The sequence below is a fragment of the Citrobacter enshiensis genome (assembly GCF_029338175.1).
In the GTDB taxonomy this organism is placed as follows: Bacteria; Pseudomonadota; Gammaproteobacteria; order Enterobacterales; family Enterobacteriaceae; genus Citrobacter_D; species Citrobacter_D enshiensis.
On the sequence record NZ_CP119862.1, the window covers coordinates 574056 to 804741 of the forward strand.

Annotated in this window: 218 protein-coding genes, 2 tRNA genes, 1 other RNA gene and 13 pseudogenes (1 of these 234 running past the window's edge); 121 read left to right on the forward strand and 113 right to left on the reverse strand. The window is 52.6% G+C overall.

Annotation, left to right across the window (positions count from 1 at the left end):
- Positions 1–150: 150 nt before the first annotated feature.
- Both P2W74_RS02790 and P2W74_RS02795 read left to right on the forward strand, forming a co-directional pair.
- The gene (locus tag P2W74_RS02790; protein ID WP_276293801.1) at positions 151–1482 is read left to right on the forward strand and encodes an SLC5/6 family protein; all 1332 of its coding nucleotides are present in this window, start codon (positions 151–153) and stop codon (positions 1480–1482) included.
- Positions 1483–1509: 27 nt separating this feature from the next.
- Entirely contained in the window at positions 1510–2820 is a 1311-nt protein-coding gene (locus P2W74_RS02795; protein ID WP_276293802.1) for an L-cysteine desulfidase family protein, read from the forward strand.
- Positions 2821–2904: 84 nt separating this feature from the next.
- On the opposite strand, the gene P2W74_RS02800 is transcribed toward P2W74_RS02795, so the two are convergent.
- Entirely contained in the window at positions 2905–3066 is a 162-nt protein-coding gene (locus tag P2W74_RS02800; RefSeq protein ID WP_276293803.1) for a hypothetical protein, read from the reverse strand.
- A gap of 25 nt (positions 3067–3091) precedes the next feature.
- A complete protein-coding gene (locus tag P2W74_RS02805) occupies positions 3092–3793 on the reverse strand; it encodes a pirin family protein (protein ID WP_276293804.1) in 702 nt (233 codons plus the stop codon).
- 104 nt (positions 3794–3897) lie between these two features.
- On the opposite strand from P2W74_RS02805, the gene yhaJ reads away from it, so the two are divergent.
- Entirely contained in the window at positions 3898–4794 is an 897-nt protein-coding gene (gene yhaJ / locus P2W74_RS02810; protein WP_192613565.1) for a DNA-binding transcriptional regulator YhaJ, read from the forward strand.
- Positions 4795–4833: 39 nt separating this feature from the next.
- Here the strand turns inward: yhaJ and P2W74_RS02815 are convergent, their stop codons facing one another.
- The 11 genes from P2W74_RS02815 to P2W74_RS02865 form a co-directional block, all read right to left on the reverse strand.
- Positions 4834–5199: a DUF805 domain-containing protein gene (locus P2W74_RS02815; RefSeq protein WP_276293805.1), complete on the reverse strand. Its 366-nt coding sequence runs from the start codon at positions 5197–5199 to the stop codon at positions 4834–4836.
- 124 nt (positions 5200–5323) lie between these two features.
- On the reverse strand, positions 5324–6310 hold the full coding sequence (locus P2W74_RS02820) for a glutathione S-transferase family protein (protein ID WP_276293806.1): 987 nt from the start codon (positions 6308–6310) through the stop codon (positions 5324–5326).
- 71 nt (positions 6311–6381) lie between these two features.
- Complete coding sequence (locus P2W74_RS02825) at positions 6382–6774, reverse strand: DoxX family protein (protein WP_193568566.1); 393 nt, start codon at positions 6772–6774, stop codon at positions 6382–6384.
- Positions 6775–6994: 220 nt separating this feature from the next.
- Positions 6995–7294, reverse strand: a complete 300-nt coding sequence (locus P2W74_RS02830; protein WP_276293807.1) for a YqjK-like family protein — start codon at positions 7292–7294, stop codon at positions 6995–6997.
- Positions 7291–7689: a phage holin family protein gene (locus tag P2W74_RS02835; RefSeq protein WP_276295117.1), complete on the reverse strand. Its 399-nt coding sequence runs from the start codon at positions 7687–7689 to the stop codon at positions 7291–7293. Before P2W74_RS02835 ends, P2W74_RS02830 begins: the two co-directional genes overlap by 4 nt.
- 2 nt (positions 7690–7691) lie before the next feature.
- The gene (locus P2W74_RS02840) at positions 7692–7997 is read right to left on the reverse strand and encodes an ElaB/YgaM/YqjD family protein (protein WP_162379426.1); all 306 of its coding nucleotides are present in this window, start codon (positions 7995–7997) and stop codon (positions 7692–7694) included.
- Between the two features lie 41 nt (positions 7998–8038).
- A complete protein-coding gene (locus P2W74_RS02845) occupies positions 8039–8407 on the reverse strand; it encodes a DUF1090 domain-containing protein (RefSeq protein ID WP_276295118.1) in 369 nt (122 codons plus the stop codon).
- A 147-nt stretch (positions 8408–8554) separates the two neighbouring features.
- Complete coding sequence (gene mzrA, locus P2W74_RS02850; protein WP_276293808.1) at positions 8555–8938, reverse strand: EnvZ/OmpR regulon moderator MzrA; 384 nt, start codon at positions 8936–8938, stop codon at positions 8555–8557.
- Positions 8939–8941: 3 nt separating this feature from the next.
- Positions 8942–9604, reverse strand: a complete 663-nt coding sequence (yqjA, locus tag P2W74_RS02855) for a DedA family general envelope maintenance protein YqjA (protein WP_192613558.1) — start codon at positions 9602–9604, stop codon at positions 8942–8944.
- 346 nt (positions 9605–9950) lie between these two features.
- Positions 9951–10727 carry a transcriptional regulator ExuR gene (gene exuR, locus P2W74_RS02860; RefSeq protein WP_276293809.1) on the reverse strand — a complete coding sequence of 259 codons (777 nt, stop codon included), beginning with the start codon at positions 10725–10727 and terminating at the stop codon, positions 9951–9953.
- A gap of 132 nt (positions 10728–10859) precedes the next feature.
- On the reverse strand, positions 10860–12161 hold the full coding sequence (locus P2W74_RS02865; protein WP_276293810.1) for an MFS transporter: 1302 nt from the start codon (positions 12159–12161) through the stop codon (positions 10860–10862).
- Positions 12162–12636: 475 nt separating this feature from the next.
- On the opposite strand from P2W74_RS02865, the gene uxaC reads away from it, so the two are divergent.
- From uxaC to P2W74_RS02880, 3 genes are all read left to right on the forward strand, one after another.
- On the forward strand, positions 12637–14049 hold the full coding sequence (gene uxaC / locus P2W74_RS02870; RefSeq protein ID WP_276293811.1) for a glucuronate isomerase: 1413 nt from the start codon (positions 12637–12639) through the stop codon (positions 14047–14049).
- Positions 14050–14063: 14 nt separating this feature from the next.
- On the forward strand, positions 14064–15551 hold the full coding sequence (locus tag P2W74_RS02875; protein ID WP_276293812.1) for a UxaA family hydrolase: 1488 nt from the start codon (positions 14064–14066) through the stop codon (positions 15549–15551).
- 77 nt (positions 15552–15628) lie between these two features.
- On the forward strand, positions 15629–16183 hold the full coding sequence (locus tag P2W74_RS02880) for a YgjV family protein (protein ID WP_203359904.1): 555 nt from the start codon (positions 15629–15631) through the stop codon (positions 16181–16183).
- A gap of 15 nt (positions 16184–16198) precedes the next feature.
- On the opposite strand, the gene sstT is transcribed toward P2W74_RS02880, so the two are convergent.
- The 4 genes from sstT to P2W74_RS02900 all read right to left on the reverse strand — a co-directional run bounded on the left by sstT (position 16199) and on the right by P2W74_RS02900 (position 20505).
- Complete coding sequence (gene sstT / locus P2W74_RS02885; protein ID WP_276293813.1) at positions 16199–17440, reverse strand: serine/threonine transporter SstT; 1242 nt, start codon at positions 17438–17440, stop codon at positions 16199–16201.
- Between the two features lie 252 nt (positions 17441–17692).
- Positions 17693–18661, reverse strand: a complete 969-nt coding sequence (locus P2W74_RS02890) for a TerC family protein (protein ID WP_276293814.1) — start codon at positions 18659–18661, stop codon at positions 17693–17695.
- 272 nt (positions 18662–18933) lie between these two features.
- Positions 18934–19932 (reverse strand): Gfo/Idh/MocA family protein, encoded by a 999-nt coding sequence (locus tag P2W74_RS02895; protein WP_276293815.1) that lies wholly within the window; start codon positions 19930–19932, stop codon positions 18934–18936.
- Between the two features lie 72 nt (positions 19933–20004).
- Positions 20005–20505, reverse strand: a complete 501-nt coding sequence (locus P2W74_RS02900; protein ID WP_276293816.1) for a M48 metallopeptidase family protein — start codon at positions 20503–20505, stop codon at positions 20005–20007.
- Between the two features lie 198 nt (positions 20506–20703).
- Between P2W74_RS02900 and rlmG the strand changes: the two genes are divergently transcribed.
- Positions 20704–21840 carry a 23S rRNA (guanine(1835)-N(2))-methyltransferase RlmG gene (gene rlmG / locus P2W74_RS02905; RefSeq protein WP_276293817.1) on the forward strand — a complete coding sequence of 379 codons (1137 nt, stop codon included), beginning with the start codon at positions 20704–20706 and terminating at the stop codon, positions 21838–21840.
- A 40-nt stretch (positions 21841–21880) separates the two neighbouring features.
- On the opposite strand, the gene P2W74_RS02910 is transcribed toward rlmG, so the two are convergent.
- The 5 genes from P2W74_RS02910 to ebgR form a co-directional block, all read right to left on the reverse strand.
- A complete protein-coding gene (locus P2W74_RS02910) occupies positions 21881–23899 on the reverse strand; it encodes an NADPH-dependent 2,4-dienoyl-CoA reductase (RefSeq protein ID WP_276293818.1) in 2019 nt (672 codons plus the stop codon).
- Between the two features lie 171 nt (positions 23900–24070).
- Entirely contained in the window at positions 24071–25504 is a 1434-nt protein-coding gene (locus tag P2W74_RS02915; protein ID WP_276293819.1) for an amino acid permease, read from the reverse strand.
- 59 nt (positions 25505–25563) lie between these two features.
- Positions 25564–26013 carry a beta-galactosidase subunit beta gene (locus P2W74_RS02920; RefSeq protein ID WP_276293820.1) on the reverse strand — a complete coding sequence of 150 codons (450 nt, stop codon included), beginning with the start codon at positions 26011–26013 and terminating at the stop codon, positions 25564–25566.
- Positions 26010–29102, reverse strand: a complete 3093-nt coding sequence (ebgA, locus tag P2W74_RS02925) for a beta-galactosidase subunit alpha (protein WP_276293821.1) — start codon at positions 29100–29102, stop codon at positions 26010–26012. The genes P2W74_RS02920 and ebgA overlap by 4 nt, the downstream gene beginning before the upstream one ends.
- 207 nt (positions 29103–29309) lie before the next feature.
- Positions 29310–30293: a transcriptional regulator EbgR gene (gene ebgR / locus P2W74_RS02930; RefSeq protein ID WP_276293822.1), complete on the reverse strand. Its 984-nt coding sequence runs from the start codon at positions 30291–30293 to the stop codon at positions 29310–29312.
- Between the two features lie 217 nt (positions 30294–30510).
- Between ebgR and P2W74_RS02935 the strand changes: the two genes are divergently transcribed.
- Positions 30511–30843 carry a tRNA-binding protein gene (locus P2W74_RS02935; protein WP_203359915.1) on the forward strand — a complete coding sequence of 111 codons (333 nt, stop codon included), beginning with the start codon at positions 30511–30513 and terminating at the stop codon, positions 30841–30843.
- 102 nt (positions 30844–30945) lie between these two features.
- On the opposite strand, the gene ygjG is transcribed toward P2W74_RS02935, so the two are convergent.
- A complete protein-coding gene (gene ygjG / locus P2W74_RS02940) occupies positions 30946–32325 on the reverse strand; it encodes a putrescine aminotransferase (protein ID WP_192613541.1) in 1380 nt (459 codons plus the stop codon).
- Positions 32326–32755: 430 nt separating this feature from the next.
- Between ygjG and P2W74_RS02945 the strand changes: the two genes are divergently transcribed.
- Positions 32756–34276, forward strand: coding sequence for a methyl-accepting chemotaxis protein (locus P2W74_RS02945; protein WP_276293823.1), 1521 nt, complete (start codon positions 32756–32758; stop codon positions 34274–34276).
- Between the two features lie 84 nt (positions 34277–34360).
- Here P2W74_RS02945 and P2W74_RS02950 read toward each other — a convergent pair whose 3' ends face one another.
- Positions 34361–35041 carry a PadR family transcriptional regulator gene (locus tag P2W74_RS02950; protein WP_412767230.1) on the reverse strand — a complete coding sequence of 227 codons (681 nt, stop codon included), beginning with the start codon at positions 35039–35041 and terminating at the stop codon, positions 34361–34363.
- A 237-nt stretch (positions 35042–35278) separates the two neighbouring features.
- Between P2W74_RS02950 and P2W74_RS02955 the strand changes: the two genes are divergently transcribed.
- The 3 genes from P2W74_RS02955 to P2W74_RS02965 all read left to right on the forward strand — a co-directional run bounded on the left by P2W74_RS02955 (position 35279) and on the right by P2W74_RS02965 (position 37437).
- On the forward strand, positions 35279–36061 hold the full coding sequence (locus P2W74_RS02955) for a siderophore-interacting protein (RefSeq protein ID WP_276293825.1): 783 nt from the start codon (positions 35279–35281) through the stop codon (positions 36059–36061).
- Between the two features lie 277 nt (positions 36062–36338).
- The gene (locus tag P2W74_RS02960) at positions 36339–36662 is read left to right on the forward strand and encodes a DUF1889 family protein (RefSeq protein WP_276293826.1); all 324 of its coding nucleotides are present in this window, start codon (positions 36339–36341) and stop codon (positions 36660–36662) included.
- 250 nt (positions 36663–36912) lie between these two features.
- The gene (locus P2W74_RS02965; RefSeq protein ID WP_276293827.1) at positions 36913–37437 is read left to right on the forward strand and encodes an SMI1/KNR4 family protein; all 525 of its coding nucleotides are present in this window, start codon (positions 36913–36915) and stop codon (positions 37435–37437) included.
- A gap of 35 nt (positions 37438–37472) precedes the next feature.
- Here P2W74_RS02965 and P2W74_RS02970 read toward each other — a convergent pair.
- From P2W74_RS02970 to P2W74_RS03010, 9 genes and pseudogenes are all read right to left on the reverse strand, one after another.
- Positions 37473–37625 (reverse strand): annotated as a pseudogene (locus tag P2W74_RS02970) (IS3 family transposase); the annotation flags it as partial.
- Positions 37626–38395: 770 nt separating this feature from the next.
- Positions 38396–41044 carry a beta strand repeat-containing protein gene (locus tag P2W74_RS02975; RefSeq protein ID WP_276295119.1) on the reverse strand — a complete coding sequence of 883 codons (2649 nt, stop codon included), beginning with the start codon at positions 41042–41044 and terminating at the stop codon, positions 38396–38398.
- A gap of 107 nt (positions 41045–41151) precedes the next feature.
- A complete protein-coding gene (locus tag P2W74_RS02980; protein WP_276293828.1) occupies positions 41152–42357 on the reverse strand; it encodes an inverse autotransporter beta domain-containing protein in 1206 nt (401 codons plus the stop codon).
- A 1960-nt stretch (positions 42358–44317) separates the two neighbouring features.
- Positions 44318–45307: a hypothetical protein gene (locus P2W74_RS02985; protein ID WP_276293829.1), complete on the reverse strand. Its 990-nt coding sequence runs from the start codon at positions 45305–45307 to the stop codon at positions 44318–44320.
- On the reverse strand, positions 45304–45618 hold the full coding sequence (locus tag P2W74_RS02990) for a hypothetical protein (RefSeq protein ID WP_276293830.1): 315 nt from the start codon (positions 45616–45618) through the stop codon (positions 45304–45306). The genes P2W74_RS02985 and P2W74_RS02990 overlap by 4 nt, the downstream gene beginning before the upstream one ends.
- A gap of 85 nt (positions 45619–45703) precedes the next feature.
- Entirely contained in the window at positions 45704–45838 is a 135-nt protein-coding gene (locus P2W74_RS02995; protein ID WP_276293831.1) for a hypothetical protein, read from the reverse strand.
- Positions 45839–45842: 4 nt separating this feature from the next.
- Positions 45843–46861, reverse strand: a pseudogene (locus tag P2W74_RS03000) (phage integrase).
- Between the two features lie 3 nt (positions 46862–46864).
- Positions 46865–47425 (reverse strand): PH domain-containing protein, encoded by a 561-nt coding sequence (locus tag P2W74_RS03005; protein WP_276293832.1) that lies wholly within the window; start codon positions 47423–47425, stop codon positions 46865–46867.
- 14 nt (positions 47426–47439) lie between these two features.
- Positions 47440–48022, reverse strand: a pseudogene (locus P2W74_RS03010) (phage repressor protein CI).
- 137 nt (positions 48023–48159) lie between these two features.
- Between P2W74_RS03010 and P2W74_RS03015 the strand changes: the two are divergent.
- From P2W74_RS03015 to P2W74_RS03055, 9 genes and pseudogenes are all read left to right on the forward strand, one after another.
- A complete protein-coding gene (locus P2W74_RS03015) occupies positions 48160–48381 on the forward strand; it encodes a regulator (protein WP_276293833.1) in 222 nt (73 codons plus the stop codon).
- 30 nt (positions 48382–48411) lie between these two features.
- A complete protein-coding gene (locus P2W74_RS03020) occupies positions 48412–48915 on the forward strand; it encodes a phage regulatory CII family protein (protein WP_276293834.1) in 504 nt (167 codons plus the stop codon).
- 9 nt (positions 48916–48924) lie between these two features.
- Complete coding sequence (locus P2W74_RS03025) at positions 48925–49098, forward strand: phage filamentation protein Fil family protein (RefSeq protein WP_276293835.1); 174 nt, start codon at positions 48925–48927, stop codon at positions 49096–49098.
- 11 nt (positions 49099–49109) lie between these two features.
- A pseudogene (locus tag P2W74_RS03030) lies at positions 49110–49537 on the forward strand (hypothetical protein).
- A complete protein-coding gene (locus P2W74_RS03035; protein WP_276293836.1) occupies positions 49537–49938 on the forward strand; it encodes a hypothetical protein in 402 nt (133 codons plus the stop codon). The pseudogene P2W74_RS03030 and the gene P2W74_RS03035 overlap by 1 nt, the downstream one beginning before the upstream one ends.
- A gap of 67 nt (positions 49939–50005) precedes the next feature.
- Positions 50006–50239: a DUF2732 family protein gene (locus P2W74_RS03040; RefSeq protein WP_276293837.1), complete on the forward strand. Its 234-nt coding sequence runs from the start codon at positions 50006–50008 to the stop codon at positions 50237–50239.
- Positions 50230–51088 (forward strand): annotated as a pseudogene (locus P2W74_RS03045) (DNA adenine methylase). Before P2W74_RS03040 ends, P2W74_RS03045 begins: the two are co-directional and overlap by 10 nt.
- A pseudogene (locus P2W74_RS03050) lies at positions 51085–53112 on the forward strand (replication endonuclease). The pseudogenes P2W74_RS03045 and P2W74_RS03050 overlap by 4 nt, the downstream one beginning before the upstream one ends.
- Before the next feature lie 83 nt (positions 53113–53195).
- A complete protein-coding gene (locus P2W74_RS03055; RefSeq protein WP_412767214.1) occupies positions 53196–53438 on the forward strand; it encodes a hypothetical protein in 243 nt (80 codons plus the stop codon).
- Here P2W74_RS03055 and P2W74_RS03060 read toward each other — a convergent pair.
- From P2W74_RS03060 to P2W74_RS03070, 3 genes and pseudogenes are all read right to left on the reverse strand, one after another.
- Entirely contained in the window at positions 53412–53735 is a 324-nt protein-coding gene (locus P2W74_RS03060) for an Ogr/Delta-like zinc finger protein (RefSeq protein ID WP_276293838.1), read from the reverse strand. The genes P2W74_RS03055 and P2W74_RS03060 overlap by 27 nt on opposite strands.
- Positions 53732–54794, reverse strand: a pseudogene (locus P2W74_RS03065) (phage portal protein). Before P2W74_RS03065 ends, P2W74_RS03060 begins: the two are co-directional and overlap by 4 nt.
- Positions 54791–56564 (reverse strand): annotated as a pseudogene (locus tag P2W74_RS03070) (terminase large subunit domain-containing protein). Before P2W74_RS03070 ends, P2W74_RS03065 begins: the two co-directional pseudogenes overlap by 4 nt.
- Before the next feature lie 161 nt (positions 56565–56725).
- Here P2W74_RS03070 and P2W74_RS03075 point away from each other — a divergent pair.
- From P2W74_RS03075 to P2W74_RS03185, 24 genes and pseudogenes are all read left to right on the forward strand, one after another.
- Positions 56726–57551: pseudogene (locus P2W74_RS03075) on the forward strand (GPO family capsid scaffolding protein).
- A gap of 41 nt (positions 57552–57592) precedes the next feature.
- Positions 57593–58616, forward strand: a pseudogene (locus P2W74_RS03080) (phage major capsid protein, P2 family).
- 3 nt (positions 58617–58619) lie between these two features.
- Positions 58620–59325, forward strand: a pseudogene (gpM, locus tag P2W74_RS03085) (phage terminase small subunit).
- A 6-nt stretch (positions 59326–59331) separates the two neighbouring features.
- On the forward strand, positions 59332–59577 hold the full coding sequence (locus P2W74_RS03090) for a phage tail protein (protein WP_276293840.1): 246 nt from the start codon (positions 59332–59334) through the stop codon (positions 59575–59577).
- Positions 59578–59675: 98 nt separating this feature from the next.
- Positions 59676–60128, forward strand: a complete 453-nt coding sequence (locus P2W74_RS03095; protein WP_276293841.1) for a head completion/stabilization protein — start codon at positions 59676–59678, stop codon at positions 60126–60128.
- Complete coding sequence (locus P2W74_RS03100; protein WP_276293842.1) at positions 60125–60631, forward strand: phage tail protein; 507 nt, start codon at positions 60125–60127, stop codon at positions 60629–60631. Before P2W74_RS03095 ends, P2W74_RS03100 begins: the two co-directional genes overlap by 4 nt.
- Positions 60628–61335: a hypothetical protein gene (locus tag P2W74_RS03105; protein ID WP_276293843.1), complete on the forward strand. Its 708-nt coding sequence runs from the start codon at positions 60628–60630 to the stop codon at positions 61333–61335. The genes P2W74_RS03100 and P2W74_RS03105 overlap by 4 nt, the downstream gene beginning before the upstream one ends.
- A complete protein-coding gene (locus tag P2W74_RS03110) occupies positions 61332–62459 on the forward strand; it encodes a DUF2586 domain-containing protein (protein ID WP_276293844.1) in 1128 nt (375 codons plus the stop codon). Before P2W74_RS03105 ends, P2W74_RS03110 begins: the two co-directional genes overlap by 4 nt.
- Positions 62456–62911, forward strand: a complete 456-nt coding sequence (locus tag P2W74_RS03115) for a phage protein (protein ID WP_276293845.1) — start codon at positions 62456–62458, stop codon at positions 62909–62911. Before P2W74_RS03110 ends, P2W74_RS03115 begins: the two co-directional genes overlap by 4 nt.
- Positions 62912–62921: 10 nt before the next feature.
- The gene (locus tag P2W74_RS03120) at positions 62922–63224 is read left to right on the forward strand and encodes a phage holin family protein (RefSeq protein WP_001155238.1); all 303 of its coding nucleotides are present in this window, start codon (positions 62922–62924) and stop codon (positions 63222–63224) included.
- On the forward strand, positions 63211–63552 hold the full coding sequence (locus P2W74_RS03125; protein ID WP_000175559.1) for a M15 family metallopeptidase: 342 nt from the start codon (positions 63211–63213) through the stop codon (positions 63550–63552). Before P2W74_RS03120 ends, P2W74_RS03125 begins: the two co-directional genes overlap by 14 nt.
- Positions 63552–63884 carry a hypothetical protein gene (locus P2W74_RS03130; RefSeq protein ID WP_276293846.1) on the forward strand — a complete coding sequence of 111 codons (333 nt, stop codon included), beginning with the start codon at positions 63552–63554 and terminating at the stop codon, positions 63882–63884. Before P2W74_RS03125 ends, P2W74_RS03130 begins: the two co-directional genes overlap by 1 nt.
- On the forward strand, positions 63856–64044 hold the full coding sequence (locus P2W74_RS03135; protein ID WP_276293847.1) for a hypothetical protein: 189 nt from the start codon (positions 63856–63858) through the stop codon (positions 64042–64044). The genes P2W74_RS03130 and P2W74_RS03135 overlap by 29 nt, the downstream gene beginning before the upstream one ends.
- Entirely contained in the window at positions 64031–64288 is a 258-nt protein-coding gene (locus P2W74_RS03140; RefSeq protein ID WP_276293848.1) for a putative phage tail assembly chaperone, read from the forward strand. Before P2W74_RS03135 ends, P2W74_RS03140 begins: the two co-directional genes overlap by 14 nt.
- A 107-nt stretch (positions 64289–64395) precedes the next feature.
- Positions 64396–64479, forward strand: coding sequence for a DUF6890 family protein (locus P2W74_RS23440; protein WP_371357790.1), 84 nt, complete (start codon positions 64396–64398; stop codon positions 64477–64479).
- The gene (locus P2W74_RS03145; protein WP_276293849.1) at positions 64476–66443 is read left to right on the forward strand and encodes a phage tail tape measure protein; all 1968 of its coding nucleotides are present in this window, start codon (positions 64476–64478) and stop codon (positions 66441–66443) included. The genes P2W74_RS23440 and P2W74_RS03145 overlap by 4 nt, the downstream gene beginning before the upstream one ends.
- A complete protein-coding gene (locus tag P2W74_RS03150) occupies positions 66440–66769 on the forward strand; it encodes a DUF2590 family protein (RefSeq protein WP_001289823.1) in 330 nt (109 codons plus the stop codon). Before P2W74_RS03145 ends, P2W74_RS03150 begins: the two co-directional genes overlap by 4 nt.
- Positions 66766–67950: a baseplate J/gp47 family protein gene (locus P2W74_RS03155; protein WP_276293850.1), complete on the forward strand. Its 1185-nt coding sequence runs from the start codon at positions 66766–66768 to the stop codon at positions 67948–67950. Before P2W74_RS03150 ends, P2W74_RS03155 begins: the two co-directional genes overlap by 4 nt.
- Complete coding sequence (locus tag P2W74_RS03160) at positions 67943–68530, forward strand: phage tail protein (protein WP_276293851.1); 588 nt, start codon at positions 67943–67945, stop codon at positions 68528–68530. Before P2W74_RS03155 ends, P2W74_RS03160 begins: the two co-directional genes overlap by 8 nt.
- 10 nt (positions 68531–68540) lie before the next feature.
- Positions 68541–70115 carry a phage tail-collar fiber domain-containing protein gene (locus P2W74_RS03165; RefSeq protein ID WP_276293852.1) on the forward strand — a complete coding sequence of 525 codons (1575 nt, stop codon included), beginning with the start codon at positions 68541–68543 and terminating at the stop codon, positions 70113–70115.
- Positions 70115–70702 carry a tail fiber assembly protein gene (locus P2W74_RS03170; protein WP_276293853.1) on the forward strand — a complete coding sequence of 196 codons (588 nt, stop codon included), beginning with the start codon at positions 70115–70117 and terminating at the stop codon, positions 70700–70702. Before P2W74_RS03165 ends, P2W74_RS03170 begins: the two co-directional genes overlap by 1 nt.
- Positions 70692–71417: a hypothetical protein gene (locus tag P2W74_RS03175; RefSeq protein ID WP_276293854.1), complete on the forward strand. Its 726-nt coding sequence runs from the start codon at positions 70692–70694 to the stop codon at positions 71415–71417. Before P2W74_RS03170 ends, P2W74_RS03175 begins: the two co-directional genes overlap by 11 nt.
- On the forward strand, positions 71389–71934 hold the full coding sequence (locus P2W74_RS03180) for a baseplate complex protein (protein WP_276293855.1): 546 nt from the start codon (positions 71389–71391) through the stop codon (positions 71932–71934). The genes P2W74_RS03175 and P2W74_RS03180 overlap by 29 nt, the downstream gene beginning before the upstream one ends.
- The gene (locus P2W74_RS03185) at positions 71934–73637 is read left to right on the forward strand and encodes a hypothetical protein (RefSeq protein WP_276293856.1); all 1704 of its coding nucleotides are present in this window, start codon (positions 71934–71936) and stop codon (positions 73635–73637) included. The genes P2W74_RS03180 and P2W74_RS03185 overlap by 1 nt, the downstream gene beginning before the upstream one ends.
- A 510-nt stretch (positions 73638–74147) precedes the next feature.
- On the opposite strand, the gene P2W74_RS03190 is transcribed toward P2W74_RS03185, so the two are convergent.
- Positions 74148–74978, reverse strand: coding sequence for an abortive infection family protein (locus tag P2W74_RS03190; RefSeq protein ID WP_276293857.1), 831 nt, complete (start codon positions 74976–74978; stop codon positions 74148–74150).
- Positions 74979–75121: 143 nt separating this feature from the next.
- Positions 75122–75197, reverse strand: a tRNA-Ile gene (locus tag P2W74_RS03195).
- Positions 75198–75322: 125 nt separating this feature from the next.
- Here P2W74_RS03195 and mug point away from each other — a divergent pair.
- Entirely contained in the window at positions 75323–75829 is a 507-nt protein-coding gene (gene mug / locus P2W74_RS03200) for a G/U mismatch-specific DNA glycosylase (protein WP_276293858.1), read from the forward strand.
- Between the two features lie 45 nt (positions 75830–75874).
- Here mug and P2W74_RS03205 read toward each other — a convergent pair whose 3' ends face one another.
- The 4 genes from P2W74_RS03205 to rpsU all read right to left on the reverse strand — a co-directional run bounded on the left by P2W74_RS03205 (position 75875) and on the right by rpsU (position 80620).
- Complete coding sequence (locus tag P2W74_RS03205; RefSeq protein WP_276293859.1) at positions 75875–76438, reverse strand: NADAR family protein; 564 nt, start codon at positions 76436–76438, stop codon at positions 75875–75877.
- Between the two features lie 58 nt (positions 76439–76496).
- Complete coding sequence (gene rpoD, locus P2W74_RS03210) at positions 76497–78341, reverse strand: RNA polymerase sigma factor RpoD (protein ID WP_276293860.1); 1845 nt, start codon at positions 78339–78341, stop codon at positions 76497–76499.
- 165 nt (positions 78342–78506) lie between these two features.
- On the reverse strand, positions 78507–80252 hold the full coding sequence (gene dnaG / locus P2W74_RS03215; protein ID WP_276293861.1) for a DNA primase: 1746 nt from the start codon (positions 80250–80252) through the stop codon (positions 78507–78509).
- Positions 80253–80404: 152 nt separating this feature from the next.
- The gene (gene rpsU / locus P2W74_RS03220; protein WP_001144069.1) at positions 80405–80620 is read right to left on the reverse strand and encodes a 30S ribosomal protein S21; all 216 of its coding nucleotides are present in this window, start codon (positions 80618–80620) and stop codon (positions 80405–80407) included.
- A gap of 237 nt (positions 80621–80857) precedes the next feature.
- Here rpsU and tsaD point away from each other — a divergent pair, with 237 nt between their 5' ends.
- A complete protein-coding gene (gene tsaD, locus P2W74_RS03225) occupies positions 80858–81871 on the forward strand; it encodes a tRNA (adenosine(37)-N6)-threonylcarbamoyltransferase complex transferase subunit TsaD (RefSeq protein ID WP_276293862.1) in 1014 nt (337 codons plus the stop codon).
- Positions 81872–81967: 96 nt separating this feature from the next.
- Here tsaD and P2W74_RS03230 read toward each other — a convergent pair whose 3' ends face one another.
- Genes P2W74_RS03230 through ttdA form a run of 3 tightly spaced genes read right to left on the reverse strand, consistent with a single transcriptional unit; the run spans position 81968 to position 84993 of the window.
- Positions 81968–83431 (reverse strand): anion permease, encoded by a 1464-nt coding sequence (locus P2W74_RS03230; protein WP_276293863.1) that lies wholly within the window; start codon positions 83429–83431, stop codon positions 81968–81970.
- 48 nt (positions 83432–83479) lie between these two features.
- Positions 83480–84085: a L(+)-tartrate dehydratase subunit beta gene (gene ttdB, locus P2W74_RS03235; protein ID WP_276293864.1), complete on the reverse strand. Its 606-nt coding sequence runs from the start codon at positions 84083–84085 to the stop codon at positions 83480–83482.
- Entirely contained in the window at positions 84082–84993 is a 912-nt protein-coding gene (gene ttdA / locus P2W74_RS03240) for a L(+)-tartrate dehydratase subunit alpha (RefSeq protein WP_276293865.1), read from the reverse strand. The genes ttdB and ttdA overlap by 4 nt, the downstream gene beginning before the upstream one ends.
- Before the next feature lie 209 nt (positions 84994–85202).
- Between ttdA and ttdR the strand changes: the two genes are divergently transcribed.
- A complete protein-coding gene (gene ttdR / locus P2W74_RS03245; RefSeq protein ID WP_276293866.1) occupies positions 85203–86153 on the forward strand; it encodes an L-tartrate utilization transcriptional activator TtdR in 951 nt (316 codons plus the stop codon).
- A 2-nt stretch (positions 86154–86155) separates the two neighbouring features.
- Here the strand turns inward: ttdR and plsY are convergent, their stop codons facing one another.
- Positions 86156–86773: a glycerol-3-phosphate 1-O-acyltransferase PlsY gene (gene plsY, locus P2W74_RS03250; RefSeq protein ID WP_192613524.1), complete on the reverse strand. Its 618-nt coding sequence runs from the start codon at positions 86771–86773 to the stop codon at positions 86156–86158.
- A gap of 106 nt (positions 86774–86879) precedes the next feature.
- Here plsY and folB point away from each other — a divergent pair, with 106 nt between their 5' ends.
- Both folB and bacA read left to right on the forward strand, forming a co-directional pair.
- Positions 86880–87248 (forward strand): bifunctional dihydroneopterin aldolase/7,8-dihydroneopterin epimerase, encoded by a 369-nt coding sequence (folB, locus tag P2W74_RS03255; protein ID WP_271444099.1) that lies wholly within the window; start codon positions 86880–86882, stop codon positions 87246–87248.
- Between the two features lie 91 nt (positions 87249–87339).
- Complete coding sequence (gene bacA, locus P2W74_RS03260; protein ID WP_276293867.1) at positions 87340–88158, forward strand: undecaprenyl-diphosphate phosphatase; 819 nt, start codon at positions 87340–87342, stop codon at positions 88156–88158.
- Between the two features lie 54 nt (positions 88159–88212).
- Here the strand turns inward: bacA and P2W74_RS03265 are convergent, their stop codons facing one another.
- Both P2W74_RS03265 and P2W74_RS03270 read right to left on the reverse strand, forming a co-directional pair.
- Positions 88213–89451, reverse strand: a complete 1239-nt coding sequence (locus tag P2W74_RS03265; RefSeq protein WP_276293868.1) for a multifunctional CCA addition/repair protein — start codon at positions 89449–89451, stop codon at positions 88213–88215.
- A gap of 63 nt (positions 89452–89514) precedes the next feature.
- On the reverse strand, positions 89515–90135 hold the full coding sequence (locus P2W74_RS03270) for a TIGR04211 family SH3 domain-containing protein (RefSeq protein WP_203359950.1): 621 nt from the start codon (positions 90133–90135) through the stop codon (positions 89515–89517).
- A 240-nt stretch (positions 90136–90375) separates the two neighbouring features.
- On the opposite strand from P2W74_RS03270, the gene P2W74_RS03275 reads away from it, so the two are divergent.
- The 4 genes from P2W74_RS03275 to glgS all read left to right on the forward strand — a co-directional run bounded on the left by P2W74_RS03275 (position 90376) and on the right by glgS (position 96470).
- Positions 90376–91677, forward strand: a complete 1302-nt coding sequence (locus P2W74_RS03275) for a CYTH domain-containing protein (protein WP_276293869.1) — start codon at positions 90376–90378, stop codon at positions 91675–91677.
- A 21-nt stretch (positions 91678–91698) separates the two neighbouring features.
- A complete protein-coding gene (gene glnE, locus P2W74_RS03280) occupies positions 91699–94539 on the forward strand; it encodes a bifunctional [glutamate--ammonia ligase]-adenylyl-L-tyrosine phosphorylase/[glutamate--ammonia-ligase] adenylyltransferase (protein WP_276293870.1) in 2841 nt (946 codons plus the stop codon).
- Positions 94540–94586: 47 nt separating this feature from the next.
- Positions 94587–96020, forward strand: coding sequence for a bifunctional D-glycero-beta-D-manno-heptose-7-phosphate kinase/D-glycero-beta-D-manno-heptose 1-phosphate adenylyltransferase HldE (gene hldE, locus P2W74_RS03285; protein WP_276293871.1), 1434 nt, complete (start codon positions 94587–94589; stop codon positions 96018–96020).
- A 240-nt stretch (positions 96021–96260) separates the two neighbouring features.
- The gene (glgS, locus tag P2W74_RS03290; RefSeq protein WP_276293872.1) at positions 96261–96470 is read left to right on the forward strand and encodes a cell surface composition regulator GlgS; all 210 of its coding nucleotides are present in this window, start codon (positions 96261–96263) and stop codon (positions 96468–96470) included.
- Between the two features lie 34 nt (positions 96471–96504).
- Here the strand turns inward: glgS and ubiK are convergent, their stop codons facing one another.
- Positions 96505–96801, reverse strand: a complete 297-nt coding sequence (gene ubiK / locus P2W74_RS03295; RefSeq protein WP_192613515.1) for a ubiquinone biosynthesis accessory factor UbiK — start codon at positions 96799–96801, stop codon at positions 96505–96507.
- Between the two features lie 509 nt (positions 96802–97310).
- On the opposite strand from ubiK, the gene ribB reads away from it, so the two are divergent.
- Both ribB and P2W74_RS03305 read left to right on the forward strand, forming a co-directional pair.
- Positions 97311–97964: a 3,4-dihydroxy-2-butanone-4-phosphate synthase gene (gene ribB, locus P2W74_RS03300; RefSeq protein WP_203359955.1), complete on the forward strand. Its 654-nt coding sequence runs from the start codon at positions 97311–97313 to the stop codon at positions 97962–97964.
- A 282-nt stretch (positions 97965–98246) separates the two neighbouring features.
- Positions 98247–98423 (forward strand): hypothetical protein, encoded by a 177-nt coding sequence (locus P2W74_RS03305; protein WP_276293873.1) that lies wholly within the window; start codon positions 98247–98249, stop codon positions 98421–98423.
- Positions 98424–98496: 73 nt separating this feature from the next.
- On the opposite strand, the gene zupT is transcribed toward P2W74_RS03305, so the two are convergent.
- Positions 98497–99270: a zinc transporter ZupT gene (gene zupT / locus P2W74_RS03310; RefSeq protein WP_192613513.1), complete on the reverse strand. Its 774-nt coding sequence runs from the start codon at positions 99268–99270 to the stop codon at positions 98497–98499.
- Positions 99271–99412: 142 nt separating this feature from the next.
- On the opposite strand from zupT, the gene ygiD reads away from it, so the two are divergent.
- Entirely contained in the window at positions 99413–100201 is a 789-nt protein-coding gene (ygiD, locus tag P2W74_RS03315; RefSeq protein WP_276293874.1) for a 4,5-DOPA-extradiol-dioxygenase, read from the forward strand.
- A gap of 39 nt (positions 100202–100240) precedes the next feature.
- Here the strand turns inward: ygiD and P2W74_RS03320 are convergent, their stop codons facing one another.
- From P2W74_RS03320 to tolC, 3 genes are all read right to left on the reverse strand, one after another.
- Positions 100241–101401, reverse strand: coding sequence for a glutathionylspermidine synthase family protein (locus tag P2W74_RS03320; protein ID WP_276293875.1), 1161 nt, complete (start codon positions 101399–101401; stop codon positions 100241–100243).
- A gap of 5 nt (positions 101402–101406) precedes the next feature.
- Positions 101407–102078, reverse strand: a complete 672-nt coding sequence (locus P2W74_RS03325; RefSeq protein ID WP_276293876.1) for a DUF1190 family protein — start codon at positions 102076–102078, stop codon at positions 101407–101409.
- Positions 102079–102294: 216 nt separating this feature from the next.
- A complete protein-coding gene (gene tolC / locus P2W74_RS03330; protein ID WP_276293877.1) occupies positions 102295–103770 on the reverse strand; it encodes an outer membrane channel protein TolC in 1476 nt (491 codons plus the stop codon).
- A gap of 205 nt (positions 103771–103975) precedes the next feature.
- On the opposite strand from tolC, the gene nudF reads away from it, so the two are divergent.
- The 5 genes from nudF to parE are packed head-to-tail and all read left to right on the forward strand — an operon-like array spanning position 103976 to position 108381.
- On the forward strand, positions 103976–104608 hold the full coding sequence (gene nudF, locus P2W74_RS03335; protein WP_276293878.1) for an ADP-ribose diphosphatase: 633 nt from the start codon (positions 103976–103978) through the stop codon (positions 104606–104608).
- Positions 104605–105027, forward strand: a complete 423-nt coding sequence (locus tag P2W74_RS03340) for a DUF1249 family protein (RefSeq protein ID WP_012135164.1) — start codon at positions 104605–104607, stop codon at positions 105025–105027. The genes nudF and P2W74_RS03340 overlap by 4 nt, the downstream gene beginning before the upstream one ends.
- Positions 105028–105051: 24 nt before the next feature.
- The gene (gene cpdA / locus P2W74_RS03345; RefSeq protein WP_276293879.1) at positions 105052–105879 is read left to right on the forward strand and encodes a 3',5'-cyclic-AMP phosphodiesterase; all 828 of its coding nucleotides are present in this window, start codon (positions 105052–105054) and stop codon (positions 105877–105879) included.
- Positions 105879–106460 carry an esterase YqiA gene (gene yqiA / locus P2W74_RS03350; protein ID WP_276293880.1) on the forward strand — a complete coding sequence of 194 codons (582 nt, stop codon included), beginning with the start codon at positions 105879–105881 and terminating at the stop codon, positions 106458–106460. The genes cpdA and yqiA overlap by 1 nt, the downstream gene beginning before the upstream one ends.
- A 28-nt stretch (positions 106461–106488) precedes the next feature.
- Positions 106489–108381 (forward strand): DNA topoisomerase IV subunit B, encoded by a 1893-nt coding sequence (gene parE, locus P2W74_RS03355; RefSeq protein ID WP_276293881.1) that lies wholly within the window; start codon positions 106489–106491, stop codon positions 108379–108381.
- Between the two features lie 57 nt (positions 108382–108438).
- Here parE and P2W74_RS03360 read toward each other — a convergent pair whose 3' ends face one another.
- The 5 genes from P2W74_RS03360 to P2W74_RS03380 form a co-directional block, all read right to left on the reverse strand.
- Positions 108439–109668 carry a NupC/NupG family nucleoside CNT transporter gene (locus P2W74_RS03360; protein WP_276295121.1) on the reverse strand — a complete coding sequence of 410 codons (1230 nt, stop codon included), beginning with the start codon at positions 109666–109668 and terminating at the stop codon, positions 108439–108441.
- Positions 109669–109670: 2 nt separating this feature from the next.
- Positions 109671–110633 carry a nucleoside hydrolase gene (locus P2W74_RS03365; protein ID WP_276293882.1) on the reverse strand — a complete coding sequence of 321 codons (963 nt, stop codon included), beginning with the start codon at positions 110631–110633 and terminating at the stop codon, positions 109671–109673.
- An 18-nt stretch (positions 110634–110651) separates the two neighbouring features.
- Positions 110652–111386 carry an outer membrane protein OmpK gene (locus P2W74_RS03370; protein ID WP_276293883.1) on the reverse strand — a complete coding sequence of 245 codons (735 nt, stop codon included), beginning with the start codon at positions 111384–111386 and terminating at the stop codon, positions 110652–110654.
- 26 nt (positions 111387–111412) lie between these two features.
- Positions 111413–112633 (reverse strand): PfkB family carbohydrate kinase, encoded by a 1221-nt coding sequence (locus P2W74_RS03375; protein ID WP_276293884.1) that lies wholly within the window; start codon positions 112631–112633, stop codon positions 111413–111415.
- A gap of 447 nt (positions 112634–113080) precedes the next feature.
- Positions 113081–113917, reverse strand: coding sequence for a helix-turn-helix transcriptional regulator (locus P2W74_RS03380; RefSeq protein WP_276293885.1), 837 nt, complete (start codon positions 113915–113917; stop codon positions 113081–113083).
- A gap of 166 nt (positions 113918–114083) precedes the next feature.
- On the opposite strand from P2W74_RS03380, the gene P2W74_RS03385 reads away from it, so the two are divergent.
- The 3 genes from P2W74_RS03385 to P2W74_RS03395 are packed head-to-tail and all read left to right on the forward strand — an operon-like array spanning position 114084 to position 118414.
- Positions 114084–115901 (forward strand): DUF2264 domain-containing protein, encoded by a 1818-nt coding sequence (locus P2W74_RS03385; protein ID WP_276293886.1) that lies wholly within the window; start codon positions 114084–114086, stop codon positions 115899–115901.
- 28 nt (positions 115902–115929) lie between these two features.
- A complete protein-coding gene (locus P2W74_RS03390) occupies positions 115930–117198 on the forward strand; it encodes an oligosaccharide MFS transporter (protein ID WP_276293887.1) in 1269 nt (422 codons plus the stop codon).
- Between the two features lie 28 nt (positions 117199–117226).
- Positions 117227–118414, forward strand: coding sequence for a glycoside hydrolase family 88 protein (locus P2W74_RS03395; protein ID WP_276293888.1), 1188 nt, complete (start codon positions 117227–117229; stop codon positions 118412–118414).
- Between the two features lie 79 nt (positions 118415–118493).
- On the opposite strand, the gene P2W74_RS03400 is transcribed toward P2W74_RS03395, so the two are convergent.
- The 6 genes from P2W74_RS03400 to qseB all read right to left on the reverse strand — a co-directional run bounded on the left by P2W74_RS03400 (position 118494) and on the right by qseB (position 122946).
- Complete coding sequence (locus tag P2W74_RS03400) at positions 118494–118853, reverse strand: hypothetical protein (protein WP_276293889.1); 360 nt, start codon at positions 118851–118853, stop codon at positions 118494–118496.
- A 30-nt stretch (positions 118854–118883) separates the two neighbouring features.
- Positions 118884–119051, reverse strand: coding sequence for a hypothetical protein (locus tag P2W74_RS03405; RefSeq protein ID WP_276293890.1), 168 nt, complete (start codon positions 119049–119051; stop codon positions 118884–118886).
- Between the two features lie 796 nt (positions 119052–119847).
- Entirely contained in the window at positions 119848–120162 is a 315-nt protein-coding gene (locus P2W74_RS03410; protein WP_276293891.1) for a putative quinol monooxygenase, read from the reverse strand.
- Positions 120163–120250: 88 nt separating this feature from the next.
- On the reverse strand, positions 120251–120832 hold the full coding sequence (locus P2W74_RS03415) for an NAD(P)H-dependent oxidoreductase (protein WP_276293892.1): 582 nt from the start codon (positions 120830–120832) through the stop codon (positions 120251–120253).
- A gap of 108 nt (positions 120833–120940) precedes the next feature.
- The gene (qseC, locus tag P2W74_RS03420) at positions 120941–122290 is read right to left on the reverse strand and encodes a quorum sensing histidine kinase QseC (protein ID WP_276293893.1); all 1350 of its coding nucleotides are present in this window, start codon (positions 122288–122290) and stop codon (positions 120941–120943) included.
- Positions 122287–122946 carry a quorum sensing response regulator transcription factor QseB gene (gene qseB / locus P2W74_RS03425; protein WP_276293894.1) on the reverse strand — a complete coding sequence of 220 codons (660 nt, stop codon included), beginning with the start codon at positions 122944–122946 and terminating at the stop codon, positions 122287–122289. Before qseB ends, qseC begins: the two co-directional genes overlap by 4 nt.
- 151 nt (positions 122947–123097) lie before the next feature.
- Here qseB and P2W74_RS03430 point away from each other — a divergent pair, with 151 nt between their 5' ends.
- From P2W74_RS03430 to P2W74_RS03455, 6 genes are all read left to right on the forward strand, one after another.
- Entirely contained in the window at positions 123098–123490 is a 393-nt protein-coding gene (locus P2W74_RS03430; protein WP_276293895.1) for a YgiW/YdeI family stress tolerance OB fold protein, read from the forward strand.
- Positions 123491–123608: 118 nt separating this feature from the next.
- On the forward strand, positions 123609–125216 hold the full coding sequence (locus P2W74_RS03435; protein WP_276293896.1) for an ABC transporter substrate-binding protein: 1608 nt from the start codon (positions 123609–123611) through the stop codon (positions 125214–125216).
- Between the two features lie 145 nt (positions 125217–125361).
- Complete coding sequence (gene parC, locus P2W74_RS03440) at positions 125362–127620, forward strand: DNA topoisomerase IV subunit A (RefSeq protein ID WP_276293897.1); 2259 nt, start codon at positions 125362–125364, stop codon at positions 127618–127620.
- Between the two features lie 184 nt (positions 127621–127804).
- The gene (gene plsC, locus P2W74_RS03445) at positions 127805–128542 is read left to right on the forward strand and encodes a 1-acylglycerol-3-phosphate O-acyltransferase (RefSeq protein WP_276293898.1); all 738 of its coding nucleotides are present in this window, start codon (positions 127805–127807) and stop codon (positions 128540–128542) included.
- A gap of 71 nt (positions 128543–128613) precedes the next feature.
- Positions 128614–130026, forward strand: coding sequence for a cell division protein FtsP (gene ftsP / locus P2W74_RS03450; RefSeq protein WP_276293899.1), 1413 nt, complete (start codon positions 128614–128616; stop codon positions 130024–130026).
- Positions 130027–130134: 108 nt separating this feature from the next.
- Positions 130135–132354 carry a YgiQ family radical SAM protein gene (locus P2W74_RS03455; protein ID WP_276293900.1) on the forward strand — a complete coding sequence of 740 codons (2220 nt, stop codon included), beginning with the start codon at positions 130135–130137 and terminating at the stop codon, positions 132352–132354.
- A gap of 102 nt (positions 132355–132456) precedes the next feature.
- Here P2W74_RS03455 and P2W74_RS03460 read toward each other — a convergent pair whose 3' ends face one another.
- The 3 genes from P2W74_RS03460 to yqhD all read right to left on the reverse strand — a co-directional run bounded on the left by P2W74_RS03460 (position 132457) and on the right by yqhD (position 136201).
- A complete protein-coding gene (locus tag P2W74_RS03460; protein ID WP_276293901.1) occupies positions 132457–133932 on the reverse strand; it encodes a DASS family sodium-coupled anion symporter in 1476 nt (491 codons plus the stop codon).
- Positions 133933–134105: 173 nt separating this feature from the next.
- The gene (gene dkgA / locus P2W74_RS03465) at positions 134106–134933 is read right to left on the reverse strand and encodes a 2,5-didehydrogluconate reductase DkgA (protein ID WP_203359976.1); all 828 of its coding nucleotides are present in this window, start codon (positions 134931–134933) and stop codon (positions 134106–134108) included.
- A 104-nt stretch (positions 134934–135037) separates the two neighbouring features.
- Entirely contained in the window at positions 135038–136201 is a 1164-nt protein-coding gene (gene yqhD / locus P2W74_RS03470; RefSeq protein ID WP_276293902.1) for an alcohol dehydrogenase, read from the reverse strand.
- Between the two features lie 193 nt (positions 136202–136394).
- Here yqhD and P2W74_RS03475 point away from each other — a divergent pair, with 193 nt between their 5' ends.
- The gene (locus tag P2W74_RS03475) at positions 136395–137294 is read left to right on the forward strand and encodes an AraC family transcriptional regulator (protein ID WP_276295122.1); all 900 of its coding nucleotides are present in this window, start codon (positions 136395–136397) and stop codon (positions 137292–137294) included.
- A gap of 38 nt (positions 137295–137332) precedes the next feature.
- Here P2W74_RS03475 and yghB read toward each other — a convergent pair whose 3' ends face one another.
- Both yghB and metC read right to left on the reverse strand, forming a co-directional pair.
- Positions 137333–137992, reverse strand: coding sequence for a DedA family general envelope maintenance protein YghB (gene yghB / locus P2W74_RS03480; protein ID WP_276293903.1), 660 nt, complete (start codon positions 137990–137992; stop codon positions 137333–137335).
- A gap of 131 nt (positions 137993–138123) precedes the next feature.
- The gene (metC, locus tag P2W74_RS03485) at positions 138124–139311 is read right to left on the reverse strand and encodes a cystathionine beta-lyase (protein WP_276293904.1); all 1188 of its coding nucleotides are present in this window, start codon (positions 139309–139311) and stop codon (positions 138124–138126) included.
- A 253-nt stretch (positions 139312–139564) separates the two neighbouring features.
- Here metC and exbB point away from each other — a divergent pair, with 253 nt between their 5' ends.
- Entirely contained in the window at positions 139565–140299 is a 735-nt protein-coding gene (exbB, locus tag P2W74_RS03490) for a tol-pal system-associated acyl-CoA thioesterase (RefSeq protein WP_276293905.1), read from the forward strand.
- A 6-nt stretch (positions 140300–140305) separates the two neighbouring features.
- On the forward strand, positions 140306–140731 hold the full coding sequence (gene exbD, locus P2W74_RS03495; RefSeq protein ID WP_162379505.1) for a TonB system transport protein ExbD: 426 nt from the start codon (positions 140306–140308) through the stop codon (positions 140729–140731).
- Between the two features lie 136 nt (positions 140732–140867).
- On the opposite strand, the gene P2W74_RS03500 is transcribed toward exbD, so the two are convergent.
- Both P2W74_RS03500 and P2W74_RS03505 read right to left on the reverse strand, forming a co-directional pair.
- Positions 140868–141278 carry a cytoplasmic protein gene (locus P2W74_RS03500; protein ID WP_276293906.1) on the reverse strand — a complete coding sequence of 137 codons (411 nt, stop codon included), beginning with the start codon at positions 141276–141278 and terminating at the stop codon, positions 140868–140870.
- Between the two features lies 1 nt (position 141279).
- Positions 141280–141684 carry a hypothetical protein gene (locus P2W74_RS03505; RefSeq protein ID WP_276293907.1) on the reverse strand — a complete coding sequence of 135 codons (405 nt, stop codon included), beginning with the start codon at positions 141682–141684 and terminating at the stop codon, positions 141280–141282.
- A gap of 107 nt (positions 141685–141791) precedes the next feature.
- Between P2W74_RS03505 and P2W74_RS03510 the strand changes: the two genes are divergently transcribed.
- On the forward strand, positions 141792–142295 hold the full coding sequence (locus P2W74_RS03510) for an ESA_00282 family adhesion-associated protein (protein WP_276293908.1): 504 nt from the start codon (positions 141792–141794) through the stop codon (positions 142293–142295).
- A gap of 91 nt (positions 142296–142386) precedes the next feature.
- Here P2W74_RS03510 and P2W74_RS03515 read toward each other — a convergent pair whose 3' ends face one another.
- The gene (locus tag P2W74_RS03515; protein WP_276293909.1) at positions 142387–143427 is read right to left on the reverse strand and encodes an aldo/keto reductase; all 1041 of its coding nucleotides are present in this window, start codon (positions 143425–143427) and stop codon (positions 142387–142389) included.
- Positions 143428–143583: 156 nt separating this feature from the next.
- Between P2W74_RS03515 and yghX the strand changes: the two genes are divergently transcribed.
- The 13 genes from yghX (at position 143584) to P2W74_RS03580 (ending at position 155260) form a co-directional block, all read left to right on the forward strand.
- Positions 143584–144471, forward strand: coding sequence for a YghX family hydrolase (yghX, locus tag P2W74_RS03520; RefSeq protein WP_276293910.1), 888 nt, complete (start codon positions 143584–143586; stop codon positions 144469–144471).
- A gap of 205 nt (positions 144472–144676) precedes the next feature.
- Positions 144677–146317: a methyl-accepting chemotaxis protein gene (locus P2W74_RS03525; protein ID WP_276293911.1), complete on the forward strand. Its 1641-nt coding sequence runs from the start codon at positions 144677–144679 to the stop codon at positions 146315–146317.
- Positions 146318–146401: 84 nt separating this feature from the next.
- Positions 146402–146689 carry a DUF2623 family protein gene (locus P2W74_RS03530; protein ID WP_276293912.1) on the forward strand — a complete coding sequence of 96 codons (288 nt, stop codon included), beginning with the start codon at positions 146402–146404 and terminating at the stop codon, positions 146687–146689.
- 188 nt (positions 146690–146877) lie between these two features.
- Entirely contained in the window at positions 146878–147996 is a 1119-nt protein-coding gene (gene hybO, locus P2W74_RS03535; protein WP_276293913.1) for a hydrogenase 2 small subunit, read from the forward strand.
- 2 nt (positions 147997–147998) lie between these two features.
- Positions 147999–148985: a hydrogenase 2 operon protein HybA gene (hybA, locus tag P2W74_RS03540; RefSeq protein ID WP_276293914.1), complete on the forward strand. Its 987-nt coding sequence runs from the start codon at positions 147999–148001 to the stop codon at positions 148983–148985.
- The gene (gene hybB, locus P2W74_RS03545) at positions 148975–150153 is read left to right on the forward strand and encodes a Ni/Fe-hydrogenase cytochrome b subunit (protein WP_203359990.1); all 1179 of its coding nucleotides are present in this window, start codon (positions 148975–148977) and stop codon (positions 150151–150153) included. Before hybA ends, hybB begins: the two co-directional genes overlap by 11 nt.
- Positions 150150–151853, forward strand: a complete 1704-nt coding sequence (hybC, locus tag P2W74_RS03550; RefSeq protein ID WP_203359991.1) for a hydrogenase 2 large subunit — start codon at positions 150150–150152, stop codon at positions 151851–151853. Before hybB ends, hybC begins: the two co-directional genes overlap by 4 nt.
- The gene (locus tag P2W74_RS03555; RefSeq protein ID WP_203359992.1) at positions 151853–152347 is read left to right on the forward strand and encodes a HyaD/HybD family hydrogenase maturation endopeptidase; all 495 of its coding nucleotides are present in this window, start codon (positions 151853–151855) and stop codon (positions 152345–152347) included. The genes hybC and P2W74_RS03555 overlap by 1 nt, the downstream gene beginning before the upstream one ends.
- Positions 152340–152828 carry a hydrogenase-2 assembly chaperone gene (hybE, locus tag P2W74_RS03560; protein WP_276293915.1) on the forward strand — a complete coding sequence of 163 codons (489 nt, stop codon included), beginning with the start codon at positions 152340–152342 and terminating at the stop codon, positions 152826–152828. The genes P2W74_RS03555 and hybE overlap by 8 nt, the downstream gene beginning before the upstream one ends.
- Positions 152821–153162 (forward strand): hydrogenase maturation nickel metallochaperone HypA, encoded by a 342-nt coding sequence (gene hypA, locus P2W74_RS03565; protein ID WP_203359994.1) that lies wholly within the window; start codon positions 152821–152823, stop codon positions 153160–153162. Before hybE ends, hypA begins: the two co-directional genes overlap by 8 nt.
- A 27-nt stretch (positions 153163–153189) precedes the next feature.
- Positions 153190–153438, forward strand: coding sequence for a hydrogenase maturation factor HybG (hybG, locus tag P2W74_RS03570; RefSeq protein ID WP_192613473.1), 249 nt, complete (start codon positions 153190–153192; stop codon positions 153436–153438).
- A gap of 77 nt (positions 153439–153515) precedes the next feature.
- Positions 153516–154568 (forward strand): ABC transporter substrate-binding protein, encoded by a 1053-nt coding sequence (locus tag P2W74_RS03575; RefSeq protein ID WP_276293916.1) that lies wholly within the window; start codon positions 153516–153518, stop codon positions 154566–154568.
- The gene (locus tag P2W74_RS03580) at positions 154568–155260 is read left to right on the forward strand and encodes a molybdate ABC transporter substrate-binding protein (protein ID WP_276293917.1); all 693 of its coding nucleotides are present in this window, start codon (positions 154568–154570) and stop codon (positions 155258–155260) included. The genes P2W74_RS03575 and P2W74_RS03580 overlap by 1 nt, the downstream gene beginning before the upstream one ends.
- 89 nt (positions 155261–155349) lie before the next feature.
- Here P2W74_RS03580 and yghU read toward each other — a convergent pair whose 3' ends face one another.
- The gene (yghU, locus tag P2W74_RS03585; RefSeq protein WP_276293918.1) at positions 155350–156216 is read right to left on the reverse strand and encodes a glutathione-dependent disulfide-bond oxidoreductase; all 867 of its coding nucleotides are present in this window, start codon (positions 156214–156216) and stop codon (positions 155350–155352) included.
- Between the two features lie 237 nt (positions 156217–156453).
- Here yghU and gss point away from each other — a divergent pair, with 237 nt between their 5' ends.
- The 3 genes from gss (at position 156454) to P2W74_RS03600 (ending at position 160145) form a co-directional block, all read left to right on the forward strand.
- A complete protein-coding gene (gene gss, locus P2W74_RS03590; protein WP_276293919.1) occupies positions 156454–158313 on the forward strand; it encodes a bifunctional glutathionylspermidine amidase/synthase in 1860 nt (619 codons plus the stop codon).
- A gap of 621 nt (positions 158314–158934) precedes the next feature.
- A complete protein-coding gene (locus P2W74_RS03595; RefSeq protein WP_276293920.1) occupies positions 158935–159435 on the forward strand; it encodes a hypothetical protein in 501 nt (166 codons plus the stop codon).
- A gap of 299 nt (positions 159436–159734) precedes the next feature.
- Positions 159735–160145, forward strand: coding sequence for a hypothetical protein (locus P2W74_RS03600; RefSeq protein ID WP_276293921.1), 411 nt, complete (start codon positions 159735–159737; stop codon positions 160143–160145).
- 66 nt (positions 160146–160211) lie between these two features.
- Here the strand turns inward: P2W74_RS03600 and P2W74_RS03605 are convergent, their stop codons facing one another.
- A complete protein-coding gene (locus P2W74_RS03605) occupies positions 160212–160802 on the reverse strand; it encodes a lecithin retinol acyltransferase family protein (RefSeq protein ID WP_276293922.1) in 591 nt (196 codons plus the stop codon).
- 545 nt (positions 160803–161347) lie between these two features.
- On the reverse strand, positions 161348–161521 hold the full coding sequence (locus tag P2W74_RS23445; RefSeq protein ID WP_412767231.1) for a DnaB-like helicase C-terminal domain-containing protein: 174 nt from the start codon (positions 161519–161521) through the stop codon (positions 161348–161350).
- Between the two features lie 691 nt (positions 161522–162212).
- Here P2W74_RS23445 and P2W74_RS03610 point away from each other — a divergent pair.
- Positions 162213–166019: an Ig-like domain-containing protein gene (locus P2W74_RS03610; RefSeq protein ID WP_412767215.1), complete on the forward strand. Its 3807-nt coding sequence runs from the start codon at positions 162213–162215 to the stop codon at positions 166017–166019.
- Positions 166020–166038: 19 nt separating this feature from the next.
- Here the strand turns inward: P2W74_RS03610 and P2W74_RS03615 are convergent.
- The 4 genes and pseudogenes from P2W74_RS03615 to P2W74_RS03630 form a co-directional block, all read right to left on the reverse strand.
- Positions 166039–166260: pseudogene (locus P2W74_RS03615) on the reverse strand (integrase core domain-containing protein); the annotation flags it as partial.
- A pseudogene (locus P2W74_RS03620) lies at positions 166258–166428 on the reverse strand (helix-turn-helix domain-containing protein); the annotation flags it as partial. The pseudogenes P2W74_RS03615 and P2W74_RS03620, both read right to left, overlap by 3 nt.
- Before the next feature lie 98 nt (positions 166429–166526).
- Positions 166527–166602 (reverse strand) — tRNA-Phe (locus tag P2W74_RS03625).
- A gap of 105 nt (positions 166603–166707) precedes the next feature.
- Positions 166708–167415, reverse strand: a complete 708-nt coding sequence (locus tag P2W74_RS03630; protein ID WP_276293924.1) for a DUF554 domain-containing protein — start codon at positions 167413–167415, stop codon at positions 166708–166710.
- Between the two features lie 427 nt (positions 167416–167842).
- Here P2W74_RS03630 and P2W74_RS03635 point away from each other — a divergent pair, with 427 nt between their 5' ends.
- Complete coding sequence (locus tag P2W74_RS03635; RefSeq protein WP_276293925.1) at positions 167843–169978, forward strand: ornithine decarboxylase; 2136 nt, start codon at positions 167843–167845, stop codon at positions 169976–169978.
- A 52-nt stretch (positions 169979–170030) separates the two neighbouring features.
- Here P2W74_RS03635 and P2W74_RS03640 read toward each other — a convergent pair whose 3' ends face one another.
- The 4 genes from P2W74_RS03640 to mutY form a co-directional block, all read right to left on the reverse strand.
- Positions 170031–171287 (reverse strand): nucleoside permease, encoded by a 1257-nt coding sequence (locus P2W74_RS03640; protein ID WP_276293926.1) that lies wholly within the window; start codon positions 171285–171287, stop codon positions 170031–170033.
- A gap of 217 nt (positions 171288–171504) precedes the next feature.
- The gene (gene mltC / locus P2W74_RS03645) at positions 171505–172590 is read right to left on the reverse strand and encodes a membrane-bound lytic murein transglycosylase MltC (RefSeq protein ID WP_276293927.1); all 1086 of its coding nucleotides are present in this window, start codon (positions 172588–172590) and stop codon (positions 171505–171507) included.
- A 53-nt stretch (positions 172591–172643) separates the two neighbouring features.
- Complete coding sequence (locus tag P2W74_RS03650) at positions 172644–172919, reverse strand: oxidative damage protection protein (RefSeq protein WP_192613456.1); 276 nt, start codon at positions 172917–172919, stop codon at positions 172644–172646.
- A 27-nt stretch (positions 172920–172946) separates the two neighbouring features.
- Positions 172947–173999 (reverse strand): A/G-specific adenine glycosylase, encoded by a 1053-nt coding sequence (gene mutY, locus P2W74_RS03655; protein ID WP_276293928.1) that lies wholly within the window; start codon positions 173997–173999, stop codon positions 172947–172949.
- Positions 174000–174160: 161 nt separating this feature from the next.
- Between mutY and trmB the strand changes: the two genes are divergently transcribed.
- The 5 genes from trmB to P2W74_RS03680 all read left to right on the forward strand — a co-directional run bounded on the left by trmB (position 174161) and on the right by P2W74_RS03680 (position 178355).
- On the forward strand, positions 174161–174880 hold the full coding sequence (gene trmB / locus P2W74_RS03660) for a tRNA (guanosine(46)-N7)-methyltransferase TrmB (protein ID WP_276293929.1): 720 nt from the start codon (positions 174161–174163) through the stop codon (positions 174878–174880).
- Complete coding sequence (locus P2W74_RS03665; RefSeq protein ID WP_046497219.1) at positions 174880–175206, forward strand: YggL family protein; 327 nt, start codon at positions 174880–174882, stop codon at positions 175204–175206. The genes trmB and P2W74_RS03665 overlap by 1 nt, the downstream gene beginning before the upstream one ends.
- Before the next feature lie 52 nt (positions 175207–175258).
- Complete coding sequence (locus tag P2W74_RS03670) at positions 175259–175978, forward strand: YggN family protein (RefSeq protein ID WP_276293930.1); 720 nt, start codon at positions 175259–175261, stop codon at positions 175976–175978.
- 189 nt (positions 175979–176167) lie between these two features.
- Positions 176168–177214 (forward strand): L-asparaginase 2, encoded by a 1047-nt coding sequence (ansB, locus tag P2W74_RS03675; protein WP_276293931.1) that lies wholly within the window; start codon positions 176168–176170, stop codon positions 177212–177214.
- A gap of 133 nt (positions 177215–177347) precedes the next feature.
- The gene (locus tag P2W74_RS03680; RefSeq protein ID WP_276293932.1) at positions 177348–178355 is read left to right on the forward strand and encodes a DUF1202 family protein; all 1008 of its coding nucleotides are present in this window, start codon (positions 177348–177350) and stop codon (positions 178353–178355) included.
- Positions 178356–178387: 32 nt separating this feature from the next.
- Here the strand turns inward: P2W74_RS03680 and hemW are convergent, their stop codons facing one another.
- Genes hemW through P2W74_RS03705 form a run of 5 tightly spaced genes read right to left on the reverse strand, consistent with a single transcriptional unit; the run spans position 178388 to position 181695 of the window.
- Positions 178388–179524 (reverse strand): radical SAM family heme chaperone HemW, encoded by a 1137-nt coding sequence (gene hemW, locus P2W74_RS03685; RefSeq protein ID WP_276293933.1) that lies wholly within the window; start codon positions 179522–179524, stop codon positions 178388–178390.
- Positions 179517–180110 (reverse strand): XTP/dITP diphosphatase, encoded by a 594-nt coding sequence (locus P2W74_RS03690; protein WP_276293934.1) that lies wholly within the window; start codon positions 180108–180110, stop codon positions 179517–179519. Before P2W74_RS03690 ends, hemW begins: the two co-directional genes overlap by 8 nt.
- A gap of 8 nt (positions 180111–180118) precedes the next feature.
- Positions 180119–180409, reverse strand: coding sequence for a DUF167 family protein YggU (gene yggU, locus P2W74_RS03695; protein WP_276293935.1), 291 nt, complete (start codon positions 180407–180409; stop codon positions 180119–180121).
- Positions 180406–180972 (reverse strand): YggT family protein, encoded by a 567-nt coding sequence (locus P2W74_RS03700; RefSeq protein ID WP_276293936.1) that lies wholly within the window; start codon positions 180970–180972, stop codon positions 180406–180408. Before P2W74_RS03700 ends, yggU begins: the two co-directional genes overlap by 4 nt.
- An 18-nt stretch (positions 180973–180990) precedes the next feature.
- The gene (locus P2W74_RS03705; protein ID WP_276293937.1) at positions 180991–181695 is read right to left on the reverse strand and encodes a YggS family pyridoxal phosphate-dependent enzyme; all 705 of its coding nucleotides are present in this window, start codon (positions 181693–181695) and stop codon (positions 180991–180993) included.
- Positions 181696–181712: 17 nt separating this feature from the next.
- Here P2W74_RS03705 and P2W74_RS03710 point away from each other — a divergent pair, with 17 nt between their 5' ends.
- Positions 181713–182693 carry a type IV pilus twitching motility protein PilT gene (locus P2W74_RS03710; protein ID WP_276293938.1) on the forward strand — a complete coding sequence of 327 codons (981 nt, stop codon included), beginning with the start codon at positions 181713–181715 and terminating at the stop codon, positions 182691–182693.
- Between the two features lie 47 nt (positions 182694–182740).
- Here the strand turns inward: P2W74_RS03710 and ruvX are convergent, their stop codons facing one another.
- The 8 genes from ruvX to metK all read right to left on the reverse strand — a co-directional run bounded on the left by ruvX (position 182741) and on the right by metK (position 189997).
- On the reverse strand, positions 182741–183157 hold the full coding sequence (gene ruvX, locus P2W74_RS03715; RefSeq protein WP_276293939.1) for a Holliday junction resolvase RuvX: 417 nt from the start codon (positions 183155–183157) through the stop codon (positions 182741–182743).
- Positions 183157–183720: a YqgE/AlgH family protein gene (locus P2W74_RS03720; RefSeq protein ID WP_276293940.1), complete on the reverse strand. Its 564-nt coding sequence runs from the start codon at positions 183718–183720 to the stop codon at positions 183157–183159. The genes ruvX and P2W74_RS03720 overlap by 1 nt, the downstream gene beginning before the upstream one ends.
- Positions 183721–183898: 178 nt before the next feature.
- On the reverse strand, positions 183899–184846 hold the full coding sequence (gene gshB / locus P2W74_RS03725; RefSeq protein ID WP_203360018.1) for a glutathione synthase: 948 nt from the start codon (positions 184844–184846) through the stop codon (positions 183899–183901).
- Between the two features lie 12 nt (positions 184847–184858).
- Positions 184859–185590 carry a 16S rRNA (uracil(1498)-N(3))-methyltransferase gene (rsmE, locus tag P2W74_RS03730; RefSeq protein WP_276293941.1) on the reverse strand — a complete coding sequence of 244 codons (732 nt, stop codon included), beginning with the start codon at positions 185588–185590 and terminating at the stop codon, positions 184859–184861.
- A gap of 77 nt (positions 185591–185667) precedes the next feature.
- A complete protein-coding gene (endA, locus tag P2W74_RS03735; RefSeq protein WP_276293942.1) occupies positions 185668–186375 on the reverse strand; it encodes a deoxyribonuclease I in 708 nt (235 codons plus the stop codon).
- A 94-nt stretch (positions 186376–186469) separates the two neighbouring features.
- Positions 186470–186967 carry a SprT family zinc-dependent metalloprotease gene (locus P2W74_RS03740; protein WP_276293943.1) on the reverse strand — a complete coding sequence of 166 codons (498 nt, stop codon included), beginning with the start codon at positions 186965–186967 and terminating at the stop codon, positions 186470–186472.
- A gap of 79 nt (positions 186968–187046) precedes the next feature.
- Positions 187047–188441 (reverse strand): galactose/proton symporter, encoded by a 1395-nt coding sequence (gene galP / locus P2W74_RS03745; protein ID WP_276293944.1) that lies wholly within the window; start codon positions 188439–188441, stop codon positions 187047–187049.
- A gap of 401 nt (positions 188442–188842) precedes the next feature.
- Positions 188843–189997, reverse strand: coding sequence for a methionine adenosyltransferase (gene metK, locus P2W74_RS03750; protein ID WP_276293945.1), 1155 nt, complete (start codon positions 189995–189997; stop codon positions 188843–188845).
- Positions 189998–190475: 478 nt separating this feature from the next.
- Between metK and P2W74_RS03755 the strand changes: the two genes are divergently transcribed.
- The 4 genes from P2W74_RS03755 to speB all read left to right on the forward strand — a co-directional run bounded on the left by P2W74_RS03755 (position 190476) and on the right by speB (position 193894).
- Positions 190476–190619, forward strand: coding sequence for a hypothetical protein (locus P2W74_RS03755; protein WP_276293946.1), 144 nt, complete (start codon positions 190476–190478; stop codon positions 190617–190619).
- Between the two features lie 93 nt (positions 190620–190712).
- Positions 190713–190844, forward strand: a complete 132-nt coding sequence (gene yqgB, locus P2W74_RS03760; RefSeq protein WP_162380248.1) for an acid stress response protein YqgB — start codon at positions 190713–190715, stop codon at positions 190842–190844.
- Between the two features lie 8 nt (positions 190845–190852).
- Positions 190853–192829 carry a biosynthetic arginine decarboxylase gene (gene speA / locus P2W74_RS03765; protein WP_203360024.1) on the forward strand — a complete coding sequence of 659 codons (1977 nt, stop codon included), beginning with the start codon at positions 190853–190855 and terminating at the stop codon, positions 192827–192829.
- Positions 192830–192973: 144 nt separating this feature from the next.
- Positions 192974–193894: an agmatinase gene (speB, locus tag P2W74_RS03770; RefSeq protein ID WP_162380198.1), complete on the forward strand. Its 921-nt coding sequence runs from the start codon at positions 192974–192976 to the stop codon at positions 193892–193894.
- 85 nt (positions 193895–193979) lie between these two features.
- Here the strand turns inward: speB and loiP are convergent, their stop codons facing one another.
- Positions 193980–194738 carry a metalloprotease LoiP gene (loiP, locus tag P2W74_RS03775; RefSeq protein WP_276293947.1) on the reverse strand — a complete coding sequence of 253 codons (759 nt, stop codon included), beginning with the start codon at positions 194736–194738 and terminating at the stop codon, positions 193980–193982.
- Positions 194739–195018: 280 nt separating this feature from the next.
- Here loiP and tkt point away from each other — a divergent pair, with 280 nt between their 5' ends.
- Positions 195019–197010, forward strand: a complete 1992-nt coding sequence (tkt, locus tag P2W74_RS03780; protein ID WP_276293948.1) for a transketolase — start codon at positions 195019–195021, stop codon at positions 197008–197010.
- 55 nt (positions 197011–197065) lie between these two features.
- Here tkt and P2W74_RS03785 read toward each other — a convergent pair whose 3' ends face one another.
- From P2W74_RS03785 to P2W74_RS03805, 5 genes are read right to left on the reverse strand one after another with little or no spacing between them, the layout of a single operon-like run.
- On the reverse strand, positions 197066–197737 hold the full coding sequence (locus P2W74_RS03785; protein ID WP_276293949.1) for an ABC transporter ATP-binding protein: 672 nt from the start codon (positions 197735–197737) through the stop codon (positions 197066–197068).
- Positions 197731–198408 (reverse strand): ABC transporter ATP-binding protein, encoded by a 678-nt coding sequence (locus P2W74_RS03790; RefSeq protein ID WP_276293950.1) that lies wholly within the window; start codon positions 198406–198408, stop codon positions 197731–197733. The genes P2W74_RS03785 and P2W74_RS03790 overlap by 7 nt, the downstream gene beginning before the upstream one ends.
- Entirely contained in the window at positions 198396–199103 is a 708-nt protein-coding gene (locus tag P2W74_RS03795; RefSeq protein ID WP_276293951.1) for an energy-coupling factor transporter transmembrane component T, read from the reverse strand. Before P2W74_RS03795 ends, P2W74_RS03790 begins: the two co-directional genes overlap by 13 nt.
- A complete protein-coding gene (locus P2W74_RS03800) occupies positions 199103–199681 on the reverse strand; it encodes an ECF transporter S component (protein ID WP_276293952.1) in 579 nt (192 codons plus the stop codon). The genes P2W74_RS03795 and P2W74_RS03800 overlap by 1 nt, the downstream gene beginning before the upstream one ends.
- A 25-nt stretch (positions 199682–199706) precedes the next feature.
- Positions 199707–200132 carry a PPC domain-containing DNA-binding protein gene (locus tag P2W74_RS03805; protein WP_276293953.1) on the reverse strand — a complete coding sequence of 142 codons (426 nt, stop codon included), beginning with the start codon at positions 200130–200132 and terminating at the stop codon, positions 199707–199709.
- 375 nt (positions 200133–200507) lie between these two features.
- Between P2W74_RS03805 and epd the strand changes: the two genes are divergently transcribed.
- From epd to srsR, 7 genes are all read left to right on the forward strand, one after another.
- Positions 200508–201527, forward strand: coding sequence for an erythrose-4-phosphate dehydrogenase (gene epd, locus P2W74_RS03810; protein ID WP_276293954.1), 1020 nt, complete (start codon positions 200508–200510; stop codon positions 201525–201527).
- Between the two features lie 48 nt (positions 201528–201575).
- Complete coding sequence (gene pgk, locus P2W74_RS03815) at positions 201576–202739, forward strand: phosphoglycerate kinase (RefSeq protein ID WP_276293955.1); 1164 nt, start codon at positions 201576–201578, stop codon at positions 202737–202739.
- 92 nt (positions 202740–202831) lie between these two features.
- Positions 202832–203911: a class II fructose-bisphosphate aldolase gene (gene fbaA / locus P2W74_RS03820; RefSeq protein WP_276293956.1), complete on the forward strand. Its 1080-nt coding sequence runs from the start codon at positions 202832–202834 to the stop codon at positions 203909–203911.
- Between the two features lie 190 nt (positions 203912–204101).
- Positions 204102–204962: a small-conductance mechanosensitive channel MscS gene (locus P2W74_RS03825; protein ID WP_276293957.1), complete on the forward strand. Its 861-nt coding sequence runs from the start codon at positions 204102–204104 to the stop codon at positions 204960–204962.
- A 208-nt stretch (positions 204963–205170) separates the two neighbouring features.
- On the forward strand, positions 205171–205806 hold the full coding sequence (argO, locus tag P2W74_RS03830; protein ID WP_203360046.1) for an arginine exporter ArgO: 636 nt from the start codon (positions 205171–205173) through the stop codon (positions 205804–205806).
- Positions 205807–205899: 93 nt separating this feature from the next.
- Positions 205900–206646, forward strand: coding sequence for an oxidative stress defense protein (locus P2W74_RS03835; RefSeq protein WP_192613425.1), 747 nt, complete (start codon positions 205900–205902; stop codon positions 206644–206646).
- A 148-nt stretch (positions 206647–206794) separates the two neighbouring features.
- The gene (gene srsR, locus P2W74_RS03840) at positions 206795–207691 is read left to right on the forward strand and encodes a LysR family transcriptional regulator SrsR (RefSeq protein ID WP_271443923.1); all 897 of its coding nucleotides are present in this window, start codon (positions 206795–206797) and stop codon (positions 207689–207691) included.
- On the opposite strand, the gene P2W74_RS03845 is transcribed toward srsR, so the two are convergent.
- The 5 genes from P2W74_RS03845 to argP all read right to left on the reverse strand — a co-directional run bounded on the left by P2W74_RS03845 (position 207688) and on the right by argP (position 214195).
- The gene (locus tag P2W74_RS03845) at positions 207688–209154 is read right to left on the reverse strand and encodes an acetyl-CoA hydrolase/transferase family protein (protein ID WP_276293958.1); all 1467 of its coding nucleotides are present in this window, start codon (positions 209152–209154) and stop codon (positions 207688–207690) included. The two genes, srsR and P2W74_RS03845, sit on opposite strands and share 4 nt — an antisense overlap.
- 24 nt (positions 209155–209178) lie before the next feature.
- The gene (scpB, locus tag P2W74_RS03850; RefSeq protein ID WP_203360050.1) at positions 209179–209964 is read right to left on the reverse strand and encodes a methylmalonyl-CoA decarboxylase; all 786 of its coding nucleotides are present in this window, start codon (positions 209962–209964) and stop codon (positions 209179–209181) included.
- A gap of 10 nt (positions 209965–209974) precedes the next feature.
- Positions 209975–210970 carry a methylmalonyl Co-A mutase-associated GTPase MeaB gene (meaB, locus tag P2W74_RS03855; RefSeq protein ID WP_276293959.1) on the reverse strand — a complete coding sequence of 332 codons (996 nt, stop codon included), beginning with the start codon at positions 210968–210970 and terminating at the stop codon, positions 209975–209977.
- The gene (scpA, locus tag P2W74_RS03860; protein ID WP_276293960.1) at positions 210963–213107 is read right to left on the reverse strand and encodes a methylmalonyl-CoA mutase; all 2145 of its coding nucleotides are present in this window, start codon (positions 213105–213107) and stop codon (positions 210963–210965) included. The genes meaB and scpA overlap by 8 nt, the downstream gene beginning before the upstream one ends.
- Positions 213108–213301: 194 nt before the next feature.
- Entirely contained in the window at positions 213302–214195 is an 894-nt protein-coding gene (gene argP / locus P2W74_RS03865; protein ID WP_276293961.1) for a DNA-binding transcriptional regulator ArgP, read from the reverse strand.
- 158 nt (positions 214196–214353) lie between these two features.
- Between argP and rpiA the strand changes: the two genes are divergently transcribed.
- Positions 214354–215013, forward strand: a complete 660-nt coding sequence (gene rpiA / locus P2W74_RS03870) for a ribose-5-phosphate isomerase RpiA (RefSeq protein WP_162380178.1) — start codon at positions 214354–214356, stop codon at positions 215011–215013.
- A gap of 267 nt (positions 215014–215280) precedes the next feature.
- Positions 215281–216513, forward strand: a complete 1233-nt coding sequence (gene serA, locus P2W74_RS03875; RefSeq protein WP_276293962.1) for a phosphoglycerate dehydrogenase — start codon at positions 215281–215283, stop codon at positions 216511–216513.
- 433 nt (positions 216514–216946) lie between these two features.
- Here serA and P2W74_RS03880 read toward each other — a convergent pair whose 3' ends face one another.
- The 3 genes from P2W74_RS03880 to zapA form a co-directional block, all read right to left on the reverse strand.
- A complete protein-coding gene (locus P2W74_RS03880) occupies positions 216947–217561 on the reverse strand; it encodes a 5-formyltetrahydrofolate cyclo-ligase (protein WP_276293963.1) in 615 nt (204 codons plus the stop codon).
- Positions 217562–217580: 19 nt separating this feature from the next.
- Positions 217581–217764: non-coding RNA, 6S RNA (gene ssrS / locus P2W74_RS03885), on the reverse strand.
- Between the two features lie 41 nt (positions 217765–217805).
- Positions 217806–218135: a cell division protein ZapA gene (gene zapA, locus P2W74_RS03890; protein ID WP_276293964.1), complete on the reverse strand. Its 330-nt coding sequence runs from the start codon at positions 218133–218135 to the stop codon at positions 217806–217808.
- A gap of 166 nt (positions 218136–218301) precedes the next feature.
- Here zapA and P2W74_RS03895 point away from each other — a divergent pair, with 166 nt between their 5' ends.
- From P2W74_RS03895 to ubiI, 4 genes are all read left to right on the forward strand, one after another.
- A complete protein-coding gene (locus P2W74_RS03895; RefSeq protein WP_276293965.1) occupies positions 218302–218880 on the forward strand; it encodes a YecA/YgfB family protein in 579 nt (192 codons plus the stop codon).
- A gap of 25 nt (positions 218881–218905) precedes the next feature.
- Complete coding sequence (gene pepP, locus P2W74_RS03900; protein ID WP_276293966.1) at positions 218906–220231, forward strand: Xaa-Pro aminopeptidase; 1326 nt, start codon at positions 218906–218908, stop codon at positions 220229–220231.
- On the forward strand, positions 220228–221406 hold the full coding sequence (gene ubiH, locus P2W74_RS03905) for a 2-octaprenyl-6-methoxyphenyl hydroxylase (protein ID WP_276293967.1): 1179 nt from the start codon (positions 220228–220230) through the stop codon (positions 221404–221406). The genes pepP and ubiH overlap by 4 nt, the downstream gene beginning before the upstream one ends.
- Before the next feature lie 121 nt (positions 221407–221527).
- Positions 221528–222730: an FAD-dependent 2-octaprenylphenol hydroxylase gene (gene ubiI, locus P2W74_RS03910; RefSeq protein ID WP_276293968.1), complete on the forward strand. Its 1203-nt coding sequence runs from the start codon at positions 221528–221530 to the stop codon at positions 222728–222730.
- 74 nt (positions 222731–222804) lie between these two features.
- Here the strand turns inward: ubiI and P2W74_RS23780 are convergent, their stop codons facing one another.
- Positions 222805–222888: a hypothetical protein gene (locus P2W74_RS23780; protein ID WP_459560539.1), complete on the reverse strand. Its 84-nt coding sequence runs from the start codon at positions 222886–222888 to the stop codon at positions 222805–222807.
- A gap of 291 nt (positions 222889–223179) precedes the next feature.
- On the opposite strand from P2W74_RS23780, the gene gcvT reads away from it, so the two are divergent.
- The 4 genes from gcvT to P2W74_RS03930 all read left to right on the forward strand — a co-directional run bounded on the left by gcvT (position 223180) and on the right by P2W74_RS03930 (position 228545).
- Positions 223180–224274: a glycine cleavage system aminomethyltransferase GcvT gene (gene gcvT, locus P2W74_RS03915; RefSeq protein ID WP_276293969.1), complete on the forward strand. Its 1095-nt coding sequence runs from the start codon at positions 223180–223182 to the stop codon at positions 224272–224274.
- Positions 224275–224299: 25 nt separating this feature from the next.
- Complete coding sequence (gene gcvH, locus P2W74_RS03920; protein ID WP_276293970.1) at positions 224300–224689, forward strand: glycine cleavage system protein GcvH; 390 nt, start codon at positions 224300–224302, stop codon at positions 224687–224689.
- A 178-nt stretch (positions 224690–224867) separates the two neighbouring features.
- Positions 224868–227741 carry an aminomethyl-transferring glycine dehydrogenase gene (gene gcvP, locus P2W74_RS03925; RefSeq protein ID WP_276293971.1) on the forward strand — a complete coding sequence of 958 codons (2874 nt, stop codon included), beginning with the start codon at positions 224868–224870 and terminating at the stop codon, positions 227739–227741.
- Between the two features lie 60 nt (positions 227742–227801).
- Positions 227802–228545, forward strand: a complete 744-nt coding sequence (locus P2W74_RS03930; protein ID WP_276293972.1) for an SDR family oxidoreductase — start codon at positions 227802–227804, stop codon at positions 228543–228545.
- 44 nt (positions 228546–228589) lie between these two features.
- Here P2W74_RS03930 and bglA read toward each other — a convergent pair whose 3' ends face one another.
- Positions 228590–230023: a 6-phospho-beta-glucosidase BglA gene (gene bglA / locus P2W74_RS03935; RefSeq protein WP_276293973.1), complete on the reverse strand. Its 1434-nt coding sequence runs from the start codon at positions 230021–230023 to the stop codon at positions 228590–228592.
- Between the two features lie 120 nt (positions 230024–230143).
- On the reverse strand, positions 230144–230686 hold the 3' portion of the coding sequence (locus tag P2W74_RS03940; RefSeq protein ID WP_276295123.1) for a MurR/RpiR family transcriptional regulator. It continues 186 nt past the right edge of the window; the window shows 543 of its 729 coding nt (coding positions 187–729); its start codon lies off the right edge, out of view — the gene reads right to left on this strand; its stop codon occupies positions 230144–230146.

A 230686-nucleotide genomic window follows, 5' to 3' on the forward strand; every position in this document is an offset into this window, starting at 1 on the left:
TAAGGGCTTTATTGTGAAGTTTTTCTCTGACCCTGCGCGTATGATTTCTTCATTATAAAAGCTCGCCTGCAGAAAACGTACCGCGTATCGCCTTGATGCGGCACGAAAAAAATAATAAATACCTCTACCTGAACATTAAGCGAGAACCTTATGGAAACGGCAACGAATAACAGCGTCATACTCGACGCATCGGCCCCGGCGCGCCGGGCTGGAATGAGCGAAAGTGAATGGCGTGAAGCGATTAAATTCGACAGCATGGACACTGGCTGGGTCATTATGAGTATCGGCATGGCGATTGGCGCGGGGATCGTTTTTCTCCCTGTCCAGGTGGGATTAATGGGGCTGTGGGTCTTTTTGCTCTCCTCCATTATTGGCTACCCGGCGATGTATCTGTTTCAGCGTTTGTTTATTAACACCCTGGCGGAATCCCCTGAATGTAAAGACTACCCCAGCGTCATCAGCGGCTATCTGGGTAAAAACTGGGGGATCTTGTTAGGCGCGCTGTACTTTGTGATGTTGGTTATCTGGATGTTTGTGTACTCCACCGCCATTACCAATGACAGCGCGTCATACCTGCACACGTTCGGCGTCACCGAAGGTTTACTCTCTGACAGCCCGTTCTATGGCCTGGTGCTGATTTGTGCTCTGGTGGCCATCTCGTCGCGCGGTGAAAAGCTCTTGTTTAAAATCTCTACCGGCATGGTGCTGACCAAGCTGTTAGTGGTGGCGGCGTTAGGCTTTTCTATGGTCGGGATGTGGCGTCTGTATAACATTGGCGCGCTGCCGCCGATGGCGCTGCTGATAAAAAACGCCATCATCACGCTACCCTTTACGCTGACCTCAATCCTGTTTATCCAAACCTTAAGCCCGATGGTGATCTCTTACCGTTCACGTTCAAAATCCATCGAAGTGGCGCGTCATAAAGCGCTGCGCGCCATGAATATTGCGTTCGGGATCCTGTTTGTCACAGTCTTTTTCTATGCAGTTTCTTTCACACTGGCGATGGGTCACGATGAAGCGGTGAAAGCGTATGAGCAGAATATTTCCGCCCTCGCGATTGCCGCGCAGTTTATCAGTGGCGCAGGGGCCGGCTGGGTCAAAGTGGTCAGCGTTATTTTGAACATCTTTGCGGTGATGACGGCGTTCTTCGGGGTTTACCTGGGCTTTCGTGAAGCCACGCAAGGGATTGTGATGAACCTGCTGCGTCGCAAAATGCCTGCCGAGAAGATCAACGAAACACTCGTCCAGCGCGGCATTATGCTGTTCGCCATCTTACTGGCCTGGAGCGCGATTGTACTGAATGCGCCAGTCCTCAGCTTTACCTCTATTTGTAGCCCAATCTTCGGCATGGTGGGATGTTTGATCCCGGCGTGGCTGGTCTACAAAGTTCCTGCATTGCACAAATACAAAGGCGCGTCGTTATATCTGATTATCATCACCGGCCTGTTGCTGTGCGTTTCTCCGTTCCTGGCATTTTCTTGATATTGATGAAATTTTAAGGTCATTGTTATGTTTGAGACTACAGCAAATCCATTATGGCAGCGTTTTATCCTGGCGGTGCAGGAAGAAGTCAAACCGGCGCTGGGATGTACTGAACCGATTTCACTGGCCCTGGCGGCGGCCGTTGCGGTCTCTGAGCTTGAAGGCCCGGTCGAACGCATTGATGCGTGGGTCTCGCCAAACCTGATGAAAAACGGCATGGGAGTTACCGTACCGGGCACGGGGATGGTTGGGTTGCCCGTCGCGGCTGCGCTGGGTGCGCTGGGGGGAGATGCTCATGCCGGTCTTGAAGTGCTGAAAGACGCGTCTGCTGAGACGATTGCAGAGGCGAAAAATCTGCTGGCGGCTGGAAAGGTTTCGGTGATGTTGCAGGAGCCTTGCGAAGATATCCTGTTCTCACGCGCTAAAGTTTATAGCGCGTCAGGATGGGCATGCGTGACGATTGTCGGCGGCCATACCAACATTGTGCGTGTTGAAACAAACAAGGGTGTGGTGTTTGCACAGGATGAATGCCGTCAGCATGAAGAGCAGGCGTCGCCGCTGGACGTACTTGCTGAGACGTCGCTGGAGGAGATTTTAGCCTTTGTGAACGCGGTTCCGTTCGAATCGATCCGTTTTATTCTCGACGCCGCGAAGCTCAACGGCGCGCTGTCCCAGGAAGGTCTGCGTGGCGGCTGGGGGTTGCATATCGGGGCGACGATGGAGAAACAGTGTGCACGGGGTCTGCTGGCAAACGATCTGTCCACTGCCATTCTGATCCGCACCAGTGCGGCGTCGGATGCGCGAATGGGAGGCGCAACGTTACCTGCGATGAGCAACTCTGGCTCAGGTAATCAGGGGATTACTGCGACGGTGCCGGTCATGGTGGTTGCGGAGCATTTCGGTGCCGATGAAGAGCGTCTCGCGCGTGCGTTGATGCTGTCACATCTGAGTGCGATTTACATCCACTACCAGTTGCCGCGTTTGTCCGCTCTGTGTGCGGCGACCACGGCGGCGATGGGGGCGGCAGCAGGAATGGCGTGGCTGATTGACGGGCGTTACAACACTATTGCGATGGCGATCGGCAGTATGATCGGCGACGTCAGTGGGATGATTTGCGATGGGGCGTCGAACAGCTGCGCAATGAAAGTGTCCACCAGCGCATCGTCGGCATGGAAAGCGGTGTTAATGGCACTAGATGATACGGCGGTGACCGGTAATGAGGGGATTGTGGCGCATAACGTCGAACAGTCTATCTCGAACCTGTGCGCGCTGGCGTCTCGCTCCATGCAGCAAACGGACAAGCAGATCATTGAGATCATGGCCAGCAAGGCACATTAATCGGCAGGCCGGATAAGACGCGTTGGCGTCACTATCCGGCAATTTACCGTCTGACTTCCCGATGGCGTTTTGCTGATCGGGCTGTCAGGCGGCGTCTTCTTCCGCCTGCCGGATTTCGGCATCAGCGACGATCGCTTCCAGCTCGGTCAACATCTCTTCATAACCGAACGGGGCAGGTACGCTCACGGTTTCCTGCACGCTATTTTTTGATACGGGTTGACGCTGTTTAGCCGACTTTTTGCTCATAGTCATACTCCCTTGTTTTTCCAGACTATATAGGCAAATCTATCAGCAATGCGCGCAATGGCGTATCGGCCACTAACGTTATGTTAGCTTCATCACGAATAAATGCGCCGTCACCGCAGGTTAGCGCTTCTTTTTCTTCGTTATGGGTCACCGCATGGAACGTACCGTGAATCGATTGCAGGTAGGCGCGTGGGCCATGCAGTTGAAAACTCACGGATTCACCCTGATTGAGCATGATGTGATGCACCCACACCTGTTGGCGCAGTTGCAGGCTTTCCTGCGCGCCGTCCGGGGACGCGATCAGTTGCTGTTTACCCATTGTTAGCGCGGTTTTTTGTACCAGCGCATTTTCCCTTTCAGGGCAGGCGTCCAGCCACAGCTGCATTCTGGTCAGCGGCTTCTCTTTACTGAGATTGTGTTCGCTGTAGCTGATCCCTGGCTGCGTGGCGAGCAGTAATGCTTCTCCCGCTTTGGCCTGGACATGGTTGCCTTCGCTGTCGCGATACTCGGCTTCGCCTTCCAGAATCAGGTTTAAAATATCCACCTTCGGATAGGCGCGCGGCTGGAAAGAGGCGCCCGGTGCAAGGACTTCCTGGTTCAGGACGCGCAGCGAGGCGTATCCCAACAGTTTGGGGTCAAAGTAGTGTCCAAAAGAAAAGGTGTAACGGGCCTGCAACCATCCATAATCTGCCTGGCCGCATTGTTTGGCTGTTCGGGTAGTAATCATAATTCTTGACCTCTCTTTACTTCCTTTTATGTTAAGGGGCTGGACGCTGCATTGTTAGCCAGATATTCTGCCCGGTATGTTCAAATTTCCTGAATGAGAACGCTATGGCCAAAGAAAGGGCGTTAACGCTTGAAGCGTTACGTGTAATGGATGCGATTGACAGGCGTGGCAGCTTTGCCGCCGCGGCGGATGAGCTGGGGCGCGTGCCGTCTGCGCTCAGCTACACCATGCAAAAACTGGAAGAAGAGCTGGATGTGGTGCTGTTTGACCGCTCGGGCCACCGGACAAAGTTCACCAATGTCGGGCGTATGTTGCTGGAGCGCGGGCGGGTACTGCTGGAAGCGGCTGACAAGCTCACGACGGATGCGGAAGCGCTGGCGCGTGGCTGGGAAACGCATTTGACGTTGGTGACTGAAGCCCTGGTGCCGACGTCGGCTTTCTTCCCGCTTATCGACAGGCTGGCCGGTAAAGCGAATACCCAGCTTTCGGTGATCACCGAAGTGCTGGCAGGTGCATGGGAACGTCTGGAGCAGGGGCGTGCCGATATTGTCATCGCGCCGGATATGCATTTTCGTTCATCGTCAGAAATTAATTCCCGTAAGTTGTATACACTGATGAATGTGTATGTGGCGGCGCCTGACCACCCGATCCATCAGGAGCCTGAACCCTTATCGGAAGTCACTCGCGTCAAATATCGTGGGATTGCGGTGGCAGATACTGCCCGTGAACGTCCGGTGTTAACCGTTCAGCTTCTGGATAAACAGCCTCGTCTGACGGTGAGCACCATTGAGGATAAGCGTCAGGCGTTATTGGCTGGACTTGGCGTCGCAACGATGCCGTATCCGCTGGTGGAGCAGGATATTGCCGAAGGACGGCTACGCGTTGTCAGCCCGGAATCGACCAGTGAGATCGATATCATCATGGCGTGGCGACGTGACAGTATGGGAGAAGCGAAGTCCTGGTGTCTGCGGGAGATCCCCAAACTGTTTGCCGGGAAATAAAGGTGAAACGCACCTCTCGTCAGAGGTGCGGAGATGACATCAGGCGTTAAGCTTCGGATCCGCTCCGAAACGGTTTTCGCCCGACACGCCGCTCTGGCAGGTAAAGATAAAAATGACCAGCCAGCCGATGATGGGGATGAGTAATATCAATAGCCACCATGCTGTGCGGTCTGTGTCATGCAGACGGCGAAACAGCACCGCTAAGCCGGGTAAAAAAATCAGAACCCCATAAATGCTGGTCAGCATGCCTTCTCCCGCAGTGCCCTCCCAGCCAAACATCTTGTCCAGTACCGCCAGTACCACTGTAAAGATGCCGTTGACCAGAACAAACATCCAGTACTCTTTGCGGCGCGCACGACCGCCAAAACCGATGTAGCTCTTTAATACTTTTAAATACCAGTCCATTTTTTCCTCAATCGTGGTCAATCACTTGTTTTTAAAGTAATCAAACCAAGAATAGCTGCGAATGGGAAAGTGGTAAATATTTGAGGTGTGAATAAACAAAGCACCCTGAAGGGTGCCCTGTAAACTAGCGAAAACGGAGATCGCGTCCGTGAGGCTCGTTAAGATCCTGCCACGGGCCGACAGAAATAATGCCGGTTGGGTTGATGGTTTTGTGGCTGCGGAAATAGTGGTGGCGAATATGGTCGAAATTGACCGTTTCCGCGATGCCCGGAATTTGATAAATATCGCGCAAAAAGCCGTACAGATTCAGGTAGTCGCTGATACGGTGCTTATCGCACTTGAAGTGCGTCACGTATACCGGGTCGAAGCGCACTAATGTCGTCCACAGGCGGATGTCTGCTTCTGTTAACCGATCTCCGGTCAGATAGCGATGCTGCCCCAGAATCTGCTCCAGGCGCGCCAGCGAGTCAAAGACGTGGGTCACGGCGTCATCATAAGCCTGTTGGCTGGTGGCAAAACCGGCTTTATAGACACCGTTGTTCACATTGTCATAAATCCAGCTGTTCAGTTCGTCTATTTCAGAGCGCAGTTCCGGAGGGTAGTAATCGCCCGCTTTCGCGCCCAGCGCGTCAAACGCGGTGTTGAACATGCGGATGATTTCCGCCGATTCGTTACTGACGATGGTGTGATTCTTTTTATCCCACAGCACCGGCACGGTGACACGACCGCTGTAATGTGGGTCGGCGTGCAGGTAGAGTTGGTAGAGAAATTCATGCTGATAGAGCGTGTCGCCCGTCGCAGCGGGAAAATCATCGGCGAACGTCCAGCCGTTTTCCAGCATCAGTGGATTGACGACAGACACTGAGATGAACGGTTCCAGGCCTTTGAGCTTGCGTAAAATCAGCGTGCGGTGCGCCCAGGGGCAGGCAAGAGAGACGTACAGATGATAGCGGTCTTTTTCAGCGGCAAAACCCCCCTCGCCAGACGGACCTGGTGCGCCATCCGCAGTGAGCCAGTGGCGGAAAGCCGATACGGAACGTTGAAATTTCCCTCCGGTAGATTTGGTGTCATACCAGACATCATGCCAGACGCCATCAATCAGTTGTCCCATATTCTCTCTCCTGCGGATAGCAAAAACGAGGAGACTGACTCCTCGTTTTATGATTCTTAATTATAGTGCGCTTACCACTTTTTATTCAGCACACGGTCGATGCTGAATGCGCCCGGACCCGTGATAGCCAGCAGCAGGAAGCCGCCTGAGATGGTCAGGTTTTTCATGAACATCAGCGAGTTTACGCCTTCAGCAAAGTTGCTGTGGAACAGGAATGCCGTTAACAGTGTAAAGCCCGCAGTGAACAGTGCAGTCGTACGGGTCAGGAAACCAAACAGGATCGCCAGACCGCCGCCAAACTCAAGCAGAATCACCAGCGGCAACATAAAGCCAGGGACGCCCATCGCTTCCATATACTGTTGGGTACCCGCATATCCGCTGATTTTTCCCCAGCCTGCGGTAATAAACAGGATTGGCATCAGAATGCGCGCTACCAGTACACCAACATCTTCTAATTTTTTCATTTTACTCTCCAGGAAACCACTCAGGCTGCTGATTATGTTTTTTATGCTATTACGCGGTAAAGCGCGTCGTTGCTGTCGATGGAGGGAATCATAAACGTGGCTAATGACAATTGTTAGCAAGGAAAACTGTCAGTATTTTTCAAAAAATTTGAGTGATGCGCAGACGAAAGAGCATGTAGCCTGATAAGCGAAGCGTTATCAGGCTTGATGTGTGGCAAGATTAACCGCGTGAATGTTGCTGTTGCAGCGTCGACTTAAGCAAACGCCAGGCGCTCCAGAGACCGAATCCTCGTTTCGTCCAACGCACCAGTCTGTTGGGGTGACGAAGTGTCCAGATGGCCATCACGCTGCTACCCACCAGCGCCCAGGAGCGTAGATTGAGCAGCGTGTTCCAGCCGCGATCGTACGTACGGGTGGTTTCAAGCCAGTCCCGACGGCAGACAGACAGATCCAGCCTTTGCTGCTGGATCTGACTAAGCAGTATGGCCTTACGCTTTTGGCGTTCGACTTTGCTGCTCATCGGGCATCATCCTCAAGGATTTGTCTGTCGTTCGCCAGTTCGCGTCGTGTGTGGCGCAACAGGGTAGAGCGACGCGCCTTGCGTAACGTCCAGATTCCGCCGATCAACGCCATCACCAGCAACACCACTGTCGTGGCGATCATGACGTTGAGTCGATACTGAGGATCAACGGCCCAGATGATCAGAATCATCAGGCTCATCAGACCGAAAGCGGCGAAAAGCATGGTGAGACCCAGCATCAGCAAAAGCTGGATGAGGTTTGCTTTTTCTTCCTCCAGCTCAACAACCGCCAGTCGCAAACGGGTCTCCACCATCTCCACGAGAATAGTGACAATTCGCTGGCCAATCCCCAGAACGCTTTTACCCGGTCCTGGTGTTTGATGAGAATCCGCCATCATTAACGACGCGTCAGCAGTACGCCCAGCACGACACCTACCGCAGCGCCGATGCCGACGCCCGTCCACGGATTTTCACGCACATAATCATCGGCGCGGGCCGCGGCTTCGCGGGTCTGTTTCGCAATTGCGTCCCCGGTTTCCCCCAGACGGTGGCGGCTTTCTTTCAGCGCGCGCTCGGCTTTGCTACGAATCTTACTCAGCTCTTCTTTTGACTTATCGCCAGAGGAGCTGAGCACCTCTTCAAGCGTATCGGCCAGGGATTTCAACTCAGCGCGCAGATGTTCCGTAGTGTTATCATTCGACATAGTTTTCTCCAGGTGAGTGAGTAGTGACTGTTACAAATAAATTAGTAGTCGCGAGCTTCAAGCTTTTTCAGGTCTTCCTGAGCTTCGGCAAGCTTATGTTCGCGTTTTGCAATCTTATCCGTATCGCCTTTTTGCTTCGCCTCTGCTAAGTCACGTTGACGCTCAGATATCTCTTTTTTCTGTTCTGCGATTTTTTTCTTATGGTCAGCACGCAACTGACTGTCGCTACAGTTTGCTCTGACTTCACTGAGTGCTTTATTCAGACCGTTGATGCGGTTCTGGTTGTTGTGCTTCTCGGCATAGCTGATTTCCCGCTGAATATCCTGCTCTTTTTCCTGACAGAGGGTGTTGGCGTAGCTGCCTGCACTGAGCGTGAAAAGGGTAATAGCTAAAGCAATGCGGTATTTCATTCTTGAACCTTCCATTGTGACTCGTACCCATTCTTCGGGCGCGATGATCCAAATAATAAAGCGGCGGGTAATGTACCCGCTCACTTAATCATAGCCAGTAAACAGCGAAATCACCAAAGTGAGTGATATGATTCGGATTGTTTGAAATTATCCGAAGCGAAGCGGGGTTTCTCGTAAACGGGAAATCCACTGCACCGCTGGGTTTTGGCCATCTTGTTGGGCAATGATGTAGCCACGGGGCAACGTTTTGACTAACACTGCCCGGGCTGCTGCGCTTTGCGCGTGGGAGTCGAATGTGATCAGTAAGGTGTCGTTATGCGGGGTGATGCTTTTGAAACGAATGCCATTGGCGTCCAGATGATGCCAGATTGAAAAGCCATCCGGCATGCTGGCACCCTGATTAATTGCACGGATAGCCAGCGTCGACTCTTGTTGACGAATCGCCGACCACACCAGAATCAGTACGGTCAGCAGCACCAAAAATGAGGTTGTCCAGCCCAGTTGTCGAAGCGTCAGGCGTGGTTTCAGCATCACTTACCCTCGATTTCCGTATTTCTTTTTCCACAGCACAATCAGCGAACCTCCCAGCCCAAACACCAGCAGGACCACGGGAAGTAACATCAAGCACGACATCAGCTGATCTTCGTACTTCAGGAAAACGGGTGTTTTGCCGAGCATATAGCCCAGGGTGGTCAGAATAACCACCCACAGTAAGCCGCTCATCCAGTTAAAGAACTGAAAACGTGCATTATTGAGGCCAGACAAACCGGCGATGGTGGGCAGCAATGTGCGCACAAAGGCGATAAAGCGGCCGATCAATAATGCCGATAAACCATGCTTGTGGAAAAGGTGGTGCGCGCGTTGGTGATAGTGCGCGGGCAAATGAGAAAGCCAGTTCTGTACGATTCGGGTGTTGCCTAACCATCGACCCTGTATATAACTGACCCAGCAGCCTAAACTGGCGGCGGTGGTGAGCAACAGAATCGTTTGCGGGAATCCCATGGCGCCTTTCGCAATGAGTACGCCGACCAAAACCAGCAGGCTGTCGCCAGGTAAAAAGGCAGCAGGAAGCAACCCGTTTTCCAGGAACAAAATCATAAACAAGACTAAATAAAGCATGCCAATCATGGAAGGATTGGCCAGTGTTTCAAAGTCCTGAGCCCAGAGGGCATGCAGCAATTGGGTCAAAAGTTCCATTCAGTATTCCTGGAGAATCGGTTATCGTCATGCCGGTTTTCTGGAGTTTGCAACATTGCGACATTCTTCGTTTTTTCGTATGGGTCGCTGTAGGGTGCAAAGTCACGGCTTGCATAATTCCTTGTTACGTTATGAAGTAAGCAAGCACTAACACACATAATTTAAAAAACATCTAAGTGTAACAAAGGTCAACGTAGTCCGTTATAGAAATTGCCGTTGATACACGCTGATTTTGCTTATCGCAAAGGAGGGTGGCGAGAGGATTTACACAGGCTGACACTTTATACCTTACGCTTACTGAATACCGCAGACAGGCGCATTACCGCGCCTGCCGAAGTCAGAGTGTTTATTTTGCGCCGTTAGCCGCAGTATCGAGATGAACGACGGGATTGTCCGCAAAAAGATAACGGTCGGCGTTGAACTCAAAATCGTCGCTGGTTTCATTGAAAAGCATCTGTTTTGTATTCTCAAGATGCTGCCACATCGCCAGTTTGGCCGCGTGGGGATCTTTGCGAATCAGCGCTTTCAGGATCTGATCATGGTCGTCGCACCAGTTATCCACGGTGCGGAGATCGATGTGATCGTGCAGTTTCTTCCAGTAGGGGTTATGCACGCGCTGAGTCCACATTTTCTCAACGATGGCGGCCAGCGCGGTATTTTGTGTGGCCAGCGCGACCTGTACATGAAACTGGAGATCCCATTCGGAGTCGCGGAAACATTTTTCGTTACGCGCATTCTCCTGAATTTGCATCAACTTCATGATGTCTTGTTTAGTCACCTGGGTGGCAGCAAATTCGGCAATGTTACTTTCGATGAGTTGTCGAGCCTGGAGCAGCTCAAACGGACCATAGCTGGCGAACTCAAGGTTTTCGCCTGGCGCAACATGATGCTTTGGCTGGTTCGAAATGACGTGAATACCGGAACCTTTACGCACTTCTACATAGCCTTCAACTTCCAGCATGATGATGGCTTCGCGAACCACAGTGCGGCTGACATTCTTTTCATCGGCAATAAAACGCTCCGCAGGCAGTTTATCGCCCACGAGATATGCGCCTTTTTCGATACGCTCTTTAAGGTCAGCAGCTAATTGTTGATACAAACGTCGTGATTCGGTGATTTCCATATGCGCTCCAGGCATGATACGACAGACAACATTTGTTATACCACTTTTGCGAGCCTGGCTCCACTTGTACCGATGAAAAAGCCGCCAGTGAACAGGCGGCTTCGGCGGTAATTCGTGACTGACTGTGTCAGGTCAATTTTGCGGGGCAGGTTCGTTGAGCGATTCGCCTGAACCTGAACTATTCACCGGTTTGTTTTGCAGCACGGTCCAGATGACCAGAGCGCCCAGCAGGTCGAACACCGCCAGCACTGCAAACAGTGGGCTAAAGCCAATGGTGTCGGCCAGTGCGCCAACCACCAGCGCAAACAGCGTACTCGCCATCCAGGCCGACATCCCGGTCAGGCCATTTGCCGTCGCCACTTCGTTACGACCAAAGACGTCCGAAGAGAGCGTAATCAGTGCGCCGGAAAGCGCCTGGTGAGCAAAGCCGCCGACGCAAAGCAGAGCGATCGCGGCATAGGGGCTGGTAAACAGGCCGATCATGCCCGGGCCAATCATCAGGAATGCGCCCATGGTGACGACCATTTTACGGGAAACGATCAGATTCACGCCAAACCAGCGTTGGAACAGCGGCGGTAGGTAACCCCCAACGATACAACCCAGGTCGGCAAACAGCATTGGCATCCAGGCGAACATGGCGATCTCTTTCAGGTTAAAGCCGTAGACTTTAAACATGAACAGCGGGATCCATGCGTTGAAGGTACCCCAGGCCGGTTCAGCCAGGAAACGCGGCAGTGCAATCCCCCAGAACTGGCGGTTACGCAGGATCTGGCCAACGGACATTTTCTTCGCCGCCCCCACCTGGTGCTGTGCTTCCTGACCATTAATGATGTAGTCACGCTCTTCGTCAGACAGTTTTTTCTGATCGCGAGGATGTTTGTAGAAAACCAGCCATGACATCGCCCAAATAAAGCTCAGCGCGCCGGAGATGATGAACGCCATTTGCCAGCTGTGCATGACGATCGCCCAGACCACCAGAGGCGGAGCTATCATCGCGCCAATCGAGGAACCGACGTTGAAATATCCCACGGCAATGGAACGTTCTTTTGCCGGGAACCATTCAGAACTGGCTTTCAGACCTGCCGGGATCATAGCGGCTTCTGCGGCACCGACGGCGCCACGCGCCAGGGCCAGACCGCCCCAGCTTCCTGCCAGTGCTGTTGCACCGCAGAAAATGGCCCACAGTACGGCAAACATCGCATAGCCCACTTTCGTACCGAGTATATCCAGGACGTAGCCCGCGACAGGTTGCATAACGGTGTAAGCAGCAGAATAGGCTGCGATGATATAGGAGTACTGTTGGGTGGAGATGTGTAACTCTTCCATCAGCGTTGGCGCAGCGGCCGCTACTGTGTTACGTGTCAGGTAACCCAGCACGGTGCCTAAGGTCACCAGTGCGATCATGTACCAACGTAACCCTTTAATTTTACGCATGTAAAGCCTCATCGTTTTGTTATTTCCGCAAAAAATGCGGCTATCCTCCTGCTCGGGGCGGAGGATGTTCTTTAACGAAAGGGGGGTAGCCGTAAAATGAGATACTCCCCGAACCTTGCCATTTAAGTCATCGTGCTAATTCGGTTTCCGTACCGTTTAATTCGAGGGGGAACCCTCGATATTTTTATATTCAGTCGGTTTATATATCGCGACGAAAAAAAGATAACTTGTCATACAACTTCAAAAGGTGAGTGACATCACAAAAGTATGAATCTTCGCAGGGGTATTATTTTGATTCCAAGAAGCCAGTGCTAGTGCGGCCTGGAGCACTGTTTACTCCGTAAAGGGGAATTTAATTGTTTAGGTTTATTGATCTATCTCACGAAAAATTCTTCAGTGACTGGAAATTGGTGTGATAACTTTGCAGCATCTAAACATAAGCAATCTGACGCACTCGTTGAGAGGAAGACGATAAATGACTCCGTTTATGACTGAAGATTTTCTGCTGGATACCGAATTTGCCCGTCGTCTGTACCATGATTACGCCAAAGACCAGCCCATCTTCGACTACCATTGCCATCTGCCACCGCAGCAAATCGCTGAAAACTACCGTTTCAACAACCTGTATGACATCTGGCTGAAAGGCGATCACTACAAGTGGCGTGCCATGCGTACCAACGGCGTCGCTGAACGCCTGTGTACCGGCGACGCTTCCGATCGTGAGAAGTTTGATGCCTGGGCGGCGACCGTTCCGCACACTATCGGCAACCCGTTATACCACTGGACGCACCTTGAGCTGCGTCGTCCGTTTGGCATCACTGGCAAACTGCTTTCCCCGTCTACCGCCGACGAAATCTGGAGTCAGTGCAACGAATTGCTGGCGCAGGATCAATTCTCCGCGCGCGGCATCATGCAGCAGATGAACGTGAAAATGGTCGGCACCACCGATGACCCGATCGACACTCTGGAGCACCATGCAACGGTGGCCAAAGACAGCACCTTCTCCGTCAAAGTTCTGCCGAGCTGGCGTCCGGATAAAGCCTTCAACATTGAGCAGGCGACCTTTAACGATTACATGGCGAAGCTGGGTGAAGTCTCCGATACCGATATTCGTCGTTTCGCTGACCTGCAAATCGCACTGACCAAACGTCTGGATCACTTCGCCGCACACGGGTGTAAAGTTTCCGACCATGCGCTGGATGTCGTGATGTTCGCTGATGCGAATGAAGCGGAGCTGGACAGCATCCTGGCGCGTCGTCTGGCAGGTGAAACTCTGAGCGAGCACGAAGTGGCGCAGTTCAAAACGGCCGTACTGGTGTTCCTTGGCGCAGAATACGCGCGTCGCGAGTGGGTACAGCAGTACCACATTGGCGCGCTGCGTAATAACAACCTGCGTCAGTTCAAACTGCTGGGCGCAGACGTCGGCTTTGACTCCATCAACGACCGCCCGATGGCGGAAGAGCTCTCCAAGCTGCTGAGCAAACAGAACGAACAGAATCTGCTGCCGAAAACCATCCTCTACTGCCTGAACCCGCGTGATAACGAAGTGCTGGGCACGATGATCGGTAACTTCCAGGGCGAAGGGATGCCGGGCAAAATGCAGTTCGGTTCCGGCTGGTGGTTCAACGACCAGAAAGACGGTATGGAACGTCAGATGACCCAGCTGGCACAGCTTGGCCTGCTGAGCCGCTTTGTCGGCATGCTGACCGACAGCCGCAGCTTCCTGTCTTACACCCGTCACGAATATTTCCGTCGCATCCTCTGCCAGATGATTGGGCGCTGGGTGGCGGCTGGCGAAGCGCCAGCGGATATTCAGTTGCTGGGCGAGATGGTACGTAATATTTGCTTTAACAATGCGCGTGATTACTTCGCTATTGAACTGAACTAAGGTCTGGGATTGATATGCAATACATCAGGATCCATTCGCTGGATAACGTTGCAGTTGCCCTGGCCGATTTGGCGCAAGGCGCAGAAGTCAGCATTGATAACCAAATTGTGACGCTTTGCCAGGACATTGCACGCGGACATAAATTTGCGTTAAGCCGGATCGCAAAAGGCGAAAACGTCATTAAATATGGTTTGCCGATCGGTCATGCGCTGGCGGATATTGCGGTGGGGGAGCATATCCACGCCCACAATACTCGCACGAATCTGAGCGATCTGGATACGTATCGCTATCAACCCGATTTTCAGGCCGAAGAAGCACAGCCTGCCGATCGCAATGTGCAGATCTATCGCCGCGCCAACGGCGAGGTGGGTGTGCGCAACGAATTGTGGATTTTGCCGACGGTCGGCTGCGTGAACGGTATTGCACGCCAGATCCAGACTCGCTTCCTGAAGGAGACCAACGACGCCGAAGGTACTGACGGCGTGCATCTCTTCAGCCACACTTACGGCTGTTCTCAGTTGGGTGACGATCACATCAATACCCGCACCATGCTGCAAAATATGGTGCGCCATCCGAATGCCGGAGCGGTGCTGGTGATTGGCCTTGGCTGTGAAAACAACCAGGTGGATGCCTTCCGCGAAACGCTGGGCGAGTTTGATGCCGATCGCGTTCACTTTATGATCTGTCAGCACCAGGACGATGAAGTGGAAGCGGGCATCGAGCATCTTCATCAGCTGTATAACGTGATGCGTCACGACAAGCGCGAACCGGGCAAACTGAGCGAACTGAAGTTCGGTCTGGAGTGCGGTGGTTCAGATGGCCTGTCTGGCATCACTGCCAACCCGATGCTGGGACGCTTCTCCGATTACGTGATTGCCAATGGCGGAACAACCGTGTTGACTGAAGTGCCGGAAATGTTTGGCGCAGAGCAATTGCTGATGACGCATTGCCGTGATGAAGAGACGTTTGAAAAACTGGTCACCATGGTCAATGACTTCAAGCAGTACTTCATTGCCCATAACCAGCCGATCTACGAGAACCCTTCACCGGGCAACAAAGCGGGTGGTATCACGACGCTTGAGGATAAATCGCTGGGCTGCACCCAGAAAGCGGGGGCCAGTCAGGTAGTGGATGTGCTGCGCTACGGCGAGCGTCTGAAAACGCCGGGCCTGAATCTGCTGAGCGCACCGGGTAATGATGCTGTCGCCACTAGTGCGCTGGCGGGGGCAGGTTGCCACATGGTGCTGTTCAGTACCGGTCGCGGCACACCCTACGGTGGCTTTGTACCGACGGTGAAAATCGCCACGAACAGTGAGCTGGCGGCAAAGAAAAAGCACTGGATCGATTTTGATGCCGGGCAACTGATCCACGGTAAAGCGATGCCGCAGCTACTCAATGAGTTCGTCGATACGATCGTTGATTTTGCCAATGGTAAGCAGACCTGCAACGAGCGTAATGACTTCCGGGAACTGGCGATCTTCAAAAGCGGCGTGACGTTATAAAACGATTGCTTTAAAATTGAAACGGCGTTTCATATAATGGGGCGCCGTTTCTTTTTGCCTGTCTACAGGGACTCTTCATGACCGCGTATTGGTTGGCTCAGGGCGTTGGCGTCATCGCCTTTCTGATTGGTATTACCACCTTTTTCAACCGCGACGAACGTCGTTTCAAACTGCAACTTGCCGTCTATAGCGCCACCATTGGCGTGCATTTCTTTTTGATGGGTGCCGCCCCTGCCGGGATGAGTGCCGAGCTTAACACCGTCCGTACGCTGATTTCGATGTATACCCGGCGGCTTTGGGTGATGACCGTTTTCATCGTGCTCACGCTGGTTCTCGGCCTGGCAAAACTGCAACATGCGATGGAACTGTTGCCCATTATGGGCACACTCGCCAGCACCTGGGCGCTGTTTCGCTGCAAAGGGTTAACCGTGCGTTGCGTGATGTGGTGTGCCACGGCCTGTTGGGTCATTCATAACTTCTGGTTGGGATCGATTGGCGGTACGCTTATTGAGGGCAGCTTTTTGGTGATAAATGGTCTCAATATCATCCGCTTCAGACGTATGCAAAAACGCGGTATTGATCCTTTCAGAATGGAGAATGCAGCGTCGCAGGAAAACCCCTCCGCACGTTGACGGAGGGGGAAGAGATTAACCGCGCAGTGCGTTGTTTGCCAGACGTTCGTCTTCTGCCTGGCAGGCCGCTGCGGTGAACAGCACGTCAGTCGACGAGTTCAGCGCCGTTTCGCAGGAATCCTGCAGCACGCCGATGATGAAGCCGACGGCTACCACCTGCATGGCAATATCGTTAGGGATACCGAACATATTGCACGCCAGCGGGATCAGCAGCAGGGAGCCCCCCGCCACACCCGACGCGCCACACGCGCACAGCGAGGCAACCACGCTCAGTAACAGCGCCGTCGGGAGATCCACCGGAACGCCTAACGTGTTAACTGCGGCCAGCGTCAGGACGGTAATGGTGATCGCCGCTCCGGCCATATTGATGGTCGCGCCCAGCGGGATAGAGACGGAGTAGGTATCCCGGTCCAGGTTCAGCTTTTCACACAACGCCATGTTTACCGGGATATTGGCGGCTGAACTGCGGGTAAAGAAGGCATAAACACCGCTTTCACGCAGACAGGCCATGACCAGCGGATACGGGTTACGGCGAATCTTCCAGAATACCAGCAGCGGGTTAATGACCAGCGCGACCAGCAGCATACAGCCAATCAGCACGACCAGCAGTTGCGCGTAGCCCCACAGCGTTGCAAAACCGGTCGTGGCGAGCGTGGATGATACCAGCCCAAAGATACCGATAGGGGCGAAACGGATAACCAGTTTCACCATGAAGGTCACGGCGTTTGCCATGTCATTAACGAGATTTTTTGTCGTCTCATTACCGTGGCGAAACGCAAAGCCCAAACCTACGGCCCAGACCAGAATACCAATGTAGTTCGCATTGAGCAGGGCATCAATCGGGTTGGTGACCATGCTCATCAGCAGGCCGCGTAACACTTCTACAATCCCAGAGGGCGGTACGATATCCCCAGCGCTGGTGGATAAATGCAGCGTTGACGGAAATGCAAAGCTGAACACCACCGCCGCCAGGGCAGCAGAAAATGTGCCCAGCAGATACAGGAACAGAATCGGACGGATATTGGTTTTCTGACCCTGCTGGTGATTGGCGATAGACGCCATAACCAGCGTTAGCACCAGGACAGGGGCAACGGCTTTCAGGGCGCCAACAAACAGCGTTCCCAGCAGGCCCGACGCTTCTGCCGCAGGTTTAGACACCAGCGCCAGCAAAACGCCGAGCACTAAGCCTATGAGGATTTGTTTTACGAGACTACCTTGCGACAGGCGCGCGAGCAGGCCTGAAGTTGATGACTTCATGGAGATTTCCTTAAGTGATATTGCGTCCATCCTGGAACGTACTCTTTGTTACGTTTATGCCCGGATGTAATAAATGTTTGCCTGAGTGAGTATAAGGAAAGATGCGTTGTGGGGAAGCGTAAAATGCTGAAATTTACGTGTCACATCATATTTTTTAACTATTTGTTTACGTATTGCCAGGGGGCGCTACGTTTGCCGGTCCGCAGAACGCGTTTTTGTTGGCCCGGCAGCTATACTGTCGGGCCATGGAGGTTACTGCGCTTGCTGTTTCTTATCGTTTTGATGGTTTACCCATGCGTTAACGAGCAGCGTGACGATCAGGATGCCAAACACCACACCTAACGAGATGGCGATAGGAATATGATAGAAGTCGACAATCAGCATCTTGATACCAATGAACACCAGGATTATCGACAAACCATATTTAAGCATTGAGAAGCGCTCTGCGACACCCGCCAGCAGGAAGTACATCGCACGCAGACCCAGAATCGCGAACAGGTTAGAGGTCAGTACAATGAACGGGTCGGTCGTCACGGCAAAGATAGCCGGAATGCTGTCGACGGCGAAAATGACGTCGCTCAGTTCAACCAGAATCAGTACCAGCATCAGCGGCGTTGCGAACAGCAGACCGTTCTTACGCACGAAGAAATGCTCGTTCTCGATGGTGTCGGTCATGCGCAGATGCCCACGCAGCCAGCGGACTACCGGTCTGTCGCCGATGCCGGACGCATCATCTTTCGCCAGCGCCATTTTTACACCGGTAAACAGCAGGAAGGCACCGAACACATACAGCAGCCACTCGAACTGCGCGATCAGCCAGCTTCCGGTAAAGATCATGATGGTACGCAGTACGATCGCACCCAGTACGCCATAGACCAGCACCCGACGTTGCAGCGCGGGCGGGACAGAGAAGTAGCTGAACAGCATCAGCCAGACAAAGACGTTATCCACCGCCAGTGATTTTTCGATCAAATAACCGGTCAGAAACGCCAGCGCTTGCGGATCGGCAACCGCACGTCCTTGCGTTTGAGCCAGATACCACCAGAATACGGCGTTAAACAATAATGAGAGCGTTACCCAGACCAGGGACCAGATTGCCGCCTGCTTCATTGACATCGTATGTGCTCCACGACGCCCTTGTAGCAGAAGATCAATAGCCAGCATAATCACCACAACGACAGCGAATCCGCCCCATAACAACGGTGTGCCGACAGTATTCATAAAATTTCCTTACACATAAAAAAACGGCTGACGTCAGAAGACGGCAGCCGTTGCTTTTTATATGCATAGACCTCGCCTTCCGGCAAGGTCTCACTTACAACAAAACAGGAATACGACGACGCATTCCTGTTTTGTTGCCCGGTGACCGGATGTGGTTTTTCACACATCGTAATGACGATCCACCGGCAATGAAGTTACTCCCCTTTGCGGGTAACAAAATATGACAGGCCATGCTTCCAGTCAATGGCCTGTTACATCTGTTTTACATTGATTTACGCAGTGGCTGCGGGGTTTTGATCATCCGCTGGGAATACCACCCCTGTCTGGCGACGAATTTCCGTTTGCAGTTTCGCAGTAATGCGGCTGACTTCCAGAGCGGGATGGTTCACCTCATGCGTTTCAACCAAATGTGCAAAGACCTCTGCCTCATAGAGCATAGTATTAATATGCTGAGGTGCAGTGAGATCCTGCGTCTTCCCGCCGCGTGGAATAAAGCAGACTTTCTGACACTCGGCGATTTTCTCAATCACCAGAGAACCCGCTTCTCCCTGAATTTCGCTGGCCAGCACAGAGTCGCTGACTTTGGAGTGCTGCAAGGTCACGCTGAAATCACCGTAATTCAGCACCACGACGCCGTGGGCATCAACGCCGCTTTCCAGCAGGCTGGCAGACGCCTGAACGCTGCAAGGTTCGCCCCAGAGCGCGATGGCGGACGCCAGGCAATAAAAGCCGATATCCATGATCGAGCCATTTGAAAACGCCGGATTAAAGGTGTTGGGGTTTTCACCGTCCAGATAGCGCTGGTAACGCGAGGAGTACTGGCAGTAATTGATCAATGCCTTACGTACTTTCCCCACCTTCGGCAAGGCTTGTTGTAGCAGCAGGAAATTGGGCAGGCTGGCCGTTTTAAAGGCTTCAAAGAGCACGACCTGATTTTCGCGGGCACAGGCGATAGCCGCTTCAACCTCAGCCAGATTCGATGCCAGCGGCTTCTCGCAGATCACATGTTTTTGGTGACTGAGAAAGAGCCGGGTCTGGGAAAAATGCAGTGAGTTCGGGCTGGCAATATAGACCGCATCAATCGCCTCGCTTTTCGCCATGGCGTCCAGCGAGGTAAACAGATGTTCGACGGGATAGTCGTTAGCGAACGTTTGCGCCTGCTCGAGGCTGCGGGAATAGACTGCGGTTAACTTATATTTGCCGGTTTCATGAGCGGCATCGACAAACTGGCGGGTGATCCAGTTTGTGCCAATAACAGCGAAACGTATCATAAACGCCTTCAGGCTCCATAAAGGGATTCTCGCGCCAATGTATCACGCCTTTATGGCAAAGCCAGTGCGCGACTACGCAGTTTCCTTTAACGACAACTGCGTCAGCCACAGGCGGGTATCAAACTCAAGCTGGTGATACTGCGGCTCCATATGACAGCACAACTGGTAGAACGCTTTGTTGTGTTCTTTCTCTTTAAGATGCGCCAGTTCATGGACGACGATCATCCGCAGGAACGGCTCCGGCGCATTGCGAAAAACGCTGGCGACGCGGATCTCCGCCTTCGCTTTCAGCTTTCCACCCTGGACGCGTGAAACGGCGGTATGCAAGCCGAGGGCGTTCTTGAGGACGTGGATCTTATTGTCATACATCACTTTATTGAGCGGTGGCGCATTACGCAGAAACTGGCTTTTCAGATCCTGGGTATACTGCCAGAGCGCCTTATCGGTCGCGAAATCATGCGTTCCCGGATAACGTTTTTCCAGTACGCTGCCCAGCCGCTCTTCGGCAATTAAGGTGCGTACCTGGGAAAGTAAGTTCTCCGGATAGCCCTGCAGATAACTAAGATTGCTCATCAACACTCCATACACTTCATCCTTCAAGCTGCCTGTGTGTTGGCTGCGTTCGTTCACCCCAGTCACTTACTTATGTAAGCTCCTGGGGATTCTCTCTCTTGCCGACTTCATGCAACTTGAATGATTTTGTGTATAAAAAAGGTATACTCACGCACCCTTTTCAGGGATAACGCCAAATTTTACCACTCAGGAGGGCCGATGAGCCACTTAGACAACGGTTTCCGTTCACTCAATCTTAAACGTTTCCCGGAAACGGACGACGTTAACCCGCTTCAGGCGTGGGAAGCGGCGGATGAATATCTGCTGCAACAGTTGGATGACACTGAAATTGTCGGTCCGGTTCTGATCCTGAATGATACCTTCGGAGCGCTGGGTTGCGCACTGGCTGAACACACGCCTTACAGCATCGGTGATTCCTATTTAAGCGAGCTCGCGACGCGCGAAAACCTGCGCCATAACGATATTGCGGAATCCAGCGTCAAGTTTCTCGACAGCACGGCACAATATCCGCAGGCGCCGGGCGTTGTGCTGATTAAAATTCCTAAAACGCTGGCCCTGCTGGAACAGCAACTGCGCGCACTGCGCAAGGTCGTGACCCCAGAAACGCGGATTATTGCGGGGGCTAAAGCGCGTGATATTCACAACTCCACGCTTGAGCTGTTCGAAAAAGTGCTGGGTCCAACGACCACCACGCTGGCCTGGAAAAAGGCGCGTCTGATCAACCCTACCTTCAGCAAACCAGAGCTTGCCGATGCGCCAGAAACGCTGAGCTGGAAGCTGGACGGGACCAACTGGACCATTCACAACCATGCAAACGTCTTCTCGCGCACGGGACTGGATATCGGTGCCCGTTTCTTCCTGGAACATCTGCCGGACAATCTGGAAGGCGAAATCGTCGATCTCGGCTGCGGCAACGGTATTGTCGGTCTGACGCTGCTGGAGAAAAACCCACAAGCCAGCGTCATCTTTACCGATGAGTCGCCAATGGCGGTGGCGTCCAGCCGTCTGAATGTGGAAACCAACATGCCGGAAGCTCTGGACCGCTGCGAGTTTATGATCAACAACGCGCTGTCCGGCGTGGAGCCTTTCCGCTTCAACGCGGTCATTTGTAATCCGCCGTTCCACCAGAAGCACGCCCTAACGGATAACGTCGCGTGGGAGATGTTCCATCACGCGCGCCGTTGTCTGAAGATCAACGGTGAGTTGTATATTGTGGCGAACCGTCACCTGGATTACTTCCACAAGCTGAAGAAGATCTTCGGTAACTGCGAGACCATCGCCACCAACAATAAATTTGTGGTGCTGAAAGCGGTGAAACTGGGGCGTCGTCGCTAAACGTGTGTGCCCGATAAGCGTAGTGCTATCGGGCAACAGGTTAGATCCCCAACGCTAAACGGGTGCCCTGGGCAATGGCTCTGCGGGCATCCAGTTCCATCGCCACATCGCATCCGCCAATCAAATGCACCACCTTACCTGCCGCGTGCAACGGATCGGCCAGCTCGCGTCTTGGCTCCTGCCCGGCGCAAATCACCACGTTGTCTACGGCCAGGAGTTGCGGCTCGCCGTTGATCAACACGTGTAACCCTTCATCATCGATCTTCTGATAGCTGACCGCCGGGATCATTTTTACCCCGCGAGAGAGCAAGGTCGCGCGGTGGATCCACCCCGTTGTTTTCCCCAGCCCCTGACCGGGTTTGCTGGCCTTGCGTTGCAGCATAACGATTTGTCGCGGACTGCGTGATAAATGCGGGCCTTCCGGGCGCAGGCCGCCCGCCTGTTGCAGGCTGGTGTCGATACCCCACTCCGCGCAAAACTCGGCAATGCTCTGACTGGTAGGATCGCCTGGCTGACTCAGGTACATGGCGGTATCAAAACCGATCCCGCCGCAACCAACAATGGCCACGCGCTTCCCGACCGGGGCTTTGTCGCGCAAGACATCAAGATAGGTCAGTACTTTCGGATGATCGATACCGGCGATCGGCGGCTGACGCGGCGCGATCCCACTGGCGAGGATCACTTCATCAAAGGACTGAAGGCAGTCGGCGCTCACGAACTGATTCAGTTTCAGCGTGACGCCAGTGACGTCGATCATTCGGCGGTAATAGCGCAGCGTTTCATAAAATTCTTCTTTGCCGGGGATCTGTTTAGCGATGTTAAATTGCCCGCCGATCTCGGCGTTGGCATCAAACAGGGTGACAGCATGACCACGCGCGGCGGCGTTGATCGCAAAAGCAAGACCTGCAGGCCCGGCTCCTACCACGGCCAGATTTTTCTTAACCACCGCTGGCAAGACAGGCATTTTTGTTTCGTGGCAGGCGCGGGGATTCACCAGGCATGAGGTGACTTTGCCAACGAAGATCTGATCCAGGCACGCCTGGTTACAACCGATGCAGGTGTTGATCTCATCGGCACGCCCGGACTCCGCCTTTGAAAGCAGTTCGGCGTCGGCGAGGAACGGACGCGCCATCGACACCATATCCGCGTCGCCACGGGCAAGAATATCGTCGGCCACCTGCGGATCGTTGATGCGGTTGGTGGTGACCAGCGGGATTGTCACGTGACCTTTCAGCTTGCGGGTTACCCAGCTAAATGCACCGCGCGGGACCGGCGTGGCGATGGTAGGAATGCGGGCTTCATGCCAGCCGATGCCCGTGTTAATGATAGTTGCGCCTGCGGCTTCAATGGCCTGCGCCAGCTGTACGGTTTCCTCAAAGGTGCCGCCGTTTTCCACCAAATCCAGCATCGACAGGCGATAGATAATGATGAAATCGTTGCCGACGCGCTGGCGTACTGCCCGCACGACTTCTACAGCAAAACGCATCCGGTTGGCATAGTCGCCGCCCCATTGGTCCTGGCGTTGGTTGGTACGCACGGTGAGAAACTCGTTAATCAGATACCCTTCAGAGCCCATCACCTCCACGCCGTCGTATCCTGCTTCGCGCGCCAGTTGTGCGCAGCGCGCGAAGTCGTCAATCAGTTGCAGGATCTCGTCATGGGTCAGCTCATGAGGCGTAAAGCGGTTTATCGGCGCCTGTAGCGCGGAGGGCGCCACCAGGTGCGGTTGGTAGCTGTAGCGCCCGGTGTGCAGGATCTGAAGGGCGATTTTGCCGCCTTCATCATGAACCGCATCGGTGATGGTGCGATGGAATGGTAATTGCCTTGCGTCATTCAGCGTTGCGCCACCTTCCATTCCCACGCCGGAGAGCGCAGGGGCGATACCACCGCTGACAATCAGCGCGACGCCATGCTTCGCGCGCTCGGCGTAGAAGGCCGCCAGACGTTCCGCGCCGTCGGGATACTCCTCAAGGCCGGTATGCATTGAACCCATTAGCACGCGGTTTTTAAGCTGGGTAAAGCCCAGGTCGAGTGGGGCGAACAGCGACGGATAGCTCATAAGGGTGTCCAGTATGTAAAATTATTGTTATGTGGTCGGATGAGTTCTAATTTAGCTGTCGGTGCGCAAAAGGGAAAAGAGGAATGTAATGATTGTGATGGGATTCAAAAAAGATGCTCCCCCCGAAGGGAGAGCGAACCGGAGATGGTGCTTTTTTTAGTGTGCTGGTCGTTACTGAATGTTTGAAGCGGGGGCGGCTTCGATTGCTTGCTCTTCTTTGGTTAAGCCTTTTATGTACCTGCTGTATTTCCACCAGGCAAAACCGAGGAAGATAACAATGCCACCCACGTTATAAAAAATAATGGTCATGATGTTACCGCCAGTAGGGAATGTAGAGGCGATAAATCCGACGGTAAAAAGCGCAATCAGCATGGAAACCACAATAATACCGGTGCGTTGTGACCCCATGCGGAAGTCGCGCGGTAAATGATCCAGTTTTACCCGCAGATTCAGATAAGCCAGCATAATAAACAGCGGCGGCAGCATGGAGGCGGCGGCAGTCATATTAATGATGGTGTTCATAAGATCCTGCACGGTATTGGAGCCGAGCATTGGGATTATCATCAGCGGAATAACGATCAGATACTGGAGCCAGGCCGCTCGCGCCGGTACGCCGTTTTCGTTAAGCTCGACGGTTTTCTTGCCGAAAATACCTTCCGGGATCTCAGAGAAGAAAATTTTCACCGGCGTTGCGGTCCACATCAGCAAGGACCCGAACATGGCGGTAAAGGAAACCAGACCGACAAAACGATTGACGATGAGTTCTGGCAGACCGAACCAGGCGGCCAGACCATGGAATACCTGCACAGAACCGCCGGTAAACTTCAGCTCTTTGCTGCTGACAAAGACGTTGATCAGCACCGATGAAATGGAATACAGCACGCCGATAAAGATCCCGGCAATGATGATCACTTTTACAAACGATTTCGAACCGCCTTTGACGTCGTTAACGTAAACGGCAACGGATTCTGCGCCACCTGCGGCCATGAAGATCCAGGTGGTAATGCCGAGGAATGCCCAGTTGAAATTCGGGATCATCGCATCAACGGTAATCGGATCGGCTGGCTGTACACCGCCAACCAGAGCGGTACCCGCCAGTAAAATATAGGACAAGGTGAGCAGCAGCATCAGCGTGGAAGTCACTGAAGTGATGGGACCCAGCATTTTCGCCCCGTTGGTGGAGACCCAGGTCGAGAAGGCGAACAGCACCATACTCAGGACGGTGGTCGCAATCGGCGTCAGAATATATTCGTAGCCGAGAAACGCGTAAGAGGCATAGGCAATAACGCGTGGTAGCAGCGAAGTGAAAAAGAACAGATTGACGAACCAGTAGGTGTAGGCGGTAATAAACGCCCAGCGACCGCCCAACGAACTTTTTACCCACGCATAAACCCCTGCCTCTGAGTTTTTATTCAGCGAGACAAATTCCGCGATGATTAAGCAGAAGGGAATAAAATAAAAAATCGTGGCCAGGAAAAACATCGGTGCGGATGCCAGCCCAAGCTCAATATTATTATTGATGACGTTATTGAAACTATAAACGGCGGCAAACGTGAGTGACAGTAAACCGAATTTACCGATTGTATTACGTTTGGTATCAGACATAACACATCTCCGAACATTTGTAGGGTAGGGCGATGCCATTCTGACATCGCCCGTTTTTTTTATTTGTTATGGAAGTAACCGTCTTCGATGGTCACTCTGAGTACGACTTTTTTAACTGCGTTATTGCAAATAAAACGGTAAGCCTCATGGTTTTCACAAATAACCATCTGGCCTTCATGCACTTCAACGGTTTGTCCGCACCCTTTCAGGTATTCGCGATCGGTTTCATCACGGTAATATTCAACAATTTGCAATTCATCCTTGGGCGCAAATTCAATTTTTTGCTGTCCCTGTAAGTAATAATGCACGTCAAAATAACGACGATGCCCGGTAAATAGCGCATCGGTAGCTGAATCGGTTTCCACGCGATAACTGAGCGAATCGCCGATGGAATGGGCGACACCAGGTCGAATGTTATCAATATTTTCGATCGCTTCGACGCAGCGCTGCCATTTCCGACCGGAGGCGTAGAGTTGTCGGAACTGTTCTAAGTTATCGAGGATTCTCATTTTTCATTCTCGCTGTGCAAATTCGTGGAAAAGAAACCCGCGCCAAAGGCGTGACAAGCGTAGGTCTGAGCGGTGGTTTCTCCGCCAGAAACCGGCAGCAATGTAAAGCCGTAGCGGAAAGGTCTGAGCCAGACGCGCCAGCTATCCAGCACTTCGCTTCCCCAGGAGTTAGAGCCAAGCCCGAGCAACTGGTGGTCCAGATTCAGCGTGATGTCATCGCGACGCTGCAGCTCATTACAATGCTGTGCGGAATGAATATCCTCTGGCGTGTAGTGCCAGGCGCTAAAGTTGATCGGCTGTTGCGGTACAACCAGCAGGCCATTGCCGTGACGGTTGGTCAGCGCAGCCCAGCGCACATGCTGGCGGTTGCCGTTGTTTTGCGGGAAGGGATAGTTCTCGAACATCTCATCCACGGTGGCACGCCAGATGTCGATGATATTGGCCTGCTGACTGTCGGCGTAGTTTTCACCCGGCCCACGGCCATACCAGGCGACCTGATCGAGCGCGCCGTTGATGCCCAACGTGAAACCGATGCACGGAATAATGTGCGGGTACTCGCCGTAACGCTCGCCCGAAAGCTCGACATTCACCTGACCGTCCGCCGCAATGCGCCAGCGATAGGTGCAGCGCATCCCGAAATCAAACACCGGCGGCGCGATGATGGTGCGGCTGGTGATAAGAATTGCGTCGTCAGCCTGCTCAATGGCGAAATCGCGCAAATGCTCCTGCATGATCTGCAAATGGTTCGGCTGCCAGAGACCTTCAAACTCCTGTTTGTGGTTATCAATCATCGGTTTGAAGAAGTTAATCTTCGGCTCGCGGGTGATCAGCTCCTCACCGTTAACCTGCCAGGAGGTGGGTTTTCCATTCAGCTTTGAGAAGGTCAGCGCGAAGTTAAAACCACCAACGGTACAGTGCTGTCGATCTTCCTCCAGAGTCAGAGGACGCGCATTTTTCTGGCTGAACGGCACTGGTGCGGTGGTTCTAGCCTTCAGCGGGAACTGGTAAGTGGCGATGTGATGTCCGGCGTCGCTGTAGAGCGTGCGGGAATCTTTCGTCACGGTGATATTGAGGAACGCTTCGCGGGCGTCCAGCGTCGGCAGCGCGCATGTCACGAGCGCGTCACTGTCTGGCGCGACACCATGCAGTTTGATGCTCTGTGTGGAGAGCGTTTCGCCTTCTGCGCGAACGTCAATGTGCAGGGTGTAATCGTCGAGCGTGGTAAACCACAGCTTGTTTTCCACCCGCAGTTCGCCACGCGCCAGATCCACCGCGTGAACCTTCACCGGCGCGATAACCTGTTTGTACTCTTTCAGGCCCGGCCCCGGTGTTTGATCGGAATAAATCAGACCGTCGAGACAGAAGTTGTAGTTGTTCGGGTAATCACCGTAATCGCCGCCGAATTTGTACCAGACGTTACCGTTGTCATCTTTTGCCTGAATGCCGTGGTCGCACCATTCCCAGACATAGTGGCCCTGGATGCAGTCATGCTGGTAAAAAACGTTTTGATATTCCGTCAGTCCGCCAGGGCCGTTGCCCATTGCGTGGGCGTATTCGCAGATAATGCGCGGCTTGGGATGAGGATACTCACCAAATTCGTTCATCAGCGGTACACGGGTGTACATGGTGGAGATGATATCCACGACTTCCGCGTCGCGATCTTCTTCGTAATGAATCAGTCGTGTGTCGTCCAGCGCTTTGGCGGCGTGGTACATGGCGCGGATATTACAGCCGTATCCGGACTCGTTACCGAGCGACCAGATGATGATCGAAGGATGGTTTTTCTGCGCGTGGACGTGACGCACAATGCGCTCAACATACACATGTTCCCAGGCGGGATCGTCGGTGATCTGGCTGATATTGCCGACGTTGGCAAATCCATGCGATTCAACATCGGTTTCCGCCATCACAAACAGGCCGTAGATATCGCACAGTTCATAAAAACGAGGATCGTTGGGGTAATGCGCGGTACGCACCGAGTTGATATTGTGCTGCTTCATCAGCAGCAGATCTTTTTCGACGCGATCCATTCCGACCGCGCGGCCTTTGAGATGATCATTATCGTGACGGTTGACGCCGTGCAGCATCACATAGCGGTTATTGATGTAAAACAGCCCGTCGCGAACTTTAATATCGCGGAACCCGACGCGCTGTGGCACCACTTCCAGAATATTACCGTTGGCGTCTTTCAGCACCATCACCAGATGGTAGAGATACGGCGACTCTGCGGACCACTGTTGCGGCGCGTTCACCTCAATCGCAAAATCAGCGTGGGTGAGCTCGTCTACCTTCAGCGTTTCGATAACGCCGGTGTGAACGACGCTCTCGCCGTCAAACAGCGTATATTCCAGCGAGGTGAGCGCAGGGACGGAAGCCAGGTTTTCCAGCGTTATCTGGCAGTGCAGGCTGGCGTCGCGGTAGTTGTCGTGAAAATCGGTGCGGACGGTAAAATCCTGAATGTGGGTTGCATGCTTGCCGACCAGATAAACGTCGCGGAAGATCCCTGCGGACCACCACATGTCCTGATCTTCAATATAGGTTGAGTCTGCCCACTGCATGACCCGCACGCACAGCAGGTTGTCGCCTGTCGTGGCGACTGCGCTAATATCGAACTCCGCTGTCAGGCGACTGCCTTTGCTGAACCCAACATAATGGCCGTTAACGTAGACCTCGAAATAGGTTTCGACACCGTCAAACTTGATAATCGTCTGCTTATCTTTCCAGCCTTCACTAAGGGTAAAAATACGCTGGTATGCGCCGGTGGGGTTATCGCTGGGAACATAAGGCACATCGATCGGGAACGGGAACCCTTCGTCGGTGTACTGGAGCTTCCCGTGGCCTTCCATCTGCCACATGCCGGGAACCGTAATAGGCCCCCAGTCATTCATATACTCAGTGGTAAACGCGTCCGGCACCTGCAGCGGATGATCAAAGAACTGGAAGTTCCACTGACCGCTCAGCGGCAGAAAGTAGCTGCTGGTTTCGCGAACAAATGAGCGAGCCTGGGCAACGGAATCATAAGAAAAAAAGTACGCACGTGGCGCCAGTCGATTTTCGTGGGTGAGCTGAATGTTTTCCCAGCGATTCATAGGGCCTCCCGGTGGAGAGAAATCGGAACCATTCATGTAGATGGTGAGTAAGTGTTATTGGAGGTGATTTTAGTAAAAGTTTTACTAAAATATAGCAATAAAGATGATTAACTTTAACTTGATCACAAAACCAGCGTGTAAGCCGACTGCGGATGAATGAAAATGCGCGCCCGGCGTGCTGAGTCGCCGGGCGGGAGAAAAGGGGGATTAGCGGGTGGTGCCGCGCAGCTTTAACTTGCTGGGAACGAAGACTAAAAGCGGGAGTGCGCGCCCGTCGCGGGCTTTTTCATACAGCAGGTTGACGCCCTGGCTGCCCATCATTTCGGAATGAATACGTACGGTGGAAAGCGGAGGAAAGGTAAACCGCGCGGTTGGGATGTCGTTTACGCTGATCAGTGAAATATCGCGGGGAATCTCCAGTCCACGTTCATGGATGGCGCGCAGAACGCCAATGGCGATAGAGTCGGATGCGACAAACAGCGCGCTGGGGAAATCGTCTTTGGCCAGCATCTGTTTTGCCAGCTTATATCCCGATGAGCTGGAGAAACCGCCGCGCCAGATATCCTCTTCACGGACAACCTTCTTCAGGCGGCCATATTCCACAAATGCCGCTTCGCGGATATCCGCTTTGCCGGGCTCATCTTCCCCGCCAATAAAGCCGATACGGTTCATGCCCTGCGCGATGAAAAAGTCGATAATTTCTTTGCTTATCCGCGCCAGATCGATATCGATGGCGTCATATTCGCTGCTGGATTCATGAAAGTCGATAAAGCAGATATTGTCAGTCAACGCGGTCGCCGCGTCGCGCAGTTCGGTGGACGGTTTACCGACGATCAAAATGCCCGTGATGTTCCTGATTTCCGGCAGCCCGCTGTGTTCATAGCAGTTGGTCAGCTCGATCCCGAGTTTTTCGCATTGCGTTTCAATCCCGTGACGGATCGCGAGATAGTAAGGATCGTTAATCTCCAGCTCCTGCTGGTAGCTGTAGATCGCCAGAATATGTTGCAGACTTACCGTGGCAGACTGGCTCTTACGGGCGCTGCTGGTTTTGTACTCCAGCTTCTCCGCAATTTCCAGAATGCGATGTTTGGTCTCTTCTTTGACATTCAGCGTGGGGTCATCGTTTAAAACCCGCGACACGGTCGCCAGGGATACGCCAGCTTCGAGTGCAATATCTTTAAGTGTTGCCATAATTACCTTTTTCGACTTTTCCCTGAGTAGCGTTTTCATTGTAAAGGAAGTGCTTATCTATTCATCTGTTTTCAGTAAATAAAGCGTGTTTATTTGACTCGCTCAGGGTAAATCCTCGCTTTCAGAGTGTGATCCGCGTGTCATTTTCCCTTTTTTAAGCGCAGCGCTAGGAAAATATTTTGCTATGATTTAGTAAATTTTTACTAATGGAGAGAAAATGGACACTGTTGCATTTGAGGAGTTCGCCCGACTGGAAATACGGGTTGGAAAAATTGTCCAGGTTAAGCGCCATGAAAACGCCGATAAGCTTTATATCGTGCAGGTCGATGTCGGCGAGCGGACGTTGCAAACCGTCACCAGCCTGGTGCCGTACTACAGTGAGGAGGAACTGGCAGGGAAAACGGTGGTGGTGCTGTGTAATCTTGCCAAAGCCAAAATGCGCGGCGAAACCTCGGAGTGCATGTTGCTATGCGCCGAAACCGACGATGGTAGCGAGAGCGTCCTGTTGACGCCGGAACGTGTGATGCCCGCCGGTGTGCGGATTGTGTGAGTGATGTGAGCAGGCCGGATGACGATGCAAATGCATCTTATCCGGCCTACGGGGTGGTGTCTGCGTAGGCCGGATAAGAACGTCGCCGCCATCCGGCATCTGTCACACTTGCTCCACGCTGACGCGCATGGCCGCCAACGCCTTGCGAGTCGCTTTGAGTACCAGTTCACACTGCTCAATGGTCAGGGTGAGCGGTGGTTCGATACGAATCGTTTTCGCGTTGTTGAGCGTTCCGGCAACCAACACGCGCTGGCGGAACATCTCGCTGGCAAAGTTGTAGCCGATCTCGTTATCGACAAACTCAATCGCCATCAGCATCCCTTTCCCGCGCGCTTCCTGGATCAGATCCGGATATTCCCGACCCAACTGGCGGAAACCGTCCAGCAGGATGTCGCCTTTCTGTTCCGCCTGAGCCGGTAAGTTCTGCTCCAGCAGCACGTTAATGGTGGCCAACGCCGCCGCACAGGCCAGCGGGTTACCGCCAAACGTCGTGGTATGCAGGAAGGGGTTGTCGAACAACACCGAGAACACTTCTTCGGTTGCGATAGTGGCGCCAATCGGCATCACGCCGCCCCCCAGCGCTTTTGCCAGGCACAGAATGTCGGGTTGCACATTCTCATGCTCACAGGCGAACATTTTGCCCGTGCGTCCCATTCCGGTCTGCACTTCATCCAGAATCATCAACGCGCCGAACTCATCGCAGAGTTTACGCACGGCGGTCAAATAACCTGGTGGCGGCAGGATCACTCCGCCTTCGCCCTGGATCGGTTCCAGAATGACGGCGGCCACATCATCACCGGTTTTTTTACACTCGCTAAGCGCGGTACGCATGGCCTCAACGTTACCGAAAGGTACATGGCGGAACCCCGGTAGCAGCGGCATAAACGGTTTACGGAAGGTGGATTTTGCCGTGGCGGAAAGCGCGCCCAGCGATTTTCCGTGAAACGCGCCGCTGGTGGCGATGAAGGTATATTTGCCACGCGGCGACTGATACGCCTTCGCCAGTTTCAGCGCGGCCTCCACAGACTCTGTTCCACTGTTACAGAAGAAGCTGTATTTCAGTTTACCGGGCGCCAGTGCGGCAAGTGTTTTCGCCAGCATGGCACGAAGCGGGTCAAGTAATTCCTGACTATGCAATGGTTGTTTCGCGAGCTGATTCTGTACGGCGGAAACCACAACTGGATTACGGTGCCCCACGTTGAAAATTCCAAAACCACCCAGGCAATCAACAAACTCCTGTCCCTGAGTGTCGACAAGCGTATTCAGACCTCCTGCTTGCCACTCTACGGCTCCGTAATCCCCGCCTGCAGTCACAGATTTTCGGTACTCTAAAAACCCCGGATTGACGTGCTCTTTGAAATACTCAATCACCTCTCGGTTCAGTGCTTTCATCTCCTCATGATCAAGCGTTCGCTTCTCGATGAGATTCAGTGCGTGCGCGCTGCAGGCTAACGCTGAGGCGCTGGAAGGTAACCTGTTCAAAATGTGCTCCCGGGGATCGCGTATCACATGATACCGATTTAAGTATTGCAGGGATTGCGCCATCCCGAAGGGGTTCACGAAAATCGGGATAAACACCAGGAATAATCGCATTTACGCAACATTTAATCTTATTTGTTAACAATCGAGGCGGCATAACCGACTTTACGTACGTTGAACAGTTCCTTTTTGCCCGCAAATTGCCCCGAAAAAGTGCAAAAAACGCCCAGTGACAGGGCAGCGGATTCAGTCTGTCTTGATAGTTGCACTGTGAAAGTATTTTAAATCAATGGATTAGATTGCGTACAAATATTGAGGTTTAATCGCAAATTGCGATCTAAATCAATTTTAACAACTAAAGATAAATCGATTAGCGCCGAAATAACATCTGACAGAAAAGTTAACACCAAAATAACCTGCATAGGACGCGATCATGTCTTCTCATCTCTACGTCAGCCAGAAAAGCATCCCGCTGGACGACGATACGACCCTCATGTCCACGACTGACTTACACAGCTATATCACGCATGCGAATGACACCTTCGTGCAGGTGAGCGGCTATTCGTTGAGCGAACTCCAGGCACAGCCGCATAACCTTGTGCGCCATCCTGATATGCCGAAAGCGGCATTTGCGGATATGTGGTACACCCTGCAACAAGGGGAACCGTGGAGCGGTATCGTGAAAAATCGCTGCAAGAATGGCGATCACTACTGGATCCGCGCCAACGCGGTGCCGATGGTTCGCGAGGGAAAAGTGACCGGGTATATGTCCATTCGTATCCGCGCGACGGAAGATGAAATTGCGGCGGTTGAGCCGTTGTATCACGCTCTGAAGGAAGGACGCTGCCGTAAACGCCTCCACAAAGGGCTGGTGGTGCGTAAGGGCTGGTTAGGCAAACTTCCGGCGCTCCCTATCCGCTGGCGGGTACGTGGTGTGATGGCGTTTATCTTCGCGGTACTGGCGGCGAGCCTGGTGCAGCAGAATGCCCCCGTGGCGTCGATGCTGATCAGCGCGCTGGTCATGCTGTTGGGGACGGCGATGTTTGAGTGGCAAATTGTGCGCCCGATTGAAAATGTGGCCCGGCAGGCATTAAAGGTGGCGACAGGGGATCGTAACAGTGTGACGCATCTGAATCGCAGCGACGAGTTGGGTTTGACGCTGCGGTCTGTGGGTCAGCTCGGGTTGATGTGTCGCTGGCTTATCAATGATGTCTCAAGTCAGGTCTCCAGCGTCAGAAATGGCAGTGAAACCCTGGCGAAAGGGAACGACGATCTGAACAAACATACCCGCCAGACGGTGGAGAATGTGCAGCAAACGGTAACGACCATGAACCAGATGGCGGAATCGGTGAAGAAAAATACCGCTACCGCATCGGCTGCCGACAAACTTTCCATCGCGGCCAGCGGTGCGGCAACTCAGGGTGGGGAAGCGATGGAGACCGTCATCAAAACGATGGATGACATTGCCGACAGCACGCAACAGATCGGCACGATCACCGCACTCATTAACGATATCGCGTTTCAGACCAATATTCTGGCGCTGAATGCCGCAGTTGAGGCCGCGCGAGCAGGTGAGCAGGGCAAAGGGTTTGCGGTGGTCGCGGGGGAAGTTCGCCACCTTGCCAGTCGAAGCGCCAGTGCGGCGAATGACATCCGTAAGCTAATTGATGCCAGTGCCTCCCGGGTGCAGTCCGGCTCAGAACAGGTTCATGCGGCAGGAAGGACGATGGATGACATTGTGGCGCAGGTGCAAAATGTGACCCAGCTCATCGCCCAAATCAGTCATTCGACGCTTGAGCAGTCGGATGGGCTTTCCAGCCTGACGCTGGCGGTGGATGAGTTGAACAACATCACGCATAAGAATGCCGAACTGGTGGAAGAAAGCGCTAAAGTTTCAGCAATGGTGAGACACCGCGCCAGCCGTCTGGAAGATGCCGTCACGGTTCTGCACTGAGTCCGCGTCCCTGAAGTGGTTTCTCTCGCCTCCTTATGGAGGCGGGGGCAGGGACACGGTAAGCGGAATGGGTATACGATCCGCTTAATCGAGCTGGGTGATGTCCAGCGCTGCGCGGTCAATCACGCCAATGATTTTTTTGATTTGTGCTTCACTGATATCGGCCTGATTCACCCGCAGATCCAGCACGGCTTTGAAATTATCCAGTGCCCGCTTCATCTGCGGGTTTTTACGTAATTCGAAGCCCACGCAGCGTGCTTTGACGCGTTCCTGAATGTGTGCGAGCTGTTCGTGGTTTTCAACCAGCCACTGTTGTCCGGCCTGGGTGATGGCTATCTTCTTCCGACCGCCTTCTTCTTCGCTGATGCTGATAAATTCCTGATCTTGCAGGAAATCCAGCGTCGGATAGATCACGCCCGGGCTTGGGGTGTAGTTACCCTGAGTCAGCGTTTCAATGGCTTTGATGAGCTCATAGCCGTGGCTCGCGTCGCGGGTCAGGATATCCAGAATCACCAGACGTAACTCGCCGTGACCGAAAAATCGCTGGCGGCGTCCGCCTCCGCCCCGACCGTGGCGATGCTCGCAGCCATGTTGATGGCTGTGATGGCGTTCCCTGCCGCAACCTTCTTGATGATGCTCCTGATGGCAGCCTTCGTGCTGATACCCTTCGCCTTTACAGCAACCTTCTTGATGATGCTCCTGATGGCAGCCTTCGTGCTGATGTCCTTCGCCTTTACAGCAACCCTCATGTGGGTGTCGCATGATCATCTCCTGATGTTGTTTAGATATATCTAATTTATATCTAAATTTTTTATTTATGCAAGTTTCTAGTGGGGTTGTTTTTTTAATTTTATGATTTTGTTAGTTTTTATTTTAATCTTGATGATGATGTGGAGAACGAGCGCTATATCAAAAAAGGCTTGCAATATCTCTAATTAACAATCATTATCATTTGAAATGAGCGATTTAGATATATCGTAATACATTCACGAAGGCGAAAAAATGACTAAAAAAACCTCACGCTACCCGCAGCGCGTTCGTAATGAACTGCGCTTTCGCGAACTGACCGTCCTGCGTGTTGAACGTATCAGCGCTGGTTTTCAGCGTATTGTGCTGGGTGGTGATGCTCTGGAAGGCTTTAGCTCACTGGGATTTGACGATCACACCAAGGTCTTTTTCCCGGCACCGGGCAGTCACTTTGTACCGCCGACGGTGACCGACGAAGGTATCGTCTGGGCTGATGGCATTCGCCCAACAACACGTGATTACACACCGTTATACGATGAGGCGCGCCATGAACTGGCGCTGGATTTTTATCTCCATGATGGCGGGGTGGCGAGCACCTGGGCGAAACAGGCCCGCGAGGGGGATACCCTCACGATTGGCGGACCGCGCGGTTCTTTGGTGGTGCCAGAAGATTACGCATATCAGGTTTATGTTTGTGATGAATCGGGAATGCCGGCATTACGCCGCCGTCTGGAGGCGATCGGTCGCCTGACCGTGCGCCCAAATGTCACAGCACTGGTCAGTGTGCAAAACGCGGCGTATCAGGATTACCTCTCCCATCTTGATGGATTTGCGATTGAGTGGTTCGTGGGGCAGGACGAGCAGGCGGTGGATGCGCGCTTGTCCCAGCTTTCGATTCCTGCAGAAGATTATTTCATCTGGATCACCGGTGAAGGGAAGGTTGTTAAAAATCTCAGTCAACGGTTTGATACTGAGGCTTTTGATCCTCATCGGGTACGAGCGGCGGCCTACTGGCACAACAAGCCATCGCTCGATTAATTGATCAGCAATAACAAAATTGTTACCCCTAAAAATGCGATGACGGCAATAAGGGGGAGTCGACGATGAGGCTTGTCCGAAGGCCACGGACAGATTGACAATCCGTACTCGTGTTGCGTCGGTGTTATCAGCATAGAAACGGCATCGCCAGAGCATGAGAGTCGTTCCATACCAGTGAAACAGAAACGAAGGAATGAACGGCGCAAACCGACATAAATTTAATGATTTCTTTGATATTAAGATCGGTTTAAGGTCATAGTGTAGGTGTGAATTTTACGTGGTTAATTTTAAGGATAAGAGCATGCCAACAGCAATTGAGAAAGCACTGGATTTCATTAACGGTATGAATACATCCGTCGCCGCCCCAGACTCAATGGATGAGAGTACCGCTAAGGGAATTTTAAAATATTTGAATGAGTTAGGTGTACCAGCCAGCGCGGCCGAGATTACTGCACGAGGCGAACTGGAGGGGTGGAACGCCGAATTCACCAAAAAAGTGGCCGGATGGGCTGAAAAAATTGCGTCAGGAGAGCGTGTACTGATCAAAAACCCTGAATATTTTTCTTCCTATATGCGTGAGCAGCTTCAGGCTCTGGTATAAGCTGAACACGCTTCAAAAGCTCAACCTGTTCCGATGCTCTCACCTCCGATGTGGGAGCATCCATTTCTGCCATCTCTGTTATAAAGGATGGAGAGAACAGCCCGCCTCGTTTTGATCTCCTCTCCGATTTAGCACTGCACTGATTTTGAGCCAGGGTCAACAAGTGTTGTTAATAGTGAGACAAGTGTTGTTAATAGTGGGACACTTCATGTAGGTGGTGATTCAATGTGGCGTAGTGAGGGTTTTTAGTATGAAAATACAGAAAGATGACTTGGTGAAATGGGAAGTAGATGAGCCAGATTTAATCGCTGACCCACTATTGATAAGAAAAAGAATTACTGATGTCGAAAAAGCGTTGTTGATTAGCTTGCCAAATGAATATAAGGACTATATTCATTTGGTAGCTGACCAAGCATGTAGTCCATTATCTAATTTAGATAACTTTATAGCGAGGTACAACGAAAAAACCAGGATGATAGTAATGGCTACCTTATCTTCTACAAATAGAATTGTGACTTCAACAAAATTGTTACAAGAATCAATATATGATCATAGGTCATTACTACCTGATGGCTTGATTGTCATTGGTTCAGATTATGATGACGATGGTGATGCGTATATTATTTATGATGTGAGGGCTGATTCTCCTACCTATAGAAATGTATTTCATTGGCGATATTATGTAGACAATTTAGTCGTGGGTGATGGGTTAGGGTTATTGGCTCTATCGTTAAGAGAGTTTTTACATAAACCCGCATTAGAAGATAAGGTGTAGTTCATTGAACTTACCCGCGCAATGTGGACACTGCCCTAAGCGAGGTTCTGGTATTCAAATTGTTCGGGGCTAAGATTGCCACAGGTAATGTGGCGTCGCCACCGATTGTAGTCATACTCGATATAATTAAACACCACCCTTCGCATCATCTCCCGGCTGGCAAAGTGCTCCCCGTGGATATACTCCACATTCTTTCGTTCAAATGCTAATCCCCTGGCAAAATGGTCTCCGGCAACATCACTTAGTTTGTCTCCGTCCAGGCGGTATAGTTCCGGATGATGCTCAACTGAAAGGGTAGTTAACAGCACAGAGGCGAGGTCTTCGTACAGAATATCTGGGTATTGAGCTCTGGCTGAACGAAGACGGTCATAAAGACTAATCTAGCCCTTAATTGTTAACTCAGGGGGACGGGCCATACGGCGCTTCTCTTTTTCTTCAACTTTTTCTATAAAGCCCATGCTAAATCTGCCTGATTACAGCACCTGCAGTTGAGTTACGTCACCCAGATTGATAAAAAACAAAATGGCTTAGCCAGTTTTCTGTCTAAGTACTTGTTTTATCTGGTGGCACCTGCTGGACTTGAACCAGCAACCAAGCGATTGTGAGTCCTCCGGCATGAAAATCTCCACCCAAGTTGCGGAAGACCCAATATTAGTCTGTCGGTGGAGATATAAGTGGATCACTTTTTACCCGTCGTTGACAGACAGAACAATTTTATCTGTTGACTGCCTGAAAAACGGGCATCGTTACTGATACTGATACTGATACTGACTTACTGCTATTATCGCGACACAACCAATCAAATTCACATGTGTTTTGATGTATATGAGTGCATATGGCTAAATATAAAATCCATAAGAAAGAAATTTTTCTTGGATTTTATTAAGGGTAATCATCCAATAAGGCTGCCCAACCATAAAAATGGTTAGGGTAGCCTTATTGGTAAGTATTTAAATTTTTAATTAATATAATAGTTAATATTTGTTAGTGTGTCAGAAACAGAAACTCCTCCTTCTGTAGCCTCTGTCACTGTGGCCGTTTCGCTTGTACCAAGTGCACTCCCTCCTTGCGCATGACAACTCAATTGGGCTTCTCCAACAGCGTTTGTCACGCCTCCGCCCAGAATACTACAAGTAGTAAACCCTCCAGGATGGCTCCAGCCTACAGCGACTCCTTGAAGCTTGTTATTAAGCTTATCAGTAACTGTTGCTGTAAATACGATAGGGTCAGCGGCAGATCCTCTTGCCCCGTTTTGTGTAAGAACCAACTTAAATGGTAGTGCCTGGAACACCATGGTCGCTGTTGAATTATTACCATTATCCAGCGTTCCGGTGAATGTGACTGTTTCACCAACATTATCAGCAAAGTTCACAGTGACCCATCCTGTCGAATCCGTTGTCCCTGAAGGGCTGTCTAGCGTTGCCGCTCCTGTTACGTTGAATGCCACATTAGCATTATTAACGGACAAGCCTTGTGAATCAACGACATGAACTTTTGCAACAATGCTGTCACCTATTGCCGCCACGGTTGAGTTACCACTTGGGGCCTGAAGACTAATTTGGTCAATAACGAACTGTGTTGAGTCAGGAATGAAGCTGCTGGTTTTTGACTGACCCGTATCCGAACCGCCCGCCTTCGCGGTCAGGGTAACCGTTTCTGCTTTGGTATCGGTAAAGGTCATTACGGCCTGACCGCTGCTGTTGGTGGTGCTGGTACCTGATGTCAGTCCTGCACTGCCGGTAACCGTCCAGTTCACCGTGGTGTTTGCCAGAATGTTGTTCTGGCTGTCCACCACGGTCGCCGTGGCGCTGTTCTGTGCCGTACCGTTGGCAACACTGCCGTCAGTGTCGATGGTCAGTGTGGAGACATGGGCGGTGGCGGTATCTGCCACGAAGCTGCTGGTTTTGGACTGACCCGCATCCGAACCACCTGCTTTCGCGGTCAGGGTGACCGTTTCAGCCTGCGTGTCCGTGAAGGTGATGGTGGCCTGGCCACTGCTGTTGGTGGTGCTGGTTCCGGAAGTTAATCCTGCACTGCCCGTCACCGTCCAGGTAACGGTGGTGTTTGCCAGAATGTTGTTCTGGCTGTCCACCACGGTTGCCGTGGCGCTGTTCTGTGCCGTACCGTTGGCAACACTGCCGTCAGTGTCGATGGTCAGCGTGGAGACACGGGCGGTGGCGGTGTCTGCCACGAAGCTGCTGGTTTTGGACTGACCCGCATCCGAACCACCAGCTTTCGCGGTCAGGGTGACCGTTTCTGCCTTGGTATCCGTAAAGGTCATCACAGCCTGACCGCTGCTGTTGGTGGTACTGGTACCTGATGTCAGTCCTGCACTGCCGGTAACCGTCCAGTTCACCGTGGTGTTTGCCAGAATGTTGTTCTGGCTGTCCACCACGGTAGCCGTGGCGCTGTTCTGTGCCGTACCGTTGGCAACACTGCCGTCAGTGTCGATGGTCAGTGTGGAGACATGGGCGGTGGCGGTGTTTGCCACGAAGCTGCTGGTTTTGGACTGACCCGCATCTGAACCGCCTGCTTTCGCGGTCAGGGTGACCGTTTCTGCTTTGGTATCGGTAAAGGTCATTACGGCCTGACCGCTGCTGTTGGTGGTACTGGTTCCGGAAGTTAATCCTGCACTGCCCGTCACCGTCCAGGTAACGGTGGTGTTTGCCAGAATGTTGTTCTGGCTGTCCACCACGGTAGCCGTGGCGCTGTTCTGTGCCGTACCGTTGGCAACACTGCCGTCAGTGTCGATGGTCAGCGTGGAGACATGGGCGGTGGCGGTGTCTGCCACGAAGCTGCTGGTTTTGGACTGACCCGCATCCGAACCACCTGCTTTCGCGGTCAGGGTGACCGTTTCAGCCTGCGTGTCCGTGAAGGTGATGGTGGCCTGGCCGCTGCTGTTGGTGGTGCTGGTTCCTGATGTCAGTCCTGCACTGCCGGTAACTGACCAGTTTACTGTGGTGTTTGCCAGAATGTTGTTCTGGCTGTCCACCACGGTCGCCGTGGCCCTGTTCTGCGCCGTACCGTTGGCAACACTGCCGTCAGTGTCGATGGTCAGTGTGGAGACATGGGCAGTGGCGGTGTTTGCCACGAAGCTTGATGATACTTGTTTACTGTTACCGTTATCCAGTGTGGCGGTCAATTGGGTTGCTTCTGCAACCGTGTCAGTAAAGGCAACGGTAAGCGAGCCTTGCGCATCCGTCTGGAATGTTTTCGCGGCTTTGGCCTTTGATTTCAGGGCAGAACCAAAGACAACTGTGCCTTTATCTGCACTCAGCGATACACTGGCATTGCTCACCGGTGCACCATTGCTGTCTTTGACCGTCACTGTGACAGCATTTGGCGTGGTGCCATTCGCAGGACTACCATCCTGGGTGACCACCATCGTATCAATAACATTATCGGCTGAGTCGGTGATAAAATGCCCCTGTTGCGACGCACTTTTGTCGCCTGCCGTGGCGGTCAGAATAACCGCTCCCGCGGTGGTTGACGTAAAGTCAGTCGTGACCTGTCCGCTGGCATCCGTGGTTGTCTGCGCGTTTTTTAATGCAGCAGGTGTATCAACGCCCCATGTCACCTGCGTGTTAGCGACAGGACGATTGTTAATGTCCGTGACGGTGGCGACGGCATGGTTTGGTGTTTTTCCATCCGCAGTGCTGCCCGTCTTTGGTGATTTTTAGCATGATATTGCTGACCGTCACGGTAGTAAATTGGCTATTTTGTGTAGCGCTGGCGGCCCCACTTTTTCGCCGTGATTTGCACCGCTTCAGGCACTGTGTTGGTGAAATTTACCGTCGAAAGGCCGCTGTCGTTAGTCACGGTGGTCGGCGTAGCAAACCTGGCAGAGCCAGTAGTTGACCACATAACAGGCGCATTACGTACCGGCTGGCCGTCTTTATCTGTCGCCAGCACCTGCGCAGAGTTAGGCGTCAGGCCGTCAGACGGGCTGTTGTCGACGGTGACCTGCAGGCTCAGGTTGCTGACGCTTTGCTGGTCTTTCTTTTTATACTGCAACACAATCTGGTTATTACGTTCCACCAAATCATAGCGGCTACCGGCCAGACTACGCTCGATACGCACGCTCTCAGGGTCAATCTGATATGCCCATGGCTGGCCGAGGTCGTAGCGGAAATTGACCTGGAACTGAGTATCGTCCAGCGAGTCTTGTCCACGTTTATAGTTGACGGCAAGCTGGACTAAAGGAACAGGGGTATAGCTCAATCCGGTAGTGACCGCTGATGGGTTGCTTTGCAAATGGTCGGTATCAAACAGGGCGACTTTATCGCCGTAGTACTGCTCGTACATCAGCTTAGCGCCTAACTGCGGACAGGCAGGAAGATAGCCTTCAGCGCGCACGTCATAACCATCAGCAGGTTTTTCATTATAATCGTTAAAATCACGCGACTGATGCCATTCGGTGGTGCCCACATAAGTGTTGGCTGACAACTTTAAATTATCAGTCCATGCTTCAGCGCCTATGCCAATACGGCGGTTCTTACCTGTAAAGTCGTCATCAAAGAATACGTTGCCGCCGAACATCCAGTTTTCCAGATAGAAAGTACGCACCCCCATCCCCATATTTCCTGTGACGCGACCATCGGGTGCGCGCAGGCCAAGTTGGGTAAACAACATGGATTTTTTATTGTCATAGAGTGGGGCGAGGAAATCGATGGAACTGTCATCCCAATTGCCGTTTTCATCAACGTTAAGCTGTACGCGCGCGGTGCCAAATTGGCTTAACCACTGTTGGACTGATGAAGAGGCATAGCCGGTAGCGACGGAGGTTGCAGCACTCGTTGCATTGCCGCTACTGAGCGCGGAGGCGGCAGAGGCCATGGACGAGGCATACGGGAGTTCTGTACCGGGCTGTGTTGTCGTCGTTGTCTGGCGATCGGCCGAAAACGGGGATTGGTTAGTCATTGAAGAACTTTGCGCCATCGCCGGGTGCGGCAATATAGACACTAAAGGGAATAAGACTTGTAAAACAATCTGTAACCAGGCAAAAACACGAAACAGTTCGCATTGCTTTATTGGTGAGCTTTGCTTCATCATCAAGTTCCAAATTATAATTTATTAGCAACTACATCAACATATAGCCACAATTTAATGAATTGCTTTACGCTAGAGGATATAAATGCTTAACCATTAGCATCCACATAACCGAGTAGTTGCGGCGTAAAATATACGCTGAACTTTTTCATATTGTAGTTGCATTGTAGCAGTTCATACCCGAAATCCTCTCGCTCTCAGATTCAACGAGAGCGTTCAGAATCCCGTGTCACGTTAAAAACTCCGCGGATAATCTAAAGCTGGCAGCGGCAATGTCAAACTCCAATTTAGGACCGTATTATCTATTTCTCCTGCGCATTCATCTATGATAGCGACAATAACTCAGTCCGGATGCCATCAATGCTGTCTTCGCTGTGAGCGACAAATACCCAGCTGTTGACCTTCATCAAAACCAGGCTGGCCGTACAGTGGCAAATTTTTCTGCGCCCGTTAAAATAGATAGTCTTTTACCTTTATCTTTACGACGGGATGTCATCCTGACCTCGCGCTGAGTATGTCCGTAATAGGATGGCTGTGTGAGTACAAAAGGGAAGGGAAAGCCCTCGCTTTTGCTGTGCCGGTTCCGACCAGTCACACAGGAGGGATACCTGATAATATCGACATAATGAAACTGGAAAAACGAATGACCCATAATAAAGACCATATATCGGTGATCCATTCTGTTCTTTAGCGATCTATATCAAGGTATGCGTTATGGATAAGTCACCTTGAACCAACAAAAATGTGGCTGAACTTACGTAAATTTAAGTGTGCTGGTTTAGTCAAACTTAGGTATGGCCCGGCTTACAAGTCAGTGAACCAACGAACCAACCGAACTTACACCATTCTGTATATATACGGGAAATTCTAAAGCTGGTTCGGTTATTTGATGCAGAGCGACCTTGCTGCAAATCTTGCAGGCTGGCGTGAGTTTTTTGGCCTGATGGTTTTCTTTGGTTGCATACCCGAGTGATGATTCACCTGAAAATATGCACCGCTGAGAGCTACATAGCGGTGGGATAACCGCTAGCACTGATAACTTTCAACAAAGTTGAAAATGCGCAGTTTTATATATTGTTATGTAATCTCTATTCCTTCGATCATTTCCCTGCACAGACTTAACGAGAACTGCTGTTTTGGCCTGTATTGTGGGTTGGGATACAGACAGAATCCTCCCACCAGCACCAGTCAGAAAGCAGACGCTGCGCATCACCATGTATTGGCATGTTGATTAGCGTACAGGGGGAAACTTGAATCCTAATTTTTAATCTTCACACCTGAACGGGATCTGAGCAGAAACTGATTAAAAACGGTCGGAATGATAACCATGAATTCCTATGATTACCGTTTCAAAATATCCTGGAGAAAAAACAAAGGGCCAGCGATTTCTCGCCAGCCCTTGCTGTGTTTGGTGGCCCCTGCTGGACTTGAACCAGCGACAAGCGATTATGAGAACCGTAAAGGCAAGTCGAAAAACAATAACATAGTTAAAAAACAGATGGTTATGAAATCAATATAACCCAATATAACCCAATATCGCTAACTTTGCGCGACACTTTTGCGACACTCTACAATCCCATAAGCAGTCGCTCAATCCGTGACTTATCTAAGCCAGATTTTTTGTTAGCACGGGTGCCTTAAATTCATCTTTACTTCGTTCAACCATTTTTGTTCTTTTTTAAGTTCGTTGACGAGCGAACCTCCGTCATAACGATTTTGGAGAGTCGTTCTAATGTTGTGCCAATATTTTCTATCACTCTCTAACCATAAATCAACAAATTCAAAAGGTTTAAAGTATGCGAGAACATCTACGTATCCATATTTATTAACGTCAGCAATTCCATTTCTTGAAATAAGAGAGCAGAGAACGTGGTGTGTCGTTTAAAATATTTTCTTTGAGTTCTATGATAAAATCATGATATTTTTTTCTTAATGCTATCCCCCCGTGTTTTTTACACAAATCAAATATTTCATTATGCTGTTTAAGATAAGAATCTTTAATCCAGTATCCGTATCCATATGCAGCGTCAGCGATAAAACCATAGGGGACATTTAAATTGTTTGCTGGGAATTTATTAAGGCGTTGAAGGCCATTTATGTACTTTACAATTAAGGCAAATACATCATCAATAGAGCTTTGTATGTGTTTTACTTCCGATAACATAAAAAATAAATTAGAGTAATGCAATATTTCCCCAATTTTTGTAATTTGATAATTATCAAGCTTGCTATATGCATTCTGAATTGCAGTATCAACAATCGATGTATCAAGGGAATCAAAATTCATTATTATATGCCAGGGCTCTTTCTTTTCCACAGAATCAGAATGCCGACTTTCTTCCATATGTTTTTGGATTTTTTGTTTGTCAAATACGCCATTGACAATGGTGTCTATAATTATTTCATTACTAATAATGTCACTTTCTATATTTAGATATATATCATTTTCTTTGTATTTCTCTTTAATACGTCTAAATACAGCGTTTCTTTCTTTGTTTTTTTCAGAAAAATATAATACATCATCTCTGCTTGAAATGTCTGATTCAGTAAGTTTTCCTAAGCGATATTCTATCACTATAGCTGTAAAGAGCATAAAGAGCTCTTCTGAAATGTTTTTATCGTTGCAATATCTGTCTGGTAAGCAAGTAAGTAACCTAGCTGAATCATTTATAACATGCTCTAAAATTCTTAGCGATTTACATTGGGATGCACAAAATGACTTGTAAATAATTTCTTTTATAGGTTCTATTGCTGTTGGTACTTTACTAATTTCAATAAAATGTTTGAAGGCGTCATCAATGGCAGGGGTTATCTTAATCACCTGCCCAAATATTTTCTCTTTTTTATCAAGTAATCTTTATTTAATTTGTCATCGTGAGCAATAACGATAACTTTACACTTATGATGCTCAACATACTTGTTTATTACACCAAATATATCTTCAGGCTTTATTGTGCATCTTTCCAGATCATCAAAAACAATAGGCTTTGAATTGTCAACTTTTTCTTTTATGATTGCGTTAACTATATTTCCAATCAAAGGGCCAAAGGTTAAAGTAAATTCATTTGCTTTTAGACTGGAGTTACCAAACCAATTTGAAATCTTTCTGAGCCAAGAGCGTGCTGGGTACATTTTAACAAAAATAGCAGCATGAATCTCTGCGGTAGATGTCAGGCCGAAAAGACTTACATAAAACCTATCACTTTCACCAAGAATTTTATTTATTTGATAAGTTTTTACCTACTCCCCATTCGCCCTTAACCATTACAGCGTAGCCTGGTTCTTTGAGGCTGTTGTAGTACTCGATAGATGATTTTAAATTTTTGTATGAGTCAGTGCTAATATTCTCCATGATTTCATTCCTTATATAATGGATTGAATCTAATAGCATCTTCTAAATGGTCTGGTGAAAAGTGAGCATATCGCATTGTCATTTTAATATCAGTATGACCAAGTATTCTTTGCAAAACCAATATATTCCCGCCATTCATCATAAAGTGGCTTGCGAAAGTGTGTCTTAATACGTGAGTTAGTTGGCCTGCGGGCAATTCAATCTCAGCTCGCTCAAGTGCATTTCGAAAAGCATAATAACAGGGGGTAAATAACAACCCTGGATGTTTGGGAAGCTGAGCTATAAGATCATCTCCAATCGGTATTGTCCGATTACGTTTACCTTTCGTTTTAATGAATGTTACTTTTCCTGCTGAAATCTGAGATCGCCTTAGCTTTTCAGCCTCACCCCAGCGGGCTCCTGTTGAAAGACAAATTTTGACAACCATCTCTAAATCTTTAGCTGAACTATTACGACACTCGACCAGTAAACGCTCGATCTGTTCACCAGAAAGATAAGCCATCTCAGTTTCATCAATCCTAAATTGGCGAATATTTTCTAAAGGGTTTGGTGCCTTCCATTCGCCAAGTCTTTTCAGCTCGTTAAATACGGCAAGGAAATATGCATGTTCCAAATTCATGGTGCGCGGAGAAACCTTAGATAGACGTTTTGTTCTGGCAAAATGACCATCTAAACGTTTTGCACGATATATTGTGAAAAGCTGGGCGTTGAACTCGGTAGCCAGAGGGGAACCCATGCATTCAGATGCCCATAACATTGATTTCCTACGCTTCTCTCCATCATTCAGCGTTACACCGTGCCGGTCAAACCACAACTGAACTAAGTCGGAAAGCTTGCGAACATCCTTGCCTTCTCGAGCCAGGGAGAATCCTCAATTTTTTGTAGAGTGTAATTCTCGAATGCCAGCGCTTCGCTTTTGGTGGAGAACTTCTTACGAACCCGTTTGCCGTCTTTCCCACTACTTCGGTCTACGGTGTAAAAGTCGGCAACCCAGCGCCCATCTGATAGTTTACGTACAGGCATAACTTAACCGTTTAGAACGCGTTGCTTTTGCTGTTGGAATTCGTCATCAGTCAGAACTCCGTCTGCTTTGAGTTTTGCCAAGCGTTCAATTTTCGCGATGACATCGTCTTGATTCGCAACTGGTGATTGGGTCGTGTCTTGAGAAGACTGTGCTGTATTGTTGCGAGTTTCATTTACTAAGTTTGTAAACGGAATTACAGAAGCCTTCATGACGTTCTTGATGGTGTAGTTTTGGCCACTTGTCGAGATAGTGATCTCACCAAGCAGTAAACCAGTTTTGCCACCGACGCTGACGATGTTTTGCAGATTTACATCAATCTGCTTCACGCCGAACAGCATTCCTTTATCAAGAAAAATTACACGCTTGTTAGTGAGAGTTATCAGCCAAGTATTGCCGTCCATTTGACCACTAGCAATCGCCAGCGGAGTTTCGCCAGCATTAAGAATCTCAGGTAGGTGAAAGAATTCTTTTTTTGTACCAAAAGGGGTGTCGGAAACTATTGACGCCAAACGTTTCATTTCTGATTTTAACTGGTCTTTCGATGCTGTTTTGTAGTCAATCATAATTGCTCCTTGCTTTATTTAATTGTTAAAACAATCCTTCCGATCACTGTTATGTCATCAATCGAACAATCAAATGCCATCCCTATGCCGCTAACACGTACTTTTTTTACCGGGATTCTGGTCAATGTTCTCACGCTGGTTTTCCCTTCAATTTCTACCAGCCATTCGTCGTCGTAAACTTCGGTGAAATTCTGTTCAACAACGTACTGGGTCATGCCATCCAGCACACAAATAGGGTTTTCAGGAATGGGTTTGCCTTGCTGAAACATTACTTTATCCAGCATGAGTAAGCCTGCATCGTAAAGATGCCCATCAACGATCTTCCGGCGTGGAACTTTTAGAATATCTAATTCTTCATCGTCAAACTTACGGCCTTGCCCCGTCGCTAGCCATTCCAAATTCACGCCAGTTTCAGCCATGCATTTAATCATTATGTCAGCAGGAAGTCCGCCGCGTTTATAGCGAGAGGATAAGGAACTTGCTGCGATGTCCAAAAGTTCTGCGAGCTGCATCTTTTGCGTGAAGCCATACGCCTCTATTGACTCTATCCAGTACTGGTGCGCTGTCGGTATCAGGGTCAATTCGGAATCGTGCCATTTTGCATTCAAGAAAATTAGATTATTTCTAAATGCCATTGACACTTAGATTGTATCTAATTAATCTAGCCTCGTAGTTAGATATTGCCTCATATTGACCGATATTGCCTTATCAGTCTGAACACAGGAGTTTGCACTATGCGACCTAACATTACAATTGTGATCCCAGAACCATACCTGCCACTAGATGAGTACTGCCGACGTACTGGCACAGCATATGGCACCGCTAAGAATCTGATTGAATACGGTAAGTTGCCAATCAAACCGAAAGGGAAACAAACAAAAGGTCTGATTGAAGTGAACATGGCTGCGCTCACTATCCAAGCGCTCAGCGAATGCGACATTTCGCTTAATGCGTAATCCATCCTACGGATTAGGGAGAGGCAAACAATGTTTGATTACCAGACCTCTAAACATGCTCATTTTGATGCGGCTTGCCGAGCATTTGCTATTGAACACAATTTGGAAGATGTGGCCGCAGCCGTTGGTATGAGGCCACAGATCCTGCGCAACAAATTGAACCCAGCGCAGCCGCACCGTTTAACCTGTGACGAGCTTTTAGCCATTACGGATTACACCGAAGATGCGCGTTTACTTGATGGGATGTTGGGGCAGATTAACTGCCTTCCATCTGTGCCGGTGAACAATGCCACTGAAGGCAACATGCAGCTGTGCGCCTTGAGTGCCACCGCCAGTGTGGGCGCAATTGCTGGGGAAGCCGTATCAACTGGTCACATGACCGCCGCCCGCCGTACACAAATTCTGGATCGCGCTCGCGATGCAATCCGTAGTCTTTCCGTGCTGGCTTATACCGTTGAAAGCCGTATCCAGTCTGCGCCAGTTCTGGCCGCTGCGGTGGATCTGGTGACAACTAACGCCACCGGTCTGATGTGAGGGAACACCATGAAAGCGTTTGTTACTTATCTGAAGAATGAATCTCCCGCTGTGCAGTTGCCCAGCGGTTCCACTGGCTGGATTGAATTGCCAAATGGTCAACGCTGGAATCCTGGCCACATGTACAAATTCAATGCTCAGCAGTCGCGCCGTCCGTGGTGGCGTCGCCTGATGGGGCTATAGGGGTCAGCACTATGAAAATTAGCCCTGAGCGTGCAGAGGTCGCCCTGAAGAATTGCAAAAAAATGCGCCTTCAGATCAACCCAGCCTACAGCGATGCGGGGGACTGGTGGGACAACTTAACACCAGAGTGGCGTGGCGTGGTGCTTCATGCTGCTGCGGTTACCTCCGGTGCTGGAGTCTTTAAAGCCCACTTAAGCAAATGCTGCTGGCGTGAGCTTTATGAACGACTGGCTATCGGGACATGATTCAACTGCGGAATGGCATTTCACGGGCGCGGTTAACATTTGGGGGTTTCGGCAGTTTACGTGATAGCGATTTTTCGAAACGCACTGCGAACCGTCCGATCAAAAAGGTACATCCAATTTATAGCAGTAACGGGGTGCAGATGGTGATTGCGCCTCATATCGTTCATAAGCTGCAACAACAGGAGAATCACTAATGGCCATTATTTCCGTAGAGGGTAAATCGTTGGGTGCAGAACTGGCCGTGTGGGGTGTTCCGCATAACTACGCTGTTGCGTTTGCGGAGAAAAGCACCTGTAAAAATGGTCGTATTGCCTTACACCCGTTTTTCTTCAATGACACCGAACACATGACAAACCCACGCCACTGGCTGGCGATCAATGCTGCTTTCTGGTGCTGCGTGTACCGCGAGGCAGAGAGTAAAGAAGCCCAGATTGAAGCGCTGGCCGGAATTCGCGCGCTTTTCTATACAGCCGGGGCGCTGGGTGCCGGTGAAATTAAAGCATTAATCCAGGAGTGGTGGCGGACGACATACGAGCTTCACCTTATCCCGGCACCTAACCATTCAGCCGTCACAGTACAACCTACTTTTCACTAACTAATTGCCTGAATTTTTTGGCCACGGATCAAGTGGCCGGGGATTCTTTTGCCCTAAGGAAGCCAAAATGCACATGACACGTCAGGATTTACCCGCAACAAAATCAGGCACAGACCTGCTGGCCATGCTCACCAAAGCCACGCAGGAAGGTAAAGCCGCAGCAGCTGACCTATGTTCCACCCGTCTGGAAAAGCTGGCCGCACATGCAGCCTGTGAAGGTTTAAGCGCAACGGAAATTGTTGAGTTAATCCGTGAAGAAGCGGCAGCAATTTGCAGTAAAGGGGGCGCATCATGGCAGTGAAAACGCTTTAAAATGGGTGGGTAGTAAAGCCCGCCTTATGCCGCAGCTGTTTCCCCATTTGCCAGAGGGTAAACGCCTGGTTGAGCCTTTCGCCGGTTCGTGTTCCATCATGATGAACACGGAATATGACGAGTATCTGATCGCAGACGTCAATCCTGATTTGGTCAATCTGTACAAGGTTATGGCCTACCATACAGACGCACTGCTCAATGAACTGGAGATTCTTTTTTCTGCTGGTTCATTAGGCGATGAAGAAAGCCGCGCTATTTACTTTTACGCGGTGCGTGAGCCTTCAATCAGTCCGGTAAGTCTTTTGGTTCTGAATCCATTGAAGCTGCGGCGCGTTTCCTGTACCTGAACCGTCACTGCTTCAATGGCCTGTGCCGATACAATCGCCGCGGCCAGTTCAATGTCCCGTTTGGTAAGTACAAAAAGCCTTACTTTCCTGCTGATGAAATCCGCGCCTTTGCTGAAAAAGCGAAACGTGCAACGTTCATTACCGCCCACTATTCAGAAACGCTTGATCTGGTTCGGGACGGGGATGACGTTGTTTATTGTGATCCACCTTATCTGACAGATACCGCTAATTTCACTGCATACCATGAACGCGGTTTTTCTCATCTGGATCAGGGACGGCTGGCACGTAAGCTGCGTCGCCTGGCTGAGCGTGGGGTTAAGGTTGTTGCGTCAAACAGCGATCTGGAAATGGTGCATTACCTTTACGCAGGTTTTGAAGCCGTTCAGGTTAATGCGCCGCGCAGTGTTGGTGCCGCAGCTGCAAGCCAGAAAATGGCGGCAGAGCTGATTCTTAAATGGCCTTTGCCGGTCGCTGTTGAGGCCAGCGCGTGACACAGGCTTTAGAAGCACAGCATCACGCCGTCGATGCCTGGCGGCGTGAAACCTTTGCGCCAGGGACACCGGTAGGGGCGACAATTACAGAGCGCCGCCTGTGGGCTGTTAACCCGCAGGATTACGAATGGCGTTCCCAGTACCTGCATGAGATACCCGACTGGTTAGCCGGGTATTTTGGCAATCGTTACGAACGACTGTTTTCTGGTCGTGACGGGCGTTGCCGTGCCAATACATTCCTGCGCCAGACTATCGGTGGGAGTGTATTGCCACGTCTGCGTAAGGTGGCCGCACGTTACACGCTGGCCGCTGATGTAGTCGATTCTTCCTTTGGTAAGTCGCTGGAGCGACTGCCGTCACTTGACCGTCCCGACCTTAAAAAACTGGCCGGCCAGATTTCTGGCTGGATCTCCCAGTCATTGTATGACTTCACCGATCAGTTTGTTGGCAGCACCGAAGATGCCGCAGAGTTGCGCCGCCGTACGCTGGAGTCTTACCGCCATCTGTGCGCCTGTTCTCTGATGCTAAATAACCAGCCGCCTTATTGGGCTGAACATGAAGCCAATGGCGGACAGTTGGAAACACGCAAGGCTGAATCCGGGATTCTTCGCATGATGGCGCCGGAATGGTGGGTGCTGCGTCTGAAGCGTGCGCGTGATGTGCAGCGTGAACATATGGCTATAGCCGTGGGGCAGGTTCAGAAAGCCGCCACTGCGTATGTATCCCGCAAAACCCTGGGTGAATGGGTTGACCAGAAAAAGCGGAATCTGGAGTTCTTTAAAAAGTTTGATCTGCTGAATGATGAGGGGCTGCGAATTTCACTGGACAGTATGGTGCATCGCAGCGTTGCAAATCCGGCGATCCGTCGCTGTGAGCTAATGGTAAGAATGAGAGGATTTGAAGATATGGCCAATGAAGAAGGGCTGGCCGGTGAGTTTTATACATCACCGCGCCATCACGTTTTCATGCGGTACACAGTAAAGGTGGTTTTGTTTCTCAATGGGATGGATGTACGCCGCAGGATACCCAGCGTTATTTATGTGGTGTATGGGCGAAAGCCCGCGCAGCGATCTCCCGTGCAGGTATTCATGTTTTTGGTTTTCGCGTGGTTGAGCCTCACCATGACGGGACACCGCACTGGCATATGTTGCTGTTTATGCGCCCGCAGGATGTGGATACCGTGCGCGATATCCTTTGCTATCACGCCAGAATTATACCGACTCTGAAGAACTGAAAACAGAAAAGGCGCTTAAGGCGCGTTTTCATGTTGAGGCTATCGATCCCGCCAAAGGTTCGGCAACGGGTACATCGCCAAATACATTTCCAAAAACATTGATGGATTTGCGCTGGATGGTGAACAGGACGACGAAACCGGGGAGAACATGCGCGATATGGCCAAATCCGTTTCTGCCTGGGCTTCACGTTGGCGTATCCGCCAGTTTCAACAGATTGGCGGTGCGCCGGTGACTGTCTGGCGTGAGTTGCGCCGGTTGCGTGATCAGGTGCTGACCGATCGCAAAATGGATTGCAGTGCTGGCCGCTGCTGATGTTGGAGACTGGGCAGGCGTATACCCAGGCGCAGGGTGGCGCACTGGTTGCCCGCCGTGATCTGGTTGTTCGTCTGGCCTATGAAATCACAGAACAAGGTAACGAGTACGCGGAGGGACGTGCAGCGCGTACAGGGTGTCTATTCTCCCTTAGTTCCAGATTCAGAGGTTTGTACACGCCTGGTGAAGTGGCAGAAGGTGGCGAAGTTGGCCGCGAAGCGCCAGCGGAGGCTGGTTTTTCTGGCGGCAGCGCCGCCCCTTGGAGTTCTGTCAATAACTGTACGGAGGGGGGAAACCCGTAGACGGTTAAAAACTGGAATTACGCAGTCGTGGTTTTGATGGTTCAGATGAAGAAATAGACATTCTCATTAGAGGGAGTGGGTTGATGTTCGGCCAGGGGCATTGATTTACCGAAATGGCAGGTTGCGGGAAACACAAAACGAGCCAACACATGAGCTGTGGCCGGGGTGGTCTTGACGTTGTAACCCTGTGAAACATCAATGTTTGTCAGTGGTTAGAGGGAAATTCCATTTCACAATTTGTGCTTAAAGGTGTACTGTATGTTTGTACAGTTATTTTATGGTTTTGGGGGCGAAATGGATCTTTTGGAGGCGTCGGCACAGCTGGAACGCATTGAGTTATTGGCCAAAATTGCCCATGTTTACGAAAGTGACCAGAGAGAGAAAACGATCGCTTTGGCCTGGATTGGTGAAATTGCAGGAGAGATGCGGGATATGGTCAGAAAGGAAGTAAAGAACCCCCATGCAGGGGGCTTATCAGGCGGCGGGGGTCGCTTTCAGTAGGTCTAATGCCATTTGACGCTGATCGGGTGAAAGTGCATTCAGTATTTTTTGCACCATTGCATCACCCGTTTTCGCGCTGGGGCTGAGAGTGTGGGAGAACGTCAGGTTCATGACAAAAGTATGGCCACACTCCACATCTGAACAGGCGCAGTAAATATCCGCAATCTGCCGGTGCTTCCGGTTTGTTTTACGAATAACAGCTTTAGAGCCGCATTCCGGGCATTCGATTTTCAGAACTCGCATATTCCATGCTCCAGCTGTTAAATAATGCCTGGATTTTAGCCTTTTTTGCCTCATGCCGCATCCTTATCCGTTGATTCTGTGTAACTTAAATCAAAGCTAAGGTGTAGCCTTTCCGGAATTTCGGGGTCGTTGTTAATGGCCAGCATGAACCGGCGCTGGATAGGGGCAATTTCGCTTTTCTTGTATATCCGTTCCGCCTTTTCAACATCCCCCAGTCCGGCAGTATTCTGTGGAACAATGCCAGCCAGACCTGCGGGAAAGCGGTGCGCGTTCAGAATGTCCTGCGCGCTGATGTTCTTGATGTTGGCAAACTCATCCTTTGCGGAAATATCCCCCATTTCAATAAATTTGATGGCGTCACCGTCTCCGCCTGGAATGTTCACCAGAATGGTGGAGAAGTTGCCGATCCCTTTGCTGTCACGCAGCTGCTGTTCAATTTCTTCCTCCATTTCATCCGTCATGCTGGGGTCACGTGTGTACAGGATGCCGCCAGTATGGGCGCCGTTATGGTAGTAGCGGCGGCGGAAAATGACCGCTTCACTGTTCAGTAAGGCCGAATGCACCCCTCCGATATAATCTGGCAGTCCGTAGATGTGCTGCTGGGGGTCGTACATTTTTGATAAAAATAATGTCTTCCTGCGGCCAGATTTGCGGCTCTCCTTCCTGTAGAACCACATAATCACCTGGCACGTTTTCTGCGTTATCCCTGAGTTTACGGCGGCGGATATACAGACCGGGTAAAGGCTCCAGCCCGATCACGTCTCCCCAGCCATTGCGGATTTTGCCAATCGCAATATCGCCGAAGGTCGTATAGTCAAACGCTGCGGCTTCAAGCTGGTCATACGTCAGGCCGCCCCCCAGGTAATCGGACACAATCATATTTTTTCGGGCGTGGATGATGCCACCATGCTGGCCGTTAAGATTAATAAGTTGCGCCAGCGCCAGCCGGTCAATCGGCTGGGTGTAGTGATCTGCGGCGTTGTCATACCAGATATCACGGTAATCCGTGCCGGTGGTCAGAACCGGTTCCGGTTTGTCGAACGTGATAATGCTCATCTTTTTTGATTTATCGCCGCGCGGGTTGCGCTTAATGAAGCGGTTCTTTTTGCTCATGCTGCTTTGTTCCTCACACCCCAGCGGGATTTCGGTTTGTTTTCGTAGTTAAGGGGCTCGTTATGCAGGGCGTGGGTGATTGCCCAGAATGCCTCTGCGTGACCAGTGTCCTGGCTGCGGTCTGCGACAAACGTCATGGCGTTGCCACTCTGTGTGGTGGTTCGGCGCACGGACATAAAGCTGGCCGGGATCTCTTTCAGGTTTTTGTCCCATTCAATACGCTGGCTTTCCACCACGTCTGCCGCCTTCAGTACCAGCTGGTTTTTGGTGTTCATGTCGTAACGAATGGCAACGGCCACACGCATGGCGAAATGCTGGATATTGTCAAAAACCCCCTGGCCAATGCCGGTAACGTCAACGCCCAGGTACGTGAAGTTGTATTTTTAAACAGCTGTTCGATCTGCTTTGCCTGGTATCTGAAGTTCATTCCCCTTCAGTAAATGACTTTCAGAACGCGGAATTTCTCCACGGCAAACATCGGCGGGGCGACAATGACGAAACACGACAAATCGCCGCTGCGTGCCGGGTCAAAACCGCCCCAGACGGGTCTGTCACCAAAGGGGCGCAGGGCGTCCGGGTTATGATCCTGCCAGGTGTCCACCTCCACGCCGCAGGCTTCCAGGTCAGCGAAGCTGAAAACAGAATCTTTGCTGTCCACGAACACGCACATATAGAGCATGTTAAAAGTGGCCGTGTTGTAGCGGTTGCGCAGTTTCTCGATGTTGGCCAGGTTAAAGCCGCCCGCAATGGCATCTTCCATCGTGATGACGTAGCGCCACTGTCCGTCCGGGCAAAGGCGTCCGCCATCGCGCATTTCGTCAAAGGACGGGAATTTAACTGCCGAACGCTTTTTACTGCCCTGTTTCCATTCCTCACCTGTCCAGAACGGGTACGCCTGGTGTGTTTTGGCTGACGGTGTTGAAAAGTAGGTGGTGCGCCATTTGTCGTGCGTGGCCATCGCACTGGCTACTTCGTTCAGTCGGGTGAAGTTCGGCACCCAGAAATATTCGTCGCAGTACAGGTGGCCGCTGTAGGACTGCGCGGTGTTTTTGTTGGTGGAGAGAAAACGCAGTTCTGCGCCGTTGCTTAAGCGGATCGGGTTGCCGGTCAGTGTGATGCCGAAATACTGCTCGGCAATGTTGACGATATACGAGCGGAATACTTCTGCCTGAGCTTTGGAAGCGGACAGGAAGATTTGCGGATCGCCAGTCATTACGGCGTTTTCAAACGCTTCATACGCAAAATACCAGGTGGCACCAATCTGTCGGCTTTTGAGGATGTTTCGTACCAGTTGGCCAATGTTCAGGCGCAGGTGTTTCTGGTATTCAAAAAGATGTTCTTCTGCCCAGGTGTCAAAATCTTCCTGGGTCAGCGATGAGATATCGTTTTTCTTGTACTTGCGTTTGCTGCGGGGTTCGTCGTCATTGCTGTCCCGCGCAGCTGCTTGCCCGCTTCCCTGTCCGCAGGCCATCTTCTCTTTATGCTTATTGCTTTGAGCACGCAGCTTTGTGGCGTGTGCAATGAGCATGTCCATTTCTTTCAGGTCGAGATCGGTTTTGTTATCGCGACTGGCCAGCAGCTGGTAACGGCGTTCGATCGCTTCCTCTGTGCTTTCAAAACTGAGTAAATCTGCCCAGCTGTATTTTTCCGCCCAGTAGTAAACGATCCGCGCATTCGGCAGATTTAATTCTGATGCAATTTCTTTGGCGTATAGCGGCGCAAATAAAGTGCGCGAACAACGCCTTTTAGTTCTTCGGAGTATTTAGCCATGCGGATAATTATGCCGTGGCCGTAATGAAAAAACGGTGGTGTTAATTCGCGTCTGTTCGGCAAAGCGTTATAACCGAACTGAAAAGAATAAAGCGTAATGCAGCGGCGGTTTTATTTGGCAATAATTGATTTGCAGCGTCAGGGAGTGAAGCAGGGGGGATATGTCACATTTAAAAACTGACTGGCTGTGTGTTGCTACTGAAGGGGATACCGTTGACGGCAGAGAGATTAAACGGCAGTGGATTATTGATATGGGGGAAACCTATGACTATAGCCACTTTGTCGCCTTAATCTGGCCGGAACATGAGGACGATTGCGGTAATTTCGGGGAGGTACTGGAGGCCACCTGGACGGATGGTGAAGACGGACTGGCGCGACTTTACGTCAGCCTCTGCCCGAATATGCGTTTGATTTTCGCAAACCATGAAGACCAGCTTCTGTTCTTCTCCATTGAACCGGAGGAGAACTGGCGCGGTAGCGGGCGTACTTATCTGAGGGGGCTAGCGGTAACGGATACGCCAGCCAGTATTGGCACCACACGGCTGCGCTTTAGTAGTCGGCGCAAAAAATTATCAAAACAGGGGTATTACAGCTGTGTAATTTCCCGTGATGGAAAAATTAAACAGGAAAACAGAATGAAGAACTGGCAGAAATTATTTGGCATTAAGCCGAAATTTGAGGACGAATCGCAGCCGGATGATTCCGCGCAGGGTGATGATAAGTTGCAGGCGCTGGCCAATGCAGTGAACGAACTGGAAGGCCGTGTGGCTAAAATTGAAAGCCAGATGAATGATGTTCAGGGCGATGTTGACACCATCGCTGAAGTGGTGGACACGGAAGAATTTGCGGCTATTCGTGATAATGCGAAAGATATCGTTAAACGCTTTAACGATTTGGGTAATAAATCCACCCGCACACCGGGGCGCAGGTATCAAAGATAAAGCCGGGAAATTTAATTTCCCTGTAATTCGCACTGCTGCTGATTAATTCAGAACATTTTTATTATCGCTTAATTGCGAGGGAGTTTTATGCACCTTAATAACCGTGCGCGGGATTTACTGGATAAATATTCGACCGGGATGGCGCAGCAGTTCGGCGCACGTGATACCAGTCGTTATTTTTCCCTGAATGACCCGCAGGAAAACGCGTTGCGTCTGGCGTTGCTGGAGTCTGTGGAGTTCCTGAACATGATCACCTGTCTGGATGTTGACCAGCTGAGTGGTCAGGTGATTTCTGTCGGTTCCTCCGTACTGCATACCGGCCGCAGCGAAAATGGCCGTTTTATTCGTCAGGTCGGCGTTGACGGTAACGATTATTCCCTGGTTGAGACAGACAGCTGCGCGGCGTTGCGCTGGGATCTGCTTTCGGTCTGGGCAAATGCTGGAAAGGACGAAAACGAGTTCTATAACCTTGTCCAGGCCTTCACCACGCAGGCTTTTGCGCTGGATATGCTGCGTATTGGTTTTTAATGGTAAGAGCCGCGCAAAAACCACGAACCCGACCGACAACCCGAACGGTGAAGACGTCAACGTTGGCTGGCATGAGCGCATGAAAACGCTGCTGGGTGGTAATCAGATTATGACCGATCCGGTGGTGCTGGATGCGGCCGGGGATTACACGTCACTGGATGCGATGGCATCCGATCTGATTAACGCCAAAATTCCGGCACAGTTCCGCAATGACCCGCGTCTGGTCGTGATGGTGGGTGCCGATCTGGTGGCGGCTGAACAGTACCGATTGTACCAGGCCGCAGACCGCCCGACTGAGAAAATCGCGGCGCAGATGCTGGGCAGTACCATTGCTGGCCGTCCGGCAGTGATCCCGCCATTTATGCCGGGTAAACGCATGGTGGTGACGCCTCTCTCCAACCTGCATATCTACACCCCGCGCAACACCCGTATGCGTAAAGCGGAATTTGTTGAAGACCGTAAGCAGTTCGAAAACAAATACCTACGCAACGAAGGTTATGCGGTGGAGGTACCGGAGCTGTACGCGGCTATTGATGAATCCGCAGTAACGATCGGCAAGGTTGCCGAACCCGCAGAGGGCTGATAAATGGCACTTTCTCCCGCGCAGCGCCATAGCCAGCGCATTGCGATGGAACAAAAGCTGAAGCACAGCCAGGCGCTGGGAACCACGGAAAGCATGCACCTGCTGGTCAGGGCGCTGGAAAAAGACGTGGAACACGCCCGCACTCTGCCGACCATCGCTGATCGCGTTGAGTTTAAACGGGATGTGTTACTGCCTCGCTGGGTGCCTACCGTGGAAGCGTATCTGGAAAGCAATCAGGTATATGCAAACCCTGTTTTTGCCTGGTGCGTTATCTGGCTGTTTGACGTGGGCGATCTGGATAAGGCGCTGGACTGGGCTGACATTGCAATCAGCCAGCAGCAGGCAACGCCGGATCGGTTGCGCAGCAATTTCCCCACGTTTGTGGCCGACACGATGCTGGCGTGGGCGCAGGAAACGGCGGGGCGTGGGGAAAGCATTGAGCCGTATTTCTCCCGTACGTTTGAGCGGGTGGCGGATACCTGGCGGGCTACACGAACAGGTCACGGCCAAATGGTTCAAGTTTGCCGGGCTGGAACTGTTGCGCAGTGAGGATGGCCAGAACACAGCGGCGGGCGTGGATAATATTGAAACGCTGGAGAAAGCCGATCAACTGCTGGCCATCGCAGAAAAACACTATTTAAAAATTGGCGTCAGAACGGCACGGCAGACTATTGCCGCCCGTATCCGAAAACTGAACACACAAGGATAACAACGGGTGAAACAAATCCATTCGCAGAGCGCACATACCCATAGTGCGGGTGCACATACCCATAGCGTAGGTGCGCATACCCATAGTGCGGGTGCACATACCCATAGCGTAGGTGCGCATACCCATAGCGTGGGTGCGCATACCCATAGCTTGGGCGCACATACCCATAGCGTGGGTGTACATACCCATAACGTGGGCACACATACCCACAGCCTGGGGGCACATACGCACGCATTGAATACCGAGCAGTAAAACGACTACCGCAAGCCAGGCGGACGCGGTGGAGGGCAGAACACCTTGTGTGTCACTGCGCCGTGGAAACCGGTCAGTCCGCCTTTTTCGGAGGAATCATGTTTAGCGGAAAACCGCTGGATTATCAGGATGAACCGCTGACGAATAACGGGTTCTGGCCGGATCTGAACCTGAAGGACTTTCAGGCTCAGCGGTCACTGCCAGCAGATATCGACGCGGACACCATTAGTCAGGCGCTGCTGGCCGCTGTCGCGGAGGTGAATGCCGAACTGGAAAACGTGGAGGCCATCTGGAAAGCAAAAGGCCACACGCTGGCAGCAGATGTTCCGGGCGTAAAGATGGGCGGACTTAACAGCCTGTGCGCCCAGTACATGAAAGCAGTATTTGCCAGGGCAAAAGCGGATTTGCTGGGGGAGTTCGCCACTATCGGGCGACGTGAAACTCATCCGGGGCAGGAGAGTATGGAAACCCGCGCCGGGTTACTGGCTGAGGCTTCAGTGGTGATCCGCCGCATGAAGGGGCTTAAACGGGCAACGGTGAAAAAAGTATGAGCCAGACGCAGCTTGAGAGCCTGACCGCATTTTTTCGGCAGAACGTGCCGCCGCGCGCCATGCAGTCATTTGACAGTGTGCTGGATGAAATGAAATTCATCCCTGCCGCGAAAGATTACGGACTGGGGCAGTACCGCCAGGCGGTAATTCGCTATGACGCGGTAATCAGCTGGCAGCGTTTCCCGTATCGCCTGTGTCCGCCGCAGTTGCTTATGTCGCTGCTGGCCGCGTGGCTGGATGAGGCTGACAGGGAATTACTGGATGAAATCGGGCTGACTGAAGCTGAACCGGACTGGGATGTGTCGGTGGAAGATGAGGAAATCGCCACCATTGTGCTGACGGTGCCGATGGCGGAGGAACTGGTGATCAGGGAGGACGAAAGCGGGGTGATCCCGTGGCGGGGTAAACGCTGGTCACTGGTTAACCCTGAAGTCTGGATAGCGATCACCGCCAATATTTACGGCGTAGATGAAACCGGGGCTCCGGTAGGCGGGAACGAATGATTGCCGGTGGCGAGCTGAATAAAAAGCAGCTGGCAGAACTGCGCAAGGCATTGGCGGGCATGGAACTGCCATCCAGAAAGCGGCAGCGGCTTATCTGGCGTCTGGCCAAATATGGCGTGATTGCCGCAGCAAAACGGCATGTTCGTAATCAGGAATCACCGGACGGCCAGAAATGGCCGGGACGTAAAACGAAGCGCAAAGGGAAGATGCTACGCAACCTGCCCAAATTGCTGCACATCCGCGAAATGCCGGAAATTCAGGCGGTGCGGATCTACTTACAGGGCGGCGGCTACCGGAACGGAGAAAAGCCGGTACCTGCCGGAACGGTCGGATATGCGCAACAAAACGGGATGCGTGTAAACGTCAGTCGCGGCAGTCAGCCACGGAAGTCTGAAGCAGGGAAGATGGCCACGCCAGCCCAGGCTAAAAAGCTACGGGCGCTGGGGTACCGGGTGCGCAGTGGCAAGCGCTGGAAAAAGCCCACGCTGGGCGAATTAACCCAGACGATGCCATACGCCCAGGCAGGGTTACTGATTCGAAAACTCAGCGGTAAAGCAGTGAAAACCAGCTGGACAGTGGATCTTCCTGCCCGTGTGTTCCTGGGCATGAGTGACGATGAATTTGATAAAGCGCTGGCGCGTCAGCTTCAGGCCATTGGCTTTGGCTGGGATGTTAAGGCGCAGGATATTAAGGGGAAAGCATGACCTGGCCAAATGTGACCGTGAACCAGGTAAACCAGCTGCTGGGTGAAACCAGTGAAGTGGAACGCACGCTGCTGTTTATCGGTACGGGTACCAAAAATGTGGGGAAGACGCTGGCGGTAAATGCCCAGAGTGATTTTGACGCGCTACTGGGGGAAGGTGACAGCCAGCTGAAAAGTGATGTTCTGGCGGCGCAGGCAAATGCTGGCCAGAACTGGTGGGGATTCATTCATGTGCTGGCCGCTGATGCTGAAGATGATGCCTGGGTAAAAGCGGTTCTGGCCGCGCAGGTGGTGTGTTCGGTGGAAGGCGTGGTGCTGTCCAGTGATGTGACGGCAAAAGCCCAGGTCAATCAGGCGGTGACGCTGCGATCTCAGTTGATTGCTAAATACGGCCGCTGGGTGTGGTTCATTCTGGCTGTTCAGGGGATGCAGGAGGAGGAAGCCCAGGCGGATTATCTGGTGCGCCTGTCCACACTTCAGGAAGGGATTGCGGAAAAAGCGGTGCAGCTGGTTCCGCGTCTGTGGGGAAATGAACCGGGTGTTCTGGCGGGGCGTCTGTGTACCCGATCCGTGACCATTGCAGACAGTCCGGCGCGGGTGAAAACCGGTGCACTGATAAGTCTGGGCAGCGATGAAATGCCGGTTGATGGTACCGGGGAAGTGCTGGAGCTTGCCACGCTTCAGGCTCTGGAGGCACAGCGTTTCAGCGTGCCAATGTGGTACCCGGACTATGACGGTTTTTACTGGGCTGACGGGCGCACGCTGGATGTTGAAGGCGGTGATTACCAGTCGATTGAAACATTGCGTGTCGCGGATAAAGCCGCACGTCGTGTGCGTCTGCTGGCCATCAGCAAAATCGCGGATCGCTCACTGAACAGCACACCGGGCAGTATTGCGGCACACCAGACCCTGTTTGCCCGTCCGCTGCGTGAAATGTCCACGGCGGCCAGCATTAACGGGGTGTCATTTCCGGGGGAAGTGAAAAAACCCCAGGATGGTGATGTGACCATTGTCTGGAAAAACAAAAAGACGGTGGATATTTACCTTGTGGTACGCACCTGGGAAGTGCCGCTGCAAATCACCATCAGTCTGTTACTGGATGCCAGCCTGGAGGCCGCAGCATGAGTAAACGTATTTCGGGGATGTCGTTTGATACCTACGTTGACGGCGATCTGATCCACATTGAGAAAATTACGCTCGATATCACGGACAACAGCGCCGCTGCCCAGACGCGCGGTGTACCGGATGGCCACGTTGATGGTGATGTGGCCGCAGAAGGGGAAATTGAGGTCAGTTCAAAGGTACTCAGTGTACTGACCGCAAAAGCCCGCGCGGCAGGTTCGTGGCGCGGTATTCCACCGGTGGATTTCCTTTTCTATGCCAAAGCAGGGAATGAGGAAGTGAAGGTGGAGACGTTCGGCAACAAATTGCAGGTCAGCAATTTGCTGGATATCGATCCAAAGGGCGGCAGTGTGGCCACGCACAAAATTAAATATTTCGTGACCAGTCCGAAGTTCGTCAACATCAACGGTGTGCCGTATCTGGAAGCGGAAGCCACAGAAAACCTGATCGGATAAGGAAGCCGGAATGCAGGAACATGAAAAGAGCCTCTATTCACTACTGATCATCGGTGCGCTGATTGCCATTGGTAATGTGCTGACCAGTAACGACCCCATCACACCGCGACTGTTCGCCGGTCGTGTGATCCTGGGGAGTTTCGTTTCAGTGGTGGCCGGGGCGGTACTGATTCAGATCCCGGATGCCAGCCCGCTGGCGATTCAGGGTCTGGGGGCGGCGCTGGGCATTGCCGGTTATCAGGCCGTGGAAATGTGGCTGCGCAGACGTGCAGCAGGTAAGAAAAATGGGAGCGTGACAAATGACCCTGAGTGAAAAACAACAGCTGTTTACCGTCATGGTGGCAAACCTGATCCACTGGGCAGATGAACACGGCTACCGGCTGACGTTTGGTGAAGCCTCCCGCACACCGGAACAGGCGGCGCTGAACGCAAAGAAAGGCAGCGGTATTGCCAACAGTCTGCATACCTCGCGTCTGGCTGTGGATTTTAATCTGTTCGTGAATGGCGAATATAAAACCCGCACGGAAGATTATCTGCCGCTGGGTGAATACTGGGAATCTCTGGGCGGCAGTTGGGGTGGGCGCTTCAAATCCCGACCGGATGGCAATCATTTCAGCCTGGAACATAACGGGGTGCGCTGATGGATCGCGTGGTCGTGGGGTGGTTGATTACGGTTGCTCTGGCATTTGTGACCGGCTGGAAGGTGGCCGGTTGGCAGCGTGACAGTATTGATCTGGTTATCAGCAAATCTGCTACCGCGACCGGGGAACAGCTGGCGGTTGTGTCCAGTGAGTCCGGGCGGAGACTGGAAGACAAACTGGAGGCTTTGAAAAATGCGCCACCGCGCGAGATCCGCACGGAAGTGCTTAAGCCGGTATTTACCAATGTGTGTCTGTCTGACGAGTTTGTCAGCATGTACAACAGCGCCGTCGCCGGTACCGAACGTGCGTTATCAGGAAAACCTGAAAACTAAATGCACCACGCAGCTGCCACGCCTGAAAGGTATGACGGGGAAAGATGCTGCGGAACTGCTGACGCTTTATCTTGAAATATATGGCCAGTGTGCCGCGCGTCATAATCAGTTAGTGGATGAAATTAACTTAAGAGAAAATATTATTTATGGAAAAAATTAAACTTTGCGTTTGTGGTGTGGATATTGTTTTTGAACCAAACCAGACGGCGTACAATAAATTTATTAATGAAATGGCAATGGATAATAAAGTTGCCCCTGCGCATAACTATCTGACACGTATTGTGGCGGCCGAAAGTAAAGACGCACTGGCGGAAGTATTAAAACGTCCGGGGGCTGCGCTTCAATTAGTGAGTAAGGTTAATGATATTTACGCGCCCGAACTGGAAATCGAAGTAAAAAACTGACAAAGCGAGTCCATGATATTGAACGAAATGGGCTCGAACAGTATTTAATTCTCCGCCGTCATTATTTACCTCATGGTCAGGACTCTGTTGACGATATCGCCGCTGCCATATGGCTGGATAACCGTCACTGGGAATATACGGGAATAGCCGTGGCCAATGGTGTGGCTAAAGCATTTAAAGGCACTGAATGAAACAGTTAGATTTTACATTAAGCCTGATTGATAAATTGTCGCGCCCGTTAAAACAGGCGCAGGGCAGCGTCACAGGCTTTGCGGAAAAATCAAAAGAAGCCTTTATGCAAATTGGCGGCGGTGTGCTGGCGCTGGCAGGTACGGGAATGGCCATCAAAGGGGCGTTATCACCGGCCATTGAAATGTATGACGCGCTGAATGATGCGGCAGCAAAAGGGATTGATGATTCTGCGCTTAAAGCAGTTCAGCGTGATGCTCTGCGTTTCAGTACAACCTACGGCGCCAGCGCGGTGGAGTTTGTCCAGTCCACGGAAAGTATTAACGCTGCCATCGCGGGACTGACCGGGAATGAGCTGCCGAAAGTAACAAAGGTCGCCAATACGCTCGCTTTTGCGCTTAAGTCCACGGCGGCAGACACGGCAGAGTTTATGGGACAAATGTTCGGTAACTTTTCCGCCGATTCCGCCCGGCTGGGCAAGGTGGAGTTTGCCGAACAGCTGGCCGGAAAAATGGTGTACATGCGTAAAACCTTCGGCACGGAAATGGCCGCTATCAAGGATTTGATGGAAGGCGCGCGCGGTGTGGGGACGAACTACGGTGTGGGGCTGGATGAACAGCTGGCCGTGCTGGGACAGTTGAACCGCACACTGGGATCGGAAGCCAGCAGCGCGTATGAAGGCTTTATGACCGGCGCAATTGAGGGGGCTAAAAAGCTGGGGATGTCCTTCACGGACTCTACCGGCAAAATGCTGTCCATGCCTGAAATGCTGATCAAATTGCAGGGTAAATACGGCAAAAGCCTGGAAGGGAATCTGAAAGCCCAGGCGGAGCTGGATGAGGCATTTGGTGACAGTTCGGCGGTGGTGAAACACCTGTATGGCAATGTGGCACTTCTTCAGCGGAACATCACGGAGCTGGGCGGGGCGGATGGCCTGAAGCGCACCCAGGAAATGGCACAAAAAATGGTGAAGCCGTGGGATCGGTTTGTCCAGATCCTGAAAGCCATTCAGACGGTGATTGGGCTGACGCTGATGCCGGTGTTGTACCCGATGTTGAATCGTCTGGCAGATATGGGGCAGACCTTTGCACGCTGGATGCAGTTGTTTCCCAACATTGCCCGCGTTATCGGTTATGCGTCTGTGGCCTTGCTGGGGTTTGCTGCTGTGGGTGCGGTGGCCAATATCGTGATGGGGGCGTCCCGGTTCATCATGATTGGGCTACGCGGGGTCTGGGCTGCGCTGACGGCTGTCACGAAGGTGTACACCGCCACGGTATGGCTGGCGCAGACTGCCGTCACAGCATGGAATGTGACACTCAAATTTCTGCGCGGGGCTTTGCTGGCGGTGCGTATGGCCGCAGTAATGGCCGGGATTGGCATCAATCTGATGAGCTGGCCGATCCTGCTTGTGATTGGTGCGGTGGCTTTACTTGCTGCGGGTTGCTGGCTGCTGGTGAAGCACTGGGACACGGTAAAAAATGCCGTGATGGAGACAGGGGCGTTTCAGATCTGCGCCAGAGTCGTGGAATGGCTGGCTGGGGTATTTGCCTCCGCCTGGGAATTTATCAGTGCGGGCTGGAATGCCTTTATTTCTCTGCTGACCGGGTTTTCTCCGTCTCAGGCATTAAGCGAAATGGCCACCGGCATTGTCTCCCTGTTTGATAATGTCTGGCAGTCCATAAAAAGCGGTTTTCTGACGTCATGGAACTGGATTGTCGGAAAACTCAATAAAATCCCCGGCGTGGATATCTCACTGGCAAATGAATCTGCGCCGCCGCTCACCGGTAATGCACTTTCAACAGGAGGGGAATTAAAAGGGATTGATAAGGGCGGCATTAATAAAACAATTAGCAGTAATTCTAAATCGGTGACAGATAACAGCCGTAAAATTGGTGAAGTGCATTTTCATACAAAAGAGGTGTTTTCACCGGGTCAGCTAATGGAATGGCAGGAGCTAAATGCGTGAGTGAGATTCTTTATATTGATTTGCTGATTATGGACGGGGATTTTGTTCTTAATACAGGTAATGAACCTGAATTATGTAATAACCGCAGAAGTATCGGGCAGGACATTATTCACGCCATTATTGAAAGTGGTCTGGCAACGGAATTAATTGCTGAACGCAGTCCGACAATGCGGGCGGATATTTTCACCCGCATGGAATTACTGATTGAAGAAGACGATCGTATTGTGCCGGGTACGGTGGATATCAGTGAAGAAAGCCAGAAACGGTTATGGATCACGGCCAGCACATACGACTTCGGCGGGATTTCAACGCAGGTGGATTTATGACGGAAAAACCCCAGGTCGATTTTGAAGAGGTGGTGAAAGCCAGCGGAATGCCGGTGACGGAATCCGAGGTGCGCGAACGTTTTAATGCGATTGCGGACGATGAGGGCATCATCACCAACACATCCCGCATGTCACCTTTCTGGCGGCTGATTACGGCCATTGTGACTGCGCCGGTCATGTGGCTGAAGGATGTTCTGGTGTCCACCGTGCTGGCCAATATGTTTGTGGCGACGGCCAGCGGGAGCATGTTGCGATTGCTGGCCTGGGCAGTGAACGTCACGGCGAAACCTGCCAGCGCCGCAGAAGGGGTGATCCGGTTTGTTAAGGAAGATGCCAGAGCGGTGGTGACGGTGAAAGCCGGAACGGTTATCCAGACCGAACGCATTAACGGGACGGTGTACGAACTGGCCACGACGGGCGATGTGGTGATCCCGTCAGGAACCGCCAGTGCATTGCTGCCGGTGAAAGCGACAGGAACAGGGGGCGCGTACAACCTTGCGCCAGGGTATTACCGCATTCTGCCCGTGGCCGTTGACGGCATCAGCCATGTGGCCAGTGAGGAAGACTGGCTGACCGTTCCGGGGGCTGATGAAGAAAGTGATGACGAACTGCGCGAACGATGCCGCAATCAGTTCAATCTGGTGGGGAATTACCACACCGACGCCGTGTACCGTTCGATGATTGCCAGTGTTGCGGGACTGAGTATTGATCGGATTTTCTTTGAGCACGAAGCGCCGAGGGGACCAGGTACCGCGAACGCGTATCTGTTACTGGACAGTGGGGTGACTTCCGCACCGTTTGTGGATGCTGTGAATGACTACATCAACTCACAGGGGCATCACGGCCACGGCGACGATATGCAGTGCTATGCCATGCCGGAAACCCTTCACGATTTAGTAGTCACCGCCTGGGTCAAAAATCTGGCAAACCTCAGTGATGATGAGAAGAAAGGGATGAAGGACGGGATAGAAAACCTGATCCGCTGTGCCTTTCGTGAAAATGCTGACTTTGACGTCAGAAAAACATGGCCGTACTCGCGTTTCTCGTTCTCCCAACTGGGGCGGGAAATACACAAAGCCTTTGCACTGACGGAATCGCTGACATTTTCACTGGGCGACATCACCAGTGAACTGAGCGTGCCGCGCCTGAAATCACTGGTGGTGAACATTGAAAATGAATGAGTTCATGAAAAAGCTGGCCGGGATGGTGCTTCCTTCCTGGATGAATAAAGGCGAGCCGGGGAAGTTGCTGAAAACAGCGCAACGATTCTGGGCAGAGGTTTACGGCTGGATAACCTGGCCACTGAATCAGTTTGATCCGCTGACGTGTACACCGGCGTTACTGAATTTGCTGGCCTATGACCGGGACATAACCCGCTTTGACGGGGAACCCCTCAGCCTGTTCCGCAAGCGCGTGGCGTTTGCCTTCATCAATGCGCGGGATGCCGGTTCGGTAGAAGGATTTATCAACATCTTTGAACGGCTGGGCATCGGGTATGTGGAGCTGCTGGAGCGCCAGCCGGGGATTGACTGGGATGTGATTCTGGTTCGCGTCACGGACAGCCAGATAGCGGACAACACGCAGCTGCTGATCCAGATAATCCGTCAGTACGGGCGAACATGCCGCCGTTATCAGTTTGAAGTCATCACCTCTGAAAAGCTGACCATCCGGGCAGGATGGGATCAGGGGGAATATGTGGTTTATCCGGCAACGTTAAGCGGGACGGAAACCCACAGCGCAACATTCAGCGCAGGTTTGTAAGGAGTTTTATATGTCACAGACAGCTATCACGCTGGCGTTTGAGCAATGGAAGGCGAAACAGGCCGCGACAGGTGAAGCGGTTTTACTGGACGAATTTGTGTTTGCCAGTGTGCCTGGACTGAACCCGGATACCCCCGTTGACCGGAATGAAAAACAGCCACCGGCTGCGCAGATTGTTCACCGGCAGCCCGTTACCCGCACCGGCGTGGTGAATGAAAACGGGGTGGTGTATTCCGCCGTACTGGGGGCAGACGTGGGGGATTTCAGTTTTAACTGGATCGGTCTGCTGAATAAAGCCAGCGGAACGCTGGCGATGATTGTTCATGCACCGGCGCAGCAAAAGCTGAAAACAAAAGAAGGCCAGCAGGGTAACGTCCTCACCCGTTCATTCCTGATGGAGTACAACGGCGCCCAGACCGAAACCGGGATTACTACACCGGCTGAGATGTGGCAGATCGATTTCACTGCACGTATGGCCGGAATGGATGAACGCCAGCGTCTGGAAAACGTGGACATTTACGGTGCGGCGGCGTTTTTCGGTGATGGCTGGCTGGTCAGTAAAACCGGTAATCAGTTTTTCGTGACCAAAGGCACCGGCTATGTGGCGGGGTTACGTGCGCCACTGGATGCAAACAAGAATATTACCGTGACCGCCAAACCGGTAAAGGTCTGGCTGGATGTGTGCTGGACAGGGGCACTAACCAGTGTCTGGAATGTTCAGAGCAAGATTACCGTAGCGGAAAACCTGTCTGATTATGTGCAGAACGGCGCACAGCATTACGTGTTTGCGGTGGCCAGCATTGATGTGAATGGAAATATCACCGATTTGCGGCCAAAAGGGACGCTGAATGAGCAACAGGCAAGCAACGATTATCTGCGCAAAGATGCCAGTCTTGCTGATGTTAAAGACAAACCGAAAGCGAGAAAAAACCTTGCACTGGGAGAGCTGGCGACACTCGACAGAAATGATGTGTTGCCGGTGGGGATACCGGTACCCTGGCCAACGGATACGCCGCCAGCCGGATGGACGTTGATGCAAGGACAGGCTTTTGATAAAGCGGCTTATCCATTGCTCGCGGGTGCGTATCCTTCCGGGGTCATACCTGATATGCGGGGCTGGGTAATTAAGGGTAAACCGGCCAGCGGCCGTGCAGTGCTTTCACAGGAACTGGATGGCATCAAGTCACATACTCACAGCGCAAGTGCATCAAATACGGACTTAGGCACTAAATCAAGCAGTGCCTTTGATTACGGTACTAAAACGGCCAGCACATTTGACTATGGCACTAAAACCACTAACAGCACCGGAGCGCATGCGCACGGTATTTCTGTTGGTAACACAGGCGCAGGTAATGGCGTTTCAGCGGGTTATAACTCAGGGCTGGGCAACGGAACGACGGGGAGTGCAGGGGCGCACGCCCATACGGTCGGTATTGGCGCTCATAACCACACAGTCGGAATTGGTGCTCACAGTCACACGGTGCCAATTGGTGCTCATGGGCACACCATTACTGTTAACGCTGCCGGTAACGCAGAAAACACCGTTAAAAACATCGCTTATAACTACATTGTGAGGCTTGCCTGATGACTTTCAAAATGACCGACCAGGATCGGATTATCACTGTTTACAACCTGCTGGAGAGCACCCGGGAATTTATTGGCAAAGGTGATGCGTTCATTCCTGCCTTCACCGGCTTACCAGCCAATTGCACCACGATAGAACCCCCGAAAGCAAAAGCCGGGTTTACTGCCGTTTTTGATTCTGAGAATCAGGGATGGATTCGCAGTGAAGACCATCGCGGTGAGGTGGTTTTTAGCACCGAAACGGGGCTTGAAGTTGCGATCACGGAACCTGGCGCTTATCCGGACGGAACGACCACTATTGCCCCGGAAAATCCCTGGCAGAAATGGGACGGTGGCGCATGGGTTGATGATGAAGATGCGGCGCGTGAAGCGCAGGTTAATGAAGCGGAAGCGCATAAGAAAACCCTGCTTAATCTGGCAAACGGGGCTATTGCGACATTACAGGATGCCGTTGATCTCGATATGGCGACGGACGACGAAAAACAGAGCCTGGTTGAGTTCAAAAAATTCCGTGTGCTGTTAAGTCGTATTAACCCGGAAGATGCACCAGATATTGTCTGGCCGGAGGTACCGGGTAATGTGGCGTGATGCTCGTCTGGCCTTCACGGATTCGCTGGCCGCGTTAAATTGTTCCATGGTTCCCGCGCATCCGTGGATCTACGGCCTGGGACAGCAAACGGAAAACGGGGCATATCTCAGTCCGGTGAATGCCGTCAGATATCTGGCGGAAAGGCTGGCTGGAACGGGTGGCCATGCTGACGTGGTGATCATGATGGTCACAGGCCAGACACAGGAGAATTTCATGTCCGGGCTTAACAGCCTGGTGGATGTGTTCCCCGCACCGGCATTCACCCAGGTAAAGCGGCTGGCGCAGTCCGCAGCGGAACTGGCCATTACAAAAATGCAGATCCCTGCAAAAGCCGGGATGGGTTTACCTGCGGCCATACCGTTGTCTGTTCCAACCAGCAGGGCGGCATTATCCGCAGCGGCCATCAGCCAGGCGCAGGCAGCGGCCAGTGCCGGGTTTGATTTAAACGGGATAAAACAGCAACTGGGTGAGTTCACGCAGCTGCGCGACAAACTGATTAATGATGTGGCCAGCGGGTTAAGTGACTTGCAGGGGAAAAGCGCCAGGGCATGGGTATTCACGGCCAGCGGTGATACCGGCACAACCCTGCTGGAGCTGGTCAAAGATATACCGCAGCAGTCTGCCGTTTATACGGCAGCCATGATGCTGGTTGGCGATAATCTGGATGGAATAAAAGGAATGATTCATGACTTCGATCCCAACGCTGGCGCTTAATGGTGAAGCCATCCTGCTGAAGAATATGCGAGTGACAGTCTCGCAGCAGTTTCAGGATAAAGACCAGTCCGGGCAGACCAGCGCCACGACCAAATCAGAGCAGGGCGCAAAGGGAAAAGAGCTGCGTATCAGTGGCGAAATACCGTTTAAAAAGCCGGAGATCCTGAAGCGTATTTTTGAGCTGGCCAGCGCCACCGATACCGGAGGCAATCGCCAGAAATACCGTGTTGCCCACGAGGTGGCCAGAGCCGTTAATTTTCGTGAGGCAACATTCAGCGGAACGCTGGATGCCCCACAGCAGGACGGGAAAATGGCATGGCTGGTGACATTCACGCTGGCGGAACATATCAGCGTGCAGGAAAAGCGGGAGGCCAGGGCAACCGGCAAAACGACCGCGAAAAAACAGACGGCGGGCAGCGCAGGACAATCCGGTGGGCAGTCTGCCGGAGAAGATGAAGAAAAACTGACGTGGTTTGAAAAGAAAGTGCTGAAACCCGTCAATGATGTGTTGGGTTAATGATGAAACCAGTAAAACGCCTTTACCTTTCAACGGATGAAGTTCACCTGGCCGATGCCAGCCTGGTGCTGGAGCTGAACAGCTGCGGCCGGGGATTTATCACGGCACAGACAACCGCGGATTACACCGGAAAACTGGTGCGGCTGGATGTGGGTTACAGCGATCTGCTTTTGCGCTGGTTTACCGGCTATGTGGAACGCTCACAACCCGCCGAAAATGGGTTTCAGCGTCTGTTTGTACGCGAGCTGGTCGGCGTATTTGAAAGAATGTGGCCATGTTCATTTCAGCACCCAACCTTGCGGAAGGTGGCCAGCTGGCTGGAGGAAAACAGCGGGATCACCATCACCGTACCCGATGCCCCATATAGCGACACGCCGATCCCACATTTCACCCATAACGGTACAGGGTACCAGTTGCTGAATAATCTGGGCAGGGCATTCAGTATCCCGGATTACATCTGGTATCAGATGCCGGATGGTTCGCTGTACGCTGGCGGCGCAGAAAAGGCGCTGTTTGCCGGTCGTCCGGTCGATATTCCGGCAGAGTTCAGCCAGGGCGCCGCTGGCGGTAATTCCATGACACTGCCGGTTATCCAGAGTCTGCGGCCGGGTGCGGAACTGAACGGGGAGCGTGTGACCAAAGTCCATCTGACCAATGACACGATGGCCATCACATGGACACCCAGGAACCGCGCCACGGGTAAGCCATTGCAGAAAACACCGGCGCAACGCCAGATTGAAAGCCATTACCCGGAACTGGCCTCCGGGCTTCATTTGCCGAAAATGGCCAGGGTGGTGTCACACAGTGAGGCGGTCACCAGCGGTAATTTTGCCGACCCGTTCCGCCCGCGTTATGCCGTTGACGTGCAGCTGCTTGATGCGGACGGGAACCCGGATAACCAGACCCCGGTTTATACCGCAGTACCGCTGCCGGTACCAATGGCCGGTCATGACTCCGGCATGTTCCAGTTTCCGCCAGAAGGGACACTGGTTGAAGTTGCGTTTACCGCAGGTCGACCGGATAAGCCGTTTATCAGGCAGACGTTGCCGGATGGTACCAGCCTCCCGGATGTTAAACCCGGTGAGCAGCTGCAACAGCAGCGGGCTGAAGTGTCACAGCGAGTTACCCAGGCTGGCGACTGGGTGCGGCAGACCGATCAGACCATCAGTGAAACATCGATGGCGCGGACGGTGAAAGCAGATACAGAACAGCGCGATCTGATCAGCCGCGAAACCACGGTTAAAGCCACGGATAAAGCTACTGTGGTGGGTACCGCCACCCTTATGGCCGGAGCCATTCAGCAGGTCAGTGCCGGGGATTTTAGCCAGGCCGTGAAAGGCAACAGGCTGGCCAGCATTGAAGGGAATGACGAAACCGATATAACCGGGAAACAGTCCACGAAAGTGGCCGGCGCTGTGACCGTTGACGTGGGGGAAAGCCTGACAGAAAAGATTGCCGCGCTGCGCAAATCCGTGGCCGCTGGCGGTCAGCAGGTTATGGGGGCAACGGTGCATATTGGCAGTGAGAGTACCAACGCCCTGACCATGATGCTGGACACCATTGATTTGCTGGCAGAACTGGCGCGGCAATGCGCGAGCCATTCACACCCCAGTGTCGGTACGCCGACCAATGCGGGAGCCTTCACCCAGACGGCGACAAAGGCCGGACAGACCCGGAGCAAGTACCAGAGCATCATTGCCTGACCATCCCAGACAGCCCGCAAAACGCGGGTTTTTTTGTACCCCTCGCCTGAAGCCCTGCGGCGCAATCTGAGCGCCAAAATCCACACACTGACACCGCGTAACACCTGAAAAGGATCTGTGCCGTCACGTTGCGCTGACGTAGCCACACGCAGACAAAATAAATCTTTCGCAGACAAAAACGGCACTACACCGCACCCGCCTGCGGTTTCTGGATCGATAAAATTTTTCAGTTTTCTTTTCCTACAAACCGGACTGCCAGACCGCGCCAACACTGGTGGCTTTGCGGAGAGTGTGAACTGAAAAGAATGAAAGGAATTTCAGGGTTTTTCAGTTTCATGGATCTGAGGAGGATCTAAAAAAATTAATAAATTGCAGAAAAATAAGGAGTTATAAATTTTAGGTGAATTTAATGGTTCTAATAACGAAAGTGTTGGTAGGAAAACAAAAACCCGCGAATCCATGACTGGAGCGGGTTGTAGCTTAGAGTCATTCAACAAAAAAACTGAAAAACTATTCCTTCAGTTTTCTTTCGTCCCATGACTCCAGAATATATAAAACCAGCGTATGTGCCGAGTTAATCGCAAGCCGGGCATGACGGGGCAGAACTTTATAGGATTTTCTTCCTGCGCCGTGTGCTGTGCTGGCGTGTGTACGGAAAGCACCGATACCATCTACGATAGAGAATAGTCCGGTGAGTATCCTGCGCAGGTCATTATCCTCAATCACTTGAGGATTCATGCCTAAGCTATCTTTCACCACTTTCCATACACTCTGAAGGTCTTGCTTGGCGGGCATCTGTAAACCTTCATCTGTAATATAAATTTTGCAAACTGATTCAAGAATATTGCATGCAGCGGAGACCGACTCTTTGGGCTCTTTTTGTATATGCTCCAAAGCTCGGTTGAACTCCATTTCAATTGCAGGCATGTTTCTGCCTTCAATCGCCTCTTGCAATGAAACTGATGGCTTCGAACCCCCAGAAGAGATGTAGCCGCCTGTCATATATGAGAAGCCGTATTTAGCCAACATTTTATTAATGTTTTCTTTGAAGGTTGGCTCATTTTTGTTTTCAGCAAATAAATTGAATGGAGACGGGGTGGGAAAGGATGTTTCACTCTCCATGTAACCTTCGAGCAACTTGCCAAGTACAGCGAGAGGGTCGTCACATTCTTTGTTTATTCTGCGGAGCCATTCCAGTGCTTTGACGTGCTTTGAACCATCAGGAGCGTCTCCTGGGGCATCAGCATAGAAAAAAAGGCTATTTAAACTTGCATGAGTTTCTATAGATGATATGTGATCGGCTACAACTGACACCAAAGGTTGCGGAATTTTTCTTTCCATTTTCCTCTAACTCGTCGTTTGAAAGGAAGGTGCGCCGGTTCGCATTGCGTTTGTCATGCGACACTTTTGCGACACATCAAAAGATAGCGGTTGTTTTGGTAGGGGTTATTTGTTGCTATCTATTTGATAATAAAGGAAGAATTTGGTGGCCCCTGCTGGACTTGAACCAGCGACCAAGCGATTATGAGTCGCCTGCTCTAACCACTGAGCTAAGGGGCCGTGGCGAGGGATTATAAAGTAACTCTGTGCTGCAATCCAGCCATAACCGTACGTATGCTGTTTTTATAAACAACGTATTTTCAATTCGTTATACTTCCCCTCTATTGTATTGTTTGGGAGGTTTCATGGTTAAGGACATACTGGCGCCGGGGCTTCGCGTCGTGTTTTGCGGCATCAACCCGGGGCTGTCTTCAGCGGGAATGGGGTTACCGTTTGCGCATCCCGCCAACCGCTTCTGGAAGGTGATTCATCAGGCCGGATTTACCGATCGCCAACTAAAACCGGAGGAGGCGCAACACCTGCTGGATTTTCGCTGTGGTGTGACCAAACTGGTCGACAGGCCGACGGTACAAGCGAATGAAGTCTCGCGAGAGGAGTTACGTAACGGCGGTCACAACCTGATTGACAAGATTGAGCGCTACCAGCCACAGGCGCTGGCCATTCTGGGTAAGCAGGCTTTTGAGCAGGGATTTAGCCAACGTGGCGTACAGTGGGGAAAACAGGCGATGAGTATTGGCGTGACCCAGGTATGGGTGCTACCGAATACCAGCGGGCTAAGCCGGATCGCTCTGGATAAGCTGGTCGAAGCCTATCGGGAGCTGGATGAGGCGCTGACGGTGCGCGGACGTTAAGTATGGCGTGTAAGCCCCGACGCAAGCCGGGGTTAAGGTAAATCGTTACTCTTTCGCCAGGCGATCCCTGACTGCCATGAGGGCAAATCCCAACAGATTTTCACCCTGCCATCGCGACGGTGTTGCAGCATCCGGATGATCTTTTGCCAGACCAATTCCCCAGATTTTATCTACCGGACTGGCTTCCACCAGAACACGAGGGGCGGTACTGAGCAGAAATGACTTGAGTGCCGGGTGCTGGCTAAACTTATGGTAATTGCCCTCGCTCACCAGCTCGAAACAGCTCTCCTGCCAGCGGTGTTCGTCAAATCCTGCGACTTTGCGGCCCAGTTTTTTGGCTTCTGCAGGCGTTTGCGCGGCGAGGATCTTCGTCAGCATGGCCTCATCGCCAAACAGACGCGCTTTTCCGGCCATCATCCAGTGTTCCGCCGTGGCATATACCACACCGTTATGATTGAAAGGCGAATTTTGCCACCACTGACTGAAACAAGAGGCGGTGATCGTTCCGTCAGCGGAGGGTTGATGTCCCCAGAACCACAGATATTCAACGTGCTGGTCGTTATCGAGCGCACGGAGCAGAGCGGGGAGTGAATAGCATCCTTGTTGCATGGTGGTTGCTCCTGTAAAAAAGCCCTCACGAAGAGGGCTTAAGAACAATTAAAAACGATTAATCGTCGAGGAAGCTACGCAGCACTTCAGAACGGCTCGGGTGACGCAGTTTACGCAGCGCCTTCGCTTCGATCTGACGGATACGTTCGCGGGTGACGTCGAACTGTTTACCCACTTCTTCCAGCGTGTGGTCGGTGTTCATGTCGATACCAAAACGCATACGCAGAACTTTCGCTTCACGGGCGGTCAGGCCAGCCAGAACGTCGTGCGTTGCGGCACGCAGGCTCTCGGTGGTCGCAGAGTCCAGCGGCAGCTCGAGGGTGGTATCCTCGATGAAATCACCCAGATGCGAATCTTCATCGTCGCCGATCGGCGTTTCCATGGAGATTGGCTCTTTGGCGATCTTCAGCACTTTACGGATCTTATCTTCTGGCATCAGCATACGTTCAGCCAGTTCTTCCGGCGTCGGTTCGCGGCCCATCTCTTGCAGCATCTGGCGAGAAATACGGTTGAGCTTGTTGATCGTCTCAATCATATGTACCGGAATACGGATGGTACGCGCCTGATCCGCGATAGAGCGGGTGATCGCCTGACGGATCCACCAGGTTGCATAGGTGGAGAACTTGTAACCGCGACGGTATTCAAATTTATCTACCGCTTTCATCAGACCGATGTTGCCTTCCTGAATCAGATCCAGGAACTGCAGACCACGGTTGGTGTATTTCTTGGCGATAGAGATAACCAGACGCAGGTTCGCTTCAACCATCTCTTTCTTCGCACGACGCGCTTTCGCTTCACCGATGGACATGCGACGGTTGATATCTTTGACCTGTTCAATGGTCAGGCCGGTTTCTTCTTCGATCTGCTGCAGTTTCTGCAGGCCGCGGTGAACGTCATCTGCCACATCGTGCAGTTTTTCAGACCACGGTTTGTTCATCGCGATAGCAGCGTTGAACCAGGTTTCGCTGGTTTCGTTGCCGGTGAACAGCGTGATGAAGTTTTTCTTCGGCATTTTGCACTGCTCAACGCAGAGCTTCATGATCAGACGTTCCTGGGTACGGACGCGGTCCATCATGACGCGCATGCTGTTTACCAGGTAGTCGAACTGTTTTGGCACCAGACGGAACTGTTTGAACACTTCAGAAAGCTTCTGAATCTCAGCCTGTGCTGCTGCATGGCTGCGGCCTTTCGCTTTGATGGTGTCGCGGGTGATTTCGTACTGAGTACGCAGCTCACCGAATTTCTCACGTGCTAATTCAGGATCGATGCTGTTGTCGTCATCGCTGCTGTCGTCGTCTTCTTCTTCGTCTTCATCTTCGTCGTCATCCAGCTCTTCCTGGGAGAGTTCAGAACCGACGTGAGTGGCGGTAGGTGCCAGGTCTTCTTCCGCGTTCGGGTCAACAAAACCGGTGATCAGATCGGACAGACGCGCTTCTTCAGCTTCAACGCGATCGTACTGTTCAAGCAGATAGGTAATGGCTTCCGGATACTCGGCAACGGAGCATTGAACCTGGTTAATCCCGTCTTCGATACGTTTAGCGATGTCAATTTCGCCTTCACGGGTTAACAGTTCAACCGTGCCCATTTCACGCATATACATGCGTACCGGGTCAGTTGTACGACCGATTTCAGATTCCACGCTGGAGAGAACCTGAGCCGCAGCTTCTTCCGCGTCTTCATCGGTGCTGTTGGTGTTTTCAGCAAGCAGCAGATCGTCGGCATCCGGTGCTTCTTCCATCACCTGAATACCCATGTCATTGATCATTTGGATGATGTCTTCGATTTGATCTGAATCGACGATATCTTCCGGCAGATGGTCATTGACCTCGGCATAGGTCAGATAGCCTTGCTCCTTACCACGTTGGACAAGAAGCTTCAGCTGTGACTGCGGGTTTTGCTCCATAAGACGGTATCCACACTTAATTCGTTTGATTGGTGTTGGGCGGTTAAACCGCCAACGGCAAAACGAGGGCGTACTTATATTTGTGCCGCTGCCTCTCAGTGCGGCTGTCGGGGGCTTCCCGAACGATATTCGGCACTTAAGCCGTTAAATACTTTTGTCTTTCGTTTATTTCTTCGCCAGTTCCTGGTTTAGCGTCCAGAGTTCCCGGCGTTCTTCGCTGCTTAAACCGTGTGTGCGCTCACGAGCTATCAACTCTTCCTGGCGCAGCTCAAGCATCGAATCAAACATATGGTTGAGTGAGTCGGTGAAGGTTTTTTCTGCGATATCCTTATCTGCTATATCGTCCCACATCGACAATTTTTCAAGGGTCGCCGCATCATTTGTGCCGCGATAATGTTCTAAAAGTTGCCCAGTGGTCAGACCTGGCTGAGACAGACAAGTGTTGACCAGTTCTACAAATAAGCCAAGTCCCGGCAATTTTTGTGGATCCAGTCCACCAAGCGGTGGAACCAACGGTGCTAAATCTGGGTTTTGCACCAGTAATCCTATCAGTATACGCATGGTCGTGCGTTTTAGCTGCGGAGCCTGGCGGGAAGCGCCATTTTCTGCCAGTTTTGGCATTAAACGTTCAAGCTGGCTGTCATCCAGAATGCCGAGCTTGTTGCCCAGTTCCTGTCGCAAATAAATACGCAGCGTTTCACCCGGCACCTGCGTGATTAACGGCAGCGCCAGCGTACTGAGCTGAGCACGTCCGTCCGGAGTACTCAGATCCACTTGCGGCAGCAGGCTGTTAAACAAAAACGCGGAGAGCGGCAATGCCTGCTCCATCCGAGCTTCGAATGCTTCTTTACCTTCTTTACGCACCAGCGTGTCAGGATCTTCACCGTCAGGTAAGAACATAAAGCGTAACTGGCGACCATCCGTCATATAAGGTAGCGCGGTTTCCAGCGCTCGCCAGGCGGCATCGCGTCCGGCGCGGTCACCGTCGTAACAGCAAATGACGTTGTTCGTCGCACGAAATAACAGCTGGATGTGATCGGCAGTGGTCGATGTCCCCAGAGACGCCACGGCGTAGTTAATGCCGTATTGCGCCAGCGCGACTACATCCATATAGCCTTCCACCACTAACAGGCGCTGCGGGTCAGCGTTATCCTGCTGGGCTTCATAAAGGCCATACAACTGGCGACCTTTATGGAAAATATCGGTTTCCGGGGAGTTCAGGTATTTCGGCATGGCGTCACCCAGCACGCGTCCACCAAAACCAATCACCCGTCCACGCTTATCGCGGATGGGGAACATCACCCGTTCGCGGAAGCGGTCGTAACTGCGTCCCTGATCGTTGGTAACCAACATACCCGCATCAACCAGCGATTTGCGATTCTCAGTATTGTTGCCAAACCGTTTCAGGACGTTGTCCCAGCCGGGGGGCGCAAAACCAATAGCAAAACGGGCGATCACGTCGCGACTTAATCCTCGCTTTTCCAGATACTGGCGCGCGGGGGTTGCGGCGGGTTGCATCAGAGACTGTTGATAAAATGTGTTCAGGCCGTCCATCAATTGATAAAGACTTTGCCGTTGATGGCGCTCTATCTGACTGGGGCCGTTGCCTGCTTCATAGGGCACTTCAAGATTGTGCATCGCAGCCAGCTCTTCGACCGTTTCCACGAACTCGAGCTTGTCGTAGTTCATGAGAAAATCGACGGCGTTACCGTGCGCGCCACATCCAAAGCAGTGATAAAACTGTTTCTCACCGTTTACGGTGAAAGAGGGGGTTTTTTCGTTATGGAATGGACAGCACGCATGGTAATTTTTGCCCTGTTTTTTTAGCTTCACCCGCGCGTCGATGAGATCGACGATGTCGGTGCGCGCCAGCAGGTCATTGATAAATACGCGTGGAATTCGTCCAGCCATATGCCCCTTTTATACACTCCATCTTTCACGCATCATGAATGATTTTGTGTATATGCCAATGCATAAACGAAAATAAGCCGCGCATTCCTTTCGGAAGCACGGCCTTACAACTACAACTCGGTCTGAATTGAGGGCCGCGACCCTCAGAAGACTTAGTACAGACGAGTGCGGCGTGCGTTTTCGCGAGCCAGTTTCTTCGCGTGACGTTTCACAGCGGAAGCTTTAGCGCGCTTACGTTCGGTAGTCGGTTTTTCATAGAACTCACGACGACGAACTTCCGCCAGAACACCTGCTTTTTCGCAGGAACGCTTGAAGCGACGCAGTGCTACGTCGAACGGCTCGTTTTCACGTACTTTAATTACCGGCATCTAACTCTCACCTTTAATAAATTCGGTTTGCCGCTGGCATCAACGCCAGCTTATTTCAAAATGGTGCGGAATTTTACTGCAATTGCTGCTGCTTTGTAAAGCACCGCGGCCGTTTTTGAAAGGGACTTTTATAAGGGTGAGGAGTATACACGAGGCTTCCTCCAGGGGCGAACAAAGTTTTACATCAACCCGCATTGGTCCTACACTGCGCGGTAATAGAGCGAGGTAGAATAAGTCATGCGTGTATTGGGTATTGAGACATCCTGCGATGAAACCGGCATCGCCATTTACGACGATGAAAAGGGTCTGTTGGCCAACCAATTGTATAGTCAGGTGAAATTGCATGCTGACTACGGTGGCGTGGTGCCTGAACTGGCCTCGCGCGATCATGTGCGCAAAACCGTACCGTTGATCCAGGCGGCGCTGAAAGAGGCGGGTTTAACGGCGAAAGACATTGATGCGGTGGCGTATACCGCAGGGCCGGGTCTGGTCGGCGCGCTGCTGGTCGGCGCAACCGTGGGGCGCTCACTGGCCTTTGCCTGGAATGTTCCTGCCATCCCTGTGCATCATATGGAAGGCCATCTGCTGGCACCGATGCTGGAAGATAACCCGCCGGAATTTCCGTTTGTCGCGCTGCTGGTTTCTGGCGGCCACACTCAGCTCATTAGCGTGACAGGGGTAGGCCAGTACGCACTGTTGGGCGAATCCATTGATGATGCGGCGGGTGAAGCCTTTGATAAAACCGCCAAACTGCTGGGGCTCGATTACCCAGGCGGTCCGATGCTGTCGAAAATGGCGGCTCAGGGTACTGCCAGGCGTTTTGTCTTCCCGCGCCCGATGACCGATCGTCCGGGGCTGGATTTCAGCTTCTCCGGCCTGAAGACCTTTGCGGCCAACACGATTCGCAGCAATGGCAATGACGATCAGACCCGTGCGGATATCGCCCGCGCGTTTGAAGATGCGGTGGTGGATACGTTGATGATCAAGTGCAAACGCGCGCTGGATCAGACCGGCTTTAAACGTCTGGTGATGGCGGGCGGCGTGAGCGCCAACCGCACGCTGCGTGCAAAGCTGGCCGAGATGATGCAAAAGCGTCGTGGCGAAGTGTTCTATGCGCGCCCGGAGTTTTGTACAGATAACGGCGCGATGATCGCCTATGCCGGGATGGTGCGTTTTAAAGCCGGAGCCACGGCCGATCTCGGCGTGACCGTGCGTCCACGCTGGCCGCTGGCAGAGTTACCCGCAGCGTAATGTTTGTTTGCCGGATGGCGGCTTCGCGTTATCCGGCAAAACGGCCATATAAGAAGCGTATGGAAAAAGGGCGACATTATGCCGCCCCAACGGGGTTTACAGCAAAACGAGAGGCATCCAGACCAGACCGGTTACCACCAGCAGAACGAGGAAGATCAGGCCGAAAATGGCACCTAACCGCCAGTAATCGACCGTTGGCAGATAACCACTGCCGTAGTAGATGGGGCTTGGCCCGGTCGCATACGGGGTAAGAATGCTGCCCAGACCAATGGCTGCGCCCACCATCAGGCAGAACACCGGTAACGGGATCTCCGGCATCGCCAGCGCGGCGGCGATCATCATCGGTGCCAGCGCTGAGGTATAGGCGGTGGCGCTGGCAAAGAAGTAGCGCAGCAGATAGAACACCACAATCAGCGCGACCATTACCATCACCGGCGAATAGCCGCTCAACCCGTTTGCCAGCAGCTTGCCAAACCAGGTGATAAAGCCGGTATTGTTGAGTCCTGTTGCGAGGGTAATCAGCGAAGCGAGCCAGAAGAAGACGTTCCACGCGGCTTTATTACTGACGATGTCATCCCAGGAGATGATGCGTAATACCAGCATTAATGCCACCACGCTGTAACCGACCATCGCGGCATCGATATAATCACCGCCTAAGATCCACAGCACCAGCGCGCCAACCATCAGCACCAGCATCTTTTTCTCACGTGAGCAGAGCGGACCCATCGCTTTCAGCTCCGTCTCCGCCCAGCGCGGTACCTGATCGCCTGATTTCAGTACTGGCGGATACAGCACGTAGGCCAGCCACGGCACCAGCAGGACCAACAGAATACTCAGCGGCAGCATGCCTAAGAACCAGTCTCCCCAGCTTAGCGCCGTATGGGCCGCGCCTTTCATCAGGCCAATCAGCAGCAGATTAGGCGCCATCGCGGTCAGGAAAATGGCGCTGGTCACGCAGTCGGCGACAATTCCCATCCACATAATGTAGGAGCCAATAGAACGGGAACTGGTGTCATTGGGCTGTGAGTTATAGAGCGGCGGCAGGTTACGGATAATCGGGTAGATTATCCCGGCGCCGCGCGCGGAGTTGGAGGGGGTAACGGGAGCGAGGATCAGCTCAGAGAACATCACCGCGTAGCCAAGAAATAGCGTGCGATGCCCCATCTTTTTCACCAGCATCAAGGCAATACGCCGACCGAGGCCGGTTTTTTCATAGCCGGTGCCGAACATAAAGGCGGCGAAAATCAGCCAGATAACCGAGTTAGAAAAGCCAGAGACCGCCCACGACAGTGATTTGGCGGTAAATTTGAAACCTTCCTGCGCGAGCTGTTCCGGGCTGAACAGCAGCCACGGCGACAGGACGGCAATGATCGAAATCCCAATCATCGCGACTACCGCGCCCGGCACAGGTTCCAGAATGAGTCCCACGATGACACCGGTAAAGACCGCAAAATAGAGCCAGGTGTGGCTCTCAAGACCGGTGGGGACGGGCAAAACAGTAATAATGGCGATGACCACCAGCGGAGCCAGGTATCGCCACCAACCAGCTAAAGGTGCCATTGTCGTATCCCTGCGAAGAGGGAGAGGCGCAAAGCCTCTCCGGAAGGGTTATTTGATGTAATGGACGTGCTCGCAGATCTCGTCGACGATAGGACCGCGACGTGCGGCGAACTGTTTTTTGTTTTCGGCGATCAGGTTGTTGCCGTGGGTGTCGATAGAGACAATCAGCGGACCGAACTCTTTCACCCGGCAAACCCAGAGGGATTCCGGCATGCCGAGTTCCGTCCAGTGCACTTCTTCAATCTCTTCAACCTGGGTCGCAGCAACGACTGCGCAGCCCGCCGGGAAGATCACGTGCAGCGCTTTAAATTTCTGGCAACCCTCTTCGGTGAGCGGACCCATGCCGCCTTTACCCACCACCAGCTTCACGCCGGTCTGCTCAATAAACTCTTTTTCAAAGGCTTCCATGCGCATGCTGGTAGTTGGGCCGACGGAGACCATCTCCCACTTCTCCCCGTTCTTACGCACGATGGGACCGGCGTGGAAAATCGCTTTGCCGTTGAGGTCGTAAGGGATCGGACGCTTAAGTTCGATCAGGCGACGGTGGCAGACGTCGCGGCAGGTCACCAGTGTGCCGGTCAGGTAGATCACATCGCCAATACGGATATCTTCCAGGTCTTCGGCCTTGATCGGGGTAGTCAGGATCTTTTTCATAACGCGCTCCGGGTGTGGGACAGGTTTTCGAAGGAGAGGTCAGAATGAACCAGCAGCGTGCCGCGACGGTGCGCCCAGCAGCCGGTGGAAACCGCCACGCCGATCGTCGACGGGTGGCGCGCGGCGGATTCGATATGCACGCCCATCACTGAGCTGTTGCCGGTGAGTCCTTGCGGGCCAATTCCCAGCCGGTTAAGTCCTTCTTCCAGGCGCAGTTCAAGCTCGGCGGCTTTTGGATTTGGATGTCGTGTGCCAATCGGGCGCAGCACCGCTTTACGTGAGAGTACGGCGGCGGTTTCAACAGAGGTTGCGATTCCCACGCCCACCAGTACCGGCGGACAGGCGTTTACGGCCAGCGTGGAGATATTTTCAAAGACGAATTTCACCACGCCTTCGTAGCCTTCGGAGGGCATTAGCACTTTGGAGCGTCCCGGCAACGTACAGCCGCCGCCTGCCATGTAGACTTCGATTTCTGCCTCATCGCCGTCGGGGATGATGTCCCAGGTCACCCACGGCACGCCGCTGCCGGTGTTTTTACCGGTGTTTACTTCGTCAAAAATCTCTACCGCATTGTGGCGCAGCGGCGCTTTCACGGTGGCATCTTCTACGGCCTGTTTAAGAATGCTTTGCAGCTCACCCAGCAGCGGGAAACGGGAACCGACCTTGACAAAAAACATGATCTCGCCGGTGTCCTGACAGGCCGGGCGGTTCAGGTCGATAGCCTTCTGCATGTTGTCGAACATGGTGTGGTAAATGATTTTACCCATTGGCGAGGTTTCGCCTTCTCGCAGCTGTTTTAATTTAGCCACCACGTCGTCGGGCATCCGGGTAGAAATCATGGCGGTAAAATTAGCGACAATTTCTGTCAACGTATTAACCGCGTTTTGATTATTTTGATTGCTCATCATGTTAACTCCAGTTCTTTATTTATCTGGAAATAAATTCTCCGAAGTAAACTACCACTAAAAATGTGGGTTTATATTTTTTGCTGCTGTGTATATGTAATTAACAGTTCGTGAATCATGCTGTAGAAAGGTGATGAAAATTGAGCAAAGGCAGGGATTGACGGCGTGAAGAGAATTACACTGCGGTTATCAAAATCACGGGTAATCCGAAAATGCTGAATAACTATCCCTTAGCCAAAGACCTGCAGGTGCTGATTGAAATTGTCCATACGGGAAGCTTTAGCGCGGCGGCGGCGGCGCTGGGGCAAACGCCCGCATTTGTGACTAAACGGATTCAGATCCTCGAGACAACCCTTGCCGTCACGCTGCTGAACCGCTCGGCAAGAGGCGTTGCGCTCACGGAAAGCGGGCAGCGGTGCTATGAACATGCGCTGGAAATTCTTACCCGGTATCAGCATCTGGTGGATGACGTGACGCAAATCAAAACCCGTCCGGAGGGAATGATTCGCATTGGCTGTAGTTTTGGTTTTGGGCGTAGCCATATTGCCCCCGCCATTACCGAACTGATGCGCAATTATCCTGAATTACAGGTCCATTTTGAACTCTTTGATCGGCAGATTGATTTAGTGCAAGACAATATCGATCTCGATATTCGGATTAATGATGAAATTCCAGATTATTATATTGCGCATTTGTTAACAAAGAATAAAAGGATATTGTGTGCGTCCCCCGCGTACTTGCAAAAATATGCTGAACCGAAATCATTACAGGAATTATGTCATCATGATTGCCTGGTGACAAAAGAACGTGATATGACCCACGGAGTATGGGAACTGGGAAATGGCGAAGAGAAAAAATCAGTGAAGGTAACGGGCCATCTTTCCTCCAACAGTGGTGAAATTGTTTTGCAATGGGCGCTGGAGGGAAAAGGAATTATGTTGCGTTCTGAGTGGGATGTGCAGCCGTTTCTGACCAGCGGCAAACTGGTTCGGGTGTTACCGGAGTATGCGCAAAGCGCCAATATCTGGGCTGTTTATCAGGAACCGCTTTATCGCAGCGTGAAGTTAAGGGTATGCGTGGAGTTTCTGGCGGCATGGTGCCAGCAGCGGCTAGGCAGGCCCAATGAAGGCTACCAGCCTGCGCTGACGATGGGCAGCGAATAAGATCACTCAGGATCTTTTTCGCTCTTCTTCTTCAGTTTTGTCCAGATCTTCGTCTCCTGGCGACGCCACAGTCGCTGGATGTTGTCATGGTGACGCAGCAAAATCAGGCACGACAGCAAGGAGACCGGGAGGGTGAACTGCGGTTTAAACCACCAGACATAGAATGGTGCTATCAGGGCGCTGACAATAGCGCCGAGCGATGAATAGCCGCTCAGTAACACGGTCAGCAACCAGGTGCCCGCCATGACGCCCGTTAAGTCCCAACCAATCGGCGCTATCGCGCCAAATGCGGTAGCAACGCCTTTGCCACCTTTAAAACCAAAGAAGACCGGCCAGATATGCCCCAGACAGGCAGCGATCGCAATCAACCCCAGCCAGAGAGGGCTGACGCCTAACGCGTATGCGCCCCAGACGGGCAACATCCCTTTCAGGACGTCGAAAGCCAGTACTGCTACGGCCGCTCCCTTGCCACCGATTCGTAACACATTGGTCGCGCCCGGATTACCGGAACCGCTCTGACGCGGGTCGGGCAGTCCAGCGATGCGGCAGACCAGAATGGCGCTGGAAATTGAGCCGCAGAGGTACGCGAAGAGGATCATTCCAGGCGCGATTGCACTCATAAGCTGTTCCGTTTTGAAAATGTCGTGTTAAACGTTACTTCTGTGGATAATACGCATAATTCGCCGGAAGTGGTATCCGGGTTAGCCAAAAAGCGAGCAGGTCGTGATGGATATTGTATTTATAGAGCAACTTTCGGTCATCACCACTATCGGTGTTTACGACTGGGAACAGACAATTGAACAGAAACTGGTGTTCGATATCGAAATGGCGTGGGACAACCGCAAATCAGCCAAAAGCGATGATGTGGCGGATTGTCTAAGCTATGCTGACATTGCCGAAACGGTTGTCAATCACGTGGAAGGCAGTCGTTTTGCGCTGGTTGAAAGGGTGGCAGAAGAGGTTGCCGATCTGCTGTTGGCACGGTTTAATTCTCCGTGGGTGCGTATCAAGCTCAGTAAACCCGGCGCCGTGGCGCGTGCGGCGAATGTCGGCGTAATCATTGAGCGTGGCAATAATCTGAAAGAAAATAATTAACTTTATAATTTTTAAACCAAATGGGTATAAATGGGTCTTAACACAAGATCCATTTTTTGCTGCATGATTTTTTACATTTAGGGGTTTATTGATGAGCGATATGCACTCGCTGCTGGTGGCGGCAATATTGGGTGTGGTCGAAGGATTGACGGAGTTTTTACCCGTCTCCAGTACAGGGCACATGATTATCGTTGGCCATCTGCTGGGGTTTGAAGGCGATACCGCGAAGACGTTTGAAGTGGTGATCCAACTGGGATCTATCCTGGCCGTCGTGGTGATGTTCTGGCGACGTTTATTCGGACTGATCGGCATTCACTTTGGTAAGCCGCCGCATGAAGGCACCGGAAAAGGGCGTTTGACGCTGGGCCATATTCTGTTGGGGATGATCCCTGCGGTGGTGCTGGGACTGGTGTTCCACGACGCCATTAAATCGCTGTTTAACCCGGTTAACGTGATGTATGCGCTGGTGGTCGGTGGTTTGTTGCTAATTGCAGCGGAATGCCTGAAGCCGAAAGAGCCGCGCGCACCGGGTCTGGACGACATGACCTACCGTCAGGCATTTATGATCGGCTGTTTCCAGTGTCTGGCGCTGTGGCCGGGGTTCTCCCGCTCGGGCGCCACGATTTCCGGTGGTATGCTGATGGGCGTGAGCCGTTATGCGGCCTCTGAATTCTCCTTCTTGCTGGCCGTGCCGATGATGATGGGCGCCACGGCGCTGGACCTCTACAAAAGCTGGTCCTTCCTGACGGTTGCCGACATCCCGATGTTTGCCGTTGGCTTTGCCACTGCGTTCGTCGTCGCGCTGGTGGCGATCAAAACCTTCCTACAACTGATCAAACGCATCTCGTTCATTCCGTTTGCGATTTACCGATTTATCGTTGCAGCGGCTGTTTACGTGGTGTTCTTCTGATTTAAGCTTGCCGGAGAAGACGTTTACGCGACTATCCGGCATTTATTCCTGCAATTATTCCGGCTTAGGGCAGCGCAATGCTTTCCATTCCGTCACGGCGTCAATACGGCGCCGGGTCAGCTCTTCACGGATCTCCTGGCCTTTAAATCCTGCATCAACCACCTCTTTGGTCGGTACGGCCTGCGCCACCTGCCAGGCTTCTCGTAACCAGCGGCCTTGTGGATAGTCCGCCGCTTCAAAGCCCGTACGCCCGCGAACATCCGCTTCGCTGGTCAGCGCGATTTGTTCCACCCGTTGCGGTTTTCGCCAGGCATCAATCGAATCGAACAGTTTAACGATCGTTTTTGGCTGCAAGATGGGGAAGGTATGAATGAGATCGTGGAACTCCGCCACCAGTTTGGCTAAATCGCGAATATCATTGGGAACACGTAAACGCTGGCATAACTGTTCCACCAGTTTAACGCCCGCCGGGCCATGACCGTGATGACGCGGCCAGAACTCCTTTGGCGTTAACCCTTTCCCCAAATCGTGACACAGCGTGGCAAAGCGCACATCCACTTCCGGGCTGAGCATGGCGGCCATCGACAGCGTCATCAGCGTGTGGATCCCGGTGTCGATTTCCGGGTGCCACTTTGCCGGGGCGGGGACGCCAAACAGGGCGTCTATTTCGGGGAACAGCACGCGCAACGCGCCGCAGTCGCGGAGAACCTGGAAGAAGACCTGTGGGTTACGTGTGGTCAGGGCATTTTCGGTTTCTTTCCACACCCTTTCCGGCGTGAGGTGTTCCAGCTCACCGGCGGCCGTCATCTCACGCATGAGCGTCATGGTTTCATCAGCAATACGGAAGCTGAGGTGGGCATAGCGGGCGGCAAAACGCGCCACGCGCAGGACGCGCAGCGGATCTTCGCTGAAAGCGGGAGAGACATGGCGTAGCAGGCGGTTGCCCAGATCGCGACGCCCGTGATACGGGTCGATTACCTGACCGTCGTCGTCACGCGCAAGGGCGTTGATTGTCAGGTCACGGCGCTGCAAATCGTCTTCCAGCGTCACGTCGGCGGCGGCATAACAGGTAAAGCCGGTATAACCGGAACCCGATTTACGCTCGGTGCGCGCCAGCGCATACTCTTCTCGTGTTTGCGGATGAAGAAATACGGGAAAATCGCGGCCTACCTGCTGGTAGCCCGCGTCAAGCATCTCCTGAGGTGTGGCGCCAACCACCACCCAATCTTTATCTTTAACCGGTAGCCCTAACAACGCGTCCCGAACAGCACCACCGACCAGATAAATCTTCACGCCACTTCCTCTCCTGAAAAACATCATCTCTCAATGATATGTCAGTGTGGAAGAGAAGGCGATTTAGTTCATCCAGCGGTCTTTGCGCTTACGGCTTGGGATCATGTGCGGCAGGACGAGGCCGAGTAACAAACCAAGCCCCAGCACGCCGCCGCCATACATAAACCACTGCATGATGATGGTGCGCTGTTTGTCATCAAGCTGCACGCTGGCAGCATCGACTTTCTTCTGCGCGACAATCAGCTCGTTTTTCAGCTTCTGGTTCTCTTCTTTTAACCCGTTAATCACGCTGTCGCTCTGGGACACTTTTTGCTGCATGTCGGAGGTGCGCTGATTCCAGGTCGTATCAATATTGTTGAGCTTATCGGTCAGCGTTTTGACCTGATTTTCCAGATCCGGTACGCGGATACGCAGGCTGGGTGTGCTGTTCAACTCTTTCATCGGGATCCAGGCAGTACGACCGGTACTGTCTTTTACCTGAGCATAATTGGTATTCGCGTCGGTTTGTAAGAGAGTCACTTCTTCGCCGGCGTTAATCGTCCCCAGCAGGCGATAGTTGTCCCCCGGGCCGCTGCGGACCCAGGTGTTCAGTTCGTCAGAAACATAGCGCTTTTCTTCAGCATGGGAGACGGCAGTGGCGCTAAGTGCAAGTAAAGTTAATCCAATCAGGCGTAATTTTGGCATCAGGCTGTCGTTATTGTCATAGAAAGTGGAACGATAGTAGTGGCATCAGTGTCTCTACGCAAAGCATTCGACATCAATCGGAATCTTCTGTGTCATCTATGCCACTGTTTCAAACTTTTACGCCCGTCAAATTGCTCGTTGTATGGCAATTTGGCGCAAAATACTATGTACTGACAAACAAGAACGCATTAAGTTCGCCGTCATTCTTCCCATTGTGACATAACCCATAAGTACAAGGCCATGGCTCAGGAAATCGAATTAAAATTTATCGTCAATCGCGAAGCGGTAGACGCACTGCGTGACCATCTGCACACGTTAGGCGGGGAGCATCATGCCCCCAGTCAATTGCTGAATATTTACTACGAAACATCAGATAATTGGTTGCGTAGTCACGATATGGGGCTGCGTATTCGGGGCGAGAACGGTCATTATGAAATGACCATGAAAATCGCTGGCCGGGTGACAGGAGGACTGCATCAGCGTCCGGAATACAATGTACCGCTGACCGAACCGACGCTGGATCTCGGCAAACTCCCCCCCGAGGTCTGGCCAAACGGCGAAATGCCAGCCGATCTCGCTTCACAAGTACAACCGCTGTTCCGCACTGATTTTTATCGTGAAAAATGGGTGGTTGAGGTTGAAGGCAGCCAGATTGAAATCGCGCTCGATCTGGGGGATGTGAAGGCGGGAGAGTTCGCAGAGCCTATCTGCGAACTGGAGCTTGAGCTGTTAAAAGGCGATACGCACAGCGTGCTGAAACTGGCAAATCAGCTGGTTTCCCAATCCGGATTACGCCAGGGCAGCCTGAGCAAAGCGGCCCGTGGCTACCATCTGGCGCAGGGAAATCCTCCGCGTGAAATTAAAGCGACAGGAATTCTGAAGGTGCCTGCCAAAGCCAGCGTTGAGCAGGGGCTTGAGGCCGCGCTGGAGTTAGCGTTGTCACAGTGGCAATACCACGAAGAGTTGTGGGTGCGCGGTGAGAAAAAGGCCAAAGCCGATGTCCTGGCGGCGATGGGGCTGGTTCGCCACACCATCATGCTGTTTGGCGGGATTGTTCCTCGTAAAGCAAGCGCTCACTTACGCGATTTATTAACCCAGTCAGAAGCAACGATCGCCTCTGCGGTTTCAGCGGTGACGGCGGTTTACAGTACACAAACGGCGATGGCTAAACTGGCGTTGACGGAATGGCTGGTGACCAAAGCCTGGCAGCCGTTCCTGGATGCCAAAGCGCAGGACAAAATTGCAGGTTCGTTTAAGCGCTTTGCGGATACTCACCTCTCACGGCATGCCGCTGAGCTGAAATCTGTTTTCGGCCAGCCGTTAGGCGATCAGTATAACGATCAGCTTCCGCGTCTGAACCGCGACATTGACAGCATCTTATTGCTGGCCGGTTATTACGACACCCATGTGGCACAGGGCTGGCTGGAGAACTGGCAGGGATTACGTTATGCGATTGTGACCCGCCAACATATTGAAATTGAACATTTCCGCAACGAAGCGATTTCTCAGGAACCGTTCTGGCTGCACAGCGGAAAACGATAATCTGGCAAGGATACGTCTTTTATGAAGCCGCTCTCTTCACCATTACAGCAGTACTGGCAGACCGTTGTTGAGCACCTGCCAGCAGCAATCTCAGAGGCGACGCCGAGTGTTCAGGCGAAGTCAGTACTTACATTCAGCGATTTTGTTCGGGACAGCGTTATTGCGCATCCCGAATGGCTTGCTGAGCTGGAAAGCGCTTCGCCGCAGGCCGACGAGTGGCAACATTACGCGGCCTGGTTGCAGGAGGCACTGGCGCAGGTCGATGACGAAGCTACGCTGATGCGGGAGCTCCGGATGTTTCGCCGTCGCATGATGGTACGTATCGCCTGGGCGCAGGCGCTGCGGCTTGTGGAAGAAGAGAGTATTTTGCAGCAATTAAGCCATCTGGCTGAAACGCTGATCATTGCCGCGCGGGACTGGCTGTACGCCGCCTGTTGCCGTGAGTGGGGAACCCCCTGCAACCAGAGTGGCGTCCCGCAGCCGCTGCTGATTTTAGGAATGGGAAAACTGGGCGGCGGCGAGCTGAATTTTTCCTCCGATATCGACCTGATTTTTGCCTGGCCGGAGCACGGTTCCACGCAAGGCGGGCGACGTGAGCTGGATAACGCGCAGTTCTTCACGCGGATGGGGCAACGACTCATTAAGGTGCTGGATCAACCCACGCAGGATGGTTTTGTTTACCGTGTGGACATGCGTCTGCGTCCGTTTGGCGACAGCGGCCCGCTGGTGTTGAGTTTTGCCGCGCTGGAAGATTATTACCAGGAGCAGGGGCGTGACTGGGAACGCTATGCGATGGTTAAAGCGCGGATCATGGGCGATACCGATGGCGTCTATGTTGACGAATTGCGGGCTATGCTGCGGCCTTTCGTCTTCCGCCGCTACATCGACTTCAGTGTGATCCAGTCTCTGAGAAACATGAAGGGCATGATTGCCCGTGAAGTTCGCCGCCGGGGTCTGAAAGACAATATCAAACTCGGCGCGGGCGGCATTCGCGAAATCGAATTTATTGTCCAGGTATTCCAGCTCATTCGCGGTGGTCGCGAACCTTCGCTGCAGTCACGTTCCCTTTTACCTACGTTGAATGCGATTGCCGCGCTGCATCTGCTGTCTGAGAACGACGCGGAACAGTTGCGCATCGCTTATCTCTTCCTGCGCCGCCTGGAAAATCTGCTGCAAAGCATCAATGATGAACAAACGCAGACACTGCCGGGGGATGAGCTGAATCGGGCGCGTCTGGCGTGGGGAATGGATGCGGATGACTGGTCGCAGCTCACCGACGAGCTGGACGGTCATATGGCGAATGTGCGCCGGGTGTTTAATGAGTTGATTGGCGATGACGAAACCGAGACGCAGGAAGAGTCATTGTCGGAACAGTGGCGCGAACTGTGGCAGGATACGCTACAGGAAGATGATTCCACGCCAGTACTGGCCCATCTTACCGATGAAGGACGGGGACGCGTGCTGGCGCTGATTGCTGATTTTCGCAAAGAGCTGGATAAACGCCCCATTGGCCCGCGCGGCCGTCAGGTCCTCGATCATCTGATGCCGCATCTGCTCAGCGACGTCTGTTCCCGTGAAGACGCCTCCGTGCCGCTGTCGCGTATTACGCCGTTGCTGGTGAGCATTGTAACCCGCACCACCTACCTCGAATTGCTGAGCGAATTCCCGGGGGCGCTAAAACATCTGATCTCGCTTTGCGCCGCCTCCCCGATGGTCGCCAGCCAACTGGCGCGCTACCCACTGTTGCTCGACGAACTGCTCGACCCGAACACGCTGTATCAGCCGACCGCCACGGACGCTTACCGTGATGAGTTGCGTCAGTACCTGCTGCGCGTGCCGGAAGATGACGAAGAGCAGCAGCTGGAAGCGTTGCGGCAGTTTAAGCAAACTCAACTGCTGCGAATCGCGGCGGCGGATATTGCGGGCACGTTGCCGGTGATGAAAGTCAGCGACCATTTGACCTGGCTGGCGGAAGCCATCATTGACGCCGTGGTACAACAGGCGTGGACGCAAATGGTGGCGCGTTACGGCCAGCCGACGCATCTGAGCGAGCGCCAGGGGCGAGGATTTGCCGTGGTCGGTTACGGTAAGCTGGGCGGCTGGGAACTCGGCTACAGCTCCGATCTGGATTTGATTTTCCTTCACGACTGTCCGATGGACGTGATGACCGATGGCGAGCGCGAAATTGACGGCAGGCAGTTCTATCTGCGCCTGTCGCAGCGGATTATGCATCTGTTCAGCACCCGTACTTCTTCGGGTATTTTGTATGAGGTGGATGCGCGATTACGCCCGTCCGGCGCGGCGGGAATGTTGGTAACTTCGGCCGAATCCTTCGCTGATTATCAGAAAAACGAAGCCTGGACGTGGGAACATCAGGCGCTGGTGCGTGCGCGCGTGGTGTATGGCGACCCGCAACTGGCTGTTCAGTTTGACGCCGTGCGGCGTACGATCATGACCCTCGTTCGCGATGGCAAAACACTGCAAACCGACGTGCGTGAAATGCGTGAAAAGATGCGCGCGCATCTGGGGAATAAGCATCGCGACCGCTTTGATATCAAAGCTGACGAGGGCGGGATCACCGACATTGAGTTTATTACGCAATATCTGGTGCTGCGCTACGCGCATGAGAAGCCGAAGCTGACGCGTTGGTCGGATAATGTGCGTATTCTGGAACTGTTGGCGCAAAACGACATTATGGAAGAACAGGAAGCGCAGGCGCTGACCCTGGCCTACACCACGTTGCGTGACGAACTCCACCACCTGGCGTTGCAAGAGTTGCCGGGACACGTGGCGCAGACGTGTTTTAGCAAAGAGCGTGAACAGGTACGGGCTAGCTGGCAGAAGTGGCTGGTTGCCGAGTGAAGTGTGATATTATCGCGCGCAAATTTTGAATCTCTCAGGAGACAGGAATGAAAGTAACGCTGCCAGAGTTTGAACGTGCAGGAGTCATGGTTGTTGGTGACGTGATGCTGGATCGCTACTGGTACGGGCCGACCAGCCGTATTTCACCGGAAGCGCCAGTACCCGTCGTCAAAGTGGACACCATTGAGGAACGTCCAGGTGGCGCGGCTAACGTGGCGATGAACATTGCGTCCCTGGGGGCTAATTCACGTCTGGTCGGACTGACCGGAATTGATGATGCCGCGCGTGCGCTCAGCAAAACGCTGGCTGAGGTGAATGTGAAATGCGACTTTGTTTCTGTCCCGACGCATCCCACCATCACCAAACTGCGCGTACTTTCGCGAAATCAGCAACTGATTCGCCTGGACTTTGAAGAAGGCTTTGAGGGTGTCGATCCACAACCGCTGCATGATCGCATTAGTCAGGCGCTGGGCTCGATTGGCGCGCTGGTACTGTCTGATTATGCGAAAGGCGCGCTGGCCAGCGTTCAGCAGATGATCGCGCTGGCGCGCAAAGCGGGCGTACCGGTATTGATCGACCCGAAAGGCACCGACTTTGAACGCTACCGTGGCGCGACGCTGCTGACTCCGAATCTGTCAGAATTTGAAGCGGTGGCCGGTAAGTGTAAAAGCGAAGAAGAGCTTGTCACTCGCGGCATGAAAGTGATTGCAGATTTCGATCTCTCCGCGCTGCTGGTGACGCGTTCTGAGCAAGGGATGACGTTGTTGCAGCCGGGCAAAGCGCCGCTGCATATGCCGACTCAGGCGCAGGAAGTGTATGACGTCACCGGTGCGGGTGATACGGTGATTGGTGTACTGGCGGCGACGCTGGCGGCAGGAAAATCGCTGGAAGAAGCCTGTTACTTCGCCAACGCGGCGGCAGGCGTGGTCGTCGGTAAGCTGGGGACATCCACCGTTTCGCCCATCGAACTGGAAAATGCCGTACGCGGTCGTGCCGACACGGGCTTTGGCGTGATGACTGAAAATGAGCTGAAGCAGGCCGTCGCCAGCGCGCGTAAGCGCGGCGAGAAAGTGGTAATGACCAACGGTGTCTTCGATATCCTGCATGCCGGACACGTTTCTTATCTGGCGAATGCGCGCAAGTTGGGCGACCGTCTGATTGTTGCGGTCAACAGCGATGCGTCGACTAAACGTCTGAAAGGCGAAACGCGTCCGGTCAATCCGCTCGAACAACGCATGATCGTATTGGGCGCGCTGGAAGCCGTCGACTGGGTGGTCTCTTTTGAAGAAGATACCCCGCAGCGTCTGATTGCAGGCGTACTGCCGGATCTGCTGGTGAAAGGCGGCGACTACAAACCGGAAGAGATTGCGGGCAGTGAAGAGGTTTGGGCTAACGGTGGCGAAGTGTTGGTGCTGAACTTCGAAGACGGTTGTTCCACGACCAACATCATCAAAAAAATCCAGAAAGACAGCGACAAGTAATTGATCCGCCAGTAAGTTAAGCGGCGCTGTAATCACCTTATCAGGTCTGTGAGCCATTGTGCGATGCAGGCCTGATAAGCGTCACGTTCCCATTTCTTCCCATCACTTTACATTTCCTGGCAAAGTGTGACTTCCGGCAGGTGATTTGCGCACATAATGTGCAAAGACTTTGCGCCCAGAAGCGAATACTGGAATCAGAAAAAGCATATGGCCTTATCAGAAATTCGTTAACTGGAGGGTATGCTCATGAACAACAATAATGTGTATTCGTTGAACAACTTCGATTTTCTGGCCCGTAGCTTTGCCAGAATGCAGGCTGAAGGTCGCCCTGTCGATATCCATGCCGTCACCGGAAACATGGATGAGGAGCACCGTAGCTGGTTCTGCAAGCGCTACGCGCTTTACTGCCAACAGGCAACACGAGCAAAAAAATTAGAACTCGAACACTGAAAAAAGAAACGGGCCCATCGGCCCGTTTCTTTTTTTACTCTTGAGTATCCACTGGCGGGATGGCGGGCGCAGGTTTGACGTCGACAGGCGACTGGCGCGTTTCCAGTTCGCTGAGGCGCTGCTCAAGCAGTGCCAGCTTTTCACGGGTACGCAGTAACACCTGAGTCTGCACGTCGAACTCTTCGCGGCTCACCAGATCGAGACGCGTCAGCTGTGATTGCAGCGTTTGACGGATTTTCTTCTCGACATCTTCCCCGAACTCCCGGATCCCTTTCGGCATCGACTCGTGAACCTGGCGAGCGATTTGCTCAATTTTTTTCGGGTCAATCATTATGGTTTCCCTGAACTGGTAAGTGTTGAGGCACATTGTAGTGCGATCTGCGTGAGGCATAAACCAGAATTGTGTGACCTGTGGCTGAGTAAAGGCGTTGATGAAGGTAATCAATAGCGTTATAGTTATCTCGCTTATTCTCAGGGCGGGGCGAAATTCCCCACCGGCGGTAAATCAGCGATGTCCAAAAGATTTCGCGTTGCAGCAAGGCGGCAACTAAGCGAATTTCCAGGAACATAGATAGCTATGTGACTGGGATGAGCGAAGGCAGCCAACGCCGCTGCGGCGTGAAAGATGAAGGACAGGTTGAAAGCCCGCGAGCGCTTTGGGTGCAAACTCAAAGGTCAGCAGATCCGGTGTAATTCCGGAGCCGACGGTTAGAGTCCGGATGGGAGAGAGTAACGATCCAGCCGGGCATGGACCCGCTCACGTTATTTTTTTGCCGCATTGCGGTACTCCTAAGACTGCCCTGATTCTGGTAACCATAATTTTAGTGAGGTTTTTTTACCATGAATCAGACGCTACTTTCCTCTTTTGGTACGCCTTTTGACCGTGTCGAACACGCTCTGTCCGCGCTGCGCGAAGGACGCGGAGTGATGGTGCTTGACGACGAAGATCGTGAAAACGAAGGCGATATGATTTTCCCTGCCGAAACGATGACCGTTGAGCAGATGGCATTGACCATCCGTCATGGTAGCGGCATCGTTTGCCTGTGCATCACGGAAGATCGCCGCAAGCAGCTTGAACTGCCTATGATGGTGGAAAATAACACCAGCGCTTATGGCACGGGCTTTACGGTGACGATTGAAGCCGCTGAAGGCGTGACCACCGGTGTTTCTGCGGCCGACCGCATTACCACCGTGCGCGCTGCCATTGCCGACGGCGCTAAACCTTCTGACCTCAACCGTCCGGGGCACGTTTTCCCGCTGCGCGCTCAGGCAGGTGGGGTGTTGACTCGCGGCGGTCATACGGAAGCGACAATCGACCTGGTGACGCTGGCGGGTTTTAAACCTGCAGGCGTTCTGTGTGAACTGACCAACGATGACGGCACAATGGCGCGCGCGCCGGAATGCATCAAGTTTGCGGGTGAACACAATATGGCCGTCGTCACCATTGAAGATTTGGTGGCTTACCGCCAGGCGCACGCGCGTAAGGCCAGCTGACTGGCGTGCCACCACCAGGGTGGTAGTACGCGATGAAAGAAACCGAAGCCAGTTTACTGACTTCGGTTTTTTGTTTTTATCGGTTCGAAAAAATACACCGTTTATCCCACAGACGTTAATTTTGCAGACGGTCTGGCCTTTAATAAAAGGCCAATCTTTTTCTCTATGATCAAAATCATATTCTCAATTTCATACTGTGCCAGTATATGAATATACCTAAAGATAGGTATGTAAAATTTTAACGTTAAATGTTTGGCAATGTTAAATTTTAAGGGTAAAAGGATGTTTATCGCCTGGTATTGGATTGTATTAATTGTTCTTGTCGTCGTAGGTTATTTTTGCCATATGAAACGTTATTGCAGAGCGTTCAGACAAGACAGGGACGCGCTGCTCGAGGCTCGCAACAAGCTATTTCGCCGCACAGGTGAAGATAGTCGTGTTGCCAGGGACCAGGAATAACTTTTATTCTCATATTTTCTTGATGGGAAAGCATGATGTTGTCCTGAATATGAGGACAACATCTGCGGTTGCGTTACCCGATTCCCATCGATTGAAGTATCACCAGACTGAGTCCCATCACCGACATCCCACACAGAACGCCGTAGCTGGGGTTATTATTAGGGTCGATCTCTTTTGCCAGGGGCATTAATTCATCTACGGATAACGCCACCATAATTCCCGCCACCGCAGCCATAATCGACGCCATTACGACAGGCGAAATCAAACTGCCCAGAATTAACCAGGCTAATATGCCGCCGAGAATTTCCGCCATACCGGAAATCCCTGCCCAGAAAATGGCCGTACGTTTTGAACCTGTTGCGGCATAAACCGGCCCGGCAACCGCTAAACCTTCGGGAATATTGTGTAAGGCGACGGCCAGAGCAATCCCGAAGCCCAGTTCAAGATTGCTGCTGGCGGTAACAAACGTCGCAATCCCTTCCGGAAAATTGTGCAGACTGATGCCCAGCGTCAATAAGATGGCGGTGCGTTTAATGGAACCAGGCAGCGGCCGCGTTGTTTTTTGTACTAAATCTTGCGGATGGGCGTGGGGAAGCAGGCGATCCAGCCCGAAGTAACCCAACAGCCCCGTAATAAACATGCCGTAGCCTAAGAGGGGGGACATTCCTTCCGCTGCCAGCGCAGCCGGCAGCATTTCCATCAGCGAGATAAGCAGCATGATGCCTGCCGCGAATCCCAGCGAAAACGCCAGCACGCGATTAGAGGGTTTTTGTCCCAGCACGCCAAGAAAGGCGCCAATAAAAGTGGCGGCACCCGCCAATAAGGTCAGAATTAAAGGTACTGACATCGACAACTCCTTATGATTCTGCTGTCCGGACCTGACCTTCAAAATAACTGATGATCTTCATCATGGTTATCTGAGTTCTTCAACTACCGAAAAAGCGTATTGTGAGGATATCAAAATGACCTCCCTGAGTAAGGATATCATCATGTCTTCAACGCGTATGCCAGCATTGTTTTTGGGTCACGGCAGTCCAATGAATGTTCTGGAAGATAACGTCTATACCCGCGCCTGGCGGCACCTGGGGGAGGTAATACCGCGTCCGAAAGCGATTGTGGTGGTATCGGCTCACTGGTTCACCCGCGGGACCGGCGTGACGGCAATGGAAGCCCCGAAAACCATTCATGATTTTGGCGGTTTTCCACAGGCGCTTTACGATACCCACTATCCGGCGCCCGGTTCGCCAGAGTTGGCGCAACGTCTGGTGGAGTTACTGTCTCCTGTTCCTGTTACGCTCGATAAAGAGGCCTGGGGCTTTGACCATGGCTCCTGGGGGGTGCTGATCAAGATGTATCCCAATGCGGATATCCCGATGGTGCAGCTAAGCATCGACAGCACAAAACCCGCCGCCTGGCATCTTGAAATGGGGCGTAAACTGGCGGCACTGCGCGATGAAGGCATTATGCTGGTCGCCAGCGGTAACGTGGTGCACAACCTGCGTACGGCGCGCTGGCACGGCGAGAATACACCGTACCCGTGGGCGACATCATTCAATGACTATGTGAAGGCGAATCTGACGTGGCAGGGACCCGTTGAGCAGCATCCGCTGGTCAACTATCTCGAGCATGAAGGAGGTTCGTTGTCGAATCCAACGCCGGATCACTACCTGCCGCTACTGTATGTGTTAGGTGCGTGGGATGGTAAGGAGCCTGTGTCGATACCGGTGGATGGGATTGAGATGGGCAGTCTGAGTATGTTGTCGGTACAGGTGGGATAAACGTGTGAAACGCCCGGCGGTGACGCCGGGCTTGCCGTATTACTCAACGAAAATATGTGGGTAGAAACGGGAAAGATCCTGAGTGATCAATGCTCTGTCTTCGCGAATGCCGATCCCGGCAGGTTGATCGTTAATCAACCAACTGCCGATCAACATGTAGCTGTCGCCAAATTTCGGCAACTGATAAAACTGTTGCACGATCATACCTTCTTCGCCGTACGGGCCTTCCGCTGCTTCGATCGTTTTACCGTTCTCAATGATCGAGACGTTGGCGCCTTCACGAGAGAAGATGGGCTTCACGACGAATTTTTCCATCTGCGGATGGTCATCTTCGGCGAAATACGCAGGCAGCAGGTTCGGATGGTTCGGGAACATTTCCCACAGCAACGGTAACAGTGCTTTGTTGGAGATGATACTTTTCCACGCCGGTTCCAGCCAGCGCACGCCAGCATCTTCCAACTTGGTGGAGAACATTTCGCGCAGCATAAACTCCCACGGATAGAGCTTGAACAGGTTGGCAATAACCTGATCCTGTAAGTCCGTGAACTGACCTTTTTCACCGAGACCGATATCTTCGATGTGGAGGAATTCAGTGGCGATTTCGGCTTCGGCTGCACAATCCTGCAGGTATTGAATGGTACCGCGATCTTCAACAGTGTCGCGGCAGCAGGTTAAATGCAGCAGTTGAAAACCGTACTGCTCACGAAGTTCTGCAAAACGCTCGATCAGCTTTTCTTGCAGGCTATTAAACTGATCGCTACCTTCCGGCAAGTTACCTGCATTGAGCTGATCTTCCAGCCAGATCCACTGGAAAAATGCCGCTTCATACAGCGAGGTCGGGGTATCAGCGTTGTTCTCCAGCAGTTTGGGTTCACCGATGCCGTCCCACGCCAGATCGAGGCGGGAATAGAGCGAAGGCTGACGCGTCTGCCATGACTGGCGAACAAATCCCCAGGTATGCTTCGGAATACGAAACTTCGTCATGAGTTCGTCGCTGGCGATGACCTTCTCAACGACTTTGAGGCACATCTGGTGCAGTTCGGCAGTGACCTCTTCCAGTTTCTCAACCTGGGCGAGCGTCAGCTTGTAGTAGGCGTCCTCACACCAGTAGGGCTCGCCGTACATGGTGTGAAAATTAAAACCGTACTCTGTGGCTTTGTCGCGCCAGTCCGGGCGCTCAGTAATACTGACTCTTTCCATTGGTATCAGCCACCCATCGAACGCGTGGTGGTGCCGCTGGCGCTGCGCTGCATCGTGCTTTGTTTCGCCACAGATTCACCAAAGCCACCGCGTGTCACGGTTGATGTGGTTGCCGGTTTAGGCGCCATCGCCGTCTTCGGTACGGTCATGGTGCGGCCTGGCTGCGCGGCACCGTAGTTCTTGCCGCCAGCATCGGTATATTTACCGTAAGCTGGGCTGGCCGGGTTTTTCGAGCTAAACAGCGGCTGCTGCGCAAAGCCTGCGCCGCCGCCCATCATGCGGCCCATCATGTAACCGGCCATCAACGGCATCCAGAAGCTGCCGCTGGATTGTTGTGCCTGTGCCTGATTCTCTGGCGCCATACCTGCCTGAGCAGGCGCTTGCTGGCACTGGCCTTCGCCGAATTCGGCGATGCAATCTTCACGCGAGGCGTATTTTGGCGCGGTACGTTCTGCTTCTTTCACGGCATTGTTGAATGCCGTTGTACATTCCGCGCTTTTACCTGGATTCGCTGCAGAACAGTCGTCCGCATTTTGATAAAGCGAAACCGTTTCATCGGTTTGTTCACAACCCGCCAGCATAATGACCGCAGTGACAGCCAGTGCGACCGGCGTTAAATGGCGAGCGCTCCAGCTTTTGCGGAACGAGGCGTGATGTATGGATTTTGTCCGTTTCATTTTCGTCTTCCAGGACCCAGTGGTGAATATGGCAAATAATGCTCAGGATAGAGGATGGCTGGTCGAAAATGAAGCGAGAAGAGGCGAGAATGCGGGGAAATCGCGGGATCTTTACGTTGCCTTACGTTCGACCTGCCATTTAGCGCCAGCTGGCGCTGCGCTTCCCGAACCTACGCGTTTGTAGGCCCGGTAAGCAGAGCGCCATCGGCAATATCATCAGTTACGGAATGGATTGTTGCCGTTGCTGCTGGTCGTTTGTGCTGACGCAGGCTGAGTTGCCGGGGCTGCGTTGTCGGCGGCGGTATAGCCGTCAGCGCTGGCGTCCTGCTGTGCGTTTTCCGGCGCCACGATATCTGGCGTAGTGGAAATCGGTTTGCCCAGCGTGTTGTTCAGCGCAACCAGGTCCTGTTCGTTCAGCGTACCGAGTGCAGCTTTGATGTTGAGCTGATTAATCAGGTAGTTATAGCGAGCGCTGGAAAGCTGTTGCTTCGCGTTGTACAGCGTGGTGGTGGCATCCAACACATCCACGATGGTACGGGTACCGACGGAATAACCGGCTTCCATGGCATCCAATGAACTTTGTGCAGAGATAACGGCTTGTTTATACGCGTTAATGCTGCTGATAGACGCATTGATGTTGTTGAAGGAGGAACGCACGGTCTGCACGACGCTGCGGTGTGCGCTTTCCAGTTGCTCACTCGCGCCAACAAAGTTGTACTGCGCTTGTTTCACCTGAGAATTGACCTGTCCGCCCTGATACAACGGCAAAGAGAAGCTCAGACCAATTTTGTTCTGGCCCAGGTTGCTGTCGTCATACTGAGACGTGTTGGTTTTCGACCCGCTATACGAGGTATCGGAGATCCCCGTTGATGCGTTTAAATCCAGTGTTGGCAAGTGACCGTCCTGCGCCAGACGGATTTGCTCACGCGCCAGATCCTGGGTCAGGCGGGCTTGCAACAGCGCCAGGTTACGGTTTTCTGCTTCTTTCAGCAGTGCATTCACGGCCTGCGGTTTGTTGGTTTTAAAACCATCAACATTCAGGGATGCCAGTTCCGGGTAGTAATTGCCGGTGACCTGGCGCAACGTTTCAACCGCATTATCGAGGTTGTTACGTGCGGTCACTTCGTCCGCTAACACGGTATCGTATTGTGAACGGGCGTTCTGAACGTCGGTGATCGCAACCAGACCCACGTTAAAACGTTGGGTGGTTTGATCCAACTGACGATAAATCGCCTGTTTCTGCGCTTCGGTAAAGGAGAGCGCGTCAATGGCGCTCAGCACATTGAAGTAGGCTGTTGCGGTGTTCAGGATCAGCGTTTGCTGGTCTGTCTGAAAGGTGACGTCCTGAATACCGGCAGATTTTTCCTGCAATGTCAGCGCGCGCCATTTCGACATATCGAACAGGGTCTGAGTCAATTGCAAAGAGGCGCTGGTTGCGTTGGAGTCGACACCGTTGGCGTCACGGTAGCCGTTGCTATAGGTGTAATCGGCACCTAAACCCAGTTGCGGCAGTAAAGGACTACGCGCTTCGTTAATTTTTTCGAATGCAGCATCGCGATCGGCGGCGGATTTACGCAATTCCGGGTTGCTCAGGCGTGCTTGCTGATAAACTTGCATCAGGTTCTCTGCCTGGCTCAAAGTGCTGAACCCCGACAGGCTCAGGCCGATAAGGATGGGGAGCAATTTCTTCATTTGCATTCCTTGTTGTGAAGCAGTATTTAGCGCTGATCAAATTGTAAAATAATTGATGATTCTAGCAGAATCCGCCACTGCGAAAAGTTGGCGTTATGTGCCATACGGCGTTAATTTGCACCAATTTATCACAAGGTCGGTAAAACAGCAGTCAAACGGCCTTGAAATTCACATTCTAATCACTATTGGTAACCAGGACAGCACAATGCATAAACAAGACAGCTCGCCGATGACTTTCTCCAAAAACGATGTAGAAATTATTGCACGAGAAACACTTTATCGCGGTTTTTTTTCATTGGATCTTTATCGTTTTCGCCATCGCTTATTCAACGGAGAAATGAGTGGTGAAGTTCAGCGTGAAATTTTTGAGCGCGGGCACGCCGCAGTCTTGCTACCCTTTGACCCTGAGCGCGACGAAGTTGTGCTGGTGGAACAAATCCGTATCGCGGCGTATGACACCAGTGAGAGCCCGTGGTTGCTGGAGATGGTCGCTGGTATGATCGAAGAGGGCGAAACCGCAGAGGATGTCGCCCGCCGCGAAGCAATGGAAGAGGCCGGGCTTGACGTCAAACGGATGAAGCCGGTGATGAGTTATCTGGCAAGCCCTGGCGGTACCAGTGAGCGCCTGTCAATTTTAGTGGGCGAAGTGGATGCCACGACCGCAAGCGGGATTCACGGTCTGGCGGATGAGAACGAAGATATTCGTGTTCATGTGGTAAGTCGGGAGCAGGCATACCAGTGGGTGGAAGAGGGGAAAATCGACAACGCGGCGTCTGTCATCGCTTTGCAATGGCTGCAACTGCACTATCAAGAGTTAAAAAACGAGTGGAAAAAATGAAGCGTTATACACCTGACTTTCCTGAGATGATGCGCCTGTGCGAAACCAACTTTTCGCAATTGCGCCGCCTGTTGCCACGTAATGACGCACCCGGCGAAACAGTGAGCTATCAGGTGGCAAACGCACAATATCGGTTAACGATTGTGGAATCGACCCGATACACTACGCTGGTGGCGATTGAGCAGACCGCGCCTGCCATCACCTACTGGAGCCTGCCGTCGCTGACGGTGCGCCTGTATCATGATGCGATGGTGGCTGAAGTGTGTTCAAGTCAGCAGATCTTTCGCTTCAAAGCGCGGTATGATTATCCAAATAAAAAGTTGCATCAACGCGACGAAAAGCATCAAATTAATCAGTTTTTAGCTGATTGGTTAAGGTACTGTTTAGCACATGGAGCGATGGCGATTCCGGTTTACTAGCGTCGTGAAACCTAAGGACACCATTTGGAAAGCCTGTTAACCCTTCCTTTGGCTGGTGAGGCCAGAGTCAGGATTTTACAAATTACAGACACTCACCTGTTTGCCGCAAAGCACGAAACGCTACTGGGCGTGAATACCTGGGAAAGCTACCAGGCCGTACTGGACGCGATCCATGCGCAGCAGATCGAGTTCGATCTGATCGTGGCAACGGGCGATTTGGCTCAGGATCAAAGTTCTGCGGCCTATCAGCATTTTGCTGAAGGCATCGCAAGCTTTCGTGCGCCTTGCGTTTGGTTGCCTGGCAACCACGATTTTCAACCCGCGATGTACAGCGCGTTACAGGATGCGGGGATTTCCCCGGCCAAACGCATCTGGATTGGCGAGCAGTGGCAAATTTTGTTGCTGGACAGTCAGGTTTTTGGCGTTCCCCACGGCGAGTTAAGTGAGTTCCAGCTTGAATGGCTGGAGCGTAAACTTGCCGATGCGCCGGAGCGCAATACGCTGTTGCTTCTGCATCACCACCCGCTGCCTGCGGGATGCGGCTGGCTCGACCAGCACAGTCTGCGCAACGCCGCGGAACTGGACAACATACTGGTGAATTATCCTCGCGTTAAGTATTTGTTGTGTGGGCATATTCATCAGGAGCAGGATCTGGACTGGAACGGCCGCCGCCTGATGGCGACCCCATCGACATGCGTTCAGTTTAAACCGCATTGCGCTAATTTCACGCTGGACACGATTGGTCCGGGCTGGCGTACGCTTGAGCTGTTTGCCGACGGTACGTTGAAAACGGAAGTCTGTCGTCTGCAAGGGACCCAGTTTCGACCTGATACCGCTTCAGAAGGCTACTGATGTCTACGCTCCTTTATCTCCACGGATTTAATAGTTCTCCCCGCTCGGCAAAGGCTTGCCTGCTCAAAGGCTGGTTGGCGGAGCACCATCCTCATGTTGAGATGGTGGTGCCGCAATTACCGCCGTATCCTGCCGATGCGGCAGATCTCCTGGAATCGATCGTGCTTGAACATGGCGGAGAATCGCTGGGTATCGTCGGTTCCTCGCTTGGCGGATATTACGCCACCTGGTTATCGCAATGTTTCATGTTGCCAGCCGTGGTGGTAAACCCCGCAGTAAAACCCTTTGAACTGTTGGTCGACTACCTGGGTCAGAACGAGAACCCCTACACGGGGCAGCAATATGTGCTAGAGTCACGCCATATTTACGATCTTAAAGTCATGCAGATTGACCCGCTGGAAGCGCCGGATTTGATTTGGCTGCTGCAACAAACGGGGGATGAAGTGTTGGACTACCGCCAGGCGGTGGCGAATTACGCCTCCTGCCGTCAGACAGTGATTGAGGGCGGAAACCACGCATTCACAGGCTTCGAAGATTATTTCAACCAGATTGTCGATTTCCTTGGACTGCACAGTTTTTGACGATCAACTCGAATTGCTAATTTAAACCATGACGCAAACTTATAACGCTGATGCCATTGAGGTACTCACTGGGCTTGAGCCGGTTCGCCGCCGCCCGGGGATGTACACAGATACCACACGCCCTAACCATATGGGTCAGGAAGTTATTGATAACAGTGTGGATGAAGCGCTTGCCGGGCACGCGAAACGTGTCGAGGTCATCCTTCATGCCGATCAGTCACTGGAAGTTATCGATGACGGTCGCGGCATGCCCGTCGACATCCACCCGGAAGAGGGCGTCCCGGCCATTGAGCTGATCCTTTGCCGGTTGCACGCAGGCGGTAAGTTTTCTAATAAAAACTACCAGTTCTCCGGCGGCTTGCACGGCGTGGGGATTTCCGTGGTTAACGCCCTGTCAAAGCGTGTTGAAGTTGCCGTTCGTCGCGACGGTCAGATCCACAGTATCGCCTTTGAGCACGGTGAAAAGGTCGAAGACCTGCACGTTTCCGGCACCTGCGGTAAACGCAACACAGGGACCAGCGTGCACTTCTGGCCTGACGAAAGCTTCTTCGACAGCCCGCGTTTCTCCGCTTCCCGCCTGAGTCATCTGCTGAAAGCTAAAGCGGTACTCTGCCCGGGCGTTGAGATCATCTTTAAAGATAAGGTCAACGATACCGAACAGACCTGGCGCTACGACGATGGTTTAACGGACTATCTGAGCGAAGCGGTGAACGGCCTGCCGCTGCTGCCGGAAAAACCCTTTGTCGGTAACTTCTCCGGTGAAACGGAAGCCGTCGACTGGGCGCTGCTGTGGCTGCCGGAAGGCGGCGAGTTGCTGACCGAAAGCTACGTTAACCTGATCCCGACGATGCAGGGCGGTACCCACGTCAACGGTTTACGCCAGGGGCTGCTGGATGCCATGCGCGAATTCTGTGAATACCGCAATATTTTGCCGCGCGGCGTGAAGCTGTCTGCGGAGGATATCTGGGATCGCTGCGCGTACGTGCTCTCCGTGAAGATGCAGGACCCGCAATTTGCCGGGCAAACCAAAGAGCGCCTCTCTTCGCGTCAGTGCGCGGCATTTGTTTCTGGTGTGGTGAAAGATGCCTTTAGCCTGTGGCTGAACCAGAACGTGCAGGCAGCGGAACTGCTGGCGGAAATGGCGATTTCCAGCGCTCAGCGCCGTTTGCGGGCAGCGAAGAAAGTGGTGCGTAAAAAACTGACCAGTGGTCCGGCGCTGCCGGGGAAACTGGCGGACTGCACCGCGCAGGATCTCAACCGTACCGAACTGTTTCTCGTGGAAGGGGACTCGGCGGGCGGTTCTGCAAAACAGGCGCGCGATCGTGAGTATCAGGCGATCATGCCGCTGAAAGGTAAGATCCTTAACACCTGGGAAGTCTCCTCCGATGAGGTTCTCGCTTCGCAGGAGGTTCATGATATTTCTGTGGCGATCGGTATTGATCCGGATAGCGACGATTTAAGCCAACTGCGTTACGGCAAGATTTGTATCCTCGCGGATGCGGACTCCGATGGTTTGCACATTGCCACCTTGCTGTGTGCGCTGTTTGTGAAACACTTCCGTACGCTGGTGAAGCATGGACACGTCTACGTTGCGCTGCCGCCGTTGTACCGTATCGATCTTGGCAAAGAGGTCTATTACGCGCTGACGGAAGAAGAAAAAGCCGGCGTTCTGGAGCAACTGAAGCGTAAGAAAGGCAAGCCGAACGTGCAGCGCTTTAAAGGTCTGGGCGAAATGAACCCGATGCAGCTGCGCGAAACCACGCTGGATCCGAACACCCGTCGCCTGGTGCAGCTCATCATTGATGACGAAGACGATCAGCGTACTAACGCGATGATGGATATGCTGCTGGCCAAGAAGCGTTCTGAAGACCGCCGCAACTGGTTGCAGGAGAAAGGCGACCTGGCAGATCTCGAAGGGTAATTTTCGCGAAAGCTTATGGTAGCTGAAAACGGGGGGAAGACGATTCCCCCCGTTTTTTTACTGAGCAATCAGGAAAAACAGCCCGGTCAATGCGGCGCTCATCAGATTCGACAGCGTACCGGCGAGGATCACCTTAACCCCCATTTTGGCGATAAAGCTTTTTTGTGCAGGTACAATTCCGCCCAGCACGCCGATCAGCGCCGCAGGGGCAGAGAGATTAGCGAACCCCGCCAGCGCCATAATGACAATAATTTGTGAATAGTCGGACAGGCTGGCTTTCAGCGGGATAAAGCTGGTGTACGCGACAAACTCATTGAGCACCAGCTTCTGCCCAAGCAGATTACCCACCTGCAGGATCTCAGACGAAGGTACGCCCAGTAGCCAGGCGACAGGAGCGAACAGGTAGCTGAAGATCAGCTGCAGGGTGACGTTCTCCATGCCAAACAGACCGAACGCCCAACCAAGCAGCCCGTTAACCATGGCGATCAGCGCAATCAACGCCAGCAGCATCGCCCCTACATTGACCGCCAGCTTCAGTCCCTGGCTGGCCCCGTTGGTGGCCGCTTCGACGATGTTAATCGGTTTTTCTTCTCCGGTAGCCATTGCGCCGGAAACGTCGGCAATATTCTCTGCTTCGGTTTCAGGGTAGAGTATCTTTGCCATCAGCAGCCCGCCAGGGGCGGACATAAACGACGCTGCCACCAGATAGCGAATTTCAATTCCCATGCTGGCGTAACCGACCAGCACCGATCCGGCAATCGACGCCACGCCGCCGCACATCAGGGCGAACAGCTCAGAGCGGGTCATTTTTGGCGCATACGGTCGCATCAGCACAAACACATCCGTATTACCGGCAAAAATATTGGCTGTCGCCGCCATCGACTCCGCCGGGCTGGTTTTCAGCAGCTTATGGATACCGGTGCCGACAAGGCGGATCACCCACTGCATAATGCCCAGGTAGTAGAGCACCGAGAACAGCGCTGACATAAAGATAATGATCGGCAGGACATGGAAGGCGAACAGAAAGCCCATTTTAAAGCGTCCCAGATCGCCAAACAGGAAATTGATCCCCTCGGAAGAGTAGGTGAGCACGCCGGACAGGCTGTTGGAAATCGCCAGCAGGATTTTTTCCCCGGCCGGGACATACAAAATAAACGCGGCCAGCCCGGCCTGAATGGCAAACGCGCCGCCCACGGTCCGCAGATTAATCGCTCGTCGGTTGGCGGAAAACAGCAGTGCTATTGCCAGCAGCACCACGATACCAAGACACAGGATTAGAATTTGCATCATCACTCCTTATCCGCGTCGATAATCTTGCGAAACAGATCCTTAAACAGATTGTCCCGCTCAATAAATTTCACCACCCGAATCAGATGACGGCGGTTGTCGAAGCTCCAGTTCAGGTTGTCATTAATCAGCGGTGCGGGCCGGTACTGGCAGGTATACCAGCCTGGGTCCAGTACGTATCCGACGGTGGTGATGTCCCAGATAACCTTACGGGACGCGAAGCCAATCCACGGGCAGCGCGGGGCTATCTCCGCAAAATAGCGGCCAATCCGGCTGGTGTTAGCGAAATAAAACTGCATTTCCGGAACGGAGGTCGCCATACAGTTCGCCACGCCGAAGCAGGGGACTTGCGTCAGCGCCACGCCGCTGTCAAACAGCACGCGGCTGGCGGCGATATCCTGCATCAAATTGAATTCCTGATTATCCTTCCAGTCGTGACTATTGCCACCGAGCCAAATCAGATGAATTTTTTCAATAATATCGGGGGCGAGCAGCAGCGCGTTGGCAATATTGGTCGGCGCGCCGATGCTCAGAACCTGAAGCGTCTGCGTTGCCGAACGGGCGCGGGAAATCAAATCCGCGACTGCGGGTGAACATTCCGGCATATCGCTGCCGGTCAGATAGCGCGTCGCGCCTTTGAAAATTTCAGGCAGCGCCTGACACGCCGGGAGTTTTTCAAAGACCCGGTGGATCTCTTCAAAGCTAAGCGTCATGCCCGTGGCGGGATCGTTGACGTCAGTGTGCGAATTGCCCTCGCCAAAAAAATGGTTGGTAAACGGGGCGGCGTAAACGGCCTGTAGATCGATGCGTTCCGGGTGAAGGTAAGCCCAGGCGATAGCAATCTGATCGTCGATTTCATTATATGTATCGCTATCGATGACGACCGGGACGCGTCCACCCTCCGGAATTGACATCAGCGACATTCTTTTTTCCAGCGTTAACGCTGGCCATTGTGCGGTTAACATAGCAATTCATTCCGTTGGTTAGAAATCATAAGCCAGGCGATAGATCAGAATATCTCCGTATCCGTCGGCGCCGAGTTTGTTATAGAAATAGCGGTACATAAAGGTGGTGGAGATATGATTGGTGATTTTCCACGTCAGATTAAGGCCGCCATTGAGACCTTCGCTGCCGTAGTTATTTGCAGAGTAGTCATCATTACGATCCAGCTCAATTTCATTCCAGTTAGAGAATAAAAAATCCTGGTTAAAGAGCTGAAAGGCATACCCGGCATTCCAGCCGATGGTGAAACCATTGAGACCGTTAATATCATAGGCAGGACCAAAATTATTATGTGCAGTAATATATTGTCTGGCGATCCACGGTTTAAACCACCATCCATCACCTTTCAAGTTTGTATAACCAAGACCTATAAATTGGTTCGTTTCTTTAAAGTCGGGGCTTTGCGAATTATAGACCTTAGTAAAAAGGCTGGCTCCTGTGTCCCATAAATAGGTATGAATCTCGCCATTGGCAGTTTGCCCCTGATTCCCTTCGTTCTCTAATATGTTTTCAAAGTCGTAAAAGCCATACATTTCTCCCCAATCAAAACCTATTCCACCTTCAATGCCGATCAGTGCTTGTTCATATTCTAAATCTTTAACACCCGCATCCCACGACTGATAATCAAAATGAACATTTCCCCAGCCATACTTTTGTTCTGCTGTGGCAGATAGAGAAATTAATGCAATAATGAGTGCTGAAATTATTTTTTTCATTATTTATATTCCTTATACCGAGAGGGTTAGGTGGAAGGAGAGTTTGTGAGTGAATTAAGGCGTTTGATAACCACGTTATGTTCCGGCATATTGGATGCCCCCTGACGTTCAACGGCCAGAGACGCAAAAGCACCGGCATAAATCAGTGCGCTGGTGATGTTTACTCCGCTGGCTAACTGTGCTGCCAGAGCGCCATTAAAAGCATCACCCGCGCCTGCGGTATCAATATTCACTGCCGGGAAGGCTGGAAATGAACGATGTTGTAGGCCGTCAAAGAGCCAGCAACCTTTATTACCTAATGTGATGATGACAAGCTGTGGTCCCGTATGATGAATGGCTTCTGCGGCACGACGAATTTCATCTTCTGTACGAACAGGCGAACCAACGATTGATTCTGCCTCTGTCAAATTTGGCGTGACAATGGTTACCCATGACAACAGGTCCCGCGCGCTTTCACGCCATGGCGCTGGGTTCAGGATCGTGGTGATACCGCATGTGTGGGCAAATTTAAGCGCCATTGCGGTCGCATCAGGGTTGTTTTCCAACTGGGTGAGAAAAACATCAGATTCACCGATAGTGTCATAACAAGTCATTACTTCGTCGGCGCTGATCGTCTGGTTTGCGCCGGGATTAATCACAATCGCATTATCCCCCGCATCTTCAGAAATCATGACGACAGCGCTGCCGGTTGGAATGGAGGGATGGCTAAACAGCGTGAGTGATTCAAGCCCTACGTTGTTCAGGAATTGTTGTGCTTTTGCCGCAAATTCGTCTTCACCCACTTTGGCGGCGAAATGCGTATGTGCTCCAGCCCGGCAAGCCGCGACGGCCTGGTTGCTCCCTTTTCCACCAGGAAGGCAGCAAGAATTTAGTGCACGTATGGTTTCTCCCGAATCCGGAAAATGTTGTAAGCGATAGACTAAGTCGGTATTAAATGATCCCAAAATAAATACGCGTCCATTTTGGGGAGGGCTGGCTTGCTTAAAACTAAACATGTTAATATCCATATTGGTATGTAAATAAAGTTTATTTTCTTCATACGGAAACGCATCTTTAATGCTGCAAAGCACAGCGCCGCCATATTGAGGCCGTATCAACCCTGTATGTTTCAAATCCTGAATGTCACGACGAATTGTTCGTTCGGCTACGCATAATTTTTTTGCTAGCGTCGTAACTTTGACACTTTTATTTTTCTTGATTTCAGAAAGGATAAAGTGTTGACGCAGTTGCTTATAGCGATGGGCCATTATTTAAACCCTCGTTAGAAGCGGTAGATACAACTCTTTGTAATAAATGATTTGTGAGTTTTCATTTTTAATCTCTAAAATAAATTTCGTTATCCGAATCAGTAATTACAAGCCTGGTTGTAGCTGAATATATATAATTTCTAAAGCATTTTGGCACGCGAGATTTTTTCCAGGGTCTCAGAGGCAATGTCTGTAATTACACCTGTGCGTTAATTCGTATTTAAATGATACAGATAAAAGTTAAGAATTGAATGCGGCTTAAATCACATAAAAAACGTACAACTGGACATAATGTCCGATTGAATCATCGGTAGCGGTATTTATGCTATAGAAATATTTTATTCGTGAATTAAATATGGATGTTTATTCTGCTGGGTTATGCGAACTTTCCTGCCGTTCATGAAATAACCCACAGGCCGGATAATGCGTTCATGCTGCTATCCAGGATTACGATTTATGCGCTTTACGGTATTGCAATGGCGTCTCGCCGATGCCCTTTTTAAACGCGCTGATAAAGTACGTCACGTCAGAAAAACCGACTCTGGCGGCAATCTCCCGCACGCTCTCCTCACTGTGGAGCAACCTTTCACAGGCCTTCCGTAGCCGCAACGTGTTCAGATAATCATGAATTTTCTCGCCCATTTCAGCGTGGAATTTTCGTGAAACGTAACTGCGCGATTTACCTAACTCCTGCGCCAGCGCATCAAGACTGAATTTGTGCTGATAGTTCTCATCTAGCCAGAACATCACGAGGCTGGCAATACCGTGGCTGTTGCCGGGCGCACCGTCGTTATCTTCTGGCAGCATGGCGAGCAGACTGATGAGCAGGCTGGCGATATTTTCGCTGCTCAGTGGCGGCTGATAACAGTCAAAGAGATGGACAACGTGCGTATGGCAGTGCGCTACATCGACAACCCACGCCTCACCTCCACGTCGGGACAGTTTCTGCAACCGGTGCTGGGTTTGCGGGAAATCGCGCAGAGTCTTCAATATCGCGTGGTGGTCGAGATGAATAATGGTGCGACGGTAAGTCGCCACGGCCTGTTCATCCACCATCACTTTGTGCAGGGTAAACGGCGGGAAGAAAAACAGCCGTCCGCGGCGCATGGTGTAGTGGCGATTATCGACAATTGCCACACCAAATCCCTCTTCGACATAGAGAATTTCCAGGCACTGATGCCAGTGGTGATAGCGCACGGTATTGGCGAATAGTCGACTGAACGACACGGTGGCGTCGTTTAAGGCAATCAGCTCCAGACGATCGGATTTTGGCATGTCGCGCATAGTGCAATAAAACTCAACTTTTCCCTCTCACTTTGTATTTATAAACCACCTTTTTAAATTTTCTCAACTGCGGGTTTATTCATCTGTCATCGCTGTGACATGGCTAACATTTCTACGCCGTCCTGATTCACTATTCTTTGCCGCAGTTGATTATGAGGACGAGCGTATGTTGGCGGCAAATAAAGAAAAATCAAATCCGTTGTCTTCCCGTCGGGATGTCGTGGCAGCGTTAAACGCGATGCTGGGCGCGCTGGACAAACAATTCCCGCAGGAAAGTTCCCGCTTTTCTCTGGGCGATACCTGCGCGCACTACGCCACGGATATTGCACAGATGGAGGGGCTTTCTCGCGCCCTGTGGGGTCTGTTCCCGTTGATGGCGTCCGGTGACGCCACGCCGTTTGGCGACAAATACATCACGGCTATCAAGCGGGGAACCGATCCACAAAGCGCAGACTACTGGGGCGAAACTGCGCCTTACGACCAACGCCTGGTAGAGATGGCGGCGTATGGACTGGGCCTTTCGCTGTTGCGGGATAAGCTCACCGCCAGATTTAGTGAACGCGAGTTACAGAACCTGCACGCGTGGCTGAATCAAATCACCGATGCGCAGATGCCGGACAGCAACTGGAACTATTTTGCCATTATGGTTCAGCTCGGTTTTAAATGCGCCGGACTGCCGTTTGACCAGGGGGCTATCGACCGCCGTTTCGCCATGATGGATGAATATTACCTGGGCGATGGCTGGTATTCAGACGGTCCGGGCCGCCCGAAAGATTATTACATTTCAATGGCGTTCCACTTCTATGGTCTGATCTACGCCACGCTCAGCGGTGACGAAGAGAGGGCGGTGCTGCTGCGTGACCGCGCGCGCCAGTTTGCCGATGATTTTATCTACATGTCTGCCGCCGACGGCGCATCTATCCCTTTTGGTCGCAGCCTGACCTACCGTTTTGCGATGGTTGCCTTCTGGAGCGCGGTGGCATTTTCTGAACTGGATGTCTTCACGCCAGGCATTGTGAAAGGGGTGATTTTGCGTCATCTGCGCTGGTGGCAGCAGCAGCCGATCCTCGATCGCGACGGCATTCTGACGCTGGGTTTTTCCTATCCCAATCTGGCGATGTGCGAAGACTACAACTCGCCAGGATCGCCGTACTGGGCGCTGAAAACGTACCTGATCCTCGCGCTGGAAGAGGGAAGTCCGTTTTGGCTGGCAGAGGAACAGTCGTTGCCGGAACGTGCGGAAAAACACCTGATCCCAAATGCGCAGCAAATCATCACCCATGCCGACGCGTCGCAGCATGCCACGCTGCTCACCGCGGGGCAACTGGAGCTGAATAACTACGTCAATACCGAAGCGAAATACACTAAATTTGCCTACTCCAGCCGCTTTGGTTTCACCATTGAGCGCGGGCGTTTCGGTCTAAAACACGCTGCCAGCGACTCTATGCTGCTGCTCAGTGACGGCGATAACTACTTCCGTGGTCGTCGCGACTGCGAGGAAGTGCGCGTCGATGAGAATTTCATTTTCTCGCGCTGGTCGCCGTGGCATGACGTGCATATAGACACCTGGCTGGTGCCGTTCGGCGAGTGGCATCTGCGTCTGCATCGCATTAATAGCGCGCGCACCCTGCAAACGGTAGAGGGCGGCTTCGCGGTGATCAAAACAGAACATCGACTGCAAGAGCGTGGTTGTTATCTGAACGCCGAAAACGGCAGCAGCGTGATTATCGATTTGTCTCCCGTGATTACCCGCGTGCCCGACAGCATCGTCACACCGCCGAACAGCAGCATTATGTTCGCGGAATGCGCCTCTATTCCTGTGCTCTCCACGGAAATCCCGGTCGGTGAAAGCTGGCTCTGTAGTGCCGTTACGGCCTCCGGAATACAGAAAAACTACGCGATTACCCCGCAGTTGCACATTAACAATAACCAGGTCGTGATTCACGAACCGGGAAGCGAACGTCAAATGGCGTTCTTTATCTAATAACCCTGGATATCTCGGCGAGGATGGTATGAAAAATACATCAACGAATAATAGAAATGAATATTACAAAATCAGTAGTTTTATCTTTCTCTATTTCTTTACCTGGTCTGCCAGTATTGGTTTGCTGGCGATCTGGCTCGGCCAAAAAGCGAATCTGAGCGGCTCGGTAATTGGCACTGTATTTGCGGTTAACGGCGTATTCTCCGTTATTCTGAAACCAATTTACGGCTATATTCTCGATAAAATCGGCATGAGCAAATACCTGCTCTATTTTGTGGTGGCGATGTCGGCGCTGATGGCTCCGTTCTTTATTTATGTCTATCAGCCGCTGTTAATGTCCAACACCATGCTCGGGATTATTATCGGGGCGCTCTATTTAAGCTTTGCCTGGTATGCGGGCGTGGCGGCGTGCGAATCCTATTCTGACCGTTTTAGCCGCCTGAACGGGATGGAGTTTGGCCAGATCAGAATGTGGGGATCGCTCGGCTGGGCGGTGGCGTCCTCGTTCTCCGGCCTGCTGTTTAACCTCTCTCCGGCGTATAACTTCATTATGGGCAGCGTCGCGTCAGTCATCATGCTGATTGTCCTGCTGAACCTGAAAGTGAACACTGACTCCGTTCACGCCGGAGAGGTACTGACCAAAGAGAAGATCGCGCCGTCGGACGTTTATGCGCTGCTGCGTAATCACAAATTCTGGGCCTTCTGCCTGTATGTGGCGGGCGTGGCGTGGATGATGTTTATCGCCGAACAGCAGTTCTCGCGCTATTTCGTTACCTTCTTCGATGACGTGCAACAGGGCAACGCCGTCTTTGGCTACCTGGGCACGGTACAGTCGGGGATGGAATTCCTGATGTATATGGTGATCCCGCTGTTTGTGAATTTTATTGGTGCCAAGCGCGGATTATTAATTGTGGGATTAGTGGTGGGCGCGCGTCTGATTATTTCCGGCATGTGTGATTCGCACTTGTTAATTTCGATTCTCAAACCGCTGTATGGTCTGGAAATCTGTCTACTGCTGGTGTCGGTATTTAAATATATCGCCGAGCATTTCGATAAACGCGTTAACGCCACCATGTATTTATTAGGTTATCAGGCGATGCTATATGTCGGAAACGTGGTGGTGTCTTCACCTGCCGGATATATGTACGACCGCATTGGATTTGAACAGACCTATATCATTATGGGCGCCACGGCGCTGACCTTTACCCTGATTTCTGCCTTTACGTTATCCGCTTGCCAGAGCAAATGGCGCGGGGCGCAGGCCATGAACGTCGCAGAACACAATCCATCACGCTAATTACAGCTTTAGAAGAAGGAACCGAAATATGTTAAGTCGTATCGTAGAGGAACGCCTGGTCGATATTCCTGCGCCCGTTGATGCCCACGCATTTAACGATGAGTTATGTTCCGCGCGCGGCCATGTCCTCGAACTGATTCGCCGTCATTTAACGGAGTTCGGTGAAAAATTCCCGGCTGAAACCTGCCAGGACGGATTTTACCCGCTGACGGAAAACGTGGAGTGGACTACCAGTTTCTGGACTGGCCAACTGTGGCTGGCATGGGAGATGAGTGGGGATGAGACATTCCGCCAGCTTGCAGAAAAAAATGTGCGTTCGTTTGGCCTGCGCATCGCCGGGCGCAACGACACCAACACCCATGATTTAGGTTTTCTGTATACCCTGTCTTGCGTGGCGGCCTGGCGTTTGACGGGCAATCGCGAGGCGCGCGGTTTCTCTTTGCTGGCCGCCGAAGCCCTGCTTGAGCGCTTCCATGAGAAGGCGAAGATCATCCAGGCATGGGGCGATCTGACTGATCCTGAACAGGCCGGACGGATGATCATCGACTGCAACATGAACTTGCCGCTGCTCTACTGGGCAACCGAACAAACCGGCGATCCGCGCTTTGCAGAAGCTGCTAAAGCGCATGTCATGCAGGCGGCGACGTACCTGATCCGTGATGATGCGTCGACGTACCATACCTACTACATGGACGTGAAAACCGGTGCGCCACGCTACGGTAATACGCAGCAGGGCTACGCGGACGACTCCTGCTGGTCGCGCGGCCAGGCGTGGGGGATTTACGGTTTCCTGCTGAGCTACATCTATACCGGCGACGAGACGATGATCGCCCTGTCGAAACGGCTGGCGAACTACTTCCTGAACCGGCTGCCGGAAGATTACGTCTGTCACTGGGATCTGGCGCTGGTGGGCACCGACGCATTGCGCGATTCGTCGGCGGCGGCGATCGCAGTTTGCGGGCTGTTGGAGTTGTTGAAGCATCTGCCGGTGACGGATCCGGATCGCGAGCGCTATCTGGCGTGGGCGAAAGGGATGATGTCGTCCCTGACCCGCCACTATCTGATGGGCAAAGACGAGAAGGGCAACGGGCTGCTGAAGCACTCGGTTTACCATCTGGCGAGTAACAAAGGCGTGGATGAGTGCGCGAGCTGGGGGGATTACTTCTACGTTGAAGCGCTGGTGCGGTTTACGCAGAGCTGGAAGTTATACTGGTAGCTGTAAAAAAGCCCGGTGGCGCTGCTGTATGACCGGATACATAGGTGACAGATCAGACCGGGAACATAGGTAACACTTTCTAGTCTATCCGGAGCACACTCTGGGTTTTTCGGTCGTAGTACGCAAGCGTTATCCCATTAAAGATGATGGCCTCCAGGTCATCATCTTGTTCTTTCAGCATAATGTACTCGCCAGTCAGCGCTTCACTCAGGAACACAGTCCCCTTTTTACCCATATAAAGTGTTCCCCTCGATTTCACCCTGTAGACCATACCTTCTGCCGGATAAACATATTCAGGAACACTGCCATCCCCACCTGTCGGCTCGAGGGGTCGCCACACCGTTCCGGGCGTTGCGCGGCCCAGTGCTTCATGCGGCCTTTCATAGTTAAACTCTTCACGGTAGTCACTGAACCATCGCTGTTGTTCTTCCATCGTCAATGAAGGTGTTTCCGAGCTTCAGCGCACTCTTCAGAGAACGGTGAATTCGCTCATGACGACCATTTTCCTCCGGATGTCCCAGCCCGGATACGTTCCGGTCTGACGCCCAGCTTTATTAGCCAGACCGCCGAGGCTGCTTAACCCGGCGATACCTGTTCCACTGCGAACGGCCTGCCCGTTGTCCGTTCTGAGCAACATTCCGGGAGCCTCGTATTCCAGGAATGCATCCCGTCAGGCACTGCCTGACGAAGGGCTCGCTCTCACGGTATGTTCCGACGGCAAGCGTCAGAAGATACCGGCTCGTGATTGTCTGTCAGGGTGAAACGGGGTGGCAAGTACTCTACTGCCTCAGCAGTCTGAAGCAACCTTTAAAATCAGCGCTCCAGACCTGATTGTTTGCACTGATAGTCGTCAGCGGCTGGCCGATTTCCCCGGTGTTCTGCGTTTTCGTTTTTTATCCGGCCCCACAGTCCCTCCCGTTTAAGAATGTCGCCGATGGTGCTGGCCAGCCGGTACGGCAAAATCCACCGGGTGGTTGAGGCACCACATCGCAGTTTTTTTGGACCCCCAGTCAGGGTGCTTTTGCCGCCAGAGCGGCTCAGTGACTGACTGATATCGTCCGGAACTGTCCCGGGAATGAGAGAGTGGAAGCAGTGCAACGGTCAGAAAGAGACGAAGATCGGAAGGGTCGAAGCGTTCAAGCCATTTGTAGCCGGCTCTTGCGACCTGATGCCGAAGAGACGGAACAGGGCAGAAAAAGGAGTCCGTACCTGCATGCAGGCACGGATAAAATCAAGGCGTTGCATAGGTCGGGTCTCAGTCCAGGGCATAGGGAGTCTCCTCTTCTATGCCAGTTATAACTGTTACCCATGTATCCGGTCTAAAGTGTTACCCATGTTTCCGGTTCATACCCTGCGCTTACCGGGCCTACAGGTTAAGTTTTAGGGTTTTCCTGGCCGGGTAAACGGCGTGCCACCCGGCAATACCACGTAACTTAAAGACCTGATTCCAGAATACGAATATTCGTTTCCAGCACTTCGCCTTTGACGGCTTCGCTCCAGGCTTTCATGTGTGGGGTCTGCAGATGCGCTTCGAGATGCGCTACGCTTTCCCACCGTTCGATCATCACGATTGAATCAGGGGCTGTTGTCTGGAAACTCACGCCAGCGGCGTGATCGACCATCGGCGCATAGCCGTGGCAACCCTCTTCTCTCAAGACGGCTGGTACGATTTTAGCGAACTGCTCCAGTACCGCCTGGCGGTGGTGTTGACCTGGACGCGTACGGATTTCAGCAATGACTGTAAGCATGGTTAACTCCTTCTATACCCGGCATTCTTCAAGCTGCAGCTGCGTTGGCTGCAACTCGAATTATTGGGGGCTAATTTTGAATAACCAGTTAACCAAAAATCTCGCTCAGATGCTTGCGATATTCTGCGATATAACGTGGGACGTCCGGCATTTTAATCACGTCGTTGACGATAAAGGTAGGCAGCGGATCCATCCCCAGGAACTGGTTAGCTTTATGGAACGGCAGGTATGCGCCGTCCACGCCCACGCCTTCAAAGAATTGATCTTTCTCGGTGAAGGCTTCCATCGGCGCGTTCCAGGTCAGTGAGAGCATATATTTTTTGCCCTGAATCAGACCGCCTGAACCATACTTCTTCGAGGCGTCTGAACGGGTGCGTCCATCGCTGGCGTACAGGATGCCGTGACCTTCAGTGAAGACGTCATCAATGTATTTTTTAACCGTCCACGGCGCGCCCATCCACCAGCCTGGCATCTGCCAGATTATTGTATCGGCCCAGACGAAGTTCTGAATTTCGGTGTTGATGTCGTAATCACTTTCGGCACGGACGACTTTAACATCATGACCGAGGTCGCGCAGGAAGCCATCCGCGACCTCGGTCAGGGTGTCATTCAACTGACCATTGGAATGGGCGAATTTTTTCGCGCCGTTGATAATCAGAATGTTGCTCATTATTTGTCCTCACAGGAATGCGTTTGAAGGCAATTTTACGCTGATGAACGGTCCGGTGAAATTAGCAAAATGTGCAAAGTCTTTTGCTTTTTTAGCAATAATCCAGCCTCACCACTTCACCGTGGCTTCAAACCCTCCCTGGGCGGCATGACTAAACGTCACCTCCATGCCATGTAATGCGGCAATACGGCGGACGATCGACAGGCCCAGCCCGCTGCCTGTCACGCTCTGTCCCGGGGGGCGATAAAAACGTTCGCCGATGTGGGGCAGAATATCGGGCGCCACGCCGGGGCCATTATCGGTAACGGTAAAACAGCGCGCATGTAAGGTCACGTTCACGATGCTACCCTGCGGGCTGTAGCGAATGGCGTTATCCAGCAGGTTTCGTACCAGCAAACTCAGCAACAAAGGCTGCGCGGTTCGCACGACATTGTGTGCATTAATGTTCAGACGCACATCGATGTGTGCCTGCTGCGCCAGATGATAAATCTCCATCACGGCGGATTGTAGAACCTCCTCCAGAGAGAGTTCTGCCACATCCTGTAGATTGTCGAGCGAGTCGAGTCGTGAAAGGGTTAAGAGTTGATCCACCAGACGTGTGGCGCGGTCAATGCCTGCATGCAGTTGCGCGAGCGCTTTTTCCTGGGCCTTCGGATCGTCGCCAGAGAGCTGCGCCACTTCGGTCTGGACTTTCAGTGCCGTTAAGGGGCTGCGCAGTTCATGGGCGGCGTCTGAGGTGAAGCGTCGTTCACGCACCATCATTGAGTGCGTGCGGATAAATAACTGATTGAGTGCTTCAACCAGCGGGCGGACTTCACTGGGGACGCCTTTAGGATCAAGCGGCTCTTCTGATTCCGGGGCGCGCAAACGCAGAGTTTGAGCCAGTTTTTTCAACGGCTTGAGTTCCCAACTGAGCAACACAATCAGAATCAGCAGCATCAGTGGGAGGGCGATAAGCCAGGGGGTGAGTTGCGCCGTGACGATCGCCAACGCCATATCTTCGCGGTACTCCCACTCTTGCCCCGCCACAATACGGTATTTACCGTCGGCGGAGGTTAACCAGATAAAACGCCATTTGTCGTTATCCCCTTTCAACCGGCCATCATCAAAACCATCCCGACGGTAACTATAGGGAATGTCCCGTCCGTTATCGCCATCGTGCAGCACCATTCTGCCGTCGCGGGTGTACACCGCAAAGGCCAGAACATCGTCATCGACATGGCCATGTTTGAATTTTTTCGGCGTGCGCGCCATTCGCTCTGACGCGTTGATGTCGTTGATATCCAGCGCGCTCAGACGTTTGGCAAACAGCATCAGTTGCGTGTCAAACAGCTCATCAACGTTGTCGGTTGTTTTCTTCCACGCGACAAAGCTGGAGACCGCCCAGGTCAGGGATGCCAGGATCAGAAAGATCAGGGTTAATCTGACCCGCAGACTGAGACGTTGCGTTAATTTCATGCGTCACCCAGGGTGTAGCCGATCCCATGCACGGTACGGATAAAGTCGCTGCCGAGTTTACGGCGCAGATGATGTACATGCACTTCAACAGCATTGCTGGAGACGTCATCGTCCCAGCTATACAGTTTTTCTTCGATGAGTTTGCGCGGCAGAACTCGCCCGCTGTTGCGCATGAGCAGTTCCAGCAGCGCAAATTCTTTCGGTTTGAGCGGTAAAGGTATTCCTGCCAGCGTCGCCATCAGGCTGCCGGGATTGAGCGTTACCTGTCCGTGACGCAGTTCGCTGCTGGCCTGGCCGTTGGCACGGCGCACCAGCGCCTCCAGTCGGGCGGCGACTTCGATGAGCGCAAAGGGTTTGCAGAGATAGTCGTCTGCGCCGAGACGCAAACCTTCAACACGTTCCGCCAGCGCATCACGCGCCGTCAAAATCAATACCGGTTCGCGTTTGCCGTTTTCACGCCATTCGCGCAGGATCTCTCGTCCATCCATTCCCGGCAGCGTAAGGTCGAGGATCACCGCATCATAAGGGGCGCTGTAGAGCGCTTCTTTACCCAGGCGTCCTTCGGTAAACCAGTCGACGTTGAATCCCATTTTACCCAGACCCGCTTTGACGCCATCGCCAATCAACGTGTCGTCTTCTACCAGTAAAATTCGCATGATATTCGTCCTGCATTGATTCAGTCTGTTGTCAGTAAACCCTGTCGTCGCGGGCGATGTACAGAAAAAAAATCTCTTTTTTTGGCTTAAGAAGTTGTTAAGGATTAATGTATTTAATGGACATGAAACAACATGAAAGGGAGAAAGTATCATGAAGAAATTGGCTGCAATAATTGCCGTGATGGCATTGAGTTCTGCACCGGTCCTGGCGGCTCAACAGGGCGGATTTTCTGGTCCGACGGCGACGCAAAGTCAAAGCGGTGGGTTTGTTGGCCCGAACGGTAGCAGCACGACAGTCGAAAGTGCTAAATCGCTGCGTGATGATACCTGGGTAACGCTGCGCGGGAATATCGTTGAGCGTATTTCCGACGATTTGTATCTGTTTAAAGATGCCACCGGCACCGTGAATGTAGATATCGACCACAAACGCTGGAACGGGGTGACCGTGACGCCGCAGGACGTTGTGGAAATCCAGGGGGAGGTCGATAAAGACTGGAACTCTGTGGAGATCGATGTAAAACAGGTCACCAAAGTTGCCAAATAATCCTCATCAGGGCCGCGCTTGCGGCCCGTTTCTTTATGTCAGAAAGATGATGTAAATCAGCCTTCTGACGACATTCAGGCGTAAAGTGATACGCTCTACTTTTTCTGACAGAGATATCATGAAAATGCGCCCTCTATTATGGCTGGTCAGCCTGATATGCAGTCCCTCTCTTTTTGCCGCGACAGTTCCTGAAGGAACCGTACTCTCACCGCAACAAATTTTCCGCTATAACAACCACAGCGACCCAGGCACTCTGGACCCGCAAAAGGTGGAGGAAAATACCGCAGCACAGGTCGTTCTCGATGTATTTGAAGGCCTGGTCTGGATGGATGGCGAAGGCAATGTACAGCCCGCGCAAGCAGAGCGCTGGGAGGTGCTGGACGGTGGCAAACGGTATGTTTTTCATCTGCGAAAAGGACTGCAATGGTCAGATGGAACGCCACTGACGGCTCAGGATTTTGTCGTCGGCTGGCAACGTGCGGTGGATCCGCACACGCTCAGCCCCTTCGCGGGGTATCTCGGCGCCGCGCACATTCGCAATGCGCAGGCTATCGTTGAAGGAAAATCGCCGGCGGCCTCGCTTGGGGTCAAGGCAGTGGACGACCAGACGCTGGAAGTTTCTCTTGAGCAACCCGTCCCGTGGTTTACCGCTATGCTGGCATGGCCCACGATGTTTCCTGTCCCGCATCATGTGATTGCGCAATATGGCGATGCCTGGAGTAAGCCTGAGCATATGGTCTTCAACGGCGCGTTTGTGCTGGATAAATGGGTGGTTAACGAGAAGATCGTGGTGCGTAAAAATCCACGTTACCGTGACGCGCAGCAGACGGTATTGCAGCAGGTGGAGTATCTGGCGCTGGATAATGCGGTGACGGGGTACAATCGCTATCGCGCAGGCGAGGTCGATCTGACCTGGGTGCCCGCGCAGCAAATTCCGACAATCGAAAAGAACCTGCCTGGCGAGTTGCGGGTCATTCCCCGCCTGAATAGCGAGTATTATAACTTCAATACCCGCAAAGCCCCCTTCAATGACGTGCGCGTGCGACGTGCATTATATCTCACAGTAGACCGGCAACTTATTGCGCAGAAGGTTCTGGGACTGAGGACGCCAGCGACAACGTTAACCCCGCCGCAGGTTTCTGGTTTTGCCGCGCCTGCTCTGGATGAATTGCAGTTGCCGATGAGTCAGCGGGTCGAAATGGCAAAAGCGTTGCTGAAGCAAGCGGGCTATGATGCCCAACATCCGTTAGCGTTTGAGCTGTTTTACAATAAGTACGATCTTCACGAAAAAACGGCGATCGCGCTCTCTTCCGAGTGGCGAAAGTGGCTGGGCGCGGACGTCAAATTGCGGACAATGGAGTGGAAAACGTATCTGGATGCGCGACGGGATGGGGATTTTATGCTCTCTCGCCAGTCGTGGGACGCCACCTACAATGAAGCCTCAACATTCCTGAATACATTGCAGTCGGAGAATGCCGAGAACGTCGGGCATTGGCAAAATGCGCACTATGATGCCTTGCTGGCGCAGGCGGCTCAGACAGCCGATGCAAAGCAGAGAAACGCACTTTATCAGCAGGCGGAGCAGATCATTTATCAGCAAGCGCCGCTGATTCCTCTTTATTACCAACCCCTGATTAAACTGCTTAAACCGTATGTGGGCGGCTTTCCTGTTCACAATCCACAGGATTATATCTACAGCAAAGAACTGTACATCACCGCACACTAGTTGTGTTTCCCCCGTCCTTACCAACGGGATGGGGGAAAGCTGGCAGACTTTGTGACTCAACGCGCCAGATAGGGTAATATCTGCGGCAATATTGCCTGGCAGATAGCGGGTATTGTTCAGGCTAACAGTTGAGGAACCACGATTAATGAGCGATATGGCAGAGCGCCTTGCGCTGCATGAATTCACGGAAAACGCCTATCTGAACTACTCCATGTACGTCATCATGGACAGGGCGTTGCCGTTTATTGGTGACGGGCTGAAGCCGGTTCAGCGTCGTATTGTGTATGCGATGTCGGAACTGGGGCTGAATGCCAGCGCCAAATTTAAAAAATCCGCCCGTACCGTCGGTGACGTACTGGGTAAGTATCATCCTCATGGTGACAGCGCCTGCTACGAAGCCATGGTGCTGATGGCGCAGCCATTCTCTTACCGTTATCCGTTAGTTGACGGCCAGGGGAACTGGGGGGCACCGGACGACCCGAAATCCTTCGCAGCGATGCGTTATACCGAATCTCGCCTGTCGAAGTACGCGGAGCTACTGCTGGGCGAACTGGGGCAGGGAACGTCAGACTGGGTACCGAACTTTGACGGCACGATGCAGGAGCCGAAAATGCTGCCTGCGCGTCTGCCGAACATTCTGCTCAACGGGACTACCGGTATTGCGGTCGGGATGGCAACAGACATTCCTCCGCATAACCTGCGCGAAGTGGCGAAAGCGGCCATCACCCTGATTGAACAGCCGAAAACGACGCTGGATCAACTGCTGGATATCGTGCAGGGGCCAGACTACCCGACGGAAGCCGAGATCATTACCTCCCGTGCTGAAATCCGTAAGATTTACGAGAACGGGCGTGGCTCCGTGCGCATGCGTGCGGTATGGAATAAAGAAGACGGCGCGGTGGTGATTACCGCACTGCCGCACCAGGTTTCCGGCGCGCGTGTTCTTGAGCAAATCGCGGCCCAGATGCGCAATAAAAAGCTGCCGATGGTGGACGATCTGCGTGACGAGTCGGATCACGAAAACCCGACGCGTCTGGTGGTGGTGCCGCGCTCCAATCGTGTGGACATGGATCAGGTGATGAACCACCTGTTCGCCACCACGGATCTGGAAAAAAGTTATCGCATTAACCTGAATATGATCGGCCTGGATGGTCGTCCGGCAGTGAAAAATCTGCTGGAGATCCTGACCGAATGGCTGGCGTTCCGTCGTGACACCGTGCGCCGCCGCCTGAACTATCGTCTGGAGAAAGTCCTCAAGCGCCTGCACATCCTCGAAGGTTTGCTGGTGGCGTTTCTCAATATCGACGAAGTCATTGAGATCATCCGTCACGAGGATGAACCAAAACCTGCGTTGATGTCGCGCTTCGGCATCACTGAAACGCAGGCTGAAGCCATCCTCGAACTGAAACTGCGTCATCTTGCCAAACTGGAAGAGATGAAAATCCGCGGTGAGCAGGATGAACTGGCGAAAGAGCGTGACCAGTTGCAGAGCATTCTGGCTTCCGAGCGCAAAATGAATAACCTGCTGAAGAAAGAGCTGCAGGCTGACTCTGATGCCTATGGCGACGATCGTCGTTCTCCGTTGCAGGAACGCGAAGAAGCTAAGGCGATGAGCGAGCACGACATGCTGCCGTCTGAGCCAGTGACCATCGTGCTTTCCCAAATGGGCTGGGTGCGTAGCGCCAAAGGTCACGATATTGACGCGCAAGGGCTGAACTATAAATCGGGCGACAGCTTTAAAGCCGCCGTGAAAGGCAAGAGTAACCAGCCCGTGGTGTTCATTGACACGACCGGGCGCAGTTATGCCATCGACCCGATTACGCTGCCGTCGGCACGTGGTCAGGGCGAACCGCTGACCGGTAAGCTTACGCTGCCGCCGGGGGCGACGGTAGATCATATGCTGATGGAAGGCGATGAGCAGAAACTGTTGATGGCGTCTGATGCGGGTTACGGTTTTGTGTGTACCTTCAACGATCTGGTCGCGCGCAATCGTGCGGGCAAGGCACTGATTACGTTACCGGAAAATGCGCATGTGATGCCGCCGGTGGTGATTGAAGATGACACTGATATGCTGCTGGCAATAACACATGCGGGCCGTATGTTGATGTTCCCGGTCAGCGATCTGCCGCAATTGTCGAAAGGCAAAGGGAATAAGATCATCAATATTCCTTCTGCGGAAGCCGCGAAAGGTGAAGATGGCCTGGCTCTGCTTTACGTTCTGCCGCCACAAAGCACGCTGACGATTCACGTCGGCAAACGCAAAATTAAACTGCGTCCTGAAGAGCTGCAAAAAGTGACTGGCGAGCGTGGTCGCCGCGGTACGCTGATGCGCGGTCTGCAGCGTATCGATCGTATCGAGATCGACTCTCCCCGTCGCGCAAGCAGTGGCGATAGCGAAGAGTAATTGTCTTGTTCTGTTCTCCCTCCTTTCATGGAGGGAGAATAAACGTTAAAAATTCCCGTGAAACCGTTGTTTATTCGTGCGTTGCGATTAACAATACGCTTTTCCAGAGAGCCGCTCTTAACAAAGCTCTAACCTGATAGCAGGTGACGTACAATAGTAGGCTCTTGGGGCTTCAGAGGTTGTTATGCTATATATTTTTCGTCTCTTTATTACTGTTATTTACTGCATTCTGGTCTGTATTTTTGGGTGTATCTACTGTCTCTTCAGTCCACGAAATCCTAAGCACGTCTCGACCTTTGGTCGTATGTTTGGCCGTCTGGCCCCTTTGTATGGTCTGAAGGTGGAATGTCGTTTGCCTGCCGGTGTTGAAAACCATGGCAATGCCATTTATATCGCTAACCATCAGAATAATTACGACATGGTTACGGCCGCGAATATTGTTCAACCGCCTACCGTTACCGTGGGTAAAAAAAGCCTGCTGTGGATACCGTTTTTCGGTCTGTTATATTGGTTAACCGGCAACTTATTGATTGACAGAGATAACCGGGCCAAAGCACACAGTACCATTGCGCAGGTGGTACGCCATATTAAGAAGCGCCGTATTTCCGTCTGGATGTTCCCGGAAGGCACGCGCAGCCGCGGGCGTGGTCTGCTACCGTTTAAGACTGGGGCGTTTCATGCCGCTATTGCAGCAGGCGTACCCGTTATTCCCGTGTGCGTATCCAATACCTCAAATAAGATTAACCTTAACCGACTGAATAACGGTCTGGTGATCGTTGAGATGTTGCCGCCGGTTGATATCAGCGCCTTTGGTAAAGATCAGGTTCGGGAACTCGCGGCACATTGCCGTACACTGATGGAACAAAAAATCGCAGAACTCGATAAAGAAGTCGCAGAACGGGAAGCGACCGGCAACGTTTAAGTCGGTTAGTGAGAGATTTGCGGAATACGATTTCCTGCGCATTATTTTAGCCAGTTTTACATGGAGCTTATATGTCACTCAGTCGGCGTCAGTTCATTCAGGCATCAGGGATCGCACTGTGTGCTGGTGCTGTTCCGCTGCGAGCACATGCTGCCGGACAGCAGCAACCGTTGCCTGTTCCGCCACTGTTAGAGTCCCGTCGTGGACAGCCATTATTTATGACGTTGCAGCGCGCGCACTGGTCCTTTACGCAAGGGACTCGCGCACCGGTCTGGGGCGTCAACGGCCGCTATTTGGGACCGACGATCCGCGTCTGGAAAGGGGATGACGTCAAGCTGATCTACAGTAACCGGCTGGCTGAAAACGTCTCGATGACCATCGCGGGTCTTCAGGTGCCCGGGCCACTGATGGGCGGCCCGGCGCGCATGATGTCGCCGAATGCTGACTGGGCGCCGGTGCTGCCGATTCGCCAGAGCGCCGCCACCTTGTGGTATCACGCAAATACGCCGAACCGAACCGCGCAACAGGTGTACAACGGCCTGGCCGGGATGTGGCTGGTAGAAGATGAAGTCAGCAAGTCGCTGCCGATCCCTAACCACTACGGTGTGGATGATTTCCCCATCATCATCCAGGACAAACGGCTGGATAATTTTGGTGCGCCAGAGTACAGCGAACCGGGAAGCGGCGGTTTTGTCGGCGACACCTTGCTGGTTAACGGCGCACAAAGCCCGTATGTGGAAGTGTCTCGCGGCTGGGTGCGATTGCGTTTGCTGAACGCTTCCAACTCACGTCGATACCTTTTGCAGATGAGCGACGGCCGCGCATTGCATGTGATTTCGGGTGACCAGGGCTTTTTGCCTGCGCCAGTGTCGGTTAAACAGTTGTCGCTGGCGCCAGGCGAACGTCGTGAGATCCTGGTAGACATGACCAACGGTGATGAGGTGTCGATCACCTGTGGCGAAGCGGCTGGCATTGTCGACAGGATCCGTGGGTTCTTTGAGCCTTCCAGTATTCTGGTGTCGACGCTGGTGCTGACGTTGCGCCCGACAGGGCTACTGCCGCTGGTGACAGACAATCTGCCGATGCGCCTGTTGCCGACGGAAATCATGAGCGGCGCGCCGATTCGCAGTCGGGATATCAGCCTTGGTGACGATCCGGGTATTAATGGGCAGTTGTGGGATGTAAACCGTATTGATATCACCGCTCAGCAGGGCTCCTGGGAGCGCTGGACCGTCCGCGCCGATCTGCCACAGTCGTTCCACATTGAAGGGGTTACCTTCCTGATTCGCAACGTGAACGGCGCAATACCTTTCCCGGAAGACAGGGGCTGGAAAGACACCATTTGGGTGGATGGTCAGGTGGAACTGCTGGTCTATTATGGACAACCGTCCTGGGCTCATTTCCCGTTCTACTTTAACAGCCAGACTCTGGAAATGGCGGACCGTGGCTCTATCGGGCAGTTACTGGTGAATCCGGTGCCGTAATCCTCTTCTCGCCCGCGAGGGCGAGATAAGAATACCTTTCGATTTCTCATTCGTTCCGGCTTATAATCGCCGGCCTTTGATTATTTTTTTACCATTTTTGGAAGTGTTATGAGCGCAATATCCCTGATCCAGCCAGACAGAGACCTTTTCTCCTGGCCTCAGTACTGGGCAGCCTGTTTTGGTCCCGCACCTTTTTTGCCGATGTCACGCGACGAAATGGACCAACTTGGCTGGGATAGCTGCGACATTATTTTGGTTACCGGTGATGCGTATGTCGATCATCCGAGTTTTGGTATGGCGATCTGTGGTCGTATGCTGGAATCGCAAGGATTTCGCGTCGGCATCATTGCTCAGCCGGACTGGAACAGCAAAGACGACTTTATGCGTTTGGGTAAACCGAACCTGTTTTTCGGCGTTACCGCCGGCAACATGGACTCGATGATCAACCGCTATACCGCCGATCGCCGACTGCGCCATGATGATGCGTATACCCCGGATAACGTGGCGGGAAAACGCCCGGATCGCGCCACGCTGGTCTACACCCAGCGTTGTAGAGAAGCGTGGAAAGATGTCCCCGTGATCCTTGGCGGCATTGAAGCCAGTCTGCGCCGCACCGCGCACTACGACTACTGGTCGGATACCGTACGCCGCTCGGTGCTGGTGGATTCCAAAGCCGACATGCTGATGTTCGGCAACGGCGAGCGCCCGCTGGTGGAAGTTGCGCACCGTCTGGCGATGGGAGAAACCATCGACCAGATCCGCGATGTGCGTAACACCGCGATCATGGTTAAAGAGGCACTGCCGGGCTGGAGCGGCGTGGATTCCACGCGTCTGGACACGCCGGGGAAAATCGATCCCATCCCGCATCCGTATGGTGAAGACTTGCCGTGCGCCGATAACAAGCCAGTAGCGCCGAAAAAGCAGGAAGCAAAAGCAGTCACGGTGCAGCCGCCGCGTCCGAAGCCGTGGGAGAAAACCTACGTGCTGCTGCCATCCTTTGAGAAGGTGAAGGGCGACAAAGTATTGTATGCGCATGCTTCGCGTATTTTGCACCATGAAACCAACCCTGGCTGTGCGCGTGCGCTGATGCAAAAACATGGCGATCGCTACATCTGGATCAACCCGCCGGCCATTCCGCTCTCGACTGAAGAGATGGACAGCGTTTTTGCTCTGCCGTATAAGCGCGTGCCGCACCCGGCGTATGGCGACAGCCGTATTCCGGCTTATGAGATGATCCGTTTTTCGATCAACATCATGCGTGGATGCTTTGGCGGCTGTTCCTTCTGTTCGATCACTGAACACGAAGGGCGCATTATTCAGAGCCGCTCGGAAGATTCGATCATCAATGAGATCGAAGCGATTCGCGACACCGTTCCTGGTTTTACGGGTATCATTTCTGACCTCGGCGGCCCCACGGCGAACATGTATATGTTGCGCTGTAAGTCGCCGCGCGCGGAGCAAACCTGTCGCCGCCTGTCGTGCGTTTATCCGGATATTTGCCCCCATATGGACACCAATCATGAGCCGACGATTAATCTCTATCGCCGCGCCCGCGATCTGAAGGGCATCAAGAAGATCCTGATCGCTTCCGGTGTACGTTATGACATCGCCGTTGAAGACCCGCGTTACATCAAAGAGCTGGCGACCCATCACGTCGGCGGCTACCTGAAGATTGCGCCGGAACATACCGAAGAAGGCCCATTGTCGAAGATGATGAAGCCGGGTATGGGCAGCTATGACCGTTTCAAAGAGCTGTTTGATACCTATTCGAAACAGGCGGGTAAAGAGCAGTACCTGATCCCTTACTTCATCTCTGCGCACCCCGGTACGCGAGACGAGGATATGGTCAATCTGGCACTGTGGCTGAAGCAGCGTCGTTTCCGTCTTGATCAGGTGCAGAACTTCTATCCGTCGCCGCTGGCGAACTCGACCACCATGTATTACACCGGGAAAAACCCGCTGGGTAAAATTGGTTATAAGAGTGAAGATGTGGTGGTACCGAAAGGGGATAAACAGCGTCGTCTGCATAAAGCGCTGCTGCGTTACCACGATCCGGCTAACTGGCCATTAATCCGTCAGGCGCTGGAAGAGATGGGTAAAAAGCATCTGATCGGCGGTCGCCGGGAGTGCCTGGTCCCGTCACCTACGCTGGAAGAGATGCGCGAAGCGCGTCGTCAGAACCGTAATACGCGTCCGGCATTGACCAAGCACACGCCAGTGGCGCATCAGCGTCAGACTCCGGCGAGCGCGAAGAAAGCGCCGTCAACGCCGTCGCGCAAACCGTCTGAAGGGGCGAAAAAACGCGCTAAACCTACGGTAGGGCGCTAAACCCTGTTGCCCGGCAGCGCTCACGCTGACCGGGCTTTCGTTTAATGCTACGAACGGTCGGCCGGAAAAGGCTTGCACTACCATCCGGCCAGCTTCATGGGCTTAGTACAAACCCAGCACTTTCCACCATGCCAGCCCCACGGTCAAAAAGACCGCCTGGTTAAACAGGCTGATAACAAAACCCGTTCGCCACCAGACACCTGTCGGGACATATCCTGCGCCAAACAGGATCGGACCGCGTGCGTGGGTGTACTGGGTGAGGGAGCAATACAGGCTGCTGGTAAACGCCAACATCAGCGCCATCGGCGCTGCCGGGATATTCAGGTGCAGGCCAACGCCCAGGAATACGGCATACAGTGCGGCGATCTGAGCGTTACCGCTGGCGAAGAAGTAATGGGTATAGAAATAGGCGGCATTCAGAATAAGCAGAACGATCACCCAACTGGTGCCCTGCATCGTGCTGCCGATACTGTCGCCAATCAGATTACCAAACCAGGTAGTGAAACCTAATTTCTTCAACTGGTTTGCCATCATTAACAATGCCGCAAACCAGATCAGCGTATCCCATGCGCCTTTCTCGCTTTTGACGTCTTCCCAACTGAGAACACCGCTCAGCAGCAGAATGGAGAGACCGACAAACGAGGCCGTTGTTGCATCTACCCCCAGCGCATCACCAAAAATCCACAGCACCAGCAGGACGCCGACGGTTGCCAGCATCAACCATTCACCGCGCGTCATACTTCCCATTTCCGCCAGCTCTTTGCGTGCGATATTGGGGGCATCGGGAGTGTGTTTGATTTCCGGTCGGGTCAACCAGTAGACGAGGAGGGGGACGATCAGCAGCGAGACCAGGCAGGGCAGCAGCGCCGCCATAAACCAGCTTCCCCATGTTAAGGTGACGCCTGCGTTTGCCGCCAGTTTCACCGCCAACAGGTTACCGGTGTAGCCCGTCATGAAGAGTGCGGCGGTAACGTCATTCACGTTCCCGATACAGGTGATCAGAAAGGTGCCGATTTTACTGCGAGACTCATCATCGGGTCGTGAATCAAAGCTGCGCGCCAGTGAGTCGGCAATAGGATAAATTACGCCGCCGCAGCGAGCGGTGTTACTTGGCATCGCCGGAGAGAGGATCAGATCGGCACAGGCCAGGCCGTAGGCGAGCCCCAGCGTACGTTTGCCCAGCAGGCGGATCATCTGCAAGGCAATACGCCGACCCAACCCAGTTTTGATAAATCCCCGGGCGATCATAAACGCCACGACAATCAGCCAGATCAGCGAACTGTTGAGTTCACTCAGTGCCGTGGTAATTGCGCCACTGGCGGTTTTATCCCCGGCGGCATAGACGAGCGCAAAAACGGTAATGCCAATGAGGCCCACAGCGCCAATGGGCAGTACTTTTGCAACAATAGACGCAATAGTGGCCACAAAGATAATGGCCGAGTGCCATGCGGGTACTGTTAACCCGGTGGGGGGAGAGAGTTGCCACAGACCTACGGTGATCAACATAATGATAATGAGCGGGAGCCATTTGACGCCCTGGGATTTGTTTTCCGTCACAATAAACCACCTATAAAACATTGTTATCAGTTATGGGTGAGTATAGTTTCCATGAGTAACCAAATGGTTAGCTAATATAATGCTGCGCCTGAGTCGGCAGGAAATATACATAGAATCAGGCGGATATTGTTTCGGTTTATTTCAAAATGAAAAAAGCCCGACAGAAAACCGGGCTTCAAAAGTAAAGGGACGCGTTAACCGCCGAACTGATCCGGATCCGGGCCCAGACGTTTTCCTTGATCGAGCTTGGCAATTTCGCTCAATTCATCTTTATCGAGGCGGAAGTCCCAGACGTTGAAGTTTTCCGCAATACGTGAAGGCGTAACGGATTTCGGGATCACCACCAGACCGCTGTCCAGATGCCAGCGAATAACAATTTGCGCCGGAGATTTGCCATATTTGTCTGCCAGGTCGCGAATAATGGGCCGATCGAATACCCCCTCGCCACCCTGCGCCAGCGGACTCCAGGATTCCGTCTGGATCTTGTGGGTGGCATTCCAGGAATGCAGTTGGCGCTGTTGCATCAGCGGGTGCAGTTCGATCTGGTTGATCACAGGCGCCAGGCCCGTTTCGTCGATCAAACGTTGGAGGTGATTGACCTGAAAGTTACATACGCCGATGCTTTTCACCAGCCCCTGCTTTTGCAGGTCGATCATCCCTTTCCATGCTTCAACATAATGGTTAATAGCAGGGACAGGCCAGTGCATCAGGTAGAGATCCACGTAGTCGAGCTGTAGTTTGTCCAGGCTTTCCTGCAGTGCTTCATAAGGACGTTTTTGATCGTCATTCCACAATTTGGTGGTGATGAACAGCTCTTCCCGGGCAATGCCCGCGTTTTTTAACGCCTTGCCGACCCCTTCTTCATTCTGATACGCGGCAGCAGTGTCAATTGAGCGGTACCCCACTTCCAGCGCTTTATGAATGGCGGAGATCACTTCCTCATTGCTCGCCTTCCAGACACCCAGGCCCAGTTGCGGCATTACATTGCCATCCTGAAGCTTGATAATGGTTGGTGTAGCCATGCGTTCCTCCTTCATATGAGCTCACCGGAGCATCGCCCCGGTGAGGTTGTGTGACTTAAGTCTGGACGAAATGCCCAAAAACGAAAGTCTGAAGCGAAAAAACCTTAGCGCGCCGCCTCATAAATACGACGGCTGACGTCCAGCGTAATATCCTGATGTTCACCGAGATTTGTACCACCGTGCGCTTCGAGTTTTGCCAGCAACGCCGGGATAGAGCTGCCGTCCAGACCATAATCCGAGAGACGGGTAGGCACCCCTAATTGCTCAAAGAAACTGCGGGTGGCGGCGATAGCAGCATCAATACGCTGGTCATCAGAACCTTCCGTAATGTTCCAGACGCGCTCGGCGTATTGCAGCAGTTTGGCACGTTTGGTGTCGCGTTTTTCATTCCACAGCGCCGGCAGAACGATAGCCAGCGTTTGGGCATGATCGAGGCCGTGCATGGCGGTGAGTTCATGGCCCAGCATATGGGTTGCCCAGTCCTGGGGGACACCTGCGCCAATCAGACCGTTCAACGCCTGCGTCGCCGCCCACATCACGTTGGCGCGGACATCATAGTTTTCAGGCTCCTGCAGCGCTTTCGGGCCATCTTCAACCAGCGTCAGCAGAATACCTTCAGCGAAACGATCCTGGATTTTTCCGTCGACCGGGTAGGTGACATACTGTTCTACCGTGTGCACAAACGCATCGACGACACCGTTGGCAACCTGACGCGGCGGCAGCGTATAGGTGTAAACCGGATCCAGTACAGCGAACACTGGCTGTACAAACGGCGTCATAAACGCCAGCTTATCACCGGTGGTTTTGCGTGAGATAACCGCGCCAGAGTTAGATTCAGAACCGGTCGCGGGCAGCGTCAGAACGGAGCCCATCGGTACTGCGCTTTTCACGTCGTTGCCACGGGTTTCCAGAATTCGCCACGGATCGACGCCATCGGCGTAGTGGGCGGCGGCAGCGATAAATTTGGTCCCGTCCAGAACGGAGCCTCCTCCCACCGCCAGCAGGAAAGTCACCTTCTCATCACGCACCATTTTGACGGCATTCATCAGCGTTTCATAAGACGGGTTCGGCTCAATCCCGCCGAATTCCAGCACATCAAGACCGCTGAGGGCGTCATGTACCTGAGCCAGAACGCCGGTCTTTTTCACGCTACCCCCACCGTAGGTGACTAACACGCGGGCGCCCTGCGGAATTTGCTGGCGCAGATCGGTGATAGCGCCTTTGCCGAACAGAATACGGGTTGGGGTATGCAGATTAAAATTGTTCATTGTTCGTTCCCTTATGTGGGTAGAAAAGAGGGCAGGTGGATGTCTGCCTGATGGTGAACATTGTGGTCTTCGGCGGCGTTCCTCTCAATGCTCATTTCTGCCAATGTCTTGCCCATTTCTCCAGAAGGCTGGAGAAAACGGATAAAAATGCGCACTATGTAGAGGTTGTAAACTGATGACGAAATGGCGCGCTATGAACCGAGAAGAGACCTGCCTTCTGCTGACAGATAAAATTAAGCAGCTGAAAAACAATGAGAAGAAGCTCAGTGAATTGCTTCCCGATATCCGCTTGTTGTACGGCACTGAGCCTGGCTTGCGGACGCCGGTGATGTATGAGCCTGGCATCATATTTCTCTTCTCCGGACATAAAATCGGTTATATCAATGAGCGCGTATTTCGCTACGACGCCAATGAATATCTGCTGCTGACAGTACCTTTACCCTTTGAATGTGAAACTTATGCGACGCCAGAACGCCCGCTGGCCGGTATTCGTCTGAATGTGGATATCCTGCAACTGCAGGAGTTGCTGATGGACATCGGTGAGGACGATCGCTTCCAGCCGTCGATGGCGGCGAGCGGGATTAACTCCGCCACGCTGTCAGATGAGATCCTCTGCGCCGCTGAGAGGCTGTTAGATGTCATGGAGCGACCGCTGGATGCGCGTATTCTGGGCAAACAGATCATCCGTGAAATGCTTTACCATGTGTTGACCGGGCCGCGCGGCGGAGCGCTGTTGGCGCTGGTGAGTCGCCAGACACACTTCAGTCTGATTAGCCGTGTGCTTAAGCGCATTGAAAATAAATACACTGAAAACCTTAACGTTGAGCAACTGGCGACAGAGGCCAATATGAGCGTCTCCGCGTTCCATCATAATTTTAAATCGGTCACCAGCACGTCGCCGCTGCAATACCTGAAGACCTACCGACTGCACAAGGCGCGCATGATGATCATTCATGACGGGATGAAAGCGAGCGCTGCTGCGATGCGGGTAGGCTATGAGAGCGCGTCGCAGTTCAGTCGAGAATTTAAACGTTATTTTGGCGTCACGCCGGGTGAGGATGCGGCGAGAATTCGGATGATCCAGGGGAGTTAATCGATTCCCGGCTGGTAAGGCCGGGAAAGAGGAGGGACTCAGGCGCTGCAGTACTTTTTCTTGATGACAACGATCACCGTACCGAGCAGACCCGCCGTCAGCAAGGCAATCGGCAGGATCATTAAAAACGTCATCACCTGATCTTCATGGCGTTTGACGAAGGGGATCATGCTGAGCGCATAGCCGAAACTGGTCACCACGCCCACCCACAACAGACCGCTCAACCAGTTAAAAAACTGGAATCTGCGGTTAGAGAGGCCGGAAATTCCCGCCATTGTGGGCAACAGAGTGCGAACAAACGCCAAAAAACGCCCAACCAGCAGCGCCAGAAGGCCGTGCCGGTCAAACATACAGGTTGCGCGTTGATGGTACTTGGACGGTAGCTGTGCCAGCCAGCCTTTCACCGTGTGGGTATTTCCCAGCCAGCGCCCCTGAATATAGCTGAGCCAGCAGCCCAGACTGGCCGCCGCGGTTAAAATCGCCACGGTGGGTACAAAGTCCATCACACCTTGTGCAATCAGCGCCCCTGCCAGTATCAGCAGGCTGTCTCCGGGTAAAAAGGATGCAGGCAGCAGGCCGTTTTCTAAAAACAGCGTGGCAAACATCACAAAGTAGACAACGCTAACAACATGTGGATCCGCCAGCGCAGCAAAATCGTGTTGCCAGAGCGCAGCGATAATATCTTGAATGACAGCCATGGACTTTCCTGTGGAACCGCGTTTAAGTGCCTATTGTACTCTCGAATTGCCCGGGACGCTTTGATCCCGGACGCAACAAACGCAGACTTTTCTGCTGGAAGTGTCTGCAATTATGTCCATTGGCGGCAACTTTACACGATCCGGGTAAATCCTGCGGCTAAATCCTCAATAAGATCGTCAACATTTTCTAAACCAATATGTAAGCGAATGAGTGTTCCGCTGAAATCCACCACGCCTCCTGGGCGAATGGCTGCAATGTGCTCAGGTTGATTCGCCAGAATCAATGATTCAAAACCGCCCCATGAGTAGGCCATGCTGAACAGGCTGAAGTTATCGAGGTAGGCTGACATCTCGTCATTACTGAGCTTTTTATTCAGGACAAATGAAAACAAACCGCTGCTGCCTGAAAAGTCTCGTTTCCAGAATTCATGACCTTTGCTGCCGGGAAGCGCAGGGTGATTGACGCGCGCCACTTGCGGGTGGTTTGCCAGCCATTCAGCCACTTTCAGGCTGCTTTCATGATGCTGACGCAGGCGAACGCCCAATGTACGTAAACCGCGGCTGGTCATGTACGCCGTGTCGGCATCCAACATTTGTCCCATCAGATAGGCGTTCTCACGCAGTTGCTCCCAGCAGCGAGCGTTGGAAACCGCCGTGCCGACCATCGCATCAGAGTGGCCAATCAGATATTTTGTCCCCGCCTGAATCGAGATATCGATTCCAAAATCCAGCGCTTTAAATAGCACCCCGGCGGCCCAGGTGTTATCAATCATGATAATCGCATCAGGTGCAACTCGTCTGACGGCTTCAACAATCGCTGGGATGTCATGGACTTCCATTGTGATGGAGCCCGGGGATTCCAGGAAAACGATTCGGGTGTTGGGCTGAAGGTGTTTTACGATATCGGCGCCGACCATGGGGTCGAACCAGCCAGTGGTCACACCGAGTTTGGCGAGAATTTTGGTGCAGAAATCCTGGCTTGGCTCGTAGGCGGTGTTGGTCATCAGTACGTGATCGCCTTGCTCGACGAAGGCCAAAATGGTGTTGGCGACGGCTGCCGCACCACAGGGGAACAGGGCGCATCCGACGCCGCCCTCCAGTTCGCACATCGCTTCCTGGAGAGAGAAATGGGTCAACGTTCCGCGACGGCCATAGAAAAGCTCGCCGTTGGCGCGGTTGCGGGTGGCGTGTTTTTTCGCTTCAACTGTCTCGAATACCAGTGAAGAAGCGCGTTGAATCACGCTGTTTACCGATCCCAGGGTGTACTTTTTACTGCGCCCTGCATTCACAAATTGGGTATCAAGGTGTTTTTTTGCCATGTCGCACGACCTGTTTTTTTATACGTCTGGATGTCTAAACTAACATGAATGCTACATCGCGCATCCAGAGGAATCTCGATAAAGCAGAAAATTTTATCAAAATAACCTCTCGTGACTTTTTTACTGCGTAAGCGCAAGGAAAAGAAACCAAAGGTGCGGCAGTATGTAAATAGTAATGAGAACGACTATCAATTCGACGTCGTTTTGATATTATTGCGCTCAGATTTTGTGATTTGCGTCCTGGAGATACAGAGTGGGTAATAATTTGATGCAGACGGATCTTTCCGTCTGGGGTATGTATCAGCACGCCGACATTGTGGTTAAGTGCGTGATGATTGGTCTGATTCTGGCGTCAGTGGTCACCTGGGCTATCTTCTTCAGCAAAAGCGTTGAGCATTTCACGCAGAAGCGCCGACTCAAGCGTGAGCAGGAGCAGCTGGCTGAAGCCCGTTCTTTGGATCAGGCAAGCGATATCGCTTCTGAATTTGACGAAAAAAGTTATAGCGCGATGTTGATTAACGAAGCGCAAAATGAACTGGAACTGTCAGAAGGCAGTGAAGATAACGAAGGTATTAAAGAGCGTACAGGGTTCCGTCTGGAACGCCGCGTCGCAGCCGTGGGTCGTCATATGGGACGGGGTAACGGCTATCTGGCGACTATCGGTGCGATCTCTCCTTTTGTGGGTCTGTTCGGTACGGTATGGGGCATCATGAACAGCTTCATCGGTATCGCGCAAACGCAAACCACTAACCTTGCCGTTGTGGCTCCGGGTATCGCAGAAGCGCTGCTGGCGACGGCGATTGGCCTGATTGCGGCAATTCCTGCTGTGGTTATCTACAACGTCTTTGCGCGCCAGATTGGCGGCTATAAAGCGATGCTGGGCGACGTAGCGGCACAGGTGTTGTTGCTGCAAAGCCGTGACCTGGATTTGAACGCGAGTGTCTCCGCTCAGCCGGTACGTACCGCGCAGAAATTACGTGTAGGATAATGTTTCATGGCAATGCGTCTTAACGAAAACCTGGACGATAATGGCGAAATGCATGAAATCAACGTGACGCCGTTTATCGACGTCATGCTGGTTCTGCTGATCATCTTTATGGTGGCAGCGCCTCTGGCGACGGTGGATGTGAAGGTGAATTTGCCTGCCTCCTCCAGTGTGCCGCAACCCCGTCCGGAAAAACCGATTTACCTGTCGGTGAAGGCCGATAACTCCATGTTCATCGGCAACGATCAGGTCACGGATGAAACCATGATCAACGCGCTTAATACGCTGACCGAAGGAAAGAAAGACACCACGATCTTCTTCCGCGCAGATAAAACTGTTGATTACGAAACTATGATGAAGGTAATGGACTCGCTGCATCAGGCGGGTTACCTGAAAATTGGTTTGGTTGGCGAAGAGGTCGCAAAAGCGAAGTAATCGTTTTGCCGGACGGTGCCTGGGCCTGTCCGGCCTGCTTTCTGCGGCTCGTTGGCCGGGTAGGCGTTGCCGCCCGGCACAGCCCTACTCAACGTTTGGCCTGAAAACGTCCCCCACAAACGTTCTCTTTTCGCGTTTATTGTCGATTCTCATCCAGCGCAACCGTCGTGATATTGGCTGTCCGGTAATTGCCATCGGAAAGTTTGCGTGTCAGACGCAGTGTGGCCGTTTCCCGCGCCAGCAAGTGCTGCCAGCTGCTTTCCAGGCGAGCCATGATTTTGGCATGTAGCTCCGGGCGTTGTGCCGTGAGAGTGTTGATGATCGCGCCGTAAATCTCTTCCTTTACCTGAAGGGCATAGATTTCACGGCGGTTTTGCCATTTTAACCGCACCAGCGCGGCGGGAATTGACACCATCTCTTGCGCTACATTTTCAAGGATGGCATTTTTATTGGCAATTAACGCATCAAGATTTTGCTTTAAGATAAATTCATCACTTTTATCGCTATCTAAAGCTAAATAAACATTATTATCCTCAACGTCTTTCATTTCACTCATCTTCCAGAGAATAAAAAATAGGGGCGTTTTTCTCCCCGGTAATTAAATTAAGCCAAATTTTATTACCGTCGTCATTTATCCTTGTGGTTGTTTCTGCCATTATTTTGCTGACGGTTTGTGCATCAATGTCACCCTCGGCCTGCAGTGCGTTTATAAGGCGGGCAAACGTTTCAATTTTGGCAACACGGAACAGTCGATCTTTTAAATGGCGGTCGCGCTCTTCAAGTAGCATATTCCTGGACTGGCCAGTGGCAGTGGCGCTAATTAAAATATCTGGTTCATAATCGCTTAGAGTTATCTTTCCCTTAGCTAAATTTTCACTCTTTTCTGCGGTGCTGGGCTCAGCGGGGGAAGGCGATAAATGAAAGCGAGACGGAACAAGATGCTCGGGAAGCATGCTGGAATATCCTTTCCTGTCAATAGTATAACGAGTGTGTTTATAAGGCGGGTTTCGTTGACAATAGCATGGTGTAATTTTAAAATCAAAAAAAATGGAGCCAATAAATGAACAGTATTTTTTATTCTGTTATTACCCTGCTATTGCTTACCTTTGGTGTACTTGTCCTGATGCGAGGACTTAATAAAAATTATCCTGACGCGGGAGTAAGCGCAAGCCATCAGCAAGAACCGATGACGAAAGAAGAGGGTGAAGATCATTTTTCATCGCTCATGAATACTATTACACCGGTATGGTACTGGCGAGTTAATCATGAATATATCGATTTTCTTCACGCCACGATAAAACGGATGACGGTGGCTGAGTTGAATGGGACGCCAGGCTTGTTTGACGCGCAAAGGCGTTGTAGCGATCTTAATTCTGCGGTGTACAAATACTATGACAACATTAAAAAACGTTGCCTGAATGGAGAAAAGGTATCGCATTCTGATCTTGATGTACTCAATTTGCGACAATGTTTCCGGGAGTTCAGCCTGGAGGCTTATCCCTCCCTGGTCGCGCTGGTGTGGCCTGAATATCAGCGCTCGCCCGTAAAACCGGATGACGTTTGAGCGCCTGTTAATCTGATGCTGAAGGAATGGCCAGCGGTGGGTTTTCTTTCACTGGCCGGGTAAGGCGAAATTGCCGCCCGGCGCAATGTCGTTACTTATCTGATGATGCTTGCCACAGATTCAGCTTGCCATCCGCAACATGCTTATCAATCTGCGCCAGTTCTTCAGCGGTGAACGTCAGGTTATTCAGTGCCTGGACATTCTCTTCCAGTTGTTCAGGGCGACTGGCGCCAATCAGTACGGATGTGACCCGGGAATCCTTCAGCAGCCAGCTTAATGCCATTTGCGCCATCGACTGTCCGCGCTGTTGCGCTATCTCGTTAAGCAAACGCAGGCTGGTAATATTCTCTTCTGTGAGCATGTTCTCCGTCAGGCCGCGGGCTTTTTTCCCTTCACGCTGCATACGCGAACCTTCCGGGATACCGTTCAGGTATTTTCCTGTTAGCAGCCCCTGAGCGAGCGGTGTAAAGGCGATGCAGCCTGTCCCGTTGGCTTCCAGCGTATTCAACAGACCGCTTTTATCAACCCAACGGTTTAACAGGTTGTAGGAGGGTTGATGGATCAGCAGCGGAATCTTCCATTCGCGCAGCAGGTCAGCCATCTGTTGAGTACGTTCGGGGGAGTAAGAGGATATGCCGACATAAAGCGCTTTCCCGCTTTGTACCGCCTGAGCCAGCGCAGAAGCCGTCTCTTCCATCGGCGTATTTTCATCAACCCGGTGCGAATAGAAGATATCGACGTAATCCAGCCCCATACGTTGCAGACTCTGATCGAGGCTCGCCAGCAGGTATTTACGCGAACCGCCAGAGCCATAAGGACCCGGCCACATGTCGTATCCGGCTTTGGTGGAGATGATCAGTTCATCGCGATGGTTCGCAAAATCGCTACGTAACAGGCGGCCAAAATTCTCCTCTGCGCTGCCCGGAGGCGGTCCATAGTTATTGGCCAGATCAAAATGGGTGATGCCTAAATCAAATGCCTTACGCAGCAAGGCTTGCTGTGAATCCAGCGCGTGAACGTGACCGAAACTGTGCCACAAGCCCAGTGACAGCGCGGGCAAACGCAAACCGCTTTTCCCACAATAGCGATAAAGCATTTGCTCATAACGTTCAGGGTTAGCTAACCAGGTCATGCAATCTCCTTAGAGCGGTTGAATTTCAAAACAACGTTTCTATTCTAGCGGCTGCGTCAGTTATGTCCCGTTCGTCAGGTCACATTGAGATGAAAAATTGGGCAAAAATACGTCGCTATGCTTTGCTTAAAAAAACATCCGTGCCGGAGTGAGGCTATGCCGAGACTAACTGCCAAAGATTTCCCGCAAGAACTGCTCGATTACTACGACTACTATGCACATGGAAAGATATCCAAACGAGAGTTTCTCAATCTCGCCGCGAAGTACGCTGTGGGGGGTGTGACGGCGCTTGCGCTGTTTAACCTGCTGAAACCGAATTATGCACTGGCGATGCAGGTGGAATTTACCGACCCGGATATTGTGCCGGAATACATCACCTATCCGTCACCGAACGGGCATGGCGAGGTGCGCGGGTATCTGGTCAGGCCCGCAAAAGCTGAAGGCAAAACGCCTGCTGTGGTGGTGGTTCATGAGAATCGGGGATTGAATCCCTATATCGAAGATGTGGCGCGGCGAGTGGCGAAGGCGGGTTACATTGCGCTGGCGCCAGATGGGTTGAGTTCTGTGGGTGGTTACCCCGGCAACGATGATAAAGGCCGGGAACTGCAGCAACAGGTCGATCCCACAAAATTAATGAATGATTTTTTTGCTGCCATTGAGTTTATGCAGCGTCATCCCGCGGCGACGGGCAAGGTCGGTATCACCGGCTTTTGCTATGGTGGTGGGGTATCGAATGCGGCGGCGGTAGCGTATCCGGAGTTGGCCTGTGCTGTTCCTTTTTATGGGCGGCAGGTGCCGGCTTCAGACGTCCCCAAAATCAACGCGCCGTTGTTATTACACTACGCCGCGCTGGATACGCGGATTAATGAGGGCTGGCCCGCCTATGAAACGGCGCTTAAAGCAAATAATAAAGTCTTCGAAGCGTATATTTACCCTGGGGTAAATCACGGTTTTCACAATGATTCGACGCCGCGCTATGACAAGTCTGCCGCCGATCTTGCCTGGCAGCGGACATTGGCCTGGTTCGAAAAGTATTTACGATGAAAGTTATGAGTTTGCTTATAAGTATTAAGACCAGATATTGAATAATAATGGTTTCCCATGTCATTAGCATTTGTTCAATATTGTGATTGAGGATGTTCTTGCCGCACAAAAAATGAAAAGTAAGTATATCTTCTTCACATTTTGCCGATAACGAGGATAAGTCACGCCTGATGGCGAATCCTTCATTTACGGCAAGGAAATTCTTATGTACTTACTGCGAAACCTTTCTATTCGTGTTGTCATGCTGACAATATTGGGTCTTTTTTGTCTGCTCTGGTCGGGCGTCGGTGTATTTAGCATCCATGCCTTATCTAAAGTCACGGAAGGGAATGAAGTTGACCGACATCTGGTGCGTCAGATGACGGTACTTAGCCAGGGCAACGATCAGTATTTTCGCTTTGTTACCCGTCTGAGTCGCGCAATGGACGTTAAAATCGGCGGCGGCATGCCCGATTTCGCCCCTGCACAGCAATCGCTTGATAATATGCGTAAAAAGCTTCAGGAGATGAAAACGCTGTCGCCGGGTCCAATGGATCAGGAGGTGGCTGCCGCGGTGCTGGCAAATTGGCAGGCCTTGCTGGACAAGGGGATCTCGCCGCAAATGCAGCTGGCAAAGCAGGGTACTCAGGCGGCATGGAGCGAGCAGGCAACGACCGTGACGCCCGCCTTAAGTCGTGCGTTTGGCGCCAGCGTAGAACGTTTTAACCGTGAAGCCGGGACAAAGCTGGATAACACCCGTGTCATGGTGGATGGTAAAACATCGGTTATCCGCACGATGATCATCGCCGCTGCGATTCTGGGCATCGCGATCCTCCTCTTTACTGACCGCTATCTTGTGGTACTGCTGATGAAACCGCTGGCGCGTATCCGTCAGCAGTTTCGCCAGATTGCGCAGGGCGATCTCAGCCAGCCGGTTGAGGATTTGGGGCGTAACTGTGTGGGACAACTGATGCCTATGCTCCGTGCAATGCAGGACAGTCTGCGTGAAGCGGTGAGCACCATTCGTTCGGGCAGCGACAATATCTGGCGTGGTGCGACGGAGATCTCAAGCGGAAACAACGATCTCTCTTCCCGCACCGAGGAACAGGCTGCGGCACTGGAAGAGACGGCTGCCAGCATGGAACAACTTACCGCAACGGTAAAACTGAATGCAGATAACGCGCGCCAGGCCAGCCAACTTGCAGATATTGCATCGGCCACCGCCGAAAAAGGCGGCGCGCTGGTGTCGGAAGTGGTTGATACCATGGACGGTATTTCCGCAAGTTCAAAGCAGATTGCCGAAATCACTACCGTTATCAACAGCATCGCCTTCCAGACCAATATCCTGGCGCTGAATGCCGCCGTTGAAGCCGCCAGAGCGGGCGAGCAAGGTCGCGGATTTGCGGTTGTCGCAGGTGAAGTGCGCAATCTGGCCAGCCGCAGCGCGGGCGCCGCGAAAGAGATCGAAACGCTGATTGCTGAATCAGCGCATCGTGTCGGGCAGGGAGCGCAACTGGTGAAAGATACCGGCTCGACCATGGAGGCCATTCTGCGGGGCGTCACGGAAGTTACTACCATCATGAAGCAAATTGCATCGGCCTCCGAGGAGCAGAGCAAAGGCATCTCTCAGGTGGGGGTGGCGATCACCCAGATGGACAGCGTGACCCAACAAAACGCCGCGCTCGTGGAGCAGATCTCAGCGGCCGCGTCAGCGCTGGAACGTCAAACCGAGGAGTTGCAGCACTCAGTACAACGGTTCCGCCTCTCTCATAGCGAACCGCAGACTCAGCCGGGAAAAAACGCGTCCGGCCCAGCCCAAACCGGGGCTTCCGCTTCCGGTTTAACCGATGAGTGGGTGGCCTTTTAATCAGGCGCAAAAAAGCGCGCAATACCGCTGGCCTTTGTTTAAAAAATCGCTATATAATTTATTATATAGCGATTGGAGATCTGTATGAAAAATCATTTTGGCAAAGGTTTGATGGCCGGATTAAATGCATCACGCGCCGACAGCGCACGTAATGTGGCGAATTTTTGTTCCGATTATAAACGTGGTTTCGTATTAGGTTTTTCGCATCGAATGTTTGAAAAAACGGGCGATCGTCAACTTAGCGCCTGGGAGGCGGGAATTCTGACCCGTCGTTATGGACTGGATAAAGAGATGGTGATGGACTTCTTTAGAGAGAATCAGTCGAATACAACAATTCGATTTTTCATGGCCGGTTATCGACTCGAAGCTTGATCCAAAAGGGGTATTATCCTGCTTTAATTAATTACACTATTGTCTTACATCTTCGTTTTATTGTCCCGTCGCAGTATCATAATATACATAACCATAAAGAAAGTGTGGTAAATGGCGCACCGATCGCAGTATGGTTTTTGCGATGGGTGCAAAATAGAGCCAGGTCTTTGCAACGGAATAACAATATAATGACTGGAGATAATTCTCTCACCAATTCTCACGGCGTTAACCGTCGTGATTTCATGAAGCTTTGTGCAGCACTAGCCGCGACTATGGGGCTCAGTAGCAAAGCTGCCGCAGAAATGGCCGAGTCGGTTACCCGTCCTCAGCGTCCACCGGTTATCTGGATTGGCGCTCAGGAATGTACGGGTTGTACTGAATCCCTTCTGCGAGCAACTCACCCAACGGTAGAAAACCTTGTTCTGGAGACGATCTCTCTTGAATATCATGAGGTCCTTTCCGCCGCCTTCGGCCATCAGGTCGAGGAGAACAAACATAATGCTCTGGAGAAATATAAAGGGCAGTATGTGTTGGTCGTCGATGGTTCTATCCCATTAAAAGATAACGGTATTTACTGCATGGTTGCCGGTGAGCCTATTGTGGATCACATCCGCAGAGCGGCTGAAGGCGCAGCGGCGATTATCGCTATCGGCTCCTGTGCTGCATGGGGCGGTGTTGCTGCTGCGGGTGTGAACCCAACGGGCGCCGTCGGTTTGCAGGAAGTGCTGCCGGGCAAAACCATTATCAATATCCCAGGCTGTCCGCCTAACCCGCACAACTTCCTCGCGACAGTTGCGCACATCATTACGTATGGCAAACCACCGAAACTGGATGCGAAAAATCGTCCTACCTTTGCCTATGGTCGCTTGATTCACGAACATTGCGAACGCCGCCCGCACTTTGATGCCGGTCGTTTTGCGAAAGAGTTTGGTGATGAAGGCCACCGTGAAGGCTGGTGCCTCTACCATCTGGGCTGTAAAGGACCAGAAACCTACGGTAACTGCTCCACACTGCAGTTCTGCGATGTCGGCGGCGTATGGCCGGTCGCGATTGGACACCCTTGCTACGGCTGTAATGAAGAAGGCATCGGTTTCAACAAAGGTATCCACCAGCTCGCTCATGTGGAAAATCAAACTCCGCGCTCAGAAAAACCTGACGTGAACATGAAAGAGGGCGGCAACGTTTCTGCTGGCGCTATCGGGTTGCTTGGCGGTGTTGCTGGGCTGGTTGCCGGTGTCAGTGTGATGGCGGTACGTGAACTGGGGCGTCAGCAAAAGAAAGATGACGCTGACTCACGGGGAGAATAACCGTGAACAGACGTAACTTTATTAAAGCAGCCTCAAGCGGGGCATTGCTGCTAGGCGCCGCGCCGTCTGTCAGCTATGCAGCTGCCGAAAATCGCCCGCCGATCCCAGGATCGCTGGGGATGTTGTATGACTCGACGCTGTGCGTAGGCTGTCAGGCCTGCGTGACTAAGTGTCAGGATATCAACTTCCCGGCGCGCAACCCGGAAGGGGAACAGACCTGGTCCAATAACGACAAACTGTCGCCATACACCAATAACGTCATCCAGGTGTGGCGTAGCGGCGATGGTGTCAACAAGGACCAGGAAGAGAACGGCTACGCGTACATTAAAAAACAATGTATGCACTGCGTCGATCCCAACTGCGTCTCCGTTTGTCCGGTATCTGCACTCAAAAAAGATCCCAAAACCGGCATCGTTCATTACGACAAAGATGTGTGTACCGGTTGTCGTTACTGCATGGTTGCCTGTCCTTACAACGTGCCGAAATACGACTACAACAACCCGTTTGGTGCGCTGCATAAATGTGAGCTGTGTAACCAGAAAGGTGTTGAGCGTCTTGATAAAGGCGGTTTGCCAGGCTGCGTCGAAGTTTGTCCTGCCGGGGCGGTCATTTTTGGCACGCGTGAAGAGCTGATGGCGGAAGCGAAAAAACGTCTGGCACTGAAACCAGGCAGCGACTACCACTATCCACGCCAAACGTTGAAATCGGACGATACCTATCTGCAGACGGTACCGAAGTACTACCCGCATCTGTACGGTGAAAAAGAGGGCGGCGGTACTCAGGTGCTGGTGTTGACGGGGGTTCCTTATGAGAATCTGGACCTTCCGCAGTTGGCCGATCTTTCAACCGGCGCACGTTCCGAACATGTTCAACACACCCTGTATAAAGGCATGATGCTACCACTGGCCGTGCTGGCGGGCTTAACCGTGCTGGTTCGTCGTAACACCAAAAACGACCATCACGACGGAGGAGACGATCATGAGTCATGATCCTAAACCGCTGGGCGGAAAAATAGTCAGTAAACCGGTCATTATTTTTGGGCCGCTTATCATCCTCTGCATGATCCTCATCGTGAAACGTCTGGTATTCGGATTGGGGTCCGTCTCCGATCTGAACGGCGGTTTCCCGTGGGGCGTGTGGATCGCGTTTGACCTGTTAATCGGTACGGGCTTCGCTTGTGGCGGTTGGGCGCTGGCGTGGGCAGTCTATGTCTTCAACAAAGGGGAATATCACCCGCTGGTGCGTCCTGCATTGCTGGCGAGCCTGTTCGGTTATTCCCTCGGTGGTCTGTCGATCACTATCGACGTAGGCCGATACTGGAACCTGCCGTATTTCTACATTCCGGGCCACTTTAACGTGAACTCGGTACTGTTCGAAACGGCGGTCTGTATGACCATCTATATCGGCATCATGGCGCTGGAATTTGCTCCAGCCTTGTTTGAACGTCTGGGGTGGAAAGTGTCCCTCAAGCGTCTGAACAAAGTGATGTTCTTTATCATTGCCCTCGGCGCGCTGCTGCCGACTATGCACCAGTCTTCAATGGGTTCATTGATGATTTCTGCGGGTAATAAGGTCCATCCGCTATGGCAAGCCTATGAAATGCTGCCGCTGTTCTCGGTATTGACCGCCTTTATCATGGGCTTCTCGATCGTGATTTTTGAAGGTTCGCTGGTACAAAGCGGTCTGAAAGGGAACGGTCCGGACGAGAAAAGTTTGTTCATTAAGCTAACGAACACGATCAGCGTCTTGCTGGCGATCTTCGTGGTTCTGCGCTTTGGTGAACTTATCTATCGGGACAAACTGTCGTATGCGTTTGCAGGCGACTTTTACTCAGCCATGTTCTGGCTTGAGGTTGTGCTGATGGTCTTCCCGCTGGTGGTACTGCGCATCGCGAAACTGCGTAACGACTCACGCATGTTGTACCTGTCCGCGCTGAGCGCGTTGTTAGGTTGTGCAACATGGCGTCTGTCCTACTCGCTGGTGGCATTCAATCCAGGCGGCGGCTACCACTACTTCCCGACCTGGGAAGAACTGTTGATTTCTATTGGTTTTGTGGCTATTGAGATTTGCGCATATATCGTACTCATTCGTCTACTGCCGATACTTCCTCCTTTAAAGCAAAACGATCAAAATCGTCATGAGGCGAGCAAAGCATGAGCCAGAGAATTACTATTGATCCGGTAACCCGTATTGAGGGGCATTTACGCATCGACTGCGAAATCGAAAATGGCGTGGTATCAAAAGCATGGGCATCCGGCACCATGTGGCGCGGCATGGAAGAGATCGTGAAAAACCGCGATCCGCGCGATGCGTGGATGATTGTGCAGCGTATTTGTGGTGTTTGCACCACGACTCACGCTATCTCTTCCGTGCGTGCAGCAGAAAGCGCGCTGAATATTGATGTTCCCGTGAACGCACAGTACATCCGTAACATCATTCTGGCAGCGCACACCACGCATGACCATATCGTGCACTTTTATCAGCTGTCTGCACTGGACTGGGTGGACATCACCTCCGCACTGAAAGCCGATCCGGCGAAAGCCTCGGCGATGCTGAATGGCGTGTCGACCTGGCACCTGAACAGCGCGGAAGAGTTCACCAAGGTTCAGAACAAGATTAAAGACCTGGTTGCCAGCGGCCAGTTAGGCATTTTCGCTAACGGTTGCTGGGGTCACCCGGCGATGCAACTGCCGCCGGAAGTGAACCTGATTGCGGTGGCGCACTACCTGCAGGCGCTGGAATGCCAGCGTGATGCAAACCGCGTCGTGGCTCTGCTGGGCGGTAAAACACCGCACATTCAGAACCTGGCGGTCGGTGGGGTAGCGAACCCTATCAATCTGGATGGTCTGGGCGTGCTGAACCTTGAACGCCTGATGTACATTAAGTCCTTCATCGATAAGCTGAGCGACTTTGTTGAGCAGGTTTACAAGGTGGATACCGCGGTTATTGCGGCGTTCTATCCTGAGTGGCTGGAACGCGGCCAGGGTGCGGTGAACTACCTGAGCGCACCGGAATTCCCGACTGATGGTAAAAACGGTAGCTTCCTGTTCCCTGGTGGTTACATCACGGATGCGAACCTGTCTACCTATCGTCCGATCACCTCTCACTCCGACGAATACCTGATCAAAGGGATTCAGGAAAGTGCGAAGCACGCGTGGTACAAAGACGAAGCGCCGCAGGCACCGTGGGAAGGCACAACGGTTCCGGATTACACCGGCTGGTCAGATGACGGCAAATACTCCTGGGTTAAAGCGCCAACCTTCTACGGTAAAACTGTCGAAGTGGGTCCGCTGGCCAACATGCTGTGTAAACTGGCGGCAAAACGTGAGTCTACTCATGCCAAGCTGAATGAAATCATTGCGATTTACACGAAGCTGACCGGTAAAACGATCGAAGTGGCGCAACTGCATTCGACGCTGGGCCGCATTATTGGTCGTACTGTTCACTGCTGTGAACTGCAGAATGTCTTGCAGGATCAGTATAACGCGCTGATCGTGAACATCGGTAAAGGCGACCACACGACCTTCGTGAAACCGAATATTCCGGCAACCGGCGAATTCAAAGGTGTCGGCTTCCTCGAAGCGCCACGCGGTATGCTTTCTCACTGGATGGTGATCAAAGACGGCATTATCAGCAACTACCAGGCGGTTGTACCGTCAACCTGGAACTCTGGCCCACGTAACTTTAATGACGAAGTGGGACCGTATGAGCGCTCTCTGGTAGGGACGCCGATCGCCGATCCGAACAAACCGCTGGAAGTGGTGCGTACCATTCACTCTTTCGACCCTTGTATGTCATGTGCGGTGCATGTGGTGGACGTTGACGGGAACGAAGTCGTCTCAGTTAAGGTTCTGTAATGCGGATATTAGTCTTAGGGGTCGGCAATATTTTGCTGACCGATGAAGCCATCGGAGTACGTATCGTTGAAGCGTTAGAGCAGCGATATGTGCTGCCGGATTTCGTTGAGATCCTCGATGGCGGCACGGCGGGAATGGAGCTTCTCGGCGATATGGCGAACAGAGATCACCTGATCATTGCTGACGCCATTGTGTCGAGAAAAAACACTCCGGGAACCATGATGATCCTGCGGGATGAAGAGATTCCGGCGCTGTTTACCAACAAGATCTCCCCGCATCAGCTTGGGCTGGCCGACGTTTTGTCGGCCCTTCGCTTCACCGACGAATTTCCGAAGAAACTGACGCTGGTTGGTGTTATTCCGGAATCGCTGGAACCGCATATTGGCTTAACGCCGACAGTGGAAGCGATGATTGAACCTGCTTTAGAGCAGGTTCTTGCCGCGCTGCGCGAATCAGGTGTTGAAGCTATCCCACGGGAGGCGGCGCATGTCTGAGGAGTTGTTAGGGTTCCAGACTCCCCCGAAGACGCAGGTTCAGGCCGCGTTTGAAGAGATTGCGCAGCGTTCGATGCACGATCTCGCTTTTCTGCATCCGAACATGCCGGTGTACGTCTCTGATTTTACGCTATTTGAAGGTCAATGGACGGGGTGTGTTATCACCCCGTGGATGTTGAGTGCGCTGATTTTCCCTGGGCCGGAACAACTCTGGCCGCCGCGTAAAGTCAGTGAAAAACTGGGGCTTCGTCTGCCCTACGGCGCAATGACCTTCACCGTTGGCGAGCTGGATGGCGTTTCACAGTATCTCTCCTGTTCGCTGATGTCGCCGCTAAATCACAGCATGTCAGCAGAAGAAGGGGTCCGCCTGGCGGATGACTGTGCGCGGATGCTGCTGTCGCTGCCGGTCAGCAATCCTGACGCGCCACAGCTAAATCGTCGTGCGCTGCTGCTGGGCCGTAGGAACTGCGAAAATGCATGAGTTGTCTCTGTGCCAGAGCGCCGTTGAGATCATCGTGCAGCAGGCAGAACAACATGATGTAAAGCGGGTCACCGGCGTGTGGCTGGAGATCGGGGCACTCTCTTGCGTTGAAGAGAGTGCTGTGCGTTTCAGTTTCGATATCGTCTGCCAGGGTACGGTTGCGCAGGGATGTGAGCTTCACATCGACTACAAACCGGCTCAGGCCTGGTGTTGGGATTGTAGCCAGGCGGTTGAAATCTTGCAGCATGACGCACAGTGTCCGCTTTGTCATGGCGATCGTCTGCGTGTTGAAACCGGCGATACGTTGAAAGTAAAAAGTATTGAAGTTGAATAACCCGTTGTACATTCCAGGTGGTTAACTATGTGTATTGGAGTTCCGGGTCAGGTGCTGGCCGTCGGTGAAGATATTCACCAGCTTGCGCAGGTTGAAGTGTGTGGCATCAAGCGTGATGTCAACATTGCGCTGATATGTGAAGGCGATACTGCTGAGCTGGTCGGGCAATGGGTACTGGTGCATGTGGGATTTGCGATGAGTATCATCGACGAAGAGGAAGCCAAAGCCACATTAGACGCGCTACGCCGTATGGAGTATGACGTCACCAGCGCCTGATAACCCCTGATGGCAATCTGTTAAGTGCCCTTACATCGCTGTATACTTAATTATACATCGATAGTGAGGACACTCCCATGCTTAAATCCTTACGCCAGCATTTCCTGCTGGCGTTGCTTTTTTCCCTGCCATTAATGGCTCAGGCCGACCGTAAATTTACCGATCAACTTGGCCGCCAGGTGACTGTTCCGGACTCCGTGGATCGCGTGGTCGTGCTTCAGCATCAGACACTAAACCTGTTGGTACAGATGAATGCCACCGACAAAATTGTTGGCGTGATGGCGAACTGGAAACAGCAGCTTGGCGACGGTTACGCGCGCCTGGCTCCGGAACTGACAAAGAAAGCCGCCCTGGGGGATTTAACCCATGTGGATGCTGAAGCGTTGGTGGCTCTGCACCCTCAGGTCGTGTTCGTCACAAACTACGCGCCACAGGAGATGATCGACAAGATAAGCCACCTCGGCATTTCGGTGGTGGCTATTTCTCTGCGTGTTGATACCGCCGGTGAACAGACCAAAATGAATCCGGCGATGGCGGATGAAGAACAGGCTTACGATCGGGGTCTGCGCGAAGGTATTACGCTTATCGGTGATATCGTCAACAAGCCGGAAGAGGCAAAAGCGCTGATTGCAGCAACGGATAAGGGGCGCAAGAGGGTCAGCGATCGTCTGCAGACTATTCCTGAAAATCAGCGTGTTCGGGCCTATATGGCAAACCCGGATCTGACCACCTACGGTTCCGGTAAATATACCGGGCTGATGATGGCGCATGCGGGGGCGCTGAATGTAGCGGCTGCCACGATTAAAGGCTTCAAACCGGTGGCCATGGAACAGGTGATCGCCTGGAATCCTCAGGTGATCTTTGTGCAGGATCGCTATCCGAAAGTGGTCGACGAGATCCTGCAAAGCCCGCAGTGGCAGGTGATTGATGCGGTGAAAAATCATCGCGTGTACCTGATGCCGGACTACGCCAAAGCCTGGGGCTACCCGATGCCGGAAGCGATGGGCATTGGTGAATTGTGGATGGCGAAAAAGCTCTATCCGCAGAGGTTCCAGGATATTGATATGCGTAACGTCGCCAATGACTGGTATCAGCGTTTTTATCGTACTGATTATCAGGGTGTTAACTGATGCGCATACTGGCTGCGGGGAGTTTACGCGCGGTCTGGCGACCGCTGCTGGCGTGTTTTCAGGCGCAAGAAAAACAGGATATTTCCTGTGATTTTGGTCCCGCGGGGTTGCTGCGCGAACGGATTGAAGAGGGGGCGCCGTGCGATTTTTTTGCCTCGGCAAATCTGGCACATCCGCAAGCGTTGCTGGACGCCGGGCGCGCGCTGTTTGTCACGCCATTCACCACCAACCGCCTGTGTCTTTGCGTACGGGAAGATCTCGTGCGTGCCGGTGATGACTGGCTGGCGCTGTTAACCCGGCCGACGCTGCGGATTGGGACATCAACGGCGGGCTGCGATCCGTCCGGTGATTATACCCAACTGCTCTTCTCACGAATGGGTGAGGCAGGAGAACGTGTGCGAAAGCGCGCAGTGGCGTTGGTCGGAGGCAGGGAAACATTAGCGATTCCGCCGGGCAGGCTGGCTGCGGAGTGGTTAATCAACAACGACTACACCGATGTCTTCATCGGCTACGCCAGCTATGCGCCCAGATTGCGTGAGGTTGATACGCTAAAAATCCTGGCAATACCGGAGCCATATAATCCAGTTGCCCAGTACGCTTTTGCGTGTTTAAGTGAACGGGGTAAGCCGTTTTCAGACTTTCTGCTTTCACCACCAGCGGGGGCAATCCTCAGGCAACATGGGTTTAGGTAAACAGGGACAAACGTGTAGGCCTGATAAGCAAAGCGCCATCAGGCAATCATGCCGGACAGCGGCGTAAACGTCTTATCCGGCATCCAGGTTTAGCTCTGGCGCTTATCTTCGGTCTGCGTGTCGAAGTCGCTGGCGTCATGACGTTCATGAAGCTGCTCGTTCAGTGGGCCGTGAGTGCGGTTTACCATCCGCCCACGCTTCACCGCCGGACGCTCTGCAATCTCCTTCGCCCAACGTTGTACGTTTTGATAACTGCCCGCATCCAGGAACTCTGCCGCGTCGTAAACGTTACCTAACACGACGTTACCGAACCACGGCCAGATTGCCATATCGGCAATGGTATACTCATCTCCCGCGACATACTGGTTATGCGCTAACTGCTTATCCAGCACATCCAGCAGACGTTTAGCTTCCATCGTGAAGCGATCGATGGCGTACTCAATTTTCACCGGCGCATAGTGGTAAAAATGGCCGAAACCACCGCCGAGGAACGGGGCTGCGCCCTGGAGCCAGAACAGCCAGTTCAGGGTTTCAGTGCGTTTTTCCAAGTCCTGCGGCAGAAAATAGCCAAACTTTTCCGCCAGATAAAGCAGGATAGAACCCGATTCGAACACGCGACGCGGTGGGTTCAGCGAATGATCGCGCAACGCCGGGATCTTCGAGTTTGGATTGACCTCAACAAAGCCGCTGGAGAACTGATCGCCTTCGCCAATGCGGATGAGCCAGGCGTCATATTCCGCCCCCGTTACGCCCTGCGCCAGCAGCTCTTCCAGCAGGATTGTCACTTTCTGGCCGTTAGGCGTTCCCAGTGAGTAGAGCTGTAGAGGATGCTTGCCGACAGGCAGCGTTTTTTCATGGGTTGGGCCAGAGACCGGGCGATTGATATTGGCGAACGCGCCGCCGTTGGATTTTTCCCACGTCCAGACTTTCGCGGGCTGATAAGTGTTATCGGACATGTTGACCTGCCTTCTGAGGGGTTGTGTTGAAGCAGTGTAGCAGTTCAGTACGTCCGTATTTAACAGAATGGGACATTAAGATGGCCACCCATTGTGAATTTTTCACCTCTGAACGCCATCCGCTTCGTTGAGGTGTATGATAAGTCGACCTCTGTCCGGTTAGTGTTGCAGAGCAGGCAATCAGAGCGAAAAATTCACGCCAGGCTGCTCAGGCTGTATTGTTTTGAGGTAAGGTGCATGAGCAAAGGAACGACCAGTCAGGATGCCCCTTTCGGGACATTATTGGGCTACGCCCCCGGTGGTGTGGCGATCTACTCTTCAGATTACAGCTCCCTCGACCCACGGGACTACGACGATGATGCTGCTTTTCGTAGCTACATTGACGACGAATATATGGGCCACAAATGGCAGTGCGTCGAGTTCGCCCGCCGTTTTCTCTTTCTTAATTATGGTGTTGTGTTCACTGATGTTGGAATGGCGTGGGAAATCTTCTCGCTGCGCTTCCTGCGTGAAGTGGTGAATGACAACATCCTGCCGTTACAAGCTTTTCCTAATGGCTCTCCCCGGGCACCCGTCGCGGGCGCGCTGCTGATCTGGCAAAAAGGCGGGGAGTTCAACGACACTGGTCACGTGGCGATCATTACCCAGCTACTGGGCAGCAAAGTCCGCATTGCGGAACAGAACGTGATCCACACGCCGCTTCCCCCGGGTCAGCAGTGGACCCGTGAGCTGGAGATGGTGGTAGAGAACGGCTGTTATACCCTTCGCGACACCTTTGATGACACCACCATTCTGGGCTGGATGATCCAGACGGATGATACGCGCCACAGCCTGCCGCAACCTGAGATCGCCAACGACGCGTTGAAGATTAGTGGCGCGCGGCTGGAAGACACAGGGCAGTTTGACGGTAAATGGCTCAATGAACAGGATCCGCTGCAGAAAGCGTATGTGCAGGCGAACGGCCATGTGATCAATCAGGATCCGCACCAGTATTTCACCATTACTGAAAGCGCAGAGCAGGAACTGATCAAAGCGACCAATGAGTTACATTTGATGTACCTGCATGCGACCGACAAAGTGCTGAAAGATGACAGCCTGCTGGCGCTGTTTGATATCCCGAAAATCCTCTGGCCGCGCTTGCGGCTCTCCTGGCAACGCCGTCGCCACCATATGATCACCGGTCGTATGGATTTTTGTATGGATGAACGCGGGCTGAAGGTATACGAATACAACGCCGATTCCGCATCGTGTCATACCGAGGCGGGTTTGATCCTCGAACGATGGGCGGAGCAGGGTTATAAAGGGACGGGGCATAATCCGGCGGAGGGTTTGATCAACGAACTGGCGGGTGCCTGGAAGCACAGCCATGCGCGTCCTTTCGTGCATATCATGCAGGATAAGGATATTGAGGAGAACTATCATGCGCAGTTTATGCAGCAGGCGCTGCATCAGGCGGGCTTTGAAAGCAAGATCCTGCGCGGTCTGGATGAATTGCGTTGGGATGATGCCGGTCAGTTGATTGATGGCGAGGGTCGGCTGGTGAACTGCGTCTGGAAAACCTGGGCGTGGGAAACGGCCATTGAACAGGTGCGTGAGGTCAGTGAAACAGAATACGCTGCGGTACCGATTCGTACAGGGCATACCCATCAGGAAGTTCGGCTGATCGATGTGCTGCTCCGCCCGGAAGTTTTGGTCTTCGAGCCGCTGTGGACAATGATCCCCGGCAACAAGGCTATCCTGCCGATTCTGTGGCAACTGTTCCCCCATCATCGCTATCTGCTGGATACGGATTTCACCGTTAACGATGAACTGGTGCAGACAGGATATGCGGTGAAGCCGATCGCGGGACGCTGTGGCAGCAATATCGATTTGGTCAGTCACCAGGAAGAACTCCTGGATAAAACCAGCGGCAAATTTGCAGAGCAGAAGAACATTTATCAGCAGCTTTGGTGTCTACCAAACGTGGCGGGTAAGTACATTCAGGTCTGTACGTTCACCGTTGGCGGTAACTATGGTGGCACCTGCCTGCGCGGCGACGAATCACTGGTGATTAAGAAAGAGAGCGATATAGAGCCCTTAATTGTGGTGAAGGCATAGCCTCTCATTTTGAAGAGAAATCAGCGGTGGTTGTCTGCCGCCGCTGATTCATTAAGGTCATTTCATTCTTAAAACGCTAAAAACGACCTCCTGACAGGCATGTGGGTGCGGCAATCCCGGCCCCGGAGTTGCGTTTCTATTGAAATGACTGAATTTAGTGTTGAATGGCGATATATTTAACTGAAGTTATACGCTGATTTTCATTGCGTCACTGACATCCATGCGATGGGGCGTAACTTGTTTCATTTTTTCGGTTGTTTTATTTAAGGCAATACTACTTTCAGATTGTTTTCGCATAATGTGCTGTGTTATTTCTGAGCAAAAAATAAAAGCTGTGATATTATTCCCAGCATGAAAAGTGACTGACAAAGACGTTCAGTCGCATAATTCAATATACAAACACATGAGTTAACAAGACGTTCTCATACAGTTATATTCTCATATCTAAAAATAGTCCTATTAAATAATATAACACCCAGCGATGCTGGGTTTATTTTGTATTCTGGATTAGTTAAACGTATTTAATTATGTTCGATGATATTGTTGAACAGATATAAACAATATCACATTCTAAATAACGTCACTCTCTATTTATTAACAGTCAACAGACAGGTATTAGCAATGCATTTCATTAAACTGGTTGCCGCTTTTTTATTTGTTATTTCTGGCAGTGTATTTGCAACAGATTTAACGGTGACTCCAGCAGTGATTAAAACGACTAAAGTTTATCAGAGTGGTGCAGTTCCCCTTACGCAAAGTGCTTCTCGTCCTATGGCGACTGTCGAGCAGGGTGGTGTAAATAACCGGGTCTCGATGACTCAGGCGAATGCAGGGAATACGGCAGATATAAAGCAAAATGGTCATAATAATAGCCTGTCGATCTCCCAAAATGGTGGCGATGATATGGCTGATGTGCAACAGGATATCGCGACCTCTAATAGCGATATTACCATTAACCAGGGGACTATGGATTTAGGTACTGATTCTCGTGATGCAAGAACGGTTCACGTTCAGCAACTCGGCGCGACAGGCAGTTCAGTGAATATTACTCAAAATGCTGCGGCTTCAGCATATGTTAGTCAAAGCGGTTCACAAAATAATGTCACCATTGTGCAACGTTGATCAGAACTTCTCGAGCTTGTTCTTGCGTATACGGTGATCAGCGTATTTTTGCTGCCCTGTATGAAGTGATTCTGACCATTTATAAAAAGTGGGATACGAACCTGCTACGCTAAAGTGCTGCCTGTTCGAAAGGGAAGTGGTAATGCTTCCCTTCTCCAGACGTTGTTGCGCCTACATCATAACAATCCGACGTTTCGCACCCTGGCAGGGTATGAGTTGGTTGATCCTGCTTGCCCTATTTTTCTTTTTAACTTAGGCTCAGGCCAGCGTAAAAAAGAAAAATATTTAAAAGGGTGACTATGAGAATTATAACTATCGTTTTTTTGCTGCTTTCATTTTCTGCTATGGCTAAGGATCAAATAGTTACACTTTCGGAATTGCAAATTCTATACGATAAATTAAATATTTCGACTTTTCGAAGTTCTTTAATGCCAAAGAGAACGAAAGATATGGTCTATTTAAGTCAGGCAGGGCTCCCTGCTCCTGAATATTTTAGTAATGGATTTTCGATAGATAATAAAGATTGGATCTATACATTTAGCGTCATAGAGAAAAAAGATAAGAACAGAGACGGCGTTGTTGATTACACAATCTGTTTCGCAGATAAATCGAAAACGGGAACATATCATTCAGTCCAGCCAATGTTGATTTCACCATTAGGCATCGACGGTCAATTTATCGCACTGTCATTCACGGTAGATGGATGTTGACTTCAGAAGGTGAGCGAATCTCGTGAACGCAATCAGGGGAATCGCCTAATATATTCTGGAATAAAACTACATTAAGAAACGTCGAAGTATGGGCATGATACTGTTTTTATCAAGCGTAATTCTTCTGCTTGTTTGCATCCCCAATTTGTTATTAAAGTAACTCATAATGCCTGGGGTGTTTATATCAATTTTGATGCGGTTGAAATGATCCATTGATGATATTTTTTGTGATTCACTACCAAATGATTGGCTGGATAAAGCCTTTCCCGTCCGACACCAAAGAGCAAAATGCTCACAGTTATTTTTAAGCAGGCTGTACTCTGACATACCTAAGCATTGCCGGGCTCTTTGATACGACTTCTCAAGGGAAAATTCAGAGGTGTGTTTTTCATCAAGCGCCATAATGTCAAAGTAACGTTCAAATTTTTCGACAAAATGATCTAAAGCCTCCCTCTTTACCACACCATCTGAAAAATGTATGACTTTCTCATTCCCTGCGTAAATACCAAAATGATAAAACGTAAACCCTAATTTAGATAGCTCTGAGCGAATGACACATCCTCTGCGTATCTTTTCTTCTTTAATGTATTTGGGTTCATGTCCCATAATTTCCACCTTAATATACATCTGTCGCATCAGTTCTGCAGTAACGACCATGATATAACATGCTGTTCTTGAGTAATAAAGATTTTTGGCGACCAACTCAGGAAAAGCGGTGCGTTCATAAATAAAAAACTATCTTTATCTGAGTCTGGAGGGCTCTATGAAAGCATCATGGTTGACTGACATTAAGATAATGCCAATCCTGCTATAGGCAAATTTGCAGGCTGGGGCATTGTGTCCAGAGGGGAAGGTCTATGGCTGAGGAAATATGTTAAGACCGGATGTCGGTGGCAGTGAACGGGCTTAATGAGTACGTTTACCCACAAATCTATCGGAATCCAGAAAGCAAAAAACCAGCTCGTAGGCTGGTTTTTCTGGAATAAGTGGTGCCCGGACTCGGGAGCATTCAGTTATCTATTGAACTGAATTTTATAATAAAACCCTGGTTAGCTAACAGTCAAGACTCATAGTCTGACCCGTTTTTCAGCTCGTAGATCAAAATGAGTGAAAAATCCGGGTTTGATTCCTTGGAATGATTCCCTTAATGCGTCTTTCAATGACGCATTTGAAATGCAGGAATGTTTCGGAGTCTCCGATAATTACGGGACTCGCATCAACTGTAGGTAACCCACCATAATGAGAGCAAACTCGCCATGCTGTTGTTGGAACTGGCGAGCCTGGTAACGTAGTTCACTGGGGGTTAACTCTCCAGTATCGTCAATAAAGATATTACTTCTTTCCGGCAGCGCCTTAGGGGGGGTATGTGCTACCAGTCATCGGCATCGAGCTGGCCGGTATGATTTTTGTCACATCAACAAGGCTTAGCGAAGCATGTATGCGTGGGACATTGACCCCAATAAACCGCGTAATTTAGCACCATCGGCACGATTGACCTGCAATGAGCAGGATAGAACGTGGCAGATAAACCGAGATTGAGCAAACGAAGAAATTACCGCTCAGTGCTGGCATGCAGTGTTTCAATTTACTATTCAAGGGGCGAGGAGTGTTTGAGGGGAAATTTTCTCTATGATATGAATTAATTCGGTTATATTTTTTATATATTGATCACCGAAAATTCATTCTCCATGTAGATAAACCAAGGGAGGTTAATGACATAATCCTCATCCCTGATAGGGTCAGAATGATTTACCAGCCATTAATTAGGTTGAGAGTTTATACATGTTTACAATAATGGTGACATCTATAAACCACTATTAACGTACACCGAAAAAGGTTTTTGAATGCTCTCACTGCAGCTCAAACCCAAGATGAGTTTGCCGACATTATCGGGGATAAAGACAAAATCAGTCAGCCTCGCAGAAATAGACAATACCACTTCCGGACTGGCGGATGGCCATGAGTCGTTTTATTATCGAGTTCGGTAATCGGCTTGACGGTCACTTCTGGGAAAAGACGTTTACACAGAATCGTAAACAGACTCAAAAAATTATTTGGAACGAGCTTATGAAGCAACACACGGTACCTCGAAAAAATGCGATGTTTCGTTTTTTTGCATGGCTGCAAATATTTTTACAAGTCCTTTTTCCTTTAGCATCGACGGTGTCTCACAGTGCGTTAGCCCAAAGCTCTATATCGACCAACATCAGCCAATCCCCGTTTGCCGTTGATAAAAACACCAGTTCAGCGCCAAAAAACACCACGACACTCCCCTATGGCGACACCATGAGCAGCCTTGCCAGCTCATTATCGTCCAATAGTGCCGAAGGTGTGGCCAGCAGTGCAAAATCGGTGGCAACCGGCTATGCCTCTTCGTCAGCCCAGCAATGGCTGAGCCAGTTCGGTACTGCCCGTGTTCAGCTTAATGTGGACGATAACGGCAATTGGGATGACAGCGCCATCGATTTCCTTGCCCCGCTTTATGACAATAAAAAATCCATGCTGTTTACCCAGCTCGGTTTGCGTGCGCCTGATGGCCGCATCACCGGAAATATGGGCATGGGGGTACGTACTTTTTATGTTGAAGATTGGATGTTTGGCGGCAACGTCTTCTTTGACGATGATTTCACCGGCAAGAACCGCCGTATTGGTATGGGGGCTGAAGCCTGGACCAATAATTTAAAACTCTCCGCCAACACCTATGTGGGCACTACCGAGTGGCATCAGTCGCGTGATTTTAACGACTATAATGAAAAACCCGCTGATGGTTATGACGTGCGAGCAGAAGGCTACCTTCCTGCTTACCCACAGCTCGGTGCCAAACTGATGTATGAGCAGTACTACGGCGATAAGGTCGCCCTGTTCGATACCGATCATCTGCAAAGCAACCCTTCAGCCGTCACCACCGGCTTGAGTTACACCCCTGTTCCACTCGTTCAGCTCGCCGTCAACTATAAACGTGGACAGGACTCACTGGACGATACTCAGTTTCAAGTCAACTTCCGCTACGACCTCGGTCGTCCATGGGCTTATCAAGTTGACCCAGAGAGCGTCCGTCTTGAACGTAGCTTAGCGGGCAGCCGTTATGATTTGGTTGAGCGTAATAACCAGATTGTGTTGCAGTATAAAAAGAAAGACCAGCAGAACGTCAGTAACCTGAGTTTGCAAGTCACCGTGGATAACAGTCCATCTGATGGCCTGACGCCTAACTCTGCGCAGGTCTATGCGACGGATAAAGACGGTCAGCCGGTGCGTAATGCGCCTATCGTCTGGTCAACCACGGGATCCGCCAAGTTTGCTACGCCAGATACGGTGACCAACGACAGCGGGATTTCTACGGTCAACTTCACTAACACCTTGCCTGAAACGGTGCAAATCACGGCGAAAAGTGGTGCTGCCAGCGCCAGCCAAAACAGTCAATTCAATGCCGTGACGGTCAGCAATATCACGCTGAAAATCACCAAAGATGGCAGCGTGGCCGATGGCAAAACACCGAACCATGCCGTCGCCACCGTCACGGATATTAACAACCATCCGATTGCGAACACTCAGGTGAAATGGGGAGTCGATGCCCCCGCGACGCTGAAGAGCACGCAGACCTCGACCGATGCCAGCGGTCAGGTCACCACTGACTTTACGTCGACCACAGCGGGAGCGGTTATGTTGACGGCCACCGCGGGTGATAAGAGTGCGTCACAGCAAGGGCATTTCACCGCCGACTCGATCAATAATGTTATCGATACGATGGTGGTCACCCAAGATGGCAGTCCAGCCGATGGGGCCACCCCGAACGTAGTCACCGTAACGGTCAAAGACAGCAATGGTTCACCGGTCAGTAATGCCAATGTGTCGTTGAGTGCGGATAAGTCAACGGTGGCATTTGGCTCAGCCTTGAAAGCGAAAGCCTCTAAATCTTTCCAAACAGATACTCAGGGTTCTCTGACGGTTACCTTTACTGATACGGTCGCAGAAGCGGTCCAATTAACGGCAACACTCGATAATACTAACAACAAAACGGCAGCGGCTAAATTTATTGCTGACAGCCGCTCGGCGAAAGTCAACAACCTGACCATCAGCAAAGATGGCAGCGTAGCTAACGGCACCGCCACTAACCAAGCCACCGTCACCGTCACCGACGCCAGTAACAACCCGCTTTCAGATGTGAATGTCACGTGGAGTCAGGATGGCACTGCCGTATTAGGCACCTCGGCTAAGACGGACACCAGCGGTAAAACAACAGTAACGTTCACCGACACCAAAGCCGAAACGGTGAATATCACCGCCACTGTCAACACCAGCAGTTTGTCCAGGCCAAGTGTGTTTGTGGCAGATACGTCTACTGAGCATGTTTCCACATTGACCATTGATACGGATGGCAGTGCGGCCAACGGCACCGCGCAGAACAGTGCCACGGCGACCGTGGTGGATAGCGGTAACAACATACTGGCGAATACCACGGTGAACTGGACCGTCACCGGCAGCGCGGGCCTGACCTCAGGGACCAGTACCACCAATAGCAGTGGTCAGGCGGTGATGACCTTCACTGACACCAAAGCCGAAACCGTTACCTTAACGGCGAAGGCGAACAGTTCGGATGCAGGACAATCGAAAACCAGCAGCTTTGTGGCAGATATGTCAACGGCGCGAATTATGCTGGCGGTAACATCGGGGTCGGTAGCCAACGGTACTGCGACCAATACAGCCACGGTCACGGTTACGGATGCGAATAATAATCCGCTGCCGGATGTTGCCGTTACCTGGACTCAGAGTGGCAGCGCAATTCTGGCTGACAGCGATTCCACGACAGGTACAAACGGGCAGGCAGTAACAACCCTGACAGATGTGAAGGCGGAAACGCTATCCGTGACGGCAACCATGAGCGTCAACGGCCACGGCGATACACAACCGATGACTTTTGTGGTCGACATCAATTCAGCCAAAATCAGCGATCTCGAGGTTACGACGGGCGCGCTGGCGGATGGAAAAGCCACTAACCAGGCAACAGCGACCGTTACAGATGCGAATGGCAACCTGCTGGAAGGCATGAATGTTACCTGGTCTCAGGACAAAAATGCCGTGTTTGGTGACTCAGACAAAACGGACTCGCAGGGTAAAACGACGGTGACGTTCAGCGACACCCATGCAGAGACGGTGAACGTCACTGCCACGGTGAATGGTAATAGTTTGTCCAAACCGAGTGAATTTGTATCCCTGGTGGGAAACATTGAATTGACCATAACCGCGAACAATCGGGAAGCGAATAATATTGATAGTAACAGTGTGAAAGCGCTGGTTACCGATGTCAACGGCGACCCTATGCCGGATACGCCAGTAGCATGGTCTATCACCGCGCCTACGGCGACCTTGACATCTACTCAGAACATGACGGACAGCACGGGTCACGCTACGGCCAGCGTGAAAGATTCGTTTTCTGAGGATGTTAAAGTTACTGCGAAATCAGGTGACCAAGTTGGTGACGCAACGGTAACGTTCAAACCGATGAATTTTGGACCGGTGACCATCACTCTACCGGAAGGGCCATCCATTACCCCTCAGGAGGCATCGGACGGTACGCCAGTTAATGTTTCCTATTCAGGTGCGCTGGAGTATGACCAAATAACGGTTTCGTTTACCGTAGATAAGACGGCTGACGACCCTGGCGATCACGCTTACAGCATGGTATATACCCTCGGTGTCGATGAGAGAGGTGATCGCCCTGTGGTGGTAACTATCCCGGCCTCTGCGCTGGCGAATATCGATGCACCAGCGGGAGAAACAAGAACGATGCGCGTCACGGCTCAGGTATACCGGCCAAGCGTGGATCGGTCCAGCGCTCCAGCGTATGCGCAATCGGATATTGACTCAGTTCAGTGATTAATATTGTCTGGTATGGCTAGTCCTGATATAGGTTGACAGTTTTCTGCCTGTAAAACGCCTGATGAACATCATCGGGCGTTTTGTATTTAAGAGCCAGATGTGGTCGCTCATAGCTATAAATTGCCACAGATTCTTTTACCATTTTCCAGGCTTGTACCAGATCACCCGGGCGCGAGAGTAAAAACTCATTTTTCAGGATGCCGTTTATCCGTTCAGCCAGCGCATTCTGGTAGCAGTCAAGCCGGCCATATTTACGCAGCCAGACAAGCACGGTGAAGCGCCCCTGAATGCCATATCGCTGCAGGGCCTGTTTATAGGTCATCTCGCCTTTTTCGACCTGCTCAACGACGGCTATTTTAAAGGATAGAGGATAATCACGGTGGGTACGTTTGAGCTCAGTCATCATCACGTTCTCCGTATTTAAGTCAGGAACGTGTCAACGCTATTCAGGATGGGGTCCAGAAATGAAAAAAGCCCCGCTTTGCAGCGAGGCCTTATGAATAGTGGTGCCCGGACTCGGAATCGAACCAAGGACACGGGGATTTTCAATCCCCTGCTCTACCGACTGAGCTATCCGGGCAACGGGGCGCATTAAAACCGATCCGCCTCGTTTCGTCAACGAAATTTCTTCAAATTAATGCAGGCTGCACAATCTATCACCACTTTGCTGTTATTGCACGCATCTTCAGGCAAAAAACGCCGTCCAGGCGGCAGAGATCGGCATCGCCAGCAGCAGGGCAGGCAGCATATTCACCACTGCAAACATCTTAATTCCGCAGATACGTAAACCGGTCGCCAGTAAGAGCAGCCCGCCCACTGCGCTAAAATCCGCCATCATCGCGGGGGTGGTGAGCGGCAGGAGCAACGCAGCGCTGGCGGCCAGCATTAACTGAATGACAAGCATTGGCGCAGAGATGGCGGAAACCGCGATCCCTAAAGAGCAGGCAAAAATCATCGCGGTAAAGAAATCGAGAAAAGCCTTGGCGATTAAAATGCTCGGATCGCCAGTCATTCCCTCATGCATCGAGCCGAAAATGCCGGTGCCGCTTGCGCAAAAGAGCACAATGATCGCCACATAATTCTGGATAAAGGTGTCGTGGACGGCGGTGTTACCTGGTTTCTTAAACAGCCGCTGCGCCTTTGCGACTGCCGCGTTAATGCCTCTTTCCAGGAAACAGATTTCACCAATCAGCGCGCCAATAAGGGTCGCCAAAACCATCACGGGCAGGTTGGCGCATTTGATGACCAGTAAAATACCGATGCCCAGTGAGGCCAGACCGAATATTGAGGTCATTGAGACACGAAGACGTTCCGGCAAACGCTGGCTGAGAAGTGAACCGATCACTCCGCCAACCAAAACAGCGCTGGCGTTAATAAAAGGACCAATAACCATATTAGCTTCCATAACTATACTGTCAGATTGCATTATTATGCCCTGATTATCGCGTTTAATAGCTGTTTCTTAGCAAAGTAAGTGCATACGGATTTTATCTTGCAGCCCCTGGGGAAAACTGCCATGATTGCGCGAATTTTCTCCTGTCTGAATGGGGTTGCCTGGGATGAATGTATTCCCCTCACATCACCTTCAACATCGCCATCTCGTGCGAAGCTTGCCCTTTCCTGTGACCTCCCGACATTCGCTCGCCATGCGGTGAGGGAAGCGTACGCTCACTGCAGGACAACAGTAAAATCAGATAGTGTCTGCTTTTACTGATGTCTGGCGGTCGGAGCTGGTGACCAGTTTGACCCGACAAATCGTTCGGCAAGGCCATTGTGCTTTGTCCGGGGCTTTTACACTCCCGAAACGGGTTTTTGTGCTTATGAAATCAATGAATATTGCCGCCAGCGGTGAGCTGGTATCCCGCTTGTCTACGCACCGTCATGTGGTGGCGCTGGACAGTACCGATTTTACCGACGTCGCGGCAGTCGTCATTACCGTTGCGGACAGCCGTAGCGGCATTCTTTCCCTGCTCAAACGTACTGGCTTTCATTTGCCGGTATTTATGTTCTCAGAAGAGACGACAGATGCGCCTGCGGGCGTCGAAGCGGTCATTGCGGGCAGCGCGCAGGACTGGCTGGAGCTGGAGTCTGCTGCCTGCCGTTATGAAGAGGAGCTGCTGCCGCCATTTTATGACACGCTGACGCAGTACGTTGAGATGGGCAACAGTACCTTTGCGTGCCCCGGGCATCAGCACGGCGAGTTTTTTAAAAAGCATCCCGCGGGTCGCCATTTTTACGACTTTTTCGGTGAAAACCTGTTCCGTGCCGACATGTGCAACGCCGATGTGAAGTTGGGCGATTTGCTGATCCACGAAGGGTCGGCGAAACATGCACAGAAATTTGCCGCCAAAGTCTTCCATGCGGATAAAACCTATTTTGTGCTCAACGGGACGTCAGCGGCAAATAAAGTGGTCACCAACGCGCTGCTGACGCGCGGCGATCTGGTGCTGTTCGATCGTAACAACCACAAGTCGAATCACCATGGCGCACTGATTCAGGCGGGCGCTACGCCGGTTTATCTTGAGGCGGCACGTAACCCGTTTGGTTTTATTGGCGGCATTGATGAACATTGTTTTAACGAGGCGTATCTGCGCGAGCAAATTCGCAATGTCGCGCCGGAAAAGGCAGATAAAGCGCGGCCCTTCCGTCTGGCCATTATTCAACTTGGCACTTATGACGGCACTATCTACAACGCACGCCAGGTGATCGACAAGATAGGTCATCTTTGTGACTACATCTTGTTTGACTCGGCCTGGGTGGGTTATGAGCAATTTATTCCAATGATGGCTGATGGCTCGCCGTTGTTGCTGGAGCTGAATGAAAACGATCCGGGCATTTTCGTCACCCAGTCCGTCCATAAACAGCAGGCCGGCTTCTCGCAAACCTCGCAGATTCACAAGAAAGATAACCATATTCGTGGCCAGGCGCGTTTCTGCCCGCATAAGCGGCTGAATAATGCCTTTATGCTCCATGCGTCGACCAGTCCGTTCTACCCGCTGTTTGCGGCGCTGGATGTTAACGCCAAAATTCATGAAGGGGAGAGCGGCCGCCGTTTGTGGGCCGAATGCGTCACGCTGGGTATTGAAGCGCGTAAGGCCATTCTCGCCAGCTGTAAAATGCTCCTGCCGTTTATTCCTCCCGTCGTCGATGGCAAGCCGTGGCAGGAACATCCCACGGCAGTAATTGCCAGTGAGCGCCGCTTCTTCAGCTTTGAACCCGGTGCGAAATGGCACGGCTTTGAAGGGTATGCCGACGATCAGTATTTTGTCGATCCCTGCAAGCTGCTGCTGACAACGCCTGGCATTGATGCTGAGACCGGGCGTTATACCGATTTTGGTATTCCCGCTACCATTCTGGCGCACTATCTGCGCGAAAACGGCATCGTGCCGGAGAAGTGCGATCTCAACTCGATTTTATTCCTCCTGACGCCTGCTGAAAGCGCTGACAAAATGGCGCAACTGGTGGCGATGCTGGCGCAGTTTGAACAGCATATTGAAGACGATACGCCGCTTTCAGAGGTGTTGCCGACCATCTTCAATAAATACCCGGTGCGCTATCGTGACTATACCCTGCGCGAACTGTGCCAGGAGATGCACGATCTGTACGTCAGCTTTGATGTTAAAGATCTGCAAAAAGCGATGTTCCGTCAGGAGAGTTTGCCAAAGGTGGCGATGAATCCTCAGGATGCCAACAGCGCGTTTATCCGTGGTGATGTCGAGTTGGTACGTATTTGCGATGCAGAAGGTCGTATCGCGGCGGAAGGGGCGCTACCTTACCCTCCAGGCGTCCTGTGTGTGGTCCCCGGTGAAGTGTGGGGCGGGGCGGTCCAGCGTTACTTCCTCGCGCTGGAAGAGGGTGTAAACCTGTTACCGGGTTTCTCACCAGAGCTACAGGGCGTGTACAGCGAAACAGACACAGACGGCATTAAGCGTTTGTATGGCTATGTGCTGAAGTAAGTACGAAAAAAAACGGGTCACCCAAAGGCGACCCGTTTTTGTCAGAGAAGAATTAATGTGTCACGGGCTGAGAGCCTGTTGGCGTGCGGACGTGTTTGTATTTAAACAGGGCGACGAACGCGAAAGCCAGAATCAGAGAGTAGCCGGCGAAAATCAGCCACACGGTTTGCCAGTCGGTAATACCGTTCAGTGTGTAATGCTCAACCACTTTCCCGCTGACCACACCTCCCAGGATGCAACCGAAACCGTTGGTCATCATCAGGAACATACCCTGCGCACTGGCGCGGATTTCAGGGCGAACTTCTTTTTCAACAAACACTGAACCGGAGATGTTGAAGAAGTCGAAGGCGCAGCCGTAAACAATCATCGACAGAACCAGCAGCACGGTACCGAACGGCGTCGGGTCGCCATACGCGAACAGACCGAAGCGCAGCATCCACGCCACAATACTGATAAGCATAACGTTCTTAATGCCGTAGCGGCTCAGGAAGAACGGGATCGTCAGGATAAACAGAGTTTCGGAGATCTGAGAAATCGACATCATCACCGAGGCGTGCTGCACGATAAAGCTGCTGGCAAACAGCGGGTCTTTATCGAAGCTGTGCAGGAAGGTGTTCCCGAACATGTTGGTGATTTGCAGTTCAGCGCCCAGCATCATTGAGAAGATGAAGAAGATCGCCATACGCTTGTTTTTAAACAGCGCGAAGGCATCCAGACCCAGCATTGATGTCCAGCTCTGGTTTTTCTGCTGGTTGGCTACCGGAATATGCGGCAGCGTCAGGGTGAACAGCGCCAGAACAACGGAGAGGACGGCACCGATGTACAGCTGCATATGGCTCAGTTCGAAGCCGGAGAAGCTCACACCCCACATGGCAAAGATAAAGCCGATGGTGCCCCAGATACGGATTGGCGGGAAGTCGGTCACAATGTCCATCCCCGCAGACTGCAAACGGTAGTAGGAGATGGTATTGATCAGGCCCAACGTCGGCATATAGGCCAACGAGTTAAGGAGGATCACGAAGAACATTGCGCCCGGCGTGGTCACCTCCGCCGCCATAAACAGCGTTGCGGCGCCAAGCAGATGGCAAATGGCATACACCCATTTCGCACTTAACCATTTGTCCGCCACAATCCCTAACAGCGTAGGCATCAGGACGGCGGCGATCCCCAGAGAGCTATAAACAGCACCGATGGAGGCACCGTCAAACTTAAGGGTGACAAACATATACGAGCCGAGGGTCGTGAGCCAGCTTCCCCACAGGCAGAACTGCAGAAAGGAGAGGACTTTCAACTGCAGCTTAAGATTCATGTTAATTTCCTCACACCGTAATGCGGATGAATGTTTTAAAAGGCACATTTGCCGTTGCAATATGATGTGATTCTATCAACGACAGACCTTTGTTTTTTGTTACCTGTGACAAATATTTGCAAACATTTTCCTATTGCAAAGCAAAAGGGTGATGGAGTTAACACTTTTATGTCCCGCCCTCGTGGTTTACGGAGGGCGGGAGGGGACGCAGGGGGGACTATTTACGGCGATACGATTTTTGTGCCGAATTGACCTTATGCAAATAGCGACGCGATTCTGCAGAAGGGTGTCGAGTGGTCAGCGTCTGGTAAACATCTCCCGGTGACATGCTGTTAATAATAGCAGCAGCCTGGATCTTATCGTTGGAGAATACGCGCAACACGCTGCCCGCACCGCCGTTGTAGGCTGTGATCACCGCGTAGCGCCGTGATGTCGGGTTATCGATCCCCCCTAAATAAACATTGCTGAGCATCGCCAGATAGGCGGTGCCGGTATCAATGTTACTGGCAGGATCGAACAGGAAGCTGCGGCTTGGGGTACCTGAACGTCCCTGTGAACGGAAAACGTCTTTCCCGGCGCTATGCTGAACTACCTGCATCAGGCCCAGCGCGTCGGCATGACTGACCGCGTACGGGTTAAAGGAAGATTCAGTCTGCATAATCGCCAGAATGAGTGATTCGTCGACGCCATATTTCCGTGATGCCTGACGCACCATACCGAGGTATTTATGCGCGCGTTTATCAAGGTGGTTTGGGACAAGGTTGATGGTGACGCTGTAAATGATGCGCAGACCGTTGCTGCGGCTTTTAAGCCGGGTTTTCAGCAGGTAATCGGCGAAGTTTGTCGCGCGACCTTCCCAGCGTATGGCCTGGCCTGTATGATCCACCACCTGACCATAGAGGAATGGCTCTTTGGAGATCTTAATGTCATCGACGTCAGAATAGAGATCGACAGTCGTTGGATCGTCGCCCATTAACAGCGTCTTGATAATGGCCCGACGCAGATGTCCGGCGGGATCTGTTCCGGCAATGGTTTCAACGGTGATGGTACCGGCATCAAAGTTGATATGGCTGCGGGTCTGAAACTGATCGGTGTACTTCACATAGTCTTTTGGACCGGCGATCAGAACTTCCTTGAACCCCCACAGATTTTCAATGTTATGGGCAAATTGCCCCATCAAAATATCAAAACCGTTGGTATCCTTGACCCAGGCTTCATTGTACGTATCGCCTTTGTTGGTCGAACTGGAACAGGAGATGAGCAACGGCGCAACAAGTGCAAGCGCGAAAAATTTTTTCATCATTCCGGGAGTGCGTGTTGTGTTGTTATGTGATGTGAAAAAGGGCGGTTAAGCCCTTATTTTTTGTCTTCCGGCGTATAGCCTTCAATGTGTACATCTTTGCCTTCAAACAGGAAGTTAATCATCTCCTGTTCCAGCAATTTACGATGCTCAATATTCATCATGTTGAGTTTCTTTTCATTGATCAGCATCGTTTGTTTATGCTGCCACTGCGCCCAGGCTTCTTTGGAGATTTCGTTATAGATACGTTTTCCCAGTTCGCCTGGGTACAGCTGAAAATCCTGGCCTTCGGCATCACGTTGCAGGAAAGTACAAAAAATCGTTCTGCTCATAAATTATCCTCTTTATCGCCCGACGGCTTAAACCAAAGCGCCGGTGCGTAACTGCTGTAACAAACGCTCCACGGGAGCCGCCAGTCCGACCGACGGCGGTTGCGCTAAGTTATACCAGAGCGCGTTGCCTTCATCCATGCATGAGGTGAAGGAAGACACGGGAAGCCACATGGGCACAATATCCAGATGGAAATGGCTGAAGGTATGGCGAAACGCATTCAGCTGACTAAGTTTATCAGCTTTAATATTCCGTTGCGCCAGCCACTTACGCAGGCCATCCTCATCTTCAAACTGAGGAAAACAGTACAATCCCCCCCACAATCCGCTGGGAGGCCGCTGTGCCAGCAGCACGGTGTCTTCATGCTGCATCAGCAAAAAATAGCCTGTCCGTTCTGGTAGCGTCTGTTTCGGTTTTTTACCGGGGTAGAGCGACCAGCTGTCGTTGGCGGTCGCAATGCAGCCGTTTTGTAGTGGGCAAAGGGAACACTTTGGCTTCGACCGCGTACACACCATCGCGCCTAAATCCATCATTGCCTGGTTAAAGCGCTCAACACCGTTGGCGGGCGTGACCGCTTCGCTCAAGGCCCACAGTTTGTTCTCGACCTCTTTTTTGCCCGGCCAGCCGCTCACCGCATAGCAGCGCGCCAGCACGCGCTTGACGTTGCCGTCGAGAATCGGAAAATGTTTACCCAGTGAGAGAGAGAGTACGGCGCCCGCAGTAGATCGCCCGATGCCAGGCAATGCCGCCACTTCATCGAAGGTTTCCGGAAACTGACCGCCATGTAGCGTGACAACCTGTTGGGCCGCTTTGTGCAGATTTCGCGCCCGCGCGTAGTAACCTAAACCGGTCCATAAATGAAGCACTTCGTCCAGCGGCGCATTGGCTAAATCAGTCACCGTAGGGAAGCGCGACATAAAGCGTTCAAAATAGGGAATTACCGTGGCAACCTGGGTTTGTTGCAACATGACTTCTGAGAGCCATACTTTGTAAGGCGTCTTGTCAATTTGCCAGGGCAGCGTTTTCCGCCCGTATTTATCGTACCAACCCAACACCTGGGTTGAAAATTGAGACGCTTGCATGGTCACCGCTTAATATTGGCTGGGGGGCAGATTGCAGCACAGAGGCAACAGGGTGTAAACCGGAACTTTCCGGTGCTGACTTTCTTCCTTTACTTGCATCCGCCAACTAACTTTGGATAATGCCCGTTTTCGCAACTCAATCACAAGCAGACTTAACTTTTATGAAGAACGACGTCATTTCACCGGAATTTGATGAAAACGGCCGCCCGTTGCGCCGTATTCGTAGTTTTGTTCGTCGCCAGGGGCGACTGACGAAAGGGCAAGAACACGCGCTGGAAAACTACTGGCCGGTGATGGGCGTTGAATTCAGCGAAGAGCCTGTGGATTTTGCGGCACTGTTTGGCCGTGAAGCGCCGATCACGCTGGAGATCGGTTTTGGGATGGGCGCATCGCTGGTGGCGATGGCAAAAGAACGTCCGGAACAGAATTTCCTCGGCATTGAAGTCCACTCTCCGGGGGTGGGCGCATGCCTGGCCTCTGCCCATGAGGAAGGGGTTGAGAACCTGCGAGTGATGTGCCATGACGCAGTCGAAGTGCTGCATAAAATGATTCCTGACAATTCTTTATCCATGGTTCAGCTCTTTTTCCCTGACCCGTGGCATAAAGCACGTCATAATAAACGCCGTATCGTTCAGGTACCGTTTGCTGAGCTTGTGAAGAGCAAGCTGAAACTGGGCGGTGTTTTCCACATGGCGACCGACTGGGAAGCCTATGCAGAACACATGCTTGAGGTGATGACCTCCATCGACGGGTATAAAAACCAGTCTGAAACAAACGATTATGTACCGCGCCCGCAATCGCGCCCGGTAACCAAATTTGAACAGCGTGGTCATCGTCTTGGCCACGGCGTATGGGACTTAATGTTCGAGAGGGTGAAATAATGGCAAAGAACCGTAGCCGTCGTTTGCGTAAAAAAATGCATATCGACGAATTCCAGGAATTAGGATTTTCGGTTGCATGGCGTTTTCCGGAAGGTACATCTGAAGAGCAGGTTGATAAAATCGTTGATGATTTTATTAATGACGTCATTGAACCGAACAAACTGGCCTTTGACGGCAGCGGTTATCTGGCCTGGGAAGGTCTGATCTGCATGCAGGAAATCGGTAAATGCACGGAAGAACATCAGGCGATAGTTCGTAAATGGCTGGAAGAGCAAAAACTTGAAGAAGTGCGCACCAGCGAACTTTTCGATGTTTGGTGGGACTAACAAAACATACGGGGCCAGCATTTGCTGGCCCGATTTGTCTTGAGGGAAAGTTATGATGCGCAAAACGCTGCTGGCGGCAGTTCTAACGTTCACGGCGATGGCCGCACACGCAGATTACAAGTGCAGCGTCACGCCGCGTGACGATGTTATTTTGAGCCCGCAAACGGTGCAGGTGAAAGGCGAAAATGGCAACCTGGTCATTACGCCGGACGGCAACGTGACGTTCAACGATAAGCCGTACACCCTGAGCGCTGCACAGCGTGAACAGGCGAAAGATTACCAGTCTGAATTACGCAGCGCGTTACCGTGGATCGATGAAGGCGCCAGAAACCGGGTCGAGAAAAGCCGTGTCGCGCTGGACAAAATCATCGCCAAAGAAGTGGGTGAAAGCAGCAGTATGCGCGGTCGTCTGACCAAACTTGATGCGCAACTGAAAGAGCAGATGAACCGTATTATCGAACATCGCACGGACGGCCTGACGTTCCACTACAAGGCGATTGATCAGGTGCGTGCGGATGGCCAGCAACTGGTGAATCAGGCGATGGGCGGCATTCTGCAGGACAGCATTAATGAGATGGGTGCCAAAGCGGTGCTCAAAGGCGGTGGGAATCCGCTGCAGGGCGTACTGGGAAGCCTGGGCGGTTTGCAAACATCGATTCAAAACGAATGGAAGAATCAGGAAAAAGACTTCCAGCAGTTTGGCAAAGATGTCTGCAGCCGCGTCGTGACGCTGGAAGATAATCGCAAAGCGTTGGTCAGTAGCCTGAAATAATCCTTTCTGTTTTTTAAGCAACGGCACGGTTTTGTGCCGTTTTGTTTTGTCTATTTCCCTCATTTTGATATCCATCTCTAAAATCAATACATTGGATGACATATTTATCTGTTTAATTGGAAGGCATCACATTATTCATCTCCTGGGTTGCGATAATGCGTCAACTTTTTACGTAACTGGAGAAATAACATGGAGTTTTTCAAGAAAACGGCACTTGCCGCACTGGTTATGGGGTTCAGCGGTGCCGCGCTCGCTTTACCTAATGTCACTATTTTAGCCACCGGTGGGACGATTGCCGGGGGCGGTGACTCAGCAACAAAATCGAACTACACAGCCGGTAAAGTTGGCGTTGAAAACCTGGTGAATGCAGTACCTCAGCTCAAGGATATTGCTGTGGTGAAAGGCGAGCAGGTCGTGAATATCGGTTCTCAGGATATGAACGATGAGGTCTGGTTAACGCTGGCGAAGAAGATCAATACCGAGTGTGATAAAACCGACGGTTTCGTCATCACTCACGGCACCGATACCATGGAAGAGACCGCCTACTTCCTCGATCTGACCGTGAAGTGCAACAAACCGGTAGTGCTGGTGGGGGCAATGCGTCCTTCTACCGGGATGAGCGCAGACGGTCCGTTCAACCTCTATAACGCGGTAGTGACCGCGGCTGACAAAGCCTCTGCCAATCGTGGCGTGCTGGTGGTGATGAACGACACCGTGCTTGATGGCCGTGACGTCACGAAAACCAATACCACCGATGTTGCTACCTTTAAGTCCGTTAACTACGGACCGCTGGGTTACATCCACAACGGCAAAATCGACTATCAACGCACACCGGCGCGTAAACACACTTCCGCCACGCCGTTTGATGTCTCTAAGCTGAACGAACTGCCGAAGGTCGGGATTATCTATAACTATGCGAATGCGTCTGACCTGCCGGCAAAAGCGCTGGTTGATGCAGGTTATGACGGGATTGTGAGTGCGGGTGTCGGCAACGGTAACCTGTACAAAACGATCTTTGATACCCTGGCGACGGCTGCGCATAAAGGGACTGTCGTAGTTCGCTCTTCCCGCGTACCGACCGGCGCCACGACTCAGGATGCTGAAATCGATGATGCGAAGTACGGATTTGTTGCTTCGGGTTCGCTGAACCCGCAGAAAGCCCGTGTGCTGCTGCAGCTGGCACTCACGCAAACCAAAGATCCAAAACAGATCCAGACGATGTTTAATCAGTATTAATCGCTTATGCCCCGGCCTGCTGGCAGGGGCAATTTCTGAAATATCTCCCGAATAAATAAAATTATTCATTTTCTAATTATCAACAGGATTATGATAATTGTGGTTAGCGTTATTCTGGACGGGAGGTCCGCGAGTGTTTCGACAATGGATAGCAGGCGCTGCACTTTTTACGCTGGTTTCAGGTTATAGCTGGGCGGGGGTTGCCCAACCCACCGATCACATCTTAAAAGAGCAGTTTAGTCAGCAGTACCATGGCGTACTTAAACTGAATTCTGTCACCTTAAAAAATCTTGATGCCACAGGCAACCAGGCCACATGGTCTGCGGAGGGCGATGTTTCTTCCAGTGATGATCTCTATACCGGTGTCGGCATGGCAGCGGATTATTATTTTGTTGAAAGAACCTGGACAAAAGATCGTCCCGTTAAATTTTCTGCGATGTTAACCAGTAAAGGAACGCCAGCCTCCGGTTGGACGGTTAACTATTACTCATTCCAGGCGGCTGCCAGTAATGAAGGGCGGGTGATTGCTGATATTAAAACCAGCGATAAATATCTGGTCGTCAATGGCGATGATTTTAACTACCGATTCAGTCAAATCGATGCTTCGTATCTCGCGCAGAAGAAGTCGATCGGAAGCCTGGAAGAACAAATAAAATCGCTGGATAAACAAATTGCTGTCGCTAAAAAAGAGGCCGATGCTTATTGGGGTAAAGGCCCTGACGGTCAGACGCTGACCCGAGAAGATGCTTTCCATAAGATGTTTAAAGCGCGCGATGACTTTGTCAAAGCGAATGACAGTAATACATTTGCCGAGAAATATGAAAAAGACGTTTACCAGCCCGCGTTAGACGCGTGTCATAAACAGGGTGACACGTGTTATGAAACGCCTATTCAGCAGAAAAGAAATGTCGATATTCAGGAGCAAAGACGGCAGGTATTTTTGAAATCAGAAGAACTCAGACGTAAAGCGCAAAACGACTGGATCGCGTATGAAAAAGGGCAGTATCCGCTGAACATGGCCGTCTCTAAACTGCAAATGCAGCAGACGGATCTTCACATTAAGATTGACGATATCACTGAAGGCTATGATCGCTGGAAAAAAGATACCGACGAATTGCGACGTAATGGAATTATTAAGTAACGGGAAGGATGCGCCCATGGGCGCATCCAGAATCACTCGGCAAGGAACAGCTCAAGAAGAGAGTTTAAGAACAGCTTGCCGTGCTGGGTAATTTGCCAGTAATCCTCGCACTCGGTCAGATAACCCTGGGCAATGGCTTCATCGATCTGCTTACGAATAACGTCTTCAGTCAACCCGGTGTACTGCGCAAATTCGCAACGCGGTGCTGCTTCCAGCAGGCGGAAGCGGTTCATAAAGAACTCAAACGGCTTATCAGCCTCTTCTACATCGCGCTGGCTTTCGAGATAACGCCCCTGCATATAACCGCGTGGATGACGTGTTTTAGTGGTACGCAGAATGCGCCCATCCGGGAACGTCACTTTGCCATGTGCGCCACAGCCAATGCCTAAGTAATCGCCAAAGCGCCAGTAGTTCAGGTTGTGCTGACACTGATATCCAGGTTTTGCATACGCGGAGGTTTCATACTGCTGATAACCTGCTGCGGTTAATAACCGATGCCCCTGCTCGAAGATATCCCACAGGGCGTCGTCATCGGGTAATACCGGTGGGCGTGAGCCGAACAGCGTATTGGGTTCGATGGTGAGCTGATACCAGGAAAGATGCGGCGGATTAAGCGCGATGGCTTGCTGTAAGTCGTCCAGCGCCTCTTCCAGCGTTTGATCCGGCAGGCCGTGCATCAGATCGAGATTGAAGCTACGCAGTCCCAGCCCGCTTGCCAGATTTGCGGCGCGTTTAGCTTCTTCTGGGCCGTGAATACGCCCCAGACGCTGTAGCTTGGGTTCACTAAAACTCTGCACGCCAATGGAGATACGGTTCACCCCGGCGCGCTGATAGTCAATAAAGCGATCCGCTTCAACCGTACCCGGATTCGCTTCCATCGTTACCTCTGCATCCGCCGCCAGGTTCAGGCGCGCCCGCACGCCATCCAGCAACGTTTGCATCGCCGGACCGGAAAGGAGGCTCGGCGTACCGCCACCGATAAAAATAGTCTTTACTTCACGTCCTTGCGCGTAAGCCACTTCAGTATCCAAATCGCGCAACAGGTGCTGCACATAATCGTCGTGCGGCACTTCGCCTTTCAGCGCATGCGAGTTGAAATCGCAGTACGGGCATTTCTGCACGCACCACGGGATGTGAATATAGAGACTCAGCGGCGGCAGCTTAACCATGTCGTAAGGCGTCCAGCAGCAGCTTCAATGCTTGTCCACGATGCGAAATCGCGCTTTTCTCTTCACGGCTCAGCTCTGCGGCGGTTTTACCTTCAGACGGCACAAAGAAGATGGGATCGTAGCCAAAGCCGCCGCTACCGGCTGCCTCACGGGTAATGACGCCCTGCCAGCTACCGTGACACACGAGCGGCGTAGGATCTTCCGCGTGGCGCATATAGACCAGCACGCAGTGAAAGCGTGCCTGACGTTTATCGTCCGGTACATCCTGCAGGGCATCCAGCAGTTTTTCCAGGTTCTGCTGGTCGGTCGCATCTTCACCGGAATAACGTGCGGAATAGATACCCGGCGCGCCGCCCAGCACGTCAACGGCCAGACCGGAGTCGTCGGCGATGGCGGGCAGACCCGTCACCTGCGCGGCATGGCGAGCCTTCAGAATCGCATTCTCAATAAAGGTCAGGCCGGTCTCTTCGGCTGAGTCGACGCCCAGCGCCGTCTGCGCCACGACATCAAGCCCGAAATCGCTCAAAAGCGAAGCCAGCTCACGCACTTTACCGGCATTGCCGGTAGCGAGGACTACTTTTTGCATAGGGATACCTAATCAGTTAGCGCCGCAATTTCTTGCGGGATCTGTTGCGGATGAATGATTTTAACCTGTTTGTGGCGGCCGAGTTCGCCCTTTTCAATAACGACCTGGCTTTTGGCCACGCGGAACTGTTTGCTGAGAAACTTCACCAGATGGCTGTTCGCCTGGCCATCGACCGGTGGTGCGGTAATGGCGACTTTTACTTCGTCGCCATGTAAACCCACAATACTGTCACGGCTGGCTTTCGGCTGAATATAGAGCCGTAAAACCAGACCGTCATCGCAGGGTGTAACGGCACTCATAGCGCCATCCACAGCCCCGGTAGCAGCATGTTACCTGTCGCCTGTAAGATCTCCGCGATGCCCATGTTGATGACATACAGCAACAGCACGAGGATCATCGGAGAGAAATCGATGCCGCCCATAGAAGGCAGTAATCGACGAATCGGGCGCAGCAGCGGATCGGCAAGCTGGATGAGCACGTATTCGACCGGGCTGCGGCCCTGGCTTACCCAGCTCATGATCGCCATCAGCAACAGAACCCAGAAAATCAGCAAACCGATGGTTTTCAGTACGATAAGTACGGCAGCAATCCAGATAATCGGCTGGAAAGTGACCACTTTAAACAGCACTATCGCCTTGATAAAGCTGAGAATGAATGCCACCACGACCGATGCGCTGTCAATCGGACCCATGGGCGGAATGACACGGCGCAGCGGCCCGATAATCGGTTGAGTGACTTTCACCACAAACTGCGAAAACGGGTTATAAAAATCACAGCGAGCCCACTGCATCCACACGCGCAGCAACAGCACCATGGTATACAGCTCAATAACGGTCGAGAGCAGGAAGGTCAACGTATTCATGGCGTTCCTTAGTTTTCCTTAATTTTTTGTGTAATCACGTGCACCAAAAATAGCAGTGCCGATGCGCACCATCGTACTACCTGCCGCGATCGCGGCATCCATATCGTCTGACATACCCAGAGACAGCGTATCGACATCAGGGTAACGGGTCTTTAGACCGGCAAATGCTACAGCCATTTGACGGGCAACTTCAAACTGCCTTACATAATCTGACTCAGGCGCCGGGATCGCCATCAGTCCGCGTAGGCGAAGATGAGGCATTCCCGCCACCTCCGCAGCGAGCGCGTCCAGCTCTGTCAGTGGAATTCCTGACTTACTGTTCTCATCGCTGATATTGATTTGAATGAGTACGTTCAGCGGCGGCAGCGTTGCCGGGCGTTGTTCGTTCAGACGGGCAGCAATACGCAGACGGTCGATCGTATGACACCAGTCGAAATGTTCTGCGACCAGGCGGCTTTTGTTGGACTGCAACGGACCAATAAAGTGCCATTGCAATCCGTCGACGCCACTCTCCTGGAAATGGCGAATTTTTTCCACCCCTTCCTGAACGTAATTTTCGCCAAATGCGCGTTGCCCAGCGGTAATCGCTTCTGCGATGGCGCTCGCAGGCTTGGTTTTACTCACTGCAAGCAATGTAACGTCTTCTGAAGACCGCCCGCAACGCGTCGCAGCGGCTGAGATTTTGTCCCGGATCTGTGCCAGGTTATGCGCGATATCGTTCATTTTCCGAGGATGTTCATATGAATATGGAAGAAATTGTGGCCCTTAGTGTAAAGCATAACGTCTCGGATCTACACCTGTGTAATGCCTGGTCTGCGCGTTGGCGAAAACGGGGGCGGGTGGAGATGGCTCCCTTTACGTCACCGGACATTCAGGCGCTCTTAGCGCAGTGGCTTAGTGACGCTCAGCAGGAACAACTGCGGATAAACGGCCAGTTTGATTTTGCAGTGTCACTGGCGGGGAACTTGCGGCTACGCGCCAGCGCTTTTGCTCACCAGCAGGGGACTTCGCTGGCGCTGCGGTTGTTACCAGCCACCTGCCCGATACTGGCGGAACTTCAGGCGCCGCCCGTCTTAACGAATCTTTTGAACTGCGAGAATGGACTTATTCTGGTGACCGGGGCCACCGGCAGCGGGAAATCGACCACCCTGGCGGCGATGGTTGAGTATCTCAACCAGCATACTGAGGCGCATATTCTGACCCTTGAAGACCCCATCGAGTATTGCTACGCCAGTCAGCGTTGTTTGATTCAGCAGCGCGAGGTCGGCGTGCATTGTACTTCGTTTGCCTCCGGACTGCGTGCGGCATTGCGGGAAGATCCTGACGTCATTTTACTGGGCGAACTGCGAGACAGCGAAACGATCCGTCTGGCGTTGACCGCAGCGGAAACAGGGCATCTGGTACTGGCGACGCTGCACACGCGTGGCGCGGCGCAAGCCATTGAGCGACTGATCGACTCTTTTCCGGCACAGGAGAAAGATCCGGTACGCAGTCAACTGGCGGGCAGTTTGCGTGCGGTATTGTCGCAAAAACTGGAACAAGACAAACAGGACGGGCGTGTGGCGCTGTTTGAGCTACTCATCAACACGCCAGCGGCAGGAAATCTGATCCGGGAGGGGAAGAGCCACCAACTGCCCGGCATAATCCAAACCGGGCAGCAGATGGGAATGCAGACCTTCGCTCAAAGCCTGCAGCAGCGACAGGCGCAAGGGAGGCTTTAGAACTCGACAGGGCGATGCGCACAGCCATGACCACGGACTGAGGAAGGTCAGTACCCTTGCTCGAAATAACTTTCGAGAATGATGACGGCAGAGGCGGAGTCGACCTTGCCCTTGTTTAGCGCCCGGTATCCGCCTTGTTCAAACAGGCCGGAGCGCGCTTCAACCGTGCTAAGCCGTTCGTCATGCAGGGTCACCGTCACGCCAAAGCGACCATGAATACGGTTGGCAAACTTACGTGCCCTGGCGGTCAGCGGTTGTTCGGTGCCATCCATGTTGAGCGGCAGCCCCACAATTACCTCGTCGGGTTGCCACTCTTTGAGCAGGCGTTCAATGAGGTTCCAGTCAGGGGTTCCATCCTGCGCTTTGATAGCAGGCAGCGGGCGGGCAGTGCCGGTGATCCGCTGGCCAATCGCAACGCCAATACTTTTCGTGCCAAAATCGAAGGCCAGTAAGGTTCCGCTCATCAGGCGTGCCCCGCCACGCCAGGCATGGTCAGGATATCAATCCCAATCAGTCTGGCAGCTTCGCGCCAACGATCGGCAATCGGCGTTTTGAATAAAATATTGAGATCCGCAGGTGCTGTCAGCCAGGCGTTATCCAGTAACTCTTGTTCCAGTTGGCCTTTTTCCCATGAGGAGTATCCCAGGGCCACCAGCACCTCGGTAGGTTGTTCTTGTGTGCCCAGGGTTTCCAGCACGTCGCGGGACGTGGTGATCACTGTGTTATCTGAAATCCGAATACTGGATGAAAAACGCGACGGCGGGGTATGCAGAATAAAGCCACGGTCTTCCGCCAGCGGGCCGCCCAGCATCACGGCTTTATCAAGGCGAATGGCGGGATCACGAGGTTCTGGCGCGATCTTCAGCTTTTCCAGAATCCCTTCAATCTGTAGATTTTCCAGTGGCTTATTGATGATGATCCCCATTGCGCCATCTTCATTATGTTCGCAAATATAGACCACAGAGCGGCGGAAAATTGGATCCTGAAGAGCAGGCATGGCAATAAGAAAGTGATGCTGTAAATTCATTGTCAGAGGTTCTGTTCCTGGTTTAAAAAAGCAACAGGGGTCAGTATGTGGGTAAAGAGTACGGATGTCACTACCGTAGGCCGGATAAGACGCTCGCGTCGCCATCCGGCATCGGTGTTTTAATGCCTGATGGCGCTACGCTTATCAGGCCTACAAAGGTCGTCATCCTGCAGACGGCTTACTTCTGCAGACGCGCTTCAATCGCGTCCATCAGCATACCGGTAATCGAGACCGGGAATTCTGCTTCAATCTCGCGAATACAGGTTGGGCTGGTGACGTTAATTTCGGTCAGACGGTCGCCAATGATATCCAGACCGACGAAAATAAGCCCTTTCGCTTTCAGCGTTGGCCCAATACGGCGGGCAATATCCCAGTCGCTTTCCGTTAACGGACGCGGTTCGCCACGGCCGCCAGCGGCCAGATTACCGCGGGTTTCGCCACCCTGCGGAATACGCGCCAGGCAGTACGGCACCGGTTCGCCATCCACCACCAGTACGCGCTTATCACCGTCTTTAATGGCGGGCAGATAGTTCTGCGCCATACAGTAGCGGGTGCCGTGTTCGGTCAGCGTTTCGGCAATCACGCCGAGGTTGGGATCGCCTTCCTTCACGCGGAAGATCGACGCGCCGCCCATACCGTCCAACGGTTTGAGAATGATATCGCTGTGTTTTTGCCAGAAGGCTTTCAGCTGCGCTTTGTTGCGGGTGACCAATGTTTCTGGCGTCAGATCGGAGAACCAGGCGGTGAACAGCTTTTCATTACAGTCGCGCAGGCTCTGCGGCTTGTTCACAATCAGCGTACCTTTCTCTTCTGCGCGTTCCAGAATATAGGTGGCGTAGATAAATTCAGTGTCAAACGGCGGATCTTTACGCATCAGAATGACGTCCAGATCCGCCAGCGGCAGATCCTGTTCGCCGGTAAAGTCGTACCATTTGTCGTAGTTCTGCTCGACGCTCAGAGTACGCGTGCGGGCGCGGGCTTCACCGTTAATCAGATAAAGATCGGCCATCTCCATATAATGAAGTTCGTAGCCGCGGCGCTGTGCTTCCAGCAGCATAGCGAAGCTGGAATCTTTCTTGATGTTGATGCTTGCGATGGGATCCATCACGATGCCGAGCTTGATCATTGTTCTTCTCCGTTAGCCCAGATCGCCAAATCGCACCTGAAGCGCGGTAATGGCGGTGAGCGCAGTTGTCTCAGTACGCAGAACGCGAGGTCCTAACAGGATATCAGTAAACTGGTAGCGTGCGGTCATGGCTATTTCGTCTGCCGACAGCCCGCCTTCCGGGCCAATCAACAGGCGAATACGTTCAACCGGCAGCGGTAACGTGTTGATACTGGCACTGGCGCGCGGGTGAAGATTCAGCTTCAGCCCTTCATCTTGCTCAGCGCACCAGGTTTCCAGGTCCATGGCCGGACGAATTTCCGGCACCCGGTTACGACCGCACTGTTCACAGGCGGCAATGGCGATTTTTTGCCACTGCTGGAGCTTCTTATTCAGACGTTCGCTGTCCAGTTTAACGCCGCAGCGCTCAGAAAAAAGTGGCGTAATGAGGCTTACACCGAGTTCTATTGATTTCTGGATAGTGAATTCCATTTTTTCACCGCGCGACATCACTTGTCCGAGGTGAATATGCAGCGGGGACTCACGGTCGTCGAATTCACCACTGAGTATCTTCACCTCCACGCTTTTTTTGCTGGCGTTGGCTATCTCGGCATCAAATACCTGGTTGCTGCCATCAAACAGTTGCAAAGCCTGCCCCGGACCCATGCGTAACACGCGACCGATATGGTTGGCGGCATCTTCGCACAGTGAAATCTGGCTGCCAGAAGAGAGAGGTTCAGGGTGGTAAATGCGGGGAATGCGCATAGTTTAAAATCCGCGTATCTCCCCACGCAAGCGAGTCGCGTGGGGGTTGGGTTAACAATTATTCCCGCTAGTGTAGGTTAGCTCTTTTGCGCCTGGCAAGCGCGTTGCACGTACGGGTTGTGGTTCCCTTGTACTCTGGCGATGCGTTCATCGCGTTCGCATTCCCAGTCGGTGACCGGATATTGCTTATCCCAGGCGTTGAAAAGTTGTGTCTGCTGGCGGGAAAGATTCAGGTTGTATTGATCGCGCATATAAAAGTAGGTACGGGCAATCGAACCCCGTGCGCGCGCTGGCGGTTCAGCCACTTTCTCTTTGAAATCGACCTTCATCGCGCACTGTCCATACTGGCCTTCGCCGCCGTTCCACTGGCTGTACATGAAGTTACCGCGATCGCCGTTGACTTCACCGACCGCCGGTTGCAGGTTATGCATGTCGCTTTCCATCTTGCGGTATTCCGGGTCTTTGGCGCAGTTTTTACGCCCCCCTTCCTGCCAGCACTGCCGCTGGTGACCAAATTGCCAGGCGGGCACCACGTGTTCCCATTCGATTCTGCTGGCGCGGTTTTCATTTTTGCGCACTTTATAACCGCAGGAGTTCAGGTCTACGACACCTTTTTTACCCTGCCAGTCAATTTTGCATCCACAGTAGAAGTCGCCAGGGACGTCAGCGTTGACCTTGACGCCTGCGGCTTTTGCCTGAGAAAAACTGTTAATGCCTTCGGCCAGCGCCGGGCCTGAGAGAGCAGTCGCCAGAAACGCCACTGCAAAAGTGAGATTACGGTACATCACGAACTCCGTGTTAAATCGAGCTCGCAACGTAACGAAAGTTGTTCCTGTATGCAATCAGTCAGATCAGAAAAGTTCCTGATAATTCTGAATGTTATTGTGCGACCAGCGGTTCGCCGCAATGGACGCAGCGGTAAGTCGCTTCGCCGCGCACAATTCGGTTATGGCGACGCACGGTGAGTTGATGTTCCTGGCATTTGCAGCGGTAGGTAAAGGTGTTGCGACGAACGGATTGCAGCTCAAATTGGTGAGTGCGTCTGGCGGGCACGCCAAGTACGTTTTCCATCATCCATTTCCACTCTTTTCCGTGCGGCGCAACACGGCCAAAGTGCTTCCACACCAGTAAATGCGCCAGTTCGTGCGGGACAACTTCGTCCACAAACGCATCGACATTTTCGGTTAATAGCACCGGATTAAGGCGGATTTCATAACTTTCCAGCCAGGCAGTTCCGGCAGCGGTACCGCGCTGCTGATAGACCAGTTTAGGTTCCGGATAGTCACGACCCAGTTTCAGGTTAGCCTGGGCGAGCTTTTCCCGCAGGCTGCGCATGACGGCTTGCTGGATGGCGATAGGGAGACGGACGGTTTTCATAACGGCAGAGAATAGTGCGAGGGGGCGGGGACTGCAAGGGGGAAGCTTCCTCCCGGCTGCGGGAGGAAGCGGCGATGGATTAATCGTGAGCGCCGATTTCGCGCAGTCGACGACCTTTCATCAGGTTACGTTCGATGTGTTCCAGAGAGACGTGTTTGGTTTCCGGAACCAGCCAGAGGGTCAGAATGATGAAGAACAAGTTCAGACCGGCGTACACCCAGAACGTGTTTGCATTGCCCAGCGTGTTGAGCATGGTCAGGAATGTCGCGCCCACAATCATGTTGGCAATCCAGTTGGTTGCCGTAGAGCAGGTGATACCAAAATCACGGCCTTTCAGCGGCTGAATTTCAGAGCACAGTACCCAAATCAGCGGGCCGGCGCTCATCGCAAAGCCAATGATAAACATCAGCAGCATGGCAATGGCAAAGTATTGTGCGGAGGCAGAATGGATACCGATATGCATCATGGTGCCCAGTGTACCCATCCCGATGGCCATCACCAGGAAGCCCAGCGTCAGCGTAGGTTTACGGCCCCAGCGGTCTACCAGACCGATGGCGATGAAGGTTGCCAGAACGTTGGTCAGGCCGACAATAACGGTTCCCCACATCTGCTCAGTGGTGTTGGTGTAGCCCGCCAGTTCAAAGATTTTCGGCGCGTAGTACATGATGACGTTCATCCCGGTGAACTGTTGCATCACCTGTAACAGCACACCCAGGAAGACGGCACGGCGGAAGTTGCTGTTTTCTTTAAACAGCGCCCAGCCGCTCTGTTTCACCTGCAGGCTTTCGCGAATTTCGTCCAGCTCACGTTTGGCTTCTGCGCTGGTATCACGCAGACGCAGCAGTACGCGTTCTGCATCCACGAAGCGACGTTTAGCGGCAAACCAGCGCGGGCTGTCCGGCAGGAAGAACACGCCAATCAACAGCAGAATGGCGGGAATAATGATAACGCCCAACATCCAGCGCCATGCACCGCTGTAACTGAAGGCGGTATCTGAGAGATACGCCCCCAGAATACCGATGGTGATCATCAACTGATACATCGAGATCATGCTGCCGCGAATTTTCTCCGGCGCAATTTCGGATAAGTACAGCGGAGCGGTATAGGAGGCGACACCGACGGCCAGGCCCAACAGCACGCGGGAGACGATCAGGATCTCGACGTTAGGCGCGGCGGCAGAACACAACGAACCTGCCACAAACAGAATCGCACCGATCATCAGGCTTTTCTTACGACCCAGTTTGAACGAGAGCCAACCGCTGCCGACGGCACCAACAGCGGCACCGAACATCATTGAGCTTACCACCCATTCCTGAGTGTGCGGGCTAATCTGGAATTCGTCAGTGATGAAGGGTAATGCACCGGCGATAACACCGATATCCAGGCCAAAAAGTAATCCAGCCAGGGCGGCAAGAAAGCAGACAAAAAATGTCATCGTCTTGTTGGAACGCCCCTGTTTTTTAGTGTCAGGCATAAAGCCCTCCGATTGGGTTGCCAATTTTGTTGATGTTAAGGGTAGGTGAGTACACCGTAAAAATATGTGATGGCAGTCACGTTAGTGTAATCGATTACACTAACATTCATCATATGCATTGTTTAATTATATGAAAAATAATGGAATTAATAATTTTATAACCTGATCTGTTACCAGGAATTAAGATGATGCCGAAAAACAATGTAACAGCAATGAGTGACTGAGTGTGGTGAAGTGTTAATCCAGTTTTAATAAGGTAAAATCGAATGTAATCGCTTCCATTAATTTATCTGTGGAAGGGTAAATACGGAAAACTGGAATGGGTAACAGCGGGGGAAGGCGGTATGAGAAAAGCAAAAGGCCAGCACGAGGCTGGCCTTTGAGAGCGTTCAGTCAGAGGATTATTTCAGACCGGCGGCATCACGCAACGGCTGCGCTTTGTCGGTTTTTTCCCATGGGAAATGTTCGCGACCAAAGTGACCATAGGCTGCGGTTTCTTTGTAGATCGGGTGCAGCAGATCCAGCATCTGAATCAGGCCGTACGGACGCAGGTCAAAGAACTCGCGCACCAGCAGAGTCAGTTGCTCTGAAGGGACTTTCTCAGTACCGAACGTTTCAACCATGATGGAAGTCGGTTCCGCCACGCCGATAGCGTAGGAGACCTGAATTTCACAACGGTCAGCCAGGCCCGCAGCGACGATGTTTTTCGCCACATAACGCGCCGCGTAGGCTGCAGAGCGGTCAACTTTAGACGGATCTTTACCGGAGAAAGCGCCGCCGCCATGACGTGCCATACCGCCGTAGGTATCAACGATGATTTTACGCCCCGTCAGACCACAGTCGCCCATTGGGCCACCGATAACGAAACGGCCGGTTGGGTTGATGAAGAATTTGGTGGACGCGCTCAGCCATTCGCTCGGCAGAACCGGTTTGATGATCTCTTCCATCACCGCTTCTTGCAGGGATTTCTGGTCGATATCTTCGGAATGCTGAGTGGACAGAACTACGGCATCAATGCCGACGATTTTGCCGTCGTCATACTGGAAAGTGACCTGGCTTTTCGCGTCCGGACGTAACCACGACAGAGTGCCGTTTTTACGCACTTCGGCCTGACGCTGCACCAGACGGTGTGCGTAGGTGATCGGCGCTGGCATCAGCACTTCGGTTTCATTGGTAGCGTAGCCAAACATCAGGCCCTGGTCGCCAGCGCCCTGTTCCAGCGGGTCGGCACGGTCAACGCCCTGATTGATATCCGGGGATTGTTTACCGATAGCGCTCAGCACTGCGCAGGAGTTCGCGTCGAAACCCATGTCGGAATGCACATAGCCAATCTCGCGCACCGTATTACGGGTGATCTCTTCGATATCAACCCAGGCGCTGGTGGTGATCTCACCGCCAACTAAAACCATACCGGTTTTAACGTAGGTTTCACATGCGACACGTGCTTTGGGATCCTGTTCCAGGATGGCGTCCAGCACGGCGTCAGAGATTTGGTCAGCGATTTTGTCAGGATGCCCTTCTGAAACGGACTCAGACGTAAAAAGGTGTTTTGCCATGTTTAATTTCACCTAAGGAGAATTTGTTTAGCTCAAACTGTTGTGCGGGAAAGCCATAGCAGAAGATTCTACCAAGGCCTGCAGGTTAGTGACACAGGCAGTCTGAGTGTTAATCAGTATGGATGGATTAACATCTGGATGGCTATTCTAGGTTACTTGTTCACCTGATTTCCAGCTTTTTTTGAGTAAAGCCTCATTGCGTTGAAAACACAGCTGGAAATTTTTCCTGACGGTGATGGCAATGTGTGCATTTATGTTTTGCTTTTTATGTCTCATGTCGGTATAAAACGCGGCGCGCGGCTCATATCCGTCATACTTCACGTTGCATGTGCGTTGGCTTCCTGCAACTCGAATTATTGAGGATAGACAAACAGCACACGACGTTTTCATCGTGTTGCCACTTCCAGCCGGGCTAAAACTTTTGCTTTGGCTTGTGGGTTCGTTCCGTGCGGAGCGGCCGTGGAGGTGATACGAGATAATGAACCGTTGTATTCTGCTGAATCAGTCGCACCGTTCTGGTGTACGAATGTCCCCCACATACTGCATCTCTGCTTTGCATACCTGCCGATGTTATACCCATCTCGGCGCTTCTCAGGACTCCAGGGCCGGTTACGGCATCTAAGGACTGAACAAGGGCGCTCTTGGTTAAACAAGAGTTTTCTCGTGGTTTCGCCGAACCGTCATGCTTAAGTTCGGTTACGTGTTTTACAATGATATGAAAAAGAAACCGGTCGCGCAGTCGGAGCGTCAGCACTATCCGCTGGAAAATCCGCCTGTTTATGGGTTGTTATCGCGTCTTCGGACTGCGATAGTAGTCAACTGTTTTACACTTGTTAATAAAATCTGAGGTTCGCTATGTCTGACGACATTTCTATGGGTTCGCTTTCGTCAGCAGGCGGACAGGGTGTACTACGCTCCATGCAGGAGGTTGCAATGAGTTCCCAGGAAGCCAGCAAGATGCTGCGTACTTACAATATTGCCTGGTGGGGCAATAACTACTACGACGTCAATGAACTGGGACACATCAGTGTGTGCCCGGACCCGGACGTCCCCGACGCGCGCGTTGATCTTGCCAAACTGGTAAAAGCGCGCGAAGCGCAAGGCCAGCGTCTGCCTGCATTATTCTGCTTCCCGCAGATCCTGCAACACCGTCTGCGTTCGATTAACGCCGCGTTCAAACGTGCGCGTGAATCCTACGGTTACAACGGCGACTATTTCCTCGTTTACCCGATCAAAGTTAACCAGCACCGTCGGGTGATTGAATCGCTGATCCATTCCGGCGAGCCGCTGGGACTGGAAGCGGGCTCTAAAGCAGAGCTGATGGCGGTTCTGGCGCATGCCGGAATGACCCGTAGCGTGATTGTCTGTAACGGCTACAAAGATCGTGAATATATCCGTCTGGCGCTGATCGGCGAGAAGATGGGCCATAAGGTCTATCTGGTCATTGAGAAGATGTCGGAAATCGCCATTGTTCTGGATGAAGCCGAGCGTCTGAACGTGATTCCGCGTTTGGGTGTGCGTGCGCGTCTGGCGTCACAAGGCTCCGGCAAATGGCAGTCTTCAGGCGGTGAAAAATCCAAGTTCGGCCTGGCGGCGACTCAGGTATTGCAACTGGTTGAAACCCTGCGTGAAGCCGGGCGTCTGGACAGCCTGCAACTGCTGCATTTCCATCTTGGTTCCCAGATGGCGAACATCCGCGACATCGCGACCGGCGTGCGCGAATCTTCGCGATTCTACGTTGAACTGCACAAGCTGGGCGTCAATATTCAGTGCTTCGACGTCGGCGGCGGTCTGGGCGTGGATTACGAAGGGACCCGCTCGCAGTCTGACTGTTCCGTAAACTATGGCCTGAATGAATACGCCAACAACATCATCTGGGCGATTGGCGATGCCTGCGAAGAGAACGGCCTGCCGCATCCGACGGTGATCACCGAATCCGGGCGTGCGGTGACGGCACACCACACCGTGTTGGTCTCCAACATCATCGGCGTTGAGCGTAACGAATATACCGAACCTACGGCGCCTGGCGAAGATGCTCAGCGCGCGCTGCAAAGCATGTGGGAAACCTGGCAGGAGATGCACGAACCGGGCACCCGTCGCTCATTGCGCGAATGGCTGCACGACAGCCAGATGGACCTGCATGATATCCATGTCGGCTACTCTTCCGGGACCTTTAGCCTGCAGGAACGTGCGTGGGCAGAACAGCTTTACCTCAGCATGTGTCACGAAGTGCAGAAACAGCTGGATCCGCAAAACCGCGCGCATCGCCCGATTATCGACGAACTGCAGGAACGTATGGCGGACAAAGTGTACGTCAACTTCTCGCTGTTCCAGTCAATGCCGGATGCCTGGGGTATCGACCAGTTATTCCCGGTTCTGCCGCTGGAAGGGCTGGATCAGGTTCCTGAGCGTCGTGCAGTGTTGCTGGATATCACCTGTGATTCCGACGGGGCTATCGATCACTACATCGACGGTGACGGTATTGCCACCACCATGCCGATGCCGGAATACGATCCTGAGAATCCGCCAATGCTCGGCTTCTTTATGGTCGGCGCGTATCAGGAGATCCTCGGCAACATGCATAACCTGTTCGGCGATACCGAAGCAGTTGATGTGTTTGTCTTCCCGGACGGCAGCGTAGAAGTTGAACTGTCCGATGAGGGCGACACCGTGGCGGACATGCTGCAATACGTACAGCTGGATCCGAACACGCTGCTGACCCATTTCCGCGATCAGGTAAAACAGACCGATCTGGACGATGCGTTGCAACAGCAGTTCCTTGAAGAGTTTGAAGCCGGACTCTATGGGTATACTTACCTCGAAGACGAGTAAGGCCGCTGTCAGGTTCACTTGAACCTGAGCAATTTAACGGCGATAATTACGCCCAATACGTGATATGCAAATCAATCCCTTCCTCGTCGGGCCTAACGACGCGGAGGGGATTTTTTTTACAGTGATTTTATAAGAGGTCAGGACATGAGCACTTTAGGTCATCAGTACGATAACTCTCTGGTATCTAACGCGTTTGGTTTTTTACGCCTTCCGATGAACTTCCAGCCGTACGACAGCGATGCCGACTGGGTGATCACCGGCGTTCCGTTTGATATGGCAACGTCTGGTCGTGCCGGCGGTCGTCACGGTCCGGCGGCGATCCGTCAGGTATCAACCAACCTGGCCTGGGAGCACAACCGCTTCCCGTGGAACTTCGACATGCGCGAACGCCTGAACGTCGTGGACTGCGGCGATCTGGTGTATGCGTTTGGCGATGCCCGCGAAATGAGTGAGAAATTACAGGCGCACGCAGAAAAGCTGCTTTCCGCCGGTAAACGTATGCTCTCCTTCGGCGGCGACCACTTCGTGACGCTGCCGCTGCTGCGCGCGCACGCGAAGCACTTCGGTAAAATGGCGCTGGTGCATTTTGATGCGCATACCGACACCTACGCCAACGGTTGTGAATTTGACCACGGCACCATGTTCTTTACCGCGCCGAACGAAGGTCTGATCGATCCGAACCATTCTGTGCAGATCGGCATTCGTACCGAGTTCGACAAAGATAACGGTTTTACCGTATTGGATGCCTGCCAGGTCAACGATCGTGGCGTGGACGACATTATCGCGCAGGTGAAGCAGATTGTCGGTGATATGCCGGTCTATCTGACGTTTGATATCGATGCGCTGGATCCGGCCTTTGCGCCTGGCACCGGCACACCGGTGATCGGCGGCCTGACCACCGATCGCGCCATTAAGCTGGTGCGCGGTCTGAAAGATCTGAATATCGTCGGTATGGACGTGGTCGAAGTGGCTCCGGCCTACGATCAGTCTGAAATCACCGCGCTGGCTGCGGCGACCCTGGCGCTGGAAATGCTCTACATCCAGGCGGCGAAGAAAGGCGAATAATCGCTTGTAGCGCCGGATGCCGCTGACGCTTATCCGGCGCTACAGACAGTGTGTTTTGTAGGCCGGATAAGGCGTGATTCAATCGTTACTTGATCCCGTCTGTCGTCATACGATCGCGAATATGTTGCGCACGTTCGGCAGACGCGGGGTGATCGTCGAACATGGAGCTTTGACGGCCCGCTTCTAACCTGGCCAGTTTCTCAAAGCTGGTGGCCAGCCCCAATGGGTCAATCCCACGTTTACGCAACAGATCGTACGAATAGTCATCCGCTTCGGACTCCTGGCGCTGGGAGAACTGCGAGTTCACCAGTTTTTCGCCAAGATCGCCTAATTGCGATTGTGACAGGCTACCAACGATACCGCCTGCAGAGGCTGCGGCGACGCGAACGGCGTTAGTGCCCAGTGCAACCTGCATCCCTTTCTTCACGTGACCGAGCGCAACGTGCCCCATTTCGTGGCCGATCACCGCCTCGACTTCGTTGTCGGTCATCATATCCATCAGTCCGCTATAGACACGAATACAGCCGTTGGCCATCGCAAACGCGTTCACGTCTTTCGCCATATACACTTTGTAGTTCACTGGCTGCCCGTTGATGTTGTCACCGAGCGCGGACGCAATTTTGCTCAGACGTTTAGCGTATTCACTGCTGGCCGGGGCGATGGTTGCCTTACCGTCCATCTCCTGGCATGCCTGGTCGCTCAGTGTTTTGATCTGCGCATCACTCAGGCTATAGGCCTGTAAGGCTTCACTACCAGACGTCATCAGCCCGCCTGAATCCATGTTCTGACAACCGGTCAGAGCGAATGCAATTCCACAGGCTAGTAATGCAGAACGAATTTTCATTGTGATTATTCCACGTTAATGATTATTGCCATCATCTGAAATTTCCCGCTGTTGAAGAGCAGGGAATTTAGACAAAGTATAAAGAGAATCCTTATAAATGAGCGAGTAGATTGCGCAACCTACGATCGTGTTCAGGAGATTTCCGAAACGGCAAAAGGATGCTCCATGTACATGGCTCGCGGCTTGGGTTACATTGTTGGCACTTTTTTCCGGCGTAGCCCAAAACGCGCGGTCGTCAAGTCGTTTGGGTATGGCCTTCATCATCCGATCTGGAGTCAAAATGTCCTCACGTAAAGAGCTTGCCAATGCTATTCGTGCGCTGAGCATGGACGCAGTACAGAAAGCCAAATCCGGTCATCCGGGTGCCCCGATGGGTATGGCTGACATTGCCGAAGTCCTGTGGCGTGATTTCCTGAACCACAACCCTCAGAACCCGGCCTGGGCTGACCGTGACCGCTTCGTGCTGTCTAACGGCCACGGCTCCATGCTGATTTACAGCCTGCTGCACCTCACCGGCTATGATCTGCCGATGTCTGAGCTGCAGAACTTCCGTCAGCTGCATTCCAAAACCCCGGGCCACCCGGAAGTGGGTTACACCGCGGGTGTTGAAACCACTACGGGTCCGCTGGGTCAGGGTATTGCTAACGCAGTCGGTATGGCTATCGCAGAAAAAACGTTGGCAGCGCAGTTTAACCGTCCGGGTCACGACATTGTTAACCACTATACCTACGCTTTCATGGGCGATGGCTGCATGATGGAAGGTATCTCTCACGAGGTATGTTCCCTGGCCGGTACGCTGAAACTGGGTAAACTGGTTGCGTTCTACGATGACAACGGCATCTCTATCGATGGTCATGTTGAAGGCTGGTTCACCGATGATACCGCTAAACGTTTCGAAGCCTACGGCTGGCACGTGGTGCGTGGTGTTGACGGACATGATGCACAAGCAATTAAACGCGCAGTAGAAGAAGCGCGTGCTGTGACCGACAAACCGTCCCTGCTGATGTGCAAAACCATCATCGGTTTCGGTTCCCCGAACAAAGCCGGTACGCACGATTCTCACGGTGCGCCGCTGGGCGATGCAGAAATTGCACTGACCCGTGAGCAACTGGGCTGGAAACACGCACCGTTCGAAATCCCGTCTGAAATCTACGCGCAGTGGGATGCCAAAGAAGCAGGCCAGGCGAAAGAGTCCGCATGGAACGAGAAATTCGCCGCTTACGCGAAAGCCTTCCCGCAGGAAGCCGCTGAATTCACCCGTCGTATGAAAGGCGAAATGCCGTCTGACTTCGACGCGAAAGCGAACGAGTTTATCGCTAAGCTGCAGGCTAACCCGTCCAAAATCGCCAGCCGTAAAGCGTCTCAGAATGCGATCGAAGCGTTTGGTCCGCTGCTGCCAGAATTCCTCGGCGGTTCCGCTGACCTGGCACCAAGCAACCTGACCCTGTGGTCCGGTTCTAAAGCGATCAACGAAGATACTGCCGGTAACTACATCCATTACGGTGTACGTGAATTCGGTATGACCGCTATCGCGAACGGTATTTCCCTGCACGGTGGTTTCCTGCCGTACACCTCTACCTTCCTGATGTTCGTTGAATACGCACGTAATGCCGTACGTATGGCAGCGCTGATGAAACAGCGTCAGGTGATGGTCTACACCCACGACTCCATCGGTCTGGGCGAAGATGGCCCGACTCACCAGCCAGTAGAGCAGGTGGCTTCTCTGCGTGTGACCCCGAACATGTCCACATGGCGTCCGTGTGACCAGGTTGAATCCGCAGTCGCGTGGAAATATGGCGTTGAGCGTCAGGACGGCCCGACCGCACTGATCCTTTCCCGTCAGAACCTGGCGCAGCAGGATCGTACCGAAGAGCAACTGGCGAACATCGCTCGCGGTGGTTACGTGCTGAAAGATTGCGCGGGCCAGCCTGAGCTGATCTTCATTGCTACTGGTTCTGAAGTTGAACTGGCCGTGGCTGCCTGGGACAAACTGTCTGCGGAAGGCGTTAAGGCGCGCGTGGTTTCCATGCCGTCTACCGACGCGTTCGACAAGCAGGATGCCGCTTACCGTGAATCCGTACTGCCGAAAGCCGTTTCCGCACGTGTTGCTGTGGAAGCCGGTATCGCAGACTACTGGTTCAAGTATGTGGGCCTGAACGGCGCCATCGTCGGCATGACCACCTTCGGTGAGTCTGCACCGGCAGAGCTGCTGTTTGAAGAGTTCGGCTTCACCGTTGACAACGTCGTTGCCAAAGCGAAATCGCTGCTGTAATTACGCTGTTTTCGTTAAAAACGGGTCGCTCAGGCGGCCCGTTTTTTTTGAACGCTCAGGGTAAAGATAACGGGGATGGGGTTAACAAATGACCTTGTTCAAGGCGAACCACCCGGGGAAAGTGACGCTGTGTAAACGCAGCATCATGGCTAATTGCTATCACGCTGGTATCCCGCTGGCGGCAAACCGCGAGCCAGTTCTCGAAGACGGTCAGCCAGTGTGCGTCAAAGTCCCGGCTGGGTTCATCAAGCATCAGAATGGCGGGCGCCATTGCTTCAAGGCTTGCAACGGCGACCATTCGGCGCTGCGCCGTATGCAGATCCAGCGGATGCGCGTCGGCAACATCGTCTAACTGACACAATTGCAATGCGGCGGCGGTGCGTTGCGCAACTTCATCCGGCGATCGTTTTTGTAACCGCAATCCAAAGGCGACTTCTTCTGACACTTTGCTGTGAAACAGTTGGTTTTCGGCTTCCTGAAACAGGACGCCGAACACGTTTGCCCGTTCACGGTTTTTCAGTTGCGCAATCGGTCTTCCCTGAAGGAGGATGGAACCGGATGACGGGGAGAGCAACCCGGCCATCACTCGCAGCAGCGTGGATTTACCCGCGCCATTATCACCGGTCAGCGCCAGCCATTCGCCTGTTTTGATCTCCAGTGAGATTGCCCGAAGACAATCGTCCGAGGCTCCCGGCCAGCGATAATTGACCTCAGTTAGCGTTAGCATCGTACAGACAATTCTCCGTTATGAAGCTGCCAGGTGTGTTGGCAATACGCGAGAAAAGGCGCGGGGTCGCGCTCGAAAAGTATAATCAGCGCCTGTTGCGCCTTCGCCCAGTCCTGCAAACGCTCCAGCAGCAACTGGGTGGCGTGTGCGGTTAAACGACTGAAGGCTTCATCAAGGATCAGGAGCGTCGGTTGCATCGCTAATGCACTGGCAATCACCACGCGTTGCGTCTCCCCGCCGGAGAGCGTTCCAGGATGGCGATGGCGTAGCGTCTGACATGCTGTCAGAGTGAGTGCATGGTCAATACGGCGCATGATTTCCGCCTCGCTGAGCCCGAGATTTTCCGGACCAAATGCGACTTCTTCTTCCACGCTGAAGGTACAACCGGAAAGCTGCAGGTAAGGCGACTGCTGGACGAGCTGAATGGTTTGTGACTGCTCTACCAAAGTGCGCTCGCCGATCGGCGCGCCCAGAAGGTATCCTTTGCCCTCAATCTCGCCAGGCAGAAAATCGGGGTACCAGCCGGCCATCAGTTGAGCCAGCGTGCTTTTCCCGCTGCCGTTATCACCAAAAATCGCCACCATGCCGGGTTCAGCGTAGTGGAAATTAACCTTAGACACAGGGCGTGTGGTCTGTGTCGGGTGATAGCAAAACTGTTCTAGCGTAACCATATCCAGACTCCCGCTTCCGCCAGCATGAAAAGCACCATACTGTAGCGCGCCACACGCTGAAACGTACTGTCCGCTGGCGCCCATAGCGTGGTACGGCGTCGGTGTAATCGAAATGCCCGCATATCCAGTGCTGCGCCGCGTACCGCCAGATCGTTGAGGGCATTATGTGTCAGAGGAACAATCAGCGCAGGCATGGCGCGAAGCCGCTGATACCAGCCTTCATCCAGCGGCACACCGCGTGCGCGCTGCGCTTCGTGAATGATCGCCAGTTGTTGCCTGAGCTGTTCTACCACCAGCAGCGGCCCCGCAAACAGATAAGCGACGCCAGGGGGTAAACGAGACGCAAACAGCGCGCGGATAAACTGGCGAACCGGCACGTACTGCATCCAAAGTTGTGACGTGGAGACAATCGCCAGAATCCGCAGCCACAACGTGATGGCTTGCGCCCAGCGCTGTGGATCGCGCGGCTTACCGCTGATCCACTCGCTAAGCCAGCCGCCGTGCACGAGCCACAGGCCAAATCCCAGCGAAAGCATCAGCCACGCAACGTATTTTGCCCGCTGACGTGTGGCCTTCACCCCCGCTAAACAGAGAAAGGCGGCTCCGCTGTAGAAAGGAAGTATGGTGTTAGTGGGCAGCAGCAACGTGGAGCAGGCCGCCAGTGCCCACAGGGTTAACGAGGTGAACGGGTGCATTAGCGCACGGCAGACATTGTGGGGAAATGGCGTGTAGTGCGAAGCGGCAGCTGTCGCAGTAGCATCCAGACGATAACCGCCGTCAGGATCTTATCGACCAGATTGGCACCCAGCACGGTAATGGCGACAGATTCCACCAGATTCTGGCCGACAGAGTGCATCCAGGCGATAAACAGATCGGCGCCGCTGCCGGTCACCCCGCCAAAGAGCGCGGTACGCAAGGGTACGGCAACCAGCGTGACCGCCAGTGTAATCACCACGCCGCTGGCCACGACTTTCGGTAATGTGCGAAACCAGCCCGCCCGTGCCAGCCATCCAGCGACCAGGCCAATGATCATGGCGACGGGCGCGAATGCCGCTGCAATAGGATCGGTCAACAATCCCCAGAGTAGATTAGTCAGTAATCCGGTCAACATACCAATGACGGGACCTAACAGCACTGCGCTTATCAGGGTGCCGATAGAATCCAGAAAAATGGGCAGTTTCAGCATGCTGATGAGCTGTCCGCCGATCATATTGATGGCTATAGAAATCACAATCAGTACCAGCGACTGGCTGGAAAATTGACGACGCGCCATAAAAAACCTCTTACCAGGTGAAGGATTAACGGGGGGAAATAACCAGTTCGTCATAGGTGGAAATCGCACAAGGCTGGCGGTTAAACGCCACTGCGGTCAGCTCGCCGATCACCAGTTCAAGCGTGGTGCGAACGGTGCAGCCAGGCATCATATGGCCGCCCAGCATGGCACCCTTTGGATCTGAGACTGAGAGATGCAGATGTTCGCCAGTGAGTTCGAGCGTGCCGCTCAGAGAGATCACTTCATACGTTCCGCTAAGCAGTGTGGTTTCTTCCTGTCCGGCGTATCGCAGGGCGATGTCGGTCAGACTGCCGGTACAACCTGCAATCCAGGCGGCTTGCAGCTGGTGTTGGTTTACAAACGCATGTAACTGTGTGAAGACTTCCTGACCGGGAAGCAAACGAAGCGCATAAAACCGTGCTTCAGACGAGGGAAGATGAGATGTAGTCATATTTTGAGGGACTCCGAGACTCGGACGTAAAGCTGATAATATAGACGCTGGTGGCTGTGCTTCCTGATATAAATCAGGATTTACGACGCGACAACGAAAAGATCTTGCTACGCTTATTCGCAATTCTGGAATATGGAATAAAACAGAGGCGAGTGGGTGCCGAAATGTGACGTAAGTCAGATAACTGCGTTCTTTGACTGGACAATCATTCCTTTTATTCCTGGTTTCGCTTATTCTAGCTGAAGCGTTTCAGTCGATTAAATGTTCGACAAGTAATCAATCAGTCGCAGTTTGCGACAGGTAAGGTTTTCCTCGACGATTTGCTGGATTACTCTGTCAGCCTCATTTGAATCGGGATAGCCTTGCAGGAGACCTATGACCGTACGCGTAGCGATTAATGGCTTTGGTCGTATCGGACGTAATGTGGTTCGTGCTTTGTATGAATCCGGACGTCGGGCGGAAATCACCGTGGTGGCAATCAACGAACTGGCGGATGCTGCAGGCATGGCGCATTTGTTGAAATATGACACCAGCCATGGGCGTTTTGCCTGGGATGTTCGCCAGGAGCGCGATCAGCTCATCGTTGGCGATGATGCTATTCGCATTTTGCACGAACGGACTCTCGACGCGCTTCCCTGGCGTGAACTGGGTGTTGACGTCGTGTTGGATTGCACCGGTGTCTACGGCAACCGCGAGCACGGCGAGGCACATATCGCCGCTGGCGCAAAGAAAGTGCTCTTTTCACATCCTGGCAGCAACGATCTCGACGCCACCGTGGTATTTGGCGTGAATCAGGAACAGTTGCGGGCAGAACACCACATTGTCTCGAATGCCTCCTGCACCACCAATTGCATTATTCCGGTCATCAAGTTGTTGGATGATGCTTATGGCATTGAGTCCGGAACCGTCACCACGATCCACTCGGCTATGCACGATCAACAGGTGATTGATGCGTATCATTCTGACCTGCGGCGTACGCGAGCTGCGAGCCAGTCGATTATTCCGGTTGATACCAAACTGGCCGTCGGTATTACGCGAATTTTTCCGCAATTCAACGATCGATTCGAAGCGATTGCCGTCCGCGTGCCGACCATAAATGTGACGGCGATCGACTTAAGCGTGACGGTGAAAAAACCAGTAAAAGCCAATGAAGTCAATCAGTTGCTGCAAAAAGCAGCACAAGGTGCATTTCATGGTATAGTTGACTATACGGAATTACCGTTGGTCTCTGTAGATTTTAACCACGACCCGCACAGCGCCATTGTTGATGGCACTCAAACGCGTGTGAGTGGTGCTCACCTGATCAAAACACTGGTCTGGTGCGATAATGAATGGGGCTTTGCTAACCGCATGCTCGACACAACGTTAGCTATGGCTGCTATTGGTTTCAGGTAAGGCGCGTGAGCGCTTGCAAAACTTTAAGAATCAACGAGAGGATTCACCATGTCTGTAATTAAGATGACCGATCTGGATCTTGCTGGTAAACGTGTTTTTATCCGTGCGGATCTGAACGTACCAGTTAAAGAAGGGAAAGTAACCAGCGACGCGCGTATCCGTGCTTCCCTGCCAACCATCGAACTGGCCCTGAAGCAGGGTGCAAAAGTGATGGTAACTTCCCACCTGGGTCGTCCTACCGAAGGCGAGTACAACGAAGAATTCTCTCTGCTGCCGGTTGTTAACTACCTGAAAGACAAACTGTCTAACCCGGTTCGTCTGGTAAAAGATTACCTGGACGGCGTTGAAGTTGCAGCCGGTGAACTGGTGGTTCTGGAAAACGTTCGCTTTAACAAAGGCGAGAAGAAAGACGACGAAGCACTGTCCAAAAAATACGCTGCATTGTGCGACGTATTCGTCATGGATGCCTTCGGTACGGCTCACCGTGCACAGGCTTCTACTCACGGTATCGGTAAATTCGCAGACGTTGCTTGCGCAGGCCCGCTGTTGGCTGACGAACTGGAAGCACTGGGCAAAGCACTGAAAGAACCGGCTCGCCCGATGGTGGCTATCGTTGGTGGTTCTAAAGTTTCTACCAAACTGACCGTTCTGGATTCTCTGTCTAAAATCGCTGACCAGCTGATCGTGGGCGGTGGTATCGCCAACACCTTCGTTGCTGCTCAAGGCCACAACGTCGGCAAATCCCTGTACGAAGCTGACCTGGTTGATGAAGCAAAACGTCTGCTGACTATTTGTGACATCCCGGTTCCGGCTGACGTTCGCGTAGCGACTGAATTCTCTGAAACTGCAGCGGCTACCCTGAAATCTGTTTCTGACGTTAAAGAAGACGAGCAGATCCTGGATATCGGTGATGCTTCTGCACAGCAACTGGCTGAAATCCTGAAGAATGCAAAAACCATTCTGTGGAACGGTCCGGTAGGCGTGTTTGAATTCCCGAACTTCCGTAAAGGTACTGAAATCGTTGCTAACGCCATTGCAGACAGCGAAGCATTCTCCATCGCTGGCGGCGGCGACACTCTGGCAGCTATCGACCTGTTCGGTATCGCTGACAAGATCTCCTACATTTCCACTGGCGGCGGCGCATTCCTCGAATTCGTGGAAGGCAAAGTACTGCCGGCAGTAGCAATGCTCGAAGAGCGCGCTAAGAAGTAAGTCATTAAAGGGCAGGGAAACCTGCCCAATTTTCAGCGCGCTTTGCAAGCACGCACCATTTTCTAAGGCCCGACGATACAGGACAACGAAACATGTCTAAAATTTTTGATTTCGTAAAACCAGGCGTAATCACTGGTGATGACGTACAGAAAGTGTTCCAGGTAGCAAAAGAAAACAACTTCGCTCTGCCAGCAGTTAACTGCGTCGGTACCGACTCCATTAACGCCGTTCTGGAAACCGCTGCAAAAGTTAAAGCGCCGGTTATCGTTCAGTTCTCTAACGGTGGTGCTTCTTTCATCGCGGGTAAAGGCGTGAAGTCTGATGTTCCTCAGGGCGCAGCAATCCTGGGTGCTATCTCTGGTGCGCATCACGTTCATCAGATGGCTGAACACTACGGTGTTCCGGTTATCCTGCACACTGACCACTGCGCGAAGAAACTGCTGCCGTGGATCGACGGTCTGCTGGACGCGGGTGAAAAACACTTTGCTGCTACCGGCAAGCCGCTGTTCTCTTCTCACATGATCGACCTGTCTGAAGAGTCTCTGGAAGAGAACATCGAAATCTGCTCCAAATATCTGGCGCGCATGTCCAAAATGGGCATGACCCTGGAAATCGAACTGGGTTGCACCGGTGGTGAAGAAGATGGCGTAGACAACAGCCACATGGACGCTTCTGCACTGTACACCCAGCCGGAAGACGTTGATTACGCGTACACCGAGCTGAGCAAAATCAGCCCACGCTTCACCATCGCCGCTTCCTTCGGTAACGTACACGGCGTCTACAAGCCAGGTAACGTGGTTCTGACTCCGACCATCCTGCGCGACTCTCAGGACTATGTTTCTAAGAAACATAACCTGCCGCACAACAGCCTGAACTTCGTTTTCCACGGCGGTTCCGGTTCTACTGCTCAGGAAATCAAAGACTCCGTAAGCTACGGCGTAGTGAAAATGAACATCGATACCGACACCCAATGGGCGACCTGGGAAGGTGTTCTGAACTACTACAAAGCGAACGAAGCTTACCTGCAGGGCCAACTGGGCAACCCGAAAGGCGAAGATCAGCCGAACAAGAAATACTACGATCCGCGCGTATGGCTGCGTGCTGGTCAGGCAACCATGATCACCCGTCTGGAGCAGGCTTTTACTGAACTGAACGCGGTTGACGTTCTGTAATGTAAGCCATTCTGCATGACACGAGGCCCGCATTTGCGGGCCTTTTTTATGATGAATTCAAGATACTGTCAGTACTGAATGTGTGATCAACTTGGCAGAATCCGTCCTTTTTGTTTACTCTTGTCAAACTGCCAGTCTGTTGGGGCCGGCTTTATTTCTCCCGTTTGGGTAAGCAAAAAAGGAATAGTGAATGGAAGATCTCAATGTTGTCGACAGCATTAACGGTGCAGGCACCTGGCTGATTCGCAACCAGGCATTACTGCTGAGTTATGCCGTTAACATCGTTGCTGCAATCGCTATCATCATCGTCGGGATGATCGTGGCGCGTATCGTGTCGAATACCGTGAACCGTCTGATGGTTGCGCGTCAAATTGATACGACGGTCGCGGACTTTCTCTCTGCGCTGGTTCGTTACGGTATCATCGCCTTTACGCTGATTGCGGCACTGGGTCGCGTTGGGGTTCAGACCGCCTCCGTCATTGCTGTACTGGGTGCCGCAGGTTTAGCCGTTGGTCTGGCGCTGCAGGGGTCTTTGTCAAACCTCGCGGCAGGGGTATTGCTGGTGATGTTCCGTCCGTTCCGTGCCGGTGAGTACGTTGACCTGGGCGGCGTCGCGGGAACGGTACTTAACGTGCAAATTTTCTCCACCACCATGCGTACCCTGGACGGTAAAATCGTGGTGATCCCGAACGGTAAAATCATCGCCGGAAATATTATTAACTTTTCCCGTGAGCCGGTTCGCCGTAACGAATTTATTATCAGTGTGACATACGATTCCGATATTGATCAGGTGAAAAAGATCCTGACCGATATCATTCAGTCTGAAGATCGCATTCTGAAAGACCGTGAAATGACGGTACGTCTGAATGAGCTGGGCGCGTCATCGATTAATTTCGTGGTGCGTGCCTGGAGCAACAGCGGCGATCTGCAAGAAGTGTATTGGGATGTGCTGGAACGCATTAAGCGTGAGTTTGATGCGCAGGGCATTCGCTTCCCGTCGCCGAAAATGGACGTCAACTTCAAGCGCGTGAAAGAGAGCGCGGCAGAGTAATTTTTACGTTTTCGTATGGCCTGATGGCGCGATGCTATCAGGCCTACAACGGCAGTCTTTCGTCGTCCGTATCAAGCATTCGCTGTCATCCGGCATTTTCTTCTCTCTCCATTAATTCCTCTAATCTGTGATTAAAATTATCAATTTCCGCTAATGATTTTGCCGCGCTATAGTCTGCACTAAAGATGAATAGTTCGGGATGTTTAACGTGTTGTCTTATTATTTTCAAGGGCTTGCGCTCGGCGCGGCCATGATTTTACCGCTCGGCCCACAGAATGCGTTTGTCATGAATCAGGGGATTCGTCGGCAGTATCACCTGATGATTGCCTTACTTTGCGCTGTCAGCGACTTACTGCTGATTTGTGCGGGGATCTTTGGCGGCAGCGCATTGTTAATGCAGTCGCCGTGGCTGATGGCGCTGGTTACCTGGGGCGGCGTGGCCTTTCTCCTGTGGTATGGCTTCGGCGCGTTAAAAACGGCAATGAGCAGTAACCTGGAACTCGCCAGCGCGGAAGTGATGAAACAGGGGCGCTGGAAAATCATCGCCACCATGCTGGCGGTAACATGGCTGAATCCGCATGTTTATCTGGATACCTTTGTGGTGCTGGGGAGTCTGGGTGGACAGCTGGATGTCGAACCCCGACGCTGGTTCGCTCTCGGTACGGTAAGTGCGTCATTTCTTTGGTTCTTTGGCCTGGCGCTGCTGGCCGCCTGGCTGGCGCCGAGGCTGCGTACCGCTAAAGCCCAACGCACGATTAATATTCTGGTGGGTCTGGTGATGTGGTTTATCGCTTTTCAACTGGCAAAAGAAGGTGTTGCGCACGTTCATGCTCTCTTTATTTAGGCCTGGTCTGATAGACAATATGCAGATACCCGCTAAGCTTGCCTGCATGCGCCCTGAGTTTCAGGGCGATTAACGAAACATGGAGGAGCGACAGTGAAGTTCAAAATGATGGCCCTGGCGGCATTAGTCGGATTCAGTGCAATCTCGGTACAGGCAAATGAATTACCTGCCGGACCGCACATTGTGACTTCCGGTACAGCAAGTGTGGATGCGACTCCAGATATCGCGACGCTGGCGATTGAAGTCAATGTTGCGGCGAAAGATGCGGCAACCGCCAAGAAGCAGGCGGACGAGCGCGTGGCGCAGTATCTTTCCTTCCTTGAGCAAAATCAGATAGCGAAGAAAGATATCAGTTCAGCCAACCTGCGCACGCAGCCGGACTACGATTATCAGAATGGTAAAAGTGTCCTGAAAGGCTACCGTGCGGTGCGTACCGTTGAAGTGACTCTGCGTCAGCTGGATAAACTTAACGCCCTGTTGGATGGCGCACTGAAGGCCGGTTTGAACGAGATCCGTTCAGTCTCGCTGGGTGTTGCGCAGCCGGAAGAATATAAAGACAAGGCGCGTAAAGCGGCGATTGACGATGCAATCCATCAGGCTCAGCAACTGGCGGCGGGTTTTAACAGCAAGCTGGGACCGGTCTACAGTGTGCGCTACCACGTCTCCAATTATCAGCCCAGCCCGGTGGTACGGATGATGAAAGCGGATGCGGCGCCTGCCGTGTCGGCTGAGGAAAGCTATGAGCAGCCGACCATCCAGTTTGGCGATCAGGTCGATGTGGTATTCCAGTTGGAACCTGCCGCAGGGCAGCAACAGGCAACTCCCCCTAAAGCCCAATAATCTACAGAACCCGGCGTCACTGCCGGGTTTTTAGTCCTTTCCTTATTTCCCGCATTTATTCTGTGAGCAACTGTAAAAGTGGGACGCCACATCCAGTCTTTTTCTTCAACTGCATGAGGATATGCCATAGTGAATTTTTGAGGTGACTATGGATATCTTTATTTCAAAGAAGATGCGCAATTTCATTCTGTTAGCGCAAACCAATAATATTGTCAGAGCGGCGGAAAAAATACATATGACGGCCTCTCCCTTTGGCAAAAGCATTTCGGCGCTGGAGGACCAGATTGGTTACACGCTGTTTACCCGCAAAGATAACAGCATCAGCCTGAACAAAGCGGGGCAGGAGCTGTATCAAAAACTTTTTCCGATTTATCAGCGTTTATCCGCAATCGATAACGAAATTCACCACTCGGCCCGCCGCTCGCGCAATATTGTGATCGGAATCGACAATACCTATCCCACCATTATTTTCGATCAGCTGATAAGCCTCGGTGACAAGTATGACGGCGTGACCGCGCAGGCCGTTGAATTTAGCGAGAACGGGGTGATCGATAACTTGTTCGACAGAAAGCTCGACTTTATTCTTTCGCCGCAGCAGGTTTCAGCCCGCGTCCAGCAGCTGGACAATCTCACCGTGACAGACTTACCGCCGCTGCGTCTGGGGTTTCTGGTCTCCCGGCGTTATGAAGAGAGGCAACCGCAGGAGCTCTTACAGGAATTACCCTGGCTACAAATGCGCTTCCAGAACAGAGCCAATTTTGAAGCAATGCTGGATGCGTATATGCGCCCGTGTGGGATTAGCCCTACGATTATCTATCGGCCGTACAGTTTTATGGCGAAGATTAGCGCCGTAGAGCGCGGACAGTTTTTGACGGTAATACCGCATTTTGCCTGGCGTCTGGTGAATCCGGCAAAACTCAAGTATTTCGACGCGCCGCACAGCCCGATGTATATGCGTGAGTTTCTCTATTCCTTGAAGAACCATCGTTATACCGCCACGATGCTTCAGCATATTGCCGAAGATCGTGACGGTACCGCGAACTAACCGAGCATCGAACCGCTTTCCTGCAGGTTGCGGTGGAGATCAAACGCGTGACTAAGATCGTGATGGATATGCCCGCCGGGGGCATTTTCCAGATAACGGTGCAGATAATCCCGGTACAGCGGATGCGCGCAGTTGTCGATAATCGTGCGCGCGCGCTGAAGCGGGGATAACCCGCGCAAATCAGCAATACCTTGCTCGGTAATAATGACCTTCACGCTGTGTTCACTGTGATCAACGTGACTGCACATCGGGACAATCGTTGAAATCTTCCCGTCTTTCGCAATAGATGGCGCCATGAAGATAGACAAATAGGCGTTGCGTTCAAAATCGCCGCTGCCGCCGATGCCATTCATCAGATTGACACCGGCAATATGCGTCGAGTTGGCGTGGCCATAAATATCAAACTCAAGACCGACATTCAGTGCAATTACACCAAGGCGGCGAATAATCTCCGGATTATTGGAGATCTCCTGTGGCCGGAGCACGATGCGGCTGGCGAAGAAATCCATATTGTCGTAAATCTTCTGCAGTGAATTAGCCGAAACGGTCAGGCTGGATGCGCTGGCGCCGGTAATTTTCCCCGTCTCCAGCAGATGCACCACCGAGTCTTGCAGTACCTCGGAATACATCATAAACGGCGGGATCTCCGGATTTTCGCCAAGTCTCGCCATGACCGCATTGTTAATATTGCCAACCCCGCTTTGCAGGGGCAGAAATTCAGGTGGAATGCGCTGATTCACGATTTCATTGAGTAAGAACGTCACGACGTTGTCGGCAATTTGCTGGCAGGTCGGGTTTTCTTTTGTCGTCGTGTTTCTGGCGTCGGGTAATTCGGTTTCCACCAGGGCGACAATCTTTTTGGGATCAATCTGCACACAATGGCTACCTACGCGATCCATGGTATGAAAAATAGGTACGCTATTACGTCTCGGCGGCGCGCCGGGAATGACGATATCGGCCAGTTCGGAGACCCGCGGACTATGGTAGTGATTCAGTTCTATGATCACCTTTTTCGCCCGCAGCAGCCAGGTCGGCGCATTGCCGATCCCGCTGGAAAGCCAGACCCGGCCATCCGGTGCAATCGATGAGGCCTCGATCACCGCAATGTCAATGTCGCCAAAGAAGCCGTAATTGACCATTTGCGCCACTTCGCTCAGGTGCAGATCGACAAAATTAACCTGCCCCTGATTGATTTTTTCCCGCAGGCCGGAGGAGGTCTGATAGGGCGCTCGCCAGGAGACGGCGTCCGCCTCCGACAGTGCGTCGTCTGCCGCCGCGCCGATAGAGGCGCCGGTCAGCAGACGGATCTGAAAGGGCTGTTGTGCGTCATGCTTTTCACTGGCACGTCTGGCAATGGCGGCGGGCAGGGCTTTCGGCGATCCGGCCGGGGTAAAACCGCTGAAGGCAACCATATCATCGTGCTGAATAAACTCCGCCGCTTCATCGGCGCTCATTCGTTTCATCCTGCGTTCCTTAGTTGGACGCTATTAATGACCGACAAAATTCGGTTTCCGTTTTTGCAGGAACGCGTTCATCCCTTCCTGATAGTCCTCGCTGTCGTAAACGGCGCGGCGCATTCCCTGGATACGCTCAAATTCGTCGGAATTCATGGTGTGCGCTTCACCCAGTACGCGTAGCTCTTCCTTGATGACGGCAATTGCCAAAGGCGCTTTTTCTGAAATGTGATGCGCTATCTGGAGGGTGAAATCTTCCAGCTCGGCGACATCGACCACATGGTTAAGAATGCCGACAGCCAGCGCCCGTTGTGCGGTAATGGGGGAGGCGGTAAAAATCAGTTCTTTGACGATGTGGAAACCTGCGTCACGCGTCAGGTTGTGAATGCCCACCAGGTTATACGGCACGCCGAGATTGACCGGGGTCATCGAGAAGGTCGATGTGCTGGCGGCGATAATCAGATCGGAACTCATGATCATTTCAAACGCGCCGCCCCAGACGCTGCCTTCGACCATGGAGATCACCGGTTTGGGATATTTTTGGATCATGCGAGTGATCTGACGCAGCGGATCGTCATAAGAGAGTGGATCGCGCCGTCCGGTGGGCAGTTCGTGAATGTCATGGCCCGCCGAGAAGACTTTTGCCCCGCTGGGGGCGCGCAAAATAATGCAACGAATGTCCGGTCGATTCAGGTCGCTCAGCGCCTGCATTAAATCGTCCATAAAGACTTTACTCAGGGCGTTGAGTTTACGGGCATAGTTAAACTCAATAACCGCAACTTTATGGATAATGACAACGTTAACATATTGATAAGACATAAAAGTTCCTTTATTCAAAATACTGATGCTGAAGAAATTCGTTGATGTGACGCAGGCCGGTACGCGGTGACAGGTCATTGTTTTTGACCGCCTGCAGCATTTGATGGAAATAACGATCAAATTCGGTACGGGTAAAGAGCAGGCGCAGCACCGATTCTTCGGTCTGTTTTTGCAGCCACTCTACCGACTGCTGCTGGCGAACTTGCGCCAGCCGACCGCTGGCGGTGAGTGCGGATCTGAAGTCGGCGATGGTCTGCCAGATCTCTTCAATGCCGCGTTTTTCAAGCGCGCTGCAGGCCAGAACCTGTGGCTGCCACTCTTCGTACTTGCGGCGTAAAATGTGCAACGCGGATTCATACATATGGCGGGCAATGGCGACGTTGGGGCGATTGTCGCCGTCATCCTTGTTGATGACGATCAGGTCCGCCATCTCCATGATCCCTTTTTTGATCCCTTGCAGTTCGTCGCCACCGCCCGCGATTTGCAGCGAGACAAAGCAGTCCACCATGCGGGCGACTTCAATTTCTGACTGACCCACGCCAACGGTTTCGACAATGACCACATCGAAGCCCGCCGCTTCGCAGAGCAGCATCAATTCGTGAGCGCGCTGGCTGGTTCCGCCCAAATGCCCGCTGGAGGGCACCGGGCGAATAAACGCGGCATCGGAGCGCGCCAGTTCCGTCATGCGGGTTTTGTCCCCGAGAATACTGCCGCCGCTCACCGGGCTGCTCGGGTCGACGGCGATAACAGCCACTTTCAAACCGTGGCGGATAAGCAACATGCCGAATGCTTCCAGAAAGGTGCTCTTTCCCGCGCCTGGCGTACCGGTAATGCCCAGGCGCAGGGCGTGACCGGTGAACGGCATGATCGCATCCAGCAGTGTTGTGCTCAGCGTCTGATGTCCGGGATGGCGGCTTTCTATTAGCGTCATGGCCTGAGCGAGCGTGGCGCGATCGCCCAGCCGTAATCGCCGGATAGACTCTGCCAGCGTGGCGTCGTTAATCATGATGTTGACCAATGCGGGTCAACACGTCGCGTACGCTTTCCAGCATGGGGGTGCCGGGACCATAAATTGCCGCGACGCCGCGTTGTTGCAGGAAGGCGTAATCCTGAGGCGGGATCACGCCGCCTGCCACGACTAAAATATCTTCGCGCCCCCAGTTTTTGAGCGCTGTCACCAGTTCAGGGATCAACGTTTTATGACCGGCGGCCAGCGACGATGCGCCTACCACGTGTACATCGTTTTCGATCGCCAGACGGGCGATCTCTTCTGGCGTGGAAAACATCGGGCTGAGATCAACGTCGAAACCGAGATCGGAATAGGCGCTGGCGATCACTTTCGCGCCGCGATCGTGACCATCCTGGCCCATTTTGGCGATCAGGATCCGCGGGCGGCGGCCATGGTCGGTGAGAAACTGTTCGGTTTGCGCAAGGATGGCGTCGAACTCAGCGGCGGACTTGCTGGATTGATGATAGCTTTGCGCAATCACGCCGGTGACGCACTGGCTGGGGACCAGGTAACGGTCGAAAGCCGTTTCCAGCGCGTCGGAAATTTCACCCAACGTGGCGCGAGCCCGGGCGGCAATCACTGCGGCGGCAAGCAGGTTTTCATTATGTTGTGCGGCATGGGTGAGGGCGCTCAGTGCGGATTTGACCGTCGCGTCGTCGCGGGTGGCACGGATGTGTTTCAGTGAGGCAATTTGCTCGTTGCGGACTTTAACATTGTCTATTTCCAGCACTGACGTTTCATCTTCTTTCTCCAGCTTGTATTTATTCACACCGACGATCACCCGTTTGCCCTGATCGATCAGCGACTGTTCGCGAGCGGAAGCCTCTTCGATCATCCGTTTTGGCAGTCCGGCTTCGATAGCCTTCGCCATGCCGCCCGCCTCGTCGATCTGCTGGATGATCGCTCGCGCCTGCTTGACGACCTGATCGGTCAGTGACTCTACATAGTAAGAGCCGGCCAGCGGATCGACGGTGCGACAAATTTCTGACTCTTCCTGAATAATGATTTGCGTGTTACGGGCGATACGCGCCGAAAAATCGCCAGGCAGACCTAACGCTTCATCGAAGGCGTTGGTATGGAGAGACTGGGTACCGCCAAGCGTAGCGCCAAGCGCTTCAATGGTGGTGCGGATGACATTGTTATAGGGATCCTGCTCGGTCAGACTCCAGCCGGAGGTCTGGCAGTGGGTGCGCAGCGCCAGCGATTTCGGGTTGGTCGCCCCAAAACTGCTGACCGCTTCGCTCCACAGATAACGTGCGGCGCGCAGCATGGCGACGTTCATAAACAGATCCATGCCGATCCCGAAGAAGAAGGATAGGCGGGGGGCAAAATCATCAATTTTCAGCCCTGCGGAGAGTGCCGCCTTGATGTATTCAATGCCGTCCGCCAGGGTGAACGCGACCTGCTGTACACAGTTGGCGCCTGCTTCACCCATGTGATAACCGCTGATACTGATGGTGTTGAAGCGCGGCATATTGCCCGAACACCAGGCAATGATGTCGGCGATAATGCGCATGGAGGGTTTTGGCGGATAAATATAGGTGTTGCGGCACAGGTACTCTTTCAGGATATCGTTTTGAATCGTGCCGGTGAGTTGTTCTGGTGTGACGCCCTGTTCTTCTGCAGCCACGATATAGAACGCCATTACCGGCAATACCGCGCCGTTCATGGTCATGGAGACGGACATCTTATCCAGTGGGATCTGGTCGAACAGGACTTTCATATCTTCCACGGTATCAATGGCGACACCGGCTTTACCCACATCGCCAGCCACACGTGGATTGTCAGAGTCGTAACCGCGATGGGTGGCGAGATCAAACGCCACGGATAACCCTTTTTGCCCCGCAGCGAGGTTGCGACGGTAAAAGGCATTGGACTCTTTGGCGGTTGAGAAACCGGCGTACTGGCGAATGGTCCAGGGTTGCGCCGTGTACATGGTGGCGCGTGGGCCACGAACATACGGCGGCAGGCCGGGGAGGGTATCCATCACTTCCAGGTTGTCGAGGTCGGCGGGGGTATATAACGGCTTGACGGCGATCCCTTCTGCCGTGTGGCGTACAAGATCCTCGACGGTTTTTTCCTGACGGCTGAGTTCCTTATTGGCCAGCCGTTGCCAGTCCTGCAAATTTGACATGTGTTGCTCCGTATTACGCAATGGAATGGGTTCTTGCGAATACGGTGAGCTTTTTAACCTGCGCTGTCGCCAGCAAAAAATAGCCAACAACGCGTCGTTTTTTGCCGCCTGGGATTATTTATTTTGTGATGGATTTCAAAGACTTTTTTTTGCAAGTGAGCCGGATAAACTCAATGTTATCCGGCAATCGGGCATTAATCCTGACGCAGCACCTTATGACCGTACGCCAGCAGCGCGTCAGTGACGTTGCGCATCATGCGGCTTTCCGGCGCAAAACGGTGCCAGTAAAGCATCCGGCGTTGAAACAGACCGGGCGTTAAGTCGATCAGCTCGCCGCTGTTTAACTCTCTCTCAATCTGCAAATGGGGGATCATACAGCAGGTCGTGCCCTGACGAGCCAGCTGTACAAAGGCTTCAGAAGAGTTAACGATGTGGCACGGTACGCTACCTGGCGGCAGATCGAAGTTTTGCTGCAGGAAGGCCTGGTGCATATCATCGAGATGGTCAAACGCCACGGCGGGCGCTTTCAGCAGCGCCGAGCGGGTGACGCCGTTCGGAAAATAGCGTTCCGCAAAGGCGCGGGAGGCCACGAACAGATAGTCGAGTGCGCCGAGCTTATCGACCAGGCAACTGGGGAGCGCCTGGTGCTGAATACTCACTGCGCCCACCACCTCGCCGCGGCGCAGACGTTCTTGCGTACGGGTTTCATCTTCCACCTGCAGGTTCAGGCGGATAGGCGAATCAGCCAGCACGGGGGCCAGCGCAGGCAGTAACCAGGTGGCCAGACTGTCGGCGTTAACCGCCAGCGACAACAGCAGCGGCGTGGAGCCGGTTTGCTCGTCTCCCAGCCATTCGTCTTCCAGCAGCTCAACCTGACGCAGCAGCGCCAGCAGCTTTTGCCCTTGCTCAGTCGGGCGTGGCGGAACGGTACGTACCAGCAGCGGCTGCCCGAACATATTCTCAAGCTGTTTTATGCGTTGCGAGACGGCGGATTGCGTGATGCACAGCTTCTGTGCCGCGCGCTCAAATCCTCGTTCACGTATCACCGCATCCAGTGCTTGTAGTGTTCTGTAGTCCGGACGTTTCATTGCTATGACGTACTCCTGAAATTTGGGGGGTTCTGCACTATGACACAAATTTTAGTTGGGTACAGACGAATTCCACCGTCCGCAAATGGGGTTGGGGACATTTTTCTCGTCAATGTTCTATAATGCGCCTGAAATTTCACACCACAGGCGAAACGATCATGACGCAGGATGAACTGAAAAAAGCAGTAGGATGGGCGGCACTTCAGTATGTACAACCCGGAACCATTGTAGGAGTAGGGACAGGCTCAACCGCCGCGCACTTTATTGATGCGCTGGGTACAATGAAAGGCCAGATTGAAGGCGCAGTGTCCAGTTCGGATGCGTCCACTGAAAAACTCAAAAGCCTTGGCATTCACGTTTTTGATCTTAACGAAGTGGACAGCCTGGGTGTCTACGTTGACGGCGCGGATGAAATCAACGGCCACATGCAGATGATCAAAGGCGGCGGCGCGGCGTTAACCCGTGAAAAGATTATTGCCTCGGTGGCGAAGAAATTCATTTGCATCGCGGATGCCTCCAAAGAGGTGGATATTCTGGGGAGTTTCCCACTGCCGGTGGAAGTGATCCCGATGGCGCGTAGCGCCGTTGCACGCCAGTTAGTGAAGCTCGGTGGTCGTCCGGAGTATCGTCAGGGCGTGGTGACGGATAACGGGAACGTGATCCTCGACGTACACGGCATGGAAATCATCGACCCTATCGCGATGGAAAATGCCATCAACGCGATCCCGGGCGTTGTGACCGTCGGCCTGTTCGCCAACCGTGGTGCGGATGTTGCGCTGATTGGCACCGCTGACGGTGTGAAAACCATCGTGAAATAATCTGACAGGGGAACCGCTCCCCCTGTGAAAAAATTTTCGGTAGGGCAAATTTGGTGACATGTATCACGTTTAGAATGTTGCCCTACCGATCTCGCTGAACTCCCGGTACTTCCCAGCATTTTACTCTGTTATTTCCTGCCGAATGATATTTCCTCAGAATGGCGACGCAAACGTTCATATTGCCGCGATAGTTTTTTTTGATATGTTGAAGGCGGATGCAAATCCACACACACAACATCAGATTGATAAAAAGACAGGATCGGGGAAATGGCAAAGGTATCGCTGGAGAAAGACAAAATTAAATTTCTGCTGGTTGAAGGCGTGCACCAACGTGCACTGGAAAACCTTCGCGCAGCAGGTTATACCAACATCGAATTCCATAAAGGCGCTCTGGATGCTGAGCAACTGAAAGAATCGATCCGTGATGCCCACTTCATTGGTCTGCGATCCCGTACTCATTTGACAGAAGAGGTGATTGAAGCGGCAGAGAAACTGGTGGCGATTGGCTGTTTCTGCATCGGTACCAACCAGGTTGATCTGAGCGCGGCGTCAAAACGGGGTATCCCTGTGTTTAACGCGCCATTCTCAAATACCCGTTCTGTCGCGGAACTGGTGATTGGTGAACTGCTCCTGCTGCTTCGCGGCGTACCGGAAGCAAACGCCAAAGCGCATCGTGGCGTCTGGAACAAGCTGGCGGCTGGCTCTTTTGAAGCGCGTGGCAAAAAACTGGGCATCATTGGTTACGGCCATATCGGTACTCAGTTGGGTATTCTGGCGGAATCGCTGGGGATGCATGTCTACTTCTATGACATTGAAAACAAATTACCGCTGGGCAATGCGACTCAGGTACAGCACCTCTCCGATCTGCTGAACATGAGCGATGTCGTGAGTCTGCACGTACCGGAAAACGCCTCAACCAAAAACATGATGGGCGCGAAAGAGATTGCGTTGATGAAGCCGGGTTCACTGCTGATCAACGCCGCACGTGGGACGGTTGTGGATATTCCGGCACTGTGCGATGCGCTGGCAACCAAACATCTGGCGGGTGCCGCGATCGACGTCTTCCCGACGGAACCGGCAACCAACAGCGATCCCTTCACCTCTCCGCTGTGTGAGTTCGACAACGTGATCCTGACTCCGCACATTGGTGGCTCAACCCAGGAAGCGCAGGAAAATATCGGTCTTGAAGTTGCCGGTAAACTGACGAAATATTCTGACAACGGCTCCACGCTTTCTGCGGTTAACTTCCCGGAAGTGTCGCTACCGCTGCACGGCGGCCGCCGTCTGATGCACATCCACGAAAACCGTCCGGGCGTATTAACTGCGCTTAACCAGATTTTTGCTGAACAGGGCGTCAACATTGCGGCGCAATATCTGCAAACCTCTGCGCAGATGGGTTATGTGGTCATTGATATTGAAGCCGATGAAGATGTGGCGGAGAAAGCGCTGTTGGCGATGAAGGCGCTCCCGGGAACCATTCGCGCGCGTTTGTTGTACTGATTTACCTGTTCTGCCCGGTGGCGCTACGCTACCGGGCCTTATTTCGTGTAGACATCCACACCGTAGTCCCAGCCAGGCAAAAACGTCGCCCGGTTCGGATGAATATCCCTGATTCGTTTCCTGCCGCAGTTGAGTCCTCTTGCAACGTATACATCCTGTTTACGAGCGTTGCCGCAATCGGTGATTAAAGCCATCGTGGCGCGTTGAGTATCAAAAAAAGGAACTTACGATGGGGCTTCAGCATAGGGCTGAAACGGAAAAGCCCCTACCGCAGCAGGGGCTTAAAAAAGGAAAGGGACGATGATGAGATACGTCATCATGCTGCTAATCCTGTTAATCATAGCCTGGCCAGCATATTAACAGAGAGGAAGCAGGAGGGAGGTTCGCCTCCCTCACCCTTTACCGAGGAATTTAGGTCAAAAAAAAAGCGGTGTCAATGGGAAGAAAACGGCGGCCATTCCCACACTTTCGACGGTGTCACTACAGCCGGTAAAGGAATATCCCACTCTTCAACCGGCAGTTTTTCGACTAACTGACAGTCATGGGCGTAGCCTACCGGTTGGATCCTGTGTTGCCGCCAGTTCTGCAATGTCCGGTCATAAAATCCACCGCCCATGCCCAGACGCTGCCCCTCTTCGTCAAACGCCACTAACGGCGTTACCAACACATCCAGTTGCGCAAGCGGCAATACGTCGCGTACATCCAGTTTCGGCTCCTGAATCTTCAGGCGATTGGTGACCAGTTCGCTTTGGGGATGATAGTGCAGAAACAGTAAATTGCCGGGGCTAAACGGGTGCAGGACCGGGAGATAAACACGTTTACCTGCTCGCCAGAGTTGTTCGATCAGCGGTTGAGTGTCGAGTTCGCCATCGAATGAGAGAAATAACGCGACAGTGTGCGCCATCACTACCGGAGGGTAAGCAAGCATTCTGTTCGCCGCGTGCTGGCCGAAATGGGTTTGCTGCTGGGGAGTCAGTGCCCGTCGACGTTGACGTATTAGCTGGCGGATTTCTTGTCGGGATAAAGGGAGTTCGGGAAGTTGTGTCATAGCAGTTGGTAGGTGAAGGGGAATCTCCGAGATGCCGCCGCAGGCTGTAACCCTTGAACCCTTGGTTCAAGGTGAATGCGTCGTCACAGTTTTAAGGCTTCTCGGACGGACCGAGCATGCTCACCAACCGTGGAGCGCCACATTCTTGTGGTATGAAATATCGGCTCAGGGGACTGGCCCGCTTGCAAACATCTCAGAGAAATTTTGTCTTCACGGTCACTCTACCATAGTAAACCGAAAAGTGTTATTCAAAGTTTTGGCCCGTTTTTTCGGTTATGCGACCCTGATCAAGCAACGCCTGTTCGATGGTCTGTTGCAGCATCCGAATACGTTGTTCCATGCTCGCCGCGTAGTCACGCGTCTTCGCTTTTTCCTGAGCTAATTCATAGCTGATGTTCAATGCGGCGATGAAAACCAGCTGCTCAGTATTTGTGACTTTAGTGCGAACTTTTAGATCTTGCAAACGCTGATTAAGATCGTCCGCTGCCTGATTCAACGCATCCTTTTGTTCAGGCGGGCAATTCACTCGCAGTGAACGGCCAAATATTTGGATATCGACGGGTTGTGCAGACATGCCACCTTCCTGCTGATTGACTGCGCTGCCTTCGTCTCCAGACCCAGGGTCCGCGAAGGGGCGACACTATAGCTACCCTGGTATGAAGATACAAGCCCTTTTCTGGTTCACCAGGGTCCAAAGTGGTAGCATATCATGAATATCCTCCCTTTGATGACGAATGCTTATGTCTATACAGAATGAAATGCCTGGTTATAACGAAATGAACCAGTTTTTGAACCAACAAGGGGCAGGACTGACCCCAGCCGAAATGCACGGTTTGATCAGCGGGATGATTTGCGGCGGCAACAACGACAGCTCCTGGCAGCCGCTGCTTCATGACCTGACAAACGAAGGTCTGGCCTTTGGTCATGAACTGGCGCAAGCATTGCGCAAAATGCACGCCGCGACCAGCGATGCGCTGGAAGATGACGGCTTTCTTTTTCAGCTTTTTCTGCCTGAGGGAGACGACGTCAGCGTGTTCGATCGCGCCGATGCGCTGGCGGGATGGGTCAATCACTTTTTGCTCGGCCTTGGCGTCTCACAGCCTAAGCTCGACAAAGTGACGGGTGAAACCGGCGAAGCGATTGACGATCTGCGCAACATTGCGCAGTTGGGCTATGACGAAGACGAAGATCAGGAAGAGCTGGAGATGTCGCTCGAAGAGATCATCGAATATGTGCGTGTTGCGGCGCTGCTTTGCCACGACACCTTCACGCGTCAGCAGCCAACCGCGCCGGAAGTGCGCAAACCGACTCTGCACTAAGAACGAAAACGCCAAGGAGAGTGTTATGAGCGAACTATCCCTGCAAGAATATCTGCGTCGCCGCCAGGCATTACTGGCGCAAATGCCGCCTGGCAGCGCGGCGCTGGTTTTCGCCGCGCCAGAAGCGACGCGTAGCGCGGACAGTGAATATCCGTATCGCCAGAGCAGCGACTTCTGGTATTTCACCGGTTTTAACGAACCGGAAGCTGTGCTGGTGCTGATTAAAAGCGATGACACTCATAACCACAGCGTTTTGTTTAACCGGGTTCGCGACCTGACCGCAGAGATCTGGTTTGGCCGTCGTCTCGGGCAGGATACCGCGCCAGAAAAACTGGGTGTGGATCGTGCGCTGGCGTTCAGCGAGATCAATCAGCAACTCTTCCAACTGCTTAATGGCCTGGATGTGGTGTACCACGCGCAAGGCGAATATGCCTGGGCGGATGAGATTGTCTTTACCGCACTGGATAAGTTGCGCAAAGGGTCGCGCCAAAATCTTAAAGCGCCGGCGACGCTCACCGACTGGCGTCCGATGGTGCATGAGATGCGCCTGTTTAAATCAGCGGAAGAAATTGCTGTGATGCGACGCGCCGGAGAGATCAGCGCGCTGGCGCACACGCGGGCGATGGAGAAATGTCGTCCGGGCATGTTTGAGTATCAACTGGAAGGGGAGATTCACCACGAATTTACGCGTCACGGCGCGCGTTATCCTTCCTATAACACCATTGTTGGCAGCGGCGAAAATGGCTGCATCCTGCATTACACCGAAAATGAAAGCGAAATGCGCGATGGCTCGTTGGTGCTGATTGACGCCGGATGTGAATACAAAGGGTATGCCGGCGACATCACGCGAACCTTCCCGGTCAGCGGCAAGTTCACCCCCGCCCAGCGCGAGATCTACGACATTGTGCTGGCGTCGCTGGAAACCAGTTTGCGCCTGTATCGCCCGGGTACTTCCATCCAGGAAGTGACCGGCGAGGTAGTGCGCATTATGGTAACCGGCCTGGTGAAACTGGGCATCCTGAAGGGCGAAATCGAACAACTGATCGCTGATAACGCCCATCGTCCTTTCTTTATGCATGGCCTGAGCCACTGGCTGGGGCTGGATGTGCATGATGTCGGAACCTATGGTAAGGATCGCTCCCGTCTGCTTGAGCCGGGTATGGTGCTGACCGTGGAGCCTGGTCTCTACATCGCGCCGGATGCCGACGTACCGGAAGCGTATCGCGGTATTGGTATCCGAATTGAAGACGACATCGTCATCACGGAAACCGGTAACGAAAACCTGACCGCCGGCGTAGTGAAAAAAGCCGACGACATCGAAGCCTTAATGGCTGCGGCGCGCCAACAATGAGCGTGATTATCGTAGGTGGCGGGATGGCCGGGGCGACGCTGGCGCTGGCAATCTCTCAATTGAGTCATGGCAAACTGCCGGTTCATCTGATTGAAGCGACGGCGCCTGAAGCCCAGGATCACCCCGGTTTTGACGCCCGGGCGATCGCCCTGGCGGCAGGCACCTGCCAGCAACTGGCGCGGATGGGTATCTGGCAGGCGATTGCCGATTGCGCAACGGCCATCAATACCGTTCACGTCAGCGATCGCGGGCATGCCGGTTTTGTGACTCTGGATGCGCAGGATTATCGTATTGCGGCGTTAGGACAGGTCGTTGAGTTGCACGATGTCGGTCAGCGCTTGTTCGGACTGTTGCGCAAAGCACCGGGCGTGACGCTACATTGCCCCGCTCGCGTCGCCACGGTTTCGCGCACGCAGGAGCAGGTCAATGTTACGCTGGAAAACGGTGATGTGATTACCGGCGACGTTCTGGTTGCGGCTGATGGTACGCGTTCTGCGCTGGCAACGGCCTGCGGTGTGGACTGGCAGCAAACGCCATACGAACAGTTAGCGGTGATCGCCAACGTGGCTGTTTCTGTGCCCCATGAGGGGCGTGCGTTTGAGCGCTTTACCCAACATGGTCCACTGGCGATGTTGCCAATGTCCGGGGAGCGTTGCTCACTGGTGTGGTGCCATCCGCTTGAGCGGCGTGATGAGGTGATGGCCTGGTCTGATGAACAGTTTTGCCGTGAATTGCAGAGCGCATTTGGCTGGCGACTGGGGCGTATTACCCAGGCGGGAAAACGCAGCGCCTATCCGCTTTCGCTGACGACGGCGGTCAAAGCCGTCACCCATCGTACCGTGCTGGTGGGGAATGCCGCGCAGACACTGCATCCTATCGCAGGACAAGGTTTTAATCTTGGATTACGTGATGTGATGAGCCTTGCCGAAACGCTGACCCAGGCATGGCAAGCCGACGAAGACGTCGGCGAATATCGCGTGCTGTCGCGTTATCAACAGCGTCGACAGGCAGACCGTGAAACAACGATTGGCGTGACGAACAGTCTGGTTCATCTGTTTGCTAATCACTGGACGCCGCTGGTTGTCGGGCGCAATGTCGGATTGATGGCAATGGAATTATTGACACCGGCACGCGATGTGCTGGCGCAGCGCACCCTGGGTTGGGTCGCGCGTTAAATATGACCTGTAGGCCGGATAAGGCGAAGCCGCCATCCGGCAGGGTTACCCGCACAAATGCCTGATGGCGCTACGCTTATCAGGCCTACGGATTACAGGTTTTGGTTTCGAGGAGCAAACAGTGCAAAGTGTTGATGTAGCTATTGTGGGTGGAGGCATGGTAGGTCTGGCCGTCGCCTGCGGCTTACAGGGTAGCGGCTTACGTGTCGCCGTGCTGGAACAGCATGTCCCTCAGCCACTGGCGAATGATGCTCCACCGGCGCTTCGCGTGTCGGCCATTAATGCCGCCAGCGAAAAATTGCTCACGCGTCTCGGCGTGTGGTCAGATATTGTTGCCCGTCGGGCCAGTTGCTATCACGGCATGGAAGTCTGGGACAAAGACAGCTTTGGACGCATTGCGTTCGATGATAAAAGTATGGGCTACAGTCATCTTGGGCACATTGTTGAAAACACGGTGATCCACTATGCCCTGTGGCAAAAAGCGCAGAAATCCTCGGATGTTACGCTGATGGCTCCCGCAGAACTGCAGCAGGTGGCCTGGGGGGAAAATGAAACGTTTCTGACCCTGAAAGACGGCACGATGTTAACCGCTCGCCTGGTGGTTGGGGCGGACGGCGCGAACTCCTGGCTGCGTAGCAAAGCCGATATTCCGCTGACTTTCTGGGACTATCGCCATCATGCGCTGGTCGCTACCATTCGTACCGAAGAGGCGCACGATGCCGTTGCTCGCCAGGCGTTTCATGGCGAAGGTATTCTCGCGTTTTTGCCCCTCGTCGACCCGCATCTTTGCTCTATTGTCTGGTCGCTTTCGCCACAAGAGGCTGAGCGGATGCAACATGCGAGCGAAGAGGAATTCAACCGGGCATTGAATATTGCGTTTGATAACCGACTCGGGTTGTGTCGCGTGGAAAGCGAACGCCAGGTCTTCCCGCTGACGGGGCGTTATGCCCGCCAGTTTGCCGCCCATCGTCTGGCATTGGTCGGTGATGCCGCCCATACCATCCATCCGCTGGCGGGGCAGGGGGTTAACCTCGGCTTTATGGATGCTGCGGAACTTATCGATGAACTGAAGCGTTTGCAGCGTCAGGGCAAAGATATCGGTCAGTATCTGTATTTGCGTCGTTACGAGCGCAGCCGTAAGCACAGTGCCGCCATGATGCTGGCGGGTATGCAAGGTTTTCGCGAGCTGTTTGCTGGGGAGAATCCCGCGAAGAAATTGCTGCGCGATATTGGTCTGAAACTGGCCGATACCCTCCCTGGTGTAAAACCGCAACTTATCCGTCAGGCGATGGGGCTTAATGATTTGCCTGAGTGGCTTCGTTAACAAATCCCCCTGCTTCTAAGAGTTTGAGACCCGTCACACTTTCTTCTCCCGGCCTTCGTGCCGGGGGACTCACCTCATTTGAAATAATCTAATTCCACGTCGTTTTTCGCATTAGATTTTTTTATATCACGATTTTTGCTCGTCTCGATTTTTGACATTTTTTTAGAATTTAATATCGATTAAATCGGTTTTTTGTGCCTGTGATTTGTGTGTTATGGATTCGTTAATTATATTTTTGGTTTTTTGTTCTGTGGTCTGCTTTGCCATTTTTTGGCATAAGCTAATGTGATAGTTAATTTTACCTTATGGTTAAGCGTCAGTTTCGGTGGTAAGTTCAATGGAAAAGAGAACGTTTGCGTTGAGGCCATGACGTGGCTTCGATGACGGGTTTCGTGGCGTAAATTTCATCACGAAATGGTTGCAAGCCCTGCTTATTCAACGAGGAAAAGATGGCTCAACAGACTCCTTTGTACGAACAACACACGTTATGTGGCGCCCGGATGGTCGATTTCCATGGCTGGATGATGCCGCTGCATTACGGTTCCCAGCTCGATGAGCATCATGCTGTGCGCACCGATGCCGGTATGTTTGATGTTTCGCATATGACGATTGTCGATCTGCGAGGCAGCCGCACCCGGGAGTTTTTGCGTTATCTGCTGGCAAATGACGTGGCAAAGCTAACGAAGACCGGGAAAGCCCTCTACTCCGGTATGCTTAATGCCTCAGGCGGCGTAATAGATGACCTTATCGTCTACTACTTCACTGAAGATTTCTTCCGCCTCGTTGTTAACTCCGCCACCCGCGAAAAAGACCTCTCCTGGATTTCCCAACACGCCGAACCGTATGCCATCGACATTACCGTCCGTGACGATCTGTCGTTGATCGCCGTGCAGGGGCCAACCGCGCAGGCGAAAGCAGCCGCGTTGTTTACTGAAGAACAGCGTCGCGCAGTCGAAGGGATGAAACCGTTCTTTGGCGTCCAGGCGGGCGATCTCTTCATTGCGACAACCGGCTATACCGGTGAAGCGGGCTATGAAATCGCCATGCCAAATGAAAAGGCGGCAGATTTCTGGCGTGCGCTGGTGGAAGCTGGCGTGAAGCCGTGTGGTCTGGGTGCGCGTGATACGTTGCGTCTGGAGGCTGGCATGAACCTGTACAGCCAGGAGATGGACGAGAGCATTTCTCCATTAGCCGCCAACATGGGCTGGACCATTGCCTGGGAGCCGACTGACCGTGATTTTATCGGTCGTGAAGCGCTGGAAACGCAGCGTGAAAAAGGGCATGAGCAGTTGGTGGGGCTGATCATGACGGAAAAAGGCGTGTTGCGTAATGAGTTGCCAGTTCGCTTTATCGATGCACAGGGCAACACGCAGGAAGGCATTATCACCAGCGGCACTTTCTCTCCGACGCTGGGCTACAGCATTGCGCTGGCGCGTGTGCCTGCGGGCATTGGTGAAACGGCGATTGTGCAGATCCGTAACCGCGAGATGCCAGTAAAAGTAACGAAACCTATTTTTGTGCGTAACGGCAAAGCCGTCGCGTGATTCATCCTTTTTTGGAGATTGATTGATGAGCAACGTACCTGCAGAACTGAAATACAGCAAAGAACACGAATGGCTGCGTAAAGAAGCGGACGGTACTTACACCGTGGGCATTACCGAACACGCTCAGGAACTGTTGGGCGACATGGTGTTTGTCGATCTGCCAGACGTCGGCTCTACCGTTAGCGCAGGCGATGATTGCGCGGTAGCAGAGTCCGTCAAAGCGGCCTCTGATATTTATGCACCGGTGGGGGGCGAGATCGTGGCCGTTAACGACGTGCTCAGCGACTCTCCGGAGCTTATCAACAGCGAACCGTATGCGGGTGGCTGGATTTTCAAAATCAAAGCCAACGACGCGAGCGAAATCGACGCGCTGCTGGATGCCACTGCATACGAAGCCCTGTTAGAAGACGAGTAAATACGCTTCATACTTCGCGCTGCAGGTGCGTTGGCTGCGCTCGTTCACCCCAGTCATGTACTTATGTACGTTCCTGGGGATTCACTGACTTGCCGCCTTCCTGCAACGCGAATTATTTTGCGTATTCAGGTAAGTAGAGACACCTACGATTCACTGCACGTTTCAGGAACCATCGCCCATGACACAGACGTTAAGCCAGCTTGAAAACAGCGGCGCTTTCATTGAACGCCACATCGGACCGGACGCTGAGCAACAGCAAGAGATGCTGAATGCCGTTGGCGCCGAGTCGTTAAACGCGCTGATCGGCCAGATTGTGCCGAAAGATATTCAGCTTGCGACCCCGCCGCAGGTGGGTGAAGCTGCGACCGAATATGCTGCGCTGGCAGAACTCAAAGCTATCGCCAGCCGCAATAAGCGCTTCACGTCTTACATCGGCATGGGTTACACCGCCGTGCAATTGCCGCCGGTTATCCTGCGCAATATGTTAGAGAATCCGGGTTGGTACACCGCGTATACGCCATACCAGCCGGAAGTCTCCCAGGGGCGTCTGGAATCGCTGCTGAACTTCCAGCAGGTGACGCTGGATCTGACCGGCCTGGATATGGCCTCTGCGTCTCTGCTCGACGAAGCGACTGCGGCTGCCGAAGCGATGGCAATGGCGAAACGCGTGAGTAAGCTGAAAAACGCTAACCGCTTCTTCGTTGCCTCTGACGTGCATCCTCAAACGCTGGACGTGGTCCGCACCCGTGCGGAAACCTTCGGTTTTGACGTGATCGTCGACGACGCCGCAAAAGTGGTTGATCACCAGGATGTGTTTGGCGTGCTGTTACAGCAGGTGGGCACGACCGGGGAAGTTCACGACTACAGCGCGCTAATTACCGAGCTGAAGTCGCGCAAAATTGTGGTCAGCGTCGCCGCCGATTTTATGGCGCTGGTTCTGCTGACTGCGCCAGGCAAACAAGGCGCAGATATCGTTTTCGGTTCTGCACAACGCTTTGGCGTGCCGATGGGCTACGGCGGCCCGCATGCGGCATTCTTTGCCGCGAAAGATGAATTCAAACGCTCTATGCCTGGCCGTATTATCGGCGTATCAAAAGATGCGGCGGGCAATACCGCTCTGCGTATGGCGATGCAGACCCGCGAGCAGCATATTCGCCGCGAGAAAGCGAACTCCAACATCTGTACCTCTCAGGTGCTGCTGGCCAATATCGCCAGCCTGTATGCGGTTTATCACGGGCCGGAAGGGCTGAAACGCATTGCAAATCGCATTCATCGCCTGACCGATATTCTGGCAACCGGCCTGCAACAAAAAGGGATGAAGCTGCGTCATGCGCACTACTTTGACACGCTGTGCGTGGAAGTGGCTGACAAAGCTGCGGTGCTGGCGCGCGCTGAAGCGGCAGAAATCAACCTGCGTAGCGATATCCACAATGCGGTAGGCATCACGCTGGATGAAACGACCACCCGTGAAAACGTGCTGGCGTTGTTCTCCGTGCTGCTTGGCGAAAACCATGGCCTGAATATCGACACGCTGGACAAAGATGTCGCGTATGACAGCCGTTCTATTCAGGACAGCATGCTGCGTGAAGACGATATCCTGACCCATCCGGTGTTTAACCGCTATCACAGCGAAACCGAGATGATGCGTTACATGCACTCTCTGGAACGCAAAGATCTGGCGCTGAATCAGGCGATGATCCCGCTGGGCTCCTGCACCATGAAGCTGAACGCCGCTGCCGAGATGATCCCTATTACCTGGCCGGAATTTGCTGAACTGCATCCTTTCTGCCCGGCGGATCAGGCGGAAGGGTATCATCAGATGATAAGCCAGCTTTCTGAGTGGCTGGTTAAACTGACCGGTTACGACGCCGTGTGCATGCAGCCAAACTCGGGTGCGCAGGGCGAATATGCGGGCCTGCTGGCGATTCGTCATTACCACGAGAGCCGCAACGAAGGGCATCGCGATATCTGCCTGATCCCGGCGTCTGCCCACGGTACTAACCCGGCGTCCGCGCAAATGGCGGGGATGCAGGTCGTCGTTGTCGCGTGTGACAAACAGGGCAACATCGATCTGGCGGATCTGCGTGAGAAAGCGGAGCAGCACGGCGATAGCCTCTCCTGCATCATGGTGACGTACCCGTCCACCCACGGCGTGTATGAAGAGACGATCCGCGAAGTGTGCGAAATTGTTCACCAGTTTGGCGGCCAGGTTTACCTTGACGGCGCAAACATGAACGCGCAGGTCGGTATCACCACGCCAGGCTTTATCGGCGCAGATGTATCGCACCTCAACCTGCATAAAACCTTCTGCATTCCGCACGGCGGTGGCGGCCCAGGTATGGGTCCTATCGGGGTGAAATCGCATCTGGCGCCGTTTGTGCCAGGTCATAGCGTGGTGCAGATCGAAGGCATGCTGACCCGTCAGGGCGCGGTTTCTGCTGCTCCGTTCGGTAGCGCATCTATTCTGCCGATTAGCTGGATGTACATCCGCATGATGGGCGCAGAGGGCCTGAAAAAAGCAAGCCAGGTGGCCATTCTCAATGCTAACTACATTGCCAGCCGTCTGAAAGATGCTTATCCGGTGCTGTACACCGGTCGTGATGGTCGCGTGGCGCACGAATGCATTCTCGATATTCGCCCGCTGAAAGAAGAGACGGGCATCAGTGAACTGGATATCGCCAAACGCCTGATCGACTACGGTTTCCATGCGCCGACCATGTCCTTCCCGGTTGCGGGTACGCTGATGGTGGAACCGACGGAATCCGAAAGCAAGGTTGAACTGGATCGCTTTATCAATGCGATGCTGGCGATTCGTGCTGAAATTGATCGCGTGAAAGCGGGCGAGTGGCCACTGGAAGATAACCCTCTGGTTAACGCGCCGCACACTCAGAATGAGCTGGTGGCGGAGTGGAATCATGGATACACCCGTGAAATCGCCGTGTTCCCTGCGGGCGTAGAGAACAAATACTGGCCAACGGTAAAACGTCTCGACGATGTTTACGGTGACCGTAATCTGTTCTGCTCTTGCGTACCGATGAGCGAATATCAGTAATTTTCCGCTTCAACTATCTTTTAAAGGCGCTTCGGCGCCTTTATTTTTGGGGGTAAGGGGATGGCAATCGCACTTGTAACAGGCGGCAGTCGGGGGATCGGGCGCGCAACCGCACTGCAACTGGCGACAGAGGGTTACACCGTCGCCGTTAACTTTCATCACAATATTCGCGCGGCAACGGAAGTGGTCAACGCGATTGTCGCTGCGGGCGGTAAGGCATTCGCCCTGCGTGCTGACATTAGCGATGAAAGCCAGGTGATGGCGATGTTTGAATCTCTCGATCGTACCGGCGAACCGTTGACGGCGCTGGTGAATAACGCCGGGATTTTGTTTGAACAAAGCACGGTAGAAAACCTGACCGCCGAACGGATTAATCGCGTGCTGGCCACTAACGTGACCGGTTATTTCCTCTGTTGCCGGGAGGCCGTGAAGCGAATGTCGCTGAAGCATGGCGGTAAGGGCGGGGCGATTGTTAACGTCTCTTCGGCGGCAGCACGGCTTGGCGCCCCTTTCGAGTATGTCGATTACGCCGCGTCGAAAGGGGCGGTAGATACGCTCACCACCGGGCTGGCGCTGGAGGTGGCGGCGCAGGGGATCCGCGTGAACTGCGTGCGCCCTGGCCTTATCTATACCGACATGCATGCTTCCGGCGGTGAGCCAGGTAGGGTTGATCGCGTTAAGTCCATGTTACCCATGCAACGTGGCGGGCAACCAAAAGAGGTTGCTCAGGCGATTGTCTGGCTTTTGAGTGAGAAAGCGTCGTATGTGACGGGCAGCTTTCTTGAGCTGGCGGGTGGTAAATAGGACGTTAATTGCCGGAGGACGCGTTTTCGCCCTCCGGCAAAAAATCACAGATTCTCGCCGTTGCTGGCAATCACCTCTTTATACCAGTTGAAGCTCTTCTTACGTGAGCGTGACATATCGCCAGTACCGTCGTCATGCTTGTTCACATAGATAAAACCGTAGCGCTTGCTGTACTGTCCGGTGGTGAAAGATACGCAGTCGATGCAGCCCCACGGGGTGTAGCCCATCAGATCCACACCATCATACGTCACGGCTTTCATCATCTCTTCGACGTGGGCGCGCAGATAGTCGATACGGTAGTCATCGTTGATGCTGCCGTCATCTTCCACTTTGTCGTAGGCGCCAAACCCGTTCTCCACGATAAACAACGGTTTCTGATAGCGTTCATATAGCTCGCAAAGCGCGTAACGCAGACCGGTCGGGTCAATTTGCCATCCCCAGTCCGAGGCTTTCACGTGTGGATTCGGGACACTGCCTTCAAAGCCAGAAATCGCATCGCCACTGCCGCCTTCGGCCTTCACGGCGTTGGTCATGTAATAGCTGAAACCAAGGTAATCACAGGTACCTTCACGCAGAACCGCGTTATCTCCTTCTTCCATTTTGATGTTAAAACCACGGCGTTCCCATTCGTTTAGAACATAAGAGGGGTAGTAACCGCGAAGCTGAACGTCGGTAAAGACATAGCGCTCGCGCATTGATTCCTGGGTGAACATGACATCTTCGGGTTTGCAGGAGAAGGGATAAAGCGGCACCATCGCCAGCATGCAGCCGACTTTCATTTCAGGATTAATACGGCGTGCCGCTTTCACTGCCAGGGCGCTGGCGACAAACTGATGGTGCAGCACCTGATACATAGTCTCTTCTGGGTTTCCATGCTCGGTGTAGACCACGCCGGAACAGCAGTAGCCAAACAGGGGCGCGCGCCAGTTCCGCTGGTTGTTTATCTCGTTGAAGGTCATCCAGTATTTGACCTTGTGCTGGTAGCGTTCAAACACCACTTCAGCGAAACGCACAAAGAAATCCACGACCTTACGGTTAGTCCAGCTTCCGTACTGCTGTACCAGATGCAACGGCATTTCGAAGTGGGAGAGGGTGATAACGGGTTCGATATTGTATTTAAGCAATTCATCGAACATGTCGTCGTAGAATTTCAGCCCTTCTTCGTTAGGCTGGGTTTCATCACCTTGTGGAAAGATACGGGTCCAGGCTATAGAGGTTCGGAAGCATTTAAAGCCCATTTCAGCGAAGAGTTTAATATCTTCTTTGTAGTGCCCATAGAAATCGACCGCTTCGTGGTTGGGATAGTATTTTCCTGGCACCACTTGCTGGGTGATTTCACGCGGAACGCCGTGCGCGCCGCCGGTCAGCACGTCACAAATGCTCGGTCCTTTGCCGCCTTTGTTCCAGCCGCCTTCAACCTGGTGGGCAGCGACTGCGCCGCCCCATAAGAAATCTTTCGGTAAGGTGAGTTTTTTCATCTGGCTCAATCTCAAATTAATGATCTTCTGATTTTGAGTCTAACAAAGGGACATGAAATGTCACGATATAACAAAATAGCCGTGATGTGACTTGTTACATCGAAAAAACAAATTGTTTTTTTACGCTAATTTTTTCGCCAGTTTACGGCCTAAGGTCTCGAGAATATAAATAACAGGGATCTGCGTCGTAATATCATAAACACCGGCAATACGCGTTTGCGGCACATGCCAGGAGAGATTAAAGTCGGCCAGTTTTGCCAGTGCGGAGTGTTCATGGCTGGTAACGGACAACACTTTGCAGTTATGCAGGCTGAACTGACTGGCAAAACGCAGGATCTCTGCGGTTTCTCCGGAAACCGAAAGCACGATCGCAAGGGCGTTTCTGGCCATATCATTGGTGACAGGGAAATAGGGGTCATCAATGTGGTTACTGAATTTTCCGACGTTTGAGAAAAAGCGTGCACCATATTTAGCTAAGGCCCCGGAGGTTCCGGCGCCGACGAATATAATTCGCTCGGAAGATAAAATAATCTCTACCGCGTGATCGAGTAAATTATCAAATTCGTCGTTATTCACACTTTTAAAAAAGCTGATAATTTCGCTGGCACCGAAATTAGCCTGTTGCGGTTCATTCTGCTCTAAATATAATTTAAACCGCACGCG

Bases quoted from the DNA above. Each gene is read 5' to 3' on its own strand.
- P2W74_RS03700 (WP_276293936.1), bottom strand. From the start codon at position 180,972: ATGAATACGTTGACCTTCCTGCTCTCGACCGTTATTGAGCTGTATACC.
- P2W74_RS03740 (WP_276293943.1), bottom strand. From the start codon at position 186,967: ATGAAAACCGTCCGTCTCCCTATCGCCATCCAGCAAGCCGTCATGCGC.
- P2W74_RS03580 (WP_276293917.1), top strand. From the start codon at position 154,568: ATGCGCATACTGGCTGCGGGGAGTTTACGCGCGGTCTGGCGACCGCTG.
- P2W74_RS03360 (WP_276295121.1), bottom strand. From the start codon at position 109,668: ATGCAAATTCTAATCCTGTGTCTTGGTATCGTGGTGCTGCTGGCAATA.
- P2W74_RS03415 (WP_276293892.1), bottom strand. From the start codon at position 120,832: ATGAGCAACATTCTGATTATCAACGGCGCGAAAAAATTCGCCCATTCC.
- P2W74_RS03525 (WP_276293911.1), top strand. From the start codon at position 144,677: ATGTACTTACTGCGAAACCTTTCTATTCGTGTTGTCATGCTGACAATA.
- P2W74_RS03395 (WP_276293888.1), top strand. From the start codon at position 117,227: ATGTTAAGTCGTATCGTAGAGGAACGCCTGGTCGATATTCCTGCGCCC.
- qseB (WP_276293894.1), bottom strand. From the start codon at position 122,946: ATGCGAATTTTACTGGTAGAAGACGACACGTTGATTGGCGATGGCGTC.
- P2W74_RS03435 (WP_276293896.1), top strand. From the start codon at position 123,609: ATGAAAATGCGCCCTCTATTATGGCTGGTCAGCCTGATATGCAGTCCC.
- hybG (WP_192613473.1), top strand. From the start codon at position 153,190: ATGTGTATTGGAGTTCCGGGTCAGGTGCTGGCCGTCGGTGAAGATATT.
- nudF (WP_276293878.1), top strand. From the start codon at position 103,976: ATGCATAAACAAGACAGCTCGCCGATGACTTTCTCCAAAAACGATGTA.
- P2W74_RS03455 (WP_276293900.1), top strand. From the start codon at position 130,135: ATGAGCGCAATATCCCTGATCCAGCCAGACAGAGACCTTTTCTCCTGG.
- P2W74_RS03475 (WP_276295122.1), top strand. From the start codon at position 136,395: ATGAACCGAGAAGAGACCTGCCTTCTGCTGACAGATAAAATTAAGCAG.
- endA (WP_276293942.1), bottom strand. From the start codon at position 186,375: ATGTACCGTAATCTCACTTTTGCAGTGGCGTTTCTGGCGACTGCTCTC.
- P2W74_RS03015 (WP_276293833.1), top strand. From the start codon at position 48,160: ATGCGACCTAACATTACAATTGTGATCCCAGAACCATACCTGCCACTA.
- P2W74_RS03405 (WP_276293890.1), bottom strand. From the start codon at position 119,051: ATGTTGCTCAGAACGGACAACGGGCAGGCCGTTCGCAGTGGAACAGGT.
- P2W74_RS03270 (WP_203359950.1), bottom strand. From the start codon at position 90,135: ATGCCAAAATTACGCCTGATTGGATTAACTTTACTTGCACTTAGCGCC.
- P2W74_RS03410 (WP_276293891.1), bottom strand. From the start codon at position 120,162: ATGCTTACAGTCATTGCTGAAATCCGTACGCGTCCAGGTCAACACCAC.
- hldE (WP_276293871.1), top strand. From the start codon at position 94,587: ATGAAAGTAACGCTGCCAGAGTTTGAACGTGCAGGAGTCATGGTTGTT.
- P2W74_RS03460 (WP_276293901.1), bottom strand. From the start codon at position 133,932: ATGTTTTATAGGTGGTTTATTGTGACGGAAAACAAATCCCAGGGCGTC.
- loiP (WP_276293947.1), bottom strand. From the start codon at position 194,738: ATGAAAATTCGTTCTGCATTACTAGCCTGTGGAATTGCATTCGCTCTG.
- P2W74_RS03385 (WP_276293886.1), top strand. From the start codon at position 114,084: ATGTTGGCGGCAAATAAAGAAAAATCAAATCCGTTGTCTTCCCGTCGG.
- parC (WP_276293897.1), top strand. From the start codon at position 125,362: ATGAGCGATATGGCAGAGCGCCTTGCGCTGCATGAATTCACGGAAAAC.
- P2W74_RS03600 (WP_276293921.1), top strand. From the start codon at position 159,735: ATGAGAATTATAACTATCGTTTTTTTGCTGCTTTCATTTTCTGCTATG.
- P2W74_RS03880 (WP_276293963.1), bottom strand. From the start codon at position 217,561: ATGACACAACTTCCCGAACTCCCTTTATCCCGACAAGAAATCCGCCAG.
- P2W74_RS03340 (WP_012135164.1), top strand. From the start codon at position 104,605: ATGAAGCGTTATACACCTGACTTTCCTGAGATGATGCGCCTGTGCGAA.
- hybB (WP_203359990.1), top strand. From the start codon at position 148,975: ATGAGTCATGATCCTAAACCGCTGGGCGGAAAAATAGTCAGTAAACCG.
- P2W74_RS03510 (WP_276293908.1), top strand. From the start codon at position 141,792: ATGAACAGTATTTTTTATTCTGTTATTACCCTGCTATTGCTTACCTTT.
- P2W74_RS03375 (WP_276293884.1), bottom strand. From the start codon at position 112,633: ATGGCCCATCGCTATAAGCAACTGCGTCAACACTTTATCCTTTCTGAA.
- ebgR (WP_276293822.1), bottom strand. From the start codon at position 30,293: ATGGCAACACTTAAAGATATTGCACTCGAAGCTGGCGTATCCCTGGCG.
- P2W74_RS02995 (WP_276293831.1), bottom strand. From the start codon at position 45,838: ATGGAGAATATTAGCACTGACTCATACAAAAATTTAAAATCATCTATC.
- rpsU (WP_001144069.1), bottom strand. From the start codon at position 80,620: ATGCCGGTAATTAAAGTACGTGAAAACGAGCCGTTCGACGTAGCACTG.
- metC (WP_276293904.1), bottom strand. From the start codon at position 139,311: ATGGCAAAAAAACACCTTGATACCCAATTTGTGAATGCAGGGCGCAGT.
- hemW (WP_276293933.1), bottom strand. From the start codon at position 179,524: ATGGTTAAGCTGCCGCCGCTGAGTCTCTATATTCACATCCCGTGGTGC.
- scpA (WP_276293960.1), bottom strand. From the start codon at position 213,107: ATGTCAAATTTGCAGGACTGGCAACGGCTGGCCAATAAGGAACTCAGC.
- yghU (WP_276293918.1), bottom strand. From the start codon at position 156,216: ATGTCCGATAACACTTATCAGCCCGCGAAAGTCTGGACGTGGGAAAAA.
- scpB (WP_203360050.1), bottom strand. From the start codon at position 209,964: ATGTCTTATCAATATGTTAACGTTGTCATTATCCATAAAGTTGCGGTT.
- zapA (WP_276293964.1), bottom strand. From the start codon at position 218,135: ATGTCTGCACAACCCGTCGATATCCAAATATTTGGCCGTTCACTGCGA.
- hypA (WP_203359994.1), top strand. From the start codon at position 152,821: ATGCATGAGTTGTCTCTGTGCCAGAGCGCCGTTGAGATCATCGTGCAG.
- P2W74_RS03160 (WP_276293851.1), top strand. From the start codon at position 67,943: ATGAATGAGTTCATGAAAAAGCTGGCCGGGATGGTGCTTCCTTCCTGG.
- P2W74_RS03060 (WP_276293838.1), bottom strand. From the start codon at position 53,735: ATGAGGCAAAAAAGGCTAAAATCCAGGCATTATTTAACAGCTGGAGCA.
- P2W74_RS03610 (WP_412767215.1), top strand. From the start codon at position 162,213: ATGAAGCAACACACGGTACCTCGAAAAAATGCGATGTTTCGTTTTTTT.
- ttdB (WP_276293864.1), bottom strand. From the start codon at position 84,085: ATGAAAAAGATCCTGACTACCCCGATCAAGGCCGAAGACCTGGAAGAT.
- yggU (WP_276293935.1), bottom strand. From the start codon at position 180,409: ATGAGTGCCGTTACACCCTGCGATGACGGTCTGGTTTTACGGCTCTAT.
- P2W74_RS02990 (WP_276293830.1), bottom strand. From the start codon at position 45,618: ATGTACCCAGCACGCTCTTGGCTCAGAAAGATTTCAAATTGGTTTGGT.
- P2W74_RS03595 (WP_276293920.1), top strand. From the start codon at position 158,935: ATGCATTTCATTAAACTGGTTGCCGCTTTTTTATTTGTTATTTCTGGC.
- P2W74_RS03145 (WP_276293849.1), top strand. From the start codon at position 64,476: ATGAAACAGTTAGATTTTACATTAAGCCTGATTGATAAATTGTCGCGC.
- tsaD (WP_276293862.1), top strand. From the start codon at position 80,858: ATGCGTGTATTGGGTATTGAGACATCCTGCGATGAAACCGGCATCGCC.
- mug (WP_276293858.1), top strand. From the start codon at position 75,323: ATGGTTAAGGACATACTGGCGCCGGGGCTTCGCGTCGTGTTTTGCGGC.
- P2W74_RS03575 (WP_276293916.1), top strand. From the start codon at position 153,516: ATGCTTAAATCCTTACGCCAGCATTTCCTGCTGGCGTTGCTTTTTTCC.
- P2W74_RS03165 (WP_276293852.1), top strand. From the start codon at position 68,541: ATGTCACAGACAGCTATCACGCTGGCGTTTGAGCAATGGAAGGCGAAA.
- P2W74_RS02880 (WP_203359904.1), top strand. From the start codon at position 15,629: ATGACCGCGTATTGGTTGGCTCAGGGCGTTGGCGTCATCGCCTTTCTG.
- gcvT (WP_276293969.1), top strand. From the start codon at position 223,180: ATGGCTCAACAGACTCCTTTGTACGAACAACACACGTTATGTGGCGCC.
- P2W74_RS03705 (WP_276293937.1), bottom strand. From the start codon at position 181,695: ATGAACGATATCGCGCATAACCTGGCACAGATCCGGGACAAAATCTCA.
- P2W74_RS03170 (WP_276293853.1), top strand. From the start codon at position 70,115: ATGACTTTCAAAATGACCGACCAGGATCGGATTATCACTGTTTACAAC.
- P2W74_RS23780 (WP_459560539.1), bottom strand. From the start codon at position 222,888: ATGTCAAAAATCGAGACGAGCAAAAATCGTGATATAAAAAAATCTAAT.
- P2W74_RS03175 (WP_276293854.1), top strand. From the start codon at position 70,692: ATGTGGCGTGATGCTCGTCTGGCCTTCACGGATTCGCTGGCCGCGTTA.
- P2W74_RS03180 (WP_276293855.1), top strand. From the start codon at position 71,389: ATGACTTCGATCCCAACGCTGGCGCTTAATGGTGAAGCCATCCTGCTG.
- ttdA (WP_276293865.1), bottom strand. From the start codon at position 84,993: ATGATGAGCAATCAAAATAATCAAAACGCGGTTAATACGTTGACAGAA.
- P2W74_RS03800 (WP_276293952.1), bottom strand. From the start codon at position 199,681: ATGGCGCGTCGTCAATTTTCCAGCCAGTCGCTGGTACTGATTGTGATT.
- P2W74_RS03365 (WP_276293882.1), bottom strand. From the start codon at position 110,633: ATGTTAACCGCACAATGGCCAGCGTTAACGCTGGAAAAAAGAATGTCG.
- P2W74_RS03025 (WP_276293835.1), top strand. From the start codon at position 48,925: ATGAAAGCGTTTGTTACTTATCTGAAGAATGAATCTCCCGCTGTGCAG.
- pgk (WP_276293955.1), top strand. From the start codon at position 201,576: ATGTCTGTAATTAAGATGACCGATCTGGATCTTGCTGGTAAACGTGTT.
- parE (WP_276293881.1), top strand. From the start codon at position 106,489: ATGACGCAAACTTATAACGCTGATGCCATTGAGGTACTCACTGGGCTT.
- yqhD (WP_276293902.1), bottom strand. From the start codon at position 136,201: ATGAACAATTTTAATCTGCATACCCCAACCCGTATTCTGTTCGGCAAA.
- P2W74_RS02945 (WP_276293823.1), top strand. From the start codon at position 32,756: ATGTCTTCTCATCTCTACGTCAGCCAGAAAAGCATCCCGCTGGACGAC.
- ftsP (WP_276293899.1), top strand. From the start codon at position 128,614: ATGTCACTCAGTCGGCGTCAGTTCATTCAGGCATCAGGGATCGCACTG.
- rsmE (WP_276293941.1), bottom strand. From the start codon at position 185,590: ATGCGCATTCCCCGCATTTACCACCCTGAACCTCTCTCTTCTGGCAGC.
- P2W74_RS03390 (WP_276293887.1), top strand. From the start codon at position 115,930: ATGAAAAATACATCAACGAATAATAGAAATGAATATTACAAAATCAGT.
- P2W74_RS03795 (WP_276293951.1), bottom strand. From the start codon at position 199,103: ATGCACCCGTTCACCTCGTTAACCCTGTGGGCACTGGCGGCCTGCTCC.
- P2W74_RS03100 (WP_276293842.1), top strand. From the start codon at position 60,125: ATGAGCCAGACGCAGCTTGAGAGCCTGACCGCATTTTTTCGGCAGAAC.
- P2W74_RS03555 (WP_203359992.1), top strand. From the start codon at position 151,853: ATGCGGATATTAGTCTTAGGGGTCGGCAATATTTTGCTGACCGATGAA.
- tolC (WP_276293877.1), bottom strand. From the start codon at position 103,770: ATGAAGAAATTGCTCCCCATCCTTATCGGCCTGAGCCTGTCGGGGTTC.
- P2W74_RS02910 (WP_276293818.1), bottom strand. From the start codon at position 23,899: ATGAGCTATCCGTCGCTGTTCGCCCCACTCGACCTGGGCTTTACCCAG.
- P2W74_RS03755 (WP_276293946.1), top strand. From the start codon at position 190,476: ATGAACCGTTGTATTCTGCTGAATCAGTCGCACCGTTCTGGTGTACGA.
- P2W74_RS03515 (WP_276293909.1), bottom strand. From the start codon at position 143,427: ATGACCTGGTTAGCTAACCCTGAACGTTATGAGCAAATGCTTTATCGC.
- P2W74_RS03205 (WP_276293859.1), bottom strand. From the start codon at position 76,438: ATGCAACAAGGATGCTATTCACTCCCCGCTCTGCTCCGTGCGCTCGAT.
- P2W74_RS03500 (WP_276293906.1), bottom strand. From the start codon at position 141,278: ATGAAAGACGTTGAGGATAATAATGTTTATTTAGCTTTAGATAGCGAT.
- P2W74_RS02915 (WP_276293819.1), bottom strand. From the start codon at position 25,504: ATGTCTGATACCAAACGTAATACAATCGGTAAATTCGGTTTACTGTCA.
- metK (WP_276293945.1), bottom strand. From the start codon at position 189,997: ATGGCAAAACACCTTTTTACGTCTGAGTCCGTTTCAGAAGGGCATCCT.
- P2W74_RS02845 (WP_276295118.1), bottom strand. From the start codon at position 8,407: ATGAAATACCGCATTGCTTTAGCTATTACCCTTTTCACGCTCAGTGCA.
- P2W74_RS03035 (WP_276293836.1), top strand. From the start codon at position 49,537: ATGGCCATTATTTCCGTAGAGGGTAAATCGTTGGGTGCAGAACTGGCC.
- ruvX (WP_276293939.1), bottom strand. From the start codon at position 183,157: ATGAGCGGAACCTTACTGGCCTTCGATTTTGGCACGAAAAGTATTGGC.
- P2W74_RS03635 (WP_276293925.1), top strand. From the start codon at position 167,843: ATGAAATCAATGAATATTGCCGCCAGCGGTGAGCTGGTATCCCGCTTG.
- P2W74_RS02825 (WP_193568566.1), bottom strand. From the start codon at position 6,774: ATGAAAAAATTAGAAGATGTTGGTGTACTGGTAGCGCGCATTCTGATG.
- P2W74_RS03380 (WP_276293885.1), bottom strand. From the start codon at position 113,917: ATGCGCGACATGCCAAAATCCGATCGTCTGGAGCTGATTGCCTTAAAC.
- epd (WP_276293954.1), top strand. From the start codon at position 200,508: ATGACCGTACGCGTAGCGATTAATGGCTTTGGTCGTATCGGACGTAAT.
- P2W74_RS02840 (WP_162379426.1), bottom strand. From the start codon at position 7,997: ATGTCGAATGATAACACTACGGAACATCTGCGCGCTGAGTTGAAATCC.
- P2W74_RS02800 (WP_276293803.1), bottom strand. From the start codon at position 3,066: ATGAGCAAAAAGTCGGCTAAACAGCGTCAACCCGTATCAAAAAATAGC.
- rlmG (WP_276293817.1), top strand. From the start codon at position 20,704: ATGAGCCACTTAGACAACGGTTTCCGTTCACTCAATCTTAAACGTTTC.
- gshB (WP_203360018.1), bottom strand. From the start codon at position 184,846: ATGATCAAGCTCGGCATCGTGATGGATCCCATCGCAAGCATCAACATC.
- dnaG (WP_276293861.1), bottom strand. From the start codon at position 80,252: ATGGCTGGACGAATTCCACGCGTATTTATCAATGACCTGCTGGCGCGC.
- P2W74_RS02935 (WP_203359915.1), top strand. From the start codon at position 30,511: ATGGACACTGTTGCATTTGAGGAGTTCGCCCGACTGGAAATACGGGTT.
- P2W74_RS02795 (WP_276293802.1), top strand. From the start codon at position 1,510: ATGTTTGAGACTACAGCAAATCCATTATGGCAGCGTTTTATCCTGGCG.
- ebgA (WP_276293821.1), bottom strand. From the start codon at position 29,102: ATGAATCGCTGGGAAAACATTCAGCTCACCCACGAAAATCGACTGGCG.
- yqiA (WP_276293880.1), top strand. From the start codon at position 105,879: ATGTCTACGCTCCTTTATCTCCACGGATTTAATAGTTCTCCCCGCTCG.
- P2W74_RS03505 (WP_276293907.1), bottom strand. From the start codon at position 141,684: ATGCTTCCCGAGCATCTTGTTCCGTCTCGCTTTCATTTATCGCCTTCC.
- P2W74_RS02965 (WP_276293827.1), top strand. From the start codon at position 36,913: ATGAAAATACAGAAAGATGACTTGGTGAAATGGGAAGTAGATGAGCCA.
- P2W74_RS03690 (WP_276293934.1), bottom strand. From the start codon at position 180,110: ATGCAAAAAGTAGTCCTCGCTACCGGCAATGCCGGTAAAGTGCGTGAG.
- yghX (WP_276293910.1), top strand. From the start codon at position 143,584: ATGCCGAGACTAACTGCCAAAGATTTCCCGCAAGAACTGCTCGATTAC.
- P2W74_RS03790 (WP_276293950.1), bottom strand. From the start codon at position 198,408: ATGGTTACGCTAGAACAGTTTTGCTATCACCCGACACAGACCACACGC.
- galP (WP_276293944.1), bottom strand. From the start codon at position 188,441: ATGCCTGACACTAAAAAACAGGGGCGTTCCAACAAGACGATGACATTT.
- hybE (WP_276293915.1), top strand. From the start codon at position 152,340: ATGTCTGAGGAGTTGTTAGGGTTCCAGACTCCCCCGAAGACGCAGGTT.
- P2W74_RS03650 (WP_192613456.1), bottom strand. From the start codon at position 172,919: ATGAGCAGAACGATTTTTTGTACTTTCCTGCAACGTGATGCCGAAGGC.
- P2W74_RS03105 (WP_276293843.1), top strand. From the start codon at position 60,628: ATGATTGCCGGTGGCGAGCTGAATAAAAAGCAGCTGGCAGAACTGCGC.
- ribB (WP_203359955.1), top strand. From the start codon at position 97,311: ATGAATCAGACGCTACTTTCCTCTTTTGGTACGCCTTTTGACCGTGTC.
- uxaC (WP_276293811.1), top strand. From the start codon at position 12,637: ATGACTCCGTTTATGACTGAAGATTTTCTGCTGGATACCGAATTTGCC.
- ygiD (WP_276293874.1), top strand. From the start codon at position 99,413: ATGTCTTCAACGCGTATGCCAGCATTGTTTTTGGGTCACGGCAGTCCA.
- P2W74_RS03930 (WP_276293972.1), top strand. From the start codon at position 227,802: ATGGCAATCGCACTTGTAACAGGCGGCAGTCGGGGGATCGGGCGCGCA.
- exbD (WP_162379505.1), top strand. From the start codon at position 140,306: ATGGCAATGCGTCTTAACGAAAACCTGGACGATAATGGCGAAATGCAT.
- hybO (WP_276293913.1), top strand. From the start codon at position 146,878: ATGACTGGAGATAATTCTCTCACCAATTCTCACGGCGTTAACCGTCGT.
- P2W74_RS03140 (WP_276293848.1), top strand. From the start codon at position 64,031: ATGGAAAAAATTAAACTTTGCGTTTGTGGTGTGGATATTGTTTTTGAA.
- gcvH (WP_276293970.1), top strand. From the start codon at position 224,300: ATGAGCAACGTACCTGCAGAACTGAAATACAGCAAAGAACACGAATGG.
- folB (WP_271444099.1), top strand. From the start codon at position 86,880: ATGGATATTGTATTTATAGAGCAACTTTCGGTCATCACCACTATCGGT.
- glnE (WP_276293870.1), top strand. From the start codon at position 91,699: ATGAAGCCGCTCTCTTCACCATTACAGCAGTACTGGCAGACCGTTGTT.
- dkgA (WP_203359976.1), bottom strand. From the start codon at position 134,933: ATGGCTACACCAACCATTATCAAGCTTCAGGATGGCAATGTAATGCCG.
- rpoD (WP_276293860.1), bottom strand. From the start codon at position 78,341: ATGGAGCAAAACCCGCAGTCACAGCTGAAGCTTCTTGTCCAACGTGGT.
- plsY (WP_192613524.1), bottom strand. From the start codon at position 86,773: ATGAGTGCAATCGCGCCTGGAATGATCCTCTTCGCGTACCTCTGCGGC.
- P2W74_RS03805 (WP_276293953.1), bottom strand. From the start codon at position 200,132: ATGACTACATCTCATCTTCCCTCGTCTGAAGCACGGTTTTATGCGCTT.
- P2W74_RS03320 (WP_276293875.1), bottom strand. From the start codon at position 101,401: ATGGAAAGAGTCAGTATTACTGAGCGCCCGGACTGGCGCGACAAAGCC.
- P2W74_RS02900 (WP_276293816.1), bottom strand. From the start codon at position 20,505: ATGAGCAATCTTAGTTATCTGCAGGGCTATCCGGAGAACTTACTTTCC.
- P2W74_RS03605 (WP_276293922.1), bottom strand. From the start codon at position 160,802: ATGGTCGTTACTGCAGAACTGATGCGACAGATGTATATTAAGGTGGAA.
- meaB (WP_276293959.1), bottom strand. From the start codon at position 210,970: ATGATTAACGACGCCACGCTGGCAGAGTCTATCCGGCGATTACGGCTG.
- P2W74_RS03095 (WP_276293841.1), top strand. From the start codon at position 59,676: ATGTTTAGCGGAAAACCGCTGGATTATCAGGATGAACCGCTGACGAAT.
- P2W74_RS03120 (WP_001155238.1), top strand. From the start codon at position 62,922: ATGCAGGAACATGAAAAGAGCCTCTATTCACTACTGATCATCGGTGCG.
- P2W74_RS02820 (WP_276293806.1), bottom strand. From the start codon at position 6,310: ATGGGACAACTGATTGATGGCGTCTGGCATGATGTCTGGTATGACACC.
- rpiA (WP_162380178.1), top strand. From the start codon at position 214,354: ATGACGCAGGATGAACTGAAAAAAGCAGTAGGATGGGCGGCACTTCAG.
- sstT (WP_276293813.1), bottom strand. From the start codon at position 17,440: ATGAAGTCATCAACTTCAGGCCTGCTCGCGCGCCTGTCGCAAGGTAGT.
- P2W74_RS03110 (WP_276293844.1), top strand. From the start codon at position 61,332: ATGACCTGGCCAAATGTGACCGTGAACCAGGTAAACCAGCTGCTGGGT.
- P2W74_RS02980 (WP_276293828.1), bottom strand. From the start codon at position 42,357: ATGACTAACCAATCCCCGTTTTCGGCCGATCGCCAGACAACGACGACA.
- yqgB (WP_162380248.1), top strand. From the start codon at position 190,713: ATGAAAAAGAAACCGGTCGCGCAGTCGGAGCGTCAGCACTATCCGCTG.
- P2W74_RS03005 (WP_276293832.1), bottom strand. From the start codon at position 47,425: ATGATTGACTACAAAACAGCATCGAAAGACCAGTTAAAATCAGAAATG.
- P2W74_RS03530 (WP_276293912.1), top strand. From the start codon at position 146,402: ATGAAAAATCATTTTGGCAAAGGTTTGATGGCCGGATTAAATGCATCA.
- yqjA (WP_192613558.1), bottom strand. From the start codon at position 9,604: ATGGAACTTTTGACCCAATTGCTGCATGCCCTCTGGGCTCAGGACTTT.
- bacA (WP_276293867.1), top strand. From the start codon at position 87,340: ATGAGCGATATGCACTCGCTGCTGGTGGCGGCAATATTGGGTGTGGTC.
- gss (WP_276293919.1), top strand. From the start codon at position 156,454: ATGAGCAAAGGAACGACCAGTCAGGATGCCCCTTTCGGGACATTATTG.
- argP (WP_276293961.1), bottom strand. From the start codon at position 214,195: ATGAAACGTCCGGACTACAGAACACTACAAGCACTGGATGCGGTGATA.
- exuR (WP_276293809.1), bottom strand. From the start codon at position 10,727: ATGGAAATCACCGAATCACGACGTTTGTATCAACAATTAGCTGCTGAC.
- P2W74_RS03845 (WP_276293958.1), bottom strand. From the start codon at position 209,154: ATGAAACGAATGAGCGCCGATGAAGCGGCGGAGTTTATTCAGCACGAT.
- speA (WP_203360024.1), top strand. From the start codon at position 190,853: ATGTCTGACGACATTTCTATGGGTTCGCTTTCGTCAGCAGGCGGACAG.
- glgS (WP_276293872.1), top strand. From the start codon at position 96,261: ATGCTCATGAACAACAATAATGTGTATTCGTTGAACAACTTCGATTTT.
- P2W74_RS03430 (WP_276293895.1), top strand. From the start codon at position 123,098: ATGAAGAAATTGGCTGCAATAATTGCCGTGATGGCATTGAGTTCTGCA.
- serA (WP_276293962.1), top strand. From the start codon at position 215,281: ATGGCAAAGGTATCGCTGGAGAAAGACAAAATTAAATTTCTGCTGGTT.
- P2W74_RS03040 (WP_276293837.1), top strand. From the start codon at position 50,006: ATGCACATGACACGTCAGGATTTACCCGCAACAAAATCAGGCACAGAC.
- P2W74_RS03895 (WP_276293965.1), top strand. From the start codon at position 218,302: ATGTCTATACAGAATGAAATGCCTGGTTATAACGAAATGAACCAGTTT.
- P2W74_RS03230 (WP_276293863.1), bottom strand. From the start codon at position 83,431: ATGGCACCTTTAGCTGGTTGGTGGCGATACCTGGCTCCGCTGGTGGTC.
- ubiK (WP_192613515.1), bottom strand. From the start codon at position 96,801: ATGATTGACCCGAAAAAAATTGAGCAAATCGCTCGCCAGGTTCACGAG.
- P2W74_RS03190 (WP_276293857.1), bottom strand. From the start codon at position 74,978: ATGGAAAGAAAAATTCCGCAACCTTTGGTGTCAGTTGTAGCCGATCAC.
- P2W74_RS03125 (WP_000175559.1), top strand. From the start codon at position 63,211: ATGACCCTGAGTGAAAAACAACAGCTGTTTACCGTCATGGTGGCAAAC.
- speB (WP_162380198.1), top strand. From the start codon at position 192,974: ATGAGCACTTTAGGTCATCAGTACGATAACTCTCTGGTATCTAACGCG.
- P2W74_RS03055 (WP_412767214.1), top strand. From the start codon at position 53,196: ATGTTTGTACAGTTATTTTATGGTTTTGGGGGCGAAATGGATCTTTTG.
- hybC (WP_203359991.1), top strand. From the start codon at position 150,150: ATGAGCCAGAGAATTACTATTGATCCGGTAACCCGTATTGAGGGGCAT.
- P2W74_RS03155 (WP_276293850.1), top strand. From the start codon at position 66,766: ATGACGGAAAAACCCCAGGTCGATTTTGAAGAGGTGGTGAAAGCCAGC.
- qseC (WP_276293893.1), bottom strand. From the start codon at position 122,290: ATGAAATTAACGCAACGTCTCAGTCTGCGGGTCAGATTAACCCTGATC.
- plsC (WP_276293898.1), top strand. From the start codon at position 127,805: ATGCTATATATTTTTCGTCTCTTTATTACTGTTATTTACTGCATTCTG.
- P2W74_RS02955 (WP_276293825.1), top strand. From the start codon at position 35,279: ATGACTAAAAAAACCTCACGCTACCCGCAGCGCGTTCGTAATGAACTG.
- P2W74_RS03275 (WP_276293869.1), top strand. From the start codon at position 90,376: ATGGCTCAGGAAATCGAATTAAAATTTATCGTCAATCGCGAAGCGGTA.
- P2W74_RS02835 (WP_276295117.1), bottom strand. From the start codon at position 7,689: ATGGCGGATTCTCATCAAACACCAGGACCGGGTAAAAGCGTTCTGGGG.
- P2W74_RS02920 (WP_276293820.1), bottom strand. From the start codon at position 26,013: ATGAGAATCCTCGATAACTTAGAACAGTTCCGACAACTCTACGCCTCC.
- mltC (WP_276293927.1), bottom strand. From the start codon at position 172,590: ATGATGAAAAAATTTTTCGCGCTTGCACTTGTTGCGCCGTTGCTCATC.
- P2W74_RS02790 (WP_276293801.1), top strand. From the start codon at position 151: ATGGAAACGGCAACGAATAACAGCGTCATACTCGACGCATCGGCCCCG.
- P2W74_RS03020 (WP_276293834.1), top strand. From the start codon at position 48,412: ATGTTTGATTACCAGACCTCTAAACATGCTCATTTTGATGCGGCTTGC.
- P2W74_RS03720 (WP_276293940.1), bottom strand. From the start codon at position 183,720: ATGAATTTACAGCATCACTTTCTTATTGCCATGCCTGCTCTTCAGGAT.
- P2W74_RS03185 (WP_276293856.1), top strand. From the start codon at position 71,934: ATGATGAAACCAGTAAAACGCCTTTACCTTTCAACGGATGAAGTTCAC.
- tkt (WP_276293948.1), top strand. From the start codon at position 195,019: ATGTCCTCACGTAAAGAGCTTGCCAATGCTATTCGTGCGCTGAGCATG.
- mutY (WP_276293928.1), bottom strand. From the start codon at position 173,999: ATGCAAGCGTCTCAATTTTCAACCCAGGTGTTGGGTTGGTACGATAAA.
- P2W74_RS02895 (WP_276293815.1), bottom strand. From the start codon at position 19,932: ATGATACGTTTCGCTGTTATTGGCACAAACTGGATCACCCGCCAGTTT.
- fbaA (WP_276293956.1), top strand. From the start codon at position 202,832: ATGTCTAAAATTTTTGATTTCGTAAAACCAGGCGTAATCACTGGTGAT.
- P2W74_RS02805 (WP_276293804.1), bottom strand. From the start codon at position 3,793: ATGATTACTACCCGAACAGCCAAACAATGCGGCCAGGCAGATTATGGA.
- yhaJ (WP_192613565.1), top strand. From the start codon at position 3,898: ATGGCCAAAGAAAGGGCGTTAACGCTTGAAGCGTTACGTGTAATGGAT.
- pepP (WP_276293966.1), top strand. From the start codon at position 218,906: ATGAGCGAACTATCCCTGCAAGAATATCTGCGTCGCCGCCAGGCATTA.
- P2W74_RS02875 (WP_276293812.1), top strand. From the start codon at position 14,064: ATGCAATACATCAGGATCCATTCGCTGGATAACGTTGCAGTTGCCCTG.
- P2W74_RS03130 (WP_276293846.1), top strand. From the start codon at position 63,552: ATGGATCGCGTGGTCGTGGGGTGGTTGATTACGGTTGCTCTGGCATTT.
- ttdR (WP_276293866.1), top strand. From the start codon at position 85,203: ATGCTGAATAACTATCCCTTAGCCAAAGACCTGCAGGTGCTGATTGAA.
- P2W74_RS03710 (WP_276293938.1), top strand. From the start codon at position 181,713: ATGAATATGGAAGAAATTGTGGCCCTTAGTGTAAAGCATAACGTCTCG.
- trmB (WP_276293929.1), top strand. From the start codon at position 174,161: ATGAAGAACGACGTCATTTCACCGGAATTTGATGAAAACGGCCGCCCG.
- srsR (WP_271443923.1), top strand. From the start codon at position 206,795: ATGGATATCTTTATTTCAAAGAAGATGCGCAATTTCATTCTGTTAGCG.
- bglA (WP_276293973.1), bottom strand. From the start codon at position 230,023: ATGAAAAAACTCACCTTACCGAAAGATTTCTTATGGGGCGGCGCAGTC.
- gcvP (WP_276293971.1), top strand. From the start codon at position 224,868: ATGACACAGACGTTAAGCCAGCTTGAAAACAGCGGCGCTTTCATTGAA.
- P2W74_RS03785 (WP_276293949.1), bottom strand. From the start codon at position 197,737: ATGCTAACGCTAACTGAGGTCAATTATCGCTGGCCGGGAGCCTCGGAC.
- P2W74_RS03825 (WP_276293957.1), top strand. From the start codon at position 204,102: ATGGAAGATCTCAATGTTGTCGACAGCATTAACGGTGCAGGCACCTGG.
- P2W74_RS03305 (WP_276293873.1), top strand. From the start codon at position 98,247: ATGTTTATCGCCTGGTATTGGATTGTATTAATTGTTCTTGTCGTCGTA.
- P2W74_RS03640 (WP_276293926.1), bottom strand. From the start codon at position 171,287: ATGAATCTTAAGCTGCAGTTGAAAGTCCTCTCCTTTCTGCAGTTCTGC.
- mzrA (WP_276293808.1), bottom strand. From the start codon at position 8,938: ATGCTGAAACCACGCCTGACGCTTCGACAACTGGGCTGGACAACCTCA.
- P2W74_RS03630 (WP_276293924.1), bottom strand. From the start codon at position 167,415: ATGGTTATTGGTCCTTTTATTAACGCCAGCGCTGTTTTGGTTGGCGGA.
- P2W74_RS03665 (WP_046497219.1), top strand. From the start codon at position 174,880: ATGGCAAAGAACCGTAGCCGTCGTTTGCGTAAAAAAATGCATATCGAC.
- P2W74_RS03115 (WP_276293845.1), top strand. From the start codon at position 62,456: ATGAGTAAACGTATTTCGGGGATGTCGTTTGATACCTACGTTGACGGC.
- ubiH (WP_276293967.1), top strand. From the start codon at position 220,228: ATGAGCGTGATTATCGTAGGTGGCGGGATGGCCGGGGCGACGCTGGCG.
- P2W74_RS02830 (WP_276293807.1), bottom strand. From the start codon at position 7,294: ATGAGCAGCAAAGTCGAACGCCAAAAGCGTAAGGCCATACTGCTTAGT.
- P2W74_RS02890 (WP_276293814.1), bottom strand. From the start codon at position 18,661: ATGAATACTGTCGGCACACCGTTGTTATGGGGCGGATTCGCTGTCGTT.
- P2W74_RS03370 (WP_276293883.1), bottom strand. From the start codon at position 111,386: ATGAAAAAAATAATTTCAGCACTCATTATTGCATTAATTTCTCTATCT.
- P2W74_RS02865 (WP_276293810.1), bottom strand. From the start codon at position 12,161: ATGCGTAAAATTAAAGGGTTACGTTGGTACATGATCGCACTGGTGACC.
- yghB (WP_276293903.1), bottom strand. From the start codon at position 137,992: ATGGCTGTCATTCAAGATATTATCGCTGCGCTCTGGCAACACGATTTT.
- ansB (WP_276293931.1), top strand. From the start codon at position 176,168: ATGGAGTTTTTCAAGAAAACGGCACTTGCCGCACTGGTTATGGGGTTC.
- zupT (WP_192613513.1), bottom strand. From the start codon at position 99,270: ATGTCAGTACCTTTAATTCTGACCTTATTGGCGGGTGCCGCCACTTTT.
- P2W74_RS03325 (WP_276293876.1), bottom strand. From the start codon at position 102,078: ATGAAACGGACAAAATCCATACATCACGCCTCGTTCCGCAAAAGCTGG.
- P2W74_RS02815 (WP_276293805.1), bottom strand. From the start codon at position 5,199: ATGGACTGGTATTTAAAAGTATTAAAGAGCTACATCGGTTTTGGCGGT.
- P2W74_RS03670 (WP_276293930.1), top strand. From the start codon at position 175,259: ATGATGCGCAAAACGCTGCTGGCGGCAGTTCTAACGTTCACGGCGATG.